Origin of the sequence: Arthrobacter pullicola (assembly GCF_014836875.1) — a bacterium.
Lineage (GTDB): Bacteria > Actinomycetota > Actinomycetes > Actinomycetales > Micrococcaceae > Arthrobacter_B > Arthrobacter_B pullicola.
On the sequence record NZ_JACSQC010000006.1, the window covers coordinates 57,464 to 239,598 of the forward strand.

Consider the following 182,135-nt stretch of genomic DNA (forward strand, 5'->3'; position numbering starts at 1 on the left):
CCTAAAAGGTGTCCCTCCGGTGCCACCGGGAGGTCTTGGTAAAACACTTCAGGCAGGGAACGGGCTGGCGGGAAAAGTGTGAGGTCCAAGTCATTCTTCTCCCGCCAGCGGCCATTCACCTGCCGGTCAAGCGGTTAGTGCTTGTGCGGTGCTGCCGGGGGCCGCACCGCGGATGAATCCGCTATTACTGCAGGAGCTGCATCACGCCGGAGTTCATCTGGTTGGCCTGGGCCAGCATTGCGGTAGCGGCCTGGGAGAGGATCTGGGACTTGGTGAAGTTACCCATTTCCGCTGCCATGTCGGTGTCGCGGATGCGGGAGTTGGCGGCCGAGAGGTTCTCGACAGACACCGCGATGGAGCGTGCGGTGGATTCCAGGCGGTTCTGCTGTGCACCCAGGTCTGCGCGCGCTCCGGAAACAGCCGTGATGTGCGTATCCAGAGTTTCAATGGCCGCGGAGGCCAGGACCTGGTTTGCAGGCTGGTCAGCGCCCACGGTGATGTCGATACCCTTCACAGCGGTAGCTACTGCTTCAATGTCGGTCAGCGTGATGGTGATTTCGTTGGTCGCAGCCGCATTGCCTTCCGAACCGACCTGGATCTTCAGCGCATTGGCCGGCAGGGACGCAGCATTCGTCAGCAGGTTGATGCCGTTGAAGTTGGTTCCCTTTGCGATGCGGTCCAGCTCACCACCCAGTGCGGTGATTTCCTTCTGGATGGCCGTACGAGACTCGCTATTGTTCGTAGCACTCGCGCCCTGTACGGACAGGTCACGAACGCGGTTCAGGATGTTGTGCACCTCAGTCAGGGCGCCTTCAGCGGTCTGGATGAGGCTGATGCCGTCCTGCGCGTTGCGGCCAGCCTGGGTCAGGCCGGAGATCTGATTCTTCAGGCCTTCGGAGATAGCCAGACCGGCAGCATCGTCAGCCGCACGGTTGATGCGCAGACCGCTGGAGAGGCGCTCCACCGACTTGGCCTGGTTCGCCTGGTTCAGGTTCAGGTTACGCATCGCGTTGAGCGACGAGGTGTTAGTTGCAATTGTGAAACCCATGATGAATTCCTCCGTGAGTGGGCGATAACTACGAGGCCCATCCGTGGGCCTCTACCCGTAGTTATCGACCCTCCCTGCGCGGGTGTTAGGAATTCAGGAAAGTTATTTCCGGTCTTTTGAGACCTGAGACACAGCAGCTGCAGTAATTAGGACACAGCAGTGTTCAGCAGGCCGTGTCCACCCGGGGCAGCGAACCCGGTGGGATGGAAATGCGGGTCGTGGCGGGTGAGCCCGCCGGCAGTCCATTCCGCCACCGAGGACAGGTAGGCGTTCCGCCGGGCCGGGGAAATCCGGGACTCAATCGGAGCCGGGGTGCCGGTATCCGAGTAATGGGTACCCAGACCGTCGCGCAGCAGGCGGACCGCTTCGGCGCGCTGCTGGGAGACCGCGGAGTGGGTAGCTCCCAGCTCAGCGGCCAGCTCCTTCACGGACCGGTCATGGAAGTAGACCTGCTCCACGATGTAGCGCATCTTCTCCGGCAGGGCAGCGACAGCTGCCCGCAGATACTTCATATTCTCGGCATTCAATACCGAGCCTTCCGGCGACGGCAGGTCGCTGACCAGGGAATCTGAGGCGGCATCATCAAGGTGGGACACAGTGCGTGAGGCGTCCGACAGGGCGTCCTCGGCGGTACTGCGGTCAACACCCAGGGCAGAAGCAATTTCATCGACCTTCGGGCTCCGTCCGAGCGCCCCAGTCAGAGCTTCCTTTACTGCCAGTGTTTCCTTGATGCGTTTCCGTGCCGTCCGGGTAGCCCAGTCGTTCGAGCGCATCTCGTCGGCGAAAGCGCCAACGATGCGCCGGCGCGCGTACGCACCGAAGGGCACACCCAGCTCCGCATTAAACGAGTCAGCAGACGTGATCAGGGCTATTGCCCCGACCGATGCCAAATCGTCCCGGGAGAGATGTGTCACCTTGGCACACACCTCTGAGACCAGATATCCGACCAGCGGTAAGTTCTCCACAACCAGCCGGTTGCGTTCTTCACGATTCAAAATATGGACCCCCAAGTCCTTGTTCCCCAACAAAATACGCTTGCCGTTAGGACAGAGGCTGAGTCCTCCGGGAGATTCCATACTTTGGCGTAATACGTGCAACATACCACTAACATTGGTAGTGCAACCGCCGATAGGTGTGTCTGACGGATTAAAAGTTTTTCGGCCTGTGAAGGCGGGTGTCTTGAAACCGTTGCAGGATGTGATTCCGCATCCATCGGAAGACAAAACACTCGCGTAGACCGCAGGAGGTGAGCTAGACATGGGTACCCAGAAACTGTCCGCATTACTCTGGGAAGAACGGGAGCTGTTGGAGCTCCTGACCTTCAAGCTCGAGGAAGAACAGCTGCTCCTGACCTCAGGGAAAACGCGCTGGCTCCAGCACGCCACCCGGGAAGTGGAGCAGGTCCTTGACCGCCTGCGAATCGCGAATCTGGCCAGGACGGTGGCCGTTTCCGAACTCGCGGAGGAGTGGGGCATAGCCGAAGATGCAACTCTTCGGCAGATCATTGCCGCCGCGCCTCCAGGACCGTGGACTGAGATTTTCACGGCCCATCTTCAGGCAATGACGGAACTTACCGTGAGGATCCGCGACCTGCGGGACACGAACGAACAGTTCCTCCGTACGGCTGCGCGTTCCGCCCAGGAAACCCTCGCGGGCCTGGGCACGGAGAGCAAAACGTACACCTCCAGCGGCAACTCTGCCGGCCCGGGGAACAGCGCCCGCATAGTGGACAAGCAACTCTAGAGACCGTGAACAAAGGAATCATCACGCCATGAGCACCTTCAGCGGCCTGAACACCGCGTACTCCGGTCTGAGCGCAGCCCGTAGGGGACTCGACGTCGTCGGGCAGAACATCGCCAACGTCAACACACCGGGCTACACCCGCCAGCGGGTCACCACCTCGGCCATGGGCGGTGCCTCCATCGCCGGCAGGTTCTCCACCGGACCAGCGGTGGGGCAGGGCGTTTCCATTGACGGAATCGCCCGGCTCGGCAGCATGCAGCTGGATACCCGAGTGCGGGCGACCGCCGCGGCCTCCGGGTTTTCCGCGGTGCGCGCCAATGCCCTGTCCAGCCTGGAAACCAGCCTGAACGAACCCGGGAAGAACGGCATTTCCGCCTCCCTGACTGAGTTCTGGGCAGCCTGGCAGGGTGTGTCCAACAAGCCCGGGGACGAGGCAGCCGCCACCGCGCTGATCGGCCAGGCCACGATCCTCGCCCAGCAGATCTCCACCGGGTACGAGGCAGTGGAGGACCAGTGGACCGGCGCCTACAAACAGCTCAAGGATATGGAGGCGGAGCTGAACGGCACCGCCTCGCAGATCGCTTCCCTGAATGCGCAGATCCGCACCACGCAGGCCTCCGGCGGGAGCGCCAACGAGCTGATTGACCAGCGGAATGCCCTGACCACCACCATTGCCGCCCTTGCCGGCGGCACGGTCCGCGAGTCGGAAAACGGCATGGTGGACGTGTTGATTGACGGTAACGCCATTGTCTCCGGGGATATCGTCCGCCCGGTACAGGTTGCCGGTGGGATCGCCATGGGCGGCGAAGCCCCGCGCCTGGAATGGAGCCACCGCCCCGGAACCAACATGGCGGCCAGCGGCGAAATCGCCGGCGCGCTCAGCCTGCTCGCTCCGGCATCCGATGGCGGCACCCTCACCGCCGCGGCGGAGGGCTACAACAACTTCGCTAAAACCCTGGCCACGGCTGTCAACGGGGTCCACAACGGCGGCACCAACACCGCCGGAACGGTGCTGGGCGATTTCTTCAGTCACAGCACCGATCCCGCTGCCCTCTCGCTGAAGGTCATCCCCACCGGCGCGGCAGGCATCGCCACCGGTGCGGCCGGCCAGGGAGCGAAAGACAACTCCGTGGCCGACGCCATCGCGCAGCTGGGCGCCGGGAAAAACTCACCCGACTCGGCCTGGGCCAACTTTGTCAGCGGCATTGGCGCCAGCACCCGGGTGGAGATGCAGCAGGCGGAACTCGCCGGCGTCGCTGCCTCCGCCGCCGTCGGCATGCAGCTTTCCAACTCCTCGGTGGACCTGGACGAAGAAAACCTGAATCTGCTCGCCTATCAGCACGCCTACCAGGGTGCTGCGCGGGTCATGACAGCCATTGATGAAATGCTCGACACCCTGATTAACCGCACCGGCATTGTGGGAAGGTAACCCGTGATTTCCCGTACCTCGAACCTGACGCTGACGCGAAACGCCCAGCAGAACCTGCAGGCGAACATCTCCCGGCTGGCCAAGCTCCAGGAGCAGGCACAGACCTCGGCCGCCATCACCCGGCCGTCGGACAATCCTTCGGGCACCGCCGACGCCCTGAAGGTCCGCGGCGAGATCCGCGCCAACGCACAGTACAAAAGCAACATCGCCGATGCGAACAGCTGGCTCGCCACCGTCGATGCCGCTATGACCCGCGCGACGGACATCCTCACCCGGATCAAGGACCTGGCAATCACCGGCGCAACGGCGACTGCCACCCCGGCCAACAAGGCCGCCATCGCCACCGAGCTGGAAGGCCTGAAAGCGGACCTGCTGGCGCAGGCCAACACCTCCTACCTGGGCCGGAATATTTTTGCCGGGAACTCCGACGCGGGGGCCGCAGTCAAAGTGGATTCCACTGTCGACCCGGCAACCTACACCTTCACGGGTGCCGCTGACGGACCAGTGACCCGGCGGCTGGATGCGAACACCACGGTCCAGGTTGATGCCAGCGCAGCAGCTGTCTTCGGCGACGTCTTTACCAAGCTGGATTCCCTGGTTGCCGATTTGCGGACCAACGGGGACATCAGCGGACACCTGTCCGGCATCGATGCGAGCAGGGACAATGTGCTCTCGCAGCAGACCGACGTCGGCATCCGCCATGCCCGTGTGCTGAAAGCAGAGGAAAACAACATGGAGCAGGCAGTCAGTTTGGAATCCCGGCGCTCCGGCATCGAGGACCTGGACACCGCGCAGGTCATCATGGACCTGAAACTTCAGGAACTGGCGTACCAGTCCTCCCTGGCCGTCACGGCCAAGGTCCTGCAGCCCACCCTGATGGATTTCCTGCGATGAGCACCGTGACGCCGGTGGTTTTCCTCACCCCTCCCCCGGGACTCGAACCCATCACAGCGTTCGATCTGGCCGATGTGGATGGGGCCACCGGATTGTACTCGCTGACCGGCGCGGACGTTTCCGCCGGGCAGCGCCGCTTCTATGCGATTGATGCCTCCGTGTACCTGCCCGACTACAACCCGGAAATTGCCGACGAGCAGGCGGCCCAGCTGGGCCTCCAGGATCCGGCCGATGCCCGTGTCCTGGTGGTAGCCAACCCGTCCGACGGCGGCACCACCGTGAATCTGCTGGCCCCGGTCATCATCAACACACGGACCTGGCAGTGCGCACAGGTCATCCTGGAAGGCGGCGACTGGCCGCTGCGGGCTCCGTTGGAAGCCAACGCTGCAGCCTGAGTCCTGGACCCCCTGATATAAGAAAGGCGGCCCTCCCCTCCGGGAAGGCCGCCTTTCTGCTGTACTGCTGTGGCTGTTCTACCGCGGTGCCTTGGGGCCCGCGGCTGCTAGGCGAAGTCGGACGTCGCCGGATCGGCGCCGAAGCGGGTGCCGTTGTCCAGGGCGTTGACCGCGTCGATGTCCTCGTCGGCCAGCTTGAGGTCCAAGGCCGCCCAGTTCTCCTGGATCCGGGATTCGGTCACGGACTTCGGAATCACGATGTTGCCGAGCGCCAGGTGCCAGGCGATGACCACCTGGGCCGGCGTGGCGCCGTCGTACTTCGCTGCAATTTCCTGCAGGACCGGGTCATCGAGCAGGCCCTGGCCGGAGCCGAGCGGAGAGTAGGACTCGTGGCGGATGCCGTGCTTGGCCTCGAACTCGCGCAGTTCCTTCTGGGCCAGGTATGGGTGCGTTTCCACCTGGTTGAGGACGGGAACAACGCCGGTGGCGTCGATGATTTCCTGCAGCGCCTCGACCGTAAAGTTGCAGACGCCGATGGACTTGACCCGGCCGGACTTCTGCAGCTCAACGAGGGCCTTCCAGGTGTCCACGTACTTGCCCTGCTTCGGCTGCAGCCAGTGGATCAGGTACAGGTCCAGGTATTCCAGGCCCAGGCGCTCCATGGAGGCGTCGAAGGCGGCCAGGGTTTCCTCGTAGCCCTGGTCGGCGTTCCAGACCTTGGTGGTGATGAACAGGTCTTCCCGCGGCAGGCCGGAGGCTGCAATGGCCCGGCCTACGCCGGCTTCGTTGCCGTAGATCTTGGCCGTGTCGATGTGGCGGTAGCCCGCTTCGAAAGCCATGCCCACGGTCTTCTCCGCGAGTTCGTCCTCAACCCGCCAGACGCCGTAGCCGAGCTGGGGGATGGTATTGCCGTCGATGAACGTCACAAGTGGGGATGTAGTCATGGTCACCATCCTGCCCGCACTTCGGCGCCGCCGTGACCAAACGGAGCCGAAGTTTGCTGGCCGCGAAATTTTGTCCCGCAGCCGGCAACGGAGAAAAAGGACGTCCAGGCGGCCGCTAAACCGGTGAACCGCCGGCCTGGTCCGCGGCGAGAACGCGTTCGGCCTCGGCAATATCCTGTTCCACGAGCTGTGCGCGGCGGCGCACGTTTTCGACGCCGGAGGACGCAATCCCCCAGCGTTCCCCTTCCAGCCTCGACATTGCCGCCGCTTCCGCGGTGGCCGCGAGCGAATTGCCCGACCGGGACAGGGCGCGGTGGACCGCGATCATCCGGCCCGGGATGTCCTGCCCGGAGCTGGGGCACTGTCCCTGGGCATGGGCGCAGACCGCGCGGACGCGCGGCAGAAGGCCGGAGAGTTCATTGGCTACGAGTGCCAGCTCGTTATAGAGCGCATCGTCCTCGACGCCCTCCAGCATTTGGTGGTAACGGTCCAGCCCGCGGGTGAAGCGGTCGTGGGCGCGGCGCCACACACCCTTGCCGAGTTCGACGTCGTCCTTGCGCCCCTGCCGGGCTGCTGCGAAAAGTGCCATCCTGCGGGAAATTCTACAGATACTGTCCGGGACCCGCGTGGGGCTCGATCCGTCCGCCCGAGCCGGGACCCTGCCGCTGCTGGCCCGGGACGCTACCGGCACGGCGCGGTTCGCCGTCTTCCCCGACCACCACGCCCGGGGCCAGGACCGTGCCGGGCGGCAGCTGGCGCAGCTGAAGACGGCCCTGCAGCTGCTGGTTGGCGGTCTGCTGGGCTGCGATGGCGGTCTGGATGCCGCGGAACAGTCCTTCCAGCCAGCCCACCAGCTGCGCCTGGGCAATGCGCAGCTCGGCGTCGGTCGGCGTCGCGTCCTCCAGGAACGGCAGATTGATCCGCTGCAGTTCGGTGACGAGCTCCGGAGCCAGACCGTCGTAAAGTTCCTTGAGCGACCGCTCATGGATTTCCGCCAGACGGTTCCGGGCCGCGTCATCGAGAGGCGCGTTGCGCACTTCTTCGAGGAGCTGTTTGATCATGGTGCCGATCCGCATGACCTTCGCGGGCTCATCCACCAGTTCGTTCAGCTTTGCGGGACCGTTCTTGTCCTGGGAACCGTCGCTGTCGGCCTGGCTGTCGGTGCCTTGTCCGGCACCCGGCGCTGCAGGGTCCTGGGACCGGCCCTGCGGCGGAGCGGTGGCGGAGCGGGTACCGGTACCGTCCCGCTCCGGGGACTGGGCCGTCTCTCCGGCCGGAGCCGCAGGGGCCTGTGCCCCGGGGACGGCCGCAGATCCGTTCTGTTCAGTCATGGATTAATGCTCTCACGCTTGGGGCGGGTTGTTCCGGGCTTCAGTCGCTTTCAAGCTCTTCCTGCCGCTTTTCGGCATACTCACCATTGGGACTCAGGCCGGGCGCGTACTGACCGGCGTTGAGCTGGCCCGAAGTGTAGTGGCGCGAATCGAACTCGGGGCCGGAGTCCTGATTCTTCTGGGGGAGGTTGACGTCCTCGGCCAGATGCTCATCCTCGTTGTCCGGCTCCGGCAGGGGAAGGCTGATGTCCTCACGAAGGTGAGGGTCTTGGGGCAGGTCTTCGTGTCCAGGCATCTATCCAGCAAAACAGGAACAGACACCCACTACAAGCGCCCGGCCGTACAAGTGTCCAAGCCGGGACCCTCAGCGGCAAGGCAGTGGCAGCGCCCACCAGCAACCCAGCGAAAACGCGGCAGGCCCGGTGCCCGCTGGGGACACCGGGCCTGCCCTGCTGTGCTGTCCGTTGTCAGCAGCAGAGGCGTTGTCAGCAGCAGCGCCCACCGGGGTTGGCATCCTGGCGGTCCATCTTGTCCTTCCAGAATTCCCGTTCAGTCAGCGCCGGTCCGTTACAGCCCGACGCCGCGTGGTGCGCCTGATACTTGCGGTAGGCATCCTCCCCCATGACATCGCGGAAGAAACGGATGAAGCCGCGCAGGCCGCCGGCGATGGCCGCGGGCATCAGTGCCCGGCTCCCGCTGTCTTTGCTGCTGGTTTCTTATCCTGCGGCAAGGCCTTCCACTGCGCCTCGATCTCCTTCTCCAGCGGGGTGCCGAAGAATCCTGACGGCGCAAAGATCCGGGACGGCACCGCAGGGTCCTCGGCGCTTGGGGCACCGCCGGAGCGGTAGGACCGGACCGATGCAATGACTGCGGTGACGATCACGATGACGGCGAGGGTCACGAAGAGGATGGACAGAATCCCCTGCACGAAGGTGTTGCGGACCACCGCTTCCATGGCCTCCACGGTTTTGGCCGAGCCGAAGCTGGTTTCCCCGGACGCCAGCGCGTTCTTGAACGCGTTGTGCTGGGCCCAGTAGCCCACCGCAGGAACCGGGGAGAAGATCTTGTACATCGAGGCGGTAATGGTCACGACCGAGGCGAAGCCCAGTGGCAGCACCACCACCCAGATGTACTTGAAGAGGTTCTTCTTGGCCAGGATGGCCAGGCAGATGGCCAGCGCAATGGCCGCCAGAAGCTGGTTGGCGATTCCGAACAGCGGGAAGAGTGTGTTGATTCCGCCCAGCGGATCCGTCACCCCCATGATCAGGATCGACCCCCAGCCTGCGACCATAACGGCCGTACAGATCCAGGCTCCCGTCCGCCACGAGGTATCCCGGAACTTCGGGATAAAGTTGCCGATCGAGTCCTGCAGCATAAAGCGCGCCACGCGGGTTCCGGCGTCGACGGCGGTGAGGATGAACAGGGCCTCAAACATGATGGCGAAGTGGTACCAGAAAGCCATCATGGCCGGGCCGCCGATGAAGCTCTGCATGATCATGGCCAGGCCGACGGCGAGGGTCGGGGCTCCGCCGGTACGCGAGACCACGGATTCTTCCCCGACGCCGGCGGCCAGGGATGTGAGCATGTCCGGTGTCAGGTTCACCCCGGCCAGGCCGAGGGAGTTCACGAAGGCGACGGCGCCCTCCACGGTTCCGCCGGTGGCTGCGGCGGAGGAGTTCATGGCGAAGTAGATTCCCCGGTCAATCGAGAGCGCGGCAACCAGGGCCATGATGGCCACGAACGACTCCATCAGCATGCCGCCGTACCCGATGAACCGGGTCTGGCGTTCCTTCTCGATCATCTTCGGTGTGGTGCCGGAGGAGATCAGCGCGTGGAACCCGGAGAGTGCACCGCAGGCGATCGTCACGAACAGGAAAGGGAACAGCGACCCGGCGACCACTGGGCCGTCCGAGCGGGACGCAAACTCGCTGAACGCGGGAACACTGATCTCGGGCCGGACGATGATGATGGCCACGGCCAGCATCACGATGGTGCCGACCTTCATGAAGGTGGAGAGGTAGTCCCGCGGGGCCAGCAGCAGCCACACGGGCAGGACAGCGGCAATAAAGCCGTAAATAATGATGCCCCACGCGATGGTGACGCGGTCCAGGGAGAAGAGCGCCACACCCCATTCGGTGTCGGCGATCCAGCCGCCGCCGATGATCGCGAGCATCAGCAGCACGAACCCGATGATGGAGACTTCGGTGACCTTGCCTGGCCGCAGGAAGCGCAGGTACACGCCCATGAACAGGGCGATCGGAATGGTCATGGCCACGGAGAAGACACCCCAGGGACTCTCGCCCAGGGCGTTAACGACCACCAGGGCGAGGATCGCGACGATGATGATCATGATGGTCAGGGTGGCGATGAGGGCTGCGGTGCCGCCGATCAGGCCCAGCTCTTCGCGGGCCATCTGACCCAGTGAACGGCCGCCGCGGCGCATGGAGAAGAACATGACCAGGTAGTCCTGGACTGCTCCGGCCAGGATCACGCCGACGATGATCCAGACTGTGCCGGGGAGGTAGCCCATCTGGGCTGCCAGCACGGGGCCGACCAGCGGTCCTGCTCCGGCAATGGCAGCGAAGTGGTGGCCGTAGAGCACCCTGCGGTCGGTCGCCGCGTAGTCCTTGCCGTCCGCCTTGTACTCAGCGGGAGTCGCACGGCGGTCATTGGGCTTCAGGAGGTGCCGTTCGATGAACTTGGAGTAGAAACGGTACCCGATGAAGTAGGTACAGACGGCTGCGAACACGAACCAGATGGCGTTGACGGTTTCACCCCGGACGATGGCAAGCATGGTCCAGCTGATGCCGCCCAGGAGGGCTATGCCTGTCCACAGGATGATCTTGGCCGGTGTCCAGCGGCGTTCCTCAGCCTCCGCGGCGGCGTCGTCCAACGCAACCGGAGGCAGGTCCGGGTCCTGGACCAGGACATCCGTGCCCGTGTCCACCGGATCGTGCCCGGCCGGCCCCTTCCGGTGCCGTCTGTTCTCACTCATGGTGCTACCCCTTGTCAGCAGTGCGGTTCCGCACCTTGGAACGGGGTGCGGGTGATGCGCACGAGGGTAGCAGCGGTATCCGTGCTCCAGGTCACATACACGCCGGACCGGCCGCCGGTGTTCGACGGCCGGTCCTGGTTTTGCGCTGAGTGGAGTTTTGCGTCGGGCGGTCCGCCGGGCCTACATCGTCAGGAGGATCTTCCCGGTGTGCTGGCCGGAGTCGAAGTACTCATGCGCGGCGGCCGCCTCAGCCAGAGGGAAGGTGCGGTCCACCAGGGGCTTGACCGTTCCGTCCCGGAGCATGGGCCAGACGTACTCCCCGACCGCGGCCATGATGGCGCTCTTTTCTTCCTCCGGGCGTCCCCGCAGGGTTGTGCCCATCACGGCGCAGCGCTTGGTCATCAGCGCGTTGAGGTCAATCTCAGCCCGGGTGCCGCCCTGCAGCCCGATGATGACCAGCCGGCCGGCGACGGCGAGCGCATCAACGTTCCGCTGCAGGTAGCTGGCACCCATCACGTCCAGGATCACGTCGGCGCCGTGTCCGCCGGTGGCCTTCCGGACTTCCTCCACGAAGTCCTGTTCTTTGTAGTTGATGAGGACCTTGGCGCCCAGACTCCGCGCCAGTTCCAGCTTCGGGGCACTGGAGGCAGTCACCATCGGCACCGCACCGAACGCGGCAACCAGCTGGATTGCCATGCTGCCGATCCCGCCGGCCCCGCCGTGAATAAGGACGAAGTCACCTTCCTGAACGCCGGCCGCCATGAACAGATTCGAAAACACCGTTGCGGCCACCTCCGGCAGGGCCGCCGCAGTGACCAGGTCCAGCTCCGGCGGGACCGGCAGCACCTGCCCCGCCGGGACAGCCACCTGCTCGGCATAACCGCCACCCGAGAGGAGGGCGGCGACGTCGGCCCCTACCTCCAGGCCTTCAACCCCCGTTCCCACCGCCGACACCCGGCCGGAGACCTCCAGCCCGGGATATTCCGGCGCTCCTGGCGGCATGGGGTAATTCCCCTTGCGCTGCAGGACATCCGCACGGTTGAGGCCCGCGGCGGCCACGTCGATCAGGACCTCGCCCGGGCCGGGCACGGGTGCAGCGACCTCGCGGAGTTCAAGGACCTCCGGCCCTCCCGGTTCGGTGATAACGATGGCTTTCATGGGGACCTCCTGCGGGTGGTCAAGATTTTGGCGAATTGGGCTCATCTGCCAGACTACTAGCGGGGAAGGTTGTCCGAGCGGCCGATGGAGCTGGTCTTGAAAACCAGTGTGCGGTAACCCCGTACCAAGGGTTCGAATCCCTTACCTTCCGCATCTGCACCCCGGTTCACTGAGCCGGGGTGCTTTTTTATGCCGTTGCATGCCAATGCATACTGTGCGGGCATATTACTTCGCCGATTCATCAGCATGCTTTCCCTGAAATAGGGTTGACCCGTGGTTTCCGGCCCATTTGGGGGGTGGACCACTAAAACCATTTCCTATTGAGGAGTTATGACTATGTATTCGGCCCATAAGACGTCCCTGTCCCGAGCCGGAAGAATCCTCGCCGCGGCATCGCTGACGGCTTTGCTGGCAGGCTGCGCGGTTCCGCTCTCCTCCGGCGGCGACAATGCCGCGCCGGAAGAGACGCCTTCCTCCGCATCCACTTCTCCTGCCGCTGAGAAGGTAGTTGAAGAAGTAGAAGACGTGTCCCCGGAAACGGTGGACGCCATCGACCTGAACGTCGGCGACTGCCTGATCGAACCTGACGGCGACCAGATCACGGAAGTAGACGTTCTGCCGTGCACGCAGGAGCACGACAGTGAGGTTTATGCCGCCATGGACATGGAAGGCAGCGAATACCCGGGCGAAACCGCTGTTGACGAAGCGGCAGCCGAGTTCTGCGTCGCCGAGTTCCAGCCCTACATCGGTGCGGATTACCAGGCCTCCGTCCTGGACATCGGCCTCATCACTCCGACGTCCTACTCCTGGACCCTGGGCGGCGACCGGGAAATCCTCTGCACGGCATACCGGCTGGACGGCTCACCGCTGACCAACTCGGTGCGTAACGCGCAGATCTAGCTTTACGCCTGCAAGAGGGCTTCGGCACACACGGTGCCGGGGCCCTCTTTCCATTTGTCAAGAGCCGGTGCTCGTTCGGACTTCAAACCCGTCGATTCCACTAGTCAAAGCACCTCGGCTGGGATATGCAAAGAGGGTTCACCGCACCCCCACTGCCGTACCATCCGGGCCGCTTCCGTTTGCCCTGCTGCGGCACCACTCTCTTCGAGGAGCATGAGGCATGAGACCTACGAGATGGAAGGCGGTGCTGGGAACGGCACTGTCAGCCGGCCTGCTGGCCGGCCCCCTGGCGGCACTGCCCGCCCACGCCGAGGAAAGCGCCGGCGGCATCATCATCAATGAGGCGTACCTGAGCGGCGGCAGCGCCAACGCTCCCTTCACCAACAAATTCGTAGAGCTCTACAACCCCACCAGCGCCCCGGTGAGCCTGGAAGGCTGGTCGCTCCAATACCGCGCCGCCGGAACATCCACGGCACCGTCCGGAATCGGCCGCCTGGCCGGAACCATTCCGGCCGGCGGCTACTACCTGATCCAGGGCGCCAGCAACGGGACCACCGGCACCGCACTCCCCACCCCGGATGCAACTATCGGGGCCAGCTTCTCCGGTGCCGCCGGGACCCTGGTACTGGCCAACCAGGCGGCTGCCGTCAATCCGCTCCCCACTGGCTCGGTGATCGGCCATCCCGGCGTCGTTGACCTGCTGGGCTACGGCACCTCCAACACGTTCGAGTCGGCAGCCGCCGCCGCGCCCGCCGGCAACAGCGACCCGAAGTCGCTGAACCGCACGGGATTTGCCGACACGAACAACAACGCGGCTGATTTCACGCTCAGCGGCACAGTGACCCCAACCAATACCGCCGGCGGAGGCACAGGCCCCGTCGACCCGCCGGATCCCACCGACCCTCCGGACCCAACGGATCCGCCCGCCGGAACCGTCGCCATTGCCGCGATCCAGGGCACCGGCGACGCCAGCCCGCTCGTCGGGCAGAGTGTCACCACCCGCGGCAAGGTCACCGCTGCCTACCCCACCGGCGGGTTCAGCGGCTATTACCTGCAGACCCCGGGAACCGGCGGCACGATCGATCCCGCCACCCACACCGCTTCGGATGGCATCTTCGTGTTCTCCGCAGCCACCGTAGGCCAGGTCGCTGTTGGCGACTACGTCGAAGTCACGGGCACCGTGGGCGAGTACTTCGGGCTCACGCAGCTCACGGTCGCCGCCGGCGCCCTGACCAAGCTCACCGAGCCGGCCGAAGAGGTTAAGCCCACCACCGTCGCCTGGCCTGCCACCGACGCGGAACGGGAAACCCTGGAGGGCATGCTCCTTGCTCCCCAGGGCGACTTCACCGTCACCGATAACTTCTCCCTGAACCAGTACGCGGAGATCGGCCTCGCAGCCGGTACCGAACCGCTGGTCCAGCCCACCGCCGTCGCACCGTTGGGAACGCCGGAGCACGCGGCTGTTGCCGCGGGGAATGCGGCCAAGGCCGTGAAGCTCGACGACGGCGCCACCACCAATTTCCTTGCTGCGGCGAACCAGTCCAAACCGCTGCCGTACCTGACCCCGACCGGACCAGTCCGCGTTGGGGCGCCCGCTGCGTTCACCACGAATGTGATCCTGGATTTCCGCAACAGCGCCTGGAAGCTCCAGCCGCTCACCGAGCTGACCCCGGCCAACGCGGCGGCGGTCCAGCCGGCGTCGTTCGAGAACACCCGCACCGCGGCACCGCAAAGCGTCGGCGGGAACCTCAAACTAGCGTCCTTCAACGTGCTGAACTACTTCAGCACCACCGGCGATCAGCTCTCCGGCTGCACGTATTTCAATGACCGTTCCGGCGCTCCGGTCACCGTCCGCGGCGGCTGCGACGCCCGCGGTGCGGCCAACGCGGCCAATCTGGAACGCCAGCAGGCCAAGATCGTTGCGGCGATCAACGCGCTTGGCGCCGACGTCGTCGGTCTGATGGAAATCGAGAACTCCGCGGCACTGGGGCAGGACCGCGACGCGGCGCTGGCCCACCTGACCGCGGCCCTGAACGCGGCGTCCCCGGGCACCTGGGACTACGTCCGCTCCCCCGCGGCCCTGCCCGACGCCGAAGACGTGATCCGCACGGCCTTCATCTACCGGACCGCGAGCGCTGAACCTGTTGGCGAATCCGTGATCCTCAATGACGAAAGCGTGTTCTCCAACGCCCGTGAACCACTGGCCCAGGCCTTCAAGCCCGCCGGTGGAACGGACAGTGAGAGCTTCGTGGCAATCGCGAACCACTTCAAGTCCAAGGGTTCTCCCCCGGCCTCCGGGGAAAACGCGGACAATGGCCAGGGCGGCTGGAATGCCGACCGGGTCCGCCAGGCGCAGGCACTGGTTTCCTTCGCTGGCACCGTAGCGGCCGATGCGGGCACAGAGCGGGTTTTCCTGCTGGGTGACTTCAACTCCTACGCCGCCGAAGATCCCATGCGCGTCCTGGCAGAGGCCGGCTACGTGAACCTGGGACAGGCCACCGGCAAGCACTCCTACGCCTTCGGCGGCCTGGTCGGATCCCTGGACCACATCCTGGCGTCCCCGGCAGCAGCCGAAGACGTCACCGGAACGGACATCTGGAACATCAACTCCGTGGAATCCGTGGCTCTGGAATACAGCCGGTTCAACTACAACGTGACCAACTTCTACGCACCGGACGCCTACCGGTCCTCAGACCACGACCCCATCCTGGTGGGCCTGGACCTGACCCCGGCCGAGGCGGAAACCACCGAGTTGAACCTGCTGAACATCAACGACTTCCACGGCCGGATCGACGGCAACACCGTCAACTTCGCCGGAACCGTTGAACAGCTCAAGGCCGCGGCACCGGAGGGCAGTTCACTGTTCCTCTCCGCCGGCGACAATATCGGCGCTTCCCTGTTCGCGTCCTCGGTGCAGCAGGACCAGCCGACCATCGACGTCCTCAATGCCTTGGGCCTGCGGGCCTCGGCGGTCGGCAACCATGAGTTCGACGGCGGTTTCGCCGACCTCACCGACCGGGTGGTTCCTGCCGCGGACTTCGAGTACCTGGGTGCCAACGTCTACCTCAAGGGCACCACCACCCCGGCGCTGCCCGAGTACGCCCTCCTGGACGTCAACGGCGTGCAGGTGGCCGTGATCGGTGCGGTGACCGAGGAGACCGGCACGCTGGTCAGCCCCGGCGGCATCGCCACCCTGGAGTTCGGGGATCCGGTGGAAGCCGTGAACCGCGTGGCCGAACGCCTCGTGGCTGAGGGCCTGGCCGACGTCATCATTGCCGAATACCACGAGGGCGCCGGTGCGGGCACGCCCGACGGCGCCACCCTGGAGCAGGAAGTCGCTGCCGGTGGAGCGTTCGCGGAGATCGTGACGGAAACCAGCGCCCTGGTGGACGCCATCTACACCGGGCACACGCACAAGCAGTACGCGTGGGACGCGCCGGTTCCCGGCGTCGAGGGCAAAACCCGTCCCGTGGTGCAGACCGGGTCCTACGGAGAGTTCATCGGCCAGATCGAGCTCGAGTACAACGCCGAGACGGACGAGGTGCTCTCCTACACGGCCGGGAACGTTGCCCGCACCGCCACCCCCGCGGCCGACCTGGTGGCGGCCTACCCGGCCGTTGCTGAGGTGAAGCGGATTGTCGACGCCGCCCTGGCGTTCGCGGCCGAGGTCGGCAACCAGCCGGTCGGTTCGGTGACCGCGGACATCACGACGGCGTTTACCGGCACCTCGCGTGATGACCGGTCCAACGAATCCACGCTGGGCAACCTGGTGGCGGACTCGCTGCTCTCCTCGCTGGGCTCACCTGAGCGCGGCGGGGCAGAAATCGGCGTCGTCAATCCCGGCGGGCTGCGGGCCGAGCTGTACTACGGCCCCGACGGCGTGATCACCTACGCCGAAGCCAACGCCGTGCTGCCGTTCGTGAACAACCTGTGGACCACCACGCTCACCGGTGCGCAGCTGAAGGCAGTCCTGGAGGAACAGTGGCAGCCGGACGGCTCCTCCCGTCCGTTCCTGGCGCTGGGCCTCTCCGACAACGTCACCTACACCTACAATCCGGATCTGGCCCGCGGCTCCCGGATCCAGTCGGTGACGATCAACGGCGCTCCGCTGGATACCGCCCGGGCCTACCGGATCGGCACGTTCAGCTTCCTGGCGCAGGGCGGCGATAACTTCACCACCTTCGCCGCCGGCACGGATACCCGGGACTCCGGGCTGATCGACCGCGATGCCTGGATCAGCTACCTCCAGGCCAACAGTCCGGTCTCCCCCGATTTCGCCCGCCAGGGTGTGATCGTCAAGGGCGCTCCGGCCACCGTTCAAGCGGGTTCCAGCGTCGCCTTTACGGTGGAGAAACTGGACCTGACCTCGCTGGGCAGCCCGGCCAACACCACGCTTGCGGTGAGCTGGGTTCCGGCAGCCGGTGCAGCCACCGCCCTGGGTTCCGTGCCGGTAACCGGCGGAGCGGCGAGCGTTACCGCGGCCATACCGGCGTCGGCCTCCGGCAGCGGTTCGCTGGTCCTCACGGCGGCCCCATCGGGGACCACGGTGACGATTCCGGTCACGGTCGAAGCCGGACCGCAGCAGCCGACCTGCGTGCGGCCCATCCCGCCGAAAAACTGGTGGGACCTGCGCGGCTGGCTGAAATACGCGGTTGACTACGCGCGGTACCTGCTCTGCACGGTGGGCCGCGGCTAGTCCGCATTCGCTGAGCACTGACGAAGCGGCGCCGTCCGGGGGTCCACGACCACCGGGCGGCGCCGCTTTCTGTCCTAACCGGCACAAACAGGACAGGCCCGGGGCCAGAGAGAGGTAAGGCCTGGCTGGTCCCCAAAGCGGGTCTGCGGACGTAAAGTGGCGGCAGACGGGCGCTGCAACGCGGGGGCGCTGGGCACATCAGGCTGCCCTGCCGGAGCTGAGCCGCGCGGGAACCGCTATTTGGGGATTCGGGTCATGGAACAGAACCACAGCCGCGCAATGCACGGCCGGACCGTCCTGGTCACCGGCGCCACCAGCGGTATCGGCAAGGCGACCGCGCTCGGGCTGGCCGCAATGGGCGCGCATCTGGCGGTCATCGGGCGGGACCGGGGACGGACAGAGACGGCCGCACAGGAAATCCGTGCAGCAGGCGGCGGGCAGGTGGACGTCTTTGTCGGTGACCTGGCTTCCCAGATGGACGTTCGCCGGATGGCCGGCGAGATCCTGGCGGCACTCCCCCGCGTCGATGTCCTGGTCAACAACGCCGGAGGGTACTGGAGCACCCGGCACGTAACCGCCGACGGGCTCGAGCGCACGTTTGCCCTGAATCACCTTGCGCCGTACCTGTTGACCCATCTGCTCCTGGCCCGGCTTCGGGCGAGCGCGCCCGCCCGGGTGGTGACGGTGTCCTCCAACGCGCATACCTCCGGGCGGATCGACTTCGATGACCTCCAGGGCGAAAACTCCTATTCCGGGTCCCGCGCCTACAACCAGTCCAAGCTGGCCAATATCCTGTTCACCTACGAACTGGCCCGGCGGCTGCAAGGCAGCCGGGTGACCGCCAACGTCCTTCATCCGGGGGTGGTGAGCACCTCATTCGGAGCCGAGGACCCCGGAACCCTGCAGCGCGTGTTCGTTCCGCTGCTGCGGCCCCTCATGCTGAGCGCGGAGAAGGGAGCGGCCACCTCGGTTTTCCTGGCTTCCGCTCCGGAGCTCGAAGGCGTCAGTGGCGTCTTTTTCACCAGAGGGAAGCCGCACAAATCCGCCAAGGACAGTTATGACCGGGCCGCTGCTGCACGGCTATGGCAGGTGAGCGCTGACCTGACAGGCGTAGGCAGCATTCGGTAGCTGCCTACTGCCGGGGATCGGGGTTCTTCGGATCGGTGGAGCCCATATCCGCGGCGCCCAGGACACTGGCCGCCACGGAATCGGATTTCTGGTTGGCGCGCGGTTTGAGTTCCGGGTGGTGCAGGTCCAGGGCCGGCCGCTCCGACCTGATCCTGGGAAGCGACGTGAAGTTATGCCGCGGCGGTGGGCAGGAGGTCGCCCATTCCAGGGAACCGCCGAAGCCCCAGGGATCATCCACCTCCACCTTCTTGCCGCGCCGCCAGGTGATGTAGACGTTCCAGAAGAACGGGATCAGGGAGAAGCCCAGGATCATGGAGCCGATCGTGGACAGCTGGTTCATGCCGGTGAAGTTGTCCTCCACCAGATAGTCCGCGTACCGCCGGGGCATGCCCAGCACCCCCAGCCAGTGCTGGATCATAAACGTCATGTGGAAGCCCAGGAACAGCAGCCAGAAGTGGATCTTCCCCAGCCGTTCGTTGAGCATCTTCCCGGTCCACTTCGGCCACCAGAAATAGAAGCCGCCGAACATCGCGAAGACCACCGTGCCGAAGACCACGTAGTGGAAGTGCGCGACGACGAAATAGGTGTCAGAGACGTGGAAGTCCATGGGCGGCGAAGACAGAATGATGCCGGTCAGCCCGCCGAAGAGGAAGGTGATCAGGAAGCCCAGCGCCCATATCATCGGCGTTTCGAACGTGATGGACCCGCGCCACATGGTGCCGATCCAGTTGAAGAACTTCACCCCGGTGGGGACGGCAATGAACATGGTCAGGATGGCGAAGAACGGCAGGAAGACCTGGCCGGTGACGTACATGTGGTGCGCCCAGACGGTCATGGACAGTCCGGCAATCGCAATCGTCGCAAAGACCAGACCTTTGTAGCCGAAGATCGGTTTGCGGCTGAAAACCGGGATGATCTCGGAAATGATGCCGAAGAAGGGCAGGGCGATGATGTAGACCTCAGGATGGCCGAAGAACCAGAACAGGTGCTGCCAGAGGATCGCCCCGCCGTTCTCCGGATCGAAGATGTGCGCATCGAATTTGCGGTCTATTCCCAGCGCGAACAGGGCGGCAGCCAGCGGCGGGAAGGCCATCAGCACCAGAATCGCCGTCACCAGGGTGTTCCACGTGAAGATAGGCATCCGCCACATCGTCATTCCGGGTGCGCGCAGGCAGATGATCGTGGTGACAAAGTTGACCGACCCCAGAATGGTTCCAAACCCGGACAGGGCGAGCCCGAAGACCCAGAGGTCACCCCCGATTCCCGGTGAGAAAGCGGTGTTGGACAACGGCGCGTACGCAGTCCAGCCGAAGGACGCGGCTCCCTGCGGCGTAACGAATCCGGACACGGCGATCAGCGAGCCAAAAAGGAAGAACCAGTAGGCCAGGGCGTTGAGCCTCGGGAACGCGACATCTGGAGCGCCGATCTGCAGCGGCATCATCACATTCGCGAACCCGGCGAAGAGCGGGGTGGCGAACATCAGCAGCATCAGGGTCCCGTGCATGGTGAACAGCTGGTTGTACTGTTCCCGCGATGCCACGATCTCCAGTCCGGGCTGGAAGAGTTCGGCGCGGATGATCAGTGCCATCACGCCGGCCAGGCAGAAGAAGATGAAGGACGTGATCAGGTACAGGTACCCGACCTTCTTGTGGTCGGTGGTGGTCAGCCAGTCCACCACCACCCGGCCCTTGGACACTGGGACCACCCGCGGCGGTACAGCTGTTCCGTCGTCGGCTGTGTACTTCAGAGTAGACATCAGCGCCACCTTGGATCCGCAGGATATTCAGCCCGGCCGCTGCACCAGTTCAACGCAGCCCGGTCTGCCTTGTACTGTAAAACCCCGCCCGAAGGCAGTCCAGAGTGGCGGCCGGTTTCCCGCTGCCGGAGCCGTTAGGTCTTCCGTATCCGGTCCCCGGCCCGCCAGACCGCCGCCGTGAGCGGCATGCCCGGCCGGTAGGCCAGGTGCGCGGCCGAGGGAGCGTTCAGCAGCTGCACATCCGCCCGGTGTCCGACGGCGATCGAACCCACCGCACGCTTGCCGTCTTCATCCACACCGGCGTGCCGGCGCAGGGCCAGTGCACCGCCGTAGGTAGCGGCACGGAGGGCCTCAGCAACGCTGAGCTCCATCTGCAGCACGGCCGTGGCGACGCAGAAGTTCATGGACGAGGTGTAGGACGTCCCGGGGTTGCAGTTGGAGGCCAGGGCGACCTCGACGCCGGCATCCAGCAGCCTGCGGGCGGGGGCCAGCGGCTGCCGGGTGGACAGATCGCAGGCCGGCAGGCAGGTGGCCACGGTTCCGGGCTGTCCCGAGCCTGTCTGCGCGTCCCAGTCCCGCCAGGTCCCGGCGAGTGCCTCGACGTCGCTGTCCGCCAGGTAATTAACGTGGTCCACGCTCGCGGCGCCGAACTCGACGGCCAGCCGCACCCCTGCGCCCGGGCCCAGCTGGTTGCCGTGCACCCGCAGTCCCAGGCCGGCGTCCCGGCAGGCGGTGAGCACCCGGCGGGATTGTTCCTCGGTGAAGGCGCCGCGCTCGCAGAACACATCCGCCCACTGCACATAGGGCCGCACGGCCGCCAGCATGGGGCCGCAGACCAGGTCCGTGTACTCCTCCGGGTCGCTTCCCGCCGGGACCAGGTGCGCGCCGAGGAACGTGACATCATCCACTACGGTGGACGCGATCCGGGCGCTGCGGGCTTCCTGCTCCACATCGAGCCCATAGCCGGTTTTTGTTTCGAGCCAGGTGGTTCCGCCGGCGGCAGCTTCGGCCTGCCGGGCCAGCAGCATCCGGGTGAGGTCGTAATCCCCGGCGGCGCGGGTGGCTTCGGTGGTGACGGCGATGCCGCCGGCAGCGTACGGCTCCCCTGCCATCCGGGCTTCGAATTCGGCGCTGCGGTCCCCGGCGAACACCAGGTGGGTGTGCGAATCCACCCAGCCGGGCAGCATCGCCCGCCCGCCGGCGTCGTGCATCTCATCCGCCGCCGGTGCCTCAGCGGCCGGACCGATCCAGGCGATCCGCTCGCCGTCGAACACCACGGCCGCGTCGGCAAGCACCGCGTCGCTGCCGCGGGCAGGATCCATGGTGGAGAGCTCACCGATGTTGGTGATGAGGGTGGAGGGGCTCACGGTTGTCCTTTCGCTGCGGGTTCGCGGCCCGATGCCGTTTCGATTGTGCAGGCGGCAGCTTCATCGAGTTTCCGGATCGCTCCGGCCAGCAAAACCCCGGGATCGCCCAGCCTCAGATGCCGCCCGTGCCCGGCGGTGAGTGTGCCGCCGACGACGACGGCGGTGACGTCCTGCGCGGTGGCGCTGAGCGCCAGCTGGGCCGGGTCGGAGCCGGCGGTCCGGGTGCTTGCCGGGTCCACGGCCATCAGGTCGCACATGCGGCCAGCGGCGAAGCCCGGTGCCCGCCGGGCCTGGGCGGCAGCGCCGCCGTCGGACAGGGCAGTGTGCAGGGCAGCGGGGGTGAACCTGCCGCGGATGCCGGAGCCCAGCCGCTCGCCGTGCTCCAGTGCCCGCATCTCCAGCCAGGGGTCCAGGACGGCGTGCTGGTCCGAGCCAAGTGCGATGCGTGCGCCGGCAGCCGCGAGTGCCGCGGCGGGGCCGATTCCGTCGGCGAGGTCCGCCTCGGTGCTCGGGCACATCACCACGGTGGCTCCGGCACCGCCGAGCAGCTCGATGTCCATGTCCGTGAGGTGGGTGGCGTGGACGGCGGAGAGCTGCGGACCGAGCAGGCCGTAGCGGTCCAGGAGCTGCACCGGGGTGAGGCCGGTTGCGGCTAGGCAGGCCTGGTTTTCGGCGGGCTGTTCGGAGACGTGGAGGTGCAGCGGCAGGTCCGGATCCAGTCCGGCGGCGATGACGTTCAGGGCTTCTTCGGGCACGGCACGCACCGAATGAAGAGCCGCCCCGACGCTCACCTGCGCCGGGTCGAACTCGGCTTCGATGGCGGTCCGCAGGCCGGCCAGCCGGCGGAGCCAGGCTTCGGCACCTGCGTCTGCAAAGCGCCGCTGTTCCTGGTTCAGCGGCTGGCCGAAGCCGCCGGACAGGTAACAGGTGTCCAGCAGGGTCAGCCGGATGCCGGCAGTCTGGGCGGCGCGGCCCAAGGCCAGTTCCATGGCGTGCCCGGGGTAGGGTGTGCCGTCCGGGCGGTGGTGCACGTAGTGGAATTCCGCGACGGACGTGTAGCCGGCGGCCACCATTTCGGCGAAGACAGCGGTGGCCAGTTCCTCGTAGAGTTCCGGGGCCAGGGCTCCTGCGGCCTGGTACATCGCCTGCCGCCAGGTCCAGAAGCTGTCCGCTCCCCCGGCGTGGGTTCGGCCGCGAAGCACGCGGTGGAAGGCGTGGGAGTGGGCGTTCGATGCGGCCGGAAACACGACGCCGCGCAGCACCAGGTCCCCGGGGCGCGCATTGGCGCCGGTTTCCACTGCGGCAACGACTCCGGCGGTATCCACGGTCAGCCGGACACCGGACGCCACCTCCCCGTCCCATACCGCCCGTTCGCACCACACTCCCCGGGCACGCGCAGTCACAGCAGGGCTTCCAGGACGTCGGCGAGCGCCTCGGCTGAGTAGACGGCGTCGGCGTCTTCCACATACTCCTCCGGGGAATGCGAGATCCCGGTGGGGTTCCGGACAAAAACCATCCCCGCCGGAACATGACCGGCCAGGATCCCGGCGTCGTGCCCCGCGCCTGTCGCCAGGACGGGAGCCTGCGGCAGGGCGAGCTGCAGCTGACGCTGCAGCTCCGGGTCAAAGGAGGTTGTGGGGCTGAAGGATTCCTGGTCCAGGGTCACGGAGCAGCCTTCGAACGCAGCGATTTTCTGCGCCTTGCCGTGGATGGTCTCCACCAGTGCGGCGGTGACCGCGTCCTCCTCGTGCCGGGCGTCCAGCCACAGCTGAACCCGGGAGGCGATCACGTTGGTGCCGCCCGGGACCGCCTGGATCCGGCCCACGGTGGCGCGTGCGCCGGGCTGCGCGGTTGCCGCTTGCTGCACGGCAGTGATGATCTGAGCTGCAGCCACCATGGGATCCGCCCGGTCCTCCATCAAGGTGGTTCCGGCATGGTTGCCCTGCCCGTGCACCGTGAGCTTCCAGCGTCCGTGCCCCAGGATGGAACTGCCGACGGCGACGGCGGGGCCGTCCTCGCCGAGTCCCCGGCCCTGTTCCACGTGCAGCTCCACGAAGTCCCCGATCCGGGCGAGCGCGTCCTCGTCGCGGCCGATGTGTTCCGGGGCCAGCCCGGCCGCGCGGGCGGCGTCGGCGAATGTGGTGCCGTCGGCGTCGCGCAGGCTGCGGGCCTTGTCCGGATCGATCGCTCCGGTCAGCAGCCGTGAGCCGAGGCAGGCGACGCCGAAGCGGGAGCCCTCTTCCTCCGGGAAAACGGTGATGGCCAGGGACCGGTTGGGCTGCACGCCGCGTTCAACCAGGATGTCGACGGCGGCCAGTGCCGCGGCGATCCCGAGCGGACCGTCGAACGCCCCGCCGCCGGGGACCGAGTCCAGGTGGCTGCCGGTGACCAGCGCACCCTTCTGCGGTTCACCCCACCAGGCCCAGAGGATACCGTTGCGGTCGGTCTCCACCGCGAGTCCCCGGGTCCGTGCCTCGGCAATGAACCAGGCCCGCAGGTCGGTTTCCGCGGCGGAGAAAACGGGACGGGTGTAACCGCCGCGGACCGGATCCCGGCCGATGCCGGAGATGGCCTCCAGGAGGGTGGTGACTGCTGTCATCTCTCTGTCCTCTACTCTGCCATCGGGATGCGGACACCGCGTTCGGCGGCGACGGCCTCCGCTTCCGGGTAGCCGGCATCAACGTGCCGCATCACTCCGGTGCCCGGGTCATTGGTGAGCAAGCGTTCCAGCTTGCGGGCCGCCAGCTCCGTACCATCCGCAACTGAGACCTGCCCGGCGTGCAGCGAACGGCCGATGCCGACGCCGCCGCCATGGTGGATCGATACCCAGGTGGCACCGGAGGACGTGTTGAGCAGGGCGTTGAGCAGCGGCCAGTCGGCGATCGCGTCGGAGCCGTCCTTCATGCCCTCGGTTTCGCGGTATGGGGAAGCCACGGAGCCGGAGTCCAGATGGTCGCGGCCAATCACGATCGGCGCGGAGACCTTGCCCTCAGCGACCAGCCGGTTGAACAGCAGTCCGGCCTTGGCCCGCTCCCCGTAGCCAAGCCAGCAGATCCGGGCGGGCAGGCCCTCGAACTCGACATGCTCCGCGGCGGCGTCCAGCCAGCGGTGCAGGTGTTCCTTTTCCGGGAAGAGTTCCTTCAGCGCGGCATCAGTGACGGCGATGTCCGCGGGGTCCCCGGAGATGGCTACCCAGCGGAACGGTCCCATGCCTTCGCAGAACAGCGGGCGGATGTAGGCCGGAACGAAGCCGGGGAACTCAAAGGCCCGGTCGTAGCCGCCCTGGCGGGCTTCATCGCGGATCGAGTTGCCGTAGTCGAAGACCTCCGCCCCGGCGTCCTGGAACCCGACCATGGCTTCAACGTGCCGGGCCATCGAGGCCTGCGCTTTTTTGGTGAAGCCCTCCGGGTCCGCTTCGGCCTCCCGGTGCCAGTCCTGGACGCTGATGCCCTCGGGGAGGTAGCTCAGGGGATCGTGGGCGGAGGTCTGGTCGGTGACGATGTCGAAGTCCGCGCCTTCGCCGGCGTTGCGGCGGCGCAGCAGCTCAGGGAAGACTTCCGCGGCATTGCCGACCAGGCCCACGGAGAGCGCCCGGCCCTCGGCCTTGGCGGTCATCACTTTGGCGAGGGCAGCGTCGAGGTCCGTTTCGACGTCGTCCAGGTAGCGTTTGCCAGCGCGGCGCCGCAGCCGGGTTTCGTCGACGTCGACAATCAGCACCGCTCCCCCGTTGAGCGTGACCGCGAGCGGCTGGGCACCGCCCATCCCGCCGCAGCCACCCGTGAGCGTAGCCGTGCCGGCGAGCGTTCCGCCGAACCGCTTGTTCGCGATGGCCGCGAAGGTCTCGTAGGTGCCCTGCAGGATGCCCTGCGTGCCGATGTAGATCCAGGAGCCGGCGGTCATCTGCCCGTACATGGTCAGCCCTTCGGCTTCGAGCCGGCGGAACTCCGGCCAGGTGGACCAGTCCCCCACCAGGTTCGAGTTGGCGATCAGCACGCGCGGCGCCCATTCGTTGGTGCGGAAGACGCCCACGGGTTTGCCGGACTGCACCAGCAGGGTTTCGTCGTCGTCCAGGGTCTTCAGGGTGCGGATGATCGCGTCGAAGGATTCCCAGTTCCGGGCGGCCTTGCCGGTGCCGCCGTAGACCACCAGGTCCTCCGGGCGTTCGGCGACCTCCGGGTCCAGGTTGTTCATCAGCATCCGCAGCGGCGCTTCGGTCTGCCAGCTCTTGGCATTCAGGTCCGTGCCGCGGGGCGCCCGGACGGTGCGCGGGGTGTTGGCTGTCTCGGTCATGGGGTTCTCCGTCGTCATTGTCGGTGGTGGATGCGGTTGCTGTTCCGGGATGTGGACTAGCCCGGGGTGTGGACTAGCCCGAGGTGTGGACCGCGGCTGTTTCCGCGGTCAGGACTCGGCAGATGTCTTGGATGCGGGCGGGCGTGATCCGGTAGCTGGGGACGACCACGCTCATAGCCGCCACGGCCTTCCCGCCGGCGGCCAGTGGCACGGCAATCGCGGTGATGTCGGGTTCGACGCCGTCGCTCACCACCGCGCAGCCGTGCTCGCCGGTGCTCCCCTGCAGGGCATTTCCGGCGGCGCTTCCTTCGAGCACGAAGCGCCGGCCCACCCAGTTGGCGTGCCGGACGGACTGGGTTCCTTCGGCGATGGCGATGTACAGGCCGTGGCCGCCGGCGGCGGGGACGCTGAGGTAAGTGGATTCCCCGGTCAGCTCCACGATCCGGTCCATGGCGGCGCGGTACGTGGCGATCAGCGACTCCTGGCTCAGGGCAAGCACTCCGAGCTGCACGATGGCTGGCCCGGGCCGGTAGGTGCCGTTGTCTTCCCGCCGCACGAAGTCGGTTCCTTCGAGGGTGCGGAGCAGCCGCAGCGCCGTGCTGGTGGAAAGGCCTGCGGCCTTGGCAGCCTCCGACTGGGTCACCGCTCCCTGCCGGCACACCACGCTCAGCAGGGACAGCGCGCGCTCGACCGTCCGGGTGGTGCTGTCTGCTGTCTTCACTGCCTCGGCCATGCTGCTGCTTTCCCTCACTCGGTTTCCGCCCCACTGATGCCACCTAGTAAAACAGCAATTTCACTAGGTGGCTAGAGGTGTGGGTTCGCGGAGTAGCGTGGGCGGCGCGGGCGGCGCGGTCGGCGCAGTCGGCGGCGGGGCTTGCTGTGCGGGCGGCGGTGGTGGAGTCATATGGTCCGTGCAACGCTCCGAAACCACAGGATCGACGCGAGGCCTTGCGGCCACCCCTTCACCCAGGACGCTAAAGACCGGCTGTTTGATTTGATCCGCTCCGGGGTTTCCCTGCTCAGAGGTCCTGAATTACTCCTCGTTATTGGGTAGCTGCGGGTTGGGATGGATGGTCATGACTGGTCGCATACCCACGAACTGCGGCCCATGCCGAACCGGCACATGAAATCCGGGTCATTGATGCTGCCGCCGTCGAGTACGAGAACGAGAACGATTGCCAGCATCATCAAGACCAGAAAGACAGCTGTGATGATCCAGAACCGCTTCCGGCTCATGGCCCGTTCACCCTGGAGGTACCCGGCTTCGCTTCAGGCAACCTCACTTCCCTTTTTCTCCGCTTCGTCGATAAACCAGTCTGACCACGTAGATGAGCAGCAGGGTGCCGGGGACGCCGAGCAGCGGCGAACTATCTGGAACGAGGAATGCCAGCAGTACGGTCGCCGCCACGAAAAATATAAACGCAAGGCCGATTTTCTTTGTGATTGTCATAGCACCCCGTTCTGGTGAGAGCAGCGAACACAGCGACTCGGAGTCGTTGCCTCCGTCAGATTTCCCCGGACGTAAGACCGTGCCGGAACAGAGGCTCCGGCGCGCTGAACCTAGCCCGGATCTGCGTGTCCAGCCGCCGTAGCGGGTACCTGCATTCCTACTCGCATGTCCGGCTCATCGGCCTGCCTATGAGTCTCGCTGCCCGCTATCCTGGCGCTTCGACGACAGACAGGCCCGGTATTCCCACAGATCGTTACGGATGGGACGAATGAAACCACGCGAGGCAACAGGAGCAACAGCGGGTGGGAAGGGCGGGCCCCCTGCCCGGGATCGAAGCAGCGGTACTGCAGCACAGCCGCGAGCGGTGGGCAAGAACGTTGGCGCGCCCGCCGCGAGCGGTGAACATCTGAAGCACACGGCACTGGAGCTCAACGGCAACGGCCCCTTCGTAGTCCCGGCCGACGCAGACGCGGACCAGGCCGTCCGCGCCGCTGTAATGGGCAAGTTCCTGCACCAGGGACAGATCTGCATGGCGGTCAACCGGACCGTTTCCCCGCCTCTGTGTTGCCGCTGCCTAGGGAATCAGGCGTTCAGCGCGGAGGCGTTCGAACAGTGCGAGAAAGGCGTCCTCGGTGCGGCGGTAGCCGGTGAACCCGGCGACCCGGCTCTTGCTCATGTCCGTCAGCACCTCCATTTTCCGCCCCAGGTCAGCGTCTGTATGCCACCAGGAGGCCAGCCGGCCAAGGTCTGCTTCGGCCAGCCCGCGGCGCTCGGCCAGCTTCCGCCAGGCATCCTCCATACCGGCCATCTGCTTCTCAAGGGGCCGGGGTTCCGTAGCGAAACCCTCCGGCTCCACACCGAACCAGGCGGCCAGCCGCGGCCACAGGGACCGCCAGCGGAAGACGTCGCCATTGACCACGTTGAAGGCCTCGTTTGCGGTGTGCTCATCGGTGGAGGCCCACAGCATGTGTTCGGCGAGCAGACCGGCGTCGGTCATGTCGGTGACGGAATTCCATTGTGTTTCCGACCCGGGGAACACAAACGGCATCCCCAATTCCCGGCACAGTGTGGCCTGAACGGCGAGCGTCTGTCCCATGTTCATGGCATTGCCGACGGCGAATCCGATCACCGTGTGCGCGCGGTGCACCGACCAGGCGAAGCCCTGGCGCTCGGCGGCTGCCATGAGTTCGTCTTCCTGCGCGTAGTAGAAGTTGTCCACCGGCAGCCGGGGCTCCTCCTCGGAGAACGGCGTATCGGGCATCTGCCCTTCGCCGTAAGCTTCGAAGGGTCCCATGTAGTGCTTGAGGCCGGTCATCAGGGCGACATGCTCCAGCGGTGCGTCCCGCAGCACTGTCAGCAGGTTCCGGACCATCGCTGCGTTGACCCGGATGTTCTCCGCCTCCGTCTCCTGGCGGGACCAGGAGGTAAAGAAGACGTGAGTGGGGCGGGCTGTGCCGAGAGCCTCAGTGAGGCTTTCGGGCGATGTGAGGTCCGCTGCGACGGGGGTGACTCCCGGACGGGCTTCGGGCTTTGCCTTCCGGGAGAGCGCCAGCACGTTCCAGCCCCGGTCCGCGAGAAGGTCGACGAGTGCTGCGCCGGCGATTCCGGTGGCACCTGCCACGAGGGCGGTGGGGGCCGTGGAGGTGTTTCGGTTGCTGGCGGTTCTAAGCATGGATGTTTCTCCTGAAGGGGTGGGAGGGAGGGCGGCAGGACCAACGAGGGCAGGCGGGGGGGGGATTTGCCCCTTGCCCGGCTTAAATACTAGTTCCGCCTGGCTCCGGACCCGGGCCGGAGCAGGAGCCGCCCGCCGGCTCAGGGGCTGGGCGCCGGCATGGTCTCCCGCGTGATCCCCGTTGCGGCGCGGCCATCCGGGCCGGAACCGGCCAGGATGGCGGCGGCAATGTCATCGGCGTCGCGCAGGGTCCTCGCGCCGGCGTCGGCCGGGGCTCCGGCCTCCGCGGCGATCGCCGTGCCCCACTGCACGGAGGAGAGCTGCAGGCCCAGCACATACAGGTCCGGCTGCGGTTCACCCTTGATGTCCAGCGGACGGTACGGCGGCAGGGAAACGTCCAGCCCGGAGGTCATCACCGGGGTGCCGTCAGCCGCCATCATGACCTTGGGTCGGGCCAGACCGCGGTGCAGCATCCCCTCGAGCAGCGGGGACAGGCTGGCGCTGACCCGGTTGGCCGGCATCATGGCCTCGACCACGGTTGTTGCCGCGTATTCCTGCGGGGACCAGGGGGAAGAGGCCGTGAAGACGGCGCGGGCTTCATCGACGTCGAACCTCGGATCCGGGCCAACAAAGTGGACCAGGCCGGCACGGGTGAGCGCTGCCAGCTGCTCGATCCGTTCCGGCGGCGGGCCGCTTGCGAGCCCCTCAACCAGGGGTTCGAACCAGCCGCGCAGTTCGGTGAGCCAGGATTCCTCGGAAAGACCGCCGTCGGCCACCACTGCCTTGAGCACGGAACGCCCGGCGTTCAGCGCCCCGATCGCCATCTTCAGGGGGTCATCCTCGCCCTTCGCAGAGCCGGCGGCGTCTGCTTCCAGGTAGGCCAGGACGGCCGCGTCCACATCGGCGGCACCGCTGAAGGGCCGCCGGCCCAGCGGCTGGGCGAGGGCTTCAAGACTGGTGCGGTGCTCGGCGGGTACACAGCGCTGGAGCACTTCTTCCTTGGCAGGGTCCCAGTCCGGGCCGTCCACTGTGAGGGCGGCTTCGAGGTCCCGCAGGAAGTCGCCCGCGGGTACGGTCAGGCAACCCGGCGCCGTGCGGGCCAGGGTGGAGTAGTACGCCCAGATGGCGTCCCGGTGCAGCAACGGCCAGAAGTCATGGTCGAAGCCGGGCTGGATGCCTTCCACGGCAAAACTTCCTGCGGCTTCACGGGTGAACCAGCGCAGATTCACGCTCTTTGGAAGGTAGCTCTGAAGCTTGGCCTTGGCACGGTACGGCGTTCCCCTGCGGGAGGCTGCAACCAGTACCGGCTCGCGGCCGCTGGGTTCGTAGCGCAGTGACCGGCCGGCGGGTTCCCCGGTGGGTACAAACCGTCCGCCGCGGCCCAGCGTCACCTGCGCCATAATGTCGAAGAAGTTCAGTCCCAGGCCGCGCACCAGTACATGTTCCCCGGCGGGCAGCACGGAGAAATCAGCGTCGGAGGGAACGGCCGGCGGCAAATAACGCAGACCCAGCCGTGCTGCAGCATCGCTAAGCCTGGATTGTTCCGGGTTCAGGGCGGCGGGCAGGTGCCCAACGGCGAGGACGACGACGTCGGCACTCAGGTCCGCCTCACCGGCAAGTTCAAGGGTGAAGCCGGCTGTGTTGCGGGTCAGCGACAGGACCTCGGTCCGGTGATGGACGACGGCGGCGCCGGCCTGCTCTGCCGCTGCGGCCAGACGGGTGTAGGTCCACTCCAGGTAACGGCCGTATACGGCCCGGGTGGGGAAATCCCCCGGATCCAGGCGCGCAATTTCCTCCAGGTCTCCTGCGCTGAGGGTTACTGCCGGATCCTCCGCCATGGCCTGCGCCCACTCGCCGAAGGAGAGCCCGGACACGGAGGGCGCGAACCCCTGGTCAGGAGCCGGAGCCACGGTGGGAAACAGGCAGGGCGTGTTCATCAGGAACAGCCGGGACTGGTTGGTGCGCCAGACGTGTCCGGGTCCCGGAGTGAAGGGATCCACCATCCGGATTTCGAGTGCCGGGCGCTCGTCGGCGGGCAGTTCGAGGTACCTGGCGAGCAGCCGGTCGAGGACAGAAACCCCGCGCGGGCCGGCTCCGATGACGGCAACGCGAAGTCTCTGAGGTTTGTCCATGTTCTAAGGGTATCTGTCCATTTACCGCCAGCTGGGCCGTGGAGGTCCAGCAGCCCACCACTAGGTAAAGGACACGAAGATAAACGCCGCCGCCACGAACACCCCCAGGATCCAGAACCAGCGGTTGACCCGTTTCCTGCCCTCAATGTCCGCTTCCGGAACCCGCGACCCCCGGAAGATCAGCACGATCAGGATGACGGCGGCGATGATCCCCGCGAACAGCAGCACGGTGGTGAAAATCGGCACGGCGGCCCCCTGGGCGTCAGCGGATCTGCGTGCTGGCGACTCTACCGGGAGGGCTGCGTCCGCGGTACCGGTGCCTCGGGCTGAGCGTCCCGCCAGGCAGAAACCCTCCCTCCTCTTGGACCGGCCGGGGACTGATATAGCGGTTCCGGCCAGAACCCCGGGCGAAGGTAGGTTTCCTCTCAGACTATTTATTCACAGAACATCTCTGTTCCGACATGAGAGGTCTATCATGAGGGCCATGAGCAAAGGCAGTAGCGGTGCGGCCGGCCCGGAGTCCTTTCCCGGCGACCTCGCCTGGAATCTCGGCGTCACGGCGGGCTGTTACCAGTCCCGGCTGGAAGAGGTCCTGGCTGACATGCCCGGTGGCCTCCGCGGCTTCCAGGTGGTCTCCGCCGTCGTCCACCATGCCCCGGAAAACCAGCAGGCCCTGGGCGCCCGGGTTGGCATCGACCGGACGGTGCTGACCTATCTGCTCGACACTCTGGTGGCGGCCGGAGCCGTCGAGCGGATCCCCGATCCCACGGACCGCCGGGCACGCAAGGTGATCGCCACGGCCGCCGGCCGCCAAACCCTGGCCCGCTGTGAGCAGCTGGTCGCGCAGACGGAACGGGAGCTGCTGGCAGCGCTCGACGGCGAGTCCGGCGTGTTCCAAACGCTGATCGGCCGTCTGGCCGCCTTCGTCCAGGGCTCCTCTGCAGGCAGGCTCCCTTGCGCGGGTTTGGGAGAAACCCGGCCGGTCCCGGCTTCCTAGGACCTGCTACACCGCCGCGCGCCCGCCTGCCAGCGCCCGCCGCAGGGCCGGGTGCCCCACCGCAGCCTGGCGAGGCTGCGCGGCCCCGCGATAGTCCCCTTCGGCAGGAAGCGGGGGCGCGCAGATCAGGGTGGACTTCGGGCATATCAGATTCCCTGCCTGACGGAACAGGGTGTGGCCGCAGAGAGCTGTCCCGTCCATTTCACCGAAAGACCGGGCCGGTTGGCCAACGGAGGGATTCGACCATAGAGTCGTGGGCAGTGACACGGGGTGCCGCTTGGCTGAGATAAGACCCGTCGAACCTGATCTAGTTAGGACTAGCGAAGGGATGTCGCCATGACTATTGGCCTGACACCATTGACCGTTTCCACCCTGCTTTCCCGAGTGCGCAGCGAACCGCCACTGGTGCAGTGCCTGACCAACACCGTGGTCACGAACTTCACCGCCAACGTGCTGCTGGCCCTGGGCGCCGCCCCGGCCATGACCGACATTCCCGGGGAGGCCGGGCCGTTCGCCCGGCTGGCCTCCGGCGTGCTGATCAACCTCGGCACGCCCCACGCCGAGCAGCGCACCGCCATGCTGGAGGCCGCCAATGCTGCCAACGACGCAGGCACCCCCTGGGTCCTGGACCCCGTTGCGGTCGGCAGCCTCCCGGTGCGCACCGCCCTCGCCGCGGAGCTGCTGGAACTGCGGCCCACCGCCATCCGCGCCAACGCCTCGGAAATCATGGCACTGGCCGGGCTGGGTGCGGGCGGACGAGGGGTGGACGCCACGGACAACGCCGAGGATGCCCTCCCCGCGGCGACACTCCTGGCCCAAAAGTACGGCTCCATCGTGGCCATCTCCGGACCCACCGACGTCATCACGGACGGCACCTCCACCCTCCGGATCAGCAACGGGGACGCACTGCTGACCCGGGTCACCGGAGGCGGCTGCGCCCTCGGCGCGGTCACGGCTGCGTTCCTGGCCGTGGCGGACGGCGGCGGAACGGACAGCAGGGGAAGGCTGGAGGCGGCCGCGGCCGCCACCGCCGTGTACACGCTGACAGCCGAGCTGGCCGCGGCACAGACAGCCGGGCCGGGCAGCTTTGTCCCGGCGTTCCTGGATTCCCTCGCAGACCTCACTGATCAGGACATTGCGGCAAAGCTGGTGGCGGCATGAATCCCGCAGGCCCCGGAGTATCCCCCGCCCTCCGGCCCCGGGCCGTTGCCCGGGCGACCGGCATCTATCTCGTGACCGACACTGCCCAGTGCGGGGCACGCGGCGTCGTGGAAACCGTGCGTGCCGCCGTCGCCGGCGGGATCCGGACGGTCCAGATCCGGGAAAAGCATGCCTCGGCTGCAGATTTCTTTGCGCTGGTCCTGGCCGTCGCCGAGGCAGTCGGGGACCAGGCGCTGGTCCTGGTGGATGACCGGGTGGACGTTTACCTGGCGGCCCGGGCCGCCGGAGCCCGGGTCCACGGCGTGCATGTGGGCCAGAGCGACCTTCCCGTCGCCGCTGTCCGCGCGATCACCGGCCCGGACGCCGTCGTCGGCCTGACCGCGAACACCGCGGCGCACCTCGACGCCGTGCGTGCACTCACCCCCGGGACGGTGGACTACCTCGGTGCCGGCGTCATCCATCCCACCAGCACCAAACCCGACCACCCGGTGCCCCTGGGCGTGGACGGTTTCCAGGCATTCACCGCGTCCTCACCGGTCCCCTGTGTCGCGATCGGTGGCATTGAGCTGACGGATATCCCTGCCCTCCGCGCCGCCGGAGCCTCCGGAGCGGCGGTGGTTTCGGCCATCTGCACGGCCGCGGATCCGCTGCGCAGTGCCCGGGAGTTGGTGGCAGCGTGGAACGCATAGCCTCGACGGAAACTTTGCCGCCTTCGGACACCGGGCGCAGCATTCCCCGGGTCCTGAGCATCGCCGGCACCGATCCCAGCGGCGGCGCGGGTATCCAGGCAGATCTGAAGTCCATTGCCGCCACCGGCGGTTACGGCATGGCGGCCGTGACAGCCCTGGTGGCACAGAACACCCACGGCGTCCGGTCCGTCCACACGCCGCCGGCGGATTTCCTGCGTCAGCAACTGGAGGCGGTGAGTGACGACGTCGTGATCGACGCCGTGAAGATCGGCATGCTGGGCACCGCCGAGGTGACGCAGACGGTGACCGGCTGGCTGGCCGAGGTCCGGCCCCCGGTAGTGGTGCTGGACCCGGTGATGGTGGCTACCAGCGGTGACCGCCTGCTCAGCACCGGCGCCGAGAAGGCGCTGCGCCAGCTGCTGCACCGGGTGGATCTGGTGACCCCCAACCTGCCGGAGCTCGCCGTCCTGCTGCACGAGGATCCGGCGCAGACCTGGGACCAGGCGCTGGACCAGGGACGCCGGCTGGCCGGCACCTATTCCACCGCGGTGCTGGTCAAGGGCGGGCATCTGACCGGGGACGCGGCGCCGGATGCGCTGGTGGTGCCCGACGGCGGCGGCGGGTTTGCGGTCACCGAAGTCAGTTCGGTGCGGGTTGCCACTAAGAACACCCACGGGACCGGATGCTCGCTGTCCGCGGCCATGGCAACGCTGTTCGCCCGTACCGGGAACTGGGTCCGGACGCTGACGGCCGCCAAGGCCTGGCTGCAGGAGACGCTGGAAACCGCCGATCTCCTGGACGTCGGCACCGGCCACGGACCGGTGAACCATTTCCACGGCGTCTGGGAACGCGGCCTGGCCCCCTTGCCGGGGCCGGCTGCCGTGCCCGGAGGGTTCCTACCGACCGTGGGTTCCGAGGAACCCGGCGCCGAGGGACCCGGGCCGGTTTCGACTTCGGCGGCTCCCGGCGGCTCCCCGGCGCCGGCCGGCGGCTGGACCGCCGCCCTCTGGAAGGAGACCGCCGGCCTGCGCTCCCGGATCGATGAGCTGGACTTCGTCCGCGGGCTTGGCGACGGGTCGCTGCCGCAGGAGTCGTTCGGTTTCTATCTGACCCAGGACGCGATCTATCTGCGCGGGTACGCCCGTGCCATGGCCCGGGCGAGCGAACTGGCACCGCGGCTCCAGGAGCAGGTTTTCTGGGCGGCGGGAGCACGCAATGCCCTCGAAGCGGAGCTCGATCTGCACCGGAACTGGCTCGGTCCCGCGGGCGGCACCGGCGTCGAACAGGTCCTCTCAGTGCCGGCAGGCACGGACGTTGCAGCCGCCGGGCCAGTGACCCGCGGGTATCTGGAGCATCTGCTCGCCCGGGACCGGTATGCGGAGGACCGCATCGAATATGCCCGCCTGGTGGGAGCGGTGCTCCCCTGTTTCTGGGTCTATGCGGAGGTGGGAGCCAGGCTCCAGCGCCTGAATCATACGGCCCATCCGCATCGGGAATGGCTGGACACCTACGCCGATCCCGGTTTTGCCGCCGCCACGGAACAGGCCGTTGCGATCCTGGAAACCGTCCTGGCTGGGGATGTGGCCGAACGGCGGGCAGCGCAGGAAGCGTTTACCGGCTCGGTGCAGTGGGAACACGACTTCTTCGCGGCCGGCACGCTCCCCTGACCGGCCGCCAATCTGGGATCACCTGACGGGCTGCGGGGAGCTGGGGGAATCCCCTTCGGGACTTCCCTGCCACTTTGGGACAATCCTGCGCGGCGCCACGGCAGGAATGTCCCAAACTGGGTGGCATGTCCCAAATGGAAGGGTTTCTCTTGCACACGGACAATCCCCAGCCAGCGGCAGGATGGCCCCTAGCAGCCCCGGCCGACACGCGTTCCCACTGTTAGTTGTGTGGAGTGACTGGTGTGACCTCATCTGCCACATGAGGTTACATAGAGTGGGAACGTGTGCCGGGGCTTGTCAGGGTCGCAGCAGGTCAGACAGACCCGGATCCGGTTCGGCAACACCGCCAAGCCTTCCCCCGTGGAAGATCATCGGCCTGCCGCCGCCGGAGGCACTCATCCCCACGACGTCGGCGATGACCAGGACATGGTCGCCGCCGTCCACCTCGCGGTTGATGGTGGCGTGGATCCAGCCCGTGGCTCCGTCGATCTGCGGTGTCCGCTGCGGAGAGAGACTCCACTCGAGGCCGGCGAACTTGTCCTCCCGCCTGCCGGAAAGAGCCCGGGCAACGTGCTGCTGCCCTTCCGCCAGCAGGCTGACCGTGAACTTTCCCGAACGGGAGATCTTGGGCCACGTTGCTGAAGCACGGTCAATACTGAACGTGATCAGGGCTGGGTCCAGCGAAAGGGAAGCCAGGGTGCCGACAATGAGACCGCACGGTGCACCGGTCTCCGGATCCAAAGAGGCGACGGCGGCAACTCCGGAAGGATAATGCCGCATGACCTCGCGGTACCGCTCGGAGCTGATTCCTTCGGTCCCAGTGTTCGTCGTAGTGGACAGAGTCATTGGTTCTCCTTCACGAGAGGTGTAAGGGATGCCGCTAGAGCATGCAGGAGACGCAGTTTTCCACTTCGGTGCCTTCAAGCGCGAGCTGGCGCAGACGGATGTAGTAGATGGTCTTGATGCCCTTGCGCCAGGCGTAGATCTGCGCCTTGTTGATGTCGCGCGTGGTGGCGGTGTCCTTGAAGAACAGCGTCAGCGACAGGCCCTGATCCACGTGCTGCGTGGCGGCAGCGTAGGTGTCGACGATCTTCTCGTAGCCGATTTCGTACGCATCCTGGTAGTACTCCAGGTTGTCGTTGGTCAGGTAGGGCGCCGGGTAGTACACCCGGCCGAGCTTGCCTTCCTTGCGAATCTCGATCTTCGCGGCCACCGGGTGGATGGAGGAGGTGGAGTTGTTGATGTAGGAGATCGATCCGGTCGGCGGAACGGCCTGCAGGTTCTGGTTGTAGATCCCGTGTTCCATCACCGAGGCGCGCAGCGCGGCCCAGTCGGCCTGGGTGGGAATGTGGATGCCCTCGAACAGCTCGCGCACGCGCTGGGTCTTGGGAACCCATTCCTCGTTCACGTACTTGTCGAAGAACTCACCGCTGGCGTACTGCGAATTCTCGAACCCCTCAAAGGTCTGCTGACGCTCCAGGGAGAGCAGGTTGGAGGACCGCAGCGCGTGGTAAACCACGGTGTAGAAGTAGATGTTGGTGAAATCCAGCCCCTCTTCGGAGCCGTAGTGCACCCGCTCCCGGGCCAGGTAGCCGTGCAGGTTCATCTGGCCCAGGCCGATGGCGTGCGAGGCATCGTTACCCTCAACGATGGAGGGCACCGAACCGATGTGGCTCATATCCGAAACCGCGGTCAGCGCACGGACAGCCGTCTCGATGGTGTCCGCCAGGTTCCCGCCGTCCATGGCCTTGGCAATGTTCATGGAGCCCAGGTTGCAGGAGATGTCCCTGCCCACGTTCGAATAGCTGAGGTCATCGTTGTAGCGCGACGGCGTCGAAACCTGGAGGATCTCCGAGCACAGATTGGACATGGAAATCCGTCCCTGAATCGGGTTCGCCCTGTTCACCGTGTCTTCGAACATGATGTACGGGTAGCCGGACTCGAACTGGATTTCGGCCAGCGTCTGGAAGAAGTCACGGGCCTTGATCTTGGTCTTCTTGATCCGGGAATCGTCCACCATCTCGTAGTACTTCTCGGTGACCGAGATGTCGGAGAACGGCATGCCGTAGACCTTTTCGACGTCGTACGGGGAGAACAGGTACATGTCCTCATCCCGCTTGGCCAGCTCGAAGGTGATGTCGGGGACAACGACGCCGAGGGAGAGGGTCTTGATGCGGATCTTCTCATCGGCGTTTTCCCGCTTGGTGTCCAGGAACCGGTGAATGTCCGGGTGGTGTGCGTGCAGGTACACGGCACCGGCGCCCTGGCGGGCACCGAGCTGGTTGGCGTAGGAGAAGGAATCCTCGAGGAGCTTCATCACGGGAATGACGCCGGAGGACTGGTTCTCGATCTGCTTGATCGGGGCGCCCACCTCCCTGACATTGGTCAGCGACAGGCCGACTCCGCCGCCGCGCTTGGACAGCTGCAGGGCGGAGTTGATCGACCGTCCGATCGACTCCATATTGTCCTCAAACCGCAGCAGGAAGCAGGACACAAGCTCGCCGCGCTGGGCCTTGCCCGCGTTCAGGAAGGTGGGGGTGGCGGGCTGGAAGCGGCCGCTGAGGATCTCGTCCATCATCTGCACGGCCAGCTTCTCGTCGCCGCCGCCCAGGTGCAGGGCCGTCATGCAGACCCGGTCCTCGAAACGCTCCAGATACCGCTGGCCGTCAAAGGTCTTCAGCGTGTAGGAGGTGTAGAACTTGAAGGCGCCCAGGAACGTCTCGAAACGGAAGTCCTGACCTTCGGCGCGCCGGTACAGCCCGCGGATGAAGTCCATCGAGTACCGGTCAAGGGTTTCCCGCTCGTAGTAGCCGTGGCCCACCAGGTACTTCAACTTCTCATCAAGAGTGTCAAAGTGCATGGTGTTCTCATTCACGTGCTGCAGGAAGTACTGGCGCGCCGCAGCGCGGTCCGCCTCGAACTGAATCTCGCCGTCCTTGCCGTACAGGTTCAGCATGGCGTTGAGCTCGTGATAGCCCAGGCCCTGCCCCTGAGGCGGCAGCCGGTCAACGCCGGTTCCGGGAACTGAGTTCTTCGTTATCTCCACAAAACTTCCATCTCTTTGTTCATCAGTCTCGGAACCGGCGGGGCGCACGTTAGGCCGTCGGCATGCTGTAGTGGTCCGCCAGCAGTTCCAGGGTCTGCGCCTGAGCGCTGCGCAGGTACCCGCCGGTAACGAGCATGACTTCATTGACACCGGTCTGGCGCTGCAGATCCTCCAAGCTGGCTGCCACTTCCGCGGGGGTGCCGTGGATCGTGCGGTCGGTGTATTCCTCAAGGATCTGCCGTTCCTGCATGTTGGGGCGGTAGGCCGCAACTTCTTCGGGGGGCAGCAGAGCAAAGGGCTTGCGAGTGAACATGCGCAGCATGGCCATGGCGGTGGAGGTGGCCTGGCGGCGTGCCTCTGCCGGATCCTCGTCAGCAATGGCACCGATGCTCACCAGGCTGTAGGGCTTGTCCAGGTACACCGAGGGACGGAAATTCTCACGGTAGATCCGCATGGCATTGAGGATGTCGGCACTGCCGAACTGCAGGGCGAACGCATACGGGCGGCCCAGCCGCGCCGCAACCTGAGCGGAGTACACCGAGGATCCGAGGATCCAGACGTCGGCCGCCGTCTCGGGACGCGGCACCCGGTTCTCGTCGGCCTGCCAGGGGCCCGGTACGGCCGGCACACCTGCATAAGGGTGGCCCTGCGGGAAGTCGTTCTCCAGGAATCCGACCAGCTCGGCAATCTGTTCGGGGAATTCGTCGTTGGCGGAGGCGTGGCGGCGCAGAGCCGCTGCCGTGGCGCCGTCGGTGCCCGGTGCCCGGCCCAGGCCGAGGTCGATGCGCCCGGGAGCCAGCGCATCCAGCATGCCCACCTGCTCAGCGATGACCAGCGGCACATGATTGGGCAGCATGATTCCGCCCGCGCCAAGCCGAATGCGTTCGGTTTCTCCGGTGAGCCGGGCCGCCATCAAGAGCGGGGACGGAATGGCGGCACCGGGCATGGCGTGGTGTTCGGACATCCAGAAACGCTGGAAGCCGCGGCGGTCTGCCAGCTTCGCCAGCGAGATGACCTCGCTGTAGGTCTCGTTGACGGTGTGACCGACGCCGGTGAAGCCGTTGTCGAGGACCGAGAGCACGAAGGGGGCGGTGCCGGACGGGCTGGGATGGTTCATGAACTACCTCACGTATCACGGTATAAGTAAATCTTTAACGTGAGATTCACTCTAGGAGGTTCTCACGGCAAAGTGCAACTGATACCGTGAGTACTATGACAAACGTCCCACTTCCTCCGGCTCCGGGAACAGCCGAGCACCTGAGCTTGGCGCTGGCCAACAGCATCGTCACCCTTCCAGGCGAGCAGCGGGTTGATGAGCTGAACAGTCCGGAAAACGCCACGGCCTGGCTTATCGGGCACGGGCTTGCCCCGGAAGGAACCGGACTGCTCTCTTACTGCCAGAATCAGCTCGCAGGCCTGAGGGAACAGCTCCGGGAGGTACTTCGGTCCCATACCGAAGGCACCGTTCCCGCACCGGAGGCACTGGCTGGCCTCAACCATGCGCTGACCGCAGTGCCCAGCGCGGCGCCGCTGCACTATTCTCCGGGAGCAGGCCTGGTTCGGGGCTACACCCATCCGCTCAGCCAGATTGTTGCCCATGCCATGGCACAGATTGCCGAGGACGCTGCCGTCCTGCTGACCGGGCCCGACGCCGGGCGCATCGCGCGATGCGCAGCCGCACCGTGCGACCGGTTCATGGTCCGCACGCACGCGAGGCGGCAGTGGTGCTCCGAGCGGTGCGGAGCACGGCAGCGGGCCAACCGGTCCTACGCCCGCAAACTGGAGAAGACTCCCGCAAAATAGAAGGCCCGGCAGGCTGAAGACTCCGGGCGAGCCAAAAGTCCGAAGAAGCGGGCTCAGCGGCTGGTGAATCGGCTCCGGTACGAGGTCGGGGTAGTGGAATAGGCGGAGATGAAGTTCTGCCGGAAGGTGACCGGGCTGCCAAACCCGCAGGCCTCGGCAATGCGCGCAACGCTCCAGGTAGTGGTTTCCAGCAGCTGGCGGGAGTCATCCAGCCGTCGCCCGAGCACCCAGCGCGCCGGTGAGAAACCGGTGACCTCTTTAAACCTGCGGGTAAAGTTCCGCTTGCTCATGTTGGCATGCGCCGCGAGGCTTTCCACCTCGAGGTCCTGATCCAGGTTTGCCAGCGCCCAGTCGATGGTCCTGCCCAGCGGTCCGTCGAGCTCGGGATCCTGCAGCGGGCGGGCAATGTACTGCGCCTGGCCACCCTCCCGGTGCGGGGCCACCACAATGTGGCGCGCGACGTCGACAGCCACGGCAGAGCCCAGCTGCCTGCGGACAAGATGCAGGCAGGCGTCCAGCGCCGCGGCGGTTCCAGCCGACGTGAGAACGTCTCCGTGATCGATATACAGTGCGGAAGCGTCGAACCGAACGGCTGGCAGAGCTGCCGCCATCTTCGAAGCTGCCTCCCAATGCGTCACCGCCGTGCGCCCGTCGAGCACACCGCTTCCAGCGACCGGATACGCACCCAGGCACAGTCCGACGACGGCGGCTCCCCGCCCGTGGGCCTGGCGGATCAGCTGCAGCAGCTCATCTGACGGATCGGGGAGATCGGACAGCCAGGAGGGAAACACCACGACGTCTGCGTCCTGGGCCGCTTCGAGCCCGGCAACTCCGTCAACCAGATATCCTTCCGCACTGCGGATGGGCTGGCCCTCCTCGGCGAACAAGCCGGTTTCCCACTCCGGGGCAAGGCCAAGGCGCGCCACCTCGCCGAATACGAGCAGCGGGGTCGCCAGATGGAACATCGTCATGCCGTCGAAGGCGTGGATGGCAATCTTCAACGTGGCCCATTTCCATCGAAAGTGTGCATATACGCCACTCACTCTACCGGGACGGGCCCTGCAAAGCTGGGATCACCAGTAAATCAACAGATTTTCACCTAAGGAATTGAGGCTTGTTATGACTGACCTACGCCGCGCGCTCGTAATTGTGGACGTGCAGAATGAGTACTTCGCCGGTCCCCTTGAAATTCAGTACCCGGACCGCAACGAATCCCTGGCCAACATTCTGCGGGCCATCGAGGTGGCCGAAGAACAAGGGCTGCCCATCGCCGTCGTCCAGCATGAGACTCCCGCCGGTTCCCCGGTGTTTGCAGCCGGGTCCCACGGCTGGGACCTTCACCCGGAGATCGCTGCCCGGCGCAATGACTCGTGGAAGCACATTGTGAAGACCTATGCGAGCGTCTTCGCTGGAACCGACTTCGAAGCCTGGCTCCGGGAGAACCAGATCGGCACGGTCACCTTGGTTGGGTACATGACCAACAACTGCGACTTGGCTACTACTGCGGCGGCAGAACCGCTGGGCTTCACCGTGGAAATCCTCTCCGACGCGAGCGGGGCGATCCACTTGGCGAATGAGATGGGCCAGGTCAGCGCGCAGCAGGTACATGAAGCACTGCTGGTGCTGCTGCATTCGAACTTTGCTGCCGTCGCGGCCACCAGCGACTGGGCCAAGGCCGTGGAATCCGGCGTCGAGCTGCCCAAGAGCGATCTGGGCACCTCAGCCACGCAGGGCCGCGCCGCCTTCCAGTAGCCCGCTTGCCCCAGCGGCCCGCCACTTGAGCTTCGGCGCCCGCGGCAGCGGATCACTGCTGCCCGGGCGCCCGGCGGTTCCGGCGCCCGTGACCTGGGCACCGGCGGCAGTTCCGGCGTCGGCCTTCAACTGTGGCCTTGACCCCGGCCTTCTTCTTCGGCGCCGTCGATGGCTTTGATGAGGCGTTCGCGCTCCTTATTGATCCACTGACCGTCCGAGTAGTTCCGGAGAAAGGTCTCCGCGAATTCCACCGGGTCTTCCCCCACCACGGCGCGGATGGGGGTTCCATCCACTGCGGCGCGTTCGAACAGGTCGGCAAGATCCTCAACCATCGTCATCATGATGCTGCCGTTGCTGATGGCACCGAAGTAGGTCAGGTAACGTTCAAATGCCTCGACCGACGTGCGGTACGGGGCCGGCAGGGCCTTGACCCGCGCCTTGTATTCCCGCCACCGGCGCTTGTCGCCGAAGTCGCCAACTATCTTCTCGATCAACATGGTCACTTATCTCCTCGGTGGAGCTGTTCCAGACGTTCTGCGAGGAAGCTCCAGGTCCTCCAGAATTCGTTGAGAGAGTCCTCCCCCTCCGCGTTCAGGGAATACACCTTCCGCGGCGGGCCTTTTTCGGACGGAACCTTCTCGACGTCCACGAGTCCGCGCTGCTCGATCCGGATGAGCAGCGCGTAGATAGTGCCTTCCGCAATGCCGGTGAACCCCTGGTCCCGCAGCCATCCGGTGATCTCATAACCGTAGGCCGGGCGGCCGGACAGGATTGCCAGGACTATGCCTTCCAGGACGCCCTTGAGCATCTCCGTCGCCTGCTTGCCCATCGGAGACTCCTTGCTACTTAGTAATAATGACTACCAGTACATAGTAACGCTGAGTAGTTGGATCGCAAGGGGCCCGCGCATGCTTCGCGCAGGAAATGGACTCAGCCGCCCTGCTCTCGAGTCACGGCGGCACAGAGCTCCCCCGCCGGGATGCCGAGGGTCCATTCGGCGACATCCGAGACAAAATGAGCAATGCCCTCATCCCCATGGGGTGCGGAATTATTGACGTAGGTTCCAACACCGTCAATGGCGGCAAGAATCCTGCTGCTGGCCACCCCAGGATCGGCCACCGTGAAATTCCCGGCGGCGACGCCGTCCTCGATAAGCAGGACTAGGCGCCTATGGGTCACCTCCTCCTGGACCTGCACAGCCTCCGCCAGGGCAGGGCTGAAACGGCAAAGGTGGCGGGCGTTCAACCAGAGCTGTGACAGCTCCCTCCACCTTTCCCCTTCATTACGCGAGATCAAACAGGCCACCCTGGTGAATGGATCACCTTCATCTGGAAACAGGTCCTCCCGTTCATCTGAGACGGCACGGGCGAAGGCGGCGACCACCAGGTCCTCCGCCGCCGGATAGTAGTGGCTGATCAGTCCGGGCCGGACCCCCAGCCGCGCAGCAACCGCGCGCAGCGTAATGCCCTCCAAGCCATCGGCGAGCGCAATGGATGCCGCCGCAGCGAGGATTTCAGCCCTTCGCGCGTCCGGATGTTTCCTGACCCGCGGCGTGGGATTTGACAGCATGCCGCCGAGTCTATTGGATTAGTGACCAATATCACTGTTGGCCACTCGACCAACAGCAATCGGGTTCGACGGCCAGCCTCCGTGGGCCGAACCCGCCCCGAGAGGAACAGCGATGCCTGAGTCCCACCTGGCTGACACCGTCAACCCGTCTGAGCCATTGACCCACCCCGAGATCCGCGGGATCGAACTGATCGAAGACTCCGAACGGCACGGCCGTGCCCGCGGCCTCTTTTCGGTCTGGGCGGCCCCGAGCGTCAGCGTCCTGAACCTGACTATTGGCGCCTCCCTTGTCATCCTGGGGATGGAGCTGTGGCAGGTATTCGCCGTGATCGTCACCGCCAACCTCCTCTGGATCCTGGTGGGGCTGGTGGCCATCAGCGGTCCCGCGGCAGGAACCTCCGGGTCAGTCATCACCCGCGCGATATACGGAATCCGCGGCAACAAAGTGATCGTCGCCTTCTACGGCTGGTTCATCTCCGCCGTCTTCCTGGCACTGAACTGGCTGGCGGCGTCCTTTATGGGTGCCGAGCTGCTGGCCCGGGCCGGTTTCACGGATCCGGTCCTCGGACCCGTGGTCATCACGATCGTCGTCGCGGCGGTCACCGTCCTGGTCGCCGTCTATGGCCATAACCTGATCCTGCGCGTTTATCCCGTGGTGGCCACAGTCCTGCTGCTCATCTTCCTCCTGGTGACGTTCTTCATCCTGCCCAGCGTCAATTGGAGCTACGCACCGGCAGAACCCCTGCAAGGCCTGCCGCTGTGGTCTGCGGTGACCGTCGGATTTGCCATCCTTGCTTCCGGCCCCTTGTCCTTCTCCAACAGCCCGGACATGGCACGCTACCTGCCACGCTCCACCAAGGCCGCTTCCATCATCGCGGCCACGGCCCTGGGCGGAATGCTGCCCGGCATCTTCTTCACCTCCGTGGGCGCCCTGCTCGCCACCGGAATCGATGCAGCGGCCATGGAGCTCGGCATCGAATCTGCACTCCTTGCCATGCTGCCTGCCTGGCTCGGACCCCTCTTCGTGGCCGGCGTCATCATCAACACGATCTCGCTCAACGGTATGACCACCTACACCGCGAGCATGGCTTTCCAGTCCATCGGCGTCCCGATCCGGCGCATCCCCTCAGCCGTGGTGGTCGGCGGGATCGGCACAGCCCTGACCATCTATCTCATGATGTCCACGAGCCTGCTTGAGGCAGTCAACCTGCTGCTTCAGCTGCTGATCCTCATCTCCGGTCCAACCATGGCGATCTTCGCCACGGACGTCATCCTCCGCCGTAACCGCTACAACGGCACCGACCTCTTTCAGGAGCGTCCAGGCGGACCCTTCTGGTACACCGGCGGCTGGAACATCCCCGGCATGCTCGCCGCGGTGCTCGGTGCCGTTTCCGCCTCGCTGTTCCTCAACAGCAGCCTCTACACCGGCCCGCTGTCCGCGGCCATGGGCAACATCGACCTCTCCGTCCCCGTCGCCCTGCTCGTTACTTCGACCGTCTACGTCCTCTGGACGCGCATGGCCGCGGCCGGACGGCGTCCGCAGGTCCTCACCGCTAAAGTCCCCGCCTAATCCCCGTCCCAATCCCCGCCTGAAGGAAGTTACCGCGTGACCACGCAGCTTTATACCAACGCCCGCATCTTTACCTCCGGCGCCCGGCGCTGGGCCGAGGCCATGGTCGTCCAGGACGAACGGATTCTCTACGTCGGCGACTCTGTCACGGCTGAGCGTCTTGCCGCAGACCCGGAGAGGATTGATCTGGGCGGCCGGCTGGTTCTTCCCGGCTTCGTCGACGGCCATGCCCATGTGATCGGCACCGGCGAAGCACTTGGGCAGGTCAGCCTCTGGGGTGCGGAGTCCGTGGAGGAGATCCAGCAGCGCATCCGGAAGTGGGACGCTGACCACCCCGGATCAGCCCGGATCATGGCCACCGGGTGGGCTCACGGTGCCATTCCCGGCGGTGTTCCGGACGCCGGGATGCTCGACGCAGCCCTGCCCGGCAAACCCGTCTACGCACTGGCCTATGACTTCCACTCCGTCTGGGTCAACTCGGCGGCGCTGGCGGAGATGGGGATCACCGATTCCACAGAGAACCCCCTCGGCGGCACCATTAAACGGAATTCCGAAGGTCACGCCACGGGCTACATTGATGAAAACGCGTTCTACAACATCGTGCTCCCCTTCCTCGACGCGCAGGCCAGCGGGGATGACCATCTGGCCAGTATCGCCGCCGTCCAGCAGGCCTACCGCCAAAGCGGCGTAACCACGGCATGCGATATGGGATTCAACGAGACGGATCTTCAGACGTTCACACAGGCTCAGAAGGATGGGACGCTCACCAGCAGGCTCATTGCCTACTGGCGGCTGAACAACACCGGCGTCCTTGAGCAGAACATCGCCCAGGTCCAGCGGGCGGCCGAACTTGCCGCCGAACACCGGTCAGCGTTCCTGCGGGTGGTGGGCATCAAAGTGGTCATCGACGGAACCATCGACGGGTGCACGGCGGTGCTCGGAGCTCCCTATGCCGACGGGTCCAATGCCGAACCCGTCTGGAGCCTGGCCGAGCTGGCCCCGGTCGTGGCTGCTGCTGATGCCGCTGGGCTGAAGGTCGCCATGCATGCCATCGGGGATGAAGCCGTGCGGATCGCCATCAGCGCGGTCGAACATGCGGTTGCCGTTAACGGCCCCCGCGAACGCCGGCACCGGATCGAGCATCTGGAGCTCGTGGACCGGGCCGACGTCGACCGCCTCGCCGCGTTAGGCATCACGGCAAGCATGCAGCCCGTCCACGCTGATCCCGCCATTGGCAGCAACTGGCGTGCCAAGCTCGACGACGGCCGCGTGGACCGTGGCTTTCCCTGGCCCTGGATCACGGAAGCCGGTGGCTGCCTGGCGTTCGGCACCGATTCTCCGACGTCGCCGCACACCCCGCTGCCGAATATGTACGTGGCCGCCACCCGTGCCTCGGCGCTGGATGCCGCGGCCGGAACGAACGTGCCGGAATTCGCGCTGCCACTCGCCGAGTCGATCGAACACGCCACCCGCGATTCCGCCTGGACGTGCGGCGCCGAGCACGAGCTCGGCCGGCTGGCCGCAGGGCTTTACGCAGACTTCATCGTCCTCGACACGGATGTCCTCGCGGCGGAGGACCCGTCAGTGCTGCTGGATACAAAGGTCCTGCGCACCGTCGTCGGCGGGCGCTGCGTGTATGAAGCCGGGTTGGGGCAGGACGGCGGTGCCGCCGTCGCAAATACTGCCCCAACCGCGGATTAGCCGACTCGTCCAGGGGGTTCAAGCACCGAACCGGGCGGCCGCTGAGACCAGCCCGTTCCGCACGGGCAGCAGATGCTTAGCGGTCGCCGCACGGTTCAGCACCCGGGCCAGCCGCACCATCCGGCGGCCCACCGGGCGGCGGACGCGGTCGAACTGCCGCAGTCCGGAGTCCAGGTCCTGGCTACCGGCCAGGGCATCCGCGAGCGCGACGGCGTCCAGCAGGGTTTCGCAGGCACCGCGCCCCAGGTTCGGGGCCATGGCATGCGCGGCGTCGCCAATCAGGACGGTCCGCCCACTCACGTAGGAACCCGTCAGCTGTACATCGAGGAGGGTTCGGCGGTCGATCCGGTCCGGTGTGAGGGTGTCCACGACGGCGCGCACCGCCGGATGCGCCCCGTCGAAGAAGCGCCGCAGGAACCCGGCGGAGTCCAGGTGGTCCCCGGCCGGGACCAGTTCCGAGCGCAGGGCAGCAAACCAGTTGATGCCGTTGCCACCGGCGGGGGTAATCCCAAACAGGCCGCCCCGCGTCCAGGTCTCGGAGACCGTTCCGACGCGGCCGGCAATCACGCCGCGGAATGCCGTGGTTCCGAGCTTCCGCGGCCCCACCCCGGGTAAGACGGCGCTCCGGACCGAACTGTGGATTCCGTCAGCACCGACCAGCAGGTCTCCGCCGGGAAAGCCCTGCTCCGGGGAATACGGGCTGTTCCACCTGACGGCTTCCGGCGGAAGCGCCGCGTACAGGGTGCGGAGCAGCGTGTTCCGGGCAACCAGGTGGGCGCTGCGTTCGGCTCCCAGCCCGGCGATGATGGTGCCATCGGCCCGAAGGAGCGCCCCGCCTGCACAGTGCACCGATTGTTTTCGCACCGCGTCCCCTACCCCGAGGGAGTCCAGGGCCGCCATTGCCTCCGGCCACATCCCCAGGCCGGTGCCGCCGGAGGGCAGGTCCGCGGACCGTTCCCTGACTTCTACCTCCCAGCCGTTCCGCAGCAGGGCGAGCGCCAGCGCCAGCCCGCCGATTCCTCCGCCGATGATCGTTGCGCGCACGGTCCCGCCTCCAACCCGTCAAACTCATAAGATTCTGCCGCTGGTGTCGAAGGTACCCGCCGCGCGGCTGCGCCGCCCCTGCCTGCGGACGTTCGCCGCTGCGTCCGAAGGCGATCAGCACCGTCGCTTCCGGACGCCCCATCCCTTCCGGACGTCACCATCTTCCGGACGTCCCTGCCCAGCCGCCGCCTCTGCCGCTGCCTCTGCCGCTGCCTCTGCCACCTGCCTCTGCCACCTGCCTCTGCCACCTGCCTCTGCCACCTGCCTCTGCCCAGCCGTACCATAGGGGCATGGCAGCGTCCGTGGCTGTCCGCCGCCAGGGCAGCCGATCCGCACCCGACCCCTGGGTCTACGATGCCCTGCTCGCCGCGGGCGTCTCACTCACGCTCGCCGCCTTCATCGCAGCCGATATCGAGGGCACCCGCCCGGACGGCTGGGCCTATCTTTGGGCGGCCGGGTTCGGCGCACTGATGTTCGTCCGCCGCACGTATCCGACCCTTGTCGTGGCTCTGTCCGTTGTGGGATTCGTTGCCTACTATGCATCAGGGCTGACCGCCATCGGCACGGCCGTGCCCATTGCCGCGGCAGTGTTTTCCGCCGCCGAGTGCGGCCGGCTGGCCGCCGCCATCGGCGGGTCCGCCGCCGTCGCCGTCATCTCGGTGACCTACCGGCTGGGAAGCGGCCAGGATGCCGCATTTGTCCTGGGGTATGACCTGCCGCAGAACCTGCTGATCCTCGCCGGTGCCGTCGCCCTGGGCGACAGCGTCCGCACCCGGCGGCAGCTGCAGCGGCAGGCCAGCCGGATCCGGGACCTGACGGCCAGGCAGATCCGGCGCGATGCTGAGGAACGGATTGCCGCAGAGCGCATCGCGGTGTCCCGGGACCTGCACGACTCCCTGGGACACTGGCTGGCAGTGATCTCGCTGCATTCCGAGGTGGCCAGGGAGGCCCCGGAGCACGACGGCGGTGCCCGGCGCCAGGCGCTGGAGGTCATCCGCGCCACCACCGCGGAAGCCTCGTCCGAGCTCAAGCGCACCGTTGCCGGCCTTCGCGGCGGGCCGCCGGCGCCCAGGGGGCCGAGCCTGGACTCCCTGGGGAACGCCGTCGCCCCGGCGGAAGCGGCGGGGATCACCGTGACGCTGACGAACACCCTGCAGCCCCGGCTTCACCCCCAGCTCCAGGGGGTCCTCTACCGGGTTGTGCAGGAATCAGTAACCAACATCGTCCGCCATTCCAATGCCACACAGGCCGGCATCAGCCTCACCGAAGACGGCGGGATCATCCGGCTCCGCATCGCGGACAACGGCAGGGCACAGCCCGCGGGCAGCCCCGCGGGCAGCCCTGCGGACAGCCAGGCGGGCCGCCCGGACGGCGGACGGGACGGCGCTGCGGCGCAGGGCTACGGACTCGCGGGTTTGCGGGAGCGGCTTGAGGCGCTTGGCGGCAGCTTCACCGCGGAGTGGACACCGGCGGGGTTCGAGGTCTCGGCACGGCTGCCCCGGGAGGAAAGATGATTACGGTTGTGCTGGTTGATGATCAGGATCTGGTCCGGGCGGGGCTGCGGACGCTGCTCTCCAGCGGCCAGGACATCAGCGTGGCAGGCGAGGCCGCGGACGGCCTCCGCGGCCTCGAAGCAGCCGCCCGGCACCGCCCGGACGTTGTCCTGATGGATATCCGGATGCCCGTTATGGACGGCATCGAGGCCACCCGCCTGATCCGCAGTGACGAATCGCTGGCAGCCACCCGCGTGCTGATCCTGACGACATTCGACGACGACAGGGACGTCCTGGAAGCCATCCGGGCGGGTGCGGCCGGGTATCTGATGAAGGATGCCCCCGGTCCGGAGCTGCGCGACGCGGTGCGGCGGGCCGCGGACGGGGAGAAACTCCTCTCCCCCGCCGTCGTGGGACGGCTGCTGGAAATTGTCGCTGCCGGACCGCGCCCGCCGGTTCCAGACCCCCGCCTGTCCCTGCTCAGCGACCGGGAACTGGACGTCCTGGTCCGGGTTGGCCACGGTGACACCAACCAGGAGATCGCGGCTGTGCTCTTCATCAGCCCGGCAACCTCGCGGACCTACGTCAGCCGGATCCTGGGCAAGCTGGGGGCCAGGGACCGCACCGAACTGGCTGTGATCGCCCACCGCTCGGGCCTGGTTCAGTAGCGGCTCCCGCGGCAGCGCCTAAGGCACGGCAACAGCACGGCAACAGCACGGCAACAGCACAGCAACGGCAACGGCAACGGCAACAGCAACAGACGACGGCGTCCAAACGCGTACCGGTTTGTCGCCTGCGATGACCCACTCCGGCGCCCGCAGCCCGACGCGGAGCCCCGGCCCGCGTGCCTACCGTGGCAGCATGACTGAATACCCAACACCCCAGGAAACCACCCGGGCAGTCCGTTATTCCTTCGGAATGCCCCTGCTGCTGATGGCCGGCCTGGCACTGCTTGGCCTGCCCCGGGCCGTCCTGCACGATCTCCAGGTAATCCACGAAGGCGCACCGGTGACCTGGTTCCTGGCCCTGGCGCCCGTTGCCGTGTGGATCCTCGTCACCGTCCGGGTCCGTTCCCCGCGGCCGTTCTTGACCGTATTGGTTATTGGTTTGATGTTCGGCGTCATGCTGGCCATCACCCACCAGCTGCTCTGGAACTTCGCTTTCGCCGGCATGCCGGCTCTCCTCGAGGCCGGACCAGCCCTGCGGTTGGCAACCGTGCCGGGCAGTTTGATGACGGGTGCGGCCATCGGAGCCATCGGCGGGCTGCTGGCTCTGGCCCTCACTTCGCTGCGCAGGCACAATGGCGGGCATGACTGATGACGCACCGGAGACCATTCCCGACAGAGCACCGGACACATCACTTGATCTCACTTTGGATCCCGGGGTGCAGGTGATGGTCCAGGAATGGATCTCGCTCGACGGGTTTGCGGCCGGGCCCGGCGGTGAAGCTGACCTCTTCGCCGCCGTGGCTCCGGAAACCAGCGCCGCCGGCCAGGACTGGAATATGCGGCTCCTGCCGCACGTCGATGAAATACTGCTGGGCCGGAGGACCTATGAGCTCTTCGCCGCGTACTGGCCCACGGCGGACGAGCCGATTGCGGCTCAGCTGAACATGGCCCGGAAAACAGTAGCCTCCCGGACCCTCTCCTCAGCCCCCTGGGGGGCCTACCCGGAGGCCGCCGTCGTTCCGGACGCCGTCAGCTACGTCCGGGAACGCCGCAGCCAGGGTGGAAAGTTTCTCATCTGGGGTTCGGTGAGCCTCGTCCACGCCCTATTGGAAGCCGGGGAAGTCGACGAGTTGGATCTTTTCATCGCTCCGATCATGCTTGGGCAAGGGCTGCGTGCCTTTCCGGAACGATCCCTCCTGCTGCAGCTGCACAACGTCCGGCACTGGCGCGGCACCCTGCACGCACGCTACCGGCCTTCGGCTCCGCGGGAGCCAGGTGCTGCCGGCCATGACCTGGTCTTCTAGCCTTCAACATCCGTGGCGGTGTGGGCCGCGCCCACCGGTTTTGACTCCGGGGAGCCGCGCTGGCGCAGGTAGACCGCCAGGATGACCATCGAGGCGACCGCCAGGAACTCCGACTGCCAGTTCTGCAGTGTGCGGCTCCAGAACTCCGGCGAGAGGACGTACTCTCCCCAGGTCCCCGGATCCTGCAGGTTCGCCAGCTGCTGCTCGGCGAAGGCGCTGAACCCGGCGATTGACTGGGCGAACCAGGAGAGCAGGAAGATCGTCCCCATCACCGCCGCCAGAGAATTCGAGTAGACCCGCGTCCGCCAACCGCCCGCTCGGGCCCAAGCAGGGGAATCCGGCCGGGCGTACCGTCCCAGAAGCTGATCTTTATCCGATTCGGTCCCCTCGGAGCCGAGTTTTTTGGACTCCGGTGAACCCTGCTGCACAAACCAAACCGCCGCGAGGATCAGCAGGAGGAACTGCAGGAACTCGGATTGCCAGTTTTCAGCGACGTCGACGGCGAAGCTTGAGGTGGTCAGGTACTGCCAGATGCTGACCTGTTCCAGCCCAGCGGCGACCTGCTGTTCGTTGAACAACGCCAAACCGGCAAGCGCCTGTCCCGCCAGGGAGAGCAGGAAAAGCGAGAAGAAAACAATAAACAACCCGTTATGTTTCAGCGCTTTCACCGTCCCAGCGCTCCAACCGTGATCATGTAGGCAAGGCCTACGCCAATGAAGGTTAGGCAGAGCACGAATGCCCAGCGTGCACGCATCGTCAGTCTCCCTCTATGAGGCAGCTGTAGGGCCGGTCGCCGCGTTCAGTGCAGCCCGCGGCCATGACCTTCCACATGCCGTCCGCCAGGGTCAGGAAAACGGTGTCATTCTCAAAAACCACTTGGGCGTTTCGTCCATACGCCTGGCTGGAAACAGCAGCGCCCGCGGCCGGCAGGTCCACTGCCGCCAGTGTGTCCGGGCAGGACCGGGCGCCACCGCTCTCCGTCTGCAAAGCTGCTTCCAGCGTGCCGGGCGCAAGCATACTGCAAGCTTGCTCCAAGTTCGATTCCTGCAGTGCAGCGTAAAAGGACCCGGCCACCCGGTCAGCTCCCGGTGGACCGGATCCGTTGCCGCTGCATGCAGCCACGGACACCAGCGCAGCCAGTACAAGCACAGTCTTCACCGGGGAACGAACCACGGAACCTCCTGCCGGACCTGTTTGTTCATCACCCTAAGCCACCCAGCCGGAAAATTCCCGGGACCAAAGGCAACGGTGTCGATTTCCAAACCTGACGGACGTTAGCGCCACCGTCCTCGACGGCGCCGAACTCGCCCCGTCCCGGACAGCCAAAACCGTCCGCCGCAGCGGCTGCGAAACAGTGATAACCGACGGACCATATTCCGAATCCGTGGAACAGATCAGCGGATACTATCTGGTGGACGCCCCGGATCTTGGACATGCTGCTGAAGGCCTGCAGGCTGCTGGCTGACGGCGCACCGGTGGAAAGTCCGTGTTCTCGTATCGACCGACGCCGGTTAGGCGGCTGCTCCGGCAGCGGCCAGCTGGCCGTCCGACACGCTGCCGATGATCCTCCTGCCGTCCCGGGCGGAACTGGTCCGTGCCCCGGACCTTTGCCGGAACCGGGTGGAAAGCCGCCACCTGAAACGCCGGCTGAATGCGCTCCCTGGCTCCAGCCGATCCGGCCCACCCCTAGGATGGGGCACATGACTTCCGCGAGCGCGCAAACCCCGCAGGACCAAGACACCGACGACGAATTCCTCTGGCTGGAGGACATCTACGGCGACAAGCAGCTGGACTGGGTCCGGGCGCAGAATTCCAAGACGGAGGCGCTGCTGTCCGCCACGGACTTTGAACGCACCGAGGAACGGCTGCTGGAAGTCCTGGACTCCACCGACCGGATTCCCATGGTGGTCAAACGCGGTGACTGGTACTACAACTTCTGGCGGGACGGCGAGCACCCCAAAGGCCTGTGGCGCCGCACCACGTGGGACGGCTACACGGCAGCGGATACCCAGTGGGAGACCCTGCTGGACCTGGATGCCCTGAGCGCTGCAGAAGGCACCGAATGGGTCTGGGGCGGAGCCCGGTTCCTGCGCCCGGAGGACGGGGCCTCCTACCGCCGCGCACTGGTGCTTCTCTCCCCCGACGGCGGCGATGCTGCCCGCTACCGGGAGTACGACGTCGTCGACCGGGCCTTTGTCCCGGGTGGTTTCGATCTGCCTGTGGCTAAGACGCAGGTGTCCTGGGCCGGACCGGATTCCCTGTACGTGGCCACCGATTTTGGTCCCGGCAGCATGACCGCCTCCTCCTATCCGCGGATGGTCCGGACCGTGCACCGCGGCCAGGATCTCCCCGACGCCGACCTGTACTTCGAAGTTCCGCAGGACCACATGATGGGCTACGTCCACCATGACCAGACGCCGGGATTCGAGCGGGACCTGGCCTTGGACATCATCGACTTCTACGACAGCATCACCTATCTGCGCCGGGATGACGCCTGGCTGCGTGTGGAGGTGCCGCTGGACGTCACGGTGGACCTGCACCGCCAGTGGCTGCTGATGCGCCCGCGGACCGACTGGCTGGTCGGTGAAACCCTGCACAAGGCAGGCTCCCTGCTCGCTGCTGACCTGGAGGACTTCCTCGCTGGCGGCCGGAACCTGCGCACGCTCTTCACTCCGGAGCCCACCGTCTCCCTGCAGTCCTGGAGCTGGACGCGGGACTACCTGCTGCTGAACCTGCTGCGGGACGTTTCCTCCGAAATCCAGGTCCTGGAGCCAGCCGCGGACTGGCAGGCCACCACGCTCGATGCCTGCCCGCCGCTCCACACAGTGGATGCGTACGCGGTCGATGACGAGGACGATGCCGCCGGCAACGACTACTGGCTGATCAGCACGGGTTTCACCACCCCGTCAACGCTCTCCCGCGGAACGCTTGGCAGCCCCGCAGGAACGGGCAAGGGGGCCGCAGCGGCAGTGAAGTCCTCGCCGTCGTTCTTCGATTCCTCCGACTGCACGGTGGAGCAGCACTTCGCCGTGTCCGCTGACGGCACCCGGGTCCCGTACTTCCAGGTGGCGCACCAGGGAATGGTGCTCGACGGCGGCAATCCCACAGTGCTTTCGGGCTACGGCGGGTTTGAACAGGCCCTCACCCCCGCCTACAGCGGCGTGGTCGGGCGCGGCTGGCTGGAGCGCAGCTACACGGACGACGGCGGAACGCTCCGCCGCGGCGTCTACGTCCTGGCGAACATCCGCGGCGGCGGGGAATACGGCCCCGACTGGCACCGCGCCGCCCTGCAGCAGAACCGGCACCGCGCCTACGAGGATTTTGCCGCAGTCGCCCGCGACCTCACCGACCGCGGAGTCACCTCCCGCGAACACCTGGGCTGCACGGGCCGCAGCAACGGAGGACTGCTGGTGGGCAACATGCTCACCCTCTACCCGGAGCTTTTCGGAGCGGTGTCCTGCGGGGTACCGCTGCTGGACATGCGCCGGTACACCAAACTCTCCGCCGGTCATTCCTGGATCGCCGAATACGGAGACCCGGACGATCCGGAGCAGTGGGAGTTCATTAAGACGTTCTCCCCGTATCACCTGCTTCGCGAGGACGTTCAGTACCCGCCGTCGCTGATTTGGACTGCTACCAGCGATGACCGGGTCGGCCCCGTCCAGGCCCGGAAAATGGCTGCCCGCATGCAGGCCATCGGGGTGGACCGGGTCTGGTTCCATGAGGCGCTGGAAGGCGGGCATGCCGGGGCAGCGGACAACCGGCAGTCCGCGCGGATGCACGCCATGTCCTACGAGTTCCTTTGGGAAGCGCTCACCGGCCGGCTGTCCTGAACCTGTTTTGCCGAAAGCCCCCCGTTGTGGGTAGTCTTGACAGGCTGGCAGAGTGAAATCGCCAGGGCAAATGGAGACGTGCCAGAGCGGCCGAATGGGCTTCACTGCTAATGAAGTGTGGGCCTAAAGCCCACCGGGGGTTCAAATCCCCCCGTCTCCGCCAACGGAAACACCCCGGCCTTCGGACCGGGGTGTTTCCATATCTGATCATTCCTGGAAGGACTGGAGGTGAACCGCACGCATGGACGACGGAAATAGTCGATCTACCGCACCGCGCGGGCCTCGCCTTCGCCCCAGGGAAACAGATCTCCACACCATCCAGGTGTGTTCCTGCCGCTAGCGGCAGCTCCGGTTCCGCCGTTTCCAGGCGAACCTCTCGATTCCCCTTCCGGCCTGAGCCCGCGCGGCTGCGGTACTGCACCGTTGCACGACTCACCCATTTTTTTACACATCCCGCGGTCCAGCCGCAGCTCATGTGCGCCTCACCGGAGGGAACCGGATCATGATCAAGTCACCCACTCTTTCATTCGACGCCAGCGCCGAGCTGCTGGCCGAGGCCCTCAGCAATAACAGCCTGTCCCAGGTGGCCCGGGCCCTGCAGCCGCTGGACGTGGCCGAAACACTGGAACAGCTCGAACGGCTGAACACCATTGACCGGGCGCTGGCCTACCGCACCCTCCCCAAGGGACGGGCGCTGGAGGTCTTCGAGCGGCTCGACGCACGGCTCCAGGCAGACCTCGTGTCCGGGCTCCAGGACGCACAGGTGGCGGAGGTTTTTGCCGCGCTGAGCCCGGATGACCGGGTGGCGCTGCTGGATGAGCTGCCGGCGTCGGTGGCCAACCGCCTGATCCTGGGACTCAAGGAGAAGGACCGCGCACTCACCACCATGGTGCTCGGTTACCCGCAGGGCGCCGTGGGCCGCTTTATGAGTCCGCAGTTCGTCACGACCCATCCCGGCACGACGGCCGGCGAAACCCTGGCCCGCGTGCGGGAGCAGCTCGACGACGCCGAGAGCGTCTACACGATCCCCGTCACCGACGGCAGCCGCCACCTGGTAGGCGTGGTCTCGCTGCGGGACGTGCTGCGCGCCGCGGAATCCGATCTGGTCTCGGATTTGATGAAGGACCCGCTGTCGGCTCCGGCCACGTTGGATGCCGAGGAAGCCGCACGTTACTGTGCTGACGCGAAAGTCCTGGTTCTGCCTATCGTTGATGCCGAAAACCGGCTCGTCGGAATACTGACCGTGGACGATGCGCTCAGAATCCTTGAGGACGCCGAAAGCGAGGATGCCGCCCGGGCAGGAGGCTCCGAGCCGCTGCGCCGTCCCTACCTGGCGACTCCGATCCGCAGCATTGTGCGGGCCCGCGTGGTGTGGCTCCTGGTCCTGGCGCTCGGCGCCACGCTGACGGTGCAGGTTATGGGTGCCTTTGAAGCCACCCTGGCCGAGCAGGTGGTGCTTTCCCTCTTTATCCCGCTGCTGATCGGCACCGGGGGAAACACCGGCAACCAGGCGGCCACCACCATCACCCGCGCCCTGGCGCTGGGGGACGTACGGCCCAGGGACGTGGTCAAAGTGGTTGCCCGGGAGCTACGGGTCGGTGCCTGGCTGGGCCTGCTTCTCGGCGGACTCGGGTTTGCCGTGGCGTCAATTATCTTCACCGTGCCCCTTGGCCTGGTCATCGGCCTGACCCTGCTGGGGGTCTGCACCATGGCCGCCACCGTCGGCGGATTGATGCCGCTGCTGGGGAAGGCCCTCAAAGTGGATCCCGCGGTGTTTTCCAATCCCTTCATTTCGACCTTCGTCGACGCCACGGGCCTGATCATCTATTTCCTGATCGCGTCGGCTGTCCTGGGTCTCTAGCCCAGAGGCGCTCTCGCCTCGGCGTCCGCGACGGCGAAGATGGCGATGCGATCAGTAGAACTCCTTCGTCGACATGACGTTTTGCAACCGGTCACCGTCGAGCAGGCGCGTCGCATTCGCCGCGAAGAGCTCGGCAATACGGCGGGGCTCCTGCACCGAGAGCGCGGCGGTGTGCGGGCTCAGCAGCACGCTCGGGTGCTCCCACAGCCGCGACTGGGCCGGCAGCGGCTCAACCGCGGTGACGTCGAGTGCGGCGAAACCGATGCGGCCGGCGTCGAGGGCGTCGAGCAGGGCGTCCTCGTCAATGACGGTGCCGCGCCCTACGTTGACGAGGATCGTGTCGCTGCGTACCGCGCCGAACACATCGGCACCGAGCAGGCCGGTGGTGTGCTCCGTGCCCGGCAGCGTCGCGATGATCGCATCGACTTGGCCGGCCGCTTCGACGAGCTGGTCGATCGGCACGAGGCGGTCAACGTGCTTGACCGGCTCGCCCGACCGTGTGGTGCCCCAGACGGTCGCACCGAGCGCCGAGAAGCGCTCGGCGACGACGGCGCCGATGCCGCCGAGCCCGACAACGAGCACGGTCATCTCGCCGACGTGCCGCATGAGGCGACGGCTCTCACCCCACGTGCGCGCTGCCTGGTCGGCCTCGAGCTGGCGCAGGCCCTTGGCGCCTGCGAGTACGCCGAAGACCGCCCACTCGGCGAGCGTCGACGCGTGCATGCCAGCGCTCGTCGTGACGACGACGCGCTCAAGCTCGTCGTCGGTAAGCCGGGCCGCGCGCACCTGACCGCCGCCGCCTGCGGCAGTGGTGTGCAGCCACTGCAGGCGGGGGTTCGCACGCACCGTGCGGGCGAGCGCGGCGGGGCTGACATCGGGCAGGCCGAAGAGCGCATCTGCCTCATCAAGCATCGCCTCGAATGTTTCCTGTTGCTCGGGGGTACGCTGCCACTCGGGATTCCCCTCCCAGTCTCCCGTCCAGCGCCACGGCCGGGTCAGGGAGGGATCGCGGAGCAGCTTGACGCGTGGCTCGAGCTCGCAGATGCGGGCGGCGCTCGCGTCGTCGATGCTCACTGCGACCGCTACCTTCAGTGTGGATCCGGGCATGGGTGTCTCCTTCGTGCTCAGGGTTATGGATGTGTGTGCGCGGTGCGCGGTCAGCGCAGCGGTGTCTCGAGCCGCAGCCCGCCGACGACGACCGAGACCGTCGATCCCGCGGCGACCTCGTGGCTCGAGTGCGGCGCGCCCGCCATGATGACGTCGCCGGGCCCCAGCCGGAGCCATCGGGCGACGTAGGCGATCGACTCCCGGACCGGGACGGGCATCTCCTGCGCGGAGGAGTCGCGGACAACTTCGCCGTCGACCACGAGCCGCAGGACAAGGTCATCGATCGACGCCTCGGTGTCGATCCGGGGTCCAAGCGGCGTCGAGCCCTCTCCGCCCTTCGACTCAAAGTTGCGCACGTCGAGAGCGGCCCGGTCGGGGTAGGAGAGGTCATTCACGGCGGTGACGCCGAGCACGAACTCGTGTGCGTTCGCCTCGGTCACGAGCCCGTCTCCGGGGTCTCCGGTGTCGCGGCCGATGACCACCGCGATCTCGGCCTCCGCGACGACCCTGCCGGCATCACGCCGCACCCGCACGGTGGTGCCGTGCGGCACGACGCCGCGCGGGCTCTTGAGCCACGCCTGCACGGGCAGGGGTGGCTCCGGCTCTGCGCCGCGGTTCTGCGCGATGCCGACGAGTACGGTCGGCAGGGCCGGCGCGAGGAGCGTCGCGTCGCATCCGTCCACGCGCTCCCCCGCGTCTGCGGCCCCGATGCCCGCTGCAAACGCCGCGTACGGGTTGTCGATCGGCACCCAGGCGTCACCGTCGGCGCGGGCATGCAGCTCGCGGCCGTCGACGGCGATTCGCGCTATCCGCATCAGTGCGCCGCCGCCGCGAGGCTGCCAGCGCCGCCGGCGTGGTCGACGCGGTCGGCACCCTCGTCGGTCGAGAGGCGCAAGGCGTCCTCGAGCCGCATCAGGTCGCGGCCACGCGTCTCAGGCACGAGGAAGGTCGACGCGGTGGAGATGAGCGCGAGAGCCGCCATATAGATCGCGGGCAGGAGCCAGTTGCCGTCCGACGTCGCGAGCAGGTAGGCGCCCAGCACACCCGCGAGCCCGCCGCCCAGCACTGCCGAGATCTCGCGCGCCATCGCGACGCCCAGGTAGCGGTGCCGGTTGCCGAACATCTCCGGGAGCATCGCACACTGCGGGCCGAGCATGGTATTCACGGCGACGCCGATGCCGAGCGCGATGACGATCACCACCGTCACCGGGTCGCCCATCGACAGCAGCCACCAGGCGGGGAACGCGTAGAGCAGCATGAACACGGCGCCGAAGCGGTACACCGCGCGGCGGCCGAAGCGGTCCGAGAGGTGCCCACTGAGCGGGATCGTGCCCATGCCAATGAGCGAGCCGATCGTGACGCCCCAGGTCGCCACGCCGCGGTCGACCGGGTTGGCGATGAACGTGCCGGCGACGAAGGCGAGTGCCAGGTTCTGGAACATGTAGGAGCCGCCGTTCTCCGCCATTCGGAGCCCGATGCCGACGACGACGCCCGGGAAGCCCTTCGTGAAGACGTCGCGGATCGGGGTCTCGGCCACCTGCTCCTGCTTTTCGAGCTCGACGAACGTCGGCGTCTCGCGCAGGCGCATCCGAATGAAGAGCGCGACGAGGATGAGCACGAAGGACAGCAGGAACGGCACGCGCCAGGCCCAGCCGAGGAAGACGTCCTCCGGCAACGAGGAAAGGAACGTGAAGACGACGGCGGCCAGCAGGGTGCCAAGCTGGATGCCGATAAAAGGCAGCGACGAGAAGAAGCCGCGGCTCCGCACAGGCGAGTACTCCGCCATAAGCACGGTTGCGCCAGCCTGCTCGGCGCCGGCACCGAAGCCCTGGGCGAGGCGCAGCACCGTCAGCAGCACAGGAGCCCAGATGCCGATCTGATCGTACGTCGGCAGCATCCCGATGAGAGTCGTCGCACCACCCATGAGCAGGATCGTGACGACCAGCACCTGCTTACGGCCGATGCGGTCGCCGATTCTCCCAAAGAAGAGGCCGCCGAGTGGCCGGGCGGCGAAGCCGACGCCGAACGAGGCAAAGGCCGCGACCACGCCCATCGCGGGGTCAAGGTTACTGAAGAACAGAGTATTGAAGATGAGCGCGGACGACAGTCCGTAGAGGGCGAAGTCGAAGTACTCGAGCGCGCTCCCGACACCCGAAGCGAGCGTCGCCCGGCGAAGGTTGGCAGCGTATTCCGGGTCATCGGTGTTCGCGGGGCGTTGTTGCCCCGGGTCCTGCTGGGTGGTGGTCTCAGTCACGGTCTATCTCCTTCGACAGTCGTGCAAGGCGTCATTGCACCGCCGAGCGTACCAAAGGGTTGAACACTGTTCAACACTTTGGACACATTGCCGTGACTACGACGAGACTGCACCCCGGAGCGGGTTGGTCAGCGCGGCGACCGCTGCCCGCAGCGCGGCGCCGACCTCAGCGATGCGCGCGTCGTCCGCGTGCTCGGCCGGCAGCGCGACCCCCATCGCGAGGGGCGGATCGGCGGGCGCCCACGGGTCGAGGGCGACCGCGACGCCGGTGATGTCGCCGAACGAGCCACCCCGGTCAACCGCGAAACCCTGCTCCCGTGCCTCGCGCAGCAGCGGCAGCAGCTCATCGACCGTCGTGATGCTCGTGGCTGTGAGGCGCGGGAAGGGCGCGGCGGGCGCGAGCAGCTCGCGCACCTCAACGTCGTCGAGGCCCGCGAGCAGTGCAACGCCGGTGGCGCTGAGCGGTGCCGGCAGCCGCGAGCCGAGCGGCGTGCCGAGGCGGTAGGGCGAGCGGCCCTCGTGGCGCGCGAGGTAGAGTGCGTCCACGCCGTCGAGCATGGCGATCTGCACGACCTCTCGGCGCAGCCCGGGCGAGGCCGCCACTACGCGGTAGAACTCGCGCACCTGGTTGAACTGCTGCGCAAACGCACCGCCGAGCTCCGCCGTGCGGCGACCGAGCCGGTAGCCGCCGGCGTCGCGCTCGACCATACCGCCCTCCTCGAGCGCCGCGCACAGGTTCGCGGTGGAGGACTTCGCGATGCCGAGCGCCCGTGCGATGTCGCTGAGGGTCATCGGCACGCCCTCGGCGTCGGCAAGGGAGGCGAGGATGCGCAGCGCCCGTGAGACCGCGGGGGCTGGATCGCGGTCCTTGCGCTCGGTTGATTCCGGGGATGTTGCTGCCTGCTCAGCCATTGGTCCGCTCCTTCTGGTCGAGGTGTCGACCCCAACTGTAGAGCGGATCCATCCTGATGGACGCGGTCCGACACGCTGGCCGATCCGCGCGTCCGACGTATATTGAGCGCATGGGTAACGAAATTTCAGACACACTCGACGCCACCGCACGGGCCGACGCGATCGGCGTCATCGGACTCGGCGCGATGGGTGCACCCATGGTGCTCCGGCTGCTGAAAGGGCACGGACCGGTGTTCATCACCGGCCGCTCCGCCAGGCCCGCGCTCGTCGAGGCCGGCGCGGTGTGGACCGAGACGCCGCGGGAGCTCGCCGCACAAGCTGGCGCCGTGCTCTCCATGCTGCCCGACCTGGCTGAGCTCGAGCAGGCACTCAATGGGCCCGATGGCCTGCTCGCGGGCCTCGGTGACAGTGAGTTGCTGCTGCTCATCGGCTCGACTTCCTCGGCGCCAGAGGTGCGCGCGCTCGCCGGGCGCCTCGCAGCCCAGACGCAGGGCCGCGTTCGAGTGGTCGACTGCCCGGTCTCGGGCGGCGTGGACGGCGCCGAAGCCGGATCACTCTCCATCATGCTCGGCGGCGGGGCGGAGGACGCCGCGCGCGCCGCTACGCTGCTCGCGCCGTGCGGACGGCCAGTCCACCTCGGTCCGCTCGGCGCAGGGGAGGTCGCCAAGGCGTGCAACCAGCTCGTCGTAGCGGCGACGATCACCGCGCTCGGCGAGGCGACAGTCCTCGCCGACCGCTCGGGGCTGGACCTCGACGCGCTCTGGGCACTGCTCGGCGGCGGCTACGCGGGGTCGAACCTGCTCGAGAGCCGACAAGACAAGCTCGTGCGCGGCGACGACTCACCCTCCGGGATCGCGCGCTACATGATCAAGGACCTCGGCTTCGCGGCGGACATCGCCGAGGCGACCGGCACGAGCCCTGCGCTGCTGCCGGCGCTGCGCGACTTCTTCGACGAGATCGACGAGCGGGGCTACGGCGAGCGAGACATCAGCGTGACCCGCCGCGTCGTCGCAGAGCGTTAGGCCGGTTGCCGCTGCAGCCCTCACCGGTGTCCCTCTGTCCGGCCTGGAACACCGGGGCATAGGGTGGAGCGCAACAGCCATCAGCCTGCCGGAAGGAAATCAGCCATGGAAATGCGTCTGCTGGGTAACAGCGGAGCCGTTGTCAGCGCCTACGCCCTGGGGACAATGACGTTCGGCAATGAAACGGATGAGCGGACCTCGCACCGCATGCTGGAGGACTATCTGGACGCCGGCGGCAACTTCATCGACACAGCGGATATTTACAATTCCGGCGCGTCCGAGGAAATCGTGGGCAAATGGCTGCACTCCAACCAGGCTGCCCGGGACTCGGTGGTCCTGGCGACCAAGGGCCGTTTTGCCACCGGAGAGAGCCCAAACGACGCCGGCAATTCACGCCGGCATCTCCGCCGGGCCTTGGAGGACTCGCTCCGGCGGCTGGGCGTGGACCATATTGACCTGTATCAGCTGCATTCGTGGGACCCGCTGACCCCGCTGGAGGAGACGCTGGGTTTCCTGGCTGATGCCGTTTCCGCCGGCTTGATCAGCTACTACGGGTTTTCCAACTTCACCGGCTGGCAGCTCACCAAAGCGGTCTGGCTGGCCCGGCTCCATAACCGGCCGCTGCCGGTGACGCTGCAGCCGCAGTACAACCTGCTGGAGCGGGAGATTGAATCGGAGATTGTGCCGGCAGCGCTCGACGCCGGACTGGGCCTGCTGCCCTGGTCACCGCTCGCCGGCGGCTGGCTAACGGGAAAGTACCACCGGGAAACCGTCCCGGCCGGCAACACCAGGGTGGGTGAAAACCCGGCCCGCCAGTTCCAGGGCTGGGACCTGCGCAGCAGCAACCCGCAGACCTGGCACGTCCTGGACGCGCTGCAGCAGATCGCCTCCGCCCACGGCGCAGCTCCCGCGCAGGTGGCCCTGGCCTGGCTGGCCGGACGCCCGGGTGTCACCTCGGTCATTCTGGGCGCCCGGACACCGGAGCAGCTGGAAGGAAACCTGCAGGCTGCCGGGGTGGAGCTGACGGCGGCAGAACTGCGGCAGCTGGACGAGGTCAGCGCGCCCGCGGTGGGGAATTACCCCTACGGCAGGGACGGACTCACCCAGCGCTCACGCCGGCTTGGCTAGAAGTCTTCGGGACGCAGGTTCTGCGCCCATTTGCTGATTTCTGCCTCGTCCGGAAGTGTCTGGGGATCGTTCCGCTGACCCGCGTCCTTGGGCGTGCCCGGGGCCGACGAGCCCTTTCCGGCCTTTTCCGGCGAGGCGGGCTCTGCTGCAGCCTTGCCGGAGTCTTTGCCCGTCTCCCCTGCATCGTTCAGCGACGGCGCGGCCTCGTCGCCTTCTGCCTGAGTGTCGTCGGCGGCCTTGGACCTGCCGGTATCGGGCGTCTCAGCAGCAGGGGCCTGCGCGGAGGTCGCCTGCACTGAGGGCGACTGCGCTGAGGGCTTCTGCGCTGCCGGGTCCGGCTTCGGTGCCGGCCGGGTGTACGGAACCGGGTGGGAGGCCAGCGATGCCACGGCGGCACTTGCTGCGCGAAGGCCGCAGCCGGTCAGCTGGGCGTAGACCTGGATGGCACGGATGGGCTGCCCCTGGGCAATCGCCGCATAAACCTGCCGGTGGCCGGCCTCGTCCAGGCGGGCGACCGCTTCACGGGAGGCTTCCGGCGAGGCACCGGCCGGGGCGCGCCCGGCGGGCTTGGCGCCCTGGGCCGGATTTACCGCCGGCTTTGGTGTGGCCGGGCGTCCCGCGCGGCGGCGCTGTGCGCGGCCCACCAGGAAGTTCACGAGCACGATCGCGGCAACGAACAGGATAATGACCACAAACTCCATACCTTGATCCTAGCTTTTCCAGCGCCGCTGTTCTTCCGCCCGCTGTATATTGGCGCCCAAGGCCCAGCCACGCCGGAATTCCCGGCCCACCAGCGAAGGATGCCATGACACCCGATTCCGCCCTGCGGTCCCTCCATGTCAAGATCAGCGGTCCGGTGGCGGAGGTGCAGCTGCTTGGGCCGTCCAAGGGCAATGCCATGGGTCCGGAGTTCTGGGCCGAACTGCCCGAGGTGTTCGCGGAGCTGGCCGTCAATGAGGAGGTCCGCGCCATCCTGCTCTACGGGTCCGGCGGCAATTTCAGCTACGGCCTCGATCTGCCCGCCATGGAGCCGGTGTTCCGTCCGTTGCTTGAGTCCCGCGGAACCGACGCCCGGCTGCGCAACGGATTCCGGCTGAAAATCAGGGACCTGCAGGATGCCGTCAGCTCTGTAGCCCGCTGCGGCAAGCCCGTTCTCGCCGCGGTGGACGGCTGGTGCATCGGCGGCGGCGTGGACCTGATTGCGGCGGCAGACATCCGGATTGCCGCGCCGGCCGCCAAGTTCAGTATCCGGGAGGCCCGGGTCGGGATCGTGGCGGACCTCGGATCACTGCAGCGGCTGCCCGGCATCATCGGCTCCGGAGCTACCCGTCACATGGCTCTGACGGGCGAAGACTTCACTGCCCCGCGCGCCCTGGAACTGGGCCTGGTCACCGAACTGGCGGACGACGTCGTTGCCCGGGGCCGTGAGCTTGCCGCCGTGGTTGCCGGGAACCCGCCACTGGTGGTCCAGGGCGTGAAGCGGGTCCTGGACCAGGGTGCCGAGGCATCCGTGCAGGCCGGGCTTGACTACGTCCAGGTCTGGAACACGGCCTTCCTGCCCAGCCGGGACTTTGCGGAGGCTGCACGCGCCTTCGCGGAGCGGCGGCCCGCCGTTTTCACCGGGGACTGACACCGGGGACTGCCACCGGGGGGCTGAAACGTCCGAAACATCCGACCATTAGGATGGGACCATGGCAGTTACAGACGAAGCGATCACCAAGATCAAGGACATGCTCATCTCGGGTGAGCTCAAAGCGGGTGACCGGCTTCCTCCGGAGAAGGACCTCAGCGAGCGCCTCGGTCTGTCCCGCAGCTCCATGCGGGAAGCGGTCAAGGCACTGGAGCTGATCCGTGTCCTGGACGTCCGGCGCGGTGACGGCACCTATGTGACCAGTCTCGAGCCGCAGCTGCTGACCGAAGCCATGTCCTTCGTCGTCGAACTGCACCAGGACACCTCGGTCCTGGAACTCTTCGAGGTCCGCCGCATCCTGGAGCCGGGGTCCGCAGCCCTGGCGGCCCAGCGGATCACCGGGGACCAGCTCGCCGAGCTGACCGCCACCCTGGACACCGTGCACGAGGACACATCAGTGGAGGACCTGGTGGCCCACGACCTGGCGTTCCACAGCCTGATCGCCAAGGCCTCGGGGAATTCCTACCTCGAGAGCCTGCTCGACGGACTCTCCAGCAGCACGGTCCGGGCCCGGGTCTGGCGCGGCCTGACCCAGGACAAGGCCGTGTCCGCCACCCTCGCAGAACACAATGCCATTGCAGCTGCCCTGGCCAGGTCTGACGCAGACCTGGCCAGGGCACTAATGACAGTCCATGTCAGCGGCGTGGAAAACTGGCTGCGCCAGGCGCTTTAGCCGGCCATCCGCCGTCGGCCGTCAGCGCGCCGCGGGCTCCAGCGCGGCTGCTTCGGCATCCCGCCGGACGATCCGCCGGTGCAGCCCCCAGACTCCGCCAACTGTGACGACGGCAATCACCGCGTAGAAGGCTGCCACGCCCCACGGACCCACGGATGTGAGGACGAACTGCGCGATCAGCGGCGTGGAGCCGCCGATCAGGGAAGCACACAATCCGTTGGCCAGGGCCACGCCGGTGTACCGGACATTGGCCGGGAACGCTGAGGTCAGGAAGCTGGCCAGCATTGCGTAGTACGCGGTGCCGCCCAGCGTGGCCACACCGAGGACGACGGCGATCAGCACCGCATTGGTGGACATAATGGCCAGGAACATCGGCACGATCACGAGCAGGTTCAGCACCAGGCCGCCGATCATCACGCGGACCGCACCGATCCGCTCAGCCAGCAGGGCCGCCAGCGGCTGCCAGATGAACTGGAGCACGGCCATAATCAGCAGGACGTTCAGGACGGTCTGCCGCGGCATGCCCAGTTCGCTCGTGGTCCACGAGAGCAGGAAAGTGTTGTTGAAGAACGCCACGGCAATGCCGAGCACCGAGGCCGCGACACCCAGCCAGACGAACGCCGGGGCTTTGCGGAAGACCTCCACGATGGGAACCTTCACCACTTCCTGCTGTGCCTTAGCCTCCATGAAGTCCTGGGACTCCTCCACCTTCAAACGGATCAGCAGGCCAACCAGCACCAGCGCGGCCGAGAACAGGAACGGAATGCGCCAGCCCCAGGACAGGAAGGCGTCATCCGGCAGTCCGCCGACCACCAGGAACATCAGGGTCGCGAGGATGGAACCGGCCGGTGAGCCCTGCTGGACCCAGGCACCGGCCAGCCCCTTCTTCTTGGCGCTCGCGCTCTCGGTGGCCATGAGCGCGGCACCCGCCCATTCCCCGCCGACCGCCAGGCCCTGGCAGGCCCGGAGGATTACCAGCAGCACGGGAGCCGCGACGCCAATGGTGGCGTAGCCGGGAAGCACACCAATCAGGGTGGTGGCCGTGCCCATCAGGAACAGCGTGGCGACCAGGGTGTTCTTCCGGCCGAACTTGTCACCGAGGTGGCCGAAGAATGCGCCGCCGAGCGGGCGGGCAAGGAACCCGACCCAGAACGTCGCGAAGGAGGCGAGGATGCCGACGGCGGGGGTGGCGTCGGGAAAGAACACCTTGCCGAAGACCAGGGCAGCGGCCGTGCCGAAGATGAAGAAGTCGTACCACTCGATGGCGGTGCCCACGAAGGCTCCTGCGGTGGCGCGGTTTTGGCGGCGTTTCTGATCTGCCGGCGTCGCTGTACTCATGAATGCTCCAAGTGGATAGCGCGTGGGGGAACGCGGGACGAGCTGTTGAATTCCTTCACTGTGATGCCGGACGCATATGCCTGTCCAATGCCAATCCGGGCGTCCCATCATGCCTTTAGGGCATACTTGCCTCGTGAATCTACGCCGCCTTGAGTATTTCCTTGCCGTTGTTGACGCCGGCACCGTGACCGCAGCCGCCGAGCGCCTGCACATTGCCCAGCCGGCCCTCAGCCGTCAGATTAAGACGCTGGAACGTGAACTGAGACTGACACTGTTTGAACCGAAGGCCAACCGGCTGTCCCTCACCCAGGCCGGGCGGGCGTTTGTGCCTGCCGCGCGCCGCATGATGGTGGAGGCCCGCGGCGTGCAGGAGACTGCCGCCGCCCTCCGCACCGGCAAGGTGGCAAGCCTGGTGGTCGCGGCGACGGGGGCCTCCGTCCATGGTTTCATTGCGCCTTTTGTTGCCACCACCGGTCCGGAGGACCCGCTGCTGATCACCCGCGAGACCAGCCACTTCAGCATTCCGGAAGCCCTGCTGCTGGGGGCCGACTTCGCCATCTCCCCCGCTCCCCCCAGCTCGGGCCTGGCCACCATGTCGCTGGGCAGCGTGGCTGTGCAGGCATATGTCTCCCCGGACCACCGGTGGGCACGGCAGGGCATTGATGCACTGCCGCTGGCCGAGATCTGCGGGGAACATGCCATCCTTCCCTCGCACGGCAGTGCCAGCCGCCATCTGCTCGACGACGCCTTGAACCTGGAGCACCTGGCCTTCGCTGAGGTCTCGGAATGCGATGACGGACAGACCATCCTGGCGCTGGCCGCGGCCGGCCATGGCATGGGCATCACCACTGACCGCCCCCGGTTTGGGGCACATGGCGTGCGGATCCTGACCCGCCGGGCCGGAAAGGGAACGGAACCCGATGTGCTTCAGCTGCCGCTGCATGCGACCTGGACGCCCGGCCATTTTGCGGAAGCCACCATCCGCTCCATTTCGGCCTCCATCCGCGGCTTTCTCGAAAAGGAGGAACGCGGCCTGTAAGGCCCTATTCCACAACAGGGATCTGTGACGAAACCGCACTCTATGCCGAAAGGGTATGGTGTCCGAACCAGATACGCATTAGACGGCATGAAACGCCGCGCGGATACTGGGAGAGGTCGGTCTCACAGATTCGGAGAAGTTCATGCAGTTCGACGCGCTATACACCAACGGAACCTTCTACACGCAGGACGCTGCCCGCCCCACCGCGGGGAGCGTGGGAGTCCACCGCGGACGGATCATCAGCCTCGATGACGAGCTGCCTGCCACGAATTTCCGGGAAGTATTTGACCTGCGCGGTGCCGCTGCGGTTCCCGGATTCAATGACGCCCACTGTCACCTAAGCCATATCGGCGAGGCAACCATGCAGGTGGACCTGCGCCCGGCCGCAGTCCGCTCAATGGCGGAATTGCTGGCGGCAGTGGATACGTTCGCGGCCGCCGCCCCCGCGGGAAGCTGGGTCCTGGGCCAGGGGTACGACCAGAATTACCTTGGCGAGCACCCCACCGCAGAACAGCTCGACGCCGTCAGCCACGGCCATCCCGTCTACCTCATCCACAATTCCCGGCATATGGGCGTGGCCAACACCCGTGCTTTCGACCTGGCCGGCTTTCCGGACCGGCGCAGCGTGCCCGTTCCCGACGGCGGTGCTGTGCCGGCTGACGCCGGCGGCCGGGCCCTGGGCCTGCTGCAGGAAACCGCCCGTGCCCTGGTCATGGATCACATTCCGGCGAACACCGCCGCGGACGTCGCCGCCAGGGTGGCTGCCGGGTCCAACGCCGTCCTGCAGCTGGGCATCACCTCCATCACCGAACCCGGGATCGGGGCGCCGGACCACATCGGCATGTCCCGCTTTGACCTGGCGGGCTTCCAGCTGGCCGCCGACCGCGGCGAGCTGGGCGTACGCGCCACGGTGATGCCCTACCTGACCACCCTGCACCGCATTGGTGACGCCCAGCTGGGCGGCCATCCGCTCTACGGCTTGGACCTGGGGCTGCGCAGCGGACTGGGCGATGACTTCCTGCGCATCGGCCCCGTGAAGGTGCTCTCCGACGGATCACTGATTGGCCGCAGTGCCTTCATGTGCTGCGACTACGCGGCAGACCTGGCTGCCGGAGAACATAACCGCGGGCTCCTGCAGTTCCCCGAATCCGATCTGCGGGAACGGCTGATCGGCGCACACCTGGCCGGGTGGCAGCTGGCCGTCCACGCCATTGGTGACGCCGCCCTGGACGTGGCGATGGACATCCTCGCCGACGCCCAGCAGCTGCTGCCGCGCCCCGATGCCAGGCACCGGCTGGAACACGTCTCCGTAGCGAGCGACAGCCAAATCGCCCGCATTGCCGGGCTCGGCCTGATCCCGGTTCCGCAGGGCCGTTTCATCCACGAACTCGGCGACGGCGCCGCCCGCGCCATGGGCGCGGAACGGGCAAGGCTCACCTACCGGGTCAAGGCCTTCCTTGACGCCGGCATCGACATCCCGGCCAGCACCGACGCTCCCGTGGTCGACGCTGATCCGATCCTCAACATTGCTTCCCTGGTGAACCGCACCACCGCCTCGGGCGCGGAGTTCGTACCCGAAGAACGCATCACCGTCGCCCAGGCGGTCCGCGCCTACACGGTTGGGAGCGCCCGGGCAGTGCACCAGGAGAAGGACAAGGGCACGCTGGCGCACGGACAGCTGGCCGACTTCGTGACCCTGTCCGAAGACCTCTACACGGTGCCGGCCAGCGAAATCGCCTCGGTCAAAGTAACAGCCACGATTGTCGGCGGCCGGATTGCCGCCGGGTCCCTCTGACTCCCTCCAGCCATTTTGAGTCCCCCGTCCGGGACCGTATACCCACCAGGAGCACTGCCATGAACAAACCCAGACACGCCGGCCAGGCGATCGTCGATTCCCTTGTCCTGCACGGCGTTCGGCGCGTTTTCTCCGTCCCGGGCGAAAGCTATCTGGCGGTCCTGGACGGACTGCATGGCGGCAACATCGAGAACGTTGTCACCCGCCACGAAGGTGGCGCAGCGTACATGGCGGAAGCCCACGGTAAATTCACCGGGGAACCCGGCGTCGCCATGGTCACCCGTGGCCCAGGCGCGGCCAACGCCTTTGTGGCCGTTCACAGCGCCTGGCAGGACGGCACCCCGATGGTGCTGTTCGTCGGGCTGGTCCCGACCGCGGACCGGATGCGGGAGTCCTTCCAGGAGTTCGATCCCGCAGCCTGGTTTGGCACCCAGACCAAGCGGGTATTTGTGCTCGACGAGGCGGACCGGGCCTCCGAAATCGTGGCCGAAGCGTTCTTCGCCGCGAAATCCGGCCGCCCCGGGCCCGTCATCATCGGCCTGCCGGAAGACGTCATCACCCACGAGTTCACCGGAACGCTCCACGGGCCCATTCCCGTGGCTGACGGCGCGGTCTCCGGCCAGGAGCTGGAGGAGATCCGCTCTGCCCTGGCCAGCGCGGACCGTCCGCTGCTCTTCCTCGGCGGCCAGCGCTGGACCCCGCAGGCTGCGGCACAGGTGACGGGCTTCGCGGAGCGCAACGGAATCCCGGTGCTCCAGGACTGGCATGCTGACGACCGCGTCCCCTCCCACTCGCCCGTCAACGCGGGTTCGCTGGGCTACGGCCGGCAGGAGACCGCGGCACGGATGTTCAACGACGCCGACGTCCTGCTCGCCGTCGGCACGGTTCCCTCCGATGTGCCAACGGATGGCTTCACCCTGCGCCAGCATCCGGACGCCGTGAACATCCTGGTTAACATCGACACGTCCCTGCGCGGGCGCTCCGGTGCCGTGTCCAGGCACGTGGTGGCATCCCCGGTGGCCTTCGCCGAGGCAGTTGACGGGATGGACCTGGGCCGGGAGGCCGCATGGGACGCCTGGCGGGCTGCTGGCCGGTCCGCACAGGAGCAGCTGACCGCACTGCCGGAAACCGGGTCGCTGCCCGAAACAGCAGCTGGCACCGCGCACATGTCAGTGGTGATGGCGGAGCTGGCCAAACGCCTGCCCGAGGACGTGGTGCGCACGATGGGGGCGGGCAACCACTGCGCGTGGGCCCAGTCCTACATCCCTACGAACGTTTTCCCCGCACAGCTGAGCACCCGCAACGGCTCCATGGGCTACTCCATTCCGGCCGGCGTGGCAGCTTCCCTCGCCGCTCCCGAGCGGATGATCGTGGCGGTTTGCGGCGACGGCGAGTTCCTCATGAATGGCCAGGAGCTGGCCACCGCAATGCAGTACCGCGCCCCGCTCCTGGCCGTCGTGATGGACAACGGTCAGTACGGCACCATCCGGGCGCACCAGGAACAGCATTTTCCCGGCCGGGTCTCCGGCACCCAGCTCAGCAACCCGGACTTCGCCGCCCTTGCTGAGGCATTCGGCGGCCACGGTGAGAAGGTCACCGGCGATGAGCAGGCAGCGGCAGCCGTGGAACGCGCTCTCAAAGCCGTCCTGGTCGACCGCCGGCCTGCGGTTATCCATGTGGTTACCGACCCGAAAATCATGCTGCCCTGAGCCTTCCCACCCCCCCAAGGAGAACCCATGAGTACCTACGCCGTCACTAATCCCGCCACGGGCCAAGTCCTGGCTTCCTACCCCACCGCCACGGACACGGAAGTCCGGGACGCCATTACCCGGGCCGATGCTGCCTTTGCCAAGTGGAGCCGGTCCGCCGTCGAGGAACGCTCGGCGCTGCTGAACCGCGTAGCGGACCTGTACGAAGAGCGCCGGAGCGAACTCGCTGCCATCATCACCCGGGAAATGGGAAAACCCATCTTCCAGGCAGGCATCGAGGTGGACATCGTCGTGTCCATCTACCGTTACTACGCAAAGCACGGTCCGGCTTTCCTGGCGGACGAGTCCCTGGACGTGGCTGCCGGCGGCACCGCCGTCGTCCGCAAGGAAGGACTCGGCGTCCTCCTGGGCATCATGCCCTGGAACTACCCCTACTATCAGGTGGCCCGTTTCGCTGCGCCGAACCTGATGAACGGCAACACCATCCTGCTCAAGCACGCTCCGCAGTGCCCGGAATCCGCGCTGGCCATGGAACAGATCTTCGCCGACGCGGGCGCGCCGGACGGCACCTACGTGAACATTTTTGCCACGAACGGGCAGATCAGTGACGTGATCGCTGATCCCCGGGTGCACGGCGTTTCGCTCACCGGGTCTGAACGGGCAGGTTCCGCGGTTGCGGAGACCGCCGGCCGGCATTTGAAGAAGGTTGTCCTGGAACTGGGCGGTTCTGATCCGTTCATCCTCCTTGACACCGAGGACATGGATGAAGCGGTGGGCCGGGCGGTATTTGGGCGCATGGTCAACGGCGGCCAGGCCTGCAACGCGTCCAAGCGCTTTATTGTCCTGGCAGACATCTACGACGAGTTCGTGGAGAAATTCACCGGTGCCCTGGCCGGCATCGTGCCGGCGGATCCGTCCGATGAGACGACCTTCCTGGGCCCGCTGTCCTCGCAGGCCGCTGCGGACGGGCTGGAGCGCCAGGTCAAGAACGCTGTCTCCGCCGGTGCCGTCGTCCGGACCGGAGGATCCAAGGCCGCTGAGGATTCGGCCTATTTCCTGCCGACCGTGCTCACCGGCGTGACACCGGAGATGGATGTTTTCCAGCAGGAGCTCTTCGGCCCGGTCGCCATGGTCTTCAAGGCACAGGATGCAGAGGAAGCAGTAGCCCTGGCGAACGCCACACCCTTCGGGCTGGGAGCCTCCATCCACACTGCCAACGAGGAACTGGCCCTGCGGCTGGCTGTGGAAATCGAAGCCGGCATGGTCTTCATCAACGAAGCCGGCGGCACCTCCGCTGAGCTGCCTTTCGGCGGAATCAAGCGCTCCGGGATCGGCCGGGAGCTGGGCAAGTACGGAATGGACGAGTTCGTGAACCGGAAGCTCATCCGGATCAAAAAGTAGGAAGCGAAACCAGGGAGGCCCCGCCGGCTGCGGCCTGCGGGGCCTCCCTGGTTATGCCGGGAGCCTCTATTCGTAGAGGTTCGGCTTGATTTCGTTTGAATCGATGTTCTCGGCGTCGTACCAGAAGAAGCCGGTGTCGATGACTTTTTCCACGCTTTCACCCTTGGAAGCGGCGACGGCGGCCTTGACCGTCTCATAGCCGATTCCCACCGGGTTCTGCGTGACGGCGCCAGCCATGGTGCCGTCCTTGATCGCATCGATCTGTGCCTTGCCGGAGTCGAAGCCGACAATGGTCAGCTTGCCCTTGAGGTTCAGCTCCTTGACGGCATTGACGACGCCGATGGCCGAGCCTTCGTTGGTTCCGTACATGCCGGCCAGGTCGGGATGGGCCGCAATGATCGCCTTGGCGGCATCGGTGGACTTCAGCTGGTCGCCGTCGCCGTACTGGACGTCCACCACTTCAATGTCCGGAGCATTCTCCTCGATCCATTCCAGGAAACCGTCCCGGCGGTCCGTGCCGGACTTCGAGGTCTGATCGTGGGCGATCACGGCGATCTTTCCCTTGCCGCCGATCAGGTCCGCCAGCTGCTTGGCGGCCTCAGCGGCGGCTGCCTTGTTGTCGGTGGTGGCGGTGGCCACCGGGATGTCGCTGTCCACACCGGAGTCGAAGGCCACCACGGGAATGTCCTTGGACTTGGCTTCCTCCAGCAGCGGGGTGGCCGCCTGGCTGTCCAGGGCCGCGAAGCCGATGGCGGAGGGATTCTTGCCCAGCGCGGTGGTCAGCATCTGGATCTGCTGGTCCACGTTGGTTTCCTTGTCCGGTCCTTCGAAGGTGATTTCGACGCCGAATTCCTCCGCGGCCTGGTCCGCTCCCTGCTTGACGGCCTGCCAGAACTGGTGCTGGAAGCCCTTGGACACAATCGCGATGTACGGGGTTCCGCCGTCGGAATCCGCACTGCTTTCGGTACTTTCACATGCCGTCATGGTGAGCATCAGCGCTGCCGCGGCGGTGACTGCCGCAAGCTTTTTCCGGATCATTTCTCAAACTCCTTTGTTGGAAGAACCGTTAAGTGGTTGAAGAGCGTTGTACTGCCTCGGAGGTTGGGGGACGGGAACACCCCGGGAGCGTGGGGCTACGTGCTGTTCTCCTTCCGGCGCAGCATGTCCAGATAGACGGCAATCAGGATGACGACGCCGATCGCCACGTTCTGCCATTCCTGCGGAACCGAGATCACCCGGAGCCCGTTGGTCATCACCGACATGATCAGCGCACCGATGACGGTGCCGATGATGGAGCCCTTGCCGCCGACCAAGGATGTGCCGCCGATGACGACGGCCGCGATGGCCTGCAGCTCGTACCCCATGCCCTGGCCCGGTTGGGCTGAGTTGAGCCTAGCCGCGATGATGACGCCGGCCAGGCCGGTGAAGGATCCGGCGAGGGTGTAGATGAGCAGCTTCCATTTGCGCACGTTGATGCCGGAGAGCGCTGTGGCTTCCTCATTGCTGCCGATGGAAAACGTGTATCGGCCAATCAGGGTGCGGCTGAGCACGATCCCGGCGACGACGGCGGCGGCGAAGAAAATGAACACCGCGTTCGGCACCACCAGCCCGGGAATCGGTTTGCCCAGGGCCAGGGCGCTGAAGCCGGGAGTGTCGTTGAAGTAGATCGGCTTGGTCCCCGAGATCACGAGTGCCAGGCCCTGGGCCACCATCATCATCGCCAGCGTTGCGATGAAGGGCGGAATCTTCAGGTAGGAGACGAAGAAGCCGTTGACTGCTCCCATGAGGGCGCCGGCCAGGATTCCGCCGAGCACACCGAAGATCAGCGGCATTCCAAGGTTGGTCAGCACCACACCGGTCATCACCGAGCACAGGCTCATACCCGTGCCAACGGAGAGGTCGATGCCTCCGGTCACGATCACGAAGGTGGCACCGAGCGCCAGGAGCCCGATGACCACGGTGGAGAGCAGGATGTCGGAGAGGTTGGTGGGCTGCAGGAACCGGGGGTTCAGGATGCCGAAAAGGATGACCAGGACTATCAGGGAGCCGAACGCCATCAGCTGCTGCAGGGAGGTCTGGAACCGGACGCGCAGGCCCGGGCTGGTGACGGCCAGGGCGCTGCGGATTCTTCCGGGGCCTCCCGGCTGCGGCTGCGGACTGCCCGCAGGAGCCGCTGGTGCTTTATTTACCGTGCTCATGCTGCTGGGGCTCCTTTGCCTTGTGTAGCCAGTTCCATGATGTTTTCCTGCGTTGCCGCGGAGTTTTCGAGGACACCGGTGATCCGGCCTTCGCTCATGACCGCTATCCGGTGGGACATGCGCAGGACCTCGGGCAGTTCAGAGGAGATCATGATGATCGATTTCCCCGCCGCGGCGAGCTCGTTCAGGAGGGCGTAGATTTCGTCCTTCGCGCCGACGTCGATCCCCCGGGTCGGTTCGTCGAAAATGAGGATGTCGCAGTCGCGGAAGAGCCACTTGGCAATCACCACTTTCTGCTGGTTTCCACCGGAGAGGTTCTTGGCGCTCTGCCGGATTCCCGGTGTTTTGATCCGCAGCTGCTTCACGGACGCCATGGCCTGGTCCCGGATGGCCTTCGACTTCACGAACCCGGCCGTGCTGAGTTTGGGCAGCGACGTCACCACAATGTTTTCGGCGACGCTGCGTTCGAGCATCAGGCCCAGATGCTTGCGGTCTTCAGACAGGTAGCCGATGCCCAGCGCCGCGGCTGCTGCCGGCGTCGGAATCTTCACTGCGCGCCCACGCAGCTGGATGGTTCCGGCGGTGATCCGGTCGGCGCCGACGACGGCCCGGGCAACTTCAGTGCGTCCGGCCCCCATCAGTCCGGCGAATCCCAGGATTTCGCCGGGATGCAGGTCGAAGCTGACGTCGTCGAGCAGGGCCTTGGTGCTGAGCCCGCGGACGCTCAGCAGCGGCTCGCCGCTGACCCGGGTTTCCGGGGGACGCTGGTCGGTTTTCACCTGGCGCCCCACCATCAGGGAGATGACTTCCCGCATGGTGGTGGCGGCGGTATCCACGGTGTCCACGTATTCGCCGTCGCGGATCACGGTGATCCGTCCGGAAATCGCCTTAAGCTCGTCCATTCGGTGGGAGATGTAGATGACACCGGTTTCCGCCGTGGTGAATTGGCGGATGAGCCCGTGCAGGGCTGCCACCTCTGCGTCATTCAGTGCCGCCGTCGGCTCGTCCATAATCAGGACCCGGACCGATTCCCAGGAGAGGGCCTTGGCGATTTCCACCATCTGCTGCCGGGCGACGGTCAGACCCGCAACGGGCTGCCGCGGGTCCAGGTCAATGCCGATCCGGTCGAAGAGATCCTGTGCCTTCCGGTTCAGCGCACGCTCGTTGAGGAAGGGACCCGTGCGCGGTTCGCGTCCGATAAAAATGTTCTGGGCCACGGTCAGGTCCCGCATCAGGTGGAATTCCTGGTGGATGATGCTGATGCCCAGCTGCTGCGCATGGCGGGGGCTGCTTACGGAGATCTGCTCCCCGTTCAGCGTGAACCTGCCGGCGTCCGGTGTTTCGATGCCGGAGAGCAGCTTCATGAGCGTGGACTTGCCCGCGCCGTTCTCCCCCACCAGCGCCAGGACTTCGTTGTGGCGCAGGTTGAGGTGCATACCGTCCAGCGCCTGGACACCCGGAAAGGCCTTACTGATCTCCTGCACTTCCAGGAGGTACTCACTCATGGCTGCCTGCTTTCATTTTCATTCACTGATTCCCGCCGGATTTCGGCCGCCGGCAGCCGGTAGATCCGGGCAGCGTTGCCGCCCATCACTGCTGCGTTTTCGGCTGGGGACAGCTCTGCGGCCAATGCCTCGATCACGTTCAGTGTTTCGCCGTACCGGTCCGGGCCGCTGACCGGCCAATCCCCGCCATAAAGCAGCCGTTCCGGGCCAAAAGCGTCCAGGGCAATTTCCCACGTCCGGTGCAGCTGAGCAGTGGTGTAGCCGGCGCCGGGAGTGCGCAGTCCCGAAACCTTGGCGGTGACGTTGGGCAGTTCCGCGGCCTGCCTCAGCTGCCGTTCCCAGCGGGCCTCCGGCTCCGTCCCGGCCCCGCGGGGCGGTTTCCCCAGATGGTCGACGACGATCCGCAGCCCGGGCAGTGCGGCTGCCAGCTCCGCAGCCTGGTCCAGGTGCCCGGGAAAGGCATCCGGAATATCGAAGGCAAACCCGGCCTCGGCGACCAGGGAGAGCGAGTCCCGGACGGCGGGAAGCTGGAGGAAGTCCGGGCGCGGATCGTCGTGAATCAGGTGCCGGACGCCCACCAAAGCTGGGTCCTGGCTCCAGGCTGCAAGCTGTTCCGCCGCGGCGGCGGGGACATCCAGCTGGATCCAGCCGACCACTCCCCGCACGAAGCTGTGCCGGGCAGCCACCGTGAGCAGGTAACCGGTGTCGCGGAGGCTGTCCTCGGCCTGCACCAGCACGGCTCCGTCGATTCCGGCGGCTTCCAGCTGCTGTGCTGCCTCGGCCGGGAGGAAGCTCCGTTGGAGTTCCGGCTCAGCCCGTTCCAGCCAGCCGTACCCTCCGGCGGAAAGGTCCCAAAGATGCAGATGCGCGTCGATGCGCGGGGTGGAAGGGGTGTGCTGGGCGGCTTGGGTGGTTGCCAGGGTCCCGCTCTCAGGAGCCATGCGGAATCAGCTCCTCTGCGGCCAGCGCCGCCCACAATTCTTCGGGGACTGGTGCCTGGATGCGGGCCGCGTTCTGCGCGGCCTGGGCCGCGCTGGACGCTCCGGCGACGACGGCAGCCACGGCCGGGTGCCGCAGGCTGAAGTGCAGTGCAGCCGTCGGCAGGTCGGTGCCGAAGCGTTCACAGATACCGGCGATCCGCGCGGCCTTGGCCTGAATGTCCGCGGACGCAGGGGCGTACTTGTAGTGTGCCTGTGCCGGGACCTGGGGCTGGGCGAGGATTCCGGTGGCGTAGACGCCTACGTTGATGACTTGGACACCCTTGGCCAGGCAAGCCGGGAGCAGTTCGTGCGCGGCCGGCTGGTCCAGCAGCGTGTAGCAGCCGGAGAGCATGATGTAGTCCAGCTCCGCAGCTTCAACGCAGGCCAGCAGGGTTTCAGCGGAGTTGGCGCCGACGCCGACCGCGTCAGCTGTTCCTTCGGCCCGCAGCTTCTCCAGCACCGGAAGACCCTGTTCGATTCCGGCCGCCAGGTCGTAGGCATCAGGGTCGTGCAGGTAGACGATGTCCGCCCGTTCCAGCCCCAGGCGGGTCAGTGATTCCTCCAGTGACCGGCGGATGCCCGCTTCGCTGGGATCCCACTGCCGTTTGAGCGTGGCGGGAACGGCGAAGCCTTCGTCATCGGTGTCACCGTCGGAGTAGTCCGGGTTCTCCACCAGCAGGCGGCCCACCTTGGTGGAGACCAGGAAACCGTCCCGCGGGCGGTCAGCCAGGAACCGGCCCAGCCGCCGTTCGGACAAGCCCAGACCGTAGTGAGGCGCGGTGTCGAAGTACCGGCTGCCGCCGTCCCAGGCAGCCTGCAGGGTTCCGGCGGCATCGGCTTCGGACATTTCCCGGTAAAGGTTGCCGATGCTGGCACAGCCAAGCCCGATCGGGCCCACCTCCGGGGCGGTCATGGCAGCTCCCACACCTGGTTGATACCCCGGTCGGTACCGGAGTAATCGTCCTGCACGTCCAGCAGTTCCGCCATCCGGGCCTGCCAGGGCAGGTTGGCAGGGTGGGTGGCGAGGAACCGGCGCATAGCTGCGTAGTCATCAGCTTCCACCACATGGAAGAGGTCCAGTCCACTGCGCCAGATCCGCCAGCTGGAAACCCCTGCCTCGCGCAGGGCGGCGTCCAGGTTCGCCGGAATCCGGGCGTGCACGGCGTCGTACTCCGCTTCCCGTCCCGGCTTGAGCCGGGTGTGCAGTGCGATGCGTTCCATGTCAGTGCGCCATCTCCTGTTCGATTCCGGCGGCCCAGGCCGGTCCGTCCGGAAAAGCGTACGTTTGCAGCGTCGCCGCGAGCATCTGGGACCCGCCGCCGGGAGCAAGCGGGGCCCAGTACCGGCCTTGGCGGACATCGACGGGCGTCACAAAGTGCTCATGAAGGTGGTCCACAAATTCGATGACCCGGTCTTCCTTCTCGCCGGAGACGGCCACAAAGTCGAACATGGACAGGTGCTGCACCGCTTCGCAGAGCCCGACTCCGCCGGCGTGCGGACACACCGGAACGCCGAATTTCGCGGCCAGGAGCAGGATGGCAACGTTCTCGTTGACCCCGGCCACGCGGGCGGCGTCGATCTGCAGGACCTGCAGCGATCCGGCCTGCAGCATCTGCTTGAAAACCACCCGGTTGGCCACATGCTCCCCGGTGGCCACCCGGACTGGCGCGATGGCCCGGGCAATCGCTGCGTGGCCCAGGACGTCGTCCGGGCTGGTGGGTTCTTCCACCCACGCCAAATCAAAGGGGGCCAGCTGCCGAATCCATTCGACGGCGGTGTCCACATCCCAGCGCTGGTTTGCGTCCACAGCGATCCGCACATCGGGTCCCACGGTTGCCCGGGCCGCGCGGAGCCGGCGGATATCGTCGTCCAGGTCCGCGCCGACCTTGAGCTTGATCTGCCCGAAGCCGTCCTGGACGGCTTCACCGGAAAGCCGGATCAGCCGTTCGTCCGAATACCCCAGCCAGCCCGGAGTGGTGGTGTATCCCGGATACCCCTCGGCCAGGAGCATGGTTTCCCGCTCCTGCCGGCCGGGCACCGCGCGTTGCAGAATGTCCAGGGCTTCCGCCGGGGTCAGGGCATCGCTGAGATAGCGGAAATCCACCAGGGCCACAATTTCCTCCGGGCTCATCCGTGCCAGGAGCTGCCACAGGGGAAGGCCCGCCCGCTTGGCCTTGAGGTCCCAGAGGGCGTTAACCACGGCGCCGATGGCCATGTGCATTACGCCTTTTTCAGGCCCAAGCCAGCGCAGCTGGGAGTCATGGACCATCATCTTCCAGGTCCCACCCATATCCGCTAGCAGTTCCTCGCAGTTCTTCCCCAGCAGGTGGCCGGCCAGCGCCTGGATCGCAGCTGCCTCCACCTCGTTTCCACGTCCGATAGTGAACACAAAGCCGTGGCCCTCGAGCCCGTCGGGGCTGTCGGTGCGGATCACCAAGTAGGCAGCGGAATAGTCGGGATCGGGGTTCATTGCATCCGATCCGTCCAGCTCCACGGAGGTCGGAAAGCGGACGTCGCTGGTCTCGACGGCGGTAATGGTGCTCACGTTCGGCTCTCCCGTGTTTGGTGATGGCTGGTTGACGCTTCACCGACAGTAAACATCGGATGTCTATGTTGTCAATCACTGTTTTTCCCGTAGACTCTGGACCCAGAACCCCAGATAGTTCGGATGTTCACTACGCGTTGTGCGGTTGGGTTCAGCTGCATGCAGAGCTCCGGATCGGCAACGAGGCAAGGACACAGCAATGAAGTTTGTACGGTTAGGTCCCGCCGGCAGTGAGCGCCCCGCCGTCCTGGCGGCTGACGCCGGCGGCATCGAGCGGACCTACGGCCTGGACCCGCTGACTGCAGATATCGACGGCCCGTTCCTCGCCTCCGGCGGAGTGGAAGCCACCCGGCGCGCGCTGGCTGAAGGTATCCTTCCGGAGCTAACGGATGCTGGAAACCTGCGGATCGGGGCCCCGATCCGCAGGCCCGGTTCCATCATCTGCATCGGCATGAACTACGCCGCCCACGCCGCCGAGTCCGGTGCCGAGCCGCCACGCATCCCCGTGGTCTTCCTCAAGCCGTCGAACACCATCGCCGGCCCGTACGATCCCGCGCCCATCCCCCCGGGTGCCCTGAAATATGACTGGGAGGTTGAGCTGGGAATCATTATCGGCAGCCCGGCTGTGTACCTCGCTTCTCCACAGGACGCCGCGGGGGTGATTGCCGGATACGTGGTGGCTAATGATCTCTCTGAGCGTGCCTACCAAATTCCCGGCGAAGCCGGCCAATGGACCAAGGGCAAATCCCTGCCGGCTTCCACCCCGGTGGGTCCGTGGCTGGTACCCGCTGATGAGCTGGACCCATCCGCCCTGGGCATCCGCAGCCGGATCAACAACCAGATACGGCAGGATTCCAAAACATCGGACATGCTCTTCGACCCCACCACCCTGGTCCACCATGTCAGCCAGTACATGCTGCTGGAACCGGGCGACCTGATCCTCACCGGCACCCCTGAGGGGGTGGCGCTGTCCGGGCGGTTCCCCTATCTGGGGGCCGGGGACATCGCAGAACTGGAAATCGACGGCCTGGGAACCCAACGGCAGGAGTTCTTCGCTGCCGTCCCGGGAGACAGCCCACGGACAGGAGATACCAAATGAGCGGGGAAATGACCGGCCTGGCCGCGATCGTGACGGGCGGCGCTTCAGGCCTGGGAGCAGCGGTAGCCAACCGTCTGGCGGCCTTGGGCGCCAGAGTGGCAGTGCTGGACCTCAATCCACCGGCGCCCGGCACCAGCCCGCACCTGGGGATCCACTGCGATGTCAGCGGCGACGCCTCGGTGCGCGCCGCCGTCGCGCAGGCCGCGGAAGCGTTCGGCGGGCTGGACGTGGTGGTTAACAATGCGGGGATCGGAGCGCAGGGCACGATCGAGGCCAACACCGATGAGGAATGGAACCGGGTCTGGAACGTGAACGTGATGGGCATCGTCCGGGTATCCCGGGCCGCACTGCCCTGGCTGCGGCATTCATCCGCGGCAGCGATCGTTAATACGTCCTCGATCGCCGCAACGGCCGGCCTGCCGGAACGGGCCCTCTACAGCGCCACCAAGGGCGCAGTGCTCTCCCTGACGCTGGCCATGGCGGCCGACCACCTCCGCGAAGGCATCCGGGTCAACGCGGTTAACCCCGGCACTGCTGACACGCCATGGGTTGGCCGGCTGTTGGACGCCGCCGCAGATCCAGCGGCGGAGCGCGCAGCGCTTAATGCCCGGCAGCCGCACGGACGGCTTGTCTCAGCCGATGAGGTAGCCGGCGCCGTCGCCTATCTGGCCAGCCCGCTCTCCGGTTCGACGGCGGGAACCTCGCTGGCCGTCGACGGCGGAATGCACGGGCTGCGGCTGCGCCCCCTGCCCACTGTGGATCAGGCGGCTTCCCCGGCCTGATACCGCTAGGCTGGTCGCTGGCGTACGGGGAAAAGGGGGTTCTGTACCGTGGCGAACTCTGAGTCGGGCGAATCCGTGATTGACCGTGTCGTCAAGATCCTCAGCGCGTTCAGTAAGGACGCCCCGCTGCTGACCATGAGCGAGCTTTCCCGTTCCACCGGGCTTCCCGGCAGCACTGCCCACCGGCTTGCCAGCGATCTGCTCTCAGCCGGCCTGCTGGAACGTGACAAGGACGGACGTTTCGGCGTCGGCGCCAAGATGTGGGAGCTGGCGGCCCGGTCCAACCCAGTGGAGGAATTCCGCCGGCGCGGCCTGCCCGTATTGGAAGGCATCCATGCTGCCGTGCGCCAGCACGTCTCGCTGGCCGTCCCCCGCTTCGAGAACTTCACGGTCCTTTACGTTGAGCGCCTGGACCAGCATGGCAGCGCCGTCATCCTCTCCGAGGTCGCAGGCCGGCTGGATGCGCACAACACCTCCCCGGGCCTGGCCATGATGGCCCATGCACCCCTTGAGGTCCAGAACCGGCTTCTGTCCACTGAGCTTGAGCGGACCACCGCAGCCACCGAGACCGATCCCGCCAGGATCCGGGCGCATCTCGCGCTGATCCGTGAACGCGGCTTTGCGCGTCTGGCCGGCGTCCTGGTTGCCGATAACGTTTCCTATGCCGTGCCGGTCTTCGGGCCCGCCAATGCGGTGATCGGGGCAGTGAGCGTTGTTGTTCCGCAGTGCGAAGACGCTTCGGAGCTCATCATTCCGGTGCTTGTCGCCGCCGGCCGCACACTCTCGCGCACCATGGGGGCCGAGCGCCGCCCCTACGGCTCCCGCCCCTGGCTCCGGACGCAGGTCTAGCTGCCCCGACCTTCCGGTCACCAGCGGCAGCAACCTTGACGACAGCAGCTTTCCCATTGAACGGGCAAAGATTGAACTGTTGTGACCCAGGTCCCATAGCGTATTGCCCTAGGTTCCCCTCCGCAGCATCTGGCCGCGGATCCCCCGCTCAGCACGGCATGCCCCTGGCCTGCCTGCCTGCCTGTCAGGAGACACCATGGTCCAAAACGGCCCCAGCACCGCAACGGCTACGGCAACGACGCCGGCAGAAAGCCCAGCGGCTCCCGCGGCGCGCCAGACACCCCGCAAGGCGGCCCTGGCCTCATTCCTTGGTTCCACGCTGGAGTATTACGACTTCTTTATCTACGGCACCGCCGCCGCCCTGGTCTTCAACAAGCTGTTCTTTCCCGGAGGCGACCCCGTCATCGCCATCCTCGGCTCGATGGCAACCTTCGGCGTCGGCTACCTCGGCCGCCCGCTGGGCGGCATCGTCATGAGCCACGTCGGCGACCGGCTCGGCCGCAAGAAAGCCCTCATGATCACCCTGGTCATCATGGGGGTCGCCTCGCTCATGATCGGTTTCCTCCCGACCTACGAACAGATCGGCTGGTGGGCCACGGGCCTACTGGTTATCGGCCGCCTTGCCCAGGGATTCTCCGCCGGGGCCGAAGCCGCAGGTGCCTCGACCCTGACGGTTGAGCATTCGCCCGAGGGCCGCCGCGGCTTCTTCACCTCCTTTGTTATGACCGGTTACGCGTCCGGCATGGTGCTCTCCACCCTCGTCTTCATTCCGATTGCTGCCCTGCCGGAAGAGGCCCTGATGAGCTGGGGCTGGCGCGTTCCATTCTGGCTTTCAGTCGTCGTCCTGGCCATCGCGTACTGGGTCCGGAACCACCTCGATGAAACGCCCATCTTCGAGGGCGTCCAAGAGGAGGCAGCCAAGGAACCGGCAGCAAAGCCCAAGACGCCTGCCGCGATCGTGCTCCGCACGCAGTGGCGGGACGTGCTGCGGATCGTCGTCATCAGCCTCTACTCCGTTATGCAGACGGTATTTACGGTCTACGCACTGGCGTACGCGACAGGCCCCCAGGTAGGCATGGACCGCACCGTCATGCTGACCGTCAACGCGGTGACCGTCGGACTCTCCATGTTCACCATCCCCCTGGCCGGCATGCTCTCTGACCGCTTCGGACGCAAACCGGTCCTGCTGATCGGCATCCTGGGCTGTTCGATCACCATCTTCGGATACTTCTGGGCTATCAGTGAGCAGAACGTCGGCTTGATCTTCCTGTTCGGCTTCCTGAACATGTCCCTGTTCTACTCCTGCTGGAATGGCGTCTGGACAGTGTTCTTCCCCGAGATGTTCGCCGCGCCGGTCCGCTACTCGGGCATGGCAATCGGCAACCAGTTCGGCCTGGTCCTCACCGGTTTCGCTCCGGCGATAGCCACCCTTCTGGCAGGCGATGGAGTCAACGGCTGGGTGCCCGTGGCCGTCTTCGTGGTGACCTGCGCGGCGATCTCCAGCATCGCCATCGCCACGGCCCGGGAGACTGCTTTCACACCGCTGGAGGAACTGGGTAAACCCCAGCGCCTTACAGTCTCCTAGGTACCAGCCGCACCCATCGCCGGCCCCTCCCCTCCACTTCCAGCCATTCCCCTGGCCCTCCCGAAAGGCATTTCCCCGTGAACCACCAGCCATCCGTCCCCCAGCGCCGGCTGCGCGTCGGCATCGTCGGCTGCGGCATGATCAGCCGCAACCACCTCGAGGCGTTCGCGGCGCTGGACGCGGCAGAAGTCGTAGGCGTCTGCGACGTGGACCTTGGCCGTGCCCAGGCGACCGCTTCCGCGTGGGACATTCCCAACGCCGTCGACTCCGTCGCGGCCCTGCTGGCCCTCGGGCTCGACATCGTTTCGGTGTGCACCCCGCACCCCACCCATGAGGCCGTGGTCCTCGAGGCTGCCCGCGCCGGGGTAAATGTTCTGTGCGAGAAGCCAATCGCGGTTGACCTCGCCTCCGCCGAACGCATGGTGGCAGCCTGTGACGCCGCCGGAGTCAAGCTCGGAGTCCTCTTCCAGCGGCGCTTCTGGCCGGCGGCGCAGCGTGTCCGGTCCTTGATCGACGACGGCACCCTGGGAACGCCCGTGATCGGACACGTCTCCGTCCTGCTGCACCGCGAGCCCAGCTACTATTCGGCGGATGCCTGGCGGGGCACCTGGCAGAACGACGGCGGCGGCGTGCTGATGACCCAGGCAATCCACTACATCGACTTGCTGCAGTGGTACATGGGCGGCGTCTCCGAGGTTTACGGTGCCATCAACACCTTCAAGCACGGTGAACACATTGAAGTGGAGGACTCTGCCACCGCCGTCCTGAAGTTCACGTCCGGCGCCATCGCCACCCTGTCGGCTTCCACAGCCGCCAACCCCTCCGTGGGTGTCCAGATCCGGCTCACCGGCTCCACCGGGGCCACCGCCGAGCTCAGCGAATTCCCCGAGGGAACCGATGGAAGGGTAACCCTCATGGCCTCCGGCCAAACCGTGGAGTCCACCCCCGTGCACCCTCCGGAAGCCGAGGCCAACGTCGATCTGACCTCCATCAACGGTCAGCTTGTCCCCCATCACACCAGCCAGATCCGCGATTTTGTCGAGGCACAGTCGGCCGGCACGGAGCCGGCCATCACCGGCCGGGACGCCAACAATGCCCTCCGGATCCTGCTGGCAGTCTACGAATCAGCACGCACAGGAACGCCGGTGCGCTTCGCCCCCTTCCCCTCGGACGGTCCAACAGCGCCCGGGGACGTCGCCGCCAGCGCACCGTCCTCCGTCTAGCCCCGGACCCATTCCTAAGGAGACCTGTGTGAACGCCAATCCCCCAGAGGGTTCCGCTTACGCCCGGGAGCAGCTTAAGCTCGGCCGCAATGGCCGCCGTCCGGTAGTCCTGCGCAACCGGCTCGCTTCCTCGCCGATGGAGCGAAATTACGGCACCACCGACGGCCGGATGACCGAACAATACCTGGACTATCTGGTAACCCGGGCCAAAGCAGGGCTCGCAATGGTCACGACCGAAGCGACGTACGTCCGTGCCGATGGCAAGGGGCGCACGCATCAGCTTGGCCTGCACACGGACGGCACCGTCCCGGGCATGAAGGTCTTCACTGACGCCGTCCATGCCGAAGGCGCCCTCGCTGCCGTCGAGATCAACCACGGCGGCCGCACCGCGCAGACCGAAGTCACCGGTTTGAAGAACGTGGCGCCGTCCCCTCTGGCCTGCGACGTCGCAGGCGGCGAACTGCCGCGCGAACTCACCACAGCCGAGGTGCGTGAGCTGGCCGCCGCCTACGGGGAGGCGGCGCGCCGGGCGGTGGAGGCCGGCTTCGACGTCATCAATATCCACGGCGGACACGGCTACCTGATCCATCAGTTCATGTCGCCGCGCACCAACTGGCGACGGGACGAGTTCGGCTCCGGCGAGGCGTTCGTGAACCTGGTCATCGACGAAATCCGCGCCCGCGTTCCGCAGGCCGTCGTCGGCATCCGCGTCTCCGTCCTGGAAGGCGTCGAGGGTGGGCTCGATGCCGCCGGTCAGCTCGCCGTCATGGACAAGGTCAACACCGAAGCCCTGGACTTCATCGATCTCTCCGCCGGCAGCTACGAAGCCGGGGAATGGATTGTCCAATCCGGTGAATGGGCCCCCGGGGTCCTGGGCGGCTACGCCCAGGCGTACCGCCGGTACGGCCTCCCGCTGGGCCTGGCGGGCCGTTTGAACTCGCCGGAAATTATCGACGCCGTACTGCGGGACGGGCTGTGCGACTTCGTCTCGCTCGGCCGCGCCGTGCACGCCGACCCGGATTTTGTGCCCGGCGTCCTGCAGGGCGGGCGCTACCGCCCCTGCATCGCCTGCAACGTCTGCATCGATAATCTCGGCATCGGTCAGGTCACCTGCACCGTGAACCCGGCGGTCGGCCGCTCCCGCGTTCCCGTCCCCACACCCGCCGTGCGGCCGGGCTCCCGCGCCGTCGTCGTCGGTGCCGGGCCTGCCGGCCTGACCGCGGCCCGCGAGCTTGCCCTGGCTGGCACCCAGGTCACAGTGCTCGACGCCGGCACCCGGCTGGGCGGTGACTTTGCCCAGGCCGAGCAGATGAAGTCCACGCCCGACTTCCACCGTTTCGTTGATTGGGCGGCTGAGGAAAACGAGCGTCTCGGCATCAAGGTGCAGCTTGGCACCCCGGTGGACACTGCCCGCCTGGACCGGCTCGCCGCCGAACACCAGGCTGACGCCATTATTCTCGCCACCGGCGGGATCCGGCCTGCCCAGGGTTTCGCCGGCGCCGGCAGCACACTGGTTTCCGATATCCGCGCCTGGCTGCAGGCACACCCGGGCATCCTCGACGGCAGCAAACCCGCACCCGCAGCCCTCACCATCTGGGGTGCGGACTCGGTGGCCATGAGCGTCGCCGACACGCTGGCGGACCGCGGCACCGCCGTGCTGCTCGTCGGCCCGCAGGAGGGACTGGCACCGGAGGCGGGGCGCCGCGCCAAGATCCTTGCCGCGCCCCGGCTGCGCAGCAATCCGCGCGTCAGGATCCGCCTCGACTCCCGCATCGTCGAGTTTGCCGATGGACGGATCCGGATTGCTGGCCCCCTGGGCGAAGAATGGCTGGACGCTCCGGGCGAGCTCCTGGTCTCCCGCTCCGTTGTCCCGCTCAGCCCGGCCATCAGCCCCGAAGGGCGCGACGCCGCCCTCAGTATGAGCGCCGGGGTCCCGGTCACCCTGGCCGGCACAGTCGTTGATCAGCAGCCGGCTATCGCGTCCAACGCCATCAAGAGCGGCTTCGATGCCGGCCAGCGGGCCGCAGCCTGCCTCGCCGGCGCTGATCCCGCTTCCGGAGCCACACCCGCCCTCTGCGAGCCGGCCCGTGAACCGGTCCCGGCGGCACTGGATACCCCTACTTCCCTGGAGACCGAACGATGAGCGCCACACACCGCCAGCTTGGCCTGGCCCAACTGTCCCTGCTGCAGTGCTCCCCGCCGGAGCTCGTGTCCCTGGCCGCAGCGGCCGGGTTCGATTTCATCGGGGCACGGGTACGTCCGGTGACACCCGCTGAGCGGCCCTACAACGTTCAGCCCGGGTCCCCCCTGCTGGCCGAGACGCTCGCCCGGATGGCTGACACCGGCGTGCGGGTGCACGACATCGAGTTCCTGCTGCTGGACGGCAGCGATCAGCGGGATGCCTGGCTGGCCATGATGGAGGCGGGCCAGGCCCTTGGCGCCGCGTCAATGACAGTGGCGGCCAGCGACGCCGACCGGTCCCGGCTCGCCGATACGCTGGCCCAGATGACCGCGGACGGTAAGGAATACGGAATTATGCCGACGCTGGAAGCCATTTCCTACCAGGCGGTGAATTCCATTCCGGCAGCAGCGGAACTGGCCCGGGACGCCGGCTGCATGATTCTCATTGATGCCCTGCATGTGCGGCGCTTCGGCGGAACGCCGGCGGAGATCTCACAGAATGCGGATCTGGTTCCGATGCTTCAGCTGTGCGACGGACCGGAGCAGCGGCCGGCAGACAGAGCCGGCCTGGTAGCCGAGTCCCGGTCCGAGCGCGGTGTGCCCGGAAGCGGCGGCTTCCGTCTGGCGGAGCTGGTGGCTTCGCTGCCGGCCGGTGTGCCGTTGAGCGTGGAGACCCCGTCTGACAGCACTGTGGCGCGGATCGGCGAGCTGGGCTGGGCCACAGCGCTGAAAGCCGGTGCCCTGCGGGTGCTCGAAGAAGCCGCGGCCCTCCCTGCTGCTGGATCTCCGGAACCCGAACCGGACAAGCAGGGAGCGAAATGAGCAACGCCGGCACCGTCTCCGCGAACCAGCTCGAGCTGGCGCCCGGCGCAGCCATCCCGCTGATCGGCCTGGGCACCTGGCCGCTCGTGGGCCCGGAGGCCACCGACGCCGTCACCCGGGGCATCGCCAACGGGTACCGGCATGTGGACACTGCCGAGAAGTACGGCAACGAGGACGCCGTGGGGGAAGGAATCCGCCGCGCCGGGATCGACCGCGCCGAGCTCTGGGTCACCAGCAAGCTCAGCCTGGCCGGACACGCCCGCAGCGCCGTCCGGACGGTCTACGGCGAGGCACTGAAGCGGATGGGACTTGTGTACCTGGACCTGTTCCTCATCCACTGGCCCAATCCCCAGCTGGACCGCTACGTCGAAACCTGCGCCGGTCTGCAGGACCTGGTGGATGATGGGCTTCTGCGCGCCTGGGGCGTTTCCAATTTCAAGCCCACGCACCTGGACCGGGTCGCCGCCGAGGGGCTGAAGCCCGCGGTCAACCAGGTCCAGGTGGACCCCCACCACCTCCAGCGGAGCCAGCTGGAACACCATGCCGCCCGCGGCATCGCAACTGCGGCCTACAGCCCCCTGGGACGTGCCGGCGCGTTCCTCGACCACCCGGCCGTCACTGGACCGGCAGCCGCCTATGGCAAGACACCCGCGCAGGTTGTGCTGCGCTGGCATCTTGACTCCGGCCGCGTTGCCGTCCCGAAGTCAGCCAGCGACGCCCGCCAGCGGGAAAACCTGGACGTGTTCGACTTCGCCCTCACCGACAGTGAATGTGCCGCCATCGATGCCCTGGACACCGGGGCCGGCCCCCGCCTGGACGCCGACGAGTACGGCCACTAACCGCTGCACCCACCGAACCGAACCACCGCACCGAACCACCGAAATGGATCCAGCCCAATGAGCACCACCACCGCCAAGCCCTCCCTCGACGTCGATGTCCTAGTGATCGGTTCCGGAGCCGGCGGCCTCTCCGCCGCCGTCACCGCCGCGTACCACGGACTAAAGGTCATTGTCGTGGAGAAAGCCGCGGTCTGCGGCGGGGCCACATCCTGGTCCGGCGGGTGGGCCTGGACGCCCGGCAACCCGCTGGCGAAGGCCGCCGGCGTGGATGAGGACCGCGAGCAGTTCCGCACCTACCTGAGCCACCGGCTGGGGGAAAACTACGACGCCGCCCGCGTCGAGGCCTTCCTGGAGGCGGTGCCGCACATGGTGGGCTTCTTTGAGCAGAAGACCAGCCTGAAGTTCGTACCCGGCGCCAAGATCAACGACATTTACGGCAAGACGCCCGGCGCGGGCACCGGACACCGCTCCGTGGGCCCGGCACCGTTCAACGCGCGCAGCATCCGGCCCGAGGTACGGGCCAAGATGCGCCACCAGCTGTACGAGACGTCCTTCCTTGGCATGGGAATCATGGCAGGCCCGGATCTGACAAAGTTCCTCGCCGCCTCCCAGGGCAGCATCAGCGGCCTGCTGCACGCAGCCAAGCGGTTTGTCCCCCATATCTTCGACCTGCTGGTCCACCGCCGCAGTATGCAGCTGGTGAACGGCACCGCCCTGACCGGCCGGCTGATGAAATCCGCGGACGACCTGGGCGTCGACATCCGCGTCTCGACGCCCGCCCGCCGGCTGATCACCGACGCCACGGGAGCCGTCACCGGCGCCGAGGTGGAAGGTCCGGACGGTCCCTATACGATCACCGCGGCCCGCGGGGTCGTGCTGGCGACCGGCGGCTTCCCGCAGGACATCGAGCGGCGCGCCACGCTCTTCCCGAAGACCCCCACCGGGCGCGAGCACTGGACCCTGACACCAAAGGAGGCTACCGGTGACGGCCTCACCCTGGCCGAGGCAGCCGGGGCGCACTTTAAAACCGATCTGGCCTCGCCGGCCGCCTGGTGCCCGGTGTCCCTGGTGCCGTACGCCAGCGGCCGCCAGGGCGTTTTCCCGCACATCATGGACCGCGCGAAACCCGGCAGCCTTGGAGTACGGCGGGACGGCAAGCGGTTCGTCAATGAGGCGAACGGCTACTACGACTATGTTGCCGCGCTCATTGATGCCACCCCCGAGGGCGAGACGGTGGAATCCTGGCAGATCGCGGACGCACGGTTCGTCCGCAAATATCCGCTGGGCATGGCCAAACCCCTGCCCGTGCCCCTGTTTCCCTATCTGCGCTCCGGCTACCTCAAGAAGGGCCGGACGCTGGAGGAACTGGCACGTAACTGCGGAATCGACCCCCAGGGCCTCAAGGAGACCGTCGCCCGGTTCAACGAGAATGCCCGGCGCGGTGTCGATCCGGACTTCGACCGCGGGGAAACGGCTTTCAACCGCTACGGCGGCGATCCGAAGACCGCTCCCAACCCGTCGCTGGCCCCGGTCGAAAAGGGACCGTTCTATGCAGTGCGGGTGGTCCCCGGCAGCTTCGGGACCTTTGCCGGGATTGACGTTGATTCCCGCGCCCGGGTCCTCAATGCCGCCGGCCAGCCGATCGGCGGGCTGTACGCTGTGGGCAACGACCAGGCCAGCGTGATGGGCGGGCATTACCCGGCCGGCGGCATCAACCTGGGTCCGGCGCTGACCTTCGGTTATGTAGCGGCCCGCGACGCAGCGGGGATCACGGACTACGAGGATGATGCCAGCAGCGTCCCCGCTGCGCGCTAGCTTCACCAGCGAATCCGGCCGGGCTGCCGCGCCAGCGGTAAACCCGGCCGGGTTTCGGCTAATCCGCGCCGGCTAACCTTTTCAGCGCCGGCTAGGCCTTGAGCGCCAGCACGAAAGGCAGTACGGACTCCGCGCCGGCCAGCCGCAGGGTGCGTCCGGCTTCGGTCAGGGTCCAGCGGCTGTCCGCGACGTCGTCCACCAGCAGCACCGGGCCGGGATTGGCGGCGAACCATTCTGCTCCACCCTCCGGCACCGCGAACTGCTCCCAGACCGAGGCCAGGCGGAAGGCGCTGTTTCCGCCCGGGCCGCCGGACGGCCCGCCGTGCGGCAGCTGCAGGGCGCCGAGATACGGGATCCGGCCAAGCTCGGAGAGTCCCTGGGCCAGGGACCCGACCAGCTGGGGACGCGTACGGCTCGGCACACTGACAATGGCGACGGGCCGTTCCCGCCAGCCCCACTGCGCCAGCACCTGGACGCAGCCCTGCAGCAGCGCCTGGTCCACCGGCGTCTCCTCAGCCCCGGGCCCGAAGATCTCGCGCAGCCGGCCGCCCCAGCCGAGGTCCGTCAGGCGGGCCAGGGCGCGCCCGGTGGAGATGGCGGCGTCGGGCTTGATCTTGCCCTTCACCGGCACGCCCAGTCGGTCCATTCCGGTGGGGTACATACCGCGCGGATCGACGTCCACGCCCACCCGGCTGAGCGCCTGGCCGGCACTGTCGGTAGCCTCTGCGGCGACGTCGTCCGGGAACCAGCGGCCGGCGCAGTTATCGCACCGCCCGCAGGGAGCCGCCGCGGGATCATCGAGCTGCCGGGAGAGGAACTCCATCCTGCAGCCGCCGGTGTTCTCATAGTCCAGCATGGCCTGCTGTTCCTTGACCCGGGCTGCGGCGATCCGCTCATACCGCTCGCGGTCGTAGGTCCACGGCTGTCCGGTCCCCCGCCAGCCGCCGGTGACCCGTTCCACGGCGCCATCCACTGCCAGGACCTTCAGGAGCAGCTCCAGCGGAGAACGCTTCAGGTTCACCAGGGTTTCCAGCGCCGCAGTTGAGAGCACCGAACCATCAGCCAGCTCCCGCAGCACGGCGTTGGCCGGCCCTTCGGCGGGCATCGAGGAGGTTGCGAAGTACTCCCAGATATCCCGGTCCTCGGAGCCGGGCAGCAGCAGCACATCGGCGTTGGGGGTGCCGCGGCCGGCGCGGCCCACCTGCTGGTAGTACGCCACGGGTGAGGAGGGCGCACCGAGGTGCACCACAAAGCCCAGATCGGGTTTATCGAACCCCATGCCCAGCGCACTGGTCGCCACCAGGGCCTTGACCTCGTTGTTCTTCAGCGCTGCCTCGGCCTGCTCGCGGTCCGCCGGATCGGTGCGCCCGGTGTAGGCCAGCACCTTGTGCCCTGCCTTCTGCAGCAGGCGGGCGGTGTCCTCGGCGCCGGAGACGGTCAGCGCGTAGATGATGCCGCTGCCGGGCAGGTCTTCCAGATGGGTCAGCAGCCATGCGAGCCGGCTGCGCGGGCTGGGCAGCCGGAGCACACCCAGCCGCAGCGAATCCCGGGCCAGGGCTCCGCGGATGGTGAAGACCTCTTCGCCGCCGGCTGCCAGCTGCTCCTCAACATCCTTCACCACGCGGGAGTTGGCCGTGGCGGTGGTGGCCAGCACCGGAACGCTGGGCGGGAGCTGCTCGATCAGGTGCCGGATCCGCCGGTAGTCCGGCCGGAAATCGTGTCCCCAGTCGGAGATGCAGTGTGCCTCGTCAATTACCAGCAAGCCGGAGCGGCGGATGAGTTCCGGGAGATGATTCTCACGGAAGCCGGGGTTGTTGAGCCGTTCCGGCGAAACCAGGAGGACGTCGACGTCGTCCGCTTCCAGCCGGGCGGAGATGTCCTGCCATTCCAGCTGGTTGGCTGAGTTGATCGCCGCTGCCCGGACACCGGCGCGGGCGGCGGCAGCGACCTGGTCGCGCATCAGGGCCAGCAGCGGCGAGACGATCAGTGTGGGCCCCGCGCCACGGGCACGCAGCAGCAGGCTGGCCACGAAGTAGACCGCGGACTTCCCCCAGCCGGTGCGCTGGACCACCAGCGCCCGGCGTCCGCCACGGACCAGGGCCTCGATGGCCTCGTACTGTCCGTCGTGGAATTCGGCATCCTCCCGGCCCACCAGGGCCCGCAGCAGGGTAGTTGCCTCTGCGCGCAGGGCTGCTGCCCCATCCGGGCCGCCGTCCTGACCGAGGTTGGACGCGAAGGGAGACTGAGCGTTTTGCACGGATTCCATACGTTCCACTATTCCAGCCTCCACGGACACCGTGGCACGCTGCGCGGGACACCTGTGGAAAACAGTCCCTGTCCACAGCCGGGGCGGCCTGTTTGCCGGGCTGCACCGCACTCCCCTATAGACTGCAAGGCGTGACTACTGCATTTGATCTCTCTGCGTCCTTCAAGGCCTACGATGTCCGGGGCGTCGTGGGCGAGACCATCACTCCCCAGATCGTCAAGGCCGTCGGCGCTGCGTTCGTCGATGTGCTGGAATTGGCCGGGGAGACCATTGTGGTGGGCGGCGACATGCGCCAGTCCTCCCCGGAGTTCATCAAGGACTTCGCTTCCGGTGCGACGGCCCGCGGCGCGTTCGTGCTGCTTCTGGACCTGATCTCCACCGATGAGCTCTACTACGCCTGCGGTGCGCTGAACGCCGCCGGCGTGACCTTCACGGCCAGCCACAACCCGGCGCAGTACAACGGCATCAAGATGGCCAAGGCCGGCGCCGTTCCCATCTCCTCCGAAACCGGGTTGAAGGAAATCCAGAAAGCGGCGGAACGCTACCTGGACGACGGCGTGATCCCCTCGGTGGAGAATCCGGGCCAGGTCAGCGTGCGGGACGTCCTCGGCGACTACGCGGCATACCTGCGCAGCCTGGTGGACCTTCGCGGCATCCGTCCGCTGAAGGTAGTGGTCGACGCCGGCAACGGCATGGCCGGCCTCACCACCCCCGCCGTGCTGGGCGATTCCCTCCTGCCCGGCCTGCCGCTGGACATCGTCCCGCTGTACTTCGAACTCGACGGGTCCTTCCCGAACCACCCGGCCAACCCGCTGGAACCGGAGAATCTCCGCGACCTGCAGGCCGCCGTCGTCGAGCACGGCGCGGACCTGGGCCTGGCGTTCGACGGCGACGCGGACCGCTGCTTCGTCATTGACGAACTCGGCGCCCCGGTCAGCCCCTCGGCGATCACCGCCCTTGTGGCCCGCCGCGAGATCGCCCGCGCGATGGCTGCCGGTGAGGAAGTCCCGGTCATCATCCACAACCTGATTACCTCCCGCGCTGTGCCGGAACTGGTTGAGGCTTCCGGCGGCCGTGCCGTCCGCACCCGCGTCGGACACTCCTTCATCAAGGCCCTGATGGCCTCCGAAGGCGCGGTCTTTGGCGGCGAGCACTCGGCGCACTACTACTTCCGCGACTTCTACAACGCGGACACCGGCATGCTGGCCGCGATGCACGTGCTGGCGGCCCTCGGAGAGCAGAGCCTGCCGCTCTCCGACCTGGCGCGGGAATACGAACCGTATTTCTCCTCGGGCGAGATCAATTCCAAGCTCGACGACGTGCCGGCCGCCGTGGCCCGCGTCCGCGCGGAGTTCGACCGGCCGGGCGTCACCGTCGATCTCCTGGACGGCCTGACCTTCACCTCTGATGACGGCACCTGGTGGTTCAACCTCCGCGCGTCCAACACCGAACCCTTCCTCCGGCTGAACGCCGAGGCAGAGGACCTCTCCACCATGGAGCAGGTCCGCGACCGTGTCCTTGAACTAGTTAGGAAATGAGCTCATGGCTGATGTAGAACTGGCCGGCGGAGAACCCTCCGCCCAGGTACAGGATGACCTGAACTCGCTGCTGGGCACCGCCCTCGGTGTCACGCAGGAACAGCTCGAAGCGCAGGGCGCGTTCCTGCCCGCTGCCCTGGTGGTGCAGAACGACGGCGAACTTCGCATGGTTGCCGTCTCCCCCGAGGAGAGCGACGAAGATCTGGACGCCGAGTCCATGATTGACGACCTCTACACCGTGCTGACGGACCAGAAGGACCAGAACCGGGCAGTGGCGGTCTTCTCCGACATCACCCTCCCGGATGAAGGCACCGACGCCATCCACGTGGTGGCCGAGCACTCCGAAGGTGTGTGCATCTCCGCGATCCAGACGTACTCCGAACAGGATGGCGTATGGACCTTTGCCGATCCCATCTGGGAATCCGGCGAGCCGATCGTCTGGGCTGCCGGGGACGAAGCACCGGCTGAGTCCTAACCGGACCGCCGCGAGCGGACAAACGCCAAGCGGATAAAAGGGAGGCCCCGCGGCTCTGGAATCCAGAGCCGCGGGGCCTCCCTTTTGCCGTTCAGGCTGTTCAGACTGTTCAGGCTGTTCAGCTGCTACTTATTTAGCGGCAGCGAAGCGGTCCTTGACCTCCGCCAGTTTGGCGGAAAGTTCCTCCGGCAGGGACCCGCCGAAGCGGGCGTACCACTCGTCGATGCCGGCCAGCTCGGTTTCCCATTCGGCCGGGTCAACGTGCACGGCAGCCTCAACGTCGGCGGGCGTCATGTCCAGGCCCGCGAGGTCGATCGAATCGCCGGTCGGCACAAAACCGATCGGGGTTTCGACGGCGTCCGCCTTGCCTTCGAGGCGTTCAATAACCCACTTGAGTACCCGCGAGTTCTCGCCGAAGCCAGGCCAGGCGAAGCCGCCGTCGGCCGTGCGGCGGAACCAGTTGACCAGGAAGATCGCCGGCAGCTTGTCCTGATCTGCCTTACCGCTGAGCGTGATCCAGTGCTTGAGGTAATCACCGGCGTCGTAGCCCATGAACGGCAGCATGGCCATCGGGTCGCGGCGCACAACGCCCACCGCACCGGCGGCGGCAGCCGTGGTCTCCGAGGACAGCGTGGAGCCCATGAAGATGCCGCTGGTCCAGTCGCGCGCCTGGGTAACCAGGGGAACCGTGGTCTTGCGCCGTCCGCCGAACAGGATCGCCGAAACGGGCACACCCTCCGGAGAGTGGTATTCCTCCGCCAGCATGTCGATCTGGTCGATCGGGGTGCAGAACCGGGAGTTCGGGTGGGCTGCCGGGGTGTCCGAATCCGGGGTCCACTCGTTGCCCAGCCAGTCGGTCAGGTGCGCGGGAACCTCGTCTGTCATCCCCTCCCACCAGACGCCGCCGTCGTCGGTCAGCGCAACGTTGGTGAAGATCGAGTTGCCCTTGGCGATGGCGCGCATGGCGTTGGGGTTGGTGCTCCAGCCGGTGCCGGGAGCGACGCCGAACAGGCCGGCCTCCGGGTTCGTGGCACGCAGCTCGCCGTCGTGCCCGAAGCGCAGCCAGGTGATGTCGTCCCCGAGGGTCTCGACCTTCCAGCCTTCGACCGTGGGGTCCAGCAGGGCGAGGTTGGTCTTGCCGCAGGCAGAGGGGAACGCCGCGGAGACGTAGTAGTCCTTCTTTTCCGGGCTGGTGAGCTTCAGGATGAGCATGTGCTCAGCAAGCCAGCCCTCGTCCCGGGCCATCACCGAGGCGATACGCAGGGCGTAGCATTTCTTGCCCAGCAGCGCGTTGCCGCCGTAGCCGGAACCGTAGGAGAAGATGGACCGGTCTTCGGGGAAGTGGACAATCCACTTCTCCTCATTGCAGGGCCAGGCCACGTCGGCTTCGCCCTCGGCCAGCGGCGCCCCCACGGAGTGCAGTGCCGGAACAAAGAAGGCGTTGTCCAGTTCTTCCATCTTCCGCAGCACATCGGTGCCGATGCGGGCCATGATCCGCATGGAGGCCACCACGTAGGCGCTGTCGGTGATTTCCACACCGAACTTTGGGTCCTCGGCGTCGAGGTGCCCCATCACGAACGGAATGACGTACATGGTGCGGCCACGCATGGAGCCGGCGAACAGGCCGTCCAGCTTGGTGCGCATCTGGGCCGGGTCCATCCAGTTGTTGGTGAAGCCGGCGTCTTCCTTCTTCTCGGAGCAGATGAACGTCTGCTCCTCGACGCGGGCAACGTCCTTGGGATCGGAGAAGGCCGCGAAGGAGTTCGGGAAGGTCTCCGGGTTCAGCCGTGTCAGGGTGCCGGCTTCCACCAGCTCATCCGTCAGGACCGTGTTTTCGTCATCCGAACCGGTGACCCAATAGACCGCGGCGGGCTGCGTCAGCTCGGCCACCTGCTGGACCCAGGCAAGCAGGGCAGGGTGGGTGGTGGGTGCCCCGTCGGAGGCCCCCCGGATCTTGCTGTCCTGCAATTGGCCAGGAGCAGCGTTGCCGCTCTCATCGAGAACTAGCTGACGCGCGTCATCGCCCATGACTCTTCCCTTCGTTGGGTCAGTGGTGTTTTTTGATGCTATTTGGCCATCCCTGTGATTCTTGAGCGGAAAGATACTACCTATGTGTCCTACGCCTCCCTGTCTCCCTAGATTTCAAGGCATATTCACCTTCCGGACCCCTTTTGTGTGACGAAGGTCATATAGACCGGTCTAGTGTTTGGGCGTAACGGAGGCCGATTGGCGTTCTCCAAAGAACCCCGCTATAGTTATCTACGGCCAAACAGCCACGGAAGAACTTGAAAGAAGCGCTGAAAAGCGAAGAATCCAAGGATATTCCAGAATGCGTGCGTAGCTCAACGGATAGAGCATCTGACTACGGATCAGAAGGTTGGGGGTTCGAATCCCTTCGCGCGCACCATTGAAACCCGGTTCGACCAGCAGAAATGCGGTCGGGCCGGGTTTTTTGTTTGGCGGCTTTTTTCGCCGGGCTGTTCGCAGGCCCAGGCCGGGTCTCCGGGGGGCTTCAAGAGTGGAGCCGGAAAAATGCACTCGCATCCTCGGCCACTCGCTCCGGAACCTCTCACAGAACCAGGTGCCCCACACCCGGATATACCTTCAGCACGGCGCCGTCGATCTGCTCGGCCAGGACTTCCTGGTCCTCCCGTGAGAGCACATTGTCTTCTGCTCCCCACAGAATAAGCGCAGGCGAACGGATGGTTCCCGACTCGGTCGGGGGCGGGGCCGCAACCAAGCCGCTGAGGATCCGCTTCCACGAATTCGCGGGCATTCTGGTGCCGTCATGCACCCGCTCCTCCTCGAACCAGCCGGGCACCTTGTGAATCCGCGGAAACCAGGACAGGGACTCCCGCACCCAACCCGCTGACACCGGGCCTGTGAGCGCCTCGACGTCACCGGCGAAGGCCGGCCGGCCCCGAAGGCTCAGCGGGGAGCCCACCAGCACCAGCCCCGCAACCAGGCCGGGATGCGCAACGGCCAGCTGCTGGGCCACGTAGCCGCCGCTGGAGGACCCGGCCACAAAGGCCCGCTGCACTGAGAGGGCTTCCAAAATGGCAGCAGCGTCCTCCGCTTGCCCTGCCAGCGAATACCCGCCCTCGGGTTTATCCGCATCCCCCTGCCCCCGAAGATCGGGAGCATAGACCCGGAAGCCGGACAGCCCGGGCAGCAGCCGGTCGAAGCTCCCGCGGGTTTCCCCCCACGCATGCAGCAGCAGCACCGGGGGCGAACCGGGATCACCCTGGACGAGGCAGGGCACCGAGATTCCCGTCCGCAGCCTGAGGGTCCGAAGCTCCGCTTCCATAGGCTCAGGCTACGCCCGGCCCTGCTCGGGCGGACCGCCCCGATGGCTCCGTGATGATCCTCCTCCTACCCCCGCCGCTTGTCCCCTGCCTGTGCAGATGAAAGGCTCGGCTCCATGGCTGAATCCTTGGAGACAGACGTTGTAGTGATTGGGGCCGGTGCCGCGGGCGAAAACGCCGCCGGCCGGATCGTCCAGGCCGGCTTGGAAGCCATCCTGGTCGAGACAGCCCTGGTGGGCGGGGAGTGCTCCTACTGGGCCTGCATGCCTTCGAAAGCACTTCTGCGCCCGGGCACGGTGCTGGCGGAGGCGAAAGCGGTGGGCGGTGCGCGGGAGGCAGTTACCGGTGCACTGGACGCCTCCGCGGTTTTCCGGCGCCGGAATTCCTTCACCTCTGACTGGGACGATGCCGGACAGGTGAAGTGGGTCAAAGAGACAGGCATCGGACTGGTCCGGGGGCGGGCCCGGGTCAGCGGTGAACGTGCCGTTGATGTGAGTGACGACGCCGGGGTCCACCTGAGCATCAGCGCCCGCCAGGCCGTCGTCCTGGCCACTGGCTCCGAGCCCGTTATTCCTCCCCTTGAAGGCCTTGCCGATATTGCCTTCTGGGGCACCGCGGAAGCGGCATCCGCACAGGAAGTGCCTCCGCGGCTGCTGGTCCTGGGCGGCGGCGTGGCGGGAACCGAACTGGCGCAGGCCTACGCCCGGCTGGGTTCCGCGGTGTCCCTCGTGGCTCGCCACGGGCTGCTGGACCTCTATCCCCGCGCCGCGGCGGACCTTGTGGCCAAGTCGCTGGAGGCTGACGGCGTGAGGATCCTCACTGACACCTCCGCCGAGCGGGTCTTTGAGGAGTCCGGCGCCGTCGTCATGGAGCTGCCCGGCGGCGGGTCCCTGTACGGCGACAAGCTGCTGGTGGCAACCGGCCGGCGTCCGGCCCTCCGCGGTCTGGGGCTGGAGGACCTCGGGCTTGACCCCAAAGGCCTGGAAACCGACGACAGTGGCTTGGTGTCCGGCGCCGGCAACTGGCTCTACGCCGTCGGAGACGCCGCGGGGAAGGTCCTGCTGACGCATCAGGGCAAGTACGAGGCCCGGGCGGCCGGCGCAGCGATCGCGGCCCGGGCGAAAGGGGAGATCGGTTTTGGTGCGCCTCCGCCGTGGAGCCCCTACGCTGCCACCGCGGACCACGCAGCCGTGCCGCAGGTCGTGTTCACGGATCCCGAAATCGCAATGGTGGGCCTGAGCCCGGAGCAGGCACAGGAGCGCGGGATCCGGGTTTCTGAGACCTCCCTGCCGATCAGTGTCGCAGGATCATCACTGTTCGCGGATGGCTATGAGGGCTGGGCCCAGATGATGGTGGATGAGGACCGGTCGATTCCCGTGGGGTTCACCTTCGCCGGACCGGGGGTTGCCGAGCTGCTCCATGCGGCCACCATCGCCGTGACCGGACAGGTGCCGCTGGACCGGCTCTGGCATGCGGTTCCGGCGTATCCCACCATCAGCGAGGTGTGGCTGCGCCTGCTGGAGAAATACGGACTCTAGTGCGCTCCGGCCGGTTGACCCCGGAATGTCAGCCGCGGGGCACCGCAAAGTGGGTGATCTTCGCGTCGCGGCCATCCAGCTCGGCCCACGGAGTCTCCACGTCCATGACCGTCAGCCCGGAGGTCGGGTAATGGGTCGCCATCTCCATGACCGCGTCCTCATCGGATGACACCGAGGCCAGCCGCATGGCCAGCTCCTGGACGCCCGGCATATGGGCAATCACCAGCAGGCTGGTGACAGTTTCGGGGACGTGGTTGATGACCGTGAGGATGGACCCGGCGGAAGCGTCGTACAGCCTGTCCTCAAGTTTCGCGGTCGGCGCCTTCTCCCCCAGTTCGTCACACACCCAGGTGCAGGTCTGCCGGGTGCGCAGGGCCGAGGAGCAGAGAATGAAGTCCGGAACGGCGTCGTGCTCCCGCATCCAGATCCCGGCCTGCGGCGCGTCGCGGTGCCCGCGTCCGGACAGCGGACGTTCATGGTCCGAGGTGACCTCGCGCGGCCAGTCTGCCTTGGCATGCCTCAGCAGCATCAGTTTTTTTACGTGGTGGCCGCTCATGGGCCAAGTCTATCTGCGTGGGGGCCGGCGCCCGGCCGGCCCCCACGCAGCCTAGATGCTGTACTCAGGAGCCGCCCAGACAACAACCTCGGGGTGTTCGTAGAAGCGGTAGCCCTGGCCGCGCACCGTCCGGACCGTGTTGGCCAGGCGCCCCAGCTTGGAGCGCAGACGCCGGATGTGGACGTCGATGGTGCGCTCGTTGGGCATTTCCTCGGCATTGCGCCACAGGCCGGAAAGGAGTTCCTCGCGCCCCACCGTCCGGGAGGCATTCTCAACCAGGTAGTTGAGCAGTTCGAACTCCTTGAACGTGAGGTTCAGGGTCTCTCCGTCCAGGTGGACTTCGCGGCGGGAGAGGTCGATCAGGACGCCGGAGGGCCGGGGTGCGCTCGGCTGCACAGGCGCCGGGGCGGGAGCCTCCTGGCGCAGGCGGCGGTTCGCCGTCGGGTCCCCCAGTGCCTGGCGCACGACGTCGATATCCGAGCCGGCCGCGTCTGTCGGAGCCAGCGCGACGGCGGCATGGCTCTGCGCACCGGGGACAAGCGTCTGGACGTGGGCGCGGATTTCCTGCGCCAGCTTGGTCAGGGTGGTGCCGTTGGCTGCGGCGGTGTCTTCGTCGAGTCCGACGTAGATCACAAAACCGCGGGCAACGGTGTCATTGGACGCGGAGAGCGGTCCGGCCGTACTGGAAGACGCGGCGGCGGGAGTGGGGGCGGTCATGGGCAGCCCTTCAGGAGCTGAGCGGAAAGGGCTCGCGCCGGTCGGAATGACCTGGCCGGGAAACTGCTGAACGGCACCCGGGGCACCGAACTGGCGGGGGAAACCTTGCGCCGAGGGGCGGGGCATACCTGCCGAGCGGTTCTGAGCATTGCGAAGGGAGATGTGGACGTACCCGGATGCTACTGACATTTTGGGACCTCATGGTGAATTACCGTCATCACGGCACTATGCAGGGGGTGTGCCCGGTCGAGATGGCGCAGGGGTTGTGCCCTTCGTTGGGCTTTTTGTGGTGCCTGGGGACTGGGGGTGGTATCCCTAAGCCTGCATTCGACGACAGCAGTTCTTCCCGCCGGCATGGCTGCCATGGAGAAGATCTGCGACACATGCTGTCGTGTGGATGTTCACGTTACGGATTATTGCATGTAACAAACAGATACGCACAAGTAACAATGTCGGGCGTGTCTCAGATAGTGGACCTATAGTGCGGATTTGTGACTGAACTCACGAATAATGCCCTCTTGCCGGACGATCAGCCACCATCGACCCGTGCCGTAAATTCGCGTTCTCACAAGGCATTTTTAGCGATAAACCCACTTAAACGAACCAGCGGCTCATAAGCACACTTATGAACCGCTGGAAGTCAAGCGATGGAGGTTTGTCCATATATTGAGACAAACCTGGGCACTCAGTGCCCTTCTGGGGGGCTAGTTGACGACCCCGTAGAGCCGATCCCCAGCATCTCCCAAGCCTGGCACGATATAGGCCTTTTCATCGAGGCGCTCATCGATGGACGCCAGGACGATCGTGACGTTTGCTTCGGCAAGCTCTTCTTCGAGGATGCTCAGTCCCTCCGGCGCGCCAAGCAGGCAGATGCACACGATCTCCGCGGCGCCGCGCTTGAACAGGAACTTGATGGCTTCACGCAGGGTGCCGCCGGTGGCAAGCATTGGATCGAGCACGAAGACCTGGCGTCCGGTCAGATCATCGGGAAGGCGCTCAGCGTAGGTGATCGCCTCCAGCGTCTCCTCGTTGCGGGCCATGCCCAGGAACCCGACCTCAGCAGTGGGGACCAGCCGGGTCATGCCTTCCAGCATGCCGAGTCCGGCGCGCAGGATCGGCACCACCAGGGGGGTGGGCTTCACCAGTCCGGTTCCGACGGTGGCGGTGACCGGGGTTTCGATGTTGACGGGCTCCACCCGGACGTTGCGGGTGGCCTCATAGGCCAGCAGTGTCACGAGTTCTTCGGTGAGCTGACGGAAGACCGGTGAAGGGGTGTCCTTGTCCCGGAGAACCGTCAGTTTGTGGGCTACGAGGGGATGATCCACTACTAGTACGCGCATGAATCCAAACTACCATCGAGGCTCCTGGCGCCCCGGAGGAAATTGCGGGCTCCGGCGCGAAATAAGGGACCATGACTGTATGGAATCCCTCACCACTGAGCATGAGGCCTGGATGGGCCTGGCGCTGGCGGAGGCGCGCGGTGCACTGGCGACGTCTGACGTGCCGATTGGCGCCGTCGTCGTGGGCCCTGACGCCCGGATCCTGGGAACCGGACGCAACGAGCGTGAGGCGACGGGAGACCCCACCGCACACGCTGAGGTGGTGGCGATCCGGCAGGCTGCTGCCGCCGTGGGTGAGTGGCGGCTGGCGGGGTGCACCCTGGTGGTGACGCTGGAGCCGTGCGCCATGTGTGCCGGCGCGATTGTGCTGGCCAGGGTTCCCCGGGTGGTGTTCGGTGCCTGGGACGAGAAGGCCGGAGCATCCGGGTCCGTATTTGAGATCCTGCGCGAGCCGCGGCTGAACCATTGGGTGGAAGTTTTTCCCGGTGTACGGGAGGCGGAGTGCGCAGCCCTGCTGCGTGAGTTTTTCGGTGCCCGGCGGGCTTCGGGCGGTTCCCTGGCCGCGGACTAGCCGCACTACAGATTGATAAGTAGGCTTGCTTTTGTCCGAATGGCAGCACAGCAGCTAGGAGCAGGCATGAGTTCAGAGCAGCAGGAAGGCATCGACCGCGTGGTCAGCATTCTGGAGCACGCGAAGATCGGCAACCTCACCACCATGGACCTCAAAGGGAACCTCGTGAGCCGTCCTTTGGAGCTGCAGGAGACGGATTCGGACGGCAATCTCTGGTTCTTCACGCAGGACCCGTCACCGAAGGCTGATGAGATCCGCGCCAACCCGAACGTCAACGTCTCGGTGGCTGACAAGAAGGGTTACCTTTCGATCAGCGGCCGGGCGGAGATCTCCAAGGACCAGGAGCGGATCCAGGAGCTCTGGAAGTCCTCGGCTGCTGCCTGGTTTGAGCAGGGCCGTGAGGACCCGACGATTGCGCTGATCAAGGTCAACAGCGAAACGGCGGAGTACTGGGTCTCGGATGAGCCCAAGGTCGCCAGTCTTTTCAAGATCGGCAAGAGCGCGGTGACCGGGGGGACTCCGGACATCGGCAAGAACGACGTCGTCGACCTCTAGCTGGCGCGGGGCGGGTTGGCGGGTTGGCGGCTGCCCGCCTGCCGGGTGCCCCGGACGTTTTGGGGCTGGGGGCCAAGACCCGGTAAGGTTGTCCCGTTGGTGACGTGTCCGAGCGGCCGAAGGTGCAACACTCGAAATGTTGTTTGGTGTAAAAGCCAACGTGGGTTCAAATCCCACCGTCACCGCCAGCGAAAACCCCGTAGATCCCTTGGATCTACGGGGTTTTTTCTTTGCCGAGAAACGACGTCGGTGGGTGAAGGCTCCGAAAGCTCCAGACTCGCTGCCCGCACCTGCCTCTCCACCGCCCCCGCCCCCGCCCGATATTGGCAGCTGAGCAGGTGTTATACCGTGGCAGCGTGACGGACACACGTATCGCCTGGCAGTTCACAGCCCTCACATTCGTGATCGCCTACGGCATCTCCGGAGCGCTGATCATCGCGGCCCGGTTCGGGTATGAAGTGAACAACGTCGTCACCACGGTGCCGGAGTTCCTGGCGAACGTGCCCTTCTCGATCTACATTCTCTCGCCGGCTATCGCTTCCTACATCATCCTCAGAAGGAACCGGATGGTCGCTGGTCTTGGGGACTGGCTGAAGCTCGTGTTCTTCGCCCGGGGCCGCCCGGTGGGCTATCTGCTGGTCGTCTCGGCACTCGTCATGTATTTTTCGCTTCACCTGCTGGTCTCAGGGCCCTCAGTCCATGCCCTTCCCTGGATCATGTTCGTACTGTCCCTGCCCGGCAACCTCATCATCGGCGGTATGGAAGAGGCCGGCTGGATGACCGCACTGCAGCCCGGGCTGGATCGGCGGTGGGGCTTTGTTGTGTCCTCCCTGGTGGTCGGGTTCATCTGGCTGCTCTGGCATATCCCGCTCTTCTTCATCCCCGGCACAAACCACGAGTCGGGCCTCATCAACTTCTGGATGTTCGCAGTCCAGATCATGGCGTTCCGCTTCCTCTACGGCGCGATCTTCACGGTTTCGCCCAGGAATGCAGTGTTCCTGTGCATCCTCTGCCACACCATGTTCAACGCCGCCAGCTTCACGGCCGGTATCCCACCGGCTACCTGGGCGGGCACCATCGCGGCGAACGCCGCAGTGGTGACCCTCGCCGTCGCAGCGGTGGCCGTCTCCGGCAGGTTTGCGGAACGTCCCCGAGGGCATGATTCACGTTTGAGACTCCCCTGACGTCCCGCCGTCACCAGCCGGCTACGACACTGAGGAAACCTGCCCCAGCCGGTCCCGCACCCAACCGGTCGGCTCCCTGATCTTCTGTGATAGCTTGCCGTGATGATGAAGAAGCCGCTCCACATCGGCCTCGTCGCCGACCCGGCCTCACCCACCAAGAATGCTCGAAGGATGATTGATCTCGCCCCGCCGGACGGTGAGGATTCCGGCGCTTGGGACATCGAGGTCGTGAGTGAGTCCTTCACCACGGGCTTCGAGGACATCGGCACCGCGTTGGAGCGGCTGCAGGACCAATCTCGCCAACACGAATGGGACCTCGTCATCGGACTAACCGAGCTTCCGCTTCGGGACGACGACGGCCGGTACCTGCTAGCTGAGACCGACCCACAGCGACGCACGGCTGTGCTGTCACTTCCCGCGCTCGGCGGTCTCCGCATCCACACGCGCGCTCGGCATGCAGTGAGCGAGCTCGTCAGCGGCATGGCCGAGCACCCTCTGCAAAACGGGCAGCGCGTCCAGCTCCCCCGCCTCAGCGCCCGCAGCCGGGTGCTCCTGGGCATGGTTCTTGCCAATCGTCCTTGGCTGCTCGTGCCCGGACTCAAATCAGCGCTTGTTGCGGCGCTGGCCACGGGAGCCATCGCTACGGTCGACTCGACGATTTGGCTGCTGGCCGGCTCCCTGTCGTGGTGGCACCTCGCAATCGCAACGATCGTCTCCATCGCGCTTGTCGTCGGCTGGCTCGTGATCGACGGCCAGCTATGGGACCGTCCCGAAAGCAACTCTGCCGATGCCAGGGAAAGGTCCCGTCTCTACAACACATCGACGCTGGTGACCCTGACCATCGGAGTGCTCATCTGCTATCTGGCGCTTTACGTCATAAACCTGGCCTGGGCACTGTTCGTCCTGGACCCTGCTGTGATGGGCGGATCCCTCCAGGAATCGCTCGGGTACGGCGACCTGTTTGTGCTGAGCTGGTTCGTCGCTTCCGCGGCGACTGTCGGCGGCGCCCTCGGCAGCGGCCTGGAGTCGGACGAAGCGATCCGAGCCGCCGCGTATTCAAAGCGTGAAGAGGAGCGCCGCAACCATCTCGCGCGCGAACGGGCGTAGACACCTGCATCGCAATGCCCCTGCGGCTAGCGCAGTTCGGTCAGGCGCCTGGATCGTCCTTGCGTTTCACCGGCCGGGCACCGGCAATTGCGGCGCGGACATCGCCTGCCTCGTGCCCGCCCTTCTTCTTGCCGAACGGCAGCGCCTTGAGCAGAGGGTGGAGGATTGCCATGACCACCAGGCCCCAGGCGAGTCCGAGGATGGCTGAGCACAGGGTGTTCACCAGCCAGGCCAGGACGCCTCCCACCACCGGAATGCCGGCAAACGGAGTCTCCAGCATGTGGACCAGGTCGTAGGGCAGATGCCAGCCGAGGTCGTAGGCGCCCTGCAGCATGATGTGTCCGCCAACCCAAAGCATGGCGATCGTGCCGACAAGGGTGATCGCTGCCAGCACGGAGGGCATCCCCTTGACCAGCAGCTCGCCGAAGCGCTTGGAACCGGCGGAGTCCTTGGTGGTCAGGTGCAGACCGATGTCGTCCATCTTGACGATGAGTGCGACGGCACCATAAACGAGCACGGTAATCGCGAGCGCCACAACAACAAGGATGATCGCGCGGACCCACAGGGACTCGTCGGCAACCTCGTTCATGGAGATGACCATGATCTCGCAGGACAGGATGAAGTCTGTGGTGATGGCGCCCTTAACGACCTTGGCCTCCGCCTCCGGACCCCGGTCCACCGCCGGCGCCTTTTCGGCAGCGTGGTGGCCGCGGAGCTTGTGCCAGACCTTCTCCGCACCCTCATAGCAGAGGTAGGTGCCGCCCAGCATCAGGATGAACGGGATGACCGCCGGGATAAAGGCGCTGACCAGCAGCAGCGCCGGCAGGATGATCAGCAGCTTGTTCCGCAGCGAGCCCCAGAAGATCCGCTTGATCATCGGCAGTTCGCGGGACGGATCCGCGCCGGACACGTACTGCGGGGTGACGGCGGCATCATCGATCACGACGCCGGCGGCTTTGGCTCCCGCTTTGGCGGCTCCGGCAGCGATATCGTCCACCGAGGCGGCCGCGATGCGGGCCAGGGCTGCGACGTCGTCCAGCAGGGCAACGAGACCGCCGCTCACAGCTCGCTCCCCCGCAGGCAGGTGGACGGCTGGGCATAAAAGCCTCGGTTGAAAAGCATGATTAGCATCCTCGGATTATATGGCGGCGGACCCCTCATCGACACGAACGGAATGCTTCAAGTTGGGCGGCGCCATCCCTCGGAAACCCCGTGCCGCTGCGCGAACGTCACCGCTGCCGACACCAGCAGCAGCGACAAGCCCCAGAGGATCGGGGTGAACCCGATCAGAACTCCCGGATCAGGGGCAACACCAAGCGGCCCGTTGAGCTGTGGCTCGGCCGTTCCATACCAGCCGGAGTAGGAGAGAACCTGCGCAGCCGCCGCCGCTGCCTGCACCGCCCAGCCAGCGGCGGTCCAGAGCCGGACGTCCCAGCCGGCGTCGGCCACCTCGACGTCCGCGAAGGTGAAGCCGCCGCCCGCCACGTAGGCCGGCGGGCCATCAGTCACCCCCGTTCCTTCGGGCAGCTGCGGCCAGAAAGGCTGCACCGGCAGTCGGACCGTCACCGCAGAGGAGGTCCACAGAATGCTGCTGACGGCCAGAACGATCCCGCCGATGGCAATGGCGATCAAAACCGCGGATATCACGCGGACCGAGGCCAGCACCCGTTCCCGGCTCCCACCCCGTCCCAGCTGCTGATCCATTGCGTCCCCATTCGCTTCCGGCTGTTGTGCGGCTACCCTATCGAACAGACCCCGAATGCACCGGGCCGCCCGGCGCACCCACGGACAGGAGATTCACCGTGACCGTACGGATCCTGCGGGCTGACGGCCCGGTGGAAGAACTCGACGACGAAGAGAACGGCACCCGCTACGCGTACCACGTGACTCCGGGCGGGGTCCTGGTGGTGCTGGAGTGCCTCGACGACGGCAAGTGGCTGGTCCGCAAGGAAATCTCGGTGTCGCGCTGGAACGAAGTCTCCGGACGCCGGTTCATTGGCGACGTGGCGAGCGCGGGAGGGGCCGACGGCGGCAAGGCGGATGGGCGGCCCAAGTCCACGAAGCTGCCTCCGCCCTAAGCCCCACGCGCTCCCGCCGGCTCAGTTCTCCCAGAACCCGCGAAACGCCGCTGCCACTTCATCCCCCTGGCGCCACCCTGCCTGGGCGGCAGGTCCGCGGGTGGAACGAAGCAGCGGGTTGGCACCAAAGTCCCGCAGCGCGGCGTCATCGGCTTCCAGCAGGAACGTCCGGCTGTGCTGGTCCAGCTTGGCCATGGCCTCGGGCAGGCTCGGCCCGAACGGACTTCCGGGCGCCTCGGGTCCGCACGCCAGCACCAGGACTTTTCCGTACCCCTCGGCGACGTCGGCGTTCGTGGCCGAGCGCATTCCGCCGTCCATGTACTGCCGGCCGAGGATCGTGACCGGAGGCCACACCGTGGGCACAGCGCAGCTGGCCGCGACCGCCCGGGCCAGTTCGACGTCGGACGTTGAATCCAGCACCGTAAAGGTTCCGTCCCCGGCATCCACCACGGTGATCCCGAACGGTTTGGCCGGCCACTCCCGGCCCGGCAGCAGCGCCCGGATGCTGGCGACCCATTCGCCCTCCGTCATCACCGCGGGCGTGGTGCGTGCCAGCTCGCCGACACGGGCGCGGGCGGCCCGCTCATCGCCGTCGCCCCGTCCCGCCGTCGCGGTCAGCTCAATGAACGCCTCACTGCTGAAACCGCTGGGCTCCTTGTAGGACTGGTCCGCAGCCGGAGAGGGTCCGGTGTCCGGTGCCTGCTCGGCGTCCACCAGCTGAGCCGCGAGGACGGCCGGGAGCTGGTCCATGCGCAGGGCTGCTCCCACTGTTGATCCCGCCGAGGTGCCGATCACCAAGTCTGCGGCGTTGAGATCCACCCCCTGCTGCAGCAGTGCAGCGAGCGCCCCCATTTCCCAGGCAATTCCGGCAACTCCCCCGCCTCCAAGGACGATGGCCCGTGTCTCGCTCATGTTCCGCGCTCCTTTGACTGTCGGCACCACTGCCGGGAGTCTAGACCCGTGCGGTGCCGAGCGGCAGCCGCCCGGTTCATTTCTGCACAGGACGTGCCCGGTATTGAATAGAGTCATGGCATTACGCGTACTGATGGTCGGCCGCAAGCACGAGGACTGGGTGGTTGACGGCATCCGTCGCTACGAGAAGCGGCTGAAGAAACCCTTCGACCTGACCTGGGTGTCCATTCCGCATTCCGCCCGGGAGAACGACGCCGCGCGGAAGGAAGAATCCGAACGCCTCCTCGCCAAACTGGGCAGCGACTACGTGATCCTGCTCGATGAGCGGGGCAAGGCCATCACCTCCCCGCAGCTGGCCAAAACGCTGCAGAAACCGCTGGACAACTCACGCAACGTCACGCTGATCATCGGCGGTGCCTACGGCGTCGACCAGGGTGTGCACGACCGTGCGGACTTTGTCTGGTCCCTCTCCCCGCTGGTTTTCCCGCATCAGCTGGTCCGGCTGATCCTGGCCGAACAGATCTACCGTGCCCAGGAGATCGCCGGCGGCCGTCCCTATCATCACGAATAATCCCGCCGCTCCTTAAGAACGGCGGCCCCTTAAGAACGGCGGGTGCGGGCCCCCGGGGTCCACGTCGTGGAGCTTCGTCCACTTCACTGCGTAACAATCCGGTGTGCTTCTGACGCGTCCCGCGGTGCGGTTTGACCCGGTCCGGCCGCAGGTTCAGGGTGAATCCATGAGAACTACGGTTTCGAAGTCCCCGGCGGCCCTGACCACCCGGCTGGCAGGCCTGGCAGTGTTTGGCGCGGTATTGCTCAGCGGCTGCGCCGGCAGCAGCAACGACGCTGCCGACGAGTCGCCCTCCTCCAGCCCGTCCAGCACCTCCTCAAGTCCGGCGGCGAGCGCCACCCCGTCGGAAACCGCGACGGCGGCCCCCAGCGCCTCGGTCGAGCCGGGTGTTCCGTCGAGTGTTCCGCTGTGCACTGCGGACAAGCTGTCCGGAACGGTGGAGGACACCCCCGGCGGCGGTGCGGCAGGCAGTGCCTACCGCACACTGGTGCTGACGAATACGTCCACGGCAACCTGTTCCACCATGGGTTTCCCGGGTGTTTCCTACCTCAGCGTGACCGGCAGCCAGGTTGGTGCTCCCGCGGTCCGGTCAGAGGGCACACCGGAAACCCTGGTGGTTCTGGAACCGGGCCAGTCGGCCACTGCTGTCCTGCGGGAAACCCGTCCGGAGAACTACGGTGAGGCCTGCGGCCTGGTGGACACGTCCGGGTTCCTCGTCTACCCGCCGGAAGACACGGCATCACTGACCATTGCCCATGCCGGCTCCGGCTGCAGCAGTGAGGAGATCGAGCTGCTGGGCATCGACCGGCTCCAGGCAGGCTGACCGGGCCCGCCCTGTAGCCACTGTCACTGTGCTGGCATAGGGTGCCGCCCATGGACATTCTCCTTATTCCCGGTTTCTGGCTGGACGGCTCCTCCTGGTCGGCGGTCACTCCTGCCCTCACCGCCGCGGGGCACACTGTTCATCCACTGACGCTGCCGGGGCTGGAGTCTCCGGACGCGGACCGCGGCGGGATCGGTCTGCGGGACCATATCGACGCCGTCGTGCAGGCCGTCGACACCCTGGACGGGCCCGTGGTCCTGGTGGGGCATTCCGGCGGCGGGGCAATCGCCTACGGGGTGGTGGACGCCCGGCCGGAGCGGATTGCCCGCACGGTGTACGTGGACTCGGGACCGATGAGCGACGGCGGAGTCATCAATGACAATCTGCCCGAGGTGAACGGGGAGATCCCGCTGCCGGACTGGCAGTTCTTCGAAGCAGCGGACCTCATCGGGCTCACCGATGATTTGCGGACCATGTTCCGGGACCGTTCCGTCCCGCAGCCGACGGGGGTCGCGTACGATCCGCAGCAACTCTCCGACGAGCGTCGCTGGGACGTTCCAGCCACGCTGATCGCCTGCGAGTTCCCGTCCGTTGTGCTGCAGCAGTGGGTAGCGGACGGGCACCCCTTCGTCCAGGAACTGGCCCGGATCAAGGACGTGGAGTTCGTCGACCTGCCCACCGGGCACTGGCCGCAGTTCACCCGGCCGGCCGACCTGGGGGACGCGATTCTGGCCGCGGTGGACCGGACGGGAACCGGCGCGGCATAGCGGATCTGCCCGCGGGGTCCCTCCACCCTTTGCTGCCCCATGCGGAGCCGGACTCCCTCATGGGTGCGGAACACCTCGTGCTCGGTGCGCCGCCAGGCGCCGCGTCCCAGCTGGACGTCTGACCTACACTCCAGCCAAAGAGGTCAGACTTTGAGGCCGCCATTGCCGCGCAGGCAGTAGGCGCTGTGCAGTACTAGCCGCACTCTGCTCCGCAGTGTCACCGGTGTGGGGAAGAATGGGGGCATGACGTCGGCCGCCTCGGTGCTTTCGAAGTTCACCCCCGCCACCCGGGACTGGTTCCAGGGCGCCTTCACCGAGCCCACCCCTGCGCAGGTCGGCGCATGGGACGCCGTGTCCAGCGGGTCCAATGCCCTGGTGATCGCTCCCACCGGTTCCGGCAAGACCCTGGCTGCCTTCCTCTGGTCACTGGACCGGTTCATCGCCGCGGCAGCCTCGGCACCGCATCAGGAAACCCTGACCGACGACGCCGGCCCGCGGGGACGTTCCCGGGTGCCCAAGCGCAAAACCAAGGTCCTGTACATTTCCCCGCTGAAGGCCCTCGGCGTGGACGTGGAGCGGAACCTCCGGGCACCCCTGATCGGCATCACGCAGACCGCCAAGCGGCTCGGGCTGCCGGCACCGTCCATCACCGTGGGTGTCCGTTCCGGGGACACCCCGCAGAACGAGCGCCGCGCCCTGCTGACCCGGCCGCCGGACATCCTGATCACCACGCCGGAGTCCCTGTTCCTGATGCTCACCTCCCAGGCACGGGAAACGCTCTCCGAAGTGGACACCGTGATTGTGGACGAGGTTCACGCCGTCGCCGGCACCAAGCGCGGGGCGCATCTTGCGGTTTCCCTGGCCCGGCTGGATGCCCTGCTGGAGAAGCCGGTGCAGCGGATCGGCCTTTCGGCGACCGTTGAGCCCCAGGAGACCGTGGCCCGGTTCCTGGGCGGCAATGCCCCCGTGAAGGTCGTCGCTCCGAAGTCCAAAAAGAACTGGAACCTCACCGTCACAGTCCCTGTGGAGGACATGACGGACCTCGGTAACACTCCGGCCCAGGACACTGTGGAGGGCGGTTTCGCTCCGCAGGCCAGCATCTGGCCGCATGTGGAGGAGAAGATTGCCGACCTGATCGAGGCGAACCGCTCCACCATCGTTTTCGCCAACTCCCGGCGGCTGGCCGAACGGCTCACCGCCCGGCTCAACGAAATCCACGCGTACCGGCTGGAGGCCGCGCAGGCTGCCACCGGAACCGACGGCGTTCCTGGGCCCGCTGCGGCTGACCAGGTTGCGCCCGGCCGCGTCCCGGCGCAGCTGATGGCGCAGGCCGGTGTCTCCATACGCACCCGCCGGCAGGACTCCGGCCATCGAGGCGGGGCAGCTGGAGGCACAGCCGTCGGAGGCACTGCCGCTGGTAGCACTGCCGTTGGTGGCACCGCAGCTAAAGGCACCGCCGCTGGAGGCACAGCCGTCGATGACGCTGCCCTCGATGAGACTGCCCCGCTCCTTGCGCGCGCCCACCATGGCTCGGTGTCCAAGGACCAGCGGGCGCTGATCGAGGACGACCTGAAATCCGGCCGGCTGCGCTGCGTGGTGGCAACCAGTTCGCTGGAGCTGGGCATCGACATGGGTGCCGTGGACCTGGTGGTGCAGGTCGAATCCCCACCCTCGGTGGCCAGCGGCCTGCAGCGTGTGGGCCGCGCCGGACACCAGGTGGGCGAGATCTCGCAGGGCGTGATGTTCCCCAAACACCGCGGTGACCTGCTGAACTCCGCCGTCACGGTGGAACGGATGCTTGCCGGGCAGATCGAACCACTCTTCATTCCGGCCAATCCGCTGGACATCCTGGCGCAGCAGACCGTCGCAGCCACCGCCCTCGGAACCATCGATGTGGAGGAGTGGTTCGACGTCGTGCGCAGTTCCGCGCCCTTTGCCGGACTGCCGCGCTCCGCATTCGACGCAACACTTGATCTGTTAGCCGGACGCTACCCGTCTGATGAGTTCGCCGAGCTGCGGCCCCGGATCATCTGGGACCGGACGGAGAACACCATCACCGGGCGTCCCGGGGCGCAGCGGCTGGCCGTCACCTCGGGCGGAACCATTCCGGACCGCGGGCTGTTCGGTGTTTATCTGGTGGGTGATTCCGAGGGGAAGAACAGCCGCCGGGTCGGGGAACTCGATGAGGAAATGGTCTACGAGTCCCGGGTCGGCGATGTGTTCGCCCTCGGCGCCACCAGCTGGCGGATTGAGGACATCACCCATGACCGGGTGCTGGTCTCCCCCGCCTTCGGCCAGCCGGGCAAGCTGCCGTTCTGGCGCGGCGATTCGCAGGGCCGGCCGGTGGAGCTGGGCCGGGCGCTGGGGAAGTTCGTCCGGGAAATGGCCGGCTCCTCCGATCCGGTGGCCCGGGAACGGCTGGCCGCCGTCGGGCTCGATGAATGGGCCGCCGGGAACCTGGTGGCCTACCTCCGCGAGCAGCAGCTGGCCACCGAGGTGGTCCCGAGTGACCGGACCCTGGTCATAGAGCGCTTCCATGATGAGCTTGGCGACTGGCGGGTAGTCCTCCACAGCCCGTTCGGGATGCCCGTGCACGCGCCCTGGGCGCTGGCGGTCGGGGCCCGGCTGCAGCAGCGCTACGGTTTGGACGGCTCCGCCATGGCCTCCGACGACGGCATTGTGCTGCGGGTGCCTCTCATGGAGGACGAACCGCCCGGCGCGGAGCTGTTCCTCTTTGAACCCGATGAGCTGGAAGCGATTGTCACTGCCGAGGTCGGCGGGTCGGCACTGTTCGCCTCGCGGTTCCGCGAGTGTGCGGCCCGGGCCCTGCTGCTCCCGCGGCAGAACCCTGCAAAACGCACCCCGCTCTGGCAGCAGCGCCAGCGCTCCGCCCAGCTGCTCGATGTCGCCCGGAAGTTCCCCACCTTCCCGATCGTGCTGGAAACGGTGCGGGAATGCCTCCAGGACGTTTACGACCTGCCGGCGCTCAAGGACCTGGCCGCAGCCGTCGAACGCCGCGAAATCCGGCTCGTGGAGACCACCACGCCGCAGCCGTCGCCCTTCGCGCGGTCGCTGCTTTTCGGCTACGTGGGCGCGTTCCTCTACGAGGGCGATTCACCGCTCGCCGAACGCCGCGCGGCGGCCCTGTCCCTGGACCCGACGCTGCTGAACGAGCTGCTGGGCCGGGCGGAACTGCGCGAACTGCTGGACGCGCGGATCATCGCGCAGACCGAGGCCGAACTGCAGAGACTCGCGCCGGACCGCCGGGCCCGCGGAGTCGAGGGCGTGGCGGATCTGCTGCGTCTGCTCGGGCCGCTGACTGCTGCGGAGGTCGCTTTGCGGCTGGAGCCGCTGGCGTCTGGGGCGGCTGGGGCGTCTGGGGCGGCTGCCGAGGGTGCTGAAGCTCCGGATGCCGTACCGGACAGCGCAGCGCACGCCACCGAGGCCGAAGCTGCCGGGCTGCTGCAGGAACTCGTCCGCGCAAACCGGGCCCTGCTGGCCGGTATCGCCGGAACCCAGCGGTACGCCGCGATTGAGGATGCTGCCCGGCTTCGTGACGCGCTCGGCGTGCCGCTGCCGATGGGGGTTCCGCTGGCCTTTGTGGAACCGGTGCCGGATCCGCTGGGCGATTTGGTTGGCCGTTACGCCCGCACGCACGGTCCGTTCACCGCAGCGGAAGCAGCGGCCCGGCTGGGGCTGGGGGTCGCCGTCGTCACCACTACGCTGCAGCGGCTGGCAGGCGAGGGCCGGGTCGCTGAGGGCGAGTTCCGCCCCACCGAAGCCCTGATTCTCGACGCAGCCGCCGGCGCCGACCAGACCCCGCCGGCCACCGTCACCGTGCCTGGCGCTCCCGCCGGGTCCGAGTGGTGCGACGCGGAGGTGCTGCGCCGGCTGAGGCGCCGGTCGCTCGCTGCACTGCGTTCCGACGTCGAACCCGTGGACCCGCCAACCTACGGGCGTTTCCTGCCTGCGTGGCAGAACGTGGGGTCTTCGCTGCGGGGGCTCGACGGCGTCGTGACCGTGATCGACCAGCTCTCCGGGGTGCCTATTCCGGCGTCCGCGTGGGAGCCGCTCATTCTTGGGTCGCGGGTCCGGGATTACGCGCCGGGGATGCTTGACGAACTCACGGCGACGGGCGAGGTCATTTGGTCCGGTACGGGGTCGCTGCCGGGGAATGACGGCTGGATTGCCCTGCATCTGGCCGAAAATGCTCCGCTGACGCTGAACCCCGAGCCTGATTTCACACCCACCGACCTCCAGTCCAGGCTGCTGGAGCTGCTCTCCGGAACCGGTGCGTTCTTCTTCCGGCAGCTCGCCGAGGGCCTGAACCGCGAGGTTCTTCACGCTGCCCCGGTGCAGGACGGCGGTGCGTTGCTGCCGGATTCGGAGATCATTTCCGCGCTGTGGGAACTGGTTTGGGCCGGAAGGATCACAAACGACACGTTTACTCCGGTGCGGTCGCTGCTCGCGGGCGGAAAGACGGCGCACAAACAGCGGGCGACGACGCCCCGGGCGCGGACTGCGCGTTTGGGCCGATTGGGCCGGATGCCGCGCGGCAGCCTGAGTTCGTCTTCGCTGCGGCTCGCCGGCGGGCAGGATTCGCCGGCGCACGGTTCGTCGGCGCAGGGTCCAGCCGGGCGGGGTTCAACCGGGCAGCCGGCGCGGGGTCCGCAGCCGCTTGTCGCTGGCCGATGGAGCCTGCTGCCGCCGGTGGAGGCGGATACCACCATTCACGCGCATGCCACGGCCGAGCTGCTCATGGACAGGTACGGGATCCTCACCCGCGGATCCGTAATGAGCGAAGGTGTTCCGGGCGGTTTCGGCCTGCTGTACAAGGTGCTGGCCCGGTTGGAGGAGATGGGCCGCTGCCGGCGCGGGTATTTCATCGAGCAGCTTGGTGCGGCGCAGTTCGCTGTCCCTGCCACAGTGGACCGGCTCCGGTCCTTCTCGCGCGAGAACCAGCTGGCCGTTCCGGAGCCGCAGGCGGTGGCTCTGGCCGCGACCGATCCGGCGAATCCGTATGGGGCGGCGCTGCCGTGGCCAGCCTCGGAGGGCGGCCATCGTCCCGGACGGAAAGCCGGTGCTCTGGTGGTGATGGTCGACGGCGGCCTAGTCCTTTATGTGGAGCGCGGCGGCAAGACCCTGCTTGCATATACAGACGACGCCGAGACGCTCCTGCTTGCCGCGGCTGCACTGGTGGACATTATCCGGCGGGGTGCTGCGGAGAAGATGGCTGTGGAGAAGGCGAACGGTGTGGACATCCTGGACACTCCTGTGGCTACGGCGCTGATGGCCGCGGGGTTCTATTCGACGCCGAAGGGGCTGCGGTACCGTGTCTGAGCTGAATTGTGCAGGCAGACTGCGGTGTGTAGGTGGACTGCGGCGCGTTGGAGGACGGCGGTGTGTTGGGGTGCTGCGGCGCGTAGGTGTGCTGCGGTTTGTAGGTGGACGGCGTTGCGTAGATGGACTGCGGCGCGTTGGGGTGACCCGTGTCTGCACTGTTGGGGGTCCTGGGGTTGGGGCTGCTGGGGCTGGAACTGCTGCTCGCGCTGGTGCTGAAGCGGCTGCGCAGGTCCCGCCCTCGGGCGGGAGGCCCCTTGGCTCTGCTAATGCGGCCCACCCACAGTGCGGAACCCACACCCCCGATTTGCCGCCGTCGCGCAGGGGGCCCCCTGCCTCTGCTAATGCGGCCCGCCCACAGCACGGAGCCCACACCCCCGGCCTACCGCCGTCGGGCAGGAGGCCCAGTGCCTGAGGGGGATACTGTCTGGCGGGCAGCGCGGGACTTGAATGCCGCATTGGCCGGGGCGGAGCTCACGCGTACTGATTTCCGTGTTCCGCGCTTCGCGACCACCGATCTCAGCGGGCGGATCGTGGAGGAAGTGGTTTCGCGCGGGAAGCACCTGCTGATCCGTGTGGCTCCGGAGGAAGCTGAAGCTGAGGGGTGGACGGTCCATTCCCATCTGAAGATGGAAGGGCTTTGGCACGTTTATGCGCGGGGCGAGCGGTGGCGCCGTCCTGCGTTCAAAGCCCGTGCGGTGCTGGAAACTGCCATCCGGCAGGCGGTTGGCTTCGAGCTCGGGATTCTTCGGGTCTTCCCGCGCAGCGGTGAGGAGGAGGCCGTCGGGTATTTGGGTCCTGACTTGCTGGGACCGGATTGGGATGCCGATGAAGCGCTCCGGCGGCTGGGTTCCGTTCCGGAGCGGCCGGTTGGTCTGGCGCTGTTGGACCAGCGGAACCTCGCCGGGCTGGGCAATGTCTACCGGTGCGAGCTTTGCTTTCTTATTGGGGTGCATCCATTGACTCCGGTTGCCCAGGTTCCAGATTTGGCTCGGCTGGTCGATCTTTCCAAGCGGCTTTTGGAAGCGAACAAGGCCCGCTCGAGGCGGATCACTACGGGCATGTCGACCGGGCGGGACCCGTTGTGGGTCTACAACCGGGAGAAGCGCGGATGTCTGCGCTGCGGCACCGGAGTCGTCCATGAGCTTGTTGGCGACAACGAACTCGAGCTTCGCGACCTGTATTTCTGCCCTCGCTGCCAGCCGCGGGTGGAGTAGCCGGGCGGAGCGGCCGGGTGGAGTAGCCGGGTGGCCGGGCAGAGCGGGATCTAGGTAGAGATGCCGGCCGTGTGTGAGCGGACCGTGTGGGCGTGCGGCGGAGCCCGGCCTAGCGCGGGCGGGCCGAGCGCGGGCGGGCCGGCGGAACCCGGCCGTGCATGGCGGGCCGAGCGGAGCCAGGCCATGTGAGGCGGGCCGAGCGTAGCCAGGCCATGTGAGGCGGGCCGAGCGTAGCCAGGCCGTGTGTGCCAGGCCGTGTGTGGCGGGCCGTGTGTGCCAGGCCGTGTGTGGCGGGCCGAGCGCGGCCGAGCGGAGCCGGACCGAATGCGGAGCTGTGCGGAGGCAGCCCTCCCGCAGCCGGGCGAGCCTCGCCCAGCCGAGCGCGGACGGCACTTGGGCGGAGCAAGTGGACGACCGGTGTCAAACACCAGAACCCGTTCTGTGGATAACCCATCCAAAACTAAGTAATTTTGACCGTTTTCCCGTAGCGACCATCCCTCCACAATGGCTAATTTTGCTTTGGCCGTGCCGCCATAGGTGGAAGCCTTGAGGCATGACACCCACCGCTCCTTCTGAAGACCGGCTCTTCGAAGCGATGTCTGATGCCTGCGGCTCAAATTCCGGCCGCTCCAATCCTTGCGGTTCCGATACGGGTTCCAGGCCGAATTCAGAGGGCCGGTTGTCATGTTTGGATACGTTCTCAGCATCGTCGACATCGAACGATGCCTCCCCCTTCCACGGTGCAGTCTCCCTCATCTCCCCAGAGACATTGGATCCGGAAGAAGCCGGAACGGTCCTCGCCCGACTGGCAGCGCTGGCCAGCTGGGCCAAGGCTCAACAGACCAGGGTTGTACACAGGTTGGAGGCTTTGATTGCCGAAGAAGTGGAGGGCTCCCTTCAGCAGCCAGACGAGGGCCTCGCGATGTCGCTGACAGCAGCTGAGGCTGGCGCTGTACTGAACATTCCGCATATGAGCGCCCTGCAGCTTGTTAGCGACGCCTCCCAACTCTGCACTGACCGGACTGCAACGCTGGCTGCGCTTTCACACGGACACATTAGTCACCGCCATGCCCGTGCGGTGCTGGACCAGCTCCAGAACATTCCCAGAGCTCAGGCTCCTGACTTCGAGGCTGAACTGTTGTCTGCCGCTGAGGGAAGGACTTGCGCGCAGTTCACCCGAACCGCGCGCCGTCTGCGGGAGCGGCGTTGGCCTGAGACCATCTCTGCCCGTCACCGCACAGCACTGGACAAGCGACGTGTGAGCTTCGACCCCGCCGCGGATGGAATGGGCGAATTCTGTGCCCGCATCGCGGCGGAAAAGGGGCAGGCGATTTACACTGCTCTGACCCTTGCCGCACAAGGTGAGCGGAAGGCGGGCGACCCACGGACCCTGGACCAGCTGCGCGCGGACATCTTCACTTCCCTGATGCTCCACTCCAGCGGAACTCCACCAGCCGGTGACAGTTGGGCCCCGGATTCGAAACAGCCAGCGATGCCAGCGCCTTCGTCGACTGGTTTATCTGAGACCGGAGGCTTCCAACCCGGCGAAGGCTGGCCAGGGGCAGGGAACTCCCCGGCGGACGAAGGCTACCCCGGGACCGGGAGCTCCCCGGTGGTTGGAAGGTGCCCCGCAGCCGGTGAGTCCTCCACAGACGGATATCTCCCGGGTGCCGCAGGTTTCCCCAACACAATTACCGAATGGGATGACACCGCCGGGATCAAGGCGGAAATTATGGTCCTCATCAGCGCAGAAACCCTGTTCGGAGACAACGAACACTGCGCCGAGCTCAACGGCGTTGGCCCCATCTCCGCCGAGGCCGGGCGTCGGCTGGCAAGGCAGGCGCTGCACTGGACCGGCTTGGTTCAGGACCCATCGACCGGGGAGATTCTGGCGGTAGGTCGGCGCCGAAAAATTCCGGCCGGACTCAAACGCTGGCTTCAGGCCCGGGACGGAACCTGCCGCTTTCCGGGCTGTGGAGTTAGTCCAGCACGTACCGAGATCGACCACACCCACCCCTGGGCCAGCGGCGGCCTCACAGAGCACGGCAATCTCGCCCACCTCTGCCCCAAGCACCATCGATACAAGACTCTTGGGTTCTGGAGAGCCCGGCAGAAAGAACCTGGATTCCTCGAGTGGATCTCTCCATTGGGGCGGATCTATCAAACGTCTCCCCAGTTGCACTATGGTCCCAACCGGCAAGCGAGCGGAAGCTGCAGCCCCCAATCCACAGCCACCCCATCAGACTCTGACCCTCCTCCGTTCTAGCGACGGCAGATCGGTCCGGCGTAGCTAGCAGCAGCTACAGCGCCCAAGCAATAGCCATAGCCAGCCAGCCCCCGCCCCCCCCATCACCGTTCCGGAGTGCAGACCGGAGTACAGACCCACCTGCGCCGGTACCCTAGAAGGGTGATGCAATCCCCTCTTCCCGTCCGCAACGGAGTCAATGCCACCAGGCTTCGGCTGCCTGAAGAAGGGTCCTGGGAGACTGCCATGGACTACGTGCTGGACCGCTTCGGGCACGTGGATCCGGAGGGGATTATCAAGCGGTTCGACCGTGGCGAAGTCGTCGGAATCGGCGGAATACCGCTGTCCCGGACTACCCCGCTGAACGAGCACACCTTCATCTGGTACTACCGCGAGCTGCCACCGGAAGTGCGGCTGCCGGTCGAGATCAGCATTCTGCATCAGGATGAAAACCTGCTCGTCGTCGACAAGCCGCACTTCCTGCCCACCACACCGGGTGGAATGTACGTTGCCGAATCTGCCCTGATCCGCCTGCGCGTCGCCCTCGGCATCCCCGATCTGATCCCCATGCACCGGCTGGACCGGATGACCGCCGGAGTCCTCCTGTTTTCAACGAATCCGGAGACCCGCGGCAAGTACCAGGTCATGTTCGAGAAGCGACGCATCGAAAAGGAATATGAGGCGGTCGCACCGGTCCGTGCGGATCTCGATCTCCCGCTGGTTGTCCGCAGCCGAATGGTGAAGTCACGGACCTATCTCCTGGCCCAGGAAGTCCCCGGAGAGCCAAACGCGGAGACCCGGGTGGAGCTCATCGAGGAATCTGGCGGGATCGGCCGCTACCGGTTGTTGCCCCATACGGGCAAGACGCATCAGCTGCGCGTTCACATGGCGTCGCTGGGAATCGGCATCCTGAACGACCCCTTCTACCCCGTCCTGCTGGAACAGGCACCTGATGACTACAGCCGGCCGATGCAGCTGCTGGCCCGTTCGGTCAGATTCACCGACCCGCTCACCCGCGAGCCCGTGGAATACCGAAGCCAGCTGACCCTCGACGCCTACCCAACGAACCTTCCGCAGCGCTAACCGCTGCGCTGACGGCTGTCTGAGCAGCACGCGACCTCTTGACCTCGGAGGTAGGCTGAGGGCCACCTGCCCGGACGGCATGACCGGGCCGTCACAGTCGACCTAAGGAATCCGGCATGCATCGCGACCCTTCAGTGCCCGCACGGCCACCGACGCAAGGGCTGGCACCTGGCGGGGCCGCGCCAACGCCAGCCAACGCACAGACAGCACCCGCCACCAGCACGACGCCGGCAGCCACCACGGGTACGACGGCGCGAGTTCCCAACGGGGATGCACCAACGACGGCTGGCCCGCAGACGGGACAGGCCACCAACGCGCCGGCAACCACCAAGGGTACGACGGCACGAGTTCCCAACGGGGCTGCACCAACGACGGCTGGCACACAGACCGGACAGGTCGCCAGCACGACGCTGGCAGGCGCCAAGGACACTCCAGCGGGGGGCCGCCCCTCCTCTGCAGCAGCCGAGTCAGCCGGGCCAGGGACCTCAGCCGGGTCAGCCGGGTCAATCAAACCGGCCCGGTCGGGCCGTCCAGCCAAACGATCCGGATCAGCTCGGCCGGCCTTCGTTCCTCCGCTGGCTCCCTCGCCACCTCCAGCTGACCCGCCAACCGTGCAGCACAGGCGGCTGCAGGCTACGCCCGCAACCGGAAACTCCGCCACCGATCTCCCGGGCGTTGGAGGGCCGGGCATCGGGGGTATTGGAGGACCGGGCGCACTAGGACAAACTGCCGACTTCCCGGGCGCCAGAAGACAAGCTGCCGATCTCCCGGGCGTTGGAGGACCGGGTGCACTAGGACAAGCTGCCGACTTCCCAGACACCGGAGGACCAGCTGCCCGACACCCAGACACCGGAGAACCAGACACGAAAGGACCACGCGCCAGAGGACTAGCTGCCGGCCTCCCGGGGACGAGAGGACCAGACACGGGAAGACCAGGCACAGGAGGCCAGGACGCGGGCGGACCTGACCCCGGCACAGCCCCGTCCGCTGCCGACGTTCGCAGACCCTCACGCACTCTGTGGACAGATCTACAGGCATGGCTGCCGAACCAGGACAGGGCATCCAGCAGCAGCAGCAGCTTCGTCGGCACGGTCCGCCGTGTCGCCGTCACAGTCGTGACCGCCGGCTCCGCCGCCTCCGTGTATTTCATGACCCAAGACCCCAACGGCTATCCGGCCTTACCCGCCGGTCCAGGATTCCTCGACCAATCCGGGTCGCTCCTGGCTGCAGTTCCCCTCGTGTGGGCCGCATGGCTGCCGGTTTTCACAGGAGCCCTCGCCTATGCGGTCTACCAGTGGCTGCCCTCGCAGCGTCTGAATCCGCGCCACGGCTGGACAGGCTGGGCGGCGATTACCGCCGTCGTACTGGGAGCTCTTTGGATCTGGGCCGCAGCAGGAGGAAGTCCTGCTGCCGCCACCTGGATTGCAATGGTTCAGGTTCTGGCAGGCCTAGCCGTGATCCACATGATTAATGGCTGGCCGCCGTCAACCCGCACCGAACACCTTGTCACTGATGTGCCCGCCGGGGTTTTTCTTGGCGTTTCCGTCCTTGCGCTGCTCGCCTCGCTGGGTGGCTGGCTTGTCCAGGACGGAGCCGACGTCGGAGGGTGGGGTCCGGAAGCATGGACCTTTATCGCTCTGGTTTCTGTGGTCGTCGGTGTCACGACCGTCTGCATGACGGACCGCGGGCACCTGTCCGTCGCCCTTACCGTGGTGTGGGGGCTCAGCTGGATGGGCAGTGCCCGCCTGCTGGAGGACCCGGCCGCAGTGTGGCCCGCAGTGGGCGCATTTACCGCAGCCTTCCTCATCATCGTTTCAGCGAGCTCACGACGGCATCAGGTGGACCATGCCGGCAGGCTGGCAGACCGCCAGCAGCTCAAAGCGGAGTCCAGCGTCCCCGCTGCCGGCGAAGCACCCGGAGCTGCTCGCACCTAGCCACCTGCTCGACGGCGTGCCGCATATTCATGGCAGCCCGCCGTGCCTGCGAGTTCTCGACTCCGTATTCGTTGGCTGGAACCATAAACCGGAGGGTGATCCGTGGAACGCCCGACACTATGTCCAGCTGGTTCGCCTCCACATGGTGGCTCGCCTCCAAGGCCTCAACGGCGGCGTCCATGACGGCCTCCGGCGGATTGCCGGGCCGCAGCCCAAGGATGTTCAGCTGGATTCGGAAGGAAGGCATCCTCCAACGTTAGACCGCGACGGCGGCCTCCCGGCCCCGGGTAGCGCCGCTGGAGCGGCTGCGTGGCCGCGCTCCTGCATGACCGCGCGCCCGCCCGGCCACGCACCCCAGAGTCCGGTCCAGGGCCCAGACCCCAGTCCCGACCGGCGTCCCGCCTAGAGTTCCTGGTCCTCCGGATCGAAAGAGGAAAGCGGATCGCCGCCGCCGTGCGCCGGATCGTCGCTGCCGTCTTCCATCGGATCGACGCTCGGATCCCCGAAGTCGACGTCGCGGGCCGCTTCGCCGATGGTGGGTTCATCCGGCGGGATCTGCGAATCGCCCTCTTCGTAGCGTTCCTCGCGGGTCTCATCGCGCAGGGTCTGGTCCGACTCCGCGCCGGGCTGGCCGGCGAGCGGTTCCTCGTTGATCAGCGGGTCGTCCTGCCAGGCGTCTGGATTGTCCTCCGCGGCGCCGGGGTAGGAAAGCGCCTCTTCTGCCATGAGGTCATCCTCGTCCAGCAGGTCCTCGCCTGAAATGATCGACACCTCGTCAGGTGTCACTACCGCTTCCAGATCATCAGCCAGGGCCGGGTTGTCGCTGTGGTCCGGGTTCTGTTCAGTCATCAGGGTCGCACCTTTCGATCGGGACGCGGGAAGCGTCATCTCTCGATACTAAGCCTACTGAGGACCGAACCGTGAAGTCATACCCTCGCTCCCGTGCACACCGGCTTTCGCACCCACCTGCCTGGCCCCGCAGCAGCATCACAACAACCGGCAGAGGTGCGCCTCAGCGATCCGTACGGCGGGCCGCAGCTCTCCGGCAGCTTGGAAAACCCGCGGGCGGCGCGGGAGTATGGTTAGCCTGATTAACGCGCCAGTCAACAGATGTGATCTATGAGGAGGTGGACCCCACCAGGTTGGGGTTAGTTTTGAAGCCAGAAGGTTTACGGGAACGAAAGAAGCGCCAAACCGAGACCGCCATCGAGCTGGCGGGCATTGAAATTGCCCTGGAATCCGGCCTCGAGTCGGTCACCGTGGCAAAGATCTGTGCCCGGGCCCAGGTGTCGCGCAGCACCTTCTTCAACTACATGCCTTCGCTGGAGGCCGCCATCTTCGGCCGCCCCTACCCCAGGCTGGTCCCCGGAGAGGTCGGGGCGATGCTCGACGCAGCTGAGGGCCTTCCCCTCTCCTCAGCGCTGCTCGGCGTGGTGATGTCCGTTATCGAACGGACATCGGTCAACCCGGAGGTGGCAGGAAAGCGCTACCAGCTGATGCAGGAGCATCCGGAGACGCAGATCCTGGTGCGCGGTCCGCTGACCCAGGTGTTCGATGATCTTGCGGACGTGGCGGGAGGCTGGCTCGAGGCCCACCCGGAAAGGCAGGCGAGCGCCGGCCCGGCCCGGCGGGAGGCGAAACTCCTTGTGGGGATCGTCGGCATGGCTCTGGAGGACCTCCTCCTGCGGCTGAGCGCCGACGGCGGCCTCCAGGATGTGGAGCTGTCCCCGGCGGATTGGTTCGAGGCAATCACCAACATCGCCCACCTTGCGGGTTCACAGGTGCAGGGAAGCTAGTTTCCGGGACCCGGATCAGCGAAGTGCCGAAATTCCGGTGATCTCCCGTCCGGTGATGAGGCTGTTGATCTCATAGGACCCCTCATAGGTGTAGATGGCCTCGGCATCGGCAAAGATCTTCGCCATCCGGTAATCGGTGACGATTCCGTTGCCGCCCAGCAGGCCCCGCCCCAGGGACACGGTTTCGCGCATCAGCCTGCTGGCATAGGACTTCGCCAACGCCGCACGCGCCATACCGTCGGTTCCTCCGCCGCCGCCAGGACCGCCGTCAGCTCCGGGACCAGGACCGCCGTACCCGCCCTGCTCCAGTTCTGTCACCCGCGCGAGCATCCCGGTGGATGCCACGGCATTGCCCAGCATCCGCACCAGCTGCTCCTGCACCAGCTGGAAACCTGCCAGCCGCCGGCCGAACTGTTGGCGTTCGACGGCGTAGGCCCGGGCGACGTCGAAAGCCGCCAGCTGCTGGCCCACCGCCTGCCAGCCCACCATAATCCGCGACCCGCGCAGCAGGTGCTTGGTGTCCTCGAAACTGTCGATCCCGGCCAGCCGCTCCGCTTCGGGAACCCGGACCTCGGTGAGTTCAATGTCCGCGTTCTGCACGGTCCGCAACGCTGTTTTGTGTTCGATCCGGGACCGCTTTATCCCGGGCAGCGAGGCGTCGAGGAGGAACCCGCGTACCTTCCCGGTGGCCGGTTCCCGGGCCCAGAGCAGCATCCAGTCGCAGAACGTCCCGTTGCCGATCCAGCGCTTGGTGCCGTTGAGGATCCAGGTGCCGCCGTCGCGCACCGCTGTGGTGGCCATACCCCCGGCGACATCGGAACCGTGGTCCGGTTCCGTCAGTGCGAAGGCTCCGGTGATCCGCAAAGCCTGCGCATCCGCCAGCAGCCGCTCCTTCTGGGCGGCGGAACCGAAGGCGTGCAGGCCTTCCACAAAGAGGTCGTGGTGGACCATAAAGAAGGTGGCGATCGAGGTGTCGGCCCGGGTCATCTCGGCGATCACCAGGCCGGCGAAGAGCGGGCTGTAGCCGCGCTGCACCGGTGTGGAGAGTTCCAGCCCGGCCAGCCCGGGCAGCAGCTCAGTGGGAAACCGCTCCTCGTTCCACCAGCGCACCGCGTGCGGGGTGACTTCCGCTGCCAGGAACGTGCGCAGCTGGGCCAGCTTGGCCGCTTCCTCCGAACTCAGGAGCTGTTCGAAGGAGAAGAAATCAGCGTCCGGAAGCATCAGCACACCCCTATTTCGGCCCCATCCGGATGGCGCCGTCCAGCCGGATGGTTTCGCCGTTCAGCATGGGGTTGGCGATGATGTGACTGACCAGGGAGGCATACTCGTCCGGGCGGCCGAGCCTGGAGGGGTGCGGAATCTGCGCCGCGAGCGAATCCTGGGCGTCCTGCGGCAGGCCAGCCATCATCGGCGTCTCGAAAATACCCGGCGCAATGGTCATCACCCGGATCTGGTGCCGTGCAAGCTCCCTCGCCAGCGGCAGGGTCATCGCGGCCACTCCGCCCTTGGACGCGGCGTAGGCAGGCTGCCCGATCTGCCCGTCGAAGGCCGCCACCGACGCCGTGTTGACGATGACTCCGCGCTCGGAGGTTCCGCCGTCGTCCGTTACCGGACTGGTTTCCGCCATAGCGGCAGCGGCCAGCCGGGTCACGTTGAAGGTGCCGATCAGGTTCACCTGGATCACGCGGGTGAAATCCTCCAGCGGGAGGACGCCGTTCCGGCCCAGGACCTTGCCCGGCGTCCCGATGCCGGCGCAGTTGACCGCCACCCGCAGCGGCGCCGCGGCCATGGCAGCTTCCACCGCGCCCTGCATCTGTGCCGGGTCTGTGACATCGCCCGGGACAAAGTGGGCGTTGTCCCCCAGCTCACCGGCATACGCCAGCCCGCCGGACTGCGGCAGGTCAACCAGCACCACCTCGGCGCCGGCATCGATCAGACGGCGGGCGGTGGCCCGTCCGAGCCCCGATGCTGCTCCCGTGACAATGGCCGAAGCGCCGGATAACTGCATCTGTCCTCCTGGAATCTGGGTGCGCGGATGCGCGTGCGGTCCCACGAGCCTACTGTGACGCGCAGCACCCCGCATCCCGTGAACGGGTAATCCGGAGCCCGGTCACCGTGACGGCGCGCGCCCGCGGGTCTAGGGTGGTTCGCATGCCTGCCGCACAGACTGTCCGCAACGCCGAACTGCGCGCCGATACGGCAGCCCAGTCGGTCACCACTGCTTTCGGCGGCCGCCTGTTCAACCTCCCTGGCACGCACCTTGGCGCTGTCCGCGCCCCGCACCCCCTGCCGCGCGGAGCCGGCCCGTGGCACTACTGGTGGCAGGCCCACTATGTCGATCTGCTGGTGGATACCGGTCTGCGCAGCCGGGCCACGCTCTCCGGAAAGGGCTTCTCCGACGTTGATCCGATCCGGTTGGCGGATGTCCTGATCCGCACCATCCGGCTGCGCAACGGCGGCCGCATCACCAACAACTTCTACGATGACATGGCCTGGCTCGCCCTGGCATCCCTGCGCGTGGACTCCCTTCCGGGCCCGCCGCGCGGCACGAAACCGCGGCACCAGCGGCTGCGGGAGTCCCTGGGATCGGCGCTCCGCTCAGCCCACACCCAGGATTTTGGCGGCGGACTGTTCTGGGACCGCAGCCGGACGTTCAAGAACACCCCGGCAACCGCTCCGGCCGCCCTCTTCTTCGCCCGCGGCGGGGACCGCGACCGCGCGCAGGCGCTCATCGACTGGCTCAACACGGTCCTGCTGGACCCGGACACGGGACTCTATTTCGACGGCGTGCGGATGGAGGGTACCCGGCTGCTGGTGGAGACCCCGGTTTACACCTACAACCAGGGCCCGGTCCTGGGTGCGCTGCTGGAGCTTGGCGGTCCCGCCAACTTGGCCCGGGCCACGGAGCTGGTCCAGGCCACGGCCGCCCATTTGGTGTACGACGACGATGCTGGGTACGACGACGATGCCCCGCTGCTGCGCACCCATGGCAGTGGTGATGGCGGGCTTTTCACCGGCATCCTCTGCCGTTACCTCGCCGAGGCCGCCGCAGCACCCACCCTGGACCTGCAGACCCGGCACCTGGCGGGCACCCTGGTCACTGAACTGGCGGAGAGACTGTGGAAAGGCCGCGCCACCCGGAACAACCTCGCCGTCTTTTCCGCCGATCCGCGCCGGACGGCAGACGAAAGCTACCCGGCGGGAGCCGGCGTCGAACTCTCCACCCAGCTCCAGGCCTGGATGGTGCTGGAAGCCTCCGTGCGGGTGGCCCGGCTGGACACCGGTCCGGCCGAGGGGGAGGAATCCGCCTAAAACCGCTGCAGCTCAGGACACCTTCAGCGGGTGCTGCGAGGCGGCGGCGTGGGGATCCAGATCCGCGAGCGTGAGCAGGTGCTGGGGATGTTCCGGAAGCGGGAATGACCGCTGGACGGCCAGGTCCCGGTCCACATGCAGCACCTCGCCGGCGTCCAGCAGGCGCCAGTTGGGATTCTCATCCATCCGCTCGGTCGCCACCAGCAGCGCGGGTACCTGGTTCTGCTCCATCTCGTCGCTCTTCACGCTGATCCGGGTGGTGTGCTTGCCGTGGTGGGGCGAATCGGAGCCCTCCTGCAGGACGTACAGCGGATGGGTATCCGGGTAGCGCACCGCCCAAAGATCCGTCGCCGTCGTCAGCACCAGATTCACCGCATACAGGCGAAGGTTCTGTGCGATCCAGCTCAGCGCCTCCTCGATCGCCGCCCCCATATCACCGCCGTTCTGCCGCGCAATCCCGGTGATCAGCGCGAAGACCCGTTCACTGTCCGTTTGGCCTTTAACGAGGTCCATAACCTCAAGCTGCCGCAGCCGGTCATCCAGCTGATCCAGATCCTCCACCACCCCGTTGTGGGCCAGCAGGCGGTCATCCTGCAGGAACGGATGCGTGTTCACCGCGGTGTCGCCCCCGGTGCTGGCATACCGCACGTGGGCGATGAACGTGGTGCCCCGCAGCTGACGGGCCGCGGCCGCATACGCGCGGTCCTCGTAAGCGGCAATCGGCGCCTTATCCACCACAGCCTGGCCCTCCGGGTTGAAAACCCCCAGCCCGAAACCATCCGCCATTCTGCGGCTCTGTTCCGCGAGGCTGTCCGGCGCTGTCAGCAGCCAGAACGTCGCGCTGACAGGGGCAGGACCTGCATGCATTCCGAAAAGCCGGCACATGGTGGACTCCTAGTCGGGGAATTGCTTCTGCGGATAGAACGTCTCTCTGCGGCTGAGCATCTCCACGAAGCCCGCGATGTTCCGCTCCCGTGCTGCCTGCGTCCTGAGCCGGCCGAGCCGGGAAGCCAGGGCAAAGCGGTTCTGCGAGGAGAGCACATTGAACATCTGCTGCGCCCGCTCATTGGCAGCGATGGCGTCCAGCAGGTCCTGCGGCACCTCAGTATCCGCCGGGCCTGCGTAAGCCGCGTCCCAGCGCCCGTCTGCTTTCGCCGAATCGACGGCGTCGCGTCCCGACGGGCGCATCCGGCCTGCCGCCTCCAGCCTGCCGATATGCCCCACGTTCCGCAGCGACCACATGCTGCGCGGTCCACGCCGGGTGTAGCGCTGGAGGTAGGTTTCCTCGTCCCGGCGGGCGGCCTGCCCGTCGATCCAGCCGAAGCACAGCGCTTCGTCGAGCGCGCTTTGCCGGGTCAGGGCCGTGGCGCTGCCGCCCTGTTTCCCGATGACGAGCCAGACGCCGGCGGAGAGCAAATGATGTTCTTCCAGCCAGTCCCGCCATGCTGCTGCATCAGGGAGCAGCAGTTCCGGGAGCTCGGGCTTCATGCGCTAATCCTAGGCCCCGGCGGTACCGGCTGAAAGGCTAGGAGGCAGTTCAGCCCTTGGCCGAAGCGGAGCGCGTCGAATGACTCCCGCCGCGGCTTTGCGGTAGAACACTCGTATGAACGTACGCACTCCTGACCCGTATCCCGGCTGGCTTTCGGAGGAGGACCTGCACGAAGCCAGACAGCGGCTCCCCATGGTTTATGTGGAAGCCGTGCCGGTCCGGTGCGATCCGCTGGGGTACGTCACCGAGGTGGGTCTGCTGCTGCAGGCGACCCCGGAAGGGCAGATGGTGCGCAGCTTCGTCTCCGGCCGGGTTATGTACCGCGAAACGATCCGCGCAGCGCTGCTGCGCCACTTGGAAAAGGACCTCGGCCCCATGGCGCTGCCGCAGCTGCCGCCGAGCCTGGCCCCCTTTACCGTCGCGGAGTATTTCCCCTCCCCCTCGCAGACCGGTCTGACCGACGAGCGCCAGCACGCCGTCGCACTGGCCTACCTGATCCCTGTCACGGGTGAATGCGATCCACGCCAGGACGCGCTGGAACTGTCCTGGCTCACTCCGGAGGAAGCGCTGAGCCCGGCGGTGTACGCGGAGTTTTCCGGCGGCCGCGGCGACCTGCTGCGCCAGGCACTCGCCTCAGCCGGCTGGGGCCGGTAAGGCGTTACCAAGTCTTTATATACTGGGGGCCGATGCTCCAACCGCAAAGGGAACAGCCATGTCAGAGAGTGTGCCGGATACGTATGCCTTCCGGGTCAATGCCGAATTGCTCGTTCCGGGGCAAAAACTGGTGCTGGATGAGCTGACCCTGGCACCGTTGACGGGCGTGCGCATCGAGGAGGACGACTTCGGCACCCCCGCCCTGGTGCTCGTTGAGCTGGAAGACGGCGGTACGCTGCGCATCGCCTTCGGGTCCGCGGTGCGTGTGGCTGCTCCGGCGCCGGAGCAGAACGCCTCCGAAGCCGTGCGCAGCGTCCCCACGGATGAGGAAACCTACGCCGCGGTGCTGGCGGCTGCCCAGGCCGCCCACCCGGACGACCGCACGGTCAAGGAACTCATCACCCGCCTTAGCCGCGGCTTGAATGTGAAGGCCGGCAGCAACCTTCAGGATGTCCGGGACCTGGCACACACCCTCTACGTGGACCTTGGCGACGCAGACAACGCACTGGCGGTCTGCGGCCTGATCACCGGCCTGGGATTCGACGGCAACTACGGGCGGTGGAACTGGATCCAGGGCGCCCTGTCCCTGGCCGCGCACATCACCCATGACGCCGGCGATCTGGAGGCATCCGGCGCTTACGCTCAGGCGGTGCGGGCCGGCGATCACGCCGAATCCGATCCGCTCAAGGCCAAGCTCTCCGCGGAACTGCTGCAGCGCCAGCTCAACGAACCGAACCTCTATGACCGGGAGGTCCAGCGGGCGGCCGAAGCCGGCGATGAGCAGAGCGAACGTGACTGGCGCGTCCTTCGGTTGAATACCCTGCTCTACCTGCGCGCCCACGGCGGATCGGAAGCCTACAGCGACGCTGAACTCCAGCGCCGGATCCGCAACGAGCTCAGCGCCATCCGCGGGCTGAACCTGGATCTCTAAGCTGGGATCCCTGGGCTGGGATCTGAGTCTGGGAGGGTTCCACCGGAGGATTCAGCCGGAGCGCTAAGCCCGGATACTTTTGTTGACCAGGGCCTGCCGGGCCTGCAGCCGGGTGGTGTGCCAATGCACCAGCAGCACCAAAGCCATACCGACGACGGCGCCAATCACGGTTTCCACGGCCCGGTCCTGGATGAGGATGGCCGGGTCGCTGGGATGAGCGAGTTCCGTGCTGATCAGAGCCAGCGGCGTGATGACCACCTGTGCCAGGGCGTACTGGCGGGCGATGAACATCTCGGCCCCGAACTGCAGCACCGCGATGACCAGGACCAGCTGCCAGGGCGCGAGCGCGGCCAGCAGAATGGCGGCGGTAACCAGCAGCCCGCCGAAGGTTCCCAGCAGCCGCTGCAGCCCGCGGTGGATCCGGTTGCGCAGCGTCGCTCCGGCCAGAGGTACGGTTGCCGCCACCATCGCCCAGTAGTTGTGGCCGATCCCCAGGGCTGAGGCCACGGACCCGGCCGCCGCGGCAGCAACCGCGTACAGCGCGGCGTCGTGCCAGACAGCCCGGCGCTGCGCGGCGGAGAACCGCGGGTGGACCGGCCGCACCCAGTCGGTCCGGTACCTGGGCCAGAGCATGGCGGAGAGTCCCAGCAGAATGGCGAAGCTGACGGTCGCAGCGGCCACGGCCATGGCCTGCCAGACCGGCGGCTGGTTCGGCACCGAGGAAATCGCGGCATACGCGAAGATGTGGAACAGGGATCCGGCGGGGCGCAGCCGCCAGAAACCGGTGGCCAGCGTGCCCAGGCCCGCGACCACGGTGGTGCCCAGGACGATTCCCCAGGCATCCAGGCCAAGCCGGGAGGACAGCGCACCGGCCAGTATCACCGCCAGCATCAGGACTCCGGCCCGGAGCTGGTGCCCGAAGCGCTGCCGGTGCGGCTCATTGCGGCCGTAGATTCCGGTGAAGGCACCGAACGACGCGTAAATGGCCAGGTCAATCCGCCCAAAGGCCAGCAGCGTCAGCAGCGGGACGGCAACACCGATGCCGCAGCGGATCCCCACGTGGTGGTCATTGTGGGCCGGGGCCATGCTGAACATTTCACGCAGGTACTTCAAGGGTGTGGAAGAGCCTTTCATTGGACGGGGTGGTTCCCCTGGACGGTGCGGTTCCCCGGCGAAGGGTGGCGCCCGGATAAGGGGCGGGCGGGGGCAGGAAATCCCCCAACAACTGTACGCTCGCCCGGCTGGCCGGGTTCCCGGCTGGTTTGACCAGCCCGCTGCCCGGGTAGGGCAAAATGGAAGGGTGTCCTCCACTGGTTTTTCCTTTGCCCTCGGTAAGCGCCTGCGCGAAACCACTCCCGACTCCGCGTCCCGCACCCAGGCCAACGGCGGTGAGTTCCAGGGCCGCACCGGCACCATCTCCACTCCGCACGGCGAAATCCAGACCCCGGCATTTATTGCCGTGGGCACCAAGGCCACGGTCAAGGCGGTTCTGCCCGAATCCGTAGCTGAGCTGGGCGCCCAGGCGGTGCTGGCCAACGCCTACCACCTCTATCTGCAGCCCGGCGCTGACATCCTGGACGAAGCCGGCGGGCTCGGCAAGTTCATGAACTGGTCCGGGCCAACCTTCACTGACTCCGGCGGATTCCAGGTCATGAGCCTGGGCGCCGGGTTCAAGAAGGTCATCAACATGAACGCCGACGGCACCACCCACGCCACCGGCGCGGATGACGACGTCGCGCCCGGCAAGGAACGCCTGGCCCACATTGACGACGACGGCGTGTGGTTCAAATCTCACCTCAACGGGGACAAACACCGCTTCACCCCGGAGATCTCAATGCAGGTCCAGCACAAAATCGGTGCCGACATCATGTTCGCGTTCGATGAGCTGACCACCCTGCTGAACTCGCGGGGCTACCAGGAACGGTCGCTGGAACGCACCCGGCTTTGGGCCGAACGCTGCATCATCGAGCACCGCCGCCTCACTGAGGAACGATCGCACCGGCCGTATCAGGCCTTGTTCGGCGTGCTCCAGGGCGCCCAGTATGAGGACCTGCGCCGCAAGGCCTCACGGGACCTCGGGGCCATGGACTTTGACGGCTTCGGCATCGGCGGGGCGCTGGAGAAGGAAAACCTCGGCACAATTGTCCGCTGGTGCACCGAAGAGCTCCCGGAAGACAAACCCCGGCACCTGCTTGGCATCTCCGAGCCGGACGACATTTTCACGGCCATCGAAAACGGCGCGGACACCTTCGACTGCGTTTCGCCCACCCGGGTGGCCCGCAACTCGGCGTTTTACACGCCCTACGGCCGGAAAAACCTGTCCAACGCCAAGTTCAAGCGCGACTTCGGTCCATTGGTGGACGGCTGCGACTGCTACGCCTGCGCCAACTACTCCCGCGCGTACATCCAGCACCTGTTCAAGGCCAACGAGATGGTCAGCCACACGCTGATCTCCATCCACAACGAGCGCTTCACCGTGAAACTGGTCGACGACGCCCGGCTGGCCATCGAGGACGGCACGTTCTTCGAGTTCAAGGACGAGGTCCTGGGCAAGTACTACAGCTAAGCGGGAGATCTGGGCGGGGCTGCGGGGCTCGGCAGCCCCCAGATTCCCACTGCCAACTGCGCAACATTCCGCCCCCGTTTCCCACTGAGTGTGTGCAGTGTTGCCAGTGAGGTCACTCCCGCCACATCGGACACACTCACTGGGAAACTGCGCTGCCGGGGCATACCTGCACCCCCGCCGCAGGCACCCAGAACGGCCCGACGATGACACGGGTTCCCACTGTTCGTAACCTCCCGTGACTGGTGTGGTCCCACCAGCCACACCCGTTTACAAAGACTGGGAAACCGTGTCGGCCCGGCTGTGCCGGGCAGCGTTTGGCAGGCCGGGCGGAACCTCGGGAAGGCCGCACCGCAGGGTGCGGGTTGCAGGCCAGGGCTGCGCGTTGGCCGGACCCCGCCGCCGGGCGCGAAGCCCAGCGGCGCTGGTCGCCGTCCGGCAGCCCTCAGCTCAGCTCAGCTAAGCGGCGACCTGACCGTACGTCGGTTCGCGCTTCTTGATCGCCTTAATCACGGCAGAGGTCACCGGAACGAAGAGGAACTCGACCGCGGTCTTGTACACAAAGCCGAAGATCACGTAGTTCACGAACTGCCCGGGATCGCTGATGCCGATCACAGGTGCGGCAATCGCACAGAAAATCAGGGTGTCCGCAAACTCGCCTGCACCAGTGGAGGCCATCAGCCGGCCGGCAAGCGCACGTTCCTTGAACTTGGCCTTCATCCGGGTGAGGACCAGCGAATTCAGCAGCTGCCCGGCCAGGAAGCCCAGCAGCGAGGCCACCACAATCTGCCAGACCGGCCCAAGCGCCGCCTCTAGTGCCGCCTGCTTCTCCAGCCCGTAGTCGTCGTCGAACCCTGGCAGTGCGATGATCACAGCAAACGCCAGCACGGCGAACGCGGCCATCGCAAAGCCCATGAAGATGGCACGCCGGGCCGCCTTGAAGCCGTACACCTCACTGATGACGTCGCCGAGGATGTAGGCCAGCGGAAAGAGGAAGAAACCGCCGTCGGTGACAATGCTGAAGTCCCCGAAAATCGGGCCGAGGACCACGCCCTTGGTAGCCCCGATATTGGAGATGATGATCACCACGCACATGAGGGTGAGAATCAGGTCGTAATGGGAGCTGCCACGCGAGGCATAACTGGGCGCCTGCGGCGCCTGGAGGGCAGCGCCCGGGGTGGATGAAGACATGGGTAATCCCGTTCGGTTAGTGGTTCGCCTGAGCTTTCGCCGGCTGTATTAGCACTTGCCCGCTGTCCCGGGCGGTCCAAAGGACCAGCGTTCATTCTGCCATGTTTCGCTCCCCTCGGGCCTGCCGGGCCCCAACACAGCCGGGCATTCGCAGGCCGCGTCACAATTCTGAACCTGTTCAAAACTGTGTTCTAATCTTCGATGACGAAGTAGGAACAGGAGTTCGATGGCCGCCGGGGCAAAGAGCGAAACCACCCGGCAACGGCTGGTCGAGACCGCAACAGCGCTTTTCCGCGCACAGGGATACGAACGCACCACCATGCGCGGCATCGCCGAAGCCGCCGGCGTCTCGGTCGGGAACGCTTACTACTACTTCGAGTCCAAAGACGCGCTCGTGGCTGAGCTCTACCGCTCGCTGCAGGACGAACACCGGTCCGCCGCGCTGCCGCTGCTGCGCGAGGGACACAACCTCGGTGAGCACCTCCGCGTGATCCTGCTGGCCAACCTCGAGGTGCTGTCGCCGTACCACGGGCTGGGCCACCAGTTCCTGAAAAACGCCGCCCTGCCGGTTCCGGGCGGCACCCGCTACGCCCGTGGCACAGCGCCGGATGCGGCGTCGGCGGCAGCGCCGGGTGCGCCGTCGGCGGCAGCGCCGGTTCCAGCCCCGCCCCCAGCCCCGGATGCAGCCCAGGTCGCCCGCGGCAAGTCGATTGCCGTCTACCGGCAGGCCGTCCAGACCGCCCGGCCGCAGCCGCCGCTGGCTATCCGGGATGATTTGCCGGAGCTGCTGTGGCTGGTGCACATGGGTGTCACCCTGTTCTGGGTCTACGATTCCTCGCCCGGGCAGGTCCGCTCCCGGCGGCTGGTGGCGAACACCGCTCCGCTGGTCGCCAAGCTGGTGATCCTCTCCCGTCTACCGGTTGTCCGGAATATTGTGGAAGATGTGGTGAAGCTGCTGCGAGGAGCGCGATCACATGACTGAAACTGCGGACGACGACGGCGTCGATCCGGCCGGCATATCCAGCGGCACCCGCGCGCCGAAAGGGCGCATAATCCTGACCCCGCGCGTGACCTTCGGACCGATCGCGTTTGTCACCGGCTACGCGATCGCCAGCCTGCTCGTGGCCGCGATGGCCACCATTGCGATCGGCTGGGGAACTTCCCGCGATTTCTGGGGCTATCTGTGGATCATCGTGATCGCGGCCTTCTATGCCGGAGGGCTCGGGCTGCTCACGGCGGCACCGGTGGGACTGGCACTGGGGCTGCTGCTGCGGAGCATTCCTAACCAGTGGCTGCACGTTCTCGCGTTCTTCGTGGTGCCTGCCCTGCTGGCCTGGCTGGTCATCGGGCTGATCGCCGGATCCGTCGGGGTGCCGCTGCTGATGGCCCTCGCGATCGGTTTCTCTGCGGCCATCGGACGCCTTGCCGTGTGGCGCCTGATGGACATCCGCGCCTGACGCGTTGCGGTCCGGCCGCGTCGCAGGTGGCGACCCGCCCCGCTCAGGGTAGAAGATGGAAACATGTCTTCACACACACACTCGGCACCGGCCGTCACACTCACCATTGCCGGATCGGAAGCCACCGGCGGAGCGGGCGCTCAGGCAGACCTCAAAACCTTCCAGGAACTGGGCACGTACGGCATCGCCGCCCTGACCTGCATTGTTTCCTTCAACCCGAAGGACAACTGGAACCACCGCTTCGTTCCGGTGGATGCGCAGGTCATCGCGGACCAGCTCGAAGCCATCCAGACGGCCTATGACCTGGAAACCGTGAAGATCGGCATGCTCGGCACGCCCGCAACCATCGACACCGTCGCGAAGGCGCTCCAGAGCCAGGACTGGAAGAACATCGTGCTGGACCCGGTCCTGATCTGCAAGGGACAGGAACCGGGAGCCGCACTGGACACCGACCAGGCGCTCAAGGCCCAGATCCTTCCGCTGGCCACCTTCGTAACCCCGAACCACTTCGAATCCATGTCCCTCTCCGGCATGGATTCCATCGACACAGTCGAGGACCTGCAGGAAGCCGCCCGCCGAATCCATGAAGCCTCCGGCGCCGTCGTGCTGGCCAAGGGTGGGGTGCGGCTGGAAGGCGACGACGCCGTCGACGTTTTCTATGACGGCCAGACCATGGAGGTGCTGCGTGCACCGAAGGTCGGTGAAGTAGCCGTCAGCGGTGCAGGCTGCACGCTCGCCGCGGCGATCACTGCCGAACTGGCCAAGGGCGCGACGCCGCTCGAAGCCGCCCGCACCGCCAAGGCCTTCGTCACCGAAGGGATCCGGAACCGGGTCTCCTCCCACACCCCGTTCGATGCCCTCTGGCAGGGCGGTGCCGGCAACGGTCCGGCACTCTAATTTTCCCAGACCCTGATACAAGCGGACGGACGCACCGAAAACGGTGCGTCCGTCCGTTCTTGTTTACAGACGCCGGATCAGCCTGCGATTCAAGCCCTGAATAACCCTCCACGTCAAGAGCCGCTGAACGAATCGCGGCCCGAAACCGTGAACCTTTGACCTGCCGGAATGCTCGCTTAGGGTGTGCCTACGGCTGCGGGCAGTTGGGGGCCGAAGGTGCATAGCTGACACCCCACAACAACGGGGGTTTGGGGGCACAAACGGAAAGCTGTCACGTGTGTCAGCAGCCGGCAGGCGGCGGTTCAGGTCTCTAGTGCAACAGGTCTCTGACGGCGTTCCTCCGGCAGCACGCGGCGGGAATGTTCAAGGAGCACAATGAGACGGTCCATTCATCGCAGGCCCGGAGTGGTGGCAACTGCCGCCGTCGCCGGCCTGGCACTCACAGCAGGATTGGGCCTCCCGGCCCAGGCCACCGAAGGCACGGGCGCCGAAAACGCGCTGCAGGGGTTCGCGGTAGAGAAGTTCGCGGAGCAGAAGGTCTCGCCCAGCCTCCGCGGGGTCAGCGGAGAAGTCTCCGTTTTCGTCCAGTTCACTGGCGAAGGAGCCTTCGAGCAGACGCAGCCGGACGCCGTGAAGGCAGGCAAGCAGGACCCGGTCGTGGACGCACCGCGGGTACAGCAGATCCGGGCGGAGATCGAATCCCAGGCCGAGTCCGTGGCCCAGGAGGCCGCTGCCAGCACCATCTACACCACCACGAACACTCTTCCCGGTGTCGCGATCGTGGGCGACGCCGAAGCCATCAAGGCACTGGCGGACCGCGGCGACGTCGCCAAGATCACCCGGATCGTACCGAAAACAATCGACAACAAGGGTGCAGACATCGATACCCGGGCGCTGAACACCTGGGTGGAACGCCAGCAGACCGGCCAGGGCATCACCATCGCCGTGCTGGACACCGGCATCGACTACACGCACAGCGACTTCGGCGGACCCGGAACCATCGAAGCGTTCGAGGCAGCCCAGGCGTCGCCGACCATTCCCGCCGCAGACAGCGGTCTGCTCGATCCGGCCAAGTTCATTGGCGGCTACGACCTGGTGGGTGATGACTACAACGCGGATCCGTCCGCGGCCAACTACCAGCCCGTCCCGAAACCGGACTTGAACCCCATGGACTGCCAGGGCCACGGCACCCACGTGGCCGGCACCGCTGCCGGCTACGGCACCAACGCCGACGGCACCACCTTCCGCGGCGGCTACTCCTCCCTGACCACGCAGACCGTCAACGAGATGCGGATCGGTCCCGGCTCGGCTCCCGAAGCCCAGCTGGTCGGAATCCGGGTGTTTGGCTGCACCGGCTCCTCCGACGTCGTTGGCCAGGCCCTGGACTACGTCCTGGATCCCAACGGCGACGGCGATTTCTCCGACCGCGCACAGGTGGTGAACATGTCCCTGGGCTCCGACTACGCCCCAGTGGACGATCCGGAGAACGACATCGTGGACAAGCTGACCGAACAGGGCATCCTGTCCGTGGTGGCCTCCGGCAACGCCGGCGACGTCTACAACGTGGGCGGCTCCCCCGGCAATGCGAGGTCTGCCCTGACCGTGGCCAGCACCATCGGTTCGCAGATTTCGCTGGACCGTGCCGATGTCCTGGCTCCGGCCGGGCTCGAAGGTTCCGCCGCCGGCCAGTACTCCGCCAACTTCAACTACTCCGACCCGGCACTCACACCGGAACGGCTGACCGGCGATGTGGTGGCCGCTCCGGCGGACAACGCCTTTGGCTGCTCGGCTTTCCCGGCCGGGTCCCTGACCGGGAAATGGGTCTGGATCCAGTGGGAAGACTCCAACGGGGCGTTCCCCTGTGGTTCAGGCGTGCGGTTCAACAACGCCCAGGCCGCGGGTGCCACCGGCGTCGTCCTGGACTCCCCGCGGGATGTGTTCGACGCCGGAATCGGCGGCAACGCCGCTATCCCCGGCATCCAGCTGAACCGTGAGTCCTCCGACCGGCTGCGGCCCGCCGCCGTCGCCGGCACCCTGACAGTCCGCCTGGATCCCGCCTACATGGGCACCGCAGCAGGCCAGTCCAACTTACTGGATACGGTGAGTTCCTTCTCCTCCCGCGGGCTGCACGGCTCCAACGGCGTGGTGAAGCCCGACGTCGCGGCTCCGGGTTCCTCGATCGGCTCCGCCAACGTGGGTTCCGGCAACGGCGCCTCGGTGAGCAGCGGAACCTCCATGGCCACCCCGCATGTGGCCGGGCTGGCAGCGCTGCTGTACGCGGCGAGGGATTACACGCCGTACGAGGTCAAGAACACCATCATGAACACCGCAACCCATGATGTCCTTGCCGCCAACGGCGCCGTGCACGGACCTAACCGGGTCGGCTCCGGACGCGTGGATGTCCTGGACGCCGTAAACAACAAAACGGTGGCCTATGACGCCGAGGACCAGACGCTCACCAGCGTCAACTTCGGTGTCCTCGAACTCGGCGCCGATGCCCTGACCGTGACCCGCAAGGTGACGGTGCAGAATAAGTCGGATTCCCCGCGGACCTTCGCCGTCAGCTACCTGCCGGCGTCGACCATGCCCGGGGTGGAAATCACCACGGCTCCGAGCGTCAGCGTGGGGGCAAATGCCAAGGCCACCGTGGACGTCACCCTGACGGTTGCCGATCCGGCCGCCCTGGCCAAGACCATTGATCCGGCCGCGGACACGATGCAGCTGGGACTGCCGCGCCAGTTCCTGGCCGATGTCTCCGGACGCGTCCAGCTGGCCAGCGACGGCGTACCCACGCTGCGCGTTCCGGTGTACTCGGCTCCGAAGCCGACGTCGGACATGTCCGCGGGCACCGGCATCGACTTCGCTGATGCAGAGGCACTGGCAGCGGACATAACCCTCACGGGCCGTGACCTGCTGCAGGGTTCGGGTGCTTCCACCTATCTGTCGCTGGTGTCGCCGCTGGTGCTGGGCGGGCAAAGCCCGAAACTGGACAGCCTCGCACTGGATTCCATGAAAGCCATGGACCTCTCTGCGGTGGGGGCATCCTCCACACTGCCGGCCGTCAAGGCGGCCGGCGGCGACCCTGCGGACGCAGTGCTGAACTTTGGCCTGAGCACGTGGGAGAACTGGCCGATCCTCGGTGGACACAACGAGGTCAACGTGGAAATCGACACCAACAAGGACGGCACCGCGGATTACCGGGTGGTCACCGGCCGCGCCGATGACCTGGACCTGGTGCTGGTAAACACGTACCGCCTGAACCCGGACGGCAGCACGGCCGCCCTGGTGGACCAGACCGGTGCCAACGGCCGGATGGGCAGTACGGACACCAACACCTTCGATTCCAACACGGTGACGCTTCCGGTTTCCGTGGCGGCACTGGGACTGGATCCCGCCGCGGAATCCCTGCCCCTGGCGTACAAGGTGGTGACCTGGAGCCTGTACAACGTGGATGACACCGGGACCACCGTTCCGGTGGATTCCACGGACTTCATCGAGTTCGACGCCGCGGATCCTGCACTGTGGTTCTCCGGCGGCTCCGCGGATGCCCTGTTTGCCGACGTCGACGGCGGCAAGCTCACCGTGAACCGGAGCACGGACACCACCGGGGCCTCGGCGCTGTTCCTGCACCTGCACAACGGCACCGGCGACCTGAGCGGCACGGCCGGACTGGGGGGACGGGCCGAAATCCTGCCGGTCACGGTGCCCGCACCGGCTCCGGTCAGCCCGGTGTCGGCCGTCAGCAAGTGCAATGGATTCAAGGCTGAGATCACCGTAACGCTCACTAACAACGGCGACCGCCGTGCGGACATCGACATCAAGTCACCGTACGGCAGCGCAAAAGTGATGAAGCTGCAGCCCGGTGAGAGCACAACCGCTGTGATCAAGACGCGCCAGCTTGCTCTTCAGGCAGGCGAGGTGACCGCTTCCTACAAGTTCCTTGGCAAGGGCAAGGCGGAGAAGGTCAATTACACGGCGTCTTACGGCCCGGTGAAATGCAGCCGCTAATTCCCTGAGCAAACACAAAGCAGCGGACCCCGGAGCATTCCAGGGTCCGCTGCTTTGTGTTTGCCGCGTTCATGTCTCAGTAAAGCGGGGTTTTTCCCAGATGGCACTCAGGCTTTCGCTCCCACACCGAACCGCATCAGGTCCTTCCCCACGATCAGGTTTCCGCTGTAGCCTTTCTGGGCTTCCTCCCAGCGGCTGTCGGGGTTATTTCCCGGTACCAGATGCGACAGAACGAGGTTTTTCGCTCCGGCGGGCTCTGCGACGTCCCGCCCCACCTGCTCAATGGTCGTGTGGGAAATCAGAAGATGTTCCTTGACCGCCGGTGCAATCTCTGGCGGCAGCACTGCGGCCAGATCCTCAGCAAATTGCGGGTCGATGACTTCGTGGACCAAGTAATCGCAGCCTTGGGCAAGGTCGATGAGGTTGGCACTGACCCCGGTGTCCCCGGAAATGACCACTGAACCATCCGGGGTGTCAAAGCGGTAGGCAAAGGCCGGCGCTGTCGGGCGGTGATCCACCAGCGTCGCAGTGATCTTCACATCATCGTCTTCCCACACTTCGATCGGTGCCGTCAGCCGCGGCGGAACGCCTTCCGGATCTACCGTCCACAGAGAAGAGATGTCCAGGTCCTGGACATTGAACGTGGCATCCGGGCTCTCGAAGTTGCTGTCGCGTGCCCGATCATTGAAATCTGCAGCGAAAGCCTGGCGCAGGTAGGAAGTCATTCCCGAAATACCCGGCGTAGGGTCCTCCGGGTTGAAAACCGGCGGCTCCGCCCGGTTGGGTGGAAAGACCCGCACGAGACTTCCGCGGTCGCCCGGACCGAAAACTTCAATGGGTCCGTCAATCGTCCGGCCGACGGAATTCATACCTGCCGTGGCATAGACAGCTGGCCATTCAACGATGTGGTCGCTGTGCAGATGCGTAAAAAAGATTCCCCGAATCCTGGCCATCGAAGTACCGCCAAAGCCCTCCCCGCCAAGCCCTGCCCGTATGAGATTCATATGCGACCCGTGGCCAAGATCGACCAGATAAACCCGGTCCTCGTACGTAAGCGCTGTTGCAACGCCGGACCGTTCGTCCGTCAGAACAGTGGGACCTCCCGCGGTTCCCAGCAGGACAAGACTGGTCCGGGTGTTCCCGCCAGGTCCGGCAGACGCACTCGTCTGGCTGCTGTTCGCTTCCGGTGCAGAACATCCGGCAAGTGCCAAGCCACCCAGCGCAGCCATCGCTCCGGCTCCGCTGAGGAAGCGCCGCCTCGAGGCCTCCGGAACTTGGTTAAGGGCTTTTCCTACAACATCGCACATCGTGAAACTCTCTTCCCGCCTCCGCAGGCCGCTTTCGGGCAGCACTATCTGGGTGCCTCGGGTGTGGACATCGGCGTCCAGCACGGCCCGTCGGGTCAAGTATGCGGTGAGCCACAGCCGCAGAACGCGGAAGATTCATATACCGCATATCCACCACGGTGATACCGCGCCAACCCCGCCGGGTATCAATGCCATGGATAGCAGCTATCCCAATTACTCACTTCCCCAAATATTCAGGCGCCAGCAGAGTGGTCGTAACAACGTGATCTAAATCACGCAGTTCACCCTTTGACTGTCAATGGAGACCTGATGAGAAGCAGAACTTCGAGCACCAAGGCCTGGGGCGCCCTCTGCGCCCTGTTTATTGCCAGCCTTGCACTGGCATCCTGTAGCTCCTCCCCCGCGGACACCCCCAGCCCGGAAGCCTCCGCCTCGTCGGGCACGGCTTCGGCGGCAGCGTCCGCTCCCGCCGGCGGCACCGAAGCCCTCACCGCAGCATATGAAGGCATCGTCGGAGCCCCGCCCACCGAGTCTGTGGCGGTTCCCGAAGGCCTCTCGGCCTGGGTCGTCTCCTGCGGACAGTCCCAGGTCACCTGTTCCACTCCGGCCCAGGGCGCCGCAGATGCCGCCGAAGCCATCGGTTGGGAGAGCAACATCTGCGACGGCCAGCTCAACCCCAACGGCTGGGCCAACTGCATCCGTCAGGGTGTCGCCGCCAATGCGGATGTCATCTTCGTGATCGGCCAGGACTGCTCCAGCTTCCAGGGTCCGCTCGAGGAAGCCCGCACAGCCGGAATCACCACCGTGGGTGTCGGCGCCAACGACTGCGACGTCGACGGCGGCGAGCCGCTGTTCACCGGCATCACCAAGCAGCTGGAGGGCATGGATAACGAGCAGTGGTGGAACACGCTCGGCGGGCTGCAGGCCGATTGGCTGATCGGACAGACTGACGGCGACCTGAAGCTGCTGGAAGTCACCTTTGCCGACACCCGGTTCGGTCCCTGGATCAGTGACGGCCTGAACGCGGCACTCGAAGACTGCGAAACCTGTGAAGTGGTTGGCACCCTCCAGCTGAGCAACCAGGATGCTGCCAGCGGCGCGATGGCACAGAAGCTCTCCACCGCACTCCTCCAGGCCCCGGATGCGAACGCCATCTCCGTTCCCCTGGACGGCTGGTTTATGGCCGGACTTTCCCAGGCAATCGTCTCCTCCCAGCGCTCTGACGACCTCGCCGTCGTCGGCGCCTTCGGCCAGCGCAGCAACCTGGACCTGATCGCCGCCGGCCAGGGCCAGGACGCCTCGGTGGCCTTCAGCCTGGAATGGAACGGCTGGTCGGGTGTGGATACCGCCCTGCGCCTGCTGGCTGACCAGGAAATCCTGCCGTCCGGCGTCGGAATGCAGGCAATCGATGCGAAGACGAACATGCCGGCAGACGGCGCCGCATTCGCCTACAACCCGGTCATCGACTTCAAGCAGGCCTACCTGGAGGCATGGGGCAAGTAGTGAGCGCAGCAAACAAGTTCCGTCCTCCCGTGTCCGCGGCTTCCGCGGGCACGGGAGGTGCGCGGACCCCACAGACGGCAGCCGCCCTGGCGGCGCAGGGAATCACCAAAACCTTCGCCGGTGCACCGGCCCTGGCCGGAGTGGACCTGACCGTGGAACGCGGCAGCATCCATGCTCTCCTGGGCGGCAACGGCTCCGGCAAATCCACCCTGATCAAATGTCTCGCCGGGGTTTACCAGGCCGACGCCGGAACCATATCCGTGCACGGGGAAAGCGTTCCCGCACGCCAGATGACTCCGCGCCGGGCCCGCGAAGCCGGCCTGCGCTTTGTCCACCAGGACCTTGCGGTGTTCGATTCGCTGACCGTCGCCGAGAACTTTGCGCTGGATTCCGGCTTCCCCACGAACCCGGTTCAGGGCATCCGTTGGCGGGAACTGCGCAGCCGTGCGGATGAACTCCTGGATTTCTACGGCATTTCGGCGCGGGCCAGTGATCCTTTGGGATCCCTCCGCCCGAGCCAGAAAACCATGGTTGCCGTGGCCCGCGCCCTGGCGGATCAGCGGGACAGCGAATTTATTCTGCTGCTGGACGAGCCAACGGCGTCGCTGCCGGAGGACGAATCCCGGGAGCTGATGGCGGCCCTGCGCACCAGGGCAGATCTTGGCCAGACGATCGTTCTGGTGACGCACCGCTTCGGTGAGATAGCCGAAGTCGCTGACGACGTGACGGTGTTCCGGGACGGCTCCGTCGCGGGGCTGGGGCCGGTGGCAGAAATGACCACGCCTGTCATCATCTCGATGATGTCCGGGACCGATCCTTCGCGCCCGCCCGCTCCCGGCACCTCTGCGGCCGGCACCGATACCCGCCCGGCGGCGCCGTCGTCGTCGTCCGATGCCACCGGCACCCCCGTGTTTACGGGCAGCAACCTGACCCGGCATCCGCTGGCGGGAGTGGACCTGACCGTGGCATCGGGGGAAATCGTGGGTCTGGCCGGGCTGGCAGGTTCGGGACGTTCCACTGTGCTCCGCGCCATTTTCGGCGACACCTCCCTCACCTCCGGCAGCATGACCCTGGACGGCTCACCGCACACCCCGTCCTCACCGGCGGACGCCATCCGCTCCGGAATCGCCTTTGTGCCGGAAGACCGCCACCGCGACGCCGCGTTCCTGGACCTTGCGGTGCGGGAGAATGCGTCCGCCACCGTGATCGGACGGTATTGGCGCAGGCTCGTCATGAACCTGCGGCTGGAACGGTCCGACACCGAGCAGCTCATCACCGAGCACTCCGTCCGGACGGACGGACCGGAAGCTCCGATCGGCCGTTTGTCCGGCGGCAACCAGCAAAAGGTGATCCTCGCCCGCTGGCTGCGCCGGAACCCCAGGCTGCTCCTGCTGGATGAACCGACCCAGGGGGTGGATGTGATGTCGCGGCAGGACATCTACCGCACCCTGCGCGGCTTGACCGGGCAGGGCTGCGGAATTCTGGTGGCTTCCAGCGACCTGGATGAACTCGTCGAACTCTGCGACCGCGTGCTGGTCCTGGTTGATGGCCGGATCACCGCAGAGTTCAGCCCCGATCAAGCCGGGCGCGGCGAACTGGCAACGGCCGTGATGTCCGCAGCCCCTGCCCGCCCTGCCCCTCACGAAGGATCTCAAAACTGATGGACGCCACCCACACGCCCCCGGCCCAGTCCCCCGAAACCCGGCAGGTCCCACACCCCGGTGCTGCGGAAAATTCCCGTCCCGCACCGGACCGGCGCAGGTCAGCCCGCACCCCGCTGGGCTCGCAGCTTGAACGGTTCGCCCTGCCCCTGCTGCTGGTCCTGATCATCGTGTTCTTCGGTGTCTTTCCGGCCAGTTCCGCCCTGTTCCTCAGCACGGCCAACGTCTCGGTGGTCCTGGCCAACCAGTCCGTGGTGACGCTGGTCGCCGTCGCCCTGATCTTTCCCCTAGTAGCCGGCCACTTCGACTTCTCCGTGGGCGGCATCGCCGTGATGAGCAGCGTGGTCACTGCCGCCGCGATGGCACATTTTTCGCTTCCACTGTGGGTTTCCTGCCTGCTGGGGGTGGCCGCGGCCGCGGTGGTGGGCGCCGTGAACGGACTGCTGGTTGCCCGGTTCAAAATGAACGCGTTTGTCTCCACCTTGGGCATGGCTACGCTGCTGGGCGGACTCATCCAGTGGTACACCGGTGGACTGGCGATTATCGGTGTCGATCCGGCCTTCACCACCTTCGGCAGCAGCACCTGGCTGGGCCTGCCCCGGGTGGTGTTCGTCGTCGCGGTTTTGGTGTTCCTGGCCTGGTACCTGCTCACCCACACCCCCTTCGGCCGTTCGCTGTACGCCATTGGCTCCAACAACCGCGCGGCAGTGCTGGTGGGCCTGCCGCTGCGCCGGTACACCCAGACGGCCTTCATCCTTTCCGGCACATTGGCCGGACTAGCGGGAGTAATTCTGGCGGCACGCACCGGCGGAGCCAACGCGGACAACGGCACCTACCTGCTGTTCCCCGCACTGGCTGCTGTCTTCCTGGGCGCGACGGCGATCCTGCCCGGCCGCTTCAACGTGGTCGGCACCGTCTTCGGGGTGCTGTTTGTGGCCGTCAGCGTCAGCGGACTGACCTTGAGCGGCGCGGCGAACTGGGTGGACCAGGTGTTCAACGGCGCGGCGCTGCTCGTCGCCGTCGGGCTCTCCAGCTACCTTGGCCGGCGCAGGTCCGGGCAGGGAACGTAACTGGCTGCCCGGATCAGTCCGGTCCCGCCCACCGGCGCAACACTGGAGGGACCCGGCAGCTGCTCACCTAAGCTGGCAGACATGAAGTCCATCGATCTGAACCTGCTGCCGACACTTCAGATCCTGCTCCGGCTGCGCAACGTTTCCCGGACCGCGGAACATCTGCAGCTCAGCCAGCCGGCTACCAGTGCTGCGCTCTCGCGGCTGCGCCGGTATTTCGACGACGAGCTGCTGGTCCGCTCCGGCAGGCACTACGAGCTGACGCCGCTGGCCCAGGACCTGGTTCCCCTGGTGGATGAGGCGCTGCTGAGCCTGGACCGGGTCACCGGCATCCGGAACCGGTTCGAACCGGCAACCAGCGACCGCGAATTCGTCATCGCTGCCTCGGACTATGTTGCCGCCATGGTGGCCGAGCCGCTGCGCCGGATCCTGCAGCTTGAGGCGCCGGGGGTCAGCGTGGACATCATCCCCACCTCCATGGTGCGGGTGGACCAGTCCGACTTCACCCGCTGGGACCTGATTGTGGGCCCCACCGGGTACTCCTTCCCCGGCAGCAAAAAAGCAGTGTTCCGCGACAGTTTTGTGGCCGTGGTGGATTCCGGGAACCCGGTCCTGGACCGGGACCCGCTGCACGCAGCGGATCTGGGCGGACTGCCGCACGCGGTGGGCTACTTCGGGGAGTCCATCAAGACCCCGGCGGACCTCTTCTGGGAAACTCTGGGGATTGAGCGGAAGGTCGCCGCGCATGTCTCCGGACTGCTGGCCCTGCCGCTGCTGGTCGAGGGGACGGATCTGGTGGCTCTGCTGCCCAAAATGCTTGCCCTGAAAGCGCAGCGCGGAGCGAACATCTCCCTGATCGAGTTCCCGGTGGAATCCGAACCTGTGCTGGTCGAAGCCATGTTCTGGCATCCCAGCCGCACCGAAGATCCAGCCAACCTGTGGCTCCGTTCGGTGGTCCAGCGGGCCTGCGCGCAGCTGCACGAAAACCTGGAGATCTCCCACCGGGAGAGGTCAGTCATTCGTTCCGCGACTATCGACGGCGTCGATACCCGGTAGATCAAAAACGGCGTTCACCGGATGCCTGACTGCTGGCAGAGTTGCGCACATGACCGATTTTCTGCGTTCCGGCAGACCGGAACGCCGTGGCCGCCTGACCGGTAAAACCGCCATCATCACCGGTACCGGCAGCGGTCAGGGCCGCGCCGCGGCTCTGGCCTTCGCTGCGGAAGGCGCCGTCGTTATCGGCTGCGATATTGACGCCGACGGCGCCGAAGAGACCGTCCGGCGGGTGAACCAGGCAGGCGGCCGGATGAGCAGCACCCACCCGGTGGACCTCACCAGTGAGGACGCCGTGGCCGCCTGGGCCGCGCAGGTCTCCACGGAGTACCCGGCCGTGGACATTCTGTACGCCAATGCGGCGGCCACCCGGTTCGCACCGGTCGAGGATCTCACGTTCGCCGATTGGAAATGGAACGTTGCCCACGAGATGGATGTGGTGTTCCTGCCGGTCAGATACTTCTGGAGGAACCTTGCGTCCTCCGGGAACGCCGCGGTTGTCCTGGTCGGCTCCACTGCAGGAGTCACCGGGTCCGTGACCAACGGCCGGTTGGCGCACACCGCCACCAAGGGCGCCGTCGTCGCCATGACCAAACAGCTTGCGGCGGAAGGCGCACCGCTGGGCATCCGGGTCAACACCGTCAGCCCCGGCATGATCCGCACGCCCGCCACCGAGGGGGACCTGCTCAGTGCAGACCATCCGATGAACGCAATCGCCGGGCACATTCCGCTGGGCCGCATCGGCTCCCCGGAGGAGGTTGCCAGCTGTGCGCTGTTTCTCGCCTCGGATGAGGCCTCCTACGTCACCGGGGCAAACCTGATGGTCGACGGCGGCTGGTCGGCAGTGCTGCCCGGCTGACGCCGGGCGGCCTTGGGGTTCAGCGACCCTCTACCAGTTCAGCGCAGCGCGTCCGAGATGGACTTCGCACCGCCATGGGAGGTCTGGCCGCCGTCGACCGGGATTTCAGCTCCGGTGACGTAGGAGGAGAGCGGGCTGAGCAGGAACGCCACCACCTGTGCCACCTCTTCGGGCTGCCCGGTGCGGCCCAGCGGGGTTTCGGCCAGGTTCGCTTCGCGGAACGCCGGCTTGGCGCTGGCTGTCATGGGCGTCTCGATGAAACCGGGGTGGACCATATTCACCCGGATGCCGCGCGGCCCCAGCTCCGCCGCTGCCACCTTGGACACTCCGCGGAGCGCCCATTTGCTGGCGGTGTAGGCCAGCGGATAGTGCGCGGTCAGGCCGGCGGCGGACCCCACGTTAACAATTGAGCCGCCGGTTTCCATCAGCGGAGCCAGCGCCTGGATTCCCAGCAGCGCTCCGGCAACGTTAACGTCGTAGACCCGGTGCAGATCCGCCGGGGACAGTTCCCCCAGCCGTTTGCGTTCGGTGATGCCCGCGTTATTCACCAGGCCGTCCACCCGGCCGTACTTCGCCCGCAGGTGCCCGGCGAGCGCCGCCCACCCGGCTTCATCGGCCACATCCAGCTGGTGGTAGTCCAGTGTGCCGGGTCCCGGTGAGGGTGCGGCGGCCAGCCCGGCAGCCAGGTCGGTGGCCACCATGCGGGCCCCGTAAGCGTGCAGCAGCCGCACGGCAGCTGCACCCTGTCCCTGCGCAGCACCGGTGACCACAACAACCCGGCCGTCCAGGCCGAAAGGGTTGGGCCGGACGGCCGGATGCAGCGGGTCGGATGGGTTCACTGACCAGCCACCGCGGCGGCGTAGTTCCGCTGCAGCCGCGGCCGGGGGCGTGCCCGGACCAGCGTCTGGGCCTCACGGCGGGCGCCGATGGTGTTGGTGATACTGCCGATTCCCTCCACTGTCATGGTGACGGTATCGCCGGTCTGCAGCGGCGGCGGCGTCTGCTCGCCGTTGCGTCCCCACAACTCGGCCAGGCAGCCGCTGCCGCAGGTGCCGGAACCCAGGACGTCGCCCGGGACCACGCGCGAGTCCTGCGAGGCGTAGGCCACCAGCTCGGCAAACGGCCAGCCCATGTTGGAAAGCAGGTCCTCCCCGATCTGGACCCCGTTGACCTCCACCCTCATCCCCAGGCCCAGGAACCCCTCGGCGTCGTGCCGGTCCGCGAATTCATCAGCGGTCACGATCCACGGGCCCAGCGTGCCGGCAAAGTCCTTGCCCTTGCACGGGCCCAGGCTGACCTTCATTTCGCGGCGCTGCAGGTCACGGGCGGACCAGTCGTTAAAGATGGTGTACCCGAAGATGTGCCGGTGTGCTTCCTCCACGGTGAGGTTGCTGCCGGAGCTTCCCGGCACGTGGCCGATGACGGCCGCCACCTCAGTCTCGAAGTCCAGCTGGCTGCAGCCGGCGGGGATGGGAATGTCCTCGCCCGTGGCCCGGATGGTGTGCGGGTTGGTGAAGTAGAAGGTGGGCGCCTGGTACCACTCCTCCACTACCCCGGCTGCACCATCGATGCTGATCCGCATGCCCTCCACATGTTCTTCGAACGCCACGAAATCGCGGATGGTGCCGGGAACCAGCGGCGCCAGCAGCACGACGGCGGAAAGCGGCTTGGGTGCACTGTCGCCGGAGCCCGCAGCGCTGCCGGCTGCGGCGTCGGAGCCTGCGACGGTGCGCTCGGCGATCCGCAAGGTTTCCTCCAGCCCAGCGGCCAGCAGATCGTTGGTCGTCTGCCCGTCAGGAAGCGGGTACGCACGGTCCCCGTGGATAAAGCCGGAGCGGACCTCGCCGTCGTCATTCCAGCGGGCAATCTTGACCATGGTGTTTCCTTTCCTGCCCGGCTCAGGAAGCCGGGGTGTGTTCAGCGGCCAGTCCGGCGCGGATGCCGAGGGCTGCGGCGTTGCCGGCGAGGATGAGGTGCTCGTCCTCGCCGGTCAGGCCGGCTGCGCGGACTTCACCCACCGGGTCTTCCGTGCCCATGTCGAACGGGTAGTCGGAGCCGAGCAGAACCCGGTCCGTCCCGGCAGCGTCAGCCAGCATCCGGAGTTCGGACGGGCTGTGGATGAGCGAGTCGAACCAGATCTTCCGTAGGTAGGACGACGGCGGTGCGGCGCATCCGCGCGCTTCCGGACGGACCTTCCAGGCACGGTCAGAGCGTCCGAGCGTGGTGGGCAGATAGCCGCCGCCATGGGCGGCAATCAGTTTGAGGCCGGGGTACCGGTCCAGGACCCCGGCGAAAATCAGGTGGGACAGTGCCACCGCGTTTTCCGCCGGTTGGGCCACGGTGTTGGAAAGGTAGAACCGGTCCAGCCGTTCATCGAGCGAGCATCCGAAGGGATGCAGGAAAACAATCGCCCCAAGTTCTTCGGCGCGTGCCCAGAACGGCTCGAGCCGCGGGTCAGAGAGCTCCACCGTTCCGGCATTCGGTCCGGCACCACTATGGGAACCTGCGCCCGGGGCGTAGGACCCCAGTTCCACACCGAGCAGCCCGCACTCCAGCACCGCGTGTTCCAGGGCAGCCACCATCAGGTCCGGGTGCTGCAGCGGAACCAGTCCCAGCCCTTCCAGCCGGTCCGGAGCGGCAGCCACCAGTTCCTGCACAGCCGTATTGGCGCGGCGGGCAATGTCCGTGGCGAGCTCCGGTTCCGCAAAGTAGTAATAGTGCGACGGCGACGGCGAGACCAGCTGCACGTCAACGCCGGCAGCATCCATATCGGCCAGCCGGCGGGATAGATCCACCAGCTGCGGCCAGCGCTGCTTGATCATGGCTCCGGAGGCCGCGAGTGACTCCGGGCCCTGGCGGCGGGCATCCAGCGCCTGCGCGGCGGCAAAGTCCGCCGGCGCGGACTCCGCGGCGTACTGCGCCAGCGCGGGCAGCAGGACGTGGGCGTGGACATCAACCACCGGGGACTGCTGAGACGTTGGTTGAAGCTGTGGCGCTGGCTGGGATTGTGTCGTTGGCTGGGATTGTGTCGTTGGCTGGGACTGAGTCGCTGGCTGGGACTGAGTCGCTGACTGGGACTGAGTCGCTGACTGAAACTGAGGCACGGGAGCAGACTGTGTATCGGTCATGCCGGAGAGCTCACCGTTGCGGCAACCTTGCCCATCAGACCCGGTACATCGGCGTCCCGGATCTGCCCGTCCAGCATCCACTGGCCCAGCTGGACCGAGCTTTCAACGACAACCCGGGCGCGTTCCAGCCGGCGTTCGGTGAACTCTTCCCACAGCGAGTCGTCCAGCCGCTCATGCTCCACCAGCAGTTCTGCGAGTACGGCACCGTCTTCCACGGCCATGGCAGCACCCTGGGCGATAGTGGGAGGGCAGCTGTGGGCGGCGTCGCCAATGATCACTGCCCGGCCGCGGTTCCACGGCCCATCCACAAAGTGCTTGGTGAACCGGGTGTAGTTAACCCGGGCGCTGTGGTCCAGGCTGGTCTGGATCTCCTTCCACGGACCGCCGTAGGCCGCGGCAAGACCGGCCATAATCCGGGGCCCGTCTTCCACGCTGCGTTCCTGGGCATTTTCCACCAGGTAGGCATACATGGTGTCCTGACCGGTGGGACAGTAACCGGCAATGAAGCAGGGGCCGCCGTACACCAGGTCCGTGCGGACCACGTCTGCGGGGCGCTCCACGAATGCCCGCCAGATACCCATCCCGGTGGGTTCCGGCGCCACCTCAATTCCAATGGCGGTGCGCACCACCGAGTGGAGTCCGTCCGCGCCGATCAGCAGGTCATAGCTGAGCCGGTCGCCGTCGTCGGTAATGACGGTGACCGAACCGCTGTCCTGCTCCACACCCTTGACCGTCCGGCCATAGCTGATCCGCGCTCCGGCGCTCTCGGCGCGGCGGCGGAGTGCATCGGCCAGGTCCGGGCGGTACATGCCCAGCGTCGCGGGCAGGTCCGCACCGCCCGTGCGGGCATCATCCATCACCGCCAGTACCGTTCCGGCCGGATCCGGGGCACGCAGGCCCAGCTCGCTGAAGGCGAAGCCCTTTGCCGCGATTTCGTCCCAGATGCCGAGCTGCCGGAAGATCCGCAGGGCGTTCCCCTGCAAGGTGATGCCGGAGCCCAGCGGAGAGGGACCATCCGCCTTTTCCAGGATTTCGACGTCGACGCCGGCGTCAGCCAGCAGCGCGGCCGCCGTCAATCCTGCCGCGCCCGAGCCGACGATGCCTACCTTGCTCACAGCTGCCATGGTGCAAACTCCTTTGTTTTCAGTCCGGCGGATTATTTGACGGCAATGGGGTTGACCGGCGATCCGACTGCCCCGGTGATGGGCAGCGGTGCGGCGGTCAGCAGAAAGTCGTACTGGCCATCAGCGGCACAGGACGCGGCGAGCTCTTCCGGGTCCCACATTTCGCCGAGGAACAGCCCCAGGTTCGGGATGGCGATCTGATGCAGCGGCTGGAATGCGGTGTCGAATTCGTTCGGCCGGACCTCGAAGCCCCATGTGTCCGTCGCGATCCCGGCAATTTCACTGCGGTGCAGCCAGGGCGCGGTGGTGAAGGAGAGCCCTGGTGCGGCTCCGCCGGCGTAGTCACCCCAGCCTTCCCGCAGCGTACGGGCATACTGGCCGGTGCGCAGCACTATGACATCCCCGCGGCGGACCGCTGAGCTGGCTCCCTGTTTTTGAATCGTTGCCTCAAGGTGTTCAGCGGTGATCGCGAACCCGTCCGGCAGCTCGCCGTCGCCGTTGCCCAGTTCAGGTCCCAGCGCACGGCCGACGTCGAGCAGCACGCCCCGGGTGACGATCCGCGAGGCCGCGGTCTGGATGCCGGTGACCTGGTCTCCCTCGCTGGTTACCACCTGGCCGGCGCGGCGGCCGTTCCAGGCCTTGCCGCGGTCGAAGATGTGGCCCAGCCCGTCCCATTGGGTGGAGCACTGCAGCGGCATCGAGATGACGTCATCCGCGCCGCCAATGCCGTGCGGGAAACCCTGGTCGCCGAATTCCGCGTCTGTGCCGGTATCGGTCATGGTGTGCACCGGGTTAGTACGGCGGCGCCAGCCCTTCTGCGGCCCGTTGGTGTCAAAAGGCTGGGAGAGGGAAAAGGTCTGGCCGGAGCGGACCAGCCGGGCTGCCTCGACGCGCTTGGCCTCGTCGATGAAGTTCAGCGTGCCCAGCACGTCGTCCGGACCCCACCGGCCCCAGTTGTTGTGCGCGGCAGCCATGGCTTCGATGCTGGCCAGGGGGTTACTGCGCTGGATCACCGTCTCGCCGGCCTGGTCCTGGATTTCGGTCACTGGGCCACCTCGTCCTTGCAGCGGACCAGCTGCGTGCCGAGTCCGGTGATCTCGCCTTCCATCACGTCGCCGTCGCGGAGCAACCGGCCCCAGTGCGCGCCGTTGCCGGCCGGGCTGCCGGTCAGGATGAGGTCCCCGGGCAGCAGCGGCATCTGCTGCGAGGCGTGGGACACCAGCTGGGCGACGGTGAAGATCATGTCCGACGTCGACTCGTCCTGCATGGTTTCGCCGTTGAGCCGGAGGGTGACCTTCAGATCCTGCGGGTCCTCAACGAACTTCGCCGGCAGCACCAGCGGTCCGGTCGGCAGGAAGCCCGGGGCGTTTTTGGCCCGGAACCAGTCGCTGCCAATCGCGGGCATGTCCTTCCGGAAAACGAACTCCCGGGTGGTGATGTCATTGACCATCGTGTAGCCGAAAACGTGGTCGAGGGCTTCCTCCGGGCTGACCCGGAAGGCGCGGCTGCCGATGACGGCGGCAACTTCCAGTTCCCAGTCGTGGCTCCGGCCGGAGGCGGGCAGGATCAGGTCCTCGGTGGCTGAAGCCATGGCTGTCGGCAGCCCGATGAAGAAGTAGGGTGTGCCCTCGGCTGCCCGCTTGTCCATGATCTCGGCGGTCCGTTCGCGGATTTCCTCATCGGTTCCGCCGCCGTCGCGGTGCGCCACCGCCAGGTCAATCACGTGCTTGCGGTAGTTGGCGCCGGCCTGCAGGATCTGCTGCGGACGCAGCGGGACCAGTACCTTCAGTTCCGTGAAATCGAGCCAGCCCTCCGCGCCGGTGCCGGCCTGTCCGGCCTCTCCCGCGAGCCGGTCCAGCTGAGGCTCAGCCGTGTCCCAGTGTTCAATGATGGTTTCAATGCTGACCGGTGTGCCACCGGGCAGTGCCAGGTTCTCCGCTGTCAGCGGCAGGACGCGGCCGCCGGTTTCCAGGCCGGTCCGGGACTCCCCGGTGGCGGGGTCGGCGAACGTAATCAGTGCGTAGGTCATCGGTTTAGCCCCGGCCCTGCTCGGCGTACGGGTTGAGCAGCGCCTGCTTCATTTCTTCCGATGCACCTTCTTCGGTGGCGGTAAACCCTTCCGCGGGCGGGAAGGACTCGGTCATCGAGTGCGGCATGGCACCGTTGCGGTAGAAGTTGTTGGAGCCTTCGGACGGCTTCCAGGTCTTGGCTTCCCAGTCCGGCACGTAGTTGCGGTAGCCGCCGGAGTTCAGCTCCACCCGCAGGGTGCTCGGCTCACGGAAGTACAGGAAGTTCTGTTCGCCGATGCCGTGGATGGAGGGACCGTATTCCATCGGGGTGCCGTTTTCCATCATCACGTCAGCGGTCCGCAGCAGGTCTTCATGCGTATCAACCCAGAACGCGATGTGGTTGACGCGGCCGGCACGGTCTGAGGTGTCCAGGACAACTCCGAGGTCGTGGGACTTCTCGTTGGTGGTCAGCACGGAGAACACAGTGATCGGAGCCTCGTCCAGATCGGTGAACGCCATGATGCGGAAGCCCAGCGCCCGGTTGTACCAGTCGGCGAAGCCGCGCACGTCGCTGGTGGCCACGGTGACGTGGTCCAGGAAGCGGGGTGCCGCGGCGTGGCTGCTGCGGCGTTCCGGGCGGTCCGGGTAGACCGATTCGAAGCCGGGCTCCGCCACATACTTCTCCACCTCGTAGAACAGCTTCATCGAGTGTCCGTAGGGGCCGGTGAACTGGTAGGCCTTGCCGTGGGCATGTCCGCCGGGGACCCATTCGCCCTGGACGCCGGCAGCTTCGATGCTTGCCGCCGCAGCGTCGAGTGCCTCGGCGGAAGCGGTGCGCCAGGCCATGTTCGCCAGCGACGGTTCGTCCCCGTGGCGCACTACCAGGCTGTAGCGGTAGTGATCGCCCCAGCAGCGCAGGTAGGACGCGCCGTCAATGGAATCGACCAGCCGCATGCCGAATTTCTCCACGTAGAAACGGGTGGACGCTTCGACGTCGGGGGTGGTGATTTCCAGATGTGCCAGGTGGGAGAGGAGTTTGTCCACGGGAAATTCTCGCCTTCGAGTAGTTGCCAAGTTGATCTAAGACAACTGTGGCCTGTGTCACCTATTCAAGGAAGGCGTATTTTTTGATGCCAGGTATCCGCATCATCGATACCGGGAGCTACTTCAGCAGCCTCGACATCCTCCGGTCCGCGAGCAGCTTCCCGTTGGTCTGGCAGGTCGGGCAGTACTGCAGTGAGGAGTCGGCAAAGGACACCTCCCGGACGGTGTCGCCGCAGACCGGGCAGAGTTCGCCGGTCCGGCCATGGACATTCATTGCCCGCCGTTTGGAATCCTTCAGCTCGGCAGCCGGGCGTCCGCTGGCGTTAGCCATGGCCGATTCCAGCACTGCCCGCATGGCTTCGAATAAGCGCTGGACTTCCTCCGGTTTCAGCTTGGCGGCATTGGCGAAGGGGGAAAGATGCGCAGCGTGCAGGATTTCGTCGCTGTAGGCGTTCCCGACGCCGGCGATCACCGACTGGTCCCGCAGCAGGCCCTTGATCTGGCCCCGGTGCGCGGCAACCAGCCCGGCGAAGGTGTCGAAGTCGACGTCGAACGCTTCCGGTCCCAGCCGGGCAATACCGGGAACTTCACTGGGATCCCGGACCAGGTAAACCGCCAGCGATTTTTTGGTGCCGGCCTCGGTGAGGTCGAACCCAGGTTCCTTGTCCGCGTCGCCGGCGAACCGGACCCGCAGAGCCATGGCCCCCTTGCCCGGCCGCAGCCGCCCGGGCTTCAGTCCATCAGACCAGCGCAGCCAGCCCGCCTTGGCGAGGTGCATCACCAGATGCACTCCGCCGGCAGTGATGATCAGGAACTTTCCGCGGCGCTCGACGGCGGTCACCGGACCGGCCTTCAAAGCATCCAGCGGCACCTCGGCGGTCTTCAGAACCGAGAAGGACAGCACCTCGACGTCGGAAATGACCGCTGGCGGGGCGTCGTCCGGGATGAGCTTGGTCCGCAGGAAGTCGGCGAGTCCCTGCACCTCGGGCATCTCAGGCATGGCTACACCCTAAACGCTGCGGTGGGGCCCAGGGCAGGGTTCGCGGTGCGGGACGCTAGGAGACCAGCCGTCCGCACCCGAGACGATCTGCGGGATCCAAGCCCGGCTCGGGCTGGCGGACCTCCGCCCACACCTCGTCAAGGGAGAGCCCCAGGACTTCGGCGAGCGCCGCGATGGTCGGGAAGGACGGCGTTGCCACGCGGCCGGATTCGATCTTCCGCAGCGTTTCCGGGGAGATCCCGGCATCCAGGGCTGTTTCGAGCATCGTGCGCCCAGCTCTGGCACGGCGCAGCAGGGCCCCTAAACGCTGTCCGCGCTGGACCTCTTCTGCTGTAAGCGGCAGTCTGACCATAGCGCCCACTCTACCGGGATAATATGGCCGGTATAGTTATTGGAAACCGGGAAGGCACCGCATGATCGAAATCTTGAATCCAGCCGAAGTAGCCAAGGCACGCGTCACGGGCGCCCTGGTTGCTGACATCCTGCAGTCCCTCAAGCAGCGGGCGGTGGTCGGGACGAATCTCCTGGACATCGACGGCTGGGCCAAAGAGATGATCCACGACGCCGGCGCCACCTCCTGCTACGTCGACTACGAGCCGTCTTTCGGCCGGGGTCCGTTCGGCCACTACATCTGCACAGCTGTGAACGACGCCGTGCTCCACGGACTGCCCCATGACTACACCCTGGCCGACGGCGACCTGCTGTCCCTTGACCTCGCGGTCCTGAAGGGCGGCATCGCGGCAGACTCGGCCATCAGCTTCGTCGTCGGAGATACGCAGCCGGCGGAGAGCATCGCCTTGATCAGCGCGACCGAACGCGCCCTGGCCGCGGGCATCGCTGCCGCCAAGCCGGGAGCCCGGATCGGGGATCTTTCCTATGCCATTGGCTCGGTCCTGGCCGAGGCAGGCTACCCCATCAACACCGAGTTCGGCGGGCACGGCATCGGCTCCACCATGCACCAGGACCCGCACGTGCCGAACACCGGACGGCCCGGCCGGGGCTACGAGCTGCGCCCGGGACTGCTGCTCGCCCTGGAACCGTGGGTCATGGCGGATACCGCCACGCTCGCCATGGACCCGGATGGATGGACGCTCCGCAGCGCCACCGGCGCCCGGAGCGCGCACAGCGAGCACACCATTGCCATCACGGAGGACGGCGCGGAGATCCTCACTTTGCCGTCCCAGTAGCCTGCCGTCCGGGCAAATCCAGGGGGCTCAGTCTCCCGAGTGCGCCTGGAGGAACGAATACACCTCGGTCTCATCCACACCGGGGAACGCGCCCGGGGGCAGCGCCGCGAGCAGGTGCGAGTGGGCCCGGGCGCTCGGCCAGGCCATCCCCGACCATTCCGAAGCCAGCTCCGGCGGCGGTGTGCGGCAGCAGTCCGGATCCGGGCAGCGGGACTTGGACCGCTCGGTGGTGTCCCGGCCGCGGAACCACTTCACGTGCGCGTACGGCACCCCAATGCTCAGGGAAAAGAGTCCGCCGGAGCTGCGCTCAGTCCGTGCCGTGCACCAGAAGGTGCCGGCCGGGGTGTCCGTGTACTGGTTGTAGGCACTGAACTTATCCGGCACGGAGAACACTTCGCGGCTGGTCCAGTACCGGCAGATCGGCTGGCCCTCGATGGCACCGGTGTGATCGGAAGGAAACGTCACGCCGTCGTTCTCATAGGCCTTGTAGACAATGCCGCTCTCGTGCACCTTCTGGAAGTGCGTCCGGATGTCCAAATGCCGGGTGGCCAGGTTGGTGAAGCGGTGCGCGGCGGTCTCATAGGAGACGGCGAAGGCGTCCCGGATGTCCTCGACGGCGATTTCCTTGGCGGCCTTGGCCCGCTGCAGGAACTCCACCGTGGCCTTTTCCGGCAGCAGCAGCGCGGCGGCAAAATAGTTAGTGGCCACCCGCTGGCTGAGGAACTCGCCGTAGCTGCGCGGCGTCTGGTGATCCAGGACAAAGTGCCCCAGCGCCTGCAGCAGCACCGAGCGGGGATCGTGCTCCGAGCGCTGTGACTGGGTGAGGTAGATCCGCTTGTTCTTCAGGTCCGTGACGGAGCGGGTGGAGTGCGGCAGGTCGGAGACGTGGTGCAGGCTGAAGCCCAGGTGCGCGGCGATGTCCGCAATCACGTGCTGGGACAGCGGCCCGGTGGTATGGCCCACCGAGTCCAGGACCTGCTGGGCCGCCTGCTCATATTCCGAGAAGTAGTTGTCCCGCTCCCGCATCATGGCCCGCAGCTCGCCGTTCGCCCGCCGGGCCTCCTCCGGCGTGGCCACCTGTTCATTGAGCCGGCGCTCCAGTTCGGACTGCAGGCCCACCAGGGACTCGAGCACATCCAGGGGCAAACGCGAAGAAACGCGAACCTTCGGCAGGCCCAGGGACTGATAGAGCGGGCCGCGCTGGGCGCGTTCCAGTTCGATTTCCAGGGCTGCCCGGCGGCTCGGCGGCTCCGCCCCCAGCAGCTGGTCGATGCTCACATCCAGTGCCTTGGCCAGGGACTGCAAAAGCCCCAGTTTCGGCTCCCGCTTGCCGTTTTCAATCAGCGACAGCTGGGATGCCACGGTCCCGACGGCGCCCCCCAGGTCATCAAGCGTCATCCCCTTGCTCTTGCGCAGGTGACGCACCCGGCGGCCCAGGCTGATGACGTCCAGGGCGGGCTCCGCACCGCCGTCGTCCTCTGTTCTGCCGGCGGGAACGGGCCGGTTCCATGTTGCGCTGGTCACAAATTCACAATAAGCGAAGAAGTGCATTTCTTTCCAGAGAAAACCCCTAGAAAGGGGGTTGTTATTGCCGGAGTGTTGATTCCACAGCAAGGAAGCACCGGATTCACCTAGCCCGGAGCTCGCACCGCAACCCCGAGGAGACCAACGGCCATGACGCAGGAACAGAGCAACGCAGCACGCACCGCCGAGCAGCTCGCCCAGGAATGGGCCACCGATCCCCGCTGGGACGGCATCGAGCGCGACTACACCGCCGAGGACGTCGTCAAGCTCCGGGGCCGGGTCCAGGAAGAGCACACCCTGGCCCGCCGCGGCGCGGAAAAGCTCTGGGACCAGGTGCGCAACGCCGGCGACGAGGGCTACACCAACGCGCTGGGTGCCCTCACCGGCAACCAGGCCGTGCAGCAGGTCAAGGCCGGGCTGAAGGCCATCTACCTCTCCGGCTGGCAGGTGGCAGCGGATGCGAACAACTCCGGCCACACCTACCCGGACCAGTCGCTCTACCCGGCCAACTCGGTGCCCACCGTGGTCCGCCGGATCAACAACGCCCTGCTCCGCGCGGACCAGATCGAGTTCGCCGAAGGCATCCAGACCGTCGACGACTACCTGGTGCCGATCGTGGCCGACGCCGAAGCCGGCTTCGGCGGCCCGCTGAACGCCTACGAATTGATGAAGTCCATGATCCAGGCCGGCGCCGCCGGCGTTCACTGGGAAGATCAGCTCGCCTCGGAGAAGAAGTGCGGCCACCTCGGCGGCAAGGTGCTCATCCCCACCAGCCAGCACATCCGCACCCTGAACGCTGCCCGCCTGGCAGCCGACGTCGCCGGCACACCCACCGTGGTGATCGCCCGCACCGATGCCGAGGCGGCCACCCTGATCACGTCCGACGTCGATGAGCGGGACCAGGAATTCATCACGGGCGAACGGACCGCGGAAGGCTTCTACAAGGTCCGCAACGGCATTGAGCCCTGCATTGCCCGGGCCAAGGCCTACGCACCGTACTCCGACCTGATCTGGATGGAGACCGGAACCCCGGACCTGGAGCTTGCCCGCAAGTTCTCCGAGGCCGTCCGCTCCGAGTTCCCGGACCAGATGCTCGCCTACAACTGCTCGCCGTCGTTCAACTGGAAGAAGCACCTGGACGATGACACCATCGCCAAGTTCCAGCGCGAACTCGGCGCCATGGGCTTCAAGTTCCAGTTCATCACCCTGGCCGGCTTCCACGCCCTGAACTACTCCATGTTCGACCTTGCCCACGGCTACGCCCGCAACGGCATGAGCGCCTACGTGGAGCTGCAGGAGCGCGAGTTCGGTTCCGAAAACCGCGGCTACACCGCCACCAAGCACCAGCGCGAAGTCGGCACCGGCTACTTCGACGCCATCGCCACCGCCCTGAACCCCGGGGGCAGCACGCTGGCGCTGGCCGGTTCCACCGAAACCGCCCAGTTCCACTAAAGAACAACCGGCCTGTCCGGGCGCTGCGGCTTACCCGCGGCGCCCGGACCCGGCCAGTACCCCAGAGTTTTGACACCCCGCCAAGGAGCCCGCCATGAACGACCCCATCACCCTGAACGGCATTTCCCTCACTGCCTCGCCGGTCCGGCGCCAGGAGGAAATCCTCACCCCGCAGGCCCTGGACTTCGTCAAGGCGCTGCACCAGGCCACCCACACCCGCCGCCAGGAACTGCTCCAGGACCGCCAGGCCCGCCGGAAGCAGATTGCCAACGGCGCCGACCCGGCGTTCCTGCCCGAAACCCGGCACATCCGCGAAGATGACTCCTGGCGCGTGGCTCCCACCGCCCCGGGCCTGGAAGACCGGCGAGTGGAAATCACCGGTCCGGTGGACCGGAAAATGAGCATCAACGCCCTGAACTCCGGCGCCAAGGTCTGGCTGGCGGACATGGAAGACTCCTCCACGCCGTCGTGGTCCAACGTGATCAACGGGCAGCTGAACCTCCGCGATGCCCTGGACAACCGGCTCACCTTCACCTCCCCCGAGGGCAAGGACTACCGGGTCACCGGCTCAACGCTGACCGAGCTGCCCACCATTGTGGTCCGGCCCCGCGGCTGGCACCTGCCGGAGAAGCACATGCTGGTGAACAACACCCCGATCGCCGGCGGGATCGTGGACTTCGGCCTGTACTTCTTCCACAACGCGCACCGGCTCATCGCCGAAGGCCGCGGCCCGTACTTCTACCTGCCAAAGATCGAGAACCACCTCGAGGCCCGGCTGTGGAATGACATTTTCATCCTGGCCCAGGATCTGCTCGGCATCCCGCAGGGCACCATCCGCGCCACTGTGCTGATCGAGACGATCACCGCCGCGTTCGAGATGGAGGAAATCCTCTACGAACTGCGCGACCACGCCGCCGGACTGAACGCCGGGCGCTGGGACTACATTTTCTCGGTGATCAAGAACTTCCGCACCCGCGGGCCGCGCTTTATCCTCCCGGACCGCAACTTGGTGACCATGACGGCCCCGTTCATGCGCTCCTACACCGAGCAGCTGGTCCGGGCCTGCCACCGCCGCGGCGCCCATGCGATCGGCGGCATGGCCGCCTTCATCCCCAACCGCAGGGACAAGGCAGCGAACGACGTCGCCCTGGAGCGGGTGCGCGCAGACAAGACCCGCGAAGCCGGAGACGGTTTTGACGGTTCCTGGGTGGCGCATCCGGATCTGGTGCCCGTGGCCCTAGAGGTGTTCGACGGCGTCCTCGGCGACCGCCCGAACCAGCGCGAACGCCTTCGTGAGGACGTGGTTCCGAATGACAAGGACCTGCTGAACATCGCCGCCACCCCGGGCGTGATCACCGAGGCCGGCATCCGCAGCAACATCGAGGTGGGCATCCGCTACATCGAATCCTGGCTGCGCGGCAACGGCGCGGCCGCCATCAACAACCTGATGGAGGACGCCGCGACCGCGGAGATCTCCCGGTCCCAGATCTGGCAGTGGATCCACTCCTCCGCCGTGACCAGTGACGGCGAGATCATCACCGCCCACTGGGTGCAGGAGCTGCTGGAGGAAGAATTCGGGCAGCTGGAGCGCTTCGCCGGCGACCGGTTCGATGACGCCCTGGAGCTGTTCGAGGAAGTGGCCTGCGGTGAGCACTTCCCGACCTTCCTGACTGTCCCGGCCTACGCGCGGTTCCTGCACGAATCCCGCGAACCGGCGGCTGCGGCCTAGGAACGGCAGACTCTTCCGGCACTCCGGCTCTCCGGAGGCACTGAGGGTGGGGCTGGATGCACAGGCGTCCAGCCCCACCCTTATGTTTGGACGCTGCTGTGTCCGGCGTCATCAGGGCAGGCCAGGGGCAAGGCGTAGAATGGGTGCGCCGCCATTCCGGCGCCTCCCCCACCCCCAAGGTGTTCTTGCATGTCTTCATTTGCCCAGGCTTTGGCCCGCGGGCTGAACGTCCGGCACATCCGTTTTATGGCACTCGGCTCGGCCATCGGCACGGGCCTGTTTTACGGTTCCGCCGCAGCCATCCAGGCAGCCGGCCCCGCAGTGCTCCTTGCCTACATCATCGGCGGAGCAGCCGTCTTCCTGGTGATGCGGGCGCTCGGGGAGATGGCCGTGCGCCATCCGGTCTCGGGTTCGTTTGGCCAGTACGCCAGCCGCTACCTCGGCCCGTTCGCCGGGTTCATCACCGGATGGACGTTCGCCTTCGAAATGGCAATCGTCGCAATCGCGGACGTCACCGCCTTCGGCATCTACATGGGCTTCTGGTTCCCTGACGTTCCCCGCTGGATCTGGATCCTCGCCGTCGTGCTGCTGATTGCGGCCCTGAACCTGATGCGGGTGAAGGTGTTCGGCGAGACGGAGTTCTGGCTCTCGATCATCAAGGTCGCAGCCATCATCGCCATGATCGCCGGCGGCGCGGCAATCATCATCTTCGGTTTGGGACTGCCGGGCGGGGCGGACCCCGGCCTGGATACCCTGCTGGGCTCCGGGGGCTTCTTCGCCAACGGATTCTGGGGCGTGCTGGCTTCCTTCTCCGTGGTGATGTTCGCCTTCGGCGGCATTGAGACGATCGGCATTACCGCCGGCGAGGCGGACAACCCGAAGAAGGCCATTCCGGCCGCGGTGAACACGGTGCCGGTGCGCATCCTGCTCTTCTACGTGGGCGCCCTCTCCGTGCTGATGATGATCTTCCCGTGGCAGGACATTAATGGCGAGACCAGCCCGTTTGTGCAGATTTTCGATGCCCTCGGCATTCCGGCAGCTGCGCATATCCTCAACGCAGTGGTGATCACAGCGGCACTGTCAGCCATCAACTCGGACACCTTCGGTGCCGGCCGGATGATGTTCGCCCTGGCCAAACAGGGCCAGGCACCGGCCGGATTCGCACGGATTTCCCGGCACGGCGTGCCGTGGATGACCGTCCTGGTGATGGCCGCCGTCCTGCTCATCGGCGTCGTGCTTAATGCGCTGCTGCCCGAGTCGCTGTTCCTGGTGATCGCATCGATCGCCACCTTCGCGACCGTCTGGGTCTGGCTGATGATCCTGCTGTCCCACATCGCCATGAAGCGGGAGATCAAGCGGCGCAATCTGCCGGCATCGGAGTTCGGGGTGCCGTTCTGGCCCGTGGCGTCCTACGCGGCGCTGGCCTTCATGGCCTTCATCGTGGTGCTGCTCGGAATCATGCCGGAGACCCGGATCGCCCTGATTGTTGGCGCGGCCTGGATCATCCTGCTCTTCGCTGCCTACCGGCTTTGGGTCCACGGCGCGGGCCGGGAGCCGGCCGTCCTGGACGATGAGACCGGGCTGGACCTGGAAGCGGCGGAACTGCGCGGCTGAGGTGCCTGCGGCATCAGGGACAGGGTGGAAGCGCCTTGTCCACCAGCCACGGTTCCAGCACTGCCGCGGGATCTATACCTGTGCCGGCATATGTCTGCCCTGCCAGTTCCAGGAAGTCGGCGGTGGAGGCATTCCCGTGCCGGAACCCGGCGGTCCAGGAGCGCAGCAGTGCGAAGAACACGTTGTCCGGAGCCGACCGTCTCAGGGCGTGCAGCGCCAGTCCACCGCGGACGTACAGGCGGTCATCGAACATCCGCTCCGGCCCGGGCGAGACCAGGCAGAGGTTCTCGGACTTATGTGAGAGCCAGCGCCAGGCTTCCTCACCCAGTTCGTCCGCCGTTTGCCGCCCGGCCGCTTCAGACCACAGCCATTCAGCGTAGGTGGCGAATCCCTCGTGCAGCCAGATGTCCTGCCAGTCTGCCGCCGTGACCGAGTTGCCAAACCACTGGTGGGCCAGTTCGTGGGCCAGCAGCCGGCGGGATTTCCGGCCCAGGTGGTTACGGCCCAGGACGGTGATGGTCTGGGCCTCCAGGGGGATCTCCAGTTTGTCTTCCGTGACCACCACCGTGTAGCTGCCGAACGGATACGGTCCGAACCAGTCTTCGAAGGCGGCGAAAATCCGGTCCTGCTCGGCCAGCGCTGTACGGGCTTTGGGCAGCAGCCGGGCCGGAGCCGCCAGCAGCTGCATAGGTGCTCCCGGCGGCAGCTCCGGTTTCGGCGCCCCCAGCCGCACCTGCTCGTACCTGCCGATCTGCACCGTCGCGAGGTACGTTGCCATCGGTTCAGACTGCTCGAAGATCCAGGTCCGCCGGCCGGCCTCCGCCGTTTGGCCGCTGCACAGGCCATTGGCGATCACCCGGTACTCCTCCTCCACCGTCACCTCGAACCGGTAGGTGGCCTTATCCGCCGGGTGGTCGTTGCAGGGGAACCAGGTGGGTGCACCCGCGGGCTGGCCGGCGGTGAGCGCGCCGTCGGCCAGTTCCTCCCACCCGATGCTCCCCCACGGCCCGTCCAGGGGCTGGGGAAATCCGGTGTAGCGGATCGTCAGGGTGAAGGCCGTACCGGCCGGCAGCTGGTTCGGAAGGGTAATCCGCAGATGCTGCCCGCTCTGGGCGAACGGGAGCGGCAGCCCGCCGTCTTCCACCTGGCTAACTGCCAGCTCAGCCTGGAGGTCAAGGACGACGGCCCTCAGCGGCTCCCGCGCTGCCAGCTCAAGATCAGCCGTACCGGTGAGAAGGTTGGCAGTTACTGAGTAGTCCAGGGCGAGGCGGTACCGGGAGACCGTATATTCACGGTGTCCATGACCGGGGGCATAGTCGCTGGCAGCGGACTGGGCCCGCTGAAAATTCATGAGGGACGGATCGGCATGCATGCGGCCTGATCCTGCCATCACGGCCGGGTTTTGTCAGCCGTGTTCGCCGTCTTATCCATTCGCCTGTTCGGCCTGGTCATCTGCCTCTTCGGCGGTACGCTGCCAGCGGGCGCGGGTGGCCTCCGGCAGCTCTTCCCAGGGTGGAGCCGGGGGCATCCAGAGCCCCGGAAGCAGCTTCATCCGCTCCTCGTACAAGGCTTTTCCCTCCGGGTAACCCGTCTTGGAGTCACCCTCGCCCGTTTCCGGGCGGTCTCCCAAGCTGTTTCCCATGATGTAAAAGTCTAGCCGCGCCGGGGCTGTGACCGAACAACCGGTACCGGGAGGTGGTCACAGGAGGCAGCTATTGGGTCACCTGCGTTGTCCGCTGCGCCCGTTCTGCCCGTGACGCCCGCACCTTGGCCGCGACGTACGCAGCGAAGAGGAGAACGGAAAACCCCACTACGGCGTAGGGTTCCCAGTGCGGCTCCACCTCTTCGGCCTCCCGCGCGAGGGCAGCCTTAGCTGCGGCGCGTGCTTCGGCTGCCCGCTCTTCCGCGGCCCGTTCTTCCGCGTCGCGGGCTGCGGCGGCAGCTTCTGACCGGGCGGTGGAAGGAATGAACACGTCCTCCTCGATTCCCATGACCATTCGATCGCCGGGAACTGCAGTCCGCAGGAAGGTCGTCACGGTGAAAAGGTCAGTGGAGATGCATCCCCAGGTTTTGGCGTTGCCGGCGTGCAGGAAAATGGCGAAGGAGGCGCCCTGGGTGACGGGCATGTCCGGTGGCCGGTTCCAGTTGATGACCGCGGCCTGTTCGTAGAGCCCGCTGTTCATATACCGCCACAGGTTCTCATCCGCCGGGCCGCCGGCGCCTTCGAAGTACTGGTTGTAGGTCGGCCCTTTTTCCCCGCCCCAGCGCGACGCTTCGTTCACTGTGTAGTACGCCAGTTCAGTTCCCGGATTCTTCCTGCCGAGCGCCTCGGTCACTGTGAAAGTCCCGGTGGGTGAGAACAGCGTGTTCTCCCACATCCGGCCCGCAGGGGCGAACCCATTGCGGCCGGCGAATCCGGTGGCCTGCCATTCCTGCTCATAGCCGCCTTCGCCATCGGCGACGCATCCGGTGATCAGCACCTCCGATTCGCCGTAGGCACGGGCGGTGGCAAACGTGACGCGGTCCGCCGTTCCGGCGTCGAACTTCACTTCACCTGCTGCCAGCCGTTCACACGGATTAGGCGAAATGCCGCTGGCCACCGCTGGCGTCGCAGCAGTTTCCTGCGCTGGCAGCGTGTCCCGGGACAGCGCATGAACCGGCGCTGCCCCCGTGAGGAGCAGCGCCGCAGCGGCGCCCAACGCCGCACTGATGCGCGGGATCCCGCGCAGCTCCGCGTTCACGGACCCGAGAGGGGTGGATCCGGGTCCCGCGCATCGGCCCGGTGATGGCCGTGTTCGGGATTGTGCTGTGCCCGGGCCCCGTGCTTCCTGTGGGCGGGGCGCCTGGCGGCAGAGCCAGGGGCGCTGCCCGTCCTGGCGAGCACCCCCGTGCGCACACGCTTCACTGCCATTGAGACCAGGTGCTCCAGTGGCCCCTGACCCCGCCTTCGTGTCCAGACGAGGGCGAAGGAGGTGAGCAGGGTGACCTGGACGATCATGGAGATTTCCGGGGAGTCCGCCAGCAGGCCGGTGGCCAGCAAAAGCAGATGTCCGGTGTAGAGCGTGAGCGTCATCGATCCCAGGGCAGCCAGGGGGGACAGGGCCGGCCGCGCCCACTGGCCCAGCAGGAGCAGCGCCGCCAGCACTGCAACGGAGATGCCGATGGTGTTCAGGATGGCCAGCGGGGTGCTGGAATAGGGCGCCAGTCCGGCCAGCCACCACCATGAATCTGTGGGAAGGGTTGGATCCGGCCCCCACACCAGAATGTCATTGACCGCTGCCTCATCGCCGTTGAGCTCTTCGAGACTCTCCCGTCCACCGCCGGGACCGAGCAGGAAGGCGGAGGCCAGGGTGGTCAAAAGCGTCAGTCCGACGCCTCCCGCAAACAGGCCGGTCTGCACCCGGCGGCTGCGCAGGTCCAGCCTGCCGATCGCCAGCCCGGCGCAGATAAACGCCATCCAGGGCAGGGCCGGATACACGCCGGTGAGCAGAAGCTGTGCGGCGGTGGCATCAAAATGGGTGAACAGGCCGGTGAACGTGGGCTGCTCCTCCCCCGGATCCGGAAGGTAGTCCCGCAGGCCCTGCATGAGAAACGGTATCAGCAGCGCGATCGATCCTGCCAGACACATCAAAGGGCGGACTGAAAGCCTCAGCAGCGGCAGCGCCAGCAGGAACATCACCCCGTAGTACGCCAGGATCACCTGCGCCTCGATGGCCAGGTATCCCAGCAGCAGCCCAATGACCGTGATGATGCCGGCCCGGACCGCGATCCCGGCCCGGGCCGCGGTCAGCTGGGGCCCGCCCAGACGGCGGAAACCTCCGGAGGAGAGCGCCAGGGACAGCCCTGCCAGCAAGGCAAAGAGCGCGACACCGCGGCCGGCGAACAGGGACCAGGCAAGAGTCGGTTCCGCGTCATCATTCACGGCGGGCAGTATATGGATGGCCATCATGGCCAGGAGCGCCAGCCCGCGGGCGGCGTCCACCCCCGTCAGCCTGACCTTGGCGGCGGCCGTGCCCTGGGCCGGGGCAGACGGAGTTTCGGCCACGTGTTGGCGCGCCATCCCAGCGGAGGTGCGCTCCGGCTCTGGTGTCATTGGGCTGCTGCAGGAAGGAGCGCGTCGGATAGTCCTGCGGTCTCCGCATCCTGCACGAACAGGCCCGCTTCCTCCTCCGTGAGGTCCACCAGGGGCAGCCGCACCGGTCCGGAGGGAAGGCCAAGCCGGTTCAGCAGGGCCTTGACCGAGGCAGCTGCCGGGCAACGGAAGGCGCCGCTGTAGACGGGCAGCAGGCTGCGGTGAATCTCCAGCGCGTCCTTGACGCGTCCCTCGCTGTACGCGGCGAGGAGTGCTGAGAGACGGTGGGCCGCAACGTGTCCCACCACGGAGACGAACCCTACCGCGCCCACGGACAGCAGCGGCAGGTTGAGAGCGTCGTCCCCGGAGTAGTAGGCGAGCCCGGTCTCGGCGATGACCTTGGACGTGGATTCCAGGTCTCCCTTTGCATCCTTCACCGCCACGATCCGGGGATGCCTGGACGCGGCTGCCAGAGTCTGCGGGCTGATCGCCACCCCGGTCCGTTTCGGAATGTCATAGAGCATTACGGGAAGGTCCGTGCTGTCAGCAACGGCAAGGAAGTGGCGCAGCAGCCCGGCCTGTGACGGACGGGAGTAGTACGGTGCCACAACCAGCAGCCCATCGGCGTATTGGGCCGCCGCTTCCTCGGCTAGCGCGATGCTGTGTGCCGTGTCCGCGGAGCCCACACCCGCAATCACCTTTTTACCGGTTCCCTGCAGGACGATTGAGGCGGCATGGACCATGGACGCTTTCTCCCAGTTGGAGGTGGCGAAGGACTCCCCCGTAGTGCCGTTAACCACCACACCGTCGTTCCAGCCATCCCGGCACAGCCAGCGGACCAGCTCTGCTGCACCCGGCTGGTCCAGTTGTCCGGCGGCGTCGAACGGCGTCACCATGGCGGTGAGCACCCGGCCGAAAGCTGCCTCGGCCACCGTGGATTTCTGGGATGCTGTTTCGCTGAACATGTTCTCTCCTGCTCTATCGTGACTCGGTAAGGGCGCGCCTGCGGCCGTGCGGGGGACGCGGAGCAGCACTTGCGTTCAACGCATCCCGGTGCACCGGGGCGGCGGCAGATCCCGCGACGGCGTCCCAGTGAGTCAGTGGATTTCCGTACCAGGTGCTGTGGGCCGGCACGCTTTCTTCGCGCATGACCAGCGAGCAGCTGCCGACCGTCGCCCCGTCCTCGATGGTGCTGCCCGGAAGCACGATGCTGTTGGGTCCCAGCGTTGCTCCGGCACCGATCCAAACGGAATCCATCCGCATGATCCGTTCGTGGAACAGGTGTGTCTGCAGCACGGTGCCCCGGTTGATGCTTGCGCCCTTGCCGATTTCGATGAGGTCGAACTCGGGCAGCCACCAGGTTTCGCACCAGACACCGCGTCCCACGTTCGCCCCCATCCAGCGCAGCCAGGCGTTGAGCATGGGTGTTCCCAGGGACATGCGGACGAGCCCGGGGACCGCCAGCGATTCGGAGAAGACGTCCGCCAGTTCGTTGCGCCAGACGAAGGAGCTCCAGAGTGGATGTTCCGAGACCTTGAACTGGCCCAGCAGCAGCCACTTCGCGGCGATGGCCAGCAGGGAAGCAGCGATCCCGCTCGCCAGCAGCACCGGCCCGGACAGAAGCACTGCGGCCCAGAGACCGGCTTCTTCTGAGATGAACGCCAGCACAAAAACGGTGGCCAGCGCCAGCCACACCGTGATGATTGCCGGAATGATGCGGCATGCTTCGACGGCGGCGCGGGCGAGTTTCAGCCGGAGCGGCGGGTCGTAGGTCCGTGAGGCGTCGCCCTCCTCGACCGGACGGGGAAGTTCCACCGGCGGCCGTCCAAAGAAGGATGAGTTTTCAGGCATGTCCGCGGGTGCGCAGGACAGCACTGCGATGAGCGAGTTGTCCGGCACGCTGACGCCGCCGCCCACGACGGCGGAGTTCCCGACGAAGGATTTTTCGCCCACCCTCGAGGGGCCCAGGGACAGCCACCCCTGCCTGACCTTCGCCACGGAAACCATGGAGTGGTCGGCCAGGAAGGCGCGGTCCCCGACGTCGGTGAGGTGGGGAAGCGTCTCCACCGTGGAAATCTCGGCGTTCCGGCCCACTTTGGCGCCGAGCCATTCCATCCACACCGGGGTCAGCAACCCGGCGTACAGCGGGTACATGGAGATCAGGTTCTTTGCCAGCAGCTGGTTTGTCAACCAGGCTGCCCAGCCCGTTGGACCGTCCAGGGGATGCATTCCGGCGGGCAGCAGCGATTGAAGCATACGGACGGAAAAGACCGTCAGCGCCAGGTACGTTCCCATGGTCAGCAGCACGAAGACCGGGGACCACAGGGCCAGTTCCAGCAGTGCCGGCCCAAGGTCCTGGGCGTCCTGGAGCAGCAGAAGCACCAGCATCGATCCGGGAAGGACCGCCAGCAGCGTCATGATGGTGAGCCAGGACAGGCCGGCCGTGTACAGCAGGTTCATGCCCGCCGGTCCTTTGGCGCCGGGCTTGCTGGGCCAGCCCTCACCCGCCGACCCGATGTATTCCATCGGCGAACCCGACCATTTTTCGCCCGGGGGGACCTGGCCGGAGACGAAGGTCCCCGGTTCGATCTCACTGCCTGCGCCAATGATGGCGCCCCCGGTGATGGTGGACCGTGCACCCACCCGGCTATGCCCGCCGATCCGGATCTGTCCAATGTGCAGCAGGTGCCCGTCAAGCCAGTGCCCGGCCAGGTCCACCTCATATTCGACGGCGGCGCCGGCCTCGATCTGCGCCAGCCCGGTTACCGGCGGCATGGCTTCCAGATGGACGTTCGGTCCGACCCTGCAGCCCAGGGCGCGGGCATACCAGACTCCCAGCGGGGTCCCCATGATGGGTTCCAGCTTGCCGTACGTGACAATCCGTTCCGCTGCCCAGAGCCGTAGATGGGTTCCCCCGCCGCGGGCATAAACGCCGGGTCGAATCCGGAACAGCAGTGCCCGGCAGGACAGTACGGCGCCAAGCATCCGGGCCGGGAGGCTGTAGAGCACAACCCAGGCGGCCACCAGCGGTAACAGCGGCGGATCCGGAGTCCAGGGCGTGGCCAGCACATTGCTCATGACCCAGCAGACGATGGCGATGCCGGTGACGTACCGCAGTCCGGTGATGCCGTAAAGGCCGGCGATCAGCGGAGCCTGGACCAGGCCCGTCCACCAGGGGGTGTTGGGGACCTCGCGCTTGGCGGTGCCGCCGACGGTGGTTTCACGGAGCCGCTCCGCCATCGCCTGGAGGGAAGGATGGGCGTAAATATCGGCGATCGAGACCTTCGGATAACGTTCCCGCAGTGCGGAGACAAGCTGCGCTGCGGCGAGGCTCGCGCCGCCCAGGGCAAAGAAATCACTGTCCTTGGTCAGCGGTTGCGGCCCCAGGAGGTCCGTCCAGCGCTGGGCAAGCCAGCGCAGGTCGGCATTGAGCTCCACTTCGACGTCCAACTGCTGTTCCAGCGCTGTTTCGGCGACGCTGAGCGCGTTGCGGTCCACCTTGCCGGAGGACTTCATGGGCAGCTCATCGATGATCCGCAGGGTGGGCACCAGTGTGGCCGGCAGGTGGATGCTGAGTTCGGCCCGGGCAGCCGCCAGGTCCACACCCCCGGGGGCGGACTCGACCAGGTAACCCACCAGGATCTCGTTGCCGCTGGCCGTGGCCTGCACCGCCGCCGCTGCGGTGGTGACACCCGGCAGCGAGGCCAGGGCATGGTCGATTTCCCCCAATTCCACGCGCCTGCCGGCGAGCTTCACCTGTTCGTCAAGACGTCCGGCGAAAATGAGCCCTTCACGCTCAGCCCGTACCTTGTCGCCGCTGCGGTAAGCACGGTTCCAGCCCAGCGAAGGCAGCGGCGCATATTTTTCGGCGCTGATCCGGGGGTCCAGGTACCGGGCCAGTCCTACACCGCCAATAATCAGTTCGCCCTCTTCACCCCAGGCCACGGGATTGCCGTCCGGGTCCACGACGGCGAGGTTCCAGCCTTCCAGCGGAAGCCCGATGCGGACCGGGTCGGTGCCGTCCAGCGGGGCCGCGCAGGCGATGACGGTGGCTTCGGTGGGACCGTAGGTGTTCCATACCTCCCTGCCGGGGCCGGAGAGCCGGGCGCCGAGTTCCACCGGGCAGGCTTCGCCGCCGAAGATCAGCAGCCGGACCCGGCTGACCGTCTCCGCCGGCCAGACTGAGGCCAGAGTGGGCACGGTGGAGACAACCGTGATTTTGCGTTCTTCGAGCCAGGGGCCCAGATCGATGATGGAGCGGACCACCGAGCGGGGTGCCGGAACCAGGCAGGCACCATGTGCCCAGGCCAGCCACATCTCCTCGCAGGAGGCATCAAACGTCACGGACAGTCCGGCGAGGACCCGGTCGCCCGGCCGCAGCGGCTGGTCAACGCAGTAGAGCCGCGATTCGGCGTCGACCAGCGCAGCAGCGGAACGGTGGGTCACGGCAACGCCCTTGGGTTTGCCCGTGGAGCCGGAGGTGAAGATGATCCAGGCGTCGTCCTCCGGATGCGGTTCCGGACCGCTGCCATGGATGGGCACACCTTGCCGGATGGTCAGCTGCAGTCCCGCGCCGATCACAGCACAGACGCCTCCCTCTGCCCAGACAACGTCTGCGCGGCCGGAGGGCTCGTCGGCGTCGACCGGCACGTAGGCCGCGCCGGAGAAGAGGACCCCGAGGATGGCGATGTACAGGTCCGCAGATCCGGAGGGGACCAGAATCCCGACCCGGTCTCCGGCGCCGATGCTGGCTGACCAGAGTTTCCGGGCAAGGGCGTTGACCCGGGCCGAGAGCTCGGCATAGGTAAGCGGCTCCGATCCGTCGTCCAGTGCCGGTGCCGACGGATAGGCAGCTGTCGTCTCCTTGAAGATGTCAACGAGGGTGCGCTGGTCCGGCGCGGGGCCGCCGTAGTAGACGGCGTGATCGGGCGCGAGGGTGGTGCGGCTGAATACCCGCTCCCGGTCAGCCTCCGTCCGGGAGGGTGCCGCGGCGTTGCCTGCGATGGTGCTTTGACGGAGTCCCTTCATAGCGCTCAGTGGTTCGGACCGGTCTTCGGACAGAGTCATCGGGCTTTTCTTCCTTGGTGGCACGGCATGGCATGGCTTTTGCGCCGCATCGCACTGTCTCCAGAAGACACTCGAACAAGCGGCCTCAAGTAGCCTAGGGACGGCTTTCTGACCTGAACATGAGTACAGCGGCCTGCTGTCAGCGGCCCGGTACGTAGGCCTTAACGGCGCTGTTACTGGCGCTCTACTCGTTCCTCCCCCGCTGACCTCGTGATACTCCTGTTTCACAGGAAACTCCTAGAAAGCGCATAGCGAGAACACAGTCCGCGTTGTTTGCCTCGGACCAGCCGTTCCGAGGCCATCCGGGGCAAACCGGGGCAAACCGGGGCAAACCGAGGCAATCCGAGGGCACAACAGCCGGCAACCGACGGGTCGAACCGTCCAGGCAGCAGCACTTGAAGGGGATCCATGAGCACTCCCGGCACAACGCCGAAAACCAGATTTACGGGAATTGACGCGGCGCGGGGGATCGCGCTGATCGGCATGATGGCCATCCACGTGCTTCCGGAGGTCACGGATGATTTCACCCCCACCTGGTCCTGGTCCCTGTTTGCTGGAAAGTCGGCCGCGTTGTTCGCGCTCCTCGCCGGGGTCACCCTGGCGCTCTCCTCTGGCGGAGTACGCCCAAAACGGGGCCTGGAGCTGAAGGCGGTGCGCCGTGGAACCGCAGTCCGGGCACTGATCGTTGGCGGAATCGGCCTCGCTATCGCCTATATCGATATGCCGGCCTTCATCATCCTGGCCTATTACGGCGTTATGTTCCTGCTGGCGGTTCCGTTGCTGGGACTATCCGCCCGGGCGCTGTTCGCAGCAGCTGCGGGCTTCGCCATCCTGGGCCCAACCCTGATGGCTTCCCTGCGGGACTACCTGCCCGAACCCGGGTACGATCCAACGTTTACGGATCTCTTCACGGACCCCTGGCAGACAGTGACCCAGCTCCTGCTGACCGGGACCTATCCGGCGATCCCCTGGATGGCGTACATCTGTGCCGGGCTCGCCATTGGGCGGCTGCGGCTCGGTGAGTGGAAAATCCAGACGGCGATCCTGGCGGCGGGCGTTGGCACCGCCCTCGCCGCTGCTATGGTCTCCGCCCTGCTGCTGGGACCGCTTGGCGGTCTCAACCAGATTGTTGCCGCCACGCCGGGCATGGACACCGCAGCAGCCCAGGAGGTTCTCATCTGGGGGCCGGCCGAGTACCTGCCGACGACGACGTTCTGGTGGTTCGCCGTCCTCGCTCCCCACTCCACGACCCCGCTGGACCTCGTGTACACCATTGCAGTTGCCACGGCCGTGCTCGGTGCCCTGCTGCTGATCGGCCGGGTTGCCGGACGCTACCTCCTCCCGCTGGCCGCCGCAGGGAGCATGACGCTGACTCTCTACACCGCCCACCTCCTGGTCCTGGGCAGCGGCTTTTACGAGGACCAGCCCGAAGTCTCCTTCGTGCTGCAGGTCGCCGCCGTGATCGCGTTCGCGCTGATCTGGCGCAAGTTCCACAGCCAGGGACCGCTGGAAGAACTGGTCGCGAAGGCTGCCGGTGCGGCCCGCCGGCGGGTGCTGGCCCGCGGCAAGGAAGTGCCGACCGCCGAGAGCGGGCCGGGGGCGGGCTGACCGGGAAGTTTGGGCTGGAGGCTAGTTCCAGCCGCGCGGCTCGATCCGGATCCCGCCGGCCGCCGGCACGGCCGCGGCGGCAACCAATCCGTCCGGGAGACCGAGCATCCGGGTGTCCAGGTCAATGACTGACACGCGGCCCCCGGCTGCCCCCACGGCCACGAGGGAGTCCGCGCCGGGCTCCAGGGCGACCTCAACCAGGTGCGGGGCAGTCCGCAGACCTTCCCCGGAGGCTTTGAGGACCGATTCCTTCCTGGTCCACAACCGCGCCTGCCGCAGTGCCCGGGCTGCCGGCGCAACGACGTCGTACTCGGCCTGTTCAGCGTCCGTGGCGATCACCGCGTCCAGGCGGGGATCGCCGAATCCCGCAAGATCCGCCAGGTCCACGCCCAAGGGTCCGGTGGCGCTGGCCCCGGCGAGCATCCATTGTCCGCTGCGGCTGAAGCTGACGTGGAACGGTGCCGCGCGTCCCTGCACCAGGTAGCGCGGAACTCCGTGGCTCCGTGTGGACGCAGCACGGCACTTCGGGCATTGGTAGTCGGCGGTGACTGCCTCGGGTTCAGCCCCCGCCAGCCCGGCGACCAAACGCCGGGCCGCCTGCCGGCCGGCGAGGAAGCGGCGCTGCACCGCAGGCAGGGCAAAAGCCCCGGCGCGGGCCAGTTCGGCCGCGGTCAGCGGCGCCTCAGCCGGGTCAGGTTCCCCCAGCTGCACGACGGCGAGGGTCAGCAGCACCGCGGGCGCATCTGTGCGTTCCGCAGGGTCTGTTTCAGCCGTTGTCCCAGCCGTTGTCCCAGTCCAGGTTTTCATCCTGCCGCACCCTACCGGCTGGCAGCCGATCCGGGTATCCGCAGTCCCGGGCCCCGGAGGGCAGCTGAAGGAAAAGCAGCGTGAGGGGACATGCAGCGACGGCCTCGGGAATAAGCCGGCGGGTTCCGGACGTTGCGGACCTTTGTGTTGGTAGAAATTTGGTCCGATATCGGATGTCCCTGGTGTTTCATTGGCAAGCGGCGTTTTGAAACCGCGCTGTCCCGCTTCGAGCATGCCTCGGAGGTGGAGGTCCGCTGGCGCAGCTACCAGCTGGATCCCTCGGTCCCCGAGCATTTCGACGGCACCGAGGTGGACTACCTCAGCAGGGTCAAGGGCATGGACCCGGCGCAGGTAGCGGGGATGCTGGAGCACGTCACGTCCCAGGCTGCGGGAGAGGGCCTGAACTACCGGTTTGAGGATCTGGTGGTTGCCAACAGTTTTACCGCGCACCGGCTCATCCACCTGGCCCGGGAGTCCGGCGGCGAAGAAACCGCGGCTGCCGTCAAAGAGGCGCTCCTCTCGGCCCATTTCGAAAAGGGATTGGACATCGCCAGCCATGATGTCCTGGCGGAGATCGGGTCCCAGTCAGGCCTGGACCCGGAAACCGTGCGCTCCACGCTCGCGGGCACGGACTATGCCGAGGCCGTGGAGCAGGACGTGGCCGAAGCCCGGGCCCTGGGAGTCAATGGAGTGCCGTTCTTCGTGCTGGACCGCCGGTACGGCATTTCCGGGGCGCAGCCGGCCGAGCTCTTCGAGCAGGCGCTGGCCCAGGCGTGGGAAGCCGGGCACCAGCCGCTGCAGCCGGCAGCGGCAACCGCGGGTGCCTCACCGGACGGAGCCAGCTGCTCAGCGGAGGGCTGCAGCTAGCCCAGCCTGCAACCGGGTTCGCCCAGCGGCGGCTGGCCCGGCTGCGGCTGGCCCAGCTGCTGCTCGCCCAGCGGCGGCTGGCCCGGCTGCGGCTGGTTCAGCTGCTGTTCGCCCGGCTGCGGCTGGTCCGGCTATTCGGCATCCGCCGGCGGGGAGCCTGATATCCAGGGACAGCTGATGGGACCGGGAATCGCTGCCTGTGCCTTTTCCACCGGGACCAGGCCCTCGTAGGTGGACCCCAGGACCACGTCAACGGAGGAGTCCTTGCGGTCATCCTGGATGTAATGGGTGGACGGGATCTGCTGCTGCACAGTGAACGCAGCGGCTTCGCCGCCGGGCCCGGAGAGGATGATCGCCGTCATTCCTGCCCGGTTCACAGTGCTGTTCCCGGTCTGGTCCACGTTGAAGCCGCGGGCTTTCAGGGCTTCCGACACCTCGGTGGCAAGCCCGGGAGTCGGCGTCGAATTGTAGACATTCACCGTCACGGTCTCCGGCGGCTGATAGAGGTACGGACCGGCGGGACAATCAGTCTGGGCCCCCGGCCGGATGTCCGGACGCGGCAGGTTGATCCAACCTGCGGCAATTCCCTGCACCACAATGGCGGCCGCAATCAGGACGGCGATAAGAAGCCCCAGGACGACGCCGTGAAAGGCGCGGCGCCGTTTCGCGCGGCGCGCCGCGGCGTCGTCTTCGGCGTCGTGAAAGACCGTGCCGAGGTCCTCTTCGGTGACGATCCGGTGGCCGTGCCATTGTGCTGGGTCGCCCTTTGCTTGAGCGCCCTCATGTTGCCCGCGAGGGGGCTGGTTAGTCATCGATCACGAGCACGCGTGCGTGCAGGATAGTGCGCTGGTGCAGCGCGGTCCGTACTGCCCGGTGTAGTCCGTCTTCCAGGTACATGGTGCCCCTCCATTGCACGACGTGCGGGAACAGATCTCCAAAGAAGGTGGAATCCTCGGCCAGCAGGGCACCGAGATCCAGCGTGGCTTTTGTGGTCACCAGCTCGTCCAGCCGAACCTGCCGGGGAGGTACAGCTGCCCAGTCCTTGGGTGTTACGTATCCATGGTCGGGGTAGGGGCGTACATCGCCAACAGCTTTGAAGATCACTAACCCAGACTAGAGAAGTTAAGCACCCAAGGAAACAGGACTCCCCGGCGGCAGGACCAGTAATACGCGGCTGCGGGCCGTTTGGATGCCTGCGGGAGCGCTGGGAACGGGAATACTGGGAGGGTGAACGCATCTGCCTCCCGCTTTGGCCTGCTCCTCGACGTCGACGGGCCCATCGCTTCCCCGGTTACCCGCACTGTCTCCCCCACCATAGTCGGCCACCTGGTTGCGCTTGCCGCCGCCGGCTGGCCGGTGGTCTTCAACACCGGGCGCTCCGACGAGTTCATCCGCCGCCAGGTGATGGAACCGATGATCGCCGCCGGGCTTCCGGATGACGTCCAGGTGCATGCGGTCTGTGAAAAGGGCGCAGTCTGGTTCTCCTTCGACGGATCCGGACCGGATGCCGTCCAGGTTGATCAGGCACTGGCGCTGCCCGCCTCCTACGCGGATGCTGTCCGGGAGCTGGTGACGCACAAGTACGCCGGCCACATGTTCTTCGACGAGACCAAGCTCGCCATGGTCTCGGTGGAACAGAAGATCGACGTCGCGAACGCCGACTACCTCGCCGAGCAGGAAACGTTCGACGCCGATGCCCTGGCGCTGATGTCCAGCTTCGACATGGGCGTGTGCCGCCTGGACCACCATGCGCCGGACTCGGACGATTCCGTGGACTACCGGATCGACCCGACCATCATCTCCACGGACATCGAGGCGCTCGGCGTCGGCAAGGACCTCGGCGCGCGGCGGGCACTGTCCCTGCTGGAGGCTGCCGGCACGCCCGTTCCGCGAACCTGGCGGACAGTCGGGGACTCCCGGACGGACTACGCGATGGCCGATGAGCTGCATGCCCTGGGCTTCGACGTCGCGCATGTGGATGTCCGGCCGGCCGACGGCGTGCCCGCCACCCCGTACCCGGTGCTGACTGTGCCGGGACTGATCCACGACGACGCCGGGGAAGCCTTCCTGGCCAGATGGGCTGCGATGACTGCCGGGCTGGCGAAGGACGACGCCGGGGTGGCATAGGTTTCGCGGGTGCGCCGGGCTGGGGACTTGCCGTGCGTGGGCTGGCCGGCTGGGGCTGGGCGGCCCCCTGGCCAGCCGTCGATGTGCAGATATGGCGACCTCCAGGCAATTTTGGTCGCCATACCTGCACATCCAGCGAGGGCGAAGGCGGTGGAAGTCGCCATACCTGCACATCCAGCGGCCCGCCAACCACCTCGGCGTGGGGGCCATTCTGCTTGCAAGTAACCCCGAATATGACGCGCAACAAGCTATCGAGGTAGACAAACCCGCAGGTCACAGCCTCATGACTCCATGTTGCGTAACATTTGGTTCCCAGTTGACAAGCTGCGGTGCTAATTTGCGGGGATGAGCGATAACCCCACATCGATTCCCGTCCTGGACCTCAGCACCGCCCGCAACGCGGACGGAACCTTCAACTCCGAATTCATCGACCAGCTGCGCGAAGCGACCCACAAAATCGGGTTCTTCCAGCTGGTGGGCTACGGAGCCGGCGAGGAACGCGTCAAGGACCTTTTCGATGTCACCAAGCGCTTCTTCGACCTGCCGCTGGAAGACCGGCTGGAGCTGGATAACCGGAAGTCCCCGAACTTCCGCGGCTACACCCGGCTCGGCACCGAACTGACGCAGGGCCGCCCCGATGCCCGCGAGCAGGTGGACTTCGGTCCGGAGCGGGACGCCGTCACCGACTACCCCGCCGATCAGCCGTTCTGGCTGGTGCAGGGCCCCAACCTCTTCCCGGACACTGTCCTGCCGGAGCTGCGCAAAATCTCGATGGAGTGGGCCGAGCTGATGTCCGCGGTGGGCGCCGAGCTGCTCTCCGCCATCGCCGTCTCCCTGGAACTCTCCGAGGACCACTTCGCGGAGCCGTTTGAGGGCACCCCGGCCTGGATGTCCAAGCTCATCCACTACGTGGGCGGCGTTGTGAAGGAAGCCGGCACCCAGGGCGTCGGCGCCCACGCCGACTATGGTTTTGTCACCCTGCTGCTGCAGGACGAGGTAGGCGGCCTGGAAGTGAAGCCGCACGAATCCGACGAGTGGCTGCCGGTGGAACCAATTCCCGGCGCACTCGTGGTGAACCTGGGTGAGATGCTCGAGGTCGCCACGCAGGGTTACCTCTCCGCCACGATCCACCGCGTGCAGGCTCCGCCGCCCGGGGTGGACCGCTACGCGATTCCGTTCTTCTGGTCCCCCCGCCTTGATTCGGTGATCGACCCGGTGCAGCTTCCGCCGGCCCTCGCGGCCCAGTCCCGCGGCATTTCGGATGATCCGCAGAACCCGATGCTCGCCTCCTACGGCGCGAACGTCCTGAAGGGCTGGCTCCGCGCCCACCCGCAGGTCGCTTCGCTCCACCACCCGGAGCTGGTCTCAGCGAAGTAGCCTTTCGCCCACGTTGTGCCCGCACCAAACACTGGCGGACGACGGCGGCCCGGCAGCAGGTGCCTTGCGCATCTGACGCCGGGCCGCCGTCGCTGTTACCCGGTTCTTCCTGAACAAAACGGTAGGGTAGCCCCACCGATAGAAACTGGAGAACACGATGGCTGAAGTCCCGGGTCCCCTCGATCACACCTTTACCGCGCCGATCGGGGTGAACATCAAGGGTGATGTCTGGTCCTGCGTGGAAATGCCCGGATCCGCCGGGTTTTTTGGCACCGGAAAGACCGTGAAGGTTGTTGCCACAGTCGATGACGAACCGGTCCGGGGCGGCATGATGCCCACCGGAACGGGCGGTCACATGCTCTCCATCAGCGCTCAGCTGCGGAAAAGGCTTGGCAAGGAGATCGGCGACAGCGTCACCGTTCACCTGACCGAGCGGCTGACCTAAACGCCTAAGCCAAACAGGCTGGGCTGCCCCGTTACCTTTTTCGTAGCCCGTTCCTGATGCAGGATATGGGTGTGTTGGCCGGTCGGTTCCGGCATGGTTTT

General features: G+C 66.5%; 157 protein-coding genes, 4 tRNA genes, 1 pseudogene and 1 riboswitch. Of the genes and pseudogenes, 82 read left to right on the forward strand and 80 right to left on the reverse strand.

The window, feature by feature from the left end; all coding sequences use genetic code 11:
* Positions 1–184: 184 nt before the first annotated feature.
* Both H9638_RS13050 and H9638_RS13055 read right to left on the reverse strand, forming a co-directional pair.
* A complete protein-coding gene (locus tag H9638_RS13050) occupies positions 185–1,048 on the reverse strand; it encodes a flagellin N-terminal helical domain-containing protein (protein WP_191748019.1) in 864 nt (287 codons plus the stop codon).
* Between the two features lie 146 nt (positions 1,049–1,194).
* Positions 1,195–2,043, reverse strand: a complete 849-nt coding sequence (locus H9638_RS13055; RefSeq protein WP_191748021.1) for a sigma-70 family RNA polymerase sigma factor — start codon at positions 2,041–2,043, stop codon at positions 1,195–1,197.
* 262 nt (positions 2,044–2,305) lie between these two features.
* Between H9638_RS13055 and H9638_RS13060 the strand changes: the two genes are divergently transcribed.
* From H9638_RS13060 to H9638_RS13075, 4 genes are read left to right on the forward strand one after another with little or no spacing between them, the layout of a single operon-like run.
* A complete protein-coding gene (locus H9638_RS13060) occupies positions 2,306–2,791 on the forward strand; it encodes a flagellar protein FlgN (RefSeq protein ID WP_191748023.1) in 486 nt (161 codons plus the stop codon).
* Between the two features lie 28 nt (positions 2,792–2,819).
* Positions 2,820–4,220, forward strand: a complete 1,401-nt coding sequence (gene flgK / locus H9638_RS13065; RefSeq protein ID WP_191748025.1) for a flagellar hook-associated protein FlgK — start codon at positions 2,820–2,822, stop codon at positions 4,218–4,220.
* Positions 4,221–4,223: 3 nt separating this feature from the next.
* Positions 4,224–5,114: a flagellin N-terminal helical domain-containing protein gene (locus H9638_RS13070; protein ID WP_191748027.1), complete on the forward strand. Its 891-nt coding sequence runs from the start codon at positions 4,224–4,226 to the stop codon at positions 5,112–5,114.
* Positions 5,111–5,509 carry a flagellar assembly protein FliW gene (locus tag H9638_RS13075; protein WP_191748029.1) on the forward strand — a complete coding sequence of 133 codons (399 nt, stop codon included), beginning with the start codon at positions 5,111–5,113 and terminating at the stop codon, positions 5,507–5,509. The genes H9638_RS13070 and H9638_RS13075 overlap by 4 nt, the downstream gene beginning before the upstream one ends.
* 107 nt (positions 5,510–5,616) lie before the next feature.
* Here H9638_RS13075 and H9638_RS13080 read toward each other — a convergent pair whose 3' ends face one another.
* From H9638_RS13080 to H9638_RS13110, 7 genes are all read right to left on the reverse strand, one after another.
* A complete protein-coding gene (locus H9638_RS13080; RefSeq protein ID WP_191748031.1) occupies positions 5,617–6,453 on the reverse strand; it encodes an aldo/keto reductase in 837 nt (278 codons plus the stop codon).
* Between the two features lie 115 nt (positions 6,454–6,568).
* Positions 6,569–7,042, reverse strand: coding sequence for a hypothetical protein (locus H9638_RS13085; RefSeq protein ID WP_191748033.1), 474 nt, complete (start codon positions 7,040–7,042; stop codon positions 6,569–6,571).
* 13 nt (positions 7,043–7,055) lie between these two features.
* Positions 7,056–7,784 carry a bacterial proteasome activator family protein gene (locus tag H9638_RS13090; protein WP_191748035.1) on the reverse strand — a complete coding sequence of 243 codons (729 nt, stop codon included), beginning with the start codon at positions 7,782–7,784 and terminating at the stop codon, positions 7,056–7,058.
* Positions 7,785–7,824: 40 nt separating this feature from the next.
* On the reverse strand, positions 7,825–8,079 hold the full coding sequence (locus H9638_RS13095) for a hypothetical protein (RefSeq protein WP_191748036.1): 255 nt from the start codon (positions 8,077–8,079) through the stop codon (positions 7,825–7,827).
* A 190-nt stretch (positions 8,080–8,269) separates the two neighbouring features.
* The gene (locus tag H9638_RS13100; protein ID WP_191748038.1) at positions 8,270–8,464 is read right to left on the reverse strand and encodes a YbdD/YjiX family protein; all 195 of its coding nucleotides are present in this window, start codon (positions 8,462–8,464) and stop codon (positions 8,270–8,272) included.
* Complete coding sequence (locus H9638_RS13105; RefSeq protein WP_191748040.1) at positions 8,464–10,779, reverse strand: carbon starvation CstA family protein; 2,316 nt, start codon at positions 10,777–10,779, stop codon at positions 8,464–8,466. The genes H9638_RS13100 and H9638_RS13105 overlap by 1 nt, the downstream gene beginning before the upstream one ends.
* A 180-nt stretch (positions 10,780–10,959) precedes the next feature.
* A complete protein-coding gene (locus H9638_RS13110) occupies positions 10,960–11,937 on the reverse strand; it encodes an NAD(P)H-quinone oxidoreductase (protein ID WP_191748042.1) in 978 nt (325 codons plus the stop codon).
* A 63-nt stretch (positions 11,938–12,000) separates the two neighbouring features.
* Between H9638_RS13110 and H9638_RS13115 the strand changes: the two genes are divergently transcribed.
* The 4 genes from H9638_RS13115 (at position 12,001) to H9638_RS13130 (ending at position 18,661) form a co-directional block, all read left to right on the forward strand.
* A tRNA-Ser gene (locus tag H9638_RS13115) sits at positions 12,001–12,088 on the forward strand.
* 179 nt (positions 12,089–12,267) lie between these two features.
* Positions 12,268–12,837 carry a septum formation family protein gene (locus tag H9638_RS13120; protein WP_191748043.1) on the forward strand — a complete coding sequence of 190 codons (570 nt, stop codon included), beginning with the start codon at positions 12,268–12,270 and terminating at the stop codon, positions 12,835–12,837.
* Positions 12,838–13,057: 220 nt separating this feature from the next.
* The gene (locus tag H9638_RS13125; RefSeq protein WP_191748044.1) at positions 13,058–17,533 is read left to right on the forward strand and encodes an ExeM/NucH family extracellular endonuclease; all 4,476 of its coding nucleotides are present in this window, start codon (positions 13,058–13,060) and stop codon (positions 17,531–17,533) included.
* Between the two features lie 255 nt (positions 17,534–17,788).
* Positions 17,789–18,661 carry an SDR family oxidoreductase gene (locus H9638_RS13130; protein ID WP_225217405.1) on the forward strand — a complete coding sequence of 291 codons (873 nt, stop codon included), beginning with the start codon at positions 17,789–17,791 and terminating at the stop codon, positions 18,659–18,661.
* Between the two features lie 4 nt (positions 18,662–18,665).
* On the opposite strand, the gene ctaD is transcribed toward H9638_RS13130, so the two are convergent.
* The 8 genes from ctaD to H9638_RS13170 form a co-directional block, all read right to left on the reverse strand.
* Positions 18,666–20,417, reverse strand: a complete 1,752-nt coding sequence (gene ctaD / locus H9638_RS13135; RefSeq protein WP_191748045.1) for an aa3-type cytochrome oxidase subunit I — start codon at positions 20,415–20,417, stop codon at positions 18,666–18,668.
* A 134-nt stretch (positions 20,418–20,551) separates the two neighbouring features.
* Positions 20,552–21,739 carry an imidazolonepropionase gene (gene hutI / locus H9638_RS13140; RefSeq protein ID WP_191748301.1) on the reverse strand — a complete coding sequence of 396 codons (1,188 nt, stop codon included), beginning with the start codon at positions 21,737–21,739 and terminating at the stop codon, positions 20,552–20,554.
* 41 nt (positions 21,740–21,780) lie between these two features.
* Positions 21,781–23,187 (reverse strand): formimidoylglutamate deiminase, encoded by a 1,407-nt coding sequence (locus H9638_RS13145; RefSeq protein ID WP_318241878.1) that lies wholly within the window; start codon positions 23,185–23,187, stop codon positions 21,781–21,783.
* Entirely contained in the window at positions 23,184–24,383 is a 1,200-nt protein-coding gene (locus H9638_RS13150) for an allantoate amidohydrolase (RefSeq protein WP_191748046.1), read from the reverse strand. Before H9638_RS13150 ends, H9638_RS13145 begins: the two co-directional genes overlap by 4 nt.
* An 11-nt stretch (positions 24,384–24,394) precedes the next feature.
* The gene (gene hutU, locus H9638_RS13155; RefSeq protein ID WP_191748047.1) at positions 24,395–26,074 is read right to left on the reverse strand and encodes a urocanate hydratase; all 1,680 of its coding nucleotides are present in this window, start codon (positions 26,072–26,074) and stop codon (positions 24,395–24,397) included.
* 73 nt (positions 26,075–26,147) lie between these two features.
* The gene (locus tag H9638_RS13160) at positions 26,148–26,807 is read right to left on the reverse strand and encodes an IclR family transcriptional regulator (RefSeq protein WP_191748048.1); all 660 of its coding nucleotides are present in this window, start codon (positions 26,805–26,807) and stop codon (positions 26,148–26,150) included.
* 341 nt (positions 26,808–27,148) lie between these two features.
* A complete protein-coding gene (locus tag H9638_RS13165) occupies positions 27,149–27,310 on the reverse strand; it encodes a hypothetical protein (protein ID WP_191748049.1) in 162 nt (53 codons plus the stop codon).
* Positions 27,311–27,353: 43 nt separating this feature from the next.
* Positions 27,354–27,524 (reverse strand): hypothetical protein, encoded by a 171-nt coding sequence (locus tag H9638_RS13170; protein WP_191748050.1) that lies wholly within the window; start codon positions 27,522–27,524, stop codon positions 27,354–27,356.
* A 268-nt stretch (positions 27,525–27,792) separates the two neighbouring features.
* Here H9638_RS13170 and H9638_RS17090 point away from each other — a divergent pair.
* Positions 27,793–28,062, forward strand: a pseudogene (locus H9638_RS17090) (aldehyde dehydrogenase family protein); the annotation flags it as partial.
* Positions 28,063–28,098: 36 nt separating this feature from the next.
* Here the strand turns inward: H9638_RS17090 and H9638_RS13180 are convergent.
* From H9638_RS13180 to H9638_RS13190, 3 genes are all read right to left on the reverse strand, one after another.
* Positions 28,099–29,196: an SDR family oxidoreductase gene (locus H9638_RS13180; protein ID WP_191748051.1), complete on the reverse strand. Its 1,098-nt coding sequence runs from the start codon at positions 29,194–29,196 to the stop codon at positions 28,099–28,101.
* A gap of 140 nt (positions 29,197–29,336) precedes the next feature.
* Entirely contained in the window at positions 29,337–31,328 is a 1,992-nt protein-coding gene (locus H9638_RS13185; RefSeq protein ID WP_191748052.1) for an FAD/NAD(P)-binding protein, read from the reverse strand.
* A gap of 60 nt (positions 31,329–31,388) precedes the next feature.
* Positions 31,389–31,574, reverse strand: coding sequence for a hypothetical protein (locus H9638_RS13190; RefSeq protein ID WP_191748053.1), 186 nt, complete (start codon positions 31,572–31,574; stop codon positions 31,389–31,391).
* 238 nt (positions 31,575–31,812) lie between these two features.
* Between H9638_RS13190 and H9638_RS13195 the strand changes: the two genes are divergently transcribed.
* From H9638_RS13195 to H9638_RS13210, 4 genes are all read left to right on the forward strand, one after another.
* On the forward strand, positions 31,813–32,325 hold the full coding sequence (locus tag H9638_RS13195) for a MarR family winged helix-turn-helix transcriptional regulator (protein WP_191748055.1): 513 nt from the start codon (positions 31,813–31,815) through the stop codon (positions 32,323–32,325).
* Between the two features lie 256 nt (positions 32,326–32,581).
* Positions 32,582–32,671, forward strand: a riboswitch (TPP riboswitch).
* Positions 32,662–33,486, forward strand: coding sequence for a hydroxyethylthiazole kinase (gene thiM, locus H9638_RS13200; RefSeq protein ID WP_191748057.1), 825 nt, complete (start codon positions 32,662–32,664; stop codon positions 33,484–33,486). (Overlaps the previous riboswitch by 10 nt.)
* Positions 33,483–34,175 (forward strand): thiamine phosphate synthase, encoded by a 693-nt coding sequence (gene thiE, locus H9638_RS13205; protein WP_191748059.1) that lies wholly within the window; start codon positions 33,483–33,485, stop codon positions 34,173–34,175. The genes thiM and thiE overlap by 4 nt, the downstream gene beginning before the upstream one ends.
* Positions 34,163–35,842 carry a bifunctional hydroxymethylpyrimidine kinase/phosphomethylpyrimidine kinase gene (locus tag H9638_RS13210; RefSeq protein WP_318241879.1) on the forward strand — a complete coding sequence of 560 codons (1,680 nt, stop codon included), beginning with the start codon at positions 34,163–34,165 and terminating at the stop codon, positions 35,840–35,842. Before thiE ends, H9638_RS13210 begins: the two co-directional genes overlap by 13 nt.
* Positions 35,843–36,139: 297 nt before the next feature.
* On the opposite strand, the gene H9638_RS13215 is transcribed toward H9638_RS13210, so the two are convergent.
* The 3 genes from H9638_RS13215 to H9638_RS13225 all read right to left on the reverse strand — a co-directional run bounded on the left by H9638_RS13215 (position 36,140) and on the right by H9638_RS13225 (position 40,005).
* Positions 36,140–36,688 (reverse strand): flavin reductase family protein, encoded by a 549-nt coding sequence (locus H9638_RS13215; RefSeq protein ID WP_191748061.1) that lies wholly within the window; start codon positions 36,686–36,688, stop codon positions 36,140–36,142.
* A gap of 34 nt (positions 36,689–36,722) precedes the next feature.
* Complete coding sequence (gene nrdE / locus H9638_RS13220; RefSeq protein WP_191748307.1) at positions 36,723–38,843, reverse strand: class 1b ribonucleoside-diphosphate reductase subunit alpha; 2,121 nt, start codon at positions 38,841–38,843, stop codon at positions 36,723–36,725.
* 94 nt (positions 38,844–38,937) lie between these two features.
* Positions 38,938–40,005: an LLM class flavin-dependent oxidoreductase gene (locus H9638_RS13225; RefSeq protein WP_191748063.1), complete on the reverse strand. Its 1,068-nt coding sequence runs from the start codon at positions 40,003–40,005 to the stop codon at positions 38,938–38,940.
* Positions 40,006–40,100: 95 nt separating this feature from the next.
* On the opposite strand from H9638_RS13225, the gene H9638_RS13230 reads away from it, so the two are divergent.
* Positions 40,101–40,691, forward strand: coding sequence for a CGNR zinc finger domain-containing protein (locus H9638_RS13230; protein ID WP_191748065.1), 591 nt, complete (start codon positions 40,101–40,103; stop codon positions 40,689–40,691).
* A gap of 53 nt (positions 40,692–40,744) precedes the next feature.
* On the opposite strand, the gene H9638_RS13235 is transcribed toward H9638_RS13230, so the two are convergent.
* Positions 40,745–41,692 (reverse strand): GlxA family transcriptional regulator, encoded by a 948-nt coding sequence (locus tag H9638_RS13235; RefSeq protein ID WP_191748067.1) that lies wholly within the window; start codon positions 41,690–41,692, stop codon positions 40,745–40,747.
* A 118-nt stretch (positions 41,693–41,810) separates the two neighbouring features.
* Here H9638_RS13235 and H9638_RS13240 point away from each other — a divergent pair, with 118 nt between their 5' ends.
* Positions 41,811–42,443 carry a cysteine hydrolase family protein gene (locus tag H9638_RS13240; RefSeq protein ID WP_191748069.1) on the forward strand — a complete coding sequence of 211 codons (633 nt, stop codon included), beginning with the start codon at positions 41,811–41,813 and terminating at the stop codon, positions 42,441–42,443.
* 125 nt (positions 42,444–42,568) lie between these two features.
* On the opposite strand, the gene H9638_RS13245 is transcribed toward H9638_RS13240, so the two are convergent.
* The 3 genes from H9638_RS13245 to H9638_RS13255 all read right to left on the reverse strand — a co-directional run bounded on the left by H9638_RS13245 (position 42,569) and on the right by H9638_RS13255 (position 44,012).
* Positions 42,569–42,940 carry a DUF1048 domain-containing protein gene (locus H9638_RS13245; RefSeq protein ID WP_191748071.1) on the reverse strand — a complete coding sequence of 124 codons (372 nt, stop codon included), beginning with the start codon at positions 42,938–42,940 and terminating at the stop codon, positions 42,569–42,571.
* A 2-nt stretch (positions 42,941–42,942) separates the two neighbouring features.
* Positions 42,943–43,272, reverse strand: coding sequence for a PadR family transcriptional regulator (locus tag H9638_RS13250; RefSeq protein WP_191748073.1), 330 nt, complete (start codon positions 43,270–43,272; stop codon positions 42,943–42,945).
* A gap of 101 nt (positions 43,273–43,373) precedes the next feature.
* The gene (locus H9638_RS13255; protein ID WP_191748075.1) at positions 43,374–44,012 is read right to left on the reverse strand and encodes a TetR/AcrR family transcriptional regulator; all 639 of its coding nucleotides are present in this window, start codon (positions 44,010–44,012) and stop codon (positions 43,374–43,376) included.
* 112 nt (positions 44,013–44,124) lie between these two features.
* Between H9638_RS13255 and H9638_RS13260 the strand changes: the two genes are divergently transcribed.
* Together H9638_RS13260 and H9638_RS13265 are read left to right on the forward strand one after the other, a co-directional pair.
* Positions 44,125–45,582, forward strand: a complete 1,458-nt coding sequence (locus H9638_RS13260; RefSeq protein WP_191748077.1) for a purine-cytosine permease family protein — start codon at positions 44,125–44,127, stop codon at positions 45,580–45,582.
* Positions 45,583–45,618: 36 nt separating this feature from the next.
* Positions 45,619–47,283, forward strand: a complete 1,665-nt coding sequence (locus tag H9638_RS13265) for an amidohydrolase (protein ID WP_191748079.1) — start codon at positions 45,619–45,621, stop codon at positions 47,281–47,283.
* A gap of 18 nt (positions 47,284–47,301) precedes the next feature.
* On the opposite strand, the gene H9638_RS13270 is transcribed toward H9638_RS13265, so the two are convergent.
* Positions 47,302–48,327: an FAD-dependent monooxygenase gene (locus H9638_RS13270; RefSeq protein ID WP_191748081.1), complete on the reverse strand. Its 1,026-nt coding sequence runs from the start codon at positions 48,325–48,327 to the stop codon at positions 47,302–47,304.
* Positions 48,328–48,617: 290 nt separating this feature from the next.
* Here H9638_RS13270 and H9638_RS13275 point away from each other — a divergent pair, with 290 nt between their 5' ends.
* From H9638_RS13275 to H9638_RS13290, 4 genes are all read left to right on the forward strand, one after another.
* The gene (locus tag H9638_RS13275) at positions 48,618–49,841 is read left to right on the forward strand and encodes a sensor histidine kinase (protein ID WP_191748083.1); all 1,224 of its coding nucleotides are present in this window, start codon (positions 48,618–48,620) and stop codon (positions 49,839–49,841) included.
* A complete protein-coding gene (locus H9638_RS13280; RefSeq protein ID WP_191748085.1) occupies positions 49,838–50,488 on the forward strand; it encodes a response regulator in 651 nt (216 codons plus the stop codon). Before H9638_RS13275 ends, H9638_RS13280 begins: the two co-directional genes overlap by 4 nt.
* Before the next feature lie 193 nt (positions 50,489–50,681).
* On the forward strand, positions 50,682–51,137 hold the full coding sequence (locus tag H9638_RS13285) for a hypothetical protein (RefSeq protein ID WP_225217406.1): 456 nt from the start codon (positions 50,682–50,684) through the stop codon (positions 51,135–51,137).
* A complete protein-coding gene (locus H9638_RS13290; protein ID WP_191748087.1) occupies positions 51,130–51,792 on the forward strand; it encodes a dihydrofolate reductase family protein in 663 nt (220 codons plus the stop codon). Before H9638_RS13285 ends, H9638_RS13290 begins: the two co-directional genes overlap by 8 nt.
* Here the strand turns inward: H9638_RS13290 and H9638_RS13295 are convergent.
* Both H9638_RS13295 and H9638_RS13300 read right to left on the reverse strand, forming a co-directional pair.
* Entirely contained in the window at positions 51,789–52,460 is a 672-nt protein-coding gene (locus H9638_RS13295; protein WP_191748089.1) for a DUF6766 family protein, read from the reverse strand. The two genes, H9638_RS13290 and H9638_RS13295, sit on opposite strands and share 4 nt — an antisense overlap.
* An 88-nt stretch (positions 52,461–52,548) precedes the next feature.
* Positions 52,549–52,809 (reverse strand): hypothetical protein, encoded by a 261-nt coding sequence (locus H9638_RS13300; RefSeq protein ID WP_191748091.1) that lies wholly within the window; start codon positions 52,807–52,809, stop codon positions 52,549–52,551.
* Positions 52,810–53,492: 683 nt separating this feature from the next.
* Here H9638_RS13300 and H9638_RS13305 point away from each other — a divergent pair.
* The 3 genes from H9638_RS13305 to mgtE all read left to right on the forward strand — a co-directional run bounded on the left by H9638_RS13305 (position 53,493) and on the right by mgtE (position 57,486).
* Positions 53,493–55,625: a prolyl oligopeptidase family serine peptidase gene (locus H9638_RS13305; protein ID WP_225217407.1), complete on the forward strand. Its 2,133-nt coding sequence runs from the start codon at positions 53,493–53,495 to the stop codon at positions 55,623–55,625.
* 72 nt (positions 55,626–55,697) lie between these two features.
* A tRNA-Ser gene (locus H9638_RS13310) sits at positions 55,698–55,788 on the forward strand.
* 339 nt (positions 55,789–56,127) lie between these two features.
* A complete protein-coding gene (gene mgtE, locus H9638_RS13315; protein ID WP_191748095.1) occupies positions 56,128–57,486 on the forward strand; it encodes a magnesium transporter in 1,359 nt (452 codons plus the stop codon).
* A 51-nt stretch (positions 57,487–57,537) separates the two neighbouring features.
* On the opposite strand, the gene H9638_RS13320 is transcribed toward mgtE, so the two are convergent.
* The 4 genes from H9638_RS13320 to H9638_RS13335 form a co-directional block, all read right to left on the reverse strand.
* Entirely contained in the window at positions 57,538–58,560 is a 1,023-nt protein-coding gene (locus H9638_RS13320) for a D-2-hydroxyacid dehydrogenase (RefSeq protein WP_318241880.1), read from the reverse strand.
* A gap of 83 nt (positions 58,561–58,643) precedes the next feature.
* On the reverse strand, positions 58,644–59,408 hold the full coding sequence (locus H9638_RS13325) for a fumarylacetoacetate hydrolase family protein (protein WP_191748099.1): 765 nt from the start codon (positions 59,406–59,408) through the stop codon (positions 58,644–58,646).
* On the reverse strand, positions 59,408–60,847 hold the full coding sequence (locus H9638_RS13330; RefSeq protein ID WP_191748101.1) for an MFS transporter: 1,440 nt from the start codon (positions 60,845–60,847) through the stop codon (positions 59,408–59,410). The genes H9638_RS13325 and H9638_RS13330 overlap by 1 nt, the downstream gene beginning before the upstream one ends.
* A gap of 96 nt (positions 60,848–60,943) precedes the next feature.
* Complete coding sequence (locus tag H9638_RS13335; protein WP_191748103.1) at positions 60,944–61,759, reverse strand: IclR family transcriptional regulator; 816 nt, start codon at positions 61,757–61,759, stop codon at positions 60,944–60,946.
* Between the two features lie 110 nt (positions 61,760–61,869).
* On the opposite strand from H9638_RS13335, the gene H9638_RS13340 reads away from it, so the two are divergent.
* Together H9638_RS13340 and H9638_RS13345 are read left to right on the forward strand one after the other, a co-directional pair.
* Positions 61,870–62,781, forward strand: a complete 912-nt coding sequence (locus H9638_RS13340) for an NAD(P)-dependent oxidoreductase (protein ID WP_191748105.1) — start codon at positions 61,870–61,872, stop codon at positions 62,779–62,781.
* 105 nt (positions 62,782–62,886) lie between these two features.
* Positions 62,887–63,909 (forward strand): aldo/keto reductase, encoded by a 1,023-nt coding sequence (locus H9638_RS13345; RefSeq protein ID WP_191748107.1) that lies wholly within the window; start codon positions 62,887–62,889, stop codon positions 63,907–63,909.
* Here H9638_RS13345 and H9638_RS13350 read toward each other — a convergent pair.
* Positions 63,906–64,610, reverse strand: coding sequence for a hypothetical protein (locus H9638_RS13350; protein WP_191748109.1), 705 nt, complete (start codon positions 64,608–64,610; stop codon positions 63,906–63,908). The genes H9638_RS13345 and H9638_RS13350 overlap by 4 nt on opposite strands.
* A 104-nt stretch (positions 64,611–64,714) precedes the next feature.
* On the opposite strand from H9638_RS13350, the gene H9638_RS13355 reads away from it, so the two are divergent.
* Positions 64,715–65,539, forward strand: a complete 825-nt coding sequence (locus H9638_RS13355; protein ID WP_191748111.1) for a crotonase/enoyl-CoA hydratase family protein — start codon at positions 64,715–64,717, stop codon at positions 65,537–65,539.
* A 61-nt stretch (positions 65,540–65,600) separates the two neighbouring features.
* Positions 65,601–66,272 carry a FadR/GntR family transcriptional regulator gene (locus H9638_RS13360; protein WP_191748113.1) on the forward strand — a complete coding sequence of 224 codons (672 nt, stop codon included), beginning with the start codon at positions 65,601–65,603 and terminating at the stop codon, positions 66,270–66,272.
* A 21-nt stretch (positions 66,273–66,293) separates the two neighbouring features.
* On the opposite strand, the gene H9638_RS13365 is transcribed toward H9638_RS13360, so the two are convergent.
* The gene (locus H9638_RS13365; RefSeq protein ID WP_191748115.1) at positions 66,294–67,610 is read right to left on the reverse strand and encodes an MFS transporter; all 1,317 of its coding nucleotides are present in this window, start codon (positions 67,608–67,610) and stop codon (positions 66,294–66,296) included.
* A gap of 133 nt (positions 67,611–67,743) precedes the next feature.
* Between H9638_RS13365 and H9638_RS13370 the strand changes: the two genes are divergently transcribed.
* The 4 genes from H9638_RS13370 (at position 67,744) to H9638_RS13385 (ending at position 73,554) form a co-directional block, all read left to right on the forward strand.
* Positions 67,744–68,649, forward strand: coding sequence for a LysR family transcriptional regulator (locus H9638_RS13370; protein WP_191748116.1), 906 nt, complete (start codon positions 67,744–67,746; stop codon positions 68,647–68,649).
* A gap of 142 nt (positions 68,650–68,791) precedes the next feature.
* On the forward strand, positions 68,792–70,444 hold the full coding sequence (locus H9638_RS13375; RefSeq protein WP_191748118.1) for an amidohydrolase: 1,653 nt from the start codon (positions 68,792–68,794) through the stop codon (positions 70,442–70,444).
* A gap of 59 nt (positions 70,445–70,503) precedes the next feature.
* Positions 70,504–72,153, forward strand: a complete 1,650-nt coding sequence (locus H9638_RS13380) for a thiamine pyrophosphate-dependent enzyme (RefSeq protein ID WP_191748120.1) — start codon at positions 70,504–70,506, stop codon at positions 72,151–72,153.
* A 27-nt stretch (positions 72,154–72,180) separates the two neighbouring features.
* On the forward strand, positions 72,181–73,554 hold the full coding sequence (locus H9638_RS13385) for an NAD-dependent succinate-semialdehyde dehydrogenase (protein WP_191748122.1): 1,374 nt from the start codon (positions 72,181–72,183) through the stop codon (positions 73,552–73,554).
* Between the two features lie 66 nt (positions 73,555–73,620).
* Here the strand turns inward: H9638_RS13385 and H9638_RS13390 are convergent, their stop codons facing one another.
* The 7 genes from H9638_RS13390 to H9638_RS13420 form a co-directional block, all read right to left on the reverse strand.
* Positions 73,621–74,592, reverse strand: coding sequence for an ABC transporter substrate-binding protein (locus H9638_RS13390; protein WP_191748124.1), 972 nt, complete (start codon positions 74,590–74,592; stop codon positions 73,621–73,623).
* 95 nt (positions 74,593–74,687) lie between these two features.
* On the reverse strand, positions 74,688–75,752 hold the full coding sequence (locus H9638_RS13395) for an ABC transporter permease (protein ID WP_191748126.1): 1,065 nt from the start codon (positions 75,750–75,752) through the stop codon (positions 74,688–74,690).
* On the reverse strand, positions 75,749–77,257 hold the full coding sequence (locus H9638_RS13400) for a sugar ABC transporter ATP-binding protein (protein ID WP_191748128.1): 1,509 nt from the start codon (positions 77,255–77,257) through the stop codon (positions 75,749–75,751). Before H9638_RS13400 ends, H9638_RS13395 begins: the two co-directional genes overlap by 4 nt.
* Positions 77,254–78,198: an amidohydrolase family protein gene (locus H9638_RS13405; protein ID WP_191748130.1), complete on the reverse strand. Its 945-nt coding sequence runs from the start codon at positions 78,196–78,198 to the stop codon at positions 77,254–77,256. Before H9638_RS13405 ends, H9638_RS13400 begins: the two co-directional genes overlap by 4 nt.
* Positions 78,188–79,150 (reverse strand): aldo/keto reductase, encoded by a 963-nt coding sequence (locus H9638_RS13410; protein WP_191748132.1) that lies wholly within the window; start codon positions 79,148–79,150, stop codon positions 78,188–78,190. The genes H9638_RS13405 and H9638_RS13410 overlap by 11 nt, the downstream gene beginning before the upstream one ends.
* Complete coding sequence (locus H9638_RS13415) at positions 79,147–79,458, reverse strand: L-rhamnose mutarotase (protein WP_191748134.1); 312 nt, start codon at positions 79,456–79,458, stop codon at positions 79,147–79,149. The genes H9638_RS13410 and H9638_RS13415 overlap by 4 nt, the downstream gene beginning before the upstream one ends.
* 1 nt (position 79,459) lies before the next feature.
* Complete coding sequence (locus H9638_RS13420) at positions 79,460–80,782, reverse strand: enolase C-terminal domain-like protein (RefSeq protein ID WP_191748136.1); 1,323 nt, start codon at positions 80,780–80,782, stop codon at positions 79,460–79,462.
* A 199-nt stretch (positions 80,783–80,981) separates the two neighbouring features.
* Here H9638_RS13420 and H9638_RS13425 point away from each other — a divergent pair, with 199 nt between their 5' ends.
* The 9 genes from H9638_RS13425 to H9638_RS13465 all read left to right on the forward strand — a co-directional run bounded on the left by H9638_RS13425 (position 80,982) and on the right by H9638_RS13465 (position 91,977).
* Positions 80,982–81,881, forward strand: a complete 900-nt coding sequence (locus H9638_RS13425) for a fumarylacetoacetate hydrolase family protein (RefSeq protein ID WP_191748138.1) — start codon at positions 80,982–80,984, stop codon at positions 81,879–81,881.
* Positions 81,878–82,663 carry an SDR family NAD(P)-dependent oxidoreductase gene (locus H9638_RS13430; protein WP_191748139.1) on the forward strand — a complete coding sequence of 262 codons (786 nt, stop codon included), beginning with the start codon at positions 81,878–81,880 and terminating at the stop codon, positions 82,661–82,663. The genes H9638_RS13425 and H9638_RS13430 overlap by 4 nt, the downstream gene beginning before the upstream one ends.
* Positions 82,664–82,711: 48 nt before the next feature.
* A complete protein-coding gene (locus H9638_RS13435) occupies positions 82,712–83,512 on the forward strand; it encodes an IclR family transcriptional regulator (protein WP_191748140.1) in 801 nt (266 codons plus the stop codon).
* A gap of 196 nt (positions 83,513–83,708) precedes the next feature.
* Positions 83,709–85,097 carry an MFS transporter gene (locus H9638_RS13440; RefSeq protein WP_191748141.1) on the forward strand — a complete coding sequence of 463 codons (1,389 nt, stop codon included), beginning with the start codon at positions 83,709–83,711 and terminating at the stop codon, positions 85,095–85,097.
* 77 nt (positions 85,098–85,174) lie between these two features.
* Entirely contained in the window at positions 85,175–86,320 is a 1,146-nt protein-coding gene (locus tag H9638_RS13445; RefSeq protein WP_318241881.1) for a Gfo/Idh/MocA family protein, read from the forward strand.
* Positions 86,321–86,348: 28 nt separating this feature from the next.
* Positions 86,349–88,463, forward strand: a complete 2,115-nt coding sequence (locus tag H9638_RS13450) for an oxidoreductase (protein ID WP_191748326.1) — start codon at positions 86,349–86,351, stop codon at positions 88,461–88,463.
* Complete coding sequence (locus H9638_RS13455; protein ID WP_191748142.1) at positions 88,460–89,323, forward strand: sugar phosphate isomerase/epimerase family protein; 864 nt, start codon at positions 88,460–88,462, stop codon at positions 89,321–89,323. Before H9638_RS13450 ends, H9638_RS13455 begins: the two co-directional genes overlap by 4 nt.
* A complete protein-coding gene (locus tag H9638_RS13460; RefSeq protein WP_191748143.1) occupies positions 89,320–90,162 on the forward strand; it encodes an aldo/keto reductase in 843 nt (280 codons plus the stop codon). The genes H9638_RS13455 and H9638_RS13460 overlap by 4 nt, the downstream gene beginning before the upstream one ends.
* Positions 90,163–90,219: 57 nt before the next feature.
* Positions 90,220–91,977 carry an FAD-dependent oxidoreductase gene (locus H9638_RS13465; protein WP_191748145.1) on the forward strand — a complete coding sequence of 586 codons (1,758 nt, stop codon included), beginning with the start codon at positions 90,220–90,222 and terminating at the stop codon, positions 91,975–91,977.
* A 91-nt stretch (positions 91,978–92,068) separates the two neighbouring features.
* Here the strand turns inward: H9638_RS13465 and H9638_RS13470 are convergent, their stop codons facing one another.
* Complete coding sequence (locus tag H9638_RS13470; protein WP_191748147.1) at positions 92,069–94,243, reverse strand: RecQ family ATP-dependent DNA helicase; 2,175 nt, start codon at positions 94,241–94,243, stop codon at positions 92,069–92,071.
* 131 nt (positions 94,244–94,374) lie between these two features.
* On the opposite strand from H9638_RS13470, the gene H9638_RS13475 reads away from it, so the two are divergent.
* Both H9638_RS13475 and H9638_RS13480 read left to right on the forward strand, forming a co-directional pair.
* Positions 94,375–95,781, forward strand: coding sequence for a phosphomannomutase/phosphoglucomutase (locus tag H9638_RS13475; RefSeq protein ID WP_191748149.1), 1,407 nt, complete (start codon positions 94,375–94,377; stop codon positions 95,779–95,781).
* A gap of 4 nt (positions 95,782–95,785) precedes the next feature.
* Positions 95,786–96,256, forward strand: a complete 471-nt coding sequence (locus H9638_RS13480; RefSeq protein WP_191748151.1) for a hypothetical protein — start codon at positions 95,786–95,788, stop codon at positions 96,254–96,256.
* 129 nt (positions 96,257–96,385) lie between these two features.
* Here H9638_RS13480 and H9638_RS13485 read toward each other — a convergent pair whose 3' ends face one another.
* A complete protein-coding gene (locus H9638_RS13485; protein ID WP_191748153.1) occupies positions 96,386–98,284 on the reverse strand; it encodes a phosphoenolpyruvate carboxykinase (GTP) in 1,899 nt (632 codons plus the stop codon).
* Between the two features lie 303 nt (positions 98,285–98,587).
* Here H9638_RS13485 and H9638_RS13490 point away from each other — a divergent pair.
* Positions 98,588–98,663: transfer RNA gene (locus H9638_RS13490), tRNA-Arg, on the forward strand.
* A 162-nt stretch (positions 98,664–98,825) separates the two neighbouring features.
* Here H9638_RS13490 and H9638_RS13495 read toward each other — a convergent pair.
* The gene (locus H9638_RS13495; protein WP_191748155.1) at positions 98,826–99,563 is read right to left on the reverse strand and encodes an alpha/beta fold hydrolase; all 738 of its coding nucleotides are present in this window, start codon (positions 99,561–99,563) and stop codon (positions 98,826–98,828) included.
* 114 nt (positions 99,564–99,677) lie between these two features.
* Between H9638_RS13495 and H9638_RS13500 the strand changes: the two genes are divergently transcribed.
* The gene (locus H9638_RS13500) at positions 99,678–101,099 is read left to right on the forward strand and encodes a dihydrolipoyl dehydrogenase family protein (RefSeq protein WP_191748157.1); all 1,422 of its coding nucleotides are present in this window, start codon (positions 99,678–99,680) and stop codon (positions 101,097–101,099) included.
* Positions 101,100–101,127: 28 nt separating this feature from the next.
* Here H9638_RS13500 and H9638_RS13505 read toward each other — a convergent pair whose 3' ends face one another.
* From H9638_RS13505 to upp, 3 genes are all read right to left on the reverse strand, one after another.
* Entirely contained in the window at positions 101,128–101,655 is a 528-nt protein-coding gene (locus H9638_RS13505; protein WP_191748158.1) for a SixA phosphatase family protein, read from the reverse strand.
* 51 nt (positions 101,656–101,706) lie between these two features.
* Entirely contained in the window at positions 101,707–102,561 is an 855-nt protein-coding gene (locus H9638_RS13510; protein WP_191748160.1) for a winged helix-turn-helix domain-containing protein, read from the reverse strand.
* A 515-nt stretch (positions 102,562–103,076) separates the two neighbouring features.
* Positions 103,077–103,712 (reverse strand): uracil phosphoribosyltransferase, encoded by a 636-nt coding sequence (upp, locus tag H9638_RS13515; protein WP_191748162.1) that lies wholly within the window; start codon positions 103,710–103,712, stop codon positions 103,077–103,079.
* A 79-nt stretch (positions 103,713–103,791) separates the two neighbouring features.
* Between upp and tadA the strand changes: the two genes are divergently transcribed.
* The 5 genes from tadA (at position 103,792) to H9638_RS13540 (ending at position 107,129) form a co-directional block, all read left to right on the forward strand.
* Positions 103,792–104,283, forward strand: a complete 492-nt coding sequence (gene tadA, locus H9638_RS13520) for a tRNA adenosine(34) deaminase TadA (RefSeq protein WP_191748164.1) — start codon at positions 103,792–103,794, stop codon at positions 104,281–104,283.
* 66 nt (positions 104,284–104,349) lie between these two features.
* On the forward strand, positions 104,350–104,838 hold the full coding sequence (locus tag H9638_RS13525) for a pyridoxamine 5'-phosphate oxidase family protein (protein WP_191748166.1): 489 nt from the start codon (positions 104,350–104,352) through the stop codon (positions 104,836–104,838).
* A 98-nt stretch (positions 104,839–104,936) separates the two neighbouring features.
* Positions 104,937–105,026, forward strand: a tRNA-Ser gene (locus H9638_RS13530).
* A gap of 168 nt (positions 105,027–105,194) precedes the next feature.
* Positions 105,195–106,022 (forward strand): CPBP family intramembrane glutamic endopeptidase, encoded by an 828-nt coding sequence (locus H9638_RS17095; protein WP_191748168.1) that lies wholly within the window; start codon positions 105,195–105,197, stop codon positions 106,020–106,022.
* A 102-nt stretch (positions 106,023–106,124) separates the two neighbouring features.
* Complete coding sequence (locus H9638_RS13540) at positions 106,125–107,129, forward strand: hypothetical protein (RefSeq protein ID WP_225217409.1); 1,005 nt, start codon at positions 106,125–106,127, stop codon at positions 107,127–107,129.
* Between the two features lie 40 nt (positions 107,130–107,169).
* On the opposite strand, the gene H9638_RS13545 is transcribed toward H9638_RS13540, so the two are convergent.
* Positions 107,170–108,192: a DUF808 domain-containing protein gene (locus tag H9638_RS13545; RefSeq protein ID WP_191748170.1), complete on the reverse strand. Its 1,023-nt coding sequence runs from the start codon at positions 108,190–108,192 to the stop codon at positions 107,170–107,172.
* 116 nt (positions 108,193–108,308) lie between these two features.
* Positions 108,309–108,833 carry a hypothetical protein gene (locus H9638_RS13550; RefSeq protein WP_191748171.1) on the reverse strand — a complete coding sequence of 175 codons (525 nt, stop codon included), beginning with the start codon at positions 108,831–108,833 and terminating at the stop codon, positions 108,309–108,311.
* Positions 108,834–108,931: 98 nt separating this feature from the next.
* Between H9638_RS13550 and H9638_RS13555 the strand changes: the two genes are divergently transcribed.
* The gene (locus tag H9638_RS13555) at positions 108,932–109,207 is read left to right on the forward strand and encodes a hypothetical protein (RefSeq protein ID WP_191748173.1); all 276 of its coding nucleotides are present in this window, start codon (positions 108,932–108,934) and stop codon (positions 109,205–109,207) included.
* Positions 109,208–109,228: 21 nt separating this feature from the next.
* On the opposite strand, the gene H9638_RS13560 is transcribed toward H9638_RS13555, so the two are convergent.
* The gene (locus H9638_RS13560) at positions 109,229–110,119 is read right to left on the reverse strand and encodes a patatin-like phospholipase family protein (RefSeq protein WP_191748175.1); all 891 of its coding nucleotides are present in this window, start codon (positions 110,117–110,119) and stop codon (positions 109,229–109,231) included.
* A gap of 115 nt (positions 110,120–110,234) precedes the next feature.
* Between H9638_RS13560 and H9638_RS13565 the strand changes: the two genes are divergently transcribed.
* From H9638_RS13565 to H9638_RS13600, 8 genes are all read left to right on the forward strand, one after another.
* Positions 110,235–110,690, forward strand: a complete 456-nt coding sequence (locus H9638_RS13565; RefSeq protein ID WP_191748177.1) for a 23S rRNA (pseudouridine(1915)-N(3))-methyltransferase RlmH — start codon at positions 110,235–110,237, stop codon at positions 110,688–110,690.
* A 166-nt stretch (positions 110,691–110,856) separates the two neighbouring features.
* Complete coding sequence (locus H9638_RS13570) at positions 110,857–111,513, forward strand: DUF4232 domain-containing protein (protein WP_191748179.1); 657 nt, start codon at positions 110,857–110,859, stop codon at positions 111,511–111,513.
* A gap of 50 nt (positions 111,514–111,563) precedes the next feature.
* Entirely contained in the window at positions 111,564–112,280 is a 717-nt protein-coding gene (locus H9638_RS13575) for an alpha/beta fold hydrolase (protein ID WP_191748181.1), read from the forward strand.
* Positions 112,281–112,523: 243 nt separating this feature from the next.
* Positions 112,524–117,620: a DNA glycosylase AlkZ-like family protein gene (locus H9638_RS13580; protein ID WP_191748183.1), complete on the forward strand. Its 5,097-nt coding sequence runs from the start codon at positions 112,524–112,526 to the stop codon at positions 117,618–117,620.
* Between the two features lie 407 nt (positions 117,621–118,027).
* Positions 118,028–118,837 (forward strand): Fpg/Nei family DNA glycosylase, encoded by an 810-nt coding sequence (locus H9638_RS13585; RefSeq protein WP_191748185.1) that lies wholly within the window; start codon positions 118,028–118,030, stop codon positions 118,835–118,837.
* A 553-nt stretch (positions 118,838–119,390) separates the two neighbouring features.
* Positions 119,391–121,103 carry an HNH endonuclease signature motif containing protein gene (locus H9638_RS13590; RefSeq protein ID WP_191748187.1) on the forward strand — a complete coding sequence of 571 codons (1,713 nt, stop codon included), beginning with the start codon at positions 119,391–119,393 and terminating at the stop codon, positions 121,101–121,103.
* A 144-nt stretch (positions 121,104–121,247) separates the two neighbouring features.
* Positions 121,248–122,165, forward strand: coding sequence for an RluA family pseudouridine synthase (locus H9638_RS13595; RefSeq protein ID WP_191748315.1), 918 nt, complete (start codon positions 121,248–121,250; stop codon positions 122,163–122,165).
* A gap of 1,148 nt (positions 122,166–123,313) precedes the next feature.
* Positions 123,314–124,099, forward strand: a complete 786-nt coding sequence (locus tag H9638_RS13600; RefSeq protein ID WP_191748189.1) for a hypothetical protein — start codon at positions 123,314–123,316, stop codon at positions 124,097–124,099.
* Here the strand turns inward: H9638_RS13600 and H9638_RS13605 are convergent.
* Together H9638_RS13605 and H9638_RS13610 are read right to left on the reverse strand one after the other, a co-directional pair.
* Positions 124,041–124,346 carry a hypothetical protein gene (locus tag H9638_RS13605; protein ID WP_191748191.1) on the reverse strand — a complete coding sequence of 102 codons (306 nt, stop codon included), beginning with the start codon at positions 124,344–124,346 and terminating at the stop codon, positions 124,041–124,043. The genes H9638_RS13600 and H9638_RS13605 overlap by 59 nt on opposite strands.
* A 155-nt stretch (positions 124,347–124,501) precedes the next feature.
* Entirely contained in the window at positions 124,502–124,948 is a 447-nt protein-coding gene (locus H9638_RS13610; protein ID WP_191748193.1) for a hypothetical protein, read from the reverse strand.
* A 305-nt stretch (positions 124,949–125,253) separates the two neighbouring features.
* Between H9638_RS13610 and H9638_RS13615 the strand changes: the two genes are divergently transcribed.
* Positions 125,254–125,895, forward strand: coding sequence for a TetR/AcrR family transcriptional regulator (locus tag H9638_RS13615; protein WP_191748195.1), 642 nt, complete (start codon positions 125,254–125,256; stop codon positions 125,893–125,895).
* Between the two features lie 15 nt (positions 125,896–125,910).
* On the opposite strand, the gene H9638_RS13620 is transcribed toward H9638_RS13615, so the two are convergent.
* A complete protein-coding gene (locus tag H9638_RS13620) occupies positions 125,911–127,116 on the reverse strand; it encodes an acyl-CoA dehydrogenase family protein (RefSeq protein WP_191748196.1) in 1,206 nt (401 codons plus the stop codon).
* Between the two features lie 10 nt (positions 127,117–127,126).
* Complete coding sequence (locus H9638_RS13625; protein ID WP_191748199.1) at positions 127,127–127,903, reverse strand: 3-hydroxyacyl-CoA dehydrogenase; 777 nt, start codon at positions 127,901–127,903, stop codon at positions 127,127–127,129.
* Positions 127,904–128,046: 143 nt separating this feature from the next.
* On the opposite strand from H9638_RS13625, the gene H9638_RS13630 reads away from it, so the two are divergent.
* Positions 128,047–129,207 carry a glycoside hydrolase family 76 protein gene (locus H9638_RS13630; RefSeq protein WP_191748201.1) on the forward strand — a complete coding sequence of 387 codons (1,161 nt, stop codon included), beginning with the start codon at positions 128,047–128,049 and terminating at the stop codon, positions 129,205–129,207.
* A gap of 12 nt (positions 129,208–129,219) precedes the next feature.
* Here the strand turns inward: H9638_RS13630 and H9638_RS13635 are convergent, their stop codons facing one another.
* Together H9638_RS13635 and H9638_RS13640 are read right to left on the reverse strand one after the other, a co-directional pair.
* Positions 129,220–130,092, reverse strand: coding sequence for a class II glutamine amidotransferase (locus tag H9638_RS13635; RefSeq protein WP_191748203.1), 873 nt, complete (start codon positions 130,090–130,092; stop codon positions 129,220–129,222).
* Between the two features lie 9 nt (positions 130,093–130,101).
* Positions 130,102–130,695 carry a YdeI/OmpD-associated family protein gene (locus H9638_RS13640; RefSeq protein WP_191748205.1) on the reverse strand — a complete coding sequence of 198 codons (594 nt, stop codon included), beginning with the start codon at positions 130,693–130,695 and terminating at the stop codon, positions 130,102–130,104.
* 115 nt (positions 130,696–130,810) lie between these two features.
* Here H9638_RS13640 and H9638_RS13645 point away from each other — a divergent pair, with 115 nt between their 5' ends.
* Both H9638_RS13645 and H9638_RS13650 read left to right on the forward strand, forming a co-directional pair.
* Positions 130,811–131,350, forward strand: coding sequence for an NUDIX hydrolase family protein (locus H9638_RS13645; protein WP_191748207.1), 540 nt, complete (start codon positions 130,811–130,813; stop codon positions 131,348–131,350).
* Between the two features lie 58 nt (positions 131,351–131,408).
* Positions 131,409–132,281: a DUF6707 family protein gene (locus H9638_RS13650; RefSeq protein ID WP_191748209.1), complete on the forward strand. Its 873-nt coding sequence runs from the start codon at positions 131,409–131,411 to the stop codon at positions 132,279–132,281.
* Between the two features lie 63 nt (positions 132,282–132,344).
* Here H9638_RS13650 and H9638_RS13655 read toward each other — a convergent pair whose 3' ends face one another.
* Positions 132,345–133,415, reverse strand: coding sequence for an FUSC family protein (locus H9638_RS13655; RefSeq protein ID WP_225217410.1), 1,071 nt, complete (start codon positions 133,413–133,415; stop codon positions 132,345–132,347).
* Between the two features lie 166 nt (positions 133,416–133,581).
* Between H9638_RS13655 and tgt the strand changes: the two genes are divergently transcribed.
* The gene (gene tgt, locus H9638_RS13660) at positions 133,582–134,847 is read left to right on the forward strand and encodes a tRNA guanosine(34) transglycosylase Tgt (protein WP_191748211.1); all 1,266 of its coding nucleotides are present in this window, start codon (positions 133,582–133,584) and stop codon (positions 134,845–134,847) included.
* A 456-nt stretch (positions 134,848–135,303) separates the two neighbouring features.
* Here tgt and H9638_RS13665 read toward each other — a convergent pair whose 3' ends face one another.
* The gene (locus H9638_RS13665; RefSeq protein WP_191748213.1) at positions 135,304–136,035 is read right to left on the reverse strand and encodes a queuosine precursor transporter; all 732 of its coding nucleotides are present in this window, start codon (positions 136,033–136,035) and stop codon (positions 135,304–135,306) included.
* Positions 136,036–136,261: 226 nt separating this feature from the next.
* Here H9638_RS13665 and H9638_RS13670 point away from each other — a divergent pair, with 226 nt between their 5' ends.
* The 4 genes from H9638_RS13670 (at position 136,262) to H9638_RS13685 (ending at position 142,397) form a co-directional block, all read left to right on the forward strand.
* Positions 136,262–137,017 carry a TetR/AcrR family transcriptional regulator gene (locus H9638_RS13670; protein ID WP_191748221.1) on the forward strand — a complete coding sequence of 252 codons (756 nt, stop codon included), beginning with the start codon at positions 136,262–136,264 and terminating at the stop codon, positions 137,015–137,017.
* Positions 137,010–137,492: a hypothetical protein gene (locus H9638_RS13675; protein WP_191748223.1), complete on the forward strand. Its 483-nt coding sequence runs from the start codon at positions 137,010–137,012 to the stop codon at positions 137,490–137,492. Before H9638_RS13670 ends, H9638_RS13675 begins: the two co-directional genes overlap by 8 nt.
* A gap of 63 nt (positions 137,493–137,555) precedes the next feature.
* Complete coding sequence (gene thiD, locus H9638_RS13680; protein ID WP_191748225.1) at positions 137,556–138,389, forward strand: bifunctional hydroxymethylpyrimidine kinase/phosphomethylpyrimidine kinase; 834 nt, start codon at positions 137,556–137,558, stop codon at positions 138,387–138,389.
* A gap of 375 nt (positions 138,390–138,764) precedes the next feature.
* Positions 138,765–142,397, forward strand: a complete 3,633-nt coding sequence (locus tag H9638_RS13685; protein ID WP_191748227.1) for a S8 family peptidase — start codon at positions 138,765–138,767, stop codon at positions 142,395–142,397.
* Positions 142,398–142,504: 107 nt separating this feature from the next.
* Here the strand turns inward: H9638_RS13685 and H9638_RS13690 are convergent, their stop codons facing one another.
* Complete coding sequence (locus H9638_RS13690) at positions 142,505–143,704, reverse strand: MBL fold metallo-hydrolase (RefSeq protein ID WP_191748229.1); 1,200 nt, start codon at positions 143,702–143,704, stop codon at positions 142,505–142,507.
* A 309-nt stretch (positions 143,705–144,013) separates the two neighbouring features.
* Here H9638_RS13690 and H9638_RS13695 point away from each other — a divergent pair, with 309 nt between their 5' ends.
* From H9638_RS13695 to H9638_RS13715, 5 genes are all read left to right on the forward strand, one after another.
* The gene (locus H9638_RS13695) at positions 144,014–145,207 is read left to right on the forward strand and encodes a substrate-binding domain-containing protein (protein WP_191748231.1); all 1,194 of its coding nucleotides are present in this window, start codon (positions 144,014–144,016) and stop codon (positions 145,205–145,207) included.
* Positions 145,207–146,868 carry a sugar ABC transporter ATP-binding protein gene (locus tag H9638_RS13700; protein WP_191748233.1) on the forward strand — a complete coding sequence of 554 codons (1,662 nt, stop codon included), beginning with the start codon at positions 145,207–145,209 and terminating at the stop codon, positions 146,866–146,868. Before H9638_RS13695 ends, H9638_RS13700 begins: the two co-directional genes overlap by 1 nt.
* Positions 146,868–147,938: an ABC transporter permease gene (locus H9638_RS13705; protein ID WP_191748235.1), complete on the forward strand. Its 1,071-nt coding sequence runs from the start codon at positions 146,868–146,870 to the stop codon at positions 147,936–147,938. The genes H9638_RS13700 and H9638_RS13705 overlap by 1 nt, the downstream gene beginning before the upstream one ends.
* A gap of 81 nt (positions 147,939–148,019) precedes the next feature.
* The gene (locus H9638_RS13710; protein ID WP_191748237.1) at positions 148,020–148,994 is read left to right on the forward strand and encodes a LysR family transcriptional regulator; all 975 of its coding nucleotides are present in this window, start codon (positions 148,020–148,022) and stop codon (positions 148,992–148,994) included.
* 49 nt (positions 148,995–149,043) lie between these two features.
* On the forward strand, positions 149,044–149,853 hold the full coding sequence (locus H9638_RS13715; RefSeq protein WP_191748239.1) for an SDR family NAD(P)-dependent oxidoreductase: 810 nt from the start codon (positions 149,044–149,046) through the stop codon (positions 149,851–149,853).
* A 38-nt stretch (positions 149,854–149,891) separates the two neighbouring features.
* On the opposite strand, the gene H9638_RS13720 is transcribed toward H9638_RS13715, so the two are convergent.
* The 9 genes from H9638_RS13720 to H9638_RS13760 form a co-directional block, all read right to left on the reverse strand.
* The gene (locus tag H9638_RS13720; protein WP_318241882.1) at positions 149,892–150,692 is read right to left on the reverse strand and encodes an SDR family NAD(P)-dependent oxidoreductase; all 801 of its coding nucleotides are present in this window, start codon (positions 150,690–150,692) and stop codon (positions 149,892–149,894) included.
* Complete coding sequence (locus tag H9638_RS13725) at positions 150,689–151,729, reverse strand: fumarylacetoacetate hydrolase family protein (RefSeq protein WP_191748241.1); 1,041 nt, start codon at positions 151,727–151,729, stop codon at positions 150,689–150,691. The genes H9638_RS13720 and H9638_RS13725 overlap by 4 nt, the downstream gene beginning before the upstream one ends.
* Positions 151,730–151,751: 22 nt before the next feature.
* On the reverse strand, positions 151,752–152,813 hold the full coding sequence (locus H9638_RS13730) for an amidohydrolase family protein (protein WP_318241883.1): 1,062 nt from the start codon (positions 152,811–152,813) through the stop codon (positions 151,752–151,754).
* A 164-nt stretch (positions 152,814–152,977) separates the two neighbouring features.
* On the reverse strand, positions 152,978–154,105 hold the full coding sequence (locus H9638_RS13735) for an FAD-dependent monooxygenase (protein ID WP_191748245.1): 1,128 nt from the start codon (positions 154,103–154,105) through the stop codon (positions 152,978–152,980).
* 32 nt (positions 154,106–154,137) lie between these two features.
* Positions 154,138–155,079, reverse strand: coding sequence for a cyclase family protein (locus H9638_RS13740; RefSeq protein ID WP_191748322.1), 942 nt, complete (start codon positions 155,077–155,079; stop codon positions 154,138–154,140).
* Positions 155,080–155,147: 68 nt separating this feature from the next.
* Positions 155,148–156,134: a fumarylacetoacetate hydrolase family protein gene (locus H9638_RS13745; RefSeq protein WP_191748247.1), complete on the reverse strand. Its 987-nt coding sequence runs from the start codon at positions 156,132–156,134 to the stop codon at positions 155,148–155,150.
* A gap of 4 nt (positions 156,135–156,138) precedes the next feature.
* A complete protein-coding gene (locus H9638_RS13750; RefSeq protein WP_191748249.1) occupies positions 156,139–157,158 on the reverse strand; it encodes a VOC family protein in 1,020 nt (339 codons plus the stop codon).
* A gap of 118 nt (positions 157,159–157,276) precedes the next feature.
* The gene (locus H9638_RS13755) at positions 157,277–158,158 is read right to left on the reverse strand and encodes an Fpg/Nei family DNA glycosylase (protein WP_191748251.1); all 882 of its coding nucleotides are present in this window, start codon (positions 158,156–158,158) and stop codon (positions 157,277–157,279) included.
* Positions 158,159–158,213: 55 nt separating this feature from the next.
* Positions 158,214–158,510: a helix-turn-helix domain-containing protein gene (locus H9638_RS13760; RefSeq protein ID WP_191748253.1), complete on the reverse strand. Its 297-nt coding sequence runs from the start codon at positions 158,508–158,510 to the stop codon at positions 158,214–158,216.
* 61 nt (positions 158,511–158,571) lie between these two features.
* Here H9638_RS13760 and map point away from each other — a divergent pair, with 61 nt between their 5' ends.
* Entirely contained in the window at positions 158,572–159,345 is a 774-nt protein-coding gene (map, locus tag H9638_RS13765) for a type I methionyl aminopeptidase (RefSeq protein WP_191748255.1), read from the forward strand.
* 27 nt (positions 159,346–159,372) lie between these two features.
* Here the strand turns inward: map and H9638_RS13770 are convergent, their stop codons facing one another.
* Complete coding sequence (locus H9638_RS13770; protein WP_191748257.1) at positions 159,373–160,896, reverse strand: helix-turn-helix transcriptional regulator; 1,524 nt, start codon at positions 160,894–160,896, stop codon at positions 159,373–159,375.
* A gap of 123 nt (positions 160,897–161,019) precedes the next feature.
* Between H9638_RS13770 and aceA the strand changes: the two genes are divergently transcribed.
* From aceA to H9638_RS13785, 3 genes are all read left to right on the forward strand, one after another.
* Positions 161,020–162,321: an isocitrate lyase gene (gene aceA, locus H9638_RS13775; RefSeq protein ID WP_191748259.1), complete on the forward strand. Its 1,302-nt coding sequence runs from the start codon at positions 161,020–161,022 to the stop codon at positions 162,319–162,321.
* Positions 162,322–162,415: 94 nt separating this feature from the next.
* Entirely contained in the window at positions 162,416–164,050 is a 1,635-nt protein-coding gene (gene aceB / locus H9638_RS13780; RefSeq protein WP_191748261.1) for a malate synthase A, read from the forward strand.
* A 189-nt stretch (positions 164,051–164,239) separates the two neighbouring features.
* Positions 164,240–165,664, forward strand: a complete 1,425-nt coding sequence (locus tag H9638_RS13785) for an amino acid permease (protein WP_191748263.1) — start codon at positions 164,240–164,242, stop codon at positions 165,662–165,664.
* 13 nt (positions 165,665–165,677) lie between these two features.
* On the opposite strand, the gene H9638_RS13790 is transcribed toward H9638_RS13785, so the two are convergent.
* The 6 genes from H9638_RS13790 to H9638_RS13815 form a co-directional block, all read right to left on the reverse strand.
* On the reverse strand, positions 165,678–167,015 hold the full coding sequence (locus H9638_RS13790) for a M1 family metallopeptidase (RefSeq protein WP_191748265.1): 1,338 nt from the start codon (positions 167,013–167,015) through the stop codon (positions 165,678–165,680).
* A 72-nt stretch (positions 167,016–167,087) separates the two neighbouring features.
* Positions 167,088–167,306: a hypothetical protein gene (locus H9638_RS13795; RefSeq protein ID WP_191748267.1), complete on the reverse strand. Its 219-nt coding sequence runs from the start codon at positions 167,304–167,306 to the stop codon at positions 167,088–167,090.
* Positions 167,307–167,376: 70 nt separating this feature from the next.
* A complete protein-coding gene (locus H9638_RS13800; RefSeq protein WP_191748269.1) occupies positions 167,377–168,405 on the reverse strand; it encodes a hypothetical protein in 1,029 nt (342 codons plus the stop codon).
* Positions 168,402–169,709 (reverse strand): heparan-alpha-glucosaminide N-acetyltransferase domain-containing protein, encoded by a 1,308-nt coding sequence (locus H9638_RS13805; RefSeq protein ID WP_318241884.1) that lies wholly within the window; start codon positions 169,707–169,709, stop codon positions 168,402–168,404. The genes H9638_RS13800 and H9638_RS13805 overlap by 4 nt, the downstream gene beginning before the upstream one ends.
* Before the next feature lie 44 nt (positions 169,710–169,753).
* Complete coding sequence (gene dapA / locus H9638_RS13810; protein WP_191748274.1) at positions 169,754–170,701, reverse strand: 4-hydroxy-tetrahydrodipicolinate synthase; 948 nt, start codon at positions 170,699–170,701, stop codon at positions 169,754–169,756.
* Positions 170,702–170,714: 13 nt separating this feature from the next.
* A complete protein-coding gene (locus H9638_RS13815) occupies positions 170,715–174,803 on the reverse strand; it encodes a Pls/PosA family non-ribosomal peptide synthetase (protein ID WP_225217413.1) in 4,089 nt (1,362 codons plus the stop codon).
* 408 nt (positions 174,804–175,211) lie between these two features.
* On the opposite strand from H9638_RS13815, the gene H9638_RS13820 reads away from it, so the two are divergent.
* The gene (locus H9638_RS13820; RefSeq protein ID WP_191748276.1) at positions 175,212–176,411 is read left to right on the forward strand and encodes a heparan-alpha-glucosaminide N-acetyltransferase domain-containing protein; all 1,200 of its coding nucleotides are present in this window, start codon (positions 175,212–175,214) and stop codon (positions 176,409–176,411) included.
* Between the two features lie 21 nt (positions 176,412–176,432).
* Here H9638_RS13820 and H9638_RS13825 read toward each other — a convergent pair whose 3' ends face one another.
* Positions 176,433–177,218, reverse strand: a complete 786-nt coding sequence (locus tag H9638_RS13825; RefSeq protein WP_191748278.1) for a 4'-phosphopantetheinyl transferase family protein — start codon at positions 177,216–177,218, stop codon at positions 176,433–176,435.
* Between the two features lie 144 nt (positions 177,219–177,362).
* Here H9638_RS13825 and H9638_RS13830 point away from each other — a divergent pair, with 144 nt between their 5' ends.
* Positions 177,363–178,085 (forward strand): DsbA family oxidoreductase, encoded by a 723-nt coding sequence (locus H9638_RS13830; protein WP_191748280.1) that lies wholly within the window; start codon positions 177,363–177,365, stop codon positions 178,083–178,085.
* A 131-nt stretch (positions 178,086–178,216) separates the two neighbouring features.
* On the opposite strand, the gene H9638_RS13835 is transcribed toward H9638_RS13830, so the two are convergent.
* On the reverse strand, positions 178,217–178,897 hold the full coding sequence (locus H9638_RS13835) for a LytR C-terminal domain-containing protein (protein WP_191748282.1): 681 nt from the start codon (positions 178,895–178,897) through the stop codon (positions 178,217–178,219).
* Complete coding sequence (locus tag H9638_RS13840) at positions 178,890–179,189, reverse strand: type II toxin-antitoxin system VapB family antitoxin (RefSeq protein ID WP_066299736.1); 300 nt, start codon at positions 179,187–179,189, stop codon at positions 178,890–178,892. The genes H9638_RS13835 and H9638_RS13840 overlap by 8 nt, the downstream gene beginning before the upstream one ends.
* Before the next feature lie 123 nt (positions 179,190–179,312).
* Here H9638_RS13840 and H9638_RS13845 point away from each other — a divergent pair, with 123 nt between their 5' ends.
* The 3 genes from H9638_RS13845 to H9638_RS13855 all read left to right on the forward strand — a co-directional run bounded on the left by H9638_RS13845 (position 179,313) and on the right by H9638_RS13855 (position 182,034).
* Positions 179,313–180,212: a Cof-type HAD-IIB family hydrolase gene (locus H9638_RS13845; protein WP_191748284.1), complete on the forward strand. Its 900-nt coding sequence runs from the start codon at positions 179,313–179,315 to the stop codon at positions 180,210–180,212.
* Positions 180,213–180,557: 345 nt separating this feature from the next.
* A complete protein-coding gene (locus H9638_RS13850) occupies positions 180,558–181,589 on the forward strand; it encodes an isopenicillin N synthase family dioxygenase (RefSeq protein WP_191748286.1) in 1,032 nt (343 codons plus the stop codon).
* Between the two features lie 157 nt (positions 181,590–181,746).
* The gene (locus H9638_RS13855; protein WP_191748288.1) at positions 181,747–182,034 is read left to right on the forward strand and encodes a DUF1905 domain-containing protein; all 288 of its coding nucleotides are present in this window, start codon (positions 181,747–181,749) and stop codon (positions 182,032–182,034) included.
* Positions 182,035–182,135: the final 101 nt, after the last annotated feature.

What these genes read in the sequence shown, in the direction of transcription:
- H9638_RS13300 (WP_191748091.1), bottom strand. Translation starts at nt 52,809, where the DNA reads ATGCTTGCGCCCGGCACGCTGGAAGCAGCTTTGCAGACGGAGAGCGGT.
- H9638_RS13090 (WP_191748035.1), bottom strand. Translation starts at nt 7,784, where the DNA reads ATGACTGAACAGAACGGATCTGCGGCCGTCCCCGGGGCACAGGCCCCT.
- H9638_RS13640 (WP_191748205.1), bottom strand. Translation starts at nt 130,695, where the DNA reads ATGAAGCCCGAGCTCCCGGAACTGCTGCTCCCTGATGCAGCAGCATGG.
- H9638_RS13350 (WP_191748109.1), bottom strand. Translation starts at nt 64,610, where the DNA reads ATGGAGTTTGTGGTCATTATCCTGTTCGTTGCCGCGATCGTGCTCGTG.
- H9638_RS13255 (WP_191748075.1), bottom strand. Translation starts at nt 44,012, where the DNA reads ATGCTGTCAAATCCCACGCCGCGGGTCAGGAAACATCCGGACGCGCGA.
- H9638_RS13305 (WP_225217407.1), top strand. Translation starts at nt 53,493, where the DNA reads ATGACTTCCGCGAGCGCGCAAACCCCGCAGGACCAAGACACCGACGAC.
- H9638_RS13480 (WP_191748151.1), top strand. Translation starts at nt 95,786, where the DNA reads ATGGCTGATGTAGAACTGGCCGGCGGAGAACCCTCCGCCCAGGTACAG.
- H9638_RS13790 (WP_191748265.1), bottom strand. Translation starts at nt 167,015, where the DNA reads ATGAATTTTCAGCGGGCCCAGTCCGCTGCCAGCGACTATGCCCCCGGT.
- H9638_RS13125 (WP_191748044.1), top strand. Translation starts at nt 13,058, where the DNA reads ATGAGACCTACGAGATGGAAGGCGGTGCTGGGAACGGCACTGTCAGCC.
- thiM (WP_191748057.1), top strand. Translation starts at nt 32,662, where the DNA reads ATGACTATTGGCCTGACACCATTGACCGTTTCCACCCTGCTTTCCCGA.
- H9638_RS13645 (WP_191748207.1), top strand. Translation starts at nt 130,811, where the DNA reads ATGAACGTACGCACTCCTGACCCGTATCCCGGCTGGCTTTCGGAGGAG.
- H9638_RS13225 (WP_191748063.1), bottom strand. Translation starts at nt 40,005, where the DNA reads ATGAACCATCCCAGCCCGTCCGGCACCGCCCCCTTCGTGCTCTCGGTC.
- mgtE (WP_191748095.1), top strand. Translation starts at nt 56,128, where the DNA reads ATGATCAAGTCACCCACTCTTTCATTCGACGCCAGCGCCGAGCTGCTG.
- H9638_RS13785 (WP_191748263.1), top strand. Translation starts at nt 164,240, where the DNA reads ATGTCTTCATTTGCCCAGGCTTTGGCCCGCGGGCTGAACGTCCGGCAC.
- H9638_RS13665 (WP_191748213.1), bottom strand. Translation starts at nt 136,035, where the DNA reads ATGTCTTCATCCACCCCGGGCGCTGCCCTCCAGGCGCCGCAGGCGCCC.
- flgK (WP_191748025.1), top strand. Translation starts at nt 2,820, where the DNA reads ATGAGCACCTTCAGCGGCCTGAACACCGCGTACTCCGGTCTGAGCGCA.
- thiD (WP_191748225.1), top strand. Translation starts at nt 137,556, where the DNA reads ATGTCTTCACACACACACTCGGCACCGGCCGTCACACTCACCATTGCC.
- H9638_RS13390 (WP_191748124.1), bottom strand. Translation starts at nt 74,592, where the DNA reads ATGATCCGGAAAAAGCTTGCGGCAGTCACCGCCGCGGCAGCGCTGATG.
- H9638_RS13430 (WP_191748139.1), top strand. Translation starts at nt 81,878, where the DNA reads ATGAGCGGGGAAATGACCGGCCTGGCCGCGATCGTGACGGGCGGCGCT.
- H9638_RS13275 (WP_191748083.1), top strand. Translation starts at nt 48,618, where the DNA reads ATGGCAGCGTCCGTGGCTGTCCGCCGCCAGGGCAGCCGATCCGCACCC.
- H9638_RS13355 (WP_191748111.1), top strand. Translation starts at nt 64,715, where the DNA reads ATGACACCCGATTCCGCCCTGCGGTCCCTCCATGTCAAGATCAGCGGT.
- H9638_RS13760 (WP_191748253.1), bottom strand. Translation starts at nt 158,510, where the DNA reads ATGGTCAGACTGCCGCTTACAGCAGAAGAGGTCCAGCGCGGACAGCGT.
- H9638_RS13735 (WP_191748245.1), bottom strand. Translation starts at nt 154,105, where the DNA reads ATGGCAGCTGTGAGCAAGGTAGGCATCGTCGGCTCGGGCGCGGCAGGA.
- aceA (WP_191748259.1), top strand. Translation starts at nt 161,020, where the DNA reads ATGACGCAGGAACAGAGCAACGCAGCACGCACCGCCGAGCAGCTCGCC.
- H9638_RS13395 (WP_191748126.1), bottom strand. Translation starts at nt 75,752, where the DNA reads ATGAGCACGGTAAATAAAGCACCAGCGGCTCCTGCGGGCAGTCCGCAG.
- H9638_RS13285 (WP_225217406.1), top strand. Translation starts at nt 50,682, where the DNA reads ATGACTGAATACCCAACACCCCAGGAAACCACCCGGGCAGTCCGTTAT.
- H9638_RS13620 (WP_191748196.1), bottom strand. Translation starts at nt 127,116, where the DNA reads ATGCTTCCGGACGCTGATTTCTTCTCCTTCGAACAGCTCCTGAGTTCG.
- H9638_RS13080 (WP_191748031.1), bottom strand. Translation starts at nt 6,453, where the DNA reads ATGACTACATCCCCACTTGTGACGTTCATCGACGGCAATACCATCCCC.
- H9638_RS13675 (WP_191748223.1), top strand. Translation starts at nt 137,010, where the DNA reads ATGACTGAAACTGCGGACGACGACGGCGTCGATCCGGCCGGCATATCC.
- H9638_RS13120 (WP_191748043.1), top strand. Translation starts at nt 12,268, where the DNA reads ATGACTATGTATTCGGCCCATAAGACGTCCCTGTCCCGAGCCGGAAGA.
- H9638_RS13590 (WP_191748187.1), top strand. Translation starts at nt 119,391, where the DNA reads ATGACACCCACCGCTCCTTCTGAAGACCGGCTCTTCGAAGCGATGTCT.
- H9638_RS13230 (WP_191748065.1), top strand. Translation starts at nt 40,101, where the DNA reads ATGACAAACGTCCCACTTCCTCCGGCTCCGGGAACAGCCGAGCACCTG.
- map (WP_191748255.1), top strand. Translation starts at nt 158,572, where the DNA reads ATGATCGAAATCTTGAATCCAGCCGAAGTAGCCAAGGCACGCGTCACG.
- H9638_RS13595 (WP_191748315.1), top strand. Translation starts at nt 121,248, where the DNA reads ATGCAATCCCCTCTTCCCGTCCGCAACGGAGTCAATGCCACCAGGCTT.
- aceB (WP_191748261.1), top strand. Translation starts at nt 162,416, where the DNA reads ATGAACGACCCCATCACCCTGAACGGCATTTCCCTCACTGCCTCGCCG.
- H9638_RS13630 (WP_191748201.1), top strand. Translation starts at nt 128,047, where the DNA reads ATGCCTGCCGCACAGACTGTCCGCAACGCCGAACTGCGCGCCGATACG.
- H9638_RS13465 (WP_191748145.1), top strand. Translation starts at nt 90,220, where the DNA reads ATGAGCACCACCACCGCCAAGCCCTCCCTCGACGTCGATGTCCTAGTG.
- H9638_RS13245 (WP_191748071.1), bottom strand. Translation starts at nt 42,940, where the DNA reads ATGTTGATCGAGAAGATAGTTGGCGACTTCGGCGACAAGCGCCGGTGG.
- H9638_RS13170 (WP_191748050.1), bottom strand. Translation starts at nt 27,524, where the DNA reads ATGACAATCACAAAGAAAATCGGCCTTGCGTTTATATTTTTCGTGGCG.
- H9638_RS13335 (WP_191748103.1), bottom strand. Translation starts at nt 61,759, where the DNA reads ATGGCTGAGCAGGCAGCAACATCCCCGGAATCAACCGAGCGCAAGGAC.
- H9638_RS13495 (WP_191748155.1), bottom strand. Translation starts at nt 99,563, where the DNA reads ATGGAAGCGGAGCTTCGGACCCTCAGGCTGCGGACGGGAATCTCGGTG.
- hutI (WP_191748301.1), bottom strand. Translation starts at nt 21,739, where the DNA reads ATGGATCCTGCCCGCGGCAGCGACGCGGTGCTTGCCGACGCGGCCGTG.
- H9638_RS13670 (WP_191748221.1), top strand. Translation starts at nt 136,262, where the DNA reads ATGGCCGCCGGGGCAAAGAGCGAAACCACCCGGCAACGGCTGGTCGAG.
- H9638_RS13685 (WP_191748227.1), top strand. Translation starts at nt 138,765, where the DNA reads ATGAGACGGTCCATTCATCGCAGGCCCGGAGTGGTGGCAACTGCCGCC.
- H9638_RS13525 (WP_191748166.1), top strand. Translation starts at nt 104,350, where the DNA reads ATGAGTTCAGAGCAGCAGGAAGGCATCGACCGCGTGGTCAGCATTCTG.
- H9638_RS13290 (WP_191748087.1), top strand. Translation starts at nt 51,130, where the DNA reads ATGACTGATGACGCACCGGAGACCATTCCCGACAGAGCACCGGACACA.
- H9638_RS13150 (WP_191748046.1), bottom strand. Translation starts at nt 24,383, where the DNA reads ATGACAGCAGTCACCACCCTCCTGGAGGCCATCTCCGGCATCGGCCGG.
- hutU (WP_191748047.1), bottom strand. Translation starts at nt 26,074, where the DNA reads ATGACCGAGACAGCCAACACCCCGCGCACCGTCCGGGCGCCCCGCGGC.
- H9638_RS13380 (WP_191748120.1), top strand. Translation starts at nt 70,504, where the DNA reads ATGAACAAACCCAGACACGCCGGCCAGGCGATCGTCGATTCCCTTGTC.
- H9638_RS13795 (WP_191748267.1), bottom strand. Translation starts at nt 167,306, where the DNA reads ATGGGAAACAGCTTGGGAGACCGCCCGGAAACGGGCGAGGGTGACTCC.
- H9638_RS13540 (WP_225217409.1), top strand. Translation starts at nt 106,125, where the DNA reads ATGATGAAGAAGCCGCTCCACATCGGCCTCGTCGCCGACCCGGCCTCA.
- H9638_RS13485 (WP_191748153.1), bottom strand. Translation starts at nt 98,284, where the DNA reads ATGGGCGATGACGCGCGTCAGCTAGTTCTCGATGAGAGCGGCAACGCT.
- H9638_RS13160 (WP_191748048.1), bottom strand. Translation starts at nt 26,807, where the DNA reads ATGGCCGAGGCAGTGAAGACAGCAGACAGCACCACCCGGACGGTCGAG.
- H9638_RS13825 (WP_191748278.1), bottom strand. Translation starts at nt 177,218, where the DNA reads ATGAAAACCTGGACTGGGACAACGGCTGGGACAACGGCTGAAACAGAC.
- H9638_RS13510 (WP_191748160.1), bottom strand. Translation starts at nt 102,561, where the DNA reads ATGTCAGTAGCATCCGGGTACGTCCACATCTCCCTTCGCAATGCTCAG.
- thiE (WP_191748059.1), top strand. Translation starts at nt 33,483, where the DNA reads ATGAATCCCGCAGGCCCCGGAGTATCCCCCGCCCTCCGGCCCCGGGCC.
- H9638_RS13240 (WP_191748069.1), top strand. Translation starts at nt 41,811, where the DNA reads ATGACTGACCTACGCCGCGCGCTCGTAATTGTGGACGTGCAGAATGAG.
- H9638_RS13165 (WP_191748049.1), bottom strand. Translation starts at nt 27,310, where the DNA reads ATGAGCCGGAAGCGGTTCTGGATCATCACAGCTGTCTTTCTGGTCTTG.
- H9638_RS13110 (WP_191748042.1), bottom strand. Translation starts at nt 11,937, where the DNA reads ATGAAAGCCATCGTTATCACCGAACCGGGAGGGCCGGAGGTCCTTGAA.
- H9638_RS13425 (WP_191748138.1), top strand. Translation starts at nt 80,982, where the DNA reads ATGAAGTTTGTACGGTTAGGTCCCGCCGGCAGTGAGCGCCCCGCCGTC.
- H9638_RS13410 (WP_191748132.1), bottom strand. Translation starts at nt 79,150, where the DNA reads ATGACCGCCCCGGAGGTGGGCCCGATCGGGCTTGGCTGTGCCAGCATC.
- H9638_RS13460 (WP_191748143.1), top strand. Translation starts at nt 89,320, where the DNA reads ATGAGCAACGCCGGCACCGTCTCCGCGAACCAGCTCGAGCTGGCGCCC.
- H9638_RS13260 (WP_191748077.1), top strand. Translation starts at nt 44,125, where the DNA reads ATGCCTGAGTCCCACCTGGCTGACACCGTCAACCCGTCTGAGCCATTG.
- H9638_RS13745 (WP_191748247.1), bottom strand. Translation starts at nt 156,134, where the DNA reads ATGACCTACGCACTGATTACGTTCGCCGACCCCGCCACCGGGGAGTCC.
- H9638_RS13345 (WP_191748107.1), top strand. Translation starts at nt 62,887, where the DNA reads ATGGAAATGCGTCTGCTGGGTAACAGCGGAGCCGTTGTCAGCGCCTAC.
- H9638_RS13130 (WP_225217405.1), top strand. Translation starts at nt 17,789, where the DNA reads ATGGAACAGAACCACAGCCGCGCAATGCACGGCCGGACCGTCCTGGTC.
- H9638_RS13550 (WP_191748171.1), bottom strand. Translation starts at nt 108,833, where the DNA reads ATGGATCAGCAGCTGGGACGGGGTGGGAGCCGGGAACGGGTGCTGGCC.
- H9638_RS13075 (WP_191748029.1), top strand. Translation starts at nt 5,111, where the DNA reads ATGAGCACCGTGACGCCGGTGGTTTTCCTCACCCCTCCCCCGGGACTC.
- H9638_RS13455 (WP_191748142.1), top strand. Translation starts at nt 88,460, where the DNA reads ATGAGCGCCACACACCGCCAGCTTGGCCTGGCCCAACTGTCCCTGCTG.
- H9638_RS13365 (WP_191748115.1), bottom strand. Translation starts at nt 67,610, where the DNA reads ATGAGTACAGCGACGCCGGCAGATCAGAAACGCCGCCAAAACCGCGCC.
- H9638_RS13610 (WP_191748193.1), bottom strand. Translation starts at nt 124,948, where the DNA reads ATGACTGAACAGAACCCGGACCACAGCGACAACCCGGCCCTGGCTGAT.
- H9638_RS13655 (WP_225217410.1), bottom strand. Translation starts at nt 133,415, where the DNA reads ATGAAAGGCTCTTCCACACCCTTGAAGTACCTGCGTGAAATGTTCAGC.
- tadA (WP_191748164.1), top strand. Translation starts at nt 103,792, where the DNA reads ATGGAATCCCTCACCACTGAGCATGAGGCCTGGATGGGCCTGGCGCTG.
- H9638_RS13580 (WP_191748183.1), top strand. Translation starts at nt 112,524, where the DNA reads ATGACGTCGGCCGCCTCGGTGCTTTCGAAGTTCACCCCCGCCACCCGG.
- H9638_RS13500 (WP_191748157.1), top strand. Translation starts at nt 99,678, where the DNA reads ATGGCTGAATCCTTGGAGACAGACGTTGTAGTGATTGGGGCCGGTGCC.
- H9638_RS13280 (WP_191748085.1), top strand. Translation starts at nt 49,838, where the DNA reads ATGATTACGGTTGTGCTGGTTGATGATCAGGATCTGGTCCGGGCGGGG.
- H9638_RS13085 (WP_191748033.1), bottom strand. Translation starts at nt 7,042, where the DNA reads ATGGCACTTTTCGCAGCAGCCCGGCAGGGGCGCAAGGACGACGTCGAA.
- H9638_RS13650 (WP_191748209.1), top strand. Translation starts at nt 131,409, where the DNA reads ATGTCAGAGAGTGTGCCGGATACGTATGCCTTCCGGGTCAATGCCGAA.
- H9638_RS13570 (WP_191748179.1), top strand. Translation starts at nt 110,857, where the DNA reads ATGAGAACTACGGTTTCGAAGTCCCCGGCGGCCCTGACCACCCGGCTG.
- H9638_RS13560 (WP_191748175.1), bottom strand. Translation starts at nt 110,119, where the DNA reads ATGAGCGAGACACGGGCCATCGTCCTTGGAGGCGGGGGAGTTGCCGGA.
- H9638_RS13325 (WP_191748099.1), bottom strand. Translation starts at nt 59,408, where the DNA reads ATGCGGATAGCGCGAATCGCCGTCGACGGCCGCGAGCTGCATGCCCGC.
- H9638_RS13195 (WP_191748055.1), top strand. Translation starts at nt 31,813, where the DNA reads ATGAGCAAAGGCAGTAGCGGTGCGGCCGGCCCGGAGTCCTTTCCCGGC.
- H9638_RS13605 (WP_191748191.1), bottom strand. Translation starts at nt 124,346, where the DNA reads ATGCCTTCCTTCCGAATCCAGCTGAACATCCTTGGGCTGCGGCCCGGC.
- H9638_RS13215 (WP_191748061.1), bottom strand. Translation starts at nt 36,688, where the DNA reads ATGACTCTGTCCACTACGACGAACACTGGGACCGAAGGAATCAGCTCC.
- H9638_RS13060 (WP_191748023.1), top strand. Translation starts at nt 2,306, where the DNA reads ATGGGTACCCAGAAACTGTCCGCATTACTCTGGGAAGAACGGGAGCTG.
- H9638_RS13835 (WP_191748282.1), bottom strand. Translation starts at nt 178,897, where the DNA reads ATGACTAACCAGCCCCCTCGCGGGCAACATGAGGGCGCTCAAGCAAAG.
- H9638_RS13360 (WP_191748113.1), top strand. Translation starts at nt 65,601, where the DNA reads ATGGCAGTTACAGACGAAGCGATCACCAAGATCAAGGACATGCTCATC.
- H9638_RS13400 (WP_191748128.1), bottom strand. Translation starts at nt 77,257, where the DNA reads ATGAGTGAGTACCTCCTGGAAGTGCAGGAGATCAGTAAGGCCTTTCCG.
- dapA (WP_191748274.1), bottom strand. Translation starts at nt 170,701, where the DNA reads ATGTTCAGCGAAACAGCATCCCAGAAATCCACGGTGGCCGAGGCAGCT.
- H9638_RS13740 (WP_191748322.1), bottom strand. Translation starts at nt 155,079, where the DNA reads ATGGCTGCCGCGCACAACAACTGGGGCCGGTGGGGTCCGGACGACGTG.
- H9638_RS13855 (WP_191748288.1), top strand. Translation starts at nt 181,747, where the DNA reads ATGGCTGAAGTCCCGGGTCCCCTCGATCACACCTTTACCGCGCCGATC.
- H9638_RS13850 (WP_191748286.1), top strand. Translation starts at nt 180,558, where the DNA reads ATGAGCGATAACCCCACATCGATTCCCGTCCTGGACCTCAGCACCGCC.
- H9638_RS13105 (WP_191748040.1), bottom strand. Translation starts at nt 10,779, where the DNA reads ATGAGTGAGAACAGACGGCACCGGAAGGGGCCGGCCGGGCACGATCCG.
- H9638_RS13725 (WP_191748241.1), bottom strand. Translation starts at nt 151,729, where the DNA reads ATGGTCAAGATTGCCCGCTGGAATGACGACGGCGAGGTCCGCTCCGGC.
- H9638_RS13710 (WP_191748237.1), top strand. Translation starts at nt 148,020, where the DNA reads ATGAAGTCCATCGATCTGAACCTGCTGCCGACACTTCAGATCCTGCTC.
- H9638_RS13185 (WP_191748052.1), bottom strand. Translation starts at nt 31,328, where the DNA reads ATGGACAAACCTCAGAGACTTCGCGTTGCCGTCATCGGAGCCGGCCCG.
- H9638_RS13100 (WP_191748038.1), bottom strand. Translation starts at nt 8,464, where the DNA reads ATGCCCGCGGCCATCGCCGGCGGCCTGCGCGGCTTCATCCGTTTCTTC.
- H9638_RS13600 (WP_191748189.1), top strand. Translation starts at nt 123,314, where the DNA reads ATGACCCAAGACCCCAACGGCTATCCGGCCTTACCCGCCGGTCCAGGA.
- ctaD (WP_191748045.1), bottom strand. Translation starts at nt 20,417, where the DNA reads ATGTCTACTCTGAAGTACACAGCCGACGACGGAACAGCTGTACCGCCG.
- H9638_RS13705 (WP_191748235.1), top strand. Translation starts at nt 146,868, where the DNA reads ATGGACGCCACCCACACGCCCCCGGCCCAGTCCCCCGAAACCCGGCAG.
- H9638_RS13625 (WP_191748199.1), bottom strand. Translation starts at nt 127,903, where the DNA reads ATGCAGTTATCCGGCGCTTCGGCCATTGTCACGGGAGCAGCATCGGGG.
- H9638_RS13440 (WP_191748141.1), top strand. Translation starts at nt 83,709, where the DNA reads ATGGTCCAAAACGGCCCCAGCACCGCAACGGCTACGGCAACGACGCCG.
- H9638_RS13405 (WP_191748130.1), bottom strand. Translation starts at nt 78,198, where the DNA reads ATGGCTCCTGAGAGCGGGACCCTGGCAACCACCCAAGCCGCCCAGCAC.
- H9638_RS13565 (WP_191748177.1), top strand. Translation starts at nt 110,235, where the DNA reads ATGGCATTACGCGTACTGATGGTCGGCCGCAAGCACGAGGACTGGGTG.
- H9638_RS13690 (WP_191748229.1), bottom strand. Translation starts at nt 143,704, where the DNA reads ATGTGCGATGTTGTAGGAAAAGCCCTTAACCAAGTTCCGGAGGCCTCG.
- H9638_RS13755 (WP_191748251.1), bottom strand. Translation starts at nt 158,158, where the DNA reads ATGCCTGAGATGCCCGAGGTGCAGGGACTCGCCGACTTCCTGCGGACC.
- H9638_RS13715 (WP_191748239.1), top strand. Translation starts at nt 149,044, where the DNA reads ATGACCGATTTTCTGCGTTCCGGCAGACCGGAACGCCGTGGCCGCCTG.
- H9638_RS13385 (WP_191748122.1), top strand. Translation starts at nt 72,181, where the DNA reads ATGAGTACCTACGCCGTCACTAATCCCGCCACGGGCCAAGTCCTGGCT.
- H9638_RS13050 (WP_191748019.1), bottom strand. Translation starts at nt 1,048, where the DNA reads ATGGGTTTCACAATTGCAACTAACACCTCGTCGCTCAACGCGATGCGT.
- H9638_RS13180 (WP_191748051.1), bottom strand. Translation starts at nt 29,196, where the DNA reads ATGCTTAGAACCGCCAGCAACCGAAACACCTCCACGGCCCCCACCGCC.
- H9638_RS13505 (WP_191748158.1), bottom strand. Translation starts at nt 101,655, where the DNA reads ATGAGCGGCCACCACGTAAAAAAACTGATGCTGCTGAGGCATGCCAAG.
- H9638_RS13815 (WP_225217413.1), bottom strand. Translation starts at nt 174,803, where the DNA reads ATGACTCTGTCCGAAGACCGGTCCGAACCACTGAGCGCTATGAAGGGA.
- H9638_RS13340 (WP_191748105.1), top strand. Translation starts at nt 61,870, where the DNA reads ATGGGTAACGAAATTTCAGACACACTCGACGCCACCGCACGGGCCGAC.
- H9638_RS13635 (WP_191748203.1), bottom strand. Translation starts at nt 130,092, where the DNA reads ATGTGCCGGCTTTTCGGAATGCATGCAGGTCCTGCCCCTGTCAGCGCG.
- H9638_RS13575 (WP_191748181.1), top strand. Translation starts at nt 111,564, where the DNA reads ATGGACATTCTCCTTATTCCCGGTTTCTGGCTGGACGGCTCCTCCTGG.
- H9638_RS13470 (WP_191748147.1), bottom strand. Translation starts at nt 94,243, where the DNA reads ATGGAATCCGTGCAAAACGCTCAGTCTCCCTTCGCGTCCAACCTCGGT.
- H9638_RS13375 (WP_191748118.1), top strand. Translation starts at nt 68,792, where the DNA reads ATGCAGTTCGACGCGCTATACACCAACGGAACCTTCTACACGCAGGAC.
- H9638_RS13095 (WP_191748036.1), bottom strand. Translation starts at nt 8,079, where the DNA reads ATGCCTGGACACGAAGACCTGCCCCAAGACCCTCACCTTCGTGAGGAC.
- upp (WP_191748162.1), bottom strand. Translation starts at nt 103,712, where the DNA reads ATGCGCGTACTAGTAGTGGATCATCCCCTCGTAGCCCACAAACTGACG.
- H9638_RS13415 (WP_191748134.1), bottom strand. Translation starts at nt 79,458, where the DNA reads ATGGAACGCATCGCACTGCACACCCGGCTCAAGCCGGGACGGGAAGCG.
- H9638_RS13695 (WP_191748231.1), top strand. Translation starts at nt 144,014, where the DNA reads ATGAGAAGCAGAACTTCGAGCACCAAGGCCTGGGGCGCCCTCTGCGCC.
- H9638_RS13770 (WP_191748257.1), bottom strand. Translation starts at nt 160,896, where the DNA reads ATGCACTTCTTCGCTTATTGTGAATTTGTGACCAGCGCAACATGGAAC.
- H9638_RS13250 (WP_191748073.1), bottom strand. Translation starts at nt 43,272, where the DNA reads ATGGGCAAGCAGGCGACGGAGATGCTCAAGGGCGTCCTGGAAGGCATA.
- H9638_RS13820 (WP_191748276.1), top strand. Translation starts at nt 175,212, where the DNA reads ATGAGCACTCCCGGCACAACGCCGAAAACCAGATTTACGGGAATTGAC.